A 230,686-nucleotide genomic window follows, 5' to 3' on the forward strand; every position below is an offset into this window, starting at 1 on the left:
TGCACGCCATCAAGGAGCGTCCGGTCGCTGAGAACGGCCAGGTCGTTATCCGCCCGATGATGAACCTCGCGCTGAGCTACGACCACCGCGTCGTGGATGGCAAGGAAGCCGTGACCTTCCTCATCCGCGTGAAGGATTGCATCGAGAAGCCGGCGAGGTTGCTGGTGGGGGTGTAAGCCTGATGGCGGGCAATGCCCGTTTTACAATGCCGGATCCAGTGTGATGAATGGGCGAAGCAAATTGCGCATGAATCTCCTTCGCCTGGCGGTGGGATTGGGGTGTGCGTTCTCGTTCAGCTCGTGTGTGATTTACGGTCACCGCGAGCGTGTGGTGCGGATAACAAATCGTGACACAGGCAAGCCAGTGGGCGAGGTCAGGTTCCGCTTCACGCACGCTGTCCCGGCCGTGCATCTTCCCAAAACGCCGGAGCCCATTGATGTGCTGCTCGGCCCGAACGGCGAGGCCAAGGTGCGCTTTCCTGTGGTGATGGGATGGGCTCGCGTGAATGGCGCTTCTGCACTATTGCATCCGGAAAACATTCGTGAAGGGGGATCGTTTGAACTCGAGAAGCAGCCAACCGTACGGTCTGAACGTTTCAAAACGACCATGGTGCTTGAAATTGAGAAACCGCACCATCCATAGCGTGCATTTCGGAATCTCGTACTGCTGGATGCACGCATGAAAGGTTGTCTCCCCAGTCTGGTAGCCCTGGTCGTGGTGGCTGCGATTCTTGCCACCGGCCTGGTGCCGGGATACATCGCGAGCAGCATCTTTGGAGTGGAAAACAAAGGGGTAATGGCCATCACCGCGGGTGGCATTGCACTTGCTCTTTATGGCATCTACCGATGGCTCATCTATCTTCAGGATAGAGAAAAACGAGTCCTGTCTGTTCTCACCGATCCTGTGTTCGGCGAAGTGAAGCAACTTCGTGACCACTGGGAGGCTGACCAACCCATCAGTGAAGGTGGAGAAGCCGTTGAAATCTGGGGTGACGCCTTGGCTCCGACATCCGCGCAGACCTCGACCTTCACGAACATACGAGAACGTTGGCCGGCGTTGCTGGCTCTTTGTGTGGAGGCGGCAAACAACCTGATCGCCTCGGTCTATCATAACGAAAAGGGGCCTGTGCCATCCGTCAAAGCGGAGCAACTCAACTTGAAAACCGTGGCTTTGGATGACGGAAACATCGGAGACTTCACGCTCATGTTTGAGCTGCCCTCAGCGGTGAAACTCCTGCCGTGGGGACTGGACGTGACGTTTGAGAATTTTGTCGTGGTTGAAGCTTCGGACAATCACTGATTCCACAATAGGCATCTGCGGAAACCCAGGGTGGGTGCCTGGGTGTCGTTGTTTTTCCTTGAGGTTTCAGTCCCGGTGTTGCTTCATTCAATTGCATGAGTGAACCCGAAGTCCTCCTTCACGACGTCTCTCCGCATGGAAATCTGGAAGCTGTAGTCGAACAGGACCATCGGGTGGCGCATCTCTACCTGCGGGCGACGGAGAATGAGGACTTTGGTCTCAAGTCCTGCTGGGTACGCAATATCGCACCTGCGCCCGATGAATTGGACGTGGCAGGAATGCAGGAGGGCATCGCTCCGATGCTGCCGAAAGAGCATTGCGCGTATCCCCAGGGGCAGCCGCCGTTGGATGCTGGCCGGCTTCGATTGCTCTGGCTTCCCGAAGGCGATGGTGTGGTGCTGCTGGAAGATGACGAGATGCTCGCGATCATTCCCGGATGGAGCGGGTACAAAGACTTTGAAGGTTATGCCCGCGACTGCGTAGGGGAGAGCAGACTCTGCTGGAAACTGGAGAGCAATGTGGAATGGGACCGACGCATCTCTGAGGCCGATGCCTACTGGAATGCTTGGGGGGAAGAGTCGTCACCGTGGCCGGAGTGCCAGGATGCGTTTCTCGCCGCCTATGAAAAGGTCTTGGGACCACATGCCAAGTACTATGGCATCGATGGTGACAACTGGCCCCCCAAGGCCATGATCCGCATCGACCACGCAGATGGGATCTATCTCCTGACGCTGGGAGTGTCCCTACGCCCCCAGCCCGAAGTGGAGATGTACTACGAAGACCCAACGGACTTTCGGAGATTCGAGCTGGCCGCCTGCCTGCCTTGTGATGTTTCGGAAGAGAGCGTCGGCCGTTTTGCCGACTACCTTTCCGGTCAAGCTTCATTGCCGTGGACGAACTTCACCTTTCTGGGTCATGGACACACCGTTCCATGCGATGCATTCGCCGGTGATGACAAGCTGGAGCAGTTCAAGTTTGTGCTGCTCGCGGAGAGCCCGGCAGGAGCGCCCGAATTGAACACACCCCGTATGAGCGGAGAAAAAGTCTCGCTCTTGTGGGCCATCCCCATCACCGGGGACGAGCAGGCTCTGGCTCAGCGTGAAGGCAGCGCGGCAGTGTTGGGACAACTGGAATCGCTGCTACGACTCGCCTCCGATTGAGGAATCGTCCCATTGGCAATATGTTCAAGAATACCGAACCCAAGTTCTACCCATGAAAAAGACAGCCCCTTGGATCTTGCTGGCATTGGTCATTGCATCGGTGGCCGTGTCGAAAGCGGTGGAGCCGGACGACTCCTGGCACGAGGTGAAGATCCGTCATCTGGATGCCACCGACGTTGCGCAGGCCCTGGTAAAGGAAAGCGAGGATCTGGCAGAGGCCCTGGTAAGGATTGATGTGCGTCGCAACAGCATCCTGTTGGATGCTGAGAGTCCGTCCTTCGGCGCTGCGGCCAAGAAGCTCGCGGACCTCGATCAACCTCCCAAGCTGGTGATCTACAAAATGGAGATCACAGAAATGGTGACACGAAACGACAAGACGAAGGAGCGTATCGTGTTCCGCCCGACGATCCACGCGATGGAAGGCAAGCCTGCCGAAGTCACCCATCAGATCGACAAGGAAAGGTTGCTGAAAATCTCCGTAGTCTCAACGATCACCTCAATCGCGAAAGGTCGCTAGGTTGACCACTCTCCAGTGCCTTCATATCCCGGCTTGAAGTGTCGGGCCCTTCCTCATAGCATCTTCAAGCATGAGACGTCGTCTGCTTGCCCGGGCCGCGCTGGCCATCATCATCTGGGTTTCCATGTGTCATGCGGCGTTCTTCCCGCTTTCGCTTGAGGAAAAGAGCATGAAGGCGGATCTCGTCGTGGTGGCTGAAGTGATCTCGGTCAATCGTCTTGCCTCGAGGGAGATGTTGGTCACCGAAAAAGAACGAGGTCTCTATCTGGGGCCAACATCCATTGCTGTTGTCAAAATCTCCGCGCTGTGGAAGGACTCGGGGCATCTGACCCGATTCATCACAGACGGTTCGGGCGACAAGCTGACGCAGGCGATTTTCGTTCCCTGCGACTACACTTTCGATGAAAGTCCCTCCGACCTGACGGTTGGCCGACGCTATGTCCTGTTCTTGGATGCGCTTGGTGCCAACATGTTTCATCCCATCGATCCCGCTTCCACGCATGTTCTCCACGAGGGAAGGGTCGCCACATTTGGGGTGAATCATTCTCCGGGTGAAGACTTCACGCAGCAGTCGCTCACCTTGGAGGAATTCAAAAAGCAGGTGATGAACGCGATCGGTGTGAAGAAATAGCGGGTTGCGGGTTGCTACTTCTCCATGGCCGCCCTTACCAGTGCTTTCACCGCCCAGCTCTTCACCTTGCGTGCGGTCTTCTCGTCCACACGCAGGACATCGCGAAATACAATCATCGACTCCGTGCCGAAGATGACGGAGAGCGCAGCGCACAGCTTCTTGTAGTCCGCATCGCGGAATCGATCGCGTGAGGTGGACAGCGCCGCCTCGATGAGCGGCAGTCGTCGGTTCTGCCGCACCGGTGCGGCTCCATCTTGAGTGCGACTGGCAATGCTGTGCGCCAGCATGACACGCAGTGAGGCTTCATTCTCATAGGTGACGCGGTGCATCGCGGCTTCGGCCTTGTCGATGCGTGCTTCGGCATCGGCGGAGGTGTCGCCATCGAAGAGCGTGTCCAGCACTCCCGTGGCAGCGTCCGCGGGCGCTTCGGCCAGCAACGCTTCCACATTGGCAAAGTAGCGGTAGGCGGTCGCTCGTGAGACGAGCGCCTCCTTGGCAATCTCATCCATGCTGGGCTTGTGCCCTTGCTTGATGAGTTGACTGGCCGCACGCAACAGGTCCTTGCGCGTGCGCAACTCCCGGTTGCTCGGGCTCGACGGGACGGGCTTGGCGGGGCTCTTCTTCATGCCGCGTTTGCAGGAGCGAGTTGTTGCAGAATGGAAGCGAGGTCCACCCACACCTGTTCCTTCTGAATCTGACCATCGTCGCGAAACTCCAGCACGTGCAGCAGACGGAAGGAGAGGGGACGATTGTTTCCTTCGATGCCGAAGGGACGCCCAGGAGCGCGGCCTTCCCAGAGGGACTCATCCACCATGAAGTTCTCGCCATACTTGCGATTCAATGAGGTGGCCTTGCCGTCAGCGAGATCGCTGAAGAGCGTTTCATAGAAGCCACGGACGCTGGCATGATCGCGGCTGGGTCCGGTGGGCCAGCCGACGATGTCATGGGTGACGTCCTCGGTGAGCGTGGCGAGCACGCCCTCCACGTTGTCGCTGGCTTCGTGGCCGAAGTGTTCATCCAGCTTTCGATCCATTTGGGCAGGGGTGAGCGGCATAGTGAGAAGTCGGTTGGTTTGTGCGGAATATTGCTATGAGACGATTGTCGCATTTCAAGAAAAAGTTCTAAATTGCACCTTTGTTGATGCGGAATTCCCTCGAAGCCAATGGAAGAGACATGATAACTTTCCTCAACGGGTGCATCTTCTTTACCCATGGCCGTTACCATCAGGCTTCTAGGAAGCGCTGACGCAGCTCTGATTGCGACGGCGGCGGATGTCTTTGATCACTGTCCACAGGCGCATCTCACCGCGGAGTTCCTACAGGATCCACGGCACCACTTGATTGCTGCCATCGACGATTCGCAGTTGGTGGGCTTCATTTCCGCCGTGCACTACGTGCATCCGGACAAGCCTGCGGAACTCTGGATCAACGAAGTGGGAGTTGCTCCTTCGCACCAAGGGCAGGGCATTGGGCGCCAGATGCTGCGTCTTGTGTTGGAACATGGGAAGAAGCTCGGATGCGTGAACGCCTGGGTACTCACGGATCGAAACAATCCTGCCGCCATGCGTCTTTATGCCGGTGCCGGCGGGGTGGAGGCGGAGAAGCCGGCAGTGATGTTCGAGTTCGGCCTTGAAGGAGGTGAGTCGATCACAGAATCGCAGCCATAGGATATCGTCGTGTGCTCCCTGAACCCTTGGTCGCATCGGGCTTGCCAATTCTTCGTGCAGAAAAAAATGCCGACATGACCCTGTTTCCCACAAAGTCACCTGCCCATTGAAATTTTGTCCTTCCGTATGGCGTGAACATTTCTAGAGTATTGAACCAGGGTGGCTGTAGGTCTGTCAGCCACAGAGAGCATGTCTGACCCCCATTTCTCAGCATCCCCCATCCGCCACCCCCTAGTGTGGGTTCGCAACAAGTTCCTTGCGGGCTTGGCGATCGTCATCCCGTTGGTGGTGACGTTCTGGATTCTGAGGCTGGTGTACGACTTCATTCGGGGTCTGAGTCAGCCGCTGCTGGAGTCCTTTGCCGGGCTGTACAACCAGACGATGCCCGACCCCAATCTTCATGTCGACATCGCCAGCCCGCACTTCTCCCAGTTTGTGAGCCTGGTGGGCTTCCTCATTCCCATGGGGCTGGTGGTGGCCCTGGGGGTCATGGCCACGAACGTCATCGGTGTCCGGGTGGTGTCCGCTATGGACAAGCTCCTGCTGAGCATCCCGGTCATCTCCTTCATTTACAAGTCGCTGAAGCAGGTGATCGAGGCCTTCCGCGGCTTCGGGGGCACCCGCAGCTTCAAGAGGGTCGTGTATGTGGACTACCCTTCGCCTGGTATGAAGCTCATTGGGTTCGTCACCGGTCAGTACGACGACCCGAAGACGAAGAAGAACATGAGCTGTGTCTTCCTGCCCGGCGCTCTCAGCCCCATGACCGGGTTGCTGATCGTCACTGAGACCTCCCGACTGGAGGACGCACCCTTGAGCATCGAGGACGCGATGAAGATGATCTTCTCCGGCGGACTTATCGGCCCCTCATCCGAGGAAGAACAGAAGGCCAAGGCTGCTCGCAAGCCGAAGTCTTCCAAGCATTCAGAGGCCAGACCCCAAGTCGCGCAGAATCCCGACTTCGCACACCTGCCTACCGCCGAAGATTCGCTGGATACGTTCGTTGACCCTCCCACGAGCGGTGCCGGAGGCAGTGCCGCGCCGGACAAGCCGGTGCTTGTAGGAGCAGGAAACCGGGAGCGCTAGGTCGGCCACGCCGATCTGCTGTTCCTGCGGTGGGGAGGGGAGAGGCTAGCTAGTTGCCCGCACCCTGACCGGCCTCTTCCATAAGACGCTTTGCGACGCGGGTTTGAGCCCGGCCTTCTGTAAGCATCTTGCCCGTCTTCGGGTAGAGGAGAACGCGGGTGCTCTGCTCAGCGGCAACGAGCTCCTGGCCCTGGCCCTGAATCTTGGGCCAACCGGTCATCACGAGGGTGCCTTTGCCAGGGTCGTAGACCGCGTTCTGCGACTGGCCGCGATACCGCTTTTCCGGGGGGACGCCGGTAAGTTGCACGTTCACTGCACCTTTAGCCTCCATCATTTTAAAGGACGTCCGGTCCTTACCCAGGTGTACCACCAGTTCTTCCCCAGTGAGATGGAACTGAGGAGAGCTGAGCGAGACGCGCCCACGAAACACCACTTTGAGGTTGCCCATGTCGACCCGGGTTGCTTCGTCTGCAGTGATGTGAAATCCAGAACCGGATTGCACGGCTTCGAATGCCAGGTCTTCAGGGGCAGGTTGTTCCCTAAAGTCCCCAATTTCAGGCAATTTCGAAGATTTGGCGCGCGGAGCGGCATTTCCAGAGTCAATCCAATGTGCCCGGGGGAGGGCGCGTGCTCCAAGGGGGCGTTGGCCGACGTCTTCGCCGAGCGGACCGGGGGCGGAACCGTCGTCCTTGGCCCACGCAAACCTTGAGTGCTCAAAGGTCAGTTCCCCAGATACCGGGGGCTGCACACCAACGGCAGTCCTTCCGCCGGCATAGTTTGGAACCTGCTGAATTTGAGAGGTTCGCGTGCCTTTAGTAAAGCTGTCATTCTCCACCTTCACGAGCCAGCCCGAGATGGCTATCAGACTCAACGGCACAGCGATGAGGTAAGTGGACGGCGTCACGACGTGGGGAATTAATAATTAACCGCAAAAGGTAAGCTTTTCTTAAGTTTTTGTCAATACAAAGCCATCCGAAGGGGTGTCTACAGGCCTGCTGCATGCTGGAGTGCGGGATGCACGGGGGCCCAAACATGGAAAAATGTTCAATTAAGTGCAGGAAATAACTTGTCCTATTCGTTGGGTTTCGGTTTAAAATCGTCCACAAAATTTGCACATTTTGGGATACTAGAACAGTACAGCGTCATAACTTGGTAATCACAGATGCATCAACCGGTCTTGGACTTCGTTGCCCGAGGGAATTTCCCGTCGGGTCTTTCTGCTGTGGTTCCCTGTGCAAACGCCTCGGCCGCTGAGGTTTCGAGCGACAATTTTTTCACCAACAACCCCCTTCAATCCTGAACCTATGAGAACACTTCGACGCTATCGCGCTCCTATCGGAGGTCTCTTGATCCTTGTGATGGCCGTATGGCAGATCGCATCGCCATTGAACGCTGCAACGCTGGTCTGGGATGTCACCTCAGCAAACGGTCAGGTGGACAATGGCGGCGGAACGTGGTCTGCGGGTGGGGCCGGATGGACGGCAACCGGGGGGGCTTCCAACACTACGTTCACGAATGGTGATCATGTCATCTTTGGTGGAGTGGGAACACTGGGCACGGCCGGTTCCATTTTGCTAGGTACAGACGTCACAGCGGCGAGCCTCACCTTCGGAACGGTTCCCAATCCTGCCCATCCTTTCCAGTATTACACCATTGCGGGCGGCGGGAATGATCTCACCATCAGCGGTTCTGGGTACAGTGCCACTTCGGCCGCTCCTGTGGGCTTTCTGGCGAATGAGTCGGCTGCCGTCACGTCAGATGTGGTGCTGGGTTCCTCGCAGAACTGGCTTGCAGCTCTGTTTGAGTCATTGAGCGTGGATGGCGTCATCAGTGATGGCGGCAATGTCTTTGGTATCGCCAAGGACGGCAAGGGACTGGTTTCACTGGGGAATGCGGCAAACACCTATACGGGCCAGACTTCGGTGTTGAATGGAACGCTGGTGCTGACGGGGGCAAATTCGGCCGGCGCCGCGACCTCCACGGTGCAGGTCTTTGGCAATCGTACCACGGGGGGCGGCACCTTGATGCTGGCCACTGGAAATCTCCAAGGCTATACCTTCACTCGCAACATTGTGGCCAGTGGACCTGGTGTTGCCACGGCAAACTCCATCACCACGGCGTTGAATGCGCTCGGTCTCGGTTCAGTCACCAGTGTGGGGAACAACACCCTCACAGGTTCCCTCACGCTCACTGGCGCGTTTGAACAGCGGGTGTCATCCGGAGCAGGTATGTTCACCATCGCCGGCCCGGTGACCCTGCAGGCTGGTCAGGAGAATATTTTTTACGGTGCGGGCAATTTCAACGTTACTGGCCAGATCCAGAACACTTCGGCCGGTATCATCAAGACCGGTGGCAGTGCCATTGCCAGTACGCTGATCCTTTCCAACAATACCAATGCCTACTCCGGTCGTCTGCGTATTGATAGTGGCACGGTGCGAGTGTCAGATGGTGGCGCCTTGGGGACGAGCACGGCTGCAAACGCCATCGAGTTCAACGGCGGCGGCACTTTGGAGGTCCGTGCGGACGCCGGCACCATCGGCACCTTTGCAAACAAGAACCTCAGTACGGCGAGCAACAACGGCACCGTATTCGTGGACCGTGCCATCGGCGGCACCGGATTGAACCAGGTTGTCGACTTTGGAGCTTTCACTTTCGGCGCCGTCGCCCCCCGGACACTTACGCTCAACGGCCGCAATGGCTATGGCTTCTCCATCGGCACGGCAGGAGTCAACATGGCAGGGAACGGCGGAGGGAACGCCACCTTCACCTCGAGTTCGATCAACGGTAAGGTCACGATTGATGGTGACATCACCGTAGGTGACGGCACTGCGGGAAAATTCGCTGTATTCAGCACCGCAGGTGACATGACGTTCAACGGCTCCGTCTTGTCTACTGGAGCTGGTGGCTCAAACAATTTTGCCAAGCAGAATACCGGCACCCTGTTTTGGAACAGCACGGTGGCTTCCACGATTACCGGAACGATCCGCATCGATCAGGGCACGTTGTCGGTGAGCAATCTTGCCAACTCGTTTGGGTCGACGGTTCAGCTCCAGTTTGGCTCATCCGCCACTTCCACCACGGTGGGCACTCTCACCTACACCGGAGCGGGTGAGACTCTCTCCAAGAACATCAATGTCAGTGGCACCACTGGAAGCGCCGTTCTTAACGCCAGCGGTACCGGAGCCCTTATTGTCATCGGAACAGTTACAGCGGGAGCGGCCGGAACCAAGTCCTTCTTCCTTGGCGGCACCAGCACTGCGAACAACGAGTTCCGTGGCGCGTTGCCTGCGGCCAACCTTGCCAACCTGACGAAGCTGGATGGAGGTTCCTGGACGCTGTCCACCGGGGCTCATCTGAATACGGGGCCGACCACGATTGCCGGTGGCACGTTGCGGGTCCTGGCTAATAGTGCCTCCGGGAATTCCACGAACCTTGCGGACACCTCGAATCTTGTGTTCGGACAGGATCAGATTGGCTCTGTCCTGCTCAAGGGCAACGGATGGGCTGGCGGTACCTTTGTGTATGAGTCAGGCGCGAGCGGAACCTCGGAAACTCTCGGGTCGCTGGTGCCATCAGCGGGTGCAGGCACCATTCGCATTGTGAACAACTCTGCGGGGACGGCAAAACTCCTTTTCAGCGGCTTGGGCACAGTGGCAGGCGGTTCCAGTCTGAACTTCGAAGCGGCTGGTACTGGGGTGAACGGGGTCAATACCTATCTGAACGTAACTGGATTGGCAGCGGGCTTCATCAATTCCCACATCTATTATCAAGGGACCCATTTTGCCTTCAATGATACCACGCAGGGAGCCACGAATTTCTTCTGGCGCGCTCCTGTCTACGGTGCTGACGCGGGTTTCACCACCAGTGCAGCGGCCCTCACTGCGGGTTCGCACAATGAAATCACTGGCAATGTCTCGAGCGGAGCTCTCTCCATCAATTCGCTCCGTATCAATGGGGCGCAGACCTTGGATCTCACCGGTTCTCTGACCATCACAAACGGTGGTATCATCCAGACCGGCGGTGCTGGTGTCATTGCCCAAAGCGGGGGCGGTTCCTTGACCACGGGCGGAACGGGAGATTTGGTGGTACGGGTCGCTGGCGTATCGGACACGCTGAATCTGGCGGTGCCGATTTTGGCGACCACTACGGGCGGTCTCACCAAGAATGGTTTGGGTGTGTTGGTGCTGGAAGGAACTAATTTGCAGACTGGGGCGACCACCATCAATGAAGGAACCATCCGCCTCTCTGGCACAGGCACGCTGAGCGGGGCGAATCAGGCTCTCGTGATCCGGCAGGACGGTGTTCTGCATCTGAATGGTGTCAGCTCTGGCACTTCGGTTGGCAGTTTCAATGGAGCGGGCCGCGTGACCAACACGTCGGCGAGCAACGCGATTCTCACCATTGGCAACGGCGTGACCACCAATGGCTCTGGAGGCACATTCTCGGGCATCATTGAAGACGGGGCGGGCGGCGGTCGATTGGGACTCACCGTGACCACGGCGTTGAATACCGCTGGCCAGACGACGACCTTCTCGCTCTCAGGCGTCAATACCTATACCGGGCCCACCACCATCGCGAAAACGACGGCAGGCAACTTGGTGCTGGCCGTCAACAGCCTGGCTAATATTGGTCAAAACAGCGCCATCGGTCGTGGTGACAATACCAGTGCTGCGACGAATGCCGCGAGCCTGGTCTTCAACAACGGCATCCTGCAATACACCGGGTCCAGTGCGAACATCTTCCAGGAGACGCAGACGCCCTCCATTTCGATTGATCGCCTCTTCACGCTCGCTGGCAACGGCACGATCCAGTCCTCCGGCACGTTTGGAAACAACATCCTGGGGGCGGGCGGCAACAACCACGCCACGCTGATTTTCAACAATAGCGCCAACGCTGTGGCCTTCGCCGGAGCTGCGGGCGCGAGGCTTCTCACCCTTGGAGGCACCTCCATCGGTGACAATGAGATGGGCATCCAGTTGCTGGACCAGCCCGGACCGACGGCGTACACCTTGGGGATCACGAAGGCTGATGCCGGTCTGTGGATTCTGAGCAACACGGCCAACAACTACTCTGGCGCCACCACCATTTCTGGAGGCCAGCTGCGGGTGACTCTCGGAGCAGCCGGGGTTGCCACCTTGTCCGCGAACAGCAACCTGGTGTTCAGCGGTGGTGTTCTCGAAACCTTCGGGACGTTCGCCCAGTCCATTGGGACAGGCGCGGGAACGTTCCAGTGGGGTACGAATGGGAGCGGCGGTTTCGCAGCCAGCTACTCCAAGCTCACCGTCAATATCGGCGGAGCAGGAGCTCCTGTGACATGGGGAACGGGTGGCATCGGCAACGGTACCGGCAACCTCATCCTGAATTCCACCACTGCCCTCGCGGAAGTCGAATTTACGAACGCCATCAATTTGGGTACGGCAGGATTCAACACCCGCCTGATCACGGTGAATGACAACAGTTCGACGAATACGGACTACGCGATCATTTCCGGGGACATCAGCAACAGTGTGGCTGCCAACGCAAACCAGACTGCCCTGGCCAAAGACGGTACCGGCATCCTGATTCTCACCGGCAACAACACCTTCCAGGGAACGGGCACGGGCGGCGCTTTTAATCTGCGCAACGGCACCTTGATGTTCAGTTCGTTTGCGAACAATCTGGGCAGCATGGCCGACCCCACGGGCACCGGCAGAATGCAGATCGGCTCCGGCGGCAACAGCGCCGGTCTCCTCTACATCGGTGCTGGTGAAACGGTGACGCGCCGTATCGAGCTGATCGGCACAGGCGGCACCGCCCGCATCGAAAATGGCGGCAGTGGTGCCATCGTCATCACCGACGTGATCAACAGCTCGACCGGTACCAAGACTCTCAATATTCGCGGCCTGAATCCTGAGGCCAATGAGATTTCAGCCAATCTCGCCAATGGAGCCGGGACCCTTGCCGTCACCAAGGATGATGGTGGCTTCTGGGTGCTCTCAGGCAACAACACCTACACGGGAGGCACTTTGGTAAACGGTGGGGTGCTGGGCCTGGGCTCGAACACGGCCATCGGCACCGGCAATCTGGACGTTCGCAATGCCGTGGTTCAGGCAATTGGAGGTGACCGTGTCTTCAACAACAATTTCGTGACAAACAACGCCACGCCAATCTTCACCGGGTTGCACTCCATGCAGTTCGTGAATGGTTCCAATGTGGGTGGCAACAGCAATTTCGACAACTACCTTGCCAAGGGCGAGACATTGACCTTCACGGGGACATTCACGCTGGCAGAAGCGGATCAGGCCCGCACCGTGAATTTCCGCGGTACTGGTACGACCATCTTGAATGGCTCCATCCTCGCGGGTTCAGGTACTGGAGTAGATGGCTTCACGGTGGCGATGGGCGCATCAACCCATGAAGGGCCAGGCATGCTGCAGATCAATGGGTCCGCTGCGAACACGGCCACTGGTACAGTCACCTTGAGCAGTGGTATCCTACAGATTGGCAAGTCGGGAACGCTCACCCCATTGGGCACAGGAAATTTCACGATGGGAAATGGATTCCTCCAGGCGATCACCGATTTGTCCGGCGCGAATGCCCTGACGAATACATTCACCATCAGCAACTCCACTGGCATTTTCCAGGGGAACCAGAGCATCACCTTCACCGGTGTCGCCAACAACACAGGTGGCAACAGCGTCATCCGCAATAACATCGCCTCCGGTGCGACGCTCACCTTCGCGGGCGCCACTTTCACCCTGGCGGAAGCCGACCAGACGCGCACCCTTAACTTCGAAGGCAGCGGCGATACGGTCATCACCGGCAATATTGTATCCGGTACTGGTACTGGGGTGGACGGTCTGACCAAGGCTGGCTCCGGAAGCCTCACGACAAACGGCGTGAACACCATCACCGGTAACGTTGCCGTCAACAATGGCACTTGGAATGCCCTCTTCAACACGGCAACCACCAACCAACTCGGCGCTGGCACGCTCACCCTTGGCGGTGGTCGTCTCCTTGCCACCAAGTCGGATGCTATTGCTTCAAGTCAGACTTGGACCTCGGCTACTCTTACAGGAAACACTGCCTCGACCCTTTCCTTCGTCACTTCCGGAGGTGCGGCTTTGAATGTGACGACCGGGACCATCACTCGCGGCGCCCAGTCCACGCTGGCCTTTGTGCTTCCCTCGCTGGGATCCATCAATGTGGGCGCTTCCCCGCTGGCGATCGGCGGAGGGGCCACCTCTTGGGCGACGGTTGGAACGGGCAGTTCCAAGACTTTTGCCATCAAGGACGGCGCAAATTTGGTGGCGGCGGCTACCACGGTGACAAAGACCAATGTCGGCACCTGGCTTCTGTCGGACAATGCGTCGGATGATGCTGCTGGTCCTACGGGCTTCACCGGAACCTTCACCGCGGGCGGCGTGAACACCATCCGTTTCAATGCTCCGACGACTTCCACGGTGACCATCGCACAGAATGCGACCCTGAACCTCAGTGGAGGAGGCATTCTCGTGACCACCAATGTGGGGGCGAATGCAGCATCCATCACGGGCGGCATCATCACGGTGGCTCCGCATCAACTGAGTGGCAACACGACGAATACGAGCACCACCGTGCGTGTGGGGAATACGGACGGACTCTTTGTAGGTCAGGTGGTGTCTGGTGCCGGAATTGCGGCAGGCACGACCATTGCGAACATTTTGGATGATACCACAATCGTGCTCTCGGCAGCGGCGACCAGTACTAATACGGCTACGTCGCTCTCCTTCGGCAGCACGACCAGCGAACTGGTGATCCACCAGGATAATACGGCGGCTGACTTCACCATCGCTTCCGCAATCAGGAATCCAAACCGTTCGGTATCTGCTGGCATTGGCACGGCTGTTACCAAGTCCGGCTTGGGAACGGTGGTGCTTTCTGGTAACAATGATTTCTTCGGTAACCTGGTCATCACCGAGGGTATGGTGAAGCTTGGCAGCAGCACTGCTCTCAAGGGGTATAATTCCGGGAGCGGCTTCAGCGTGCCTGCGGTGGTCCTTGCGAACCGGGCGAATGCAATGCTGGATCTCAACGGCTTCGACGCCAGCATCGGAAACCTGAGTGGCGGTGGTCTGTTGGGGGATCTGACCCAGATCGGGGGTACTGTGAATGTCGGAACAGGGACGCTGAAGATTAACCAGACAGGGAACACCACTTACAGTGGCGCTTTGACGGGTACTGGTAGCATCATCCTCTACGGAACTGGCAGTGGCGCGAACACCTTGACGCTCAATACCTCCGCCAACAGCTACAGCGGTACACTCACGATCAGCAATGGCCAGATGGTCCTGGCAAATGGTACCGTGCCCAACGGCGGCACCGTGGCCAACCTGGCCAATGTGCCAACCATCACCATCATGAATGGTGGTGGATTGCATCTCAACAACAACGCCTCACTTCCAGTGAGCCGCTTGAGTGACACCGTGGCCATCCTGCTGAAGAACACCGCACCAAACGCGGCTGTCGCCACTGTTGGTCTGTCTACGGAAACGGATCAAGTCTTTACCACCAATCCTCGCATCGAGTCGGTGGGGGCCGTGACCTTGGGAGCCGGTGTGAACACGCTCCGGGCTGCCACGGGCACTGCAGGCGCGAATCCCATCCTGTCGATGGCATCATTGACCCGCAACAACGCGTCCACCCTCGTGGTGCTGGCCAATAACATGGACAATCCGATTGCCACCCAGCGTGGTGATGTGGTGGTGCGCGACGCCTCCAATATCGTTGCCAATCTCGTGGGCGGCGGCAGCACCGTCAACGGTACGAGCAACATCAGCATCCTTCCATGGGCCATCGGCCAGGCAATCACAGGTACTGGGGCAGGACCTCAGGGCAACACGTTTGTCACCTACAGCACCTTCGGTGGATTCGGTTACGGGTTCCGTGCCCTCACCACGAATGAATATGAGCAGCTTGGTGCAGCGGGTGGCGTGACGTTGACCAACAACGCCCGCTACAGTGCGAGCGGAGTGAATCTTGCCTTCACCGGCACGGGTCACCAGGTCAACTCACTGCTGGTCGAGAATACCTCCACCACGACAGCGATGACTATCTCCGGTTCTGGTGCTGGAGACAGCTTGAACGTCAACAGCGGCGCCTTCCTCTTCCTCGGTGCTGCGACTGCGCCACATCAGGCGGTGACGATCAATGGATTCAACAATGGCATCTCAATTGGAACCAATGAATACGTGTTCCACCAGCTGAACATGTCGGGAGCCGGGGTGACCATCGCCAACAACCTGACCAAGGCGGGCGCGGGCGTCACCAAGTCGGGTAATGGTTTGCTTGTCCTGAGTGGTAACAATACAGCAGTTACAGGAGCCATTGTGTTGAACAAGGGGCTGCTGAAAATCAACGACTTGGACAACATTGGTGGAAACACTGGAACTATTCTTTTCCAAGGCGGCGGTCTGCGTCTCGCTCCTGGATTCTCCGATGACCTTTCGGGCAGGACGATCATCCTGGGTGATGGCGGCGTGGCGGCGGTAGCAAATGGCACGGGCATGCTCCCGGAAACCTACTTGTCCGGGAATGTCATTGATACCTTCGGCACCAGCGTGGTCATCAACCTGACCAACGGTACGGCCACCTATACGCTGCCGAGCGTGGCTGGCCTGGCCATCGGCCAGGTCGTCAGCGGGCCTGGCATTGCGGGCACGGTCACCATTTCCAACATTGTCGGCAACGATGTGACTTTCTCAGCCGCGCCTTCCGCCACAACTGCGAACGCCACTGTGAACTTTGGCGCGCCGGTCAATGTGACCATCAACAGCGCGCTCACCGGCCCCGGAGGCCTGACCAAGGTGGGACCAGGAAACCTCGTGCTCGGTGGGACCACGGCCAACACCAATGGCGGCGCCATTGCCGTCACCGGCGGCGAGTTGCACCTCAACAAGACCGTAGGAGTCGATGCGATTGGAGCGGGTGGCCTCATCATCCAAGCCTCCTCCACAGCCTCGGTGGCGAGGCTTTTGGCGAGCCATCAGATCAACGATGCTGCTGTAGTGATGGTCATGGGGAACAACGGTGCGAATTCGCGGTTCGACCTCAATAACTTCAGTGAAACCATCGGCGGCCTGGTGATGACCACCAATACCGCGAGCGGTGCCGTGGTGGCTACGGGCGCGAACGGCATCCTCACTGTAAATGGAGACATCCTTCTCAATAACAACCGTGATGCAGGTGGGGACGAAGCCCAGCATATTGTCATTACAGGTTCCGGAAACACCGGAACCCGCACGCTTGATGGCACGCTCGATCTCGGTGGAGTGGTGCGCAATATCTACGTCACCAGCCAGGCATCGACAGCCAATCAGGGTGCGATCAACAGTGCAGGATTTGGCGGTAACAAGCCGGATGCCATTATCGAAACGGTGATTCAGAACGGTGGCATCAACAAGCTTGGCTCCCGCGTGCTCTTCCTGCGCAATGCGAACACTTATGATGGCCTGACCATCATCTCTGAAGGGGCGATCCGCGCGACGCACAGCCAGGCGCTGGGTTCCACCGTGGGAGGCACTGAAATCAAGAGCGGTGCCAGCCTCCAGCTGGAAGGCAGCATCGCGATTTCTGAGAACATCACTGTTCAAGGGCAGGGAGCAGGCGGCTATGGCGCCATTGACAGCATTGCTGGCTATAACTCGCTGAATGGCACCCTGAACATGCTCGGTGACACCGCCTTCGGTGCCGAGGGTGCCGCAGTGCTGGTGATTAACAGCTTGGTCACCGGTACCGCCCAGATCAACAAGGTGGGCACGGGTACCGTATTCCTCAACAACGCGGCGAATAACTGGACCGGCGGCTTCACCGTGACGTCCGGCAGCCTTGGCGTGGGGAACAATACGGCGCCACTCAATGGCAATGCCATCACCATCCTCAACGGCGGCGGCTTTGCCGTGGGCTGGGATGGAACGAGCATGCTGAGCGGAGGGACGCAGGAATCGCTGCTGTTCGACTTCAGCGCCAACCCCATCAGCTTCGTCGGCGCCACTGGCAGCCTGACGGTGGACCGTCTCGGTACGACATTTGCTCCCTACAACCTGCTTCCCACGAACAAGACGCTGCAGATCAATGCCATCTCGTTCACCAATCCGGCATTTGCGCTCACGGTGAATAACAATGGGGGATATGGCCTGGAGTTGACCCAGAATTTCGCGCTCGTGACTTCGGGTGGCTCGCCCACCTTCGGCGTGACCAACGCGACCGCATCGAATGTGGTCCAGGGCCTCACTATGTCCGGTGTGATCAGTGGCGGGCAGACGGGAGCGGGAACGACTGTCTTCACGAAAGTGGGCAATGGCACCCTCGTCCTGAGCAACAATGGAAACACCTTTGGTGGAGGCTCCAGCGTGATTGCCATCAATCAGGGTGTGCTCGCGGTCGCCACGAATGAGGCTCTCGGGAACATCAGCAATATCATCCGCCTCGCGCCGGCAACGGGCACGGCGACTTTCCGTGCTACGAGCACCTTCTCCACGGCCCGCACCATCCAGTTCGGCAATACGGCGAATACGCGTGCGATCGAAGTGACCAAGGACAACGTCCTCACCCTGACGAGCGCCTTTGATGTGACGACCTTCTCAGCGCAAGCTGCGGCACTTGTGAAGAACGACCTCGGCACACTCGTGATCAATGCGGACAATGCTGCCTGGACAGGTGCGCTGACCGTCAACCAGGGCGCGGTTCGCGCAGAACACTCCAATGCGTTCGGTACCTCAGCAGGGGGCGTCTCGATCGGTACGATTGTTGGCCAAGTTCAATTGACGGGTGGCGTGACCATTGCCGACGCCCTCAACATAGCTGGCGCCAACAATCAGACCTGGAGCGGCATCAACTCCACGGGTGCTCTGCGCAGCATGGCGGGAACGAATACATGGTCAGGGCTGATCAACCTCACTGCCGCAACCAGTGCGGACAATCAGATGCGCGCGGCCATGATCAGCGTCGACGCGGGTTCCATCCTGAATATTACGGGTGGGCTTCGGGCGGATTTGGCGACCTCAGGTACCGGACGTGATTCATGGTTCGTGCTGGCCGGCGCGGGGACGGGCAATATCACCGGTACCATTACACATACCAACGGCGCGGCGAACAATGCGTTCCAACTCGCCAAGATTGGCACTGGCACCTGGAACCTCCAGGCGGCGAATAGTTTTTCGGGTCATCAGCTCTTTGTCCTTCAGGGCACATTGGCTCTGAATGGTGCAGCTACTTTGGGAACTCCGGGGATCGGCAACACTGCTACCTCAAACAATACCATCTTCATGCTGCCCAAGGGCACCCTTCTGCTGGATAGTACAGGGACCAATACCAACAACCGGTTGAGCAACCGCAACCTTGATTTCCGCGGCGGCGAACTGACAATTCTCGGCAACAGCGCGGCGACCACGACGGAAACGACCACGGGCACCGTGACCCTGAACCCTGGCGCCACCATCCTTACCGTCACGGCCGGAGCGGGCCAGCAGGCGAATTTCACCACCGGTGCCGTCACGCGCAATGCGGGCAGCACGGTCCTCTTCCGCGGTACCAATTTGGGGAATGCACCGGGTGCAGATGTGGCCACGATTCAAGCCACGGGGGCGGGGTATACCTTCGTTGGTCAGGCTGGTGCGGCTGGCTCCACCAGCAAGGCGATTCTGCCTTGGGGTATTGTTGATACCTCAAGCGGCGGTTCAGGCATTTCCTTTGCCACTGCTGATACGGCGACCGGACGTATCCGTGCCCTCGCGGCCTCGGAGTATGTCAGCACCTTGACTGGCGCCACGGCGAACTTTGAGAACGTTCGCCTCACCACCTTGTTGAACGCCACCAATACGGCCGTCACTCAATTGCACTCGACCATCAATTCCCTCCAACTGAACTCGGGTGGGGGTCTGGCCCTTGGCGATATGCGGCAACTGACCTTGGACAGCGGTGGCATCCTTGCTCTTGCAGGCAACACCGGGATCAGCGGCGGGCTTCTCAGCACGACCTCGAACCGTGAAATGATCGTGTATACCGTAGGAGATCTGAATATCGCCAGCGCCATTACGCTCACCTCCGGCGGTCTGACCAAGTCTGGAGAAGGCATGCTGACCCTCTCATCCACAGGAAACTCTTTCACCGGCAACATCAACATGCTCCAAGGTACCTTGAAGCTGAGCGGCGGTGATAACACCATCTTCTTCAATAACACCCTGCAATTGCAGAATGGTACGGTTGACCTCAATGGCACGTTGCAGCACTTCGCCTCGCTGGTGCAGAGCACCACGGCCCCGCGCAATGGGAACCTCCTCCCCAACTCGGGTGGTATCGTCACCAACAGTCAGGTCGCGACCCAGGCCACCCTCGCCATCAGGACGGGCGGCAGCTTTGCTGGTTCGATTCAGGGGAACATCGCGGTGATGCGCTCCACGGACAACGCAGCATTCGCGGACTGGAACCTCTATACGGCGAACACTTTCACCGGGCCTCTCCTTCTCAACGGCGGCCGCACCCAGTTGCTGGGTGAAGCCACGTTCAGCAATGTCTCCGCCATTGAACTCAGCCAGTCGACGCTGCTGCTCTCCAACAACAATGGAACCAGCATCGCGGACGTGAACATCAACGACCGCATCAACGATGCCGCGGCCATCTACATGCGTGGCGCCATGTTCCAGTATCGCGCGAGATTCGGTGAGGTTGGATTTGAGAAAATTGGGGACGTAACCCTGGGAGTAGGCGCCAGCGCCATCGATGTGGCCGAGCCCGGTACTGCCCTCAATGAATCTACTTTGACCATCAACAGCCTTACCCGGGAAGCGGGTTCGCGTGCCACATTGCGCTTCTTCGGAGTGGACGGTCAGATTGGCAGTCTTGCACAGATTTTCATCACCAATGCGCCGGTGCTGGACAACCACATCATTGGTGGCTGGGCGGTGGTGGAGCGCGAATTCGCGACCTACAGCTCTGCTACTGGGATCGCCGCTCTGAATGCCACGGGGGCCATTGGCTATGCGCAGAATACCCTCAATACCGGCCTGACGACCGACAACATCAGAATCACCGCCGTAGGCGCCTCAACACTGACGGCCAATCGCGACATCAACAGTTTGGCCATTGTGGTGTCGGGTGCGACGAACCTCAATCTGGGTGGATTCACCCTGACTCTGGGTAGCGGTGGCTTGATCGCCTCCAACGCGACGGATAACTCTGCCATCACCATCAGCAATGGTGACCTGACGAGCGGTGACTTGAATGTCGCGAGCGACCTTTACTTGCATTCTCTGGGTTACAACAACACCGCAGACGTCACCAATCGAGATGTCCTCGTCAGTGCGCGCATTGTCAACAATGGTACCGGTGCGGTTACCTTGGTGCTGAATGCTGATTCTGGACGCGGTACTGGCAACAATACCAACGAGACGGTGCTTTCCGGAGCCAATACCTACACGGGCGGTACCTTTGTGAACGGCGGCAGGGTGCAGTTGAACACAGCGGGAGCGAACGGTAGCACCATCACCGCAACCGGCACGGGTAACCTGACGATTACGGGCGGCACCAGCACAAACGGCTCCACGTTCGATGAGCGTAGCGCCACAGTGATGTTGATGTCTTCGAATCAGATCCACAATTCTGCCATCGTCACCATCAACGGTGGTGCGACTTTGAATCTCAATGGATTCAACCAGACTCTTGGAGGCTTGGTGTTCAACAATACCGGGGGCAACACTCCCACCGTTTCTACGGGGACGAATGGCATCTTGACCTTGAATGGCAATGTCACCGCGACCTCTCAGAATATTGGGAACGCCGCTGTTTCCGCCATGACGACCGCAGGTACCGGGTTTATCAGCCTTGGCGGTGCAACACGCACTTTTGATGTGTCGGCCGTCAAATTCAACGGCAAGAACATCTCGCCATTGATTGCGACCCTCAATATCTCGGGTGTCATGCGTGGCACGGGCAATGAAGGCATCATCAAGACGGGCGATGGCCTGCTTCAGCTTGGTGGAGCAAGCACCTTCACCGGCGGTGTGGATCTGCAGCAGGGTGGCATTGCCATTGCCACCAGCAGTACACCCAGCACCTTGGGTGCGCTGGTGACCTCGGGACCGCTGGGAACCGGTACATTCAAGATCGGAGCCAATACCTACCTCACCTCCACCGGTGGGCATACTCTGGCGAACAATCTGAACTTGAACAATAACCTTACCTTCCGCGGGGCGAACAGCCTGACGTTCAATGGGAACGCCACACTGACGACCGGCGGCACGTTTACGGTCAATGTGGAAGAGGCGAACTTCACCGCCATCTTCAACGGACTCATCAACGCCAATTCAGACTTTACGCTGGTAAAAGACGGCCTCGGCACCCTGCGCCTGGGCAACAACTACAATCAGGTCAGCGCGGTCACTCTGAATCAAGGCACTCTGGAACTGTTCGGCACCACCTTTGGCGTGACGAGTCCAGTGGGAACTGCCGCCATCACCATGAACGGTGGCTTGCTCAGCCTGCGTAACAACGGCGGCGGCGGTACTCCGTCCGGCGCGGTCATCTCCTACAACAATGATCTCATTTTGGGTGCCGGTCTCACGGACGCCCAGCTCAACGTCAACAACGTCTCGGCTGGTACGAACAATATCATCCAGATGGGCAAGCTGACCACGACGACGAATAATCAGCAGATTTCCCTCTCGTCTGCCAACGGCTACAATCTCCGATTTGTTGGCGCTGACATCAATACCCAGGCCAGGTTCGCCATCCAGTCCGGCACGACGCTGACTGTCCTGTTGTCGAATGTGGGTGCTTCTCAAACGGTGACTGGCTCGGGCACGATTGTGGCGGGCGGTGACAACTATGTGAATACGGGCGCAGGCACGCTGGTCGTGGGCGTAGGTGTCAAAACCAATACCACCACTGACATGCCCGGTGGGCCGATCAATTTCGCTGCCGGCAACAACACATTCATTCCGCTCGCGGGAACCTTCTCCAATGCAGGATATACCAAGGGTGGGCTCATGGTGCGTCAGACTAGCTTTGCTGCTGCGCAGAACGCCAATTCTGTCGCGAACTCCGGGGTGGGTCCGTCGGCGGCCTTTGTGGGTATCACGCCTCCTGCAGACACAGGGTACAACAATCGGCCACCTGTGGGCGTTGCCAGCACACTCACCAACTCCTCTATCACGTACAGTGGTTTGGTGGAAATCACATCGGGCGGCACTTATGCATTCCGAATTGCTGACGATGACCAGGCAGCGCTCTTCATTGACGGGGTGATGGTCCTTGCGGATAACATCAACGGAGGTGGACAGGGGCTCACGGAACGCAATACCGCGTATATCGAACTGAGTGCCGGCTACCACCAGATTGTGTTTGTGGGGGTAAATGCTGGCGGCGGTGGTGGCTTCAACCTGCTCTACAGCGGACCGGACACTGCGAGCAATGGCTCTCCCAACGGCTTCCAGGCAATCGATCCCAACAAGCTCTACTACGCCTCGAACTTGGGTAATGCTGGAAACGGATTCCTCAATGCGGCCCGCATCTCGGACACCTACAACCTGGCTGCGAGTCAAGCATCAACGCTGGATGGCCAGGGCACGCATTTCAACCTGACGTTCGGCGCTCTCACCATGGGTGCCAGTTCCTCGCTGACCGTGCAGAACCAGTTCGGTACTGGTTACTACGGTGTGGAAGGCGTTACGACCATCGGCGGTTCGGGCGTCACCGTAAATCCCACCACCGGCACCCTGTATCTCGCGGGTGGTGTGAATGACGGCGCGGCCTTGGGACTGACCAAGACTGGAGCTGGCAGCTTGTATCTTGGCACGAGCACCAATTTCACCGGCGCGTTTAACATGAATGCCGGGTTTACGCTTCTTGCCGCAACGAATGCTCTCTCCAGCGGCAGCAACGTTGTTGCCTCCGGCGCTCAGTTGGACCTCTATGGGAACTCCAGCCACGGCAATGTAACCCTCAACGGCTCCGGCGTAACCTTGCTCGCCAGCGGAACCACGGCAGCCCTGTGGAACAGCCTGGCAAACAGCACCGGCACCTTGACCGGAAATGTTACCATCGGAGCCGGCAGCACTCGCATTGGCGGCATTGGTGATATCGTTTTGTCAGGCGCCCTGAGCGATGGGGCGGCCTTGGGCTTCACCAAGATTGGCGGCAATACTTTGACGCTGTCCGGCAACAACGTGGGCTTCACGGGTGTGGCTTCCATCTCCAATGGCATCCTGAAGTTGGGCTCGAATACGGCTCTGGGCACGGGAGGCAGTTCTGCCAGCAATACCGTGATTTCGAGTGCCAGCGCCGGAAACGGAGCTGTCCTTGACCTCAACGGAATGAACATCGCCAACGAATTCCTGAGCGTGGCTGGGATCGGTTTCAACAACCGTGGCACTTCGCCCAACACCCTGGCTGCCATCATCAACTCTTCAAACACGATGGCGACCTGGGGTGGAAACATCACCATGACGGCCGCAACGAGCATCGGTTCGAATCGCTTGAATGCGAACAGCGGTGTGGCCACCGCGGGTGATATCACCCTTACTGGGGCGGTGACAGGTGCCTTTGCTCTCACGAAGGTCGGGAACAACACGCTGTTCATCACCGGTAGCGGCAATACCTACAACGGCATGGCGATCAATGGTGGCAAAGTGGTGGTCAGTGGTGCTGGCCAGCTCGGTACCGGCGGCAACCACAGCATTGCGGGCTATGGTCAGCCCACGGGACTTCTTCCTGCCACGACCCTGCAACTCGACAACACCGGCACAGCCTCAAACTCTCGCTTGGGTGGTCGTGCCTTGAGCATCCGCAATGGTCACTTGATCATCGATGGCCACGCCTCCACTGCAGTGAATGAAAACCTGGGTGCAAACAACCTGACGATCAGTCTCGGGCACAACGTCATCACCCTCAACAACAACGGAGGAAGTCTGACGTTGAGTGTCAACCAATTGATTCGTGATGGCAGCGCGACACTGGTCATTCGTGGCAGCGAAAATGACATCGGGTCGAGCGACACGCGCCTCTTGGTCACGTCCGGTACTGCCAACGCCATCATTCCCGTGGGCACGGAAAACACGACTCTCCAGTTCACCGATACGGATACGAGTGGGATCTTGCCGTGGATCCTCATCGACAATAGTATCCTGAACCCCGGCTTTGGGGCGTATTCCATGTCATTTGCACGGTATGACTCGTCCCTTGGTCTTACCAACCTCGCAGTTTATGCCCTTGAACTGCCTACTACTGGTACGGTCAATGGAACTGGTGACGTCAATCTGGCAGTGGTCACTGATTTGACGTTGCAAAACACTCTGAGTGTCAATGACATCAATCTTCAAACCACTGGGGTAAATTCCATTACCTTCAACGATGATCCTGTGGGAGCCACCATCACTCTTGAGGACCTCCAGATTCTTACGTTGGACAGCGGCGGTATCCTGGCGCTCTCGTCGGGCAATTTTGCCGGGAACGGTTCGCTGAACGTGGCGGGCAACCGTCAATTCGTCATTCACACCATTGGTGCCTCCACGGTGCTCAATGCTGATGTGGAAATGGGGGGACGCCTTGCGCCCACCCAAGGTGGCTTGGCCAAGACTGGCGAAGGTACTTTGATTCTCGGTGAGAGGAACAACTACACTGGCAGCACGGTCATCAATCTGGGCACCCTCAAGCTGGATGGTGGGGACAACACTCTCTACTACCAGTTCACCGTGGCTCCGGTGTCGAGCACACCGAACAGCACGCCCCAAGGCCAGGTCCTCGCGGTCGCGCCCGGAGGTATTCTCGACTTGAATGGCACCAACCAGAGCATCAACCTGCTCCAGGGCAACGGTGGTCAAAACGTGGCTGGCGCGGGTGGCATCATTACCAATACCAGTGCCACTGCCTCAACCCTGAGACTTGTGGTGAATGGCAATGTCAATTGGCAGGGCTCCATCAATGGCAACACGAACGTCATCAAGAGCGGTGGCAGCACGACCATTTTCTATGACAACAATGCCTTTACCGGCAACTTGCTCGTACAGGGCGGCGTGTTCTCGCTCCAGGATCAAGGTCGTGTTTCCGGGGCCAGCAGCATTACGGTAAGTCGCGGTATCCTCCGCTGGGATGACACCGGGATGCAGCAGACGGCCAACCGCTTCGGGACGGCTGCCATCACCCTCAATGGTGGTACGCTGGATTTCCGTGGTCGTGGCGGTACGAATACGGTGATGGATGTGGGCAGCATCCACCTTGCTGGTGGAGCCAGCTACATTAGCGCCACTCCAAACACGGGCACGGTCACCGTGCGTATGGATGGGCTCACCCGCACGAACAACTCCACGCTCACCTTTGCCGCAAGCAGTGGCACTCCAGGAGCGAATCCGTTCTTCTACTTTGACTCAGCGCCGACCCTTACCAATGGCATCATTGGTGGCTGGGCCTACGCTTTGGGTACCGATGGTCTCACGGCGGGGACCAACATAGAGTTCGCTACGTACGATACTGCGAGCGGAGTGCGTCAGTTGTCTGGCGCCCAGATGGTGAACCACTTCAATGATCCCCTCGCCAATGTGCGCTTTAACGGCAATACCACCGTGAAGGCGGGTGGAGCGGTCATCAACTCACTGACCCTCAATGGTGGTGCTGTCACCCTGAGTTTCAGTGCGGCAAATGATGTGCTCAACATTACTTCCGGTGGTCTTCTGGGAGGTCTTGACAGCAACGTGCGGACCATTGGCAGCGTTGCCACCCCGGGCATCTTGACGGCGGGAGGGGTCAATCCTACCTCCGATGTCTATCTGTACGTGACGAATCCGTCCAACAACATGGTGATCAACTCCATCATCGCGGACAATCCCACGAACGGAAGGAAGTTGCATCTGGTGCTTGGTTCGGCTGGTCGTGTGGACAACAGTGCGCGCATCACGCTGGGCAACGCCAACACCTACACAGGCCTGACCTACGTCCAGGGAGCGCGTGTTGACCTTGCCAACCTGACTGGCAGTGGCAATGCCATTACAGGGGACCTCATCATCGCCGGGGGCGTGCAGGATCTTTCTGACACCGCCAATCCGGATACGCAACGCGTCTACAATCGCGGCAACGAACAGATTGCGGATACCGCCAACGTGACCCTTCTGGGGAATGGCGCATGGGATGTCGGTGGATATACGGAAACCATCAACAACCTCATCTTCCAAAGCGAAGGCGGTTCCCGCAATAATGCTGGTCCGCGTGTGCTTACCGGACCAGGCACCTTGGTGGTCAACGGCAGCGTCACCGCCACCAATTTGATCAATGCCTCGGCAGTCCCACTGATTGCGGGCCACATCAACTTCGGATCTGACAATGCTCTCACCGTGACGGTGGACAAGGTGGCTGGTGCTTCCAATGGCATCCATAATCAGATTGGTCTTGCGATGAATGTCAATGTCATCGGGGGAGGTACACTCACCAAGCAGGGTGATGGCATGCTGTCCTTGGGTGGTCACAGCGACACCGCATTCCAGGTGAACGTGGCTACAGGTGACCTGACCCTGAACTCCACTGCCTCCTATCGGAACGCTACGATCAACCTGGCCAGCGGCACCAAGCTGGACATGCGTGGCCTGACCAACGTGGTCGTGGGCAACGTGACTGGAACGGGAACCATCTTCAACTTCCACGTGGGTACCGCCGGCAACTTGGTAACTGGTGGAGCGAACACCGATGCCACCTTCGACGGGTTGTTTAGCAGCGAGTTCACCAGTGGCATGATCAACGTGACCAAGGTCGGCACGGGAACCTGGACCCTGACAGCGGATAACACCCAGCACCTTTCAGGCACACTATCCCTGCTGGATGGCCGCATCTTGCTCAACGGGACGACGGCAAGGCTTGGATTTGCCCAGCAGAACATCGCCACAGGCGGCGTGCTGACTTTGGACAACAGCACCAATGTCCTGAATTTCCGCCTGGGTGGACCCATCGCGGAAAGCAGCACGGGCATCCGCACGGCAGCTTTGCAGATTGGCACCACCAATATCAACTACACGATTCCGAACGGGGATCCCAATCCCAACCGCAACATGGAGTTCCGCGGCGGTACGGTGAATCTCATTGGGGGCAGCACCAATGTGATGGAAGTGCTCAACCAGGTCGCGATGACCAGCGGAGCGGGCGTTCTAAACATGACCGCGAGCAGCGCGGAGACGGTCTTCATCACCCACAATCTCGCTGGCGTGAACAACGGCATCCTGTATCTCAATGCTGTGGGTAGCGGTGCAATCTTGGGGGGCACGAAGGGCGCGGGACACGTGAACTTCGCGGCCACCACGCCGAACCTCCTGGGCGGTGGCGGTTTGGCCGGCACCAAGAACATGAGCATCCGTCCGGATATCATCGGCACGGACAGTACGGGGACAGGCTTTGTGACCCACGATTTGGATGGCCTTCGACTGCTGACCGCAGCTGAATACAAAACGCCAGATACCAGGTATCTGGGCAACGCCAATCCTTTGCGAGTGTCAACTGTGCCTGGGGCAGCGCCTGGTGACAACGTCGGCACTGCCGACAACGTCCGGACCAACCTGACCCACTCCATGGACAACAGCACCTCGGTGAACAGCCTCACCCTGCAGTCAGGCGGTGGCGTGGACTCCACTGGCGGTGGTATGCTCCTTGGCACTGCACAGGGGCAGTCCGCGGCGGGCAGAATGTTCAATGGCAGTGGAACTCTCAATACACTCACCATCTCCAGCGGCGGTCTCCTGGCTTTTGCCGGAAACACCGGCATTCAAGGCGGGGTCATCACTTCAGCTTCCGACAGAAGGTTGTACATCACGACACTCGGTGACCTGACCATCGATTCCTACATCATTGGTGTCGGTGGAACCGCGGCGAACCAAGGCATCGTGAAGAGCGGCGCTGGAACGCTGACTCTTGGGAAGAAGACCCTTGGTATCGGGGTCCTGTCCCTGCAAGAAGGCACGCTGGTCCTGAACGCTGGAGATAACACCATCATGGTGGCTCCTACCGGCGGCACTGCCACGCAGCTCGACTTCAATCTCAACGGCGGCACCCTTGACCTCAATGGCAATGACCAGGCCTTTGGTAGAATCACCACCACCAGTGGGGACACGGCGCCGAATGGTGCGGGAGATATTACCAATACCGGTGCCCTCGCATCGTTGTACACGAACACCCAGGCGGGAAATGTTACCTACTCGGGTAATATCTCCGGAGCTACCAATGTCGTGAAGACTGGTGCCAACACTTGGACACTGACGGGGACGCACAGCTATACCGGAGCGACCATCGTCCGCGGTGGCACGCTGCAATTGCGTGATGACGGTGTCCTGGCAAACACCTCAAACATTGAGCTTAACTACGGCACCTTGTTGGTGGACAACACCGGATGGTATGGACAGAACCGGCTTCGGTCCGGTGTCAATATGACCCTTCGTGGAGGCACCTTCCAGTTCACGCCGCGGCAAACTCAAGTGACGTCCACGAACATGGAAAACGTGGGCACCATCGATTTCGCCGACGGCATGTCCCGCTTCCTCTTCAATGTTACTCAGGGCTCATCGGTCACGCTCAACGCGACCTCGCTCGCTCGCAGCAATGGTGATGCCACTTGGTTTGTGAATCCGGGGATCGGCGTGTTGGGTCGTGGAAGCAGTGACAACAATGATCAGAGCCCCCAGCTGATCCTTCAAAACGCTCCGACCCTGACCAACGGTCTTATTGGCGGCTGGGCCATCCACAACGGAGATAACTGGCTGGTCTACCAAGCCGGAGTGCACTCCAGCGGTGGCACCGGTGTGGGTGCCATGTCAGACACAGGGGCCGGGTTTATCACCTATGACGAAGACACGGGGACGGTGGCGAATTTCAGCGCGGCTGACTCCATTGCGACTCGTAACATGCGTCTCCAGAACAACACCTACCAGGTGGCTGACATCGGAGGCACGGGCACGGCGGGGAATTTCCTGTTGAACTCCCTTAACTTCCTCACGAATACCAATGGTCAGACCTTGGAGTTCGTGGACAGTCTGGACACCCTGTACCTGACTGCGGGCGCATTCCTCCGGTCAGGCAACGTCACCGCCAATATTGGTAACGCTGTCAACAACGGACGGATCTCCGCGGGCGTGGTGGGTGCCACCGGCGTGCAGCACCTGTACATGTACAACAACCAGAACGTCCTCACCATCAACTCGCGAATCGTAGACAACAGCGCGAGCGCTCCGGTGCGACTGGTTCTGTGGAGTGCCAACAGCGGCCGAATTGACCTCGCCAGTGTGAACCTTCACACCGGGGGTACCGTGGTGAACGGCCTTACCAACACGACCACGGTCCAGTTGAACATTGCCAATGCAGTTCCCGCAGGTGGACTCACGATCAATGACACGAACGTGATCACCAATACCTCTGCGAATGTGGTCAATGGGGTGAACGCCAGCAACGTCGTCACCATCAATGGGGGTGGTATCTTGAACCTGACTACCAATGCAGTGGCAACCAACACTCTTGCTGGATTGGTGTTCAACAACTCGGGTGGCACAACCACACCCCAGGTAATCATCGGCTTGAACACTAGCACGCTCATCCTGTCTGGAACGAACGCGATCACGGCTACCAACGAGAACTACCAGACACTGCCGACCATCGCGGTGACCACCGCCGGCAACTTGCAGTTCAGCGCAGCTGCACCGGTGATCACGGTGAACAATCCCTCGGGGATTGCCACCCATGGCCTGCAGATCAACGCCGTCATCCAGACCAACGCCGGCTGGACGCAAGCGCTCACCAAGGATGGCAACGGCATGCTGTCCCTGACGGTGGCCAATACCTTCGCCCAAGGCATTGTGCTGAAGGATGGCGGCATTGTCCTCGGCAATGCTGGCTCTCTCGGCACCGGCAAGCTCACGATTGGCGACGGCGCGGCGGGTGGTACCCACACCTTGATGACCAACGGTGTGGCCGCTCTGACCATCACCAACCAGATCGACATCAACGAAGACCTGATTATTGGCGGTACCAACGCGAATTCGGGAACGAATCATAACCTCACCGCGTCCGGCGCTGTGGCGCTTGGCGGCGGAGATCGCGTCATTACGGTGGAGAGCCCCACGGTCACCTTCACCATCGGTGGTGTGGTGAGCAGCACGGGTGGCGGCTTGATCAAGGACGGCGATGGCATCCTCCAACTCAACGGGGCCAATACCTACACCGGAAACACCCGTGTGAAGCGTGGTCTGCTCAAGCAGGGCTCGGGCACCGCACTGGCGGGTTCCCATCTGATCGTGGAGTCTGCCGGTACCGTTGACATGAATGGCAACGCAATGACGGTCAAATCCTTGAGTGGGGAGGATTCCCTGCACGGCGGCGTGATCACCAACAGTGCGAATAACACCCAAACGCTGACGGTAGGGGACGTCCTTGCCTCCGTGGACACGACGTTTGCTGGTATCATCACCGATGCCCGCGCGATTACGGCCACGACAAACAGCCGTCTCAACCTGGTCAAGAACGGGAATTCCCGTCAGAAGCTGACCGGCCTGAATACCTACGGTGGCACCACCACGGTGAACTCTTCGACCACTACACTCGGAGGCGGTGGTCATCTGCAGGTGGGTGAGAACGGCATTGGTCAAACTGGCACGGGTGTTACGAGGGTGACGGCTGGTGCCACGCTGTCCGGTTCTGGTCTCATCAATGGAACTCCGAACTCGACCGCGCATGTGGTTGAGAGCGGTGGCAGAATCAGCCCTGGGGACAACTACGGCGCGTCCAACGGGATACTGACCTTCAATGGCAACCTGACCCTCAACGCAGGTTCTCAGTCCGTGTTCCAGCTCACCTCCAGGACGACTTCAACCACCATTGGCGGGGGCTTTGTGAATGTAGCTACCTCTATGAGCGGTGAGCTGGCTACCTGGAACAGCGCTGCGGTGCCGGCAGGTGCGCATGACGCCCTCCAGATCAACGGGTCCCTGACCGTGACTGGCGGAAATCCGACCCCCTTGTTCCTGGTGGAGGACAACGGCTACCTGCTGAATGCCAGCATGGGTGACGTGTTTGACCTGCTGGATTGGACGGGTGCGGCTTTGGCTTCCTTTAACGCGGGAACCAATTTCCGTAGCGGTGGCAGTGGAGGCGGCGACCTTTTCCTTCCCACTCTTGTCTCTTCGAACCAAGTCTGGGACGTCAGCGCCTTCGCCAGCCATGGCTTCTTGGTGGTCGTGCCAGAACCGAGCAGGGCCATCCTGCTATTGGGCGGGTTGCTCCTGCTGCTCTCCGTTCGTCGTCGCCGCAACTGGTAGGTTGAACGTTCAAGTCCACCCCCAACAACTGAGTTGGGGTTCGGTCTCAAAGAGTTAGGATCATTCTTATCTCTACCTAAGCGATTTCGCCGAATCTGAATTCGACATTGGGCGCGCTGTGACCCATCATGCTCGCCCCCAAGCTGAAGGACAGCTTTATGAATTGGTAATTGACATGATGAAGTAATTACTTTGTAATTTAATTACTCTCGAAAATCCCATTTCGGCATCCCTAATTAATTCATTCCGCTATGAACACATCGCAACCTCAACTGAAGTCGCGGAACAGCAAAGGGCTGGCGTTGGTCATCGTCGTCTCGATGCTCGCCCTGCTCACGGTACTGACCATCGCGATTTTTTCGCTCGCCGAGAATGAGCGGGCCGCATCTGACCAGCACGGTCAGCAGGAGATGGCCAGGGGAATTGCAGACACAGGCATCAATCTGGTGATGTCCCAAATCTGGCAGGCAACCAAACAAGATGCGACCACTCCTGGTCGTGAAATTTGGGCTTCCCAACCCGGTGCCATCCGCAAGTATCGCGCAGATGGTGCCTTTCACTCTGGTTTCAAGCTCTATTCCAGTTCATCAATGGTGGTCGCTGGCAATGAAGAGCAGATGATCAACGACGTTGCTCCCGGGGACTGGAATTTGATGCCTGCTCGCTATGTGGATCTCAACGACCCAGTGGTTCGTCCCCCCGTTGCCGGCACTTCTGAGCCAATGGTGTACTTCCCCATCATCGACCCGAGGGCGTATGTACGCGATCGCGATCTTCCCTCCACTGCTCCCGACAATCCCGAAAACCCCAATGTGGAAGGGTTTTGGTACACATCCACCTCGAGGACGAATTCGGAAATTTTCGGCGTGAAGATGGCTCAGACGCCGGATGATATCAGCGCCCGGTTGGCCATGCCTGTGGAGTGGGTCTATTTGCTCAAGGATGGCACTGTGGGGGCGTTGGATCAAACGAACGCGTTTGTGAAGCCTGATGGCAGTCTCCTGACGGCAGGTGAGGCCGCCACGAACCCCATCGTCGGTCGAATCGCGTTTTGGGCAGACGATGAGAGCACCAAGCTGAACGTCAACGTGGCCAGCGAACCATCCTACTGGACCACTCCTTCATTCTACCATGACCGTGATATGTGGTGGGCACATTATCAGCCGACCACCTATGAGTATCAAAGATACCCGGGACATCCGGCCACGATTGCATTGAGCACCGTGTTCTTCCCCAATCGGGAGATGGATCTTTACGGCAAGGACGTCGGCAGTCAGTCCTATCAGGAGATCCTCGAGCGGAAAGAATCCATCTACCTGATGGCTCCGAAGGTAAACACCGGTGGTTCCAAAGCCGGAACGATTCCCTACTGGAAATTCGTCGATAACTACGCTGGTTATCAGGACGCCATGTACAAGAAGTGGGTGGACCTGACGGACTCCATCAAGGAGCGCCTCTATGCTTCTGTTGATGAATTGTACTTCGCGCAGAAGATGGGCACGGGGAATCTCCGCGACGTCAACAGCTTCGTGGACAGTTCGGGCAAGCCGACGAAGAACTGGATGTTCACCAAGCCGACGGAAAAGTACAGCGCTGACAAGATCAACCTCGAGAGAGCGAGGTTCTTCCTGACTGCGCAAAGCCGGATGCCTGAAGTGAACATCTTCGGCACGCCGCGTGTTGCCATCTGGCCCATCGCGGATGAGGGCGGCATTGAATATGAACCTGGCAAGAAGACCGGTGGGGCCAAGGGCTCTGACTACAGGACCGGTTATGACCAATTGATCGCTTTCTGCGCGTCCATGGGCAAGCCGACAACCAGCGGTCAAGGCGAAAAGAGCTACTTCTTCCGCCGCAAATGTGCGTACAGCCCAACCGTTGATGTGAATCTGTATCGCAACCAGCGACTGATGGCCTATCTGCGCAATCTCCTGCAGCAGCAGCTGCCAGGCGGGCTCTCATTTGCCCAGAAGTATCCCAACGACTATGAACAGATCCTCGTTGAGATCTTTGACTACATTCGGATGACGAATCTTTACGATGGATTCCTCGCCCCAACCAAGGAAGAGCTTCAGAAGGCCAATACCGTTTACGACTTTAACAACGGCAACAGGTATCCAACTGGGACCAACGAAATCGACAACCACGGCAGCCTCTATCGCAACCGGCCGACAACTTTCAAGACTTACACGTATGATAGAGGAAGCTCCAGCCAGAGCCGTGGGGGCTCCCTCGATCCCAAGACTGAACGCATGGTGGAAAACACCTTCCCTGGCCACGGGATGGTCGTGCCTTCAGAATACAACGGGAAAAAGGGATTCGGCCGCTTTGTGACCCTTACCGAGGTAGGCTTCCAGTTCATCTGCACCGCCGATGGGCAAACGGACAAGGGTAGCTGGACCAACCTTGAACCTGTGCCAGGCGAAACGCTTCCCAACGGCGAGCAGAAATACAGGAAAGGCACCGTCAATATTGTCCGCAGTGGTGGACGCACGGCGTTGTGGACGAAGCGTGATACCCAAGACCGAATTGGCCCTGGTGATCAGCTGCCCAACGATGATCAGGACAAGCTCCTGTTCCCGTTTACCGGAGAGACGGGGCAAAGGCAGTTCTGGTACTCGAACTATCCTCCGGTGCCCATTCCTGCGGTCATGCAGGCCTACTACAAAGTGGATTCTACGAAAGGCACCAAGGATCCCAACAGTCCCTACAATCATCCCGGGTGCAAACCGGAGTACTGGAATGCTACGTTGGACCGTGGACTTCCGCCCCTGACAGCGACTGAGAGAAGGGTGCAGGGGATCTTTTTGATGGAGTTCGCTATGATCGCGGCTGGCTACGCGGAGCTGAACCCCGAATTTACTGTGGTCATCGAAGGTTTGAAGAACACGAAGCTCAACGGCAAGGACCTGTACGACACTTCATCCGTATTTCCCATTACCTGGAAGTCCGACAACGATGTCTACCATCGGACTGACTGCCGCCCTGTGGGCGGATGCATCAGCGCCGCTGCGATGTCAGTGGGCCGTAGAGCGGCGGTCCACGGGGAAGCGCTCATCCCTGCGGACCCGGGGTATGACATCAACGCTTCTAGTAGCGGTGATCCCCATCGCGGAACCAAAAACATGGACCTCGTCACCAAATATGTGACGATCAATATTGGTGCTGGTGAGACGATGCGCTTTACCGGGGCACCCCTTACGATCAAGCTCTACAGCAGCCACAAGACGACGCAGGACAATCTGGTGCAGACCTATAACATCAATCTGCCCAGCCAGGACCTTCCGGCGCCGCAGATTGTGACGATGTCCGCAGACCGTTCCTGGCAACAGAGTGGCAATACGGTCACCATCAACGATGCTGTGGATGCTCCCCACTGGTGGGCATTCAACTACGCTGGCGCCATCAACCGGTATGTTGGTGGCTGGACTCCTCGCGGATACAATGTCGCGCCGGGTTCCAATGGCTTTGTTGTGTCCACCAGAGGGCGCTTTTTCAATCAGGGCGGCAACGATCGTTCCTCGGCGCATGGTATTCCGCGTGGCGCTTCTCTGATGTGGGCCTTCGAGCCTGTCAGTGGCGGTGCCTTCACGCAGAACCTTCTGAATCCGTCTGATCCCGCGGACGACGTGACTACCGACAACTTCAGTGACACAAAATGGTCCGATACGGAGCCCTTGACTTCCAAGCGTGGTTCTCGCGGTCAGGATACGGTTTTCACCATGGTGCCCAAGCATGGGGACACGAGACTTCTTGCCGCCATGCCGGTGGTCCCCGCCACCGAGTGGATGGACCATCCGCGTATCGGTGACTTGGGCAAGGTGGTGAAGGCATCCGGTCATACCGTGGCGTTCAAGCAATATGTGGCGCACAGCATGAGCCGTTACTATTCAAGCTCTGACGCAGGGTTTGATCGCGGTTCTGCCTCCTTGCGTCTGGTGCCGAACGCAAACTACAACGCTCGTGCCTACCCTGAGATTGCGGCTCACAAAACTGCGGTGGAGGCGGCTGGCAAGTATGGGGACTTTGACACTGGTGGCTTTGCCTCGGGATGTCGTGACGGAGCTCTCATCAATAAGCCTGATGAAGGGGACACCAGCATCACCTTCCGCCGGTATGGCCCCAACGATACCCAGACCATTCGTATGGTGAATGCCTACCTGGCCACCATTGACTACAGCTGGTTGTACACCAATGCGGGTGAGTCGTTCATGACGCCCAATCGCATCATGCCCTCTCCGGGCATGTTTGGTTCGCTTTCCACTGGCGTCTATGACGGGGTACCGTGGAAGACCTTGCTCTTCAGGCCGCAAACCCGTGGTTCATTGGCGACTCAATACCTCAATGATCACCCGGGTGCCGCCAAGTGGCAGGGTGGAAAGGATCCGGCGGACCATTACATCATGGATCTTTTCTGGATGCCGATCGTGGAGCCCTACGCTGTGAGCGAGCCCTTCTCCACAGCTGGCAAGGTCAACATCAACTACCAGATTGTGCCGTTCAGCCACATCCGCCGTGCGACTGGCATTCACGCTGTGCTGAAAGGGGAAATGCTGAAGGCCGTCCCGGTTGCGGATGCGGGAAGTTATAATGTGATGCCGGGCAGCCCGCCTGATCGCAAGCGAGATGAATACACCTACCGGCAGCCTTGGACGGATCTCACCAAGAACCAGGCATCCAACACGACCATCAAGCGGTGGCACCGGCAGATTGATGTGGAAACGCGTCAAACCTCCACCAATCCTGTGGTGCTGGGTACGATATCTCAATTCGAGAGCCGCTTTAACTTCAGCCCGCGTTCGGGCGACAAGGATGACGCGACTCCGCCGCCGGCTCTCTGTGGTCTTTTCAGGTCTGCCAGCCAGATTTGCGAAATACATCTGCTGCCCAAAGTGATTACGGGGGGGGATGGCGCCGACTCCATCGGTAGTGACAAGTCGTACACTGTGGCAAAAATGAGCAGTGTCTTCTGGGCTACTCGCCGACTCACGGGTGACAACATCCGCGAACGTCCCTATGCGAATATCTACGGAAAGATCACCACACAGAGCAATACCTACCGTGTGCACTTCAGAGCCCAAGCCTTGAAGAAGGCTCGTTCGACGAAGCAGAACGTTTTCGAGCCGGCTCAAGACGCCGTGCTGACAGACTACCGTGGCTCGGCGCTCGTTGAGCGGCGCATTGACCCGTCGGACACCCGGATTCCTGACTACGGAGCCGCTGCGAACCCGATCAACCTGCCCCCCCTGGATGACTTCTACCGGTTCCGTGTGCTTGAGATGAAGCGCTTCATGCCGTGATGCGACGCCTTCCCGGTACTGCACCCGTCTTTGCACTCAAACCCATGAAAAACTTCCCTTCGATCCGGCGTCCCCAAGGATTCTCACTGCCTGAAGTGGCCATCGCCACGGCGATTGCCGCTTTGGGTATCATCACCCTGCTCGGCTTGTTGCCGACAGGGCTTGAAAACGTTCGCCAGGCTGGCAACACCGTGGCGATTGCCAGGATTTATCAGCAGATGGTGAATGAAATCCAATCCGCCGACTGGGGTGAACAGTCGGGTGGCATATGGCAGAACCTGAGGAAGTATGAGAATGCCAGGCGCTACTTTGATTCGGAGGGCACAACCCTGAATCGTTCTGGGAACCATACGCTGGGCGATGAAGAGTATCTGGCTCTTTCCTACGTAGCCAAATATGAATTTGTGCCGCTCAACACGGCCCTTGTTCCGGGGGCGGGCATCGTGCCGGGGGGGATGAATGAACGGGCGGACGCCCGGAGGATCATCATTCACGTCGCGGTCACTCCCACACCGGGTTACGACTTTGATGACGTACGGTCCAAGCACGAAAAACGCGCGTTCACCATTACGCGCCAATATTGAACCAGCTTTTCAAAGGACGACAATGCATATATCACTTGCTTGTAGGGGAAGGGATGGCGGTTCGAAGCCGAGTCGCCATGGTGGGGCTGCATTTACCCTGGTGGAGCTTCTCGTGTCGATGACGGTTCTTACCGTGCTCCTTTTGCTGGTAACCAGCGTAGTGGGCAGTGTGCAGGGCGCATGGCATCAGGCGCACTCCAAAGTCTCGGAGTTCCGCGAAGCGAGACGCGCTTTTGATCGGATGGTCAATGCCATCAGTCAGGCAAGTCTCAATAATTATCTGGTCTACCGATACCCGAACAATGATGACCCATTGACTCCTCCCTCCAAGACTCAAACTGCGCAACCATCGGGCTATGCACGTTATTCGGAGTTGCAGTTCATTTGTGGCCGTTCTTCTTCCGCAACGGACCCGCCGATGACGGGCCTCCCCCCGGACATCTCGCCGGGGCATGCGATCTTCTTTCAGGCGCCGATGGGTACTACTTCGGAGTACCGGCTGCCAACCTCGCTGAACGGCTGCGGATTCTTCGTGCAGTTTGGGTCTGACAGGGACTATCGGCCTGACTTCCTGAACAACATCGGCCAGGCAGAAGTGTACCGCTACAGGCTGTACGAATACCGAGCCCCTACGGAGAACAATCGGGCTTATGATCCCGACAGCAATGCCAGCGGAAGGCGTTGGTATGAAGACTTTGCCCAGTGGAGCAAACCTATCGCCAACAATGTGGTTCTGCTGGTGCTGTCTCCCCGGCGCTCTCAAGCGGACAAGGATGGTCTCTCCCCGGTAACTGACATCGCGCCTTTCTATACCTACAACACGAGGCCGAAAGACCCCATGTCCACCACTGTGCAGGACCCCAGTGAATATCAGTTGCCTCCCATGGTAGCGGTTACCTTTGTGGTTGTAGACGAGGCATCAGCCACGAACATGTCCATCGACAACGGGACCTCACCACCTTTGAGGGATGTTCTTAACACAGGCCTGTTCCAGCGGGCGGAAACCTACCACACCGATTTGGATCTCGTGGTGAAGGGGCTGGTGGACAAGAAAATCAACTTCCGGGTCTTCACCGCTACCGTTCCCATTCGCGCATCGAAATGGGGGCAAGGTACCTAGCCACCTTCAAATCCACCATGAAAGCAGCTTCGTCTCAGAACGCCCCGAGCTCCGGCAGTCGCGCCGGGGCTTTCACGCTTATCGAGCTTTTGATCGTCATTACGGTCATTGCAATCCTCATTGCGGTGGCGGCACCCACCATTTTGGGCAGTGTTGGCGCCAGCCGGCTCACCTCCGGCGGTGAGACCTTGGTTGGCCTTTTTTCCGAGGCCCAAAGTCGGGCAAACAGCAACAATCGACCAGTGGAGGTGCGTCTCTATCGGGTGCCCAGCGAAGAAGATGCCCTCAACGGAGCCTCCGCGGAAGGATTTTACCGTGGGGTAGTTTTCACGGAATACTATCAGACTGGAGAGTTGGACCCCCGTGCGGCTACTCAAAAGGCCTATACGCAGCTCATGAGGCCTCTTGCCGTTGTCCGCAAGGCCATGCACCTTCTGCCTGGCGGAACAGCCATCTCCGAAGATGTGCAAATGTCGACACTGATCGGGAATCGTCCTGATTCCTTGGATGGAGACGGGCAGACTGTGGATGCGGTGCTACGTGTGGGTGATAAGTACATTCCCTTCACTCCGCCTGCCTCGAAATACAGGTCGTTTGTGTTTTATCCTGAAGGGACAGACCTCGATGAGGCCGCAAAATGGTATCTGACAGTCACCTCGACAGAGAATGCCGAGAAAGCCCCGACGGAGGTTAGAAACTTCTATACTATCCAGGTGGATGCGCTGACCGGCCGATTGAGCAGCTATCGGCCCTCTATTCAGTGATAAAGGGTTGATTCGATCGTTGGAACACGATTGAATTATCTAGAACTAAGATTGTCGAAATTCGCCGTAAGACCAGGTCCCCCCATGCACGCAAGATCCAACACCTGCTCCCCCACAGGATTGTTGAACGGACGTCGCCATGCGTTTTCCGCTTCAATTCCTCTCCTCCTAAAGATTGCTTCATTGGCTGGAGTTCTGTTCGCTGCGGGAACGGCAGGTCATGCGCAGTCCTTCACCACCTCGTGGACCCCGACCACTTCCGGACTCTGGAGCACGGGCACCAACTGGAACAACGGGGTGCCGAATTCCCCGAATGCGCAGGTCACGATCCTGTCCAACATCACAGCGACGACCAACATCACGCTGGACATTGCGGCCACTCTCGACCGGTTGACGATTGGGGATTCGAGCAACTCGTTTGTGATCTTGCCGAGCGCGCCCGGATCGACCCTTACATTTGCGAACAACGAGGCGCCCGGCGATGGCGTTGATACCAGAATCAACAAGACCGTTGGTGGGACTGACATCATTGCGGCAGGCATCTTGAACACCGAGCGGCTGGTGCTGAATGTCACCACTGGAACCCTGGCGCTCTCTGGACCAGTCACCATCTCCACGGAAGTCCTGGAAAAGATTGGTGGGGGCACCGTGGACATTCGCGGCCAGCTCAACCTGCATAACCACAATGTTATCACTGCGACGGGGAACAAAGGCCTGCTCGTCACGGCAGGAACCCTGAATCTCTCGTCCCCGTCGAACGCCATTGCCAATACCGTCAAGGTCACCGGTGGCACGCTGAACTTCAGCGGCCGCGCTGCTTCTCAAGTGGTTTCCGCCACGGTTTCTTCCGGTAACAGCCTTACCTTGACGAACGTTGCCGGGTTGAGCACGGGGATGGCCATTTCAGGAGCGAACATCCCGGTGGGCACGTATATCACCGGGATCAGCGGGACCACCATCACGCTCAGCAATCCCGTCTCCGGGAATGTCACTGCAAATGATCGCCTGGTGTTTGGCGGTCCCTCGGTGGGTGCCGCCCTCGCCACGGGCTCCGGTAATTCGATCACCTTGAATTCGACAGCCGGTATCTCGATCGGCATGAACGTCCATGGTGCCAACATTCCCGCCGGCACGACCGTGATAGGAGTTTCCGGTAATACGGTGACTTTGAGCAATCCGGTATCGGGTGGGGGAGTGGGTGCAAACCAGGTGCTGAACTTTGGTGCTCGCCTCGGGGATCCTGTGGCAAACGCCACCGCTCACGCCACGGTGGCGACAGCTGCTGGGGGGAACACAGTGACTCTTAGTGACGTTTCCCAACTGACTGTCGATATGCTGGTTACTGGCCCCGGAATTCCGGCCAACACGACCATCACCGCCATTAACACGCTGACGAAGACTATTACCCTTAGCGCGCCCCTTCCTGCAGGAACGTCACTTGCCGAGCTTTCTCAACTCTACTTCGGCACAGGCCAGACCACATTCGCTTCGGGTCTTGGCGAATTGGTTGTCACCGGTGGCGCAGTCAACATCGGCACCGCAGGGAATGCGGTGAACTTCATGATCGACGCAGATCAGATTGAGATCACCGGTGGTACCTTGACCCTCCAGGCGGGCAACGGTGGGGGTGTCACCACGGTGCTAGGGGGAGCCACCAATCTTCTTACCCTGAATGGCGGTACGCTGAATGTCCTCTCCAGCGGCACTGCTTCGGGCACGGTGAACTTTGCCAGTGCTATCGATTTGGTGCTGAACAACAACGCGATATTCAACTTCTCTGACAACGTGGGGACCATTCAGACTTTCGCGTTCGGGTCAGTGAACTCCACCAGCAACAACACCTCCCTTGTCAGCAGCGTGGGGAATGCGGTTTTGCAGATCGGAGGCGACGGCGTTAATGATGTCTTCAACGGAACGGTCAACATGGGCGGCTCCGGAGGTAATTCACGGATTGTCAAAGTTGGCACCGAGACCCTGACCTTGGGGGGGACGCTGGATAACAGCACTGCGCGAGTGGAAGTGCGGGAAGGAACCTTGATCCTGGCCAAAGCCAGTTCACCTACCGTGCATGCGATTGGCAGTGGCGGCACACTCATCGTCGGCGTCGCCGGTGGAGGTGTGGAAACTGCGCAGATTGGGGATCTCAGCAGCTATGTGGGCTTGGGGAATACCCACATGACGAACTATACAAATCAGATCCATCGTGGAGCCACCTTGACTGTGAATTCCACGGGGGTTTTTGATTTGAATGGTTTTAGTGAGGCCCTCAACGTCATCGCGGGAGCCGGGGTCATCACCAATAACAAGTTGGGGACGACTTCGACCATCCTGATTGGACAGAATAACACGGAATTCACCTGGTCGGGTATTATCCAGGATGGTAACGGGCAGATGGCGGTGTGGAAAGCCAGTTCCACCAACACGTATTTCGAAAACAATCAGACTTACACCGGGGAAACCTTGGTGGGGCGCTCGAGCTTGGTGCTTCGAGGAGCGAATGGCAGGGTCAGTGGCACCAGCACCATTCGCGTGTCCACCAACGGGCAACTTGCTCTCTTGAACAACACGGCCACGGATGGTTCTGGGAACAACAACGATCGTGTCAATGACTCCGCGAGGATCTACTTGGACAAGGGAGGATTGCTGTTGATTCGTCGTGCAGCCAATAACGGCACGACCGTGCATACCATCGAAAAGATGGGGGTGTTGCAAATCGGCGCAGGATTCAGCCAGGTGCGGACGGACCACACCGATGGCACAGGTGGCAATAACAACGTGAACCTGTCGAGCGCCATTGAGTATGTGTTCGCTGACTATGAACGCGACCAGGGTGGGATCGTCGGATTTACAGAAATCGCAAGTGATGGCACGAATGGCCCCGCCGTTGGCTTCAGCCTGACCAACGGAGCTACGGCGCTTTCAAGGGTGAAGTTTGAGAGCGGAGTTTCCCCCGGTTCGATGGCTCTACTGGCAGGCAACTCCAACACGGCGGATGCTGGAGATGCTGACTTTAAAGTTCTCATCGGCGCTTACGGTGGCACGCACAACCAAGCTTATGATCGCTTGGTGACGGTGGGCGCAGATGGCTACATTCGCCTACTCAATGCATCATTGGCTGCTGATTTCCGGACCCAGATCACCAGCGCGACCACGACCACGTCTTCCAATCTTGCTGCGTCTGCTACAGCGCTCGTGGCTGCTACGCGCGATAACAATGCACGCGGCGCTGCCGATTTCAGCCTGCTGATTGGTCCCTCAAGCAATGTCTTGCTTGGCGAGCATTCCTTCAACGCATGGGTGCAAACCGCGGCTGCGGTGACAACGATCTCGGAACAGAATACGCTTCATCTGGGCACTCGTGCAGCAGACGCCAATTATGCCGGTGTGGATGGCTCCGGCATGTTCCTGGTATCCCTGCCATCAGGTAGCTTTACCATGAATGGCGGTACGTTGAGCTTTGGCACGAGAGAAGCCATCATCCGTACCAACAATACCTCAATTTTCCGTTCCGAAATCACTGGTAGCGCCGGCCTTACCAAGAGTGGTGGCGCGCTGATGGAACTGCAGGGATTCAACAAATACACGGGGGTGACGACTGTCACCCAAGGTGAATTGCGGATCTACACCAGTGGAGCCCTTGGCGCCAGCGGCTCCGGAAATGGCACCAAAGCCGTGAACGGCAATCTTGGGATGAACAGTGGTGTAGTCACCGCCAACGATGAAACACTGGAGTTGCTCATCGGCGGAAACCTGCTGGTCATCGACCAGAACAACACCTGGAACGGCGACGTCTTCATCAACAACAACTTTGAGACAGGTCAGAACAACAACGGGACCATCCAGGTCAATGACAATGGCTCGCTCATCATCAATGGACGTGTGACCGGCATGAGCGCTGCCTTGGGCGGCATCAACGGAGACCCGGCCTACACCGGGAACGGGGAGAGCCGCGGGCTGATTTTCACCAATGGCGGTGCGAACCTCAGCTCGGTGCGTAACGGCATCATCAAAATCAATGGCACGATTACGGACGAAGATTTCGCCGGTGGTGCCGCAGCCCATCAGCGCCTGAATCTCTTTGTGCGCGGTTACACCGGGCAAGGGTCCCTTACCAACAGCCGCTTCAATGTGTTCTTGAAGGATGCGAGCCAGACCAATGGCCAGCTGGACCTCCGTTCCGGCTACCTCCACCTGGATAAGGGTTATGCCTCGGCCGGGGGACCTGGTGGTGCCGGCGTCACGGTGACTGTGGTGCAGGACGCCTTCACCGGCGGTACCACGCTGGTGGTCGATACGACCGCTGGCTTGACGGTGGGAACCGTCATCACGGGACCAGGCATCGAGCCCGGGACCACAGTCGCTGCTATTGATGGCGCCACCAACACCATCACCCTGAGTGATCCCCTGACCGCGGATGTGACGGCCAATACGTCGATCTCTTCTGGAGCGGGTGGTACCTTCACCATTCTTCGTCAGCACGATGGCGGGAACGTGGATCGCGCAGGGACCATCAGCGCTCTGTTGCTGTCGGAGGCTGGCGCCATCTTCCGCTCCCCCACGATTCAGATTGGTGAAAACACCGGTGCTTATTCTTCGAACAACATCGCTCTTTTGGGCGGTGAGAACACGAGTGGCACTGTCACGTTCGGCGCCGGTACAAACACGGTGGACATGAACCCCATCACAGGGACGTCGGGTGGTTCCCTGACCATTCCGGGCGCGACTGGGAGCGGTGCCACCTCACTGACCCTTTCATCGGCAGCGAACTTGAGGGTTGGCGATGGCGTCTCTGGTACTGGCATCGCCCCTGGTACGACCATCACCGGGATCAACGGAAACGTCATTACCTTGAGCACGCCGACGAGTGGGAACATCGCCGCGAATGGGACCATTTCCTACGGCTATCTCAGCACCACGAACAACGCGGCTGGGTCTCCAGGCACGACCAAGGTGCTTTCACTGAGCAGCACAGGCGGCGGAGCGGCAGGCTCACAGGTGATTCAACTTTCCAATGCCAACTGGCTTGAAGCGGGGATGCAAGTCACCGGCCACCCAAATATCCCCAATGGTGCCACCATTCTCAGTGTCAATCCTGCAACGGATGAAATTACCATCAGCGTTGACATCACCGGGAGCGGGGTGCCGTCCGGCACCACACTGAGTATTGCCACGGCCAGTGGCAACAGAATTGTCTTCCTGAATAGCGTGGCAGGCTTGGAACCGGGCATGGGAATCTCTGGTACAGGGATTCCGACAGATACCAAAATTGTGTCCGTGAATGCTGCCACGGGAGCGGTGCTGTTGAGCAAAGCTACGACTGCGGCGCCACCCGCCGTCGGCAGCAATTACAGCGTCTACGCACTGAGCAACACCATCACATTGTCCACGGTGCAAGGACTTCAGATCGGCATGGGCATCTCAGGAAATGGCATCCGGATAGGTACTGTCATCACTGCCATTGATCCTGTGACCAAGACGGTGGTTCTGAGTGCGGCTACCAACGGGCCCATCAACGAAACAACGATCCAGACGGTGCCCATCCCGGCGGTGGCTTACAATGTGTCTGCGACTGCTGCGTCCGGCTCCAACACACTCGTACTTTCCTCGGTGGCTGGCTTGTCCATTGGTGCCACGGTGAGCGGTACGGGCGTCCCGAACGGCACGGTCATCACCGCCATCAATCCCGCGACCAACACCGTCACTCTCAGCCAGCCGATCAGTGCGCAAATTGCCGCTGCGGCGTCTGTGAACATCCGCAAGGTTTCCAACTTCTCCGAAACCCGTCTCTATCAGGCTGCGGGAGGTAAGTCAGACTTCCAGATGCGCTTCACGGACGATGGCGGATTTAGCCTGCAAAATGAAGTTGGAGCGTTGACCAAAGTAGGGCGCGGTGTCGTAACACTGAGCGGCAGCACCGCTGGAGCGAGCGATCTGGATGGCGGGATCAACGTTCACGGAGGAACGCTGGAACTTCTGTACGGCCAGGCAAACACGAACAACTCCCGTGTGAACGGTGGAACTGCGGCCAACCCCTACCAGTTGACCCTGGCAGGTGGGGAACTCAAGATGTCGGCGCTAGGCAACTCTTCCGTCGCACAAACGGTGAATGAGTCTTTCCGCGGTGTGTTCACACTTCGAGCGGGCAACTCCTCCATCAAGGCTGGGGCTAACAGTGAGTTTGCCACCATCGTTCTGAACTTGGGCCTGGACAATCCGTTCTCTGTCTTCATCTCGGAGCCTACGTCTGCTTCCTCAGCCATCCAGAATCCTGATTGGTACTGGAGGGCTCCTGATCGTTTTGCAGGCGCTACGATTGCCTTCGATGGAACGCCTCTCACGTCCACGACCATCCGTTATTTGTATTCTCAGAATGCGCTCAATGGCAACGGCTTCGCTGACAATGGGCTTCTGGGCTATTTCACCTCCATCCCGTATGCGACTTTCAAGGCTGGTTCTATTGGAAACCCCTCCTATGTGGATTTCGCATCCTTCATTCCCGAATCCACCAGCAATCCAAATCTCAACAATACCGTCATCGGTGATTCCAGCGGTCTACTCGGGAACGTGCTCTTCAAGGACTACGGTGGAGGCGGCACCTTTGCGTCGCAACTCGGAAGCTGGAGTTCGTATGTAAGTGCTGCGGGTGGCACTGAATACATGACCGATGCCCTTTTTGCGGGCTCGACCGGATTCACAGGAACGCTCAATGCCAACAGTGGGGGCAACTTCTATGGGGCGAAACTCATTCGATTTGCCGCCGCCGCTTCGAGTACCATCAACATTGCTGCGGGCACCCGACTCGTCCTTGGCACCACCGCTCCCGGGGAAGGTGTTTTTGGTACGGCAGGCCTTTCCGTGCAGGACGGCGGAGCCATCCTGATCTCCAATTCAGTTGGCGCTAATAACCAGGGGATTGAGGGTGGCGAGCTCACTTCCGCATTGCTGAGCACGTACTATACTCAGCCTCTCACAACCACGACCGCTTCGGCGGCTGGTGGTACTGTCGGAGGGAATACCTTGGGCGTGGCTTCCGTAAGTGCGCTGAAAGTAGGCATGACTGTATCCGGCGCTGGCATTGTGCCTGGCAGCTATATCACAGACATCAATCGGGTGACGAATACCGTGACGCTCAATACGGGCCTGAGCGCGGCCGTGAGCAACGGAGCGGTTCTTGAGTTCCGCGACCTCCCACAATACCACGTGGCAAACTATTTCAGCAACACCAATGGTAACGCAACCGCCGGAACCACGACGCTCACGCTCCAATCCGTGGCTGACCTGGTGGTGGGAATGAGGATCTCCACAGATGCTGGTAACCTCTTTGCTCCAGGAACCACCATCATAGCGATCAATAAAGCAACAAATCAGATCACGTTGAGTTCCGGCACCCTTGCGGATGTCAACGACTTCACAGGCCTGCAGTTCGATCTGTTCGCGGCCCAGGCCCCCTCCATCCGCCCTGCGAATACCACGATATCACTCAGCTATCCCGCACACGCTTCTACCTTCGATGCGCGGGACCTCATCATTCACAACTACAATGAGCAGGGTGTCTTCACGATCGGTTCACGTATCGTAGACTTCACAGGAGCCCTTGATGGAGGGCCCTCCCGTCTCAACCTCGTCATTGGTGGTCCCGGGGTTACGCATCTGACGAATGCCACCAACAACTACACGGGCTCGACCTTTGTCAGCGGTGGAGGAACAGATGCCGCTGGTAACCTTCTGGTGGGTACGCTGTGGATTGCGAACGAAAACCGTCTGGGAGCCACGCCAGGCTCGGTCAATCCGGCATCGATCTTCCTGAACGGTGGGCGTCTGCGTTTTGACTCCGATGTCAGTGGTTCGTCCCTCGGGTCTGCACTCACTCTGCATCAGAACCGGGGCATCACCTTGGGTGGCAACGGCGGCTACATTGACGTGTTCCATGCCGGCACGACCCTGACCTATGGTGGTGTCATTCGTTCAGAAGACAACATCCAGATGGGCAATCTGGGTTCCAACCAGTACTATGGCAACATTGGTTCGGGCGACCTGATCAAGGAAGGAAATGGCCGGCTGATCCTGACCAATGACAACAGTGTCGCGAATCTGATTGCTCCGATTTCCTCGGTTCCTTTCACTACCTGGAATGCGTACTTCGGCATCACGGATGTGAAGGCGGGTACGCTGCAGTTGAACATTGGCAAAGCCAACTCCGGTATCTTGGGCAGCAATGATTCTACCATCGACGGCACGATTGTGAGAGCAGGCGCTCGCCTTGATCTCCAAATCACGGGTGGCTCGGCTCACGGCACGAAGGAATGGATCACCCTGGCTGGAGGCGTGCTGGGTACCACGGCGCTCCATACGGACGGTGCACTGGATGGCGTGATCAGCGTGACCGCGAACAGTGAGATCAATGTGGCCGCAGGCAACCTGCGCCTCAATGGCAGCTCCGGATTCCTGCAGGGCACGGGAACGATCACGAAGACCGGTACTGGTTCACTGATGCTGTTTGAGAACAATTCTGACTTCAGCGGTGGGTGGGTCATCCAGGAGGGTTCCATCATAACCCGCAGCCAGGGACGTGTGACCGGCCAGGGTGGTTCCATTCTGATTGGCACCAGCGGAGCGGCAGCGGGCTTGGGTACCGCCGGTCTCTATCAACGCTCCCGCACCTCGGGAGGTGTGTTCACCACGGAGTATAAGATCACGCAAAACATCGTGGTTAGGGCGGAATCCAGTGGCTCGCAGGTCAAGGAAATCGGGGTGCGCAATGATTTGAACGAATTTTCAAATGTCACCGTCAACACCGTCTCCGGCAGCCCGGTCGTGACGGTATCAAGTGTGGCGAATCTGTTCACGGGGATGGTCACCCAGTCGGCCATCGCCGGCATGCCCGCTGGCGCCATTATTCTGGCCATTGATCCGGCGACCAACAGGGTGACCTTCAACACCAATGCCACCAGCACCGCGTCAGCAGCCGGCAACATCGGCTACAACAACAGTGGCATGAACAATGACCGGTACAGCTTCGCAGGAACGCTGACCCTCAATGACGATCTGCAGGTGGCCTACCGCGACAATGGCACCAATCCGGCACTCACTCCGACTGGTACCAATCCGGATGGGTCACAACGGACGGGCATCACCCGCATCATTGGGCTGGATGGAAATATCAGCGGCACCGGGAACCTCACCACGGTGGTGGATCTGGTCGGCGGCACGGCTACCGTGAACAGCATCTTTGAACTCAACGGCGAGAACTCCTCGTGGGTGGGTGATTTGACCATGGGTAACGCTGCAAGCCAGACCCGCATGCTGCACACCGTGCGTTTGGGAAGCAATACCGCCCTGAATGCTGCGAATGCGGTGACGCTGAGGAACAACAGCACCCTGCAGGTGGCTGGTCACACCGTTGAAATCGGCGACCTCTCCGTCAGTGTGACCGACGGCGGTGGAACTGTGGCGGTGGACAATGGTGCTGCGACCCGGGGTATCTTTATCGAGAATGCGTCCAACGACATCGCGACCCTCATCATCAATCAACTGGGTACCACCAATTGGGATGTCCATTTCCGTGATGGCACTACGCCCTCTATCTACAGTGCCTCCACTGCATTGGTGCACAGCAACAAACTGAACATCGTGAAGAGGGGTACTGGCGTGGGCATCATGACCCAAACCAACACCTATACCGGTACCACCACCATTGAGAATGGCACGCTGCGTTCCGGTTCGAGCAATGTGCTTCCCGATGCGAGCCCCATCATCATCAATGCGACGGGAGCAGGAGTTACTGCCACGCTCGATCTGAACAACAACAATGATTCGATTGCCTCGCTGACGATGGGCGGGACCACGACCACCAGCACGCCGACTGTGCAAACGGGTACCGGCACTCTGACCCTGCTGGGCAATGTCACCTATGACGCTGCCAACAATCCGCAAGGTGGTACCATCAGCGGCAACCTTGCGCTGGGTGGAGCTTCACGCACCTTCACGGTGGGTGACAGCACCACGGCCACGAACGATCTGACCGTGTCTGCCGTAGTGTCATCGGCTGGTACCGGTAGCATCGTCAAGACAGGTCTCGGTACGATGGTGCTCTCCGGCAACAATACCTACACGGGTACGACCACAGTCTCTCAAGGCCGGTTGCATGTGGGCGTTGGCGGTGGCGTTGGTTCTCGTGCCGCTGGTGATACCGGTGCGGCGGGAGCGAGTGCTACCACGGTCAGCGCGGGCGCTTTCTTGAGCGGTACCGGCACAGTCCAAGGTACAGCTTCCAGCACCGCTCATTCGATACAGGGCACTATTCAGCCTGGTAGCTGGAACGGTACGACCAGCGGCATTGGCAAACTCGACATCGTTGGCAATCTCAACGCCACGGGTGGTACGTTCGCACTCCAGCTCAGCGGCAATTCCATGAATGATGCCACCTTGGCGGGCTTCGTGGCCGGTTCCGCGGGCTACGACTCCCATGTCACCGCCCAGCTTGGCACTTACGAAGGTTCGGTCACCGGTATTGCGGGTGGCGCCAATCATGACTTCCTGAACATCTCGGGCAGTGTCACCTTGGACGGCAACACACGGATTCAGGTGCAGACCGAGGGCAGCTACACCTATGCCGCAGGCGATATCTTTGACATCCTTGACTGGACGGGGCTGACGGCAGGTCTCTTTGATGTGGGCTCCATCACTGCCACCGGCAATGCACGCCTTCGCAGTGGGGGACTGAGTGGGGATCTGGAGTTGCCTACTCTTACCGGCAACCTTGTTTGGGACGTGCAAAAGCTCCTCTCGGACGGTATCCTGATTGTAGCCAACAACGTTCCAGAGCCCAGCAGGGCGATGCTTTTCGTGATCGGCTTCGCGGGAATGCTTCTGCGCCGTCGCAGGCCGACGAGGAAATAATTCGTGTGTGGGAGCCAAAAGCGCTTGCATCCGCCAACGGATGCGTATGTTCAGCGCTCCCAAAACGGAATTCCTGAGTAGCTCAGCGGTAGAGCGGGTGGCTGTTAACCACCATGTCGTAGGTTCGATCCCTACCTCAGGAGCCAAATTTAAGAAGGCCTTCGCGTTGAAGAGCCTTTCGTGCTGAAAAGGGGCAACCACAAGCTCCAGTGGATACTGGATTGCGAACAGGAAATTCGCACCGGTCGTGTTGCAAAAGGCAATTTACGACTACCCGGTGAGTGCGGCTCGACGAGTCCAAGGGGACTATCAGACCTAGGTCCTATCTACCTAGGTGCACGACTTTTGGTATGACGATGTCAACCGATGAGGAGCCGATGATGCGGGCGCCGGATATCGGTTCCTCATGACCGAGAAGAAGACATCCCTCAGAACTCAAGTGTTTCGCAGGCTGTTGCATGTGACGGCGATGTTTTTCAGATCGCCGGTCGGCGGACGCGCCTGGTTGCTGGCCGCGGCTCTGCTGGTGCTGATGCTGTGTATCAACGGCATGAATGTGCTGAACAGCTTTGTGGGCCGGGACTTCATGTCGTCCATAGAAGCCAAGGACCGGTCGGGGTTTGTTCGTTACGCCTGGATGTATGCGGGCGTTTTTGCCACTACAACGATTGTCGCGGTCTTCTTCCGCTTTGTGGAGGAGCGTCTGGGCTTGCTCTGGCGTGACTGGCTCACCCATCGGGTCGTCCGCACCTACATGGACGAGCGCATCTATCTGCATCTCGATGCAGAAGGGATCACCAATCCCGACCAGCGCATGACAGAGGACATCAGGCAACTGACCACGACCACGCTGTCCTTCCTCTTGATGATTCTGAACGGAACGATGACCGCGATCTCGTTCTCCGGGGTCCTGTGGACCATCAGCCCGACGTTGTTTATGGTCGCGGTCCTGTATGCCATTGCGGGATCGACGCTGACCATTCTCCTTGGGCGTCCGCTCATCCGGCTGAACTACCAGCAAGCGGACTACGAGGCGAACTTCCGCTCTGAGTTGATCCATGTCCGCGAGAACGCTGACGGAATCGCACTCACCGCCAACCAGAACACCATCCGGGAGCGGCTGATGGGTCGCATCGATCAATTGGTCACAAATTTCCGCCGCATCACAGCGGTGAACAGGAATCTTGGTTTCTTTACCACGGGGTACAATTACATGATCCAGTTGATTCCCACACTTCTGGTGGCTCCGCTCTTCATGAATGAGGGGGTCGACTTCGGTGTGATTGGGCAGTCCGCCATGGCCTTTGCCACGCTGGTGGCGGCCTTCTCACTCGTGGTCACCCAGTTCCAGGCCATCTCCGCCTATGCTTCTGTTGTTACCCGACTTGGTGAATTTGTGGACGCTTCCGAAAGGGCGGCCATGCAATCCGATACTCCCGCCATCGAGTGCCTGGAGGGTGTGGAAGGGATCAAATATTCGAGCCTCGACCTGCAGTCGGCAGACAAATCGGGGAATGTCATTCTCGGAGACTTGAACGCGCTCATCGTTCCGGGCAGGAGCCTGCTGGTGCATGGTGCGAATCAGGCGGCCAGGGTCGCCTTCTTCCGGGCGTCTGCGGGCATCCACAGTACAGGCTCTGGCACCATTGCGCGGCCGCCGGAGGAGATGCTGGCCTTTCTCCCAGAGCAACCGTACTTACCTGCTGGCACTGCACGGGAAGTCCTTGTCCCATCAGGCAAGGAGCAGGAAATCACGAACCGGGAGCTACAACAGCTCTTTGCAGAGATCGGGCTGGCGTCTTCCAAGTTCAGGACGCCTGAGGATTTTGAAATCCCCCGTGACTGGCACGACGCGCTGTCACTTTCCAAACAGCAGTTGATGTCTGTGGCTCGTGTCCTTTTGGCCAGACCCAAGTTTGTGTTTCTGGATAATCTTGGATCCGTACTGAGCACGCACGCGCAAAACAATGTCCTCGCGGTTCTGGCGAAGCGGGGCATTACCAGCATCTCCATTGGAGAAGAGGATCCGGATCCCACCCTCTATGACACGAGCCTGGAGCTGAGGGAGGACGGCTCGTGGAAATGGACGGACCTGAAGCAGGGCGCCGCGCCGACGGGCATACCAGGACAAAGCAATCTCGCATCATGACACCAACGCCATCATCCGTGACTTTTCCCTTCCGTGCCGCGAGTCCCTCCGGGCTGAGTGTCGAGCTGAATGCGAATGGCTCCATCCGGCGAATCGATCACGGAGACATCATGATCAATCTGTTTCTCGGGAACGAAGCTGAGGGCGGTCCCGCAAACATCTTCTTGAGGTTGCATGGCGAGAGCACCACAGTGATTCCGCTGATTGGTCCGTGCAGCTCTGCCTCCTACCGGTTTGAAGAGCGGGGCATGACTGCAAGTGGCAGATGGGGAGATCTGACTTTTCGGCTGCGTCTCGTGCTGGCGGAGTCGTCACCAGCCTGGTTCTGGCACGTGGAAGTGGAGAATCACGGGATGAAGGAGGTGGCCTGCGACCTGGTGTACGTGCAGGACATTGCCCTCGCTCACTATGGCGCCATCCGTCTCAATGAATATTATGTGAGCCAGTATCTGGACCACACGGCGTTGGATCACGCATCAAAGGGCGTGGCGGTGGCTTCGCGGCAGAACCAGTCCATGGGGGGACGCTGCCCGTGGACTGTCATTGGGTCACTGGGATGGGGCGTGTCCTACGCCACCGATGCATTGCAGTCCTACGGATTCAGCAGGCGCACGGGGGCTGAACTTGCGGGACTGGCTGCCGATCTTCCTGGCAAGCGTTTGCAACATGAGCACTCCATGGTGGGCATCCAGGACGAGCGCTTTGTACTTCAGCCTGGAGCGAATGCCAGACGGGGATTCTTTTCCTGGTTTGAATCAAACAAGTCCGAGGCTACATCACCCAAAGACCGCCGGTTCATCGAGTCGGCATTGACATTGCCGGAATCAGCTTGCCCGCCTTGGCCCGCAGATGCGACAGACTCGATGCCTGCGTGCGGACTCTTCGCTTCGGCTCCATTCTTGGAAGCGGTTGAACTCGCCGAGGATGACATCAATGCGTTCGTCGGCCCGGAACGTCGTGATGCAGAATATGACCGTGGACACCTGCTCTCCTTCTTCACCGGGAAGCACAGCCATGTGGTGCTCAAGCGCAAAGAACTCCAGGTGCTTCGCCCGCATGGACATTTGCTGCGAACCGGCGGCGTATTGACTCCTGATGAGTCTGCCCTGGCCTCGACTGCATGGATGGGAGGCGTGTTTCACTCGATGGTCACGCAGGGCCACGTGAGCATCAATCGCTTCCTCTCCACCTGCCACACCTACCTGGGACTCTTCCGCAGCCATGGACAGCGCATCTTCATCGAATTGGAAGGGGAATGGGTTTTGCTGGGAGTGCCTTCCGCCTTTGAGATGAGACCTGGCTTCTGCCGCTGGTGGTACAAGCATCGCGCAGGAGTGGTTGAAGTGACGTCCGTTGCGCCAGATGATCGGCATGAACTCCTCCTTTCAGTGACCGTCCTCGCAGGGGCCCCCGCGAGGTTGCTGATTTCACACCACATCGCCATGAATGGCGATGACGGAAGCTCTTCGGTATCGGCTCAATACAAGGTGAAAGACCGTGCTGCATTCGTGCGCGCGATTCCGGAGAGTGATGTGGGGCGCCGTTTCCCCGAAGGTGAGTTTGTCATCAAGCCCTCGCAGGGCACGCAGGTGGAAGGCATCGGAGGTGATGAGATGCTCTTTGCAGATGGCGTGTCGCGTAAACAGCCGTTCCTGTGTTTCGCAACCGCTCCTGCACTCTCCGTGGCGTTCAGCATCGAGGGCCGTCTGGTGCCGGAGTCTCATGAACATGGTGGAGGCTTCTGGGACTCTATTGGAGCCGGCCTGAAGATTGAGGCCCCTTCTGCAGGGGAGCATGCTGCACGAGCGAGCCAGCTGGCGGAGATCTTTCCCTGGTTCATTCACAATGCGCTGGTGCACTACCTTTCACCGCGTGGATTGGAACAGTATTCCGGAGGAGGGTGGGGGACGCGGGACGTTTGCCAGGGACCGGTGGAACTGCTTCTGGCACTCGGACGATTCGAGCCGGTGAGAGATCTGCTCTGCCGTGTGTTCCGTCAGCAGAACGCAGATGGTGACTGGCCACAGTGGTTCATGTTTTTTGACCGTGAGCGCGGTATTCGTCCGGGAGATTCACACGGTGATATCGTGTACTGGCCGTTGGTGGCTCTCGCGCAGTACCTGTCTGCCACCGGTGATGCTGATCTGTTGGAGGAGCGCCTTCCATTTTTCCATCCTGAAGGCGATGTTGCGGCGGAGACCTGCACCGTGGCTGGTCATGTGGAACGCGCATTGGATTTGATCCAACGCAGAGTCATTCCCGGCACGAGGCTTGCGGCCTATGGACACGGTGACTGGAACGACTCCCTCCAGCCTGCCAAGCCTGATATGCGCGAACGCCTCTGCAGTGCGTGGACTGTGACTTTGAATTATCAAACGCTCGTCGCCCTTGCCAATGCCTTCAGGACGCTCGGAGACACAGTACGGGCGAAGGAGTTTGAAGCGATGGCCTCCGCGGTGCTCGATGAATTCCAGCACACGCTCATCGTGGACGATGTCGTGGCCGGCCTGGCGTATTTCCATGAGGGCGGCAGGACAGACTATCTGCTTCACCCTGGTGACGAGGCGACGGGCTTGTCGTACAGCCTCCTGCCGATGATCCACGCGATTATCAATGACATGTTTGCGCCACAGCAGGCGGCGGCTCATCTTGAGCTGATTCGCAGGCATCTCCTGGGCCCTGATGGTGCGCATCTATTTGATCGCCCGCTGGCTTACCGTGGTGGTATCCAGACGTATTTCCAGCGTGCTGAAAGCGCCAGCTACTTCGGCCGTGAAATCGGCATCATGTACACGCATGCCCACCTGCGCTATTGCGAAGCGCTCGCCCGGTATGGTGATGCAGAGGCGTTCTTCCATGCCCTGTGCCAGGCCAATCCCATTGCCATCCGGCAGATTGTTCCCTCCGCCGGGTTGCGACAGGCGAACTGCTACTACTCCAGCTCGGATCCTGCCTTCGCGGATCGCTATGAGGCGTTTGAGCATTACGAGAAGGTGAATCTCGGCGAGGTAGCACTGGAGGGCGGCTGGAGGGTTTATTCCAGTGGGGCTGGTATTGCCACGCGCTTGATCATGCAGTGCTTCCTCGGCATTCGCGTGGAGAAGAATTCGATGGTAGTGGATGCTGTGATGCCCGCTTCTTTGGACGGGCTGCAGGCAAGACTGCAATTGTATGGTCGCTCCTTGGTGGTGCTCTATCGCGTGGGGAGTAAGGGCTGCGGGGTGATGTCCGTGGAGGTGAATGGAACCGTGTTGGACTTCACTCGTGAGCCAAATCCCTACCGTCCGGGAGCTGTCCGCATTCCGCTTGGTTCGTTCACCAGTCAACTGACGGGAGATGGTGACAGGCTGGCCATCGTGCTAGGCTAGCACCGTGCTGGAACCAAGTTGCAGCTCTGCCACGAAGGGCAGAGCCGTGACGCGGACAATTGTCGCGCCGCTCTCGTATGGCTGCTTTGCGCCATCGGCTGTCACTGAGGCGATGATCTGTTTCCCGATGGGCAACGGTGGTGCGATGAACAACCCACCCGGCGGCATCGTGAGTGAGCCACGAATCTCCACATAGATGGCATCATCGTTTCGAGTCGCGATGCAGAATGCCAGGTCACCAAATCGCGTGGGGAGACCTTGCACAGCGAATCCATCCTCCTGTGAAATCCACGCCCAGGGCATGCCGGCGGCGAGCACCAGAGAGGCAGTGGCTTCACGCTCGGAGGCTACCATGGATGCTACTGCCAGCAGATATTCCGCAGCAATCCAAGTGTGAGGCACATCGCCAAGGTGGCCGGGTGAACGCGGATCACGCCACGTGATTTCCGGCCATTGATTCCACTCCAGCGGACGGCGATCCGACAGGAAGAAGGTCAGCAGTTCGTTTGCCTCATCGCGCCGGCCCAACCGCACGAATGCGCCGATGATGCGGATCTCGTAGGCGGTGTAGTTGTTCCACGGCATTTCACCGCGATGCTTGCGGTGGAATCCGTCGATGTAGGTGTCCAGCATCGCGTGAAGGGGCTCACGAGGCAAGGCATCCGCAAAGTCCAGCATGGCAATCGCATTGGACGTCGCGGTGGGGTCGAAGTCCGCCCACTCCACCGAACCGGGGATGTACGCGAGACTCTTTTCTGCAATGACCTTCTGAAGCGAGTGTGCGATGTCTTCCTGGAATGCTGCCGCCTCATGCCGCCACCGTGTGGCGTCTGCAGGTTGTCCCGCTTGTTCTGCTAGATCTGCCGCTGCCTCAAGTCCACGCACTCCCCAGAAGTCATCCCAGTAGGAGTGCACGGGGTGGGCGAGGTAGCCTTCATGGCTTGCGGACTCCGGCAGCAGGCCATAGCAGGCGGCGAGATCTCCGGACTTGTATTGCGTCGTCTGCCGTTCAGACCGAATCGTGATGAGATAGTCTGCGGCCTTGCGGATGTGAGGCAGCATACGTTGCAGGAAGCCGGGATCAGCGGCGTTGCGGAAGTCTTCCCGCAAACCCCACAGGAATTGTCCGTGGCTGTCGTGCTCCACCAACCAGTCGACACCGTCGCGGTCCACCACACAGGGCACAAAGCCGTCTTCGCGCTGGAAGGGAGCATACCATTCCAGAAACACGCGAAGGGCTTGTGGAAGCCCGGCCTTGGCCAGGGCCGCACCCATGATCACACAATCACGGACCCATGAGCGGGTATAGCGTCGCGGACCTGGCTGGATGGCAGGACCATCGCGATTGATCAAGATGTGTCCCGCGGCTGTGCGGAAACAATCAAAGACCATGCGCGTGTTCTCCGGCGCCTGCCAGGTCACTTTCCCCAATGTCTGACGCCAGTCCTCCACTGCGCGTGCGTAGGCATCCGTGCCGGCTGGGTTGGCCTTGTCGAAATAAGGGAAGGACACCGTGGCTTCGAGCACGGTCCCGCCGGTGGGGAAGTCCCATACCATCGCTCCACCGATGTGCCCGCCTTCATCGCAGGCCAGCCGCCTTGGTGGCACTACACCTGCCTGGAGAAAGGAAGTCACGCCTCCTTCTTCGAAGCTGGCGGCTCCCATTTCAGTGGGATGGGGAGTGCAGTTGAGAGGCCGGCCATCCACTCGCATGTCACCGCCGGTGCAGTCGATCTCATAGATCGGGCTCATGCCACCCAAATTGCGGAATGCCTGCCACGGGGGATTCACCTGAAAGGGACGCACGGCGACGACCAGGCGGGTGCCTGGCTCCGCAGCGGGGCACTGCAGACGGTAGGTGACGTGGAGAGTCAGAGTCTCTCTGTGGCCATCCACCCATGGCTGGATTTCGAGGCGCATTTCCCGGGCAGACCACGCTACGGCTGGCACGGGCACGCCGTCGGCGGCCATGGACAGTGAGGTATCGGCGTCAGCCCAGGAGAGCATGCCGTCCTGGGTGAGGATGAAGGGCTCCAGGGAAAAGCCCGCTTCATCCGTCTCCACCATGCCCTCTTCATTGACCAAGGCACGGCGTCTTCCTTCGGGACTGCCAATGGGGGTCCAGTAGGATTGCTCCCGGTACCAGTAGCGTGGGAACATGCCGCGCGGGCATTCTGCGGCGACGTGATGGACAAACTCATTCGGTGTGCGTGAGAATGCGTCCGGCCTGAGCGAGACAGATTGGAGCGCCGCACAGGCGGAGTCCTTGAAGATGAGCCGCAGTTGGCTCGCCTCACTTCCGGGCATGGAGATGAAACTCCTGGCCCCCAGACCTGAGGTGGCCCGGTAGATGGAAGTCCAGCTTTCTCCATCGGTAGAGACTTCAACCCGATACGCCCTCGGTGGAAGTGAGTCTGGCCATGAGAGGACCAGCCCGCCGAAGCGTACTGGCTTGCCAAAGTCGATCCTGCACCACGGTTCTTTGTCTTCCGTACCCGCGCGCCAGATGGCCTGGGCATCTGCGTCCCAGATGTTGTCCGGAGCGTGCCCGGGCAGATGACTGGAGGCGCGGATCGACTTCGGTGCCAGGAGCGTCTGATCCGTCATGGAAGGACAAGAGAGCTCCAGTGTGCCCTTTCCTCCCGGTCCGGCGGCGATGGCAATCTCGATCGCCTCGACATTGGATGGAGCGCCGCCTCCCGCAGGTCCCCAAGCGAAGGGGAACTCGCGTTCATTGAAACGGTAGTCCGTCCACTGCGATGGCAGTGCGAAATCCTGCCGCAGATGCCGCCACACATTGGCTCCTCCATCAGCAGCCACCTTGAATTCAAAATGGTTGGGCGGGCCGCTTCCGCGCAAACGGAAGCCGATGTCAAAGGTAGTGGGGAGGCTGAAAGAAAACGTGCGTCTTAGCACGACGAAGCCGCCGCCGCCGTGAAAGTCATAGTCCAGACGCAGGACGGTGGCGCCCTGCTCTGTACGAGGGGTGGAGAGTTCTCCTCTCGCCTGTCCAGAGGCAACGACTTGCCAGGAGCCAGCATCATCAAACAGGGAAAAGAACGGATGTTCAGGCATAGGAGGAAGCTACGCGGGACGTTGGTGAACAAGCGGAATACCGCCTCTCCGGTGCAGGCGTGCGCACCGGTTGGCACAGCCGTGTGTGTGACTCCTGCCTAGCGATAGTAGCGGAGGGTGCCGTAGCGAGGCCCGTGGATGTAGGGTCCGTACGCCCCATACCATCCCATAGCCATGGGGGTTGGCATCAGCACGGCCTCCTCTTCGGCAGCGCTCTGTTGCATGAGCAGCCGCTGGTATTGCCGGAACTTCAATGTGTCTCCAACGAACGCTGTGCCGCGTTTCTCGTCCTTGTACATGTAGAAGGTCTTACCTTCCGCGGTGATTTGGTGCATCTTGTAGGCAGGCGCCGACGCGTACAGCTCCTCCTGTTTGGCACCTTTGGGAGTCACTTCAAAGAAACCGGCTGAGGAAAGCAGGTCTCGCGTACCCGATAATTCCGAACTGGCACAACCGATGAGGGTGATGGCCGCCAGCGTGGTTGCGGCGAGGGAGAAGAGTCGGGAGATCATGATTCCTGGTGTTGAGTGCGGCCTGGCGCCACGCAAGTCTGGTGAAGCTGCGCCATCAGTCACCCGGGGGTTGGCCTCACGGGCCATATTGTTGCTTGGCCCTCAGAGGGTCACCAGTAGGACCTAGGGCCTATTGCTTGAAGCGCATCGAACAAAAGACCCGCCCCACGGGCGGGTCTTTGTTGCCTTCTCGACCTGGAATGGTGACGTCGGAAGACGAGGAGCGCAGGCTTCCTCAAGTGCGCTTCCTCACTGTTTCATCCGCCGGCCGTAGCCAACAAACTGAAAGCCGCCCGTGTCCTGTTTTTTGCGCTCGAAGCGCAGCGCCTCACGCACGCTGGCATTCTCGTATTCTGCATCAGCCTCAATGACAAAAATCATCACATCATCCTCAATGGTGAAGGAAGTGCCACTCTTGTCCGCCTTGAAGGACTTGATGGGCCCAAAAGCCTCGTTCGACTCGGTGATCTTGCGGATGAAGTCCTGGCGGCTGGTGGTGGTAAAGGCAGCATCACTCATGAGTGCCGCGGCCTTGTCTATCTGCTGGGTCTGGACAAAGTGGATGAACTGCTTGGCTGTTTCAGCGCATTTGTCCAGATCCCCCTTCATCGTGGCAGACACGACGCCTTCATCGGTGGCATTGTCTTTCTCTTCCACCACGGCCATCCCGCCACTGTCTTCAAGCAGGGCATTGGCGTTCTTCGCCAGGTTCTTCAAGTCTTCCAGCCACTTGTTGAGATTCTGGTCCTGCTCTGCGGTGAAGGCTTGGTGATCGGCGAACGGGGGCTTGTTCCGCAGGACGAATTGCACGCTGGCGATGCCATTGGGAAAGTCCTTGTAACGCCACAGATTGAACTCCACCTGATCTCCCTCGCTAAGCACGAATGCGATGGTGGTGCCTTCGGGGCCGGATTCGATTTCCTTGGAGAAGGCATCGGGAAAGTCTTTCTTCACGTCTTCCAGAACGGCTCTGGCAACCTTTTCGGCATTGCCATCCACGTGCTGCAGACGCAGGGCGACCAGCTTGCTGTAGCCCTTCCAGCTATCTCCTTCTCGCAGGTACTCGCGCAGCTGGCTCGTGCCTTTTCCAGGAGCACTCTGATTGCTCCTCAGGAGGTACTGCTCATCGCCAAACACGATGTCTTTTCCCAGAAGGGGACGGGCATGAGTCCAGGTTTCCGTACCCGCATTGTTGGAACGGCTGGTGGCCCAGACACCTTCAAACTTCTCGTCTTTGGGTACGAGAGCTGCCACTCCAATGCCTGCAACAGTGTCGCCGCTGGCAGCCACGAGGACTTTGCCATTACGCACTCCCACGCCCTCGTGACGACCGTCTTCGAGTTCCCAGACCACCTTGTAGATAGAAGGCCGCTCCTCCGTGAAAGTGACGGTGCCCTTCGCGCCTCCAGAGAGGGTTGCCTTTCCGGTAAAGTCGGAACCGCTCAATCTGAAGGTCGTTGATTCCGAGAGTTTGGCGGGCTTCATCCAGCGCCCGTGGATTCCGTCACCTTTGATTTCAAGGATGGAAACCAGAGCAAGGGGTTTGCCGCTATAGGCTGCCCCGACAGCCGAGTCCGTCTTGATGGCAACCCCGTCGGTGATTTCCTTGGCCTTTCCGAGGGTCCATTGCACCGTGGCTGTGTTGTTGGATACCTCCTTGATCACGACATGGCCGGAGTACTTGCCTTCGCCTTGGGGATTTTCCCCTTCAATATTGAATCTGACCTGCTCCAGCCCCTGAATAGACGGACAAACGCCAGCGAGGGAGAGGGCCAGCAAAAGGATGCTTCTTGTGCGCATGAAAGGAAAAAGGTGATCGTGCGTCTACTTGGACCTGCCGTCAATACTCTCGTGAGCAGAATGGGAGGCGAAGAGGCTGAGGAGGCGGGAATGATGTGATGTGGTATGCGAGTGGCATTGCCTCACTGCAGCCTGAAATGCAATGGCGAGCTAAATTGCTCATTTTGAGCGTTGTTGACGCAATTTTGGGCAAGGCGTGCACCAAATTTGAACGGTTGTTCACGCCCCTCAGCTTGCGAGAAAAGCCATCGTTTTGTAATTTCTGTAACAATCATCACCTCTATGAGAACAATCGTTAGTGTCGTAATTGCTGTTGTGATGCTGGGCTTTCACCCTGTGAAAGCAGATTGCACGTTCGCCGGACCCGGGATTACGCCTGGATCCAAGAAGTGCACCTCCTTCCCTGCCGTGGTGGAAGTGGAAACTGAAGGCTGCTACAAGTTCATCTACCAGGGCTGTGAGGCCAAGGGGAACGTGGGCTCTGGTGGCGGCAGCGGCGGAAACGACAACGACGACAATCATCGCTGGGATGATGACGACGACGACGATGACGACAATGGTGGCGGCAGCGGCACCGGCCCTATTGAACTGGAAGCTTCCTGCAAGGACGACAAGCCTGCTCCGAAGTCCTGCAGCAGCAAGGTGTCCTACCCCAAGGTGGATGAGTTCAACAAGTCCCCGATCAAGAAGTGCGGATCGCAGCCGACCGAATTCAAGTGCAAGCCCACCGACACCAAGCCCATGAAGTGCAAGCTGAAGTTTGACTGCAAGGGAAATGCACCCAAGCCCAATGGCTGCTTCAACGTTTGTGGCTCCATCCAGAAGGATCCGACCCCTCCGATTGGCAGCCTCGCCTTCGCGGTAGGTGACTACTCCCTCGGAGTTGGCACCAAGCCTCCCGGTACTGCGACCATCACTCGCGACTGAGATTTTTGAACTGACTCGAAACAGGCGACGGAGCGATCCGCCGCCTGTTTTTTTGTGGCCGGCTTCGCAGCCCCGCAGACGGATGTGGCTTGAGTGGAGCAACTGATGCATCCATATTTTCACGCGAAGCAGTGCGTCCGCGCGCGATCTGTGGTGGAAGCAATGATACCCACCCGCCAGTAAAGGGCAGCTGCTCCATCACTTTCCCATGGAATCATCCCAACCTCGCAGCTTGCGCGAGCGCCTTTTCGCGCCGGTGGACATTGCGTTTCTGGTGTTTTTCCGGCTGGGGTTTGCGGGCATCATGCTGTGGGAGGTGTACCGCTATTTCAGCCTGGGTCGCATCAAGCCGTACTACGTCGATCCCGGTTTTCACTTCAAATACTATGGCTTCGAATGGATCGAGCCGTGGCCGGGAGAGGGGATGTACTGGCATTTCACAGCCATGGCTGTGTTCGCCACGTGTATGCTGGTTGGCTTCTGCTACCGGTTGGCGGCGTTTCTTTTTGCCTGTGCGTTTACCTTCGTCTTCTTGCAGGACCAGGCGCACTACCTGAACCACTTTTATCTGGTCTGCCTCATCTCCTTCCTCATGGTGCTGCTGCCGGCCAACTGTGCGTGGTCGATTGATGCATGGATGCGCCCACGCCTGCGCTCACAAGTCGTACCGGCATGGACGCTGTGGCTGCTGCGGGTGCAGATTGGCATTGTGTATTTCTACGGAGGGCTGGCCAAGCTGGGGCCGGACTGGTTGCAAGGCGAGCCCATGCGCATGTGGCTGGCGGATCGAGCCAGCAAGTTTCCGCGGATTGAGCACTATTTTTCCGAGGAGTGGTTCGTCTACGGCTTTGCGTACGGTGGCCTGCTCTTCGATTTGCTGGTGGTGCCGCTGCTCCTGTGGAGGCCCACACGTTGGATTGGCTATCTGTGGGCGCTTTCATTCCACCTCATCAACAACCAGCTTTTCAACATTGGCATCTTCCCGTGGTTCATGCTGTGCGCCACACTCATCTACCTGCCGCCGGACTTTCCGAAACGCATCTGGGGTTTCCTGAGGGGAAAAAAATGGCAACCGCAGGCAGAGGCCTTGTCTCCGGTGGGGGCAGCGGCCACGGCAGGTTCATGGTCTTTTGGGCAGCGGGTGCTGGTGTCGTTTCTCGGGCTGTATCTGGTAGCCCAGTGTCTCATACCATTCCGCCATCTGCTGTATCCCGGTGATGTGAACTGGACGGAAGAAGGGCACCGTTTTTCCTGGCGCATGAAGCTCCGTGGCAAGGATGGAGAGGTTGTTTTCAAGGTGGTGCAGAAAGGTACTGGCAGATTCTGGGAGTTTGACCCCGAGGGCAATCTCACAAAGAAGCAGGTGGACGAGATGGCCGGGCGTCCGGACATGATCCTGCAGTTTGCCCATCACCTGGCGTGGGCCATGAGTGAGCGCGGATATGGCGATGTGGCCGTGTATGCCAAAGCCATGGTCTCGCTAAACGGACGTGAGCCGGAACTGCTCGTCGATCCGATGGTGGATCTGGCACAGGTGAGGCGAAGCCTGGCGCACTCCACCTGGATCCTTCCGCTACAGGGGAAGTTGCGCAAACCGCAGATCCATCATGAGGAAGATGATTCACATCATCATCATGTGACTGCGGAGTAGTGTGTCCGTTTCAGGAAGGCATGACATCGCAGGGATGGTGGAGCGCGGTGTGGTTTCGACTACGGCTTCACCTGAACGGGCACTGAGATCACTGCAGGAACTTTGCGTGGAGCGGGGCCTTGAAGATTCACCTCGAAGGGGCGTGCCAGTGAGTTGCCGGCGAGATCTTCGAGGAATGAGTCTGCTTGCAGCGAAAGGACGCTGACTGTCCATGGGTTTTCCGGAGTGAACGTCCACACCTGTTCGCCGGCGCTGGTGGCGCAGGTGCCGTTGAAGAGAGTGCCGCTGCCGTTGGAAACACGTAGGCAGCGCTGGAGCAGCGCATAGTCGAGCGGCGCGGGGAACTTCACCAGCAACGGGTCGCGGGTACCTGCGGCTGGCGATGTGATTTTCCAATTGGAAATGTCCAGCTGCGCGCTGGCGCGTTCGGTGACGAAGAATGCCTTCTCCACATCCTTGCCAAGAGGGATGCCGCGTTCGGACTTCCACCTGCCGCTGATGATGAGTTTGCAACGCTTGCCCGGGACAAGCACGGGGCCGATCTCGACATTGAGATTCACCCCGGTCTTCTGACGTCCGGGGTGAAACCACAGGGTGAGGCGCAGGCCGTCTTCGGACCAGAGTTCTGTTTCGCGGAACGGCTCAGGCACGATCTTGCCGTCGGCATCCATCACGCTGCAGTGCTGCAGGAACACACCCTGCTGCATGGGCTCGCTGAAGTGCAGGTAGAACTTCAGATGATTTGCCGGCAACACGGACCCGCTGGGATGGATGCTGCTCAACTGGGGTGGCGTCGGCGTAAGGGGGGGAGACGGCTCGCCCGCGAAGGCGGACCAAGACCACCCCAGTGCCACGGCACAGGAGAGCAGCGCGCGTTTCATCAGATGGTCCTCAGGGCAGCGCCGCCACTTCGAGCTTCAGCTTGTCGCCTTCTTCGCGGAGCACGACCATGCGGGCGTCATCGAGACGATCAATCTGCACAGCTCCGGAGAGGGTGTCGAGGATTTCGATGCCGGGTGTTTGGGTGGGCTCCTTGATGTTGCGGCGCAGGGCTTTCTCGTTCACTTGATCCGGCGCATTGCGGTTGATGAGGTCCATGCTGATGCGCACGCCCCAGTACTTGGAGGGGCCGAAGTAGGGCTCGCGGAAACGCTGGGTGTTCGTCACCACCCAGGAGCCCTTGGCATTGGTGTAGGCGAAGACATCGAGCGGCCGGTTGCCGCTGCCGAGTTCCACCACGCTGGTACCCCGCACGTTCGCTCCGGAGGAGAGGTCCTTCAGCGGGAACTTCGCGAGTGGTGTGCAGGCGAAGGCGCCGAGCACACAGGGCGTGCCATTGTCATTGTGCGGGATGAAGCTCTGGATGGGGGCCTTGGTCTCCCACTTGCCGTGCGCTACATGATAAGTTTCTGCGCTGTAGATGCTGCCTGAAGCCGAAGCATCAAGCGGAAGTGGAATGGAGAAAATCTTGCTGCTGAATTCCTCATTGCTCTGTCCGGTGACCAGCACGCGGTCATGAGTCATGGCCACATCGGAGAGATTGCGCACGGCGGAAGTTTCGCTCTTGGGAAGGGCCACGCGCACATGCTCCAGCTTGGCGAGATCCAGCTTTGAGGCCTTTCCATCTGGGGAGATGACCACGATGGCCACGCTCTTCGCGGCGTTGTCACGCACGGAGAAGTAGATGTTGCCGCTGGCATTGGCGGCCATATCCACAATCTGGATCTTGTCAGCGGTGGTGCCGAGTGCACCAGCTATGGCACCTGCGGTGTCTGCAAGGGGTTGAGCAAGGGCTTTCGTCGCACCCGTGTCTCCCGTGCTCACGGCCACGATGGCGGGCACACCGGGCTCAGCGATCAGCAGCACGCCATCCGCACCGAAGGAAATCGGGCCGATGGATTTCAAGGCAGGGTCACCCTTGGTGGGGTTCTTCAGGTTCTGCGCGGCATGCAGCGGTGCTGCTTGCAGGGAGAGCGCTGCCACGGCGGACAGCGCGAGGAGTCGGGCGTTTGGCATGAGTGCGGAAGGTTCGGGTTTGGAACTCTGACACTGACACTTTTTGAGGGCCGGGAGACAGGAAACGCAGCGGGCGTGGCGGGCCTATCGGCTGGCCGAGGCCTTTGATTTCACATTCCACCCCACGGGTTGGGTCCAGGCCATTTGGGTCTGGTTTTCATAGGTGGGATTCACATGCGGCTTCGTGGAGGTGATGACAGCGCGCACATAGAGTTCGTCACCGGTGAGCTTGTACTCGACCGTCTCACCGGGGAGCGTGGCGAAGGTTTTGCCGATGTCTGCAGAGTACACTTTGCGCACGGGCTGGGGATCCTTCTCCGCGTTCGTGGGCCGTTCGCTCACGGTGGCGTCGTATTTCTTCGGGGTGCCGACAATCTTCGTGGTGTAGGACACCCCGGGTTCGCCCTGGATGCGGACCTTCAGCACACCATCCTGGAACTGCACATCTGCCAGCGTCACGCCCGTGGAGGCATAGAAATCGCCGGCGCGCATGGCGGAGATGAGGGCATCTGGCTTGAGGGACTTCGAGCGCACCATGACCCAGCCGCGGCCGGGGGCGCTGTCTTCACCATGGTAGTGGTGGGAGTCGTCCGTGCCCACGCCATAGAGCGGTGGCGCATCGAGCTTGCTGATGCGGATCGTGTTGGCGATGTCCCAGAGCATCTCATGGCCGTAGCGGGTGGCGTCGCCGAGGTAGTTGATGCTGGGGTGGCCGTTGAAGATTTCGAAGAAGTTTTCCTCCAGCACCTCGGCCATATCCTCGGCAGTGAGAGCCCAGCGGAAGTTGGGGTGATTGATATGTGTGAGCATGGGCTGCCCCGTACGCTTCTCCTGCTCGCGAATGGCCTGCAGATTCTTGCGCATCACATCCTTGAAGCTGGTGCCTTCGATGGGCTTGACCTCCTCCTTCAGGTTGAAGGCCACCATGTGAATGGGCGCCTTCAGTTCCGGTGTCACTGCGAAGTTCGCGCTCAGTTCCTCTGCAGGGACAAGAAGGAACTCGCCCTCCTTTTCAAACTTGGGGCGGTACTCCTCCAGCATCTTGAGGCGCACTTCCTTCACGCCATCCTTCTCGCGCCGTTCCACCCAGGTGTCGCCGAAGCGCTCGAGGTACTTGGCCATGGCTGTTTTCCCAACGGACTTCTGCCGCTTCAGGATGGTGGGTTCGGCCATCCAGACTTCCTTCGCGTGGAGCACGTTGTGGTCGGACAGCGCGAGGAAGTTGTACCCGCGCTGCTGGTACCAATCCACGATCATCTCCGGAAAGTCATTGCCATCACTCCAGAGGCTGTGGGTGTGGGTGTTGCCCTTGTACCAGCGCGGCGTGGCACTGTCCGCAGTGCCGGCGGTTTCTTTGGCCTGGGCGGGCTTGGTCTGGATGACAAGACCGACTGCGGCGGCACCGGCGGCGGCGAGCAGGAAGGAGGGGAGGGCGAAGCGTGGCATCCCGACCAAACGACTCTGAAAGGGCGGGTCCTTTCAGCAGGATCTCATGGATTGTCTTTGGCCGGATTCAGTGCTTCAGAAGCCCATGACTTGGAGACGACTCCTGCGCCGCACCGTGATTCTGTGGAATGTGGCTGCTCCGTTCGCGGCCATTGCCCTGGTGATGTCAGGGCTCCTGTGGTGGGCGCTGGGGCTCCTGATGACGGGTCATGCCCTGTGGCTGATCTCCACCTTGATCCCGGCGTGCCAGTGGTGCGGCGAAGTGGTGACAACCTTGTCACAAGCAAGGGGTGAAAAGGAACCGGTGGGTGCAGAGAGCAAGGAGGTGTGGCTGACCATTGATGACGGGCCCCATCCGGAGGATACGCCGCGGTTGCTGGATCTGCTGGATGCGCACCAGGCCAGGGCGACCTTCTTCTTCATCGGAGCGAATGCGAAGAAGCATCGCAAGCTGGTGCGGCAGGTCATCAAGCGCGGCCATGAGGTGGCGAACCACACCATGAATCATCCTCAGTACTGGTACTGGGCCTACGGCCCCGGATCTGCGGAGCGTGAAATCGACGAGTGCCAGAAGGTGCTGAGCGACGTCGCCGATGTCACACCAAGATGGTTCCGCGCGCCCGCAGGCTTCAAGAATCCCATCGTGCAGCAGCATGTGGAGAAGACCGGCTTGCGTGTCGCAGCTTGGTCAGCGCGTGGACACGACGGCGTGGTGACGGACAAGGAGCGTGTGCTGCAGCGATTGTACTCCGAAATTCAGCCCGGAGGAATCATCCTCATGCACGAGGGACGTGTGGCAGATGGTGGCGGTCGGTTGGCACCGCAAGTGCTGGATGAACTGCTAAAGTGGCTGGGTGAAAAGGGGTATCGATGTGTGGTGCCGTGACGGTCCATCTGAAATGCCCTAGCTCCGTTTCCTCCTGCACACCATCAGGTGGTTGTTGAACCAGGAGCCCTTTTCCGGCTTCTGCATCTCCGCGATTTCCAATCCGGCTTTCTCAAAGACACCTCCCAGTTCTTCCAGCGTGGGATAACTCACTGGGGGCGACTTCATCAGACCGAATGCGGCCATGATCTTGTCTGTGCCTGCGGTGAAGCGGTAGCGCCAGCTCGTGTCACGAATGCCACTGCGAATGATGAGGTCGCCCTCCGGGGACAAGTGGGACGCGCATTGCCTGAGAAGCTGTGCTTGCTCGGCTGCGGGCAGGTAGTGCAGCACATCCAGCAGGCACACGTGACCCTTTGTGTCCGGCCAGGGCTGGCGTGCGTCCAGCAGATGATACTGCGGGGGGGGTGTGTATTGGGTGGCTACGGATTGGGCCGCTTGGATCTTGGCGGCATCAAAATCAATGCCTGTGTACGCAGCGGAGTGGCCGCACTCACGAAGGAAAAAGCCGAGCAAACCACGGCCGCATCCCACATCGAGCACCGGCAGATTGGCCGCACGCAGCCGCGGGAGCAGGGATGCAAAGAGTGGGTCAGCAGTGAGTTTCCACTTCACCCACTCCTGGTCGAACTTCGTGGCGAAGCGGACCGAGATGGCTTTTGCGATGGTCTTGCGCTCTGCTGCAATCTCCACGCGGCCTTGGTTTTTGGGGCTCAGAGAATGTCCGGTCCGTACGGAGGCGTGGGGCTCAGACGGGCGCGCAGGGCGGAATCGTCCAGCGCGCGATCCACCACATCCTGCAGGGCGCGGGAGACCAGCTCACGCAGCATGGGCACGGGCGAGCCACTGCCGGGAAGGTAGGCGCTGTTCTCACGTTCACCGCTGTAGATGCGGCTGAAGACCACCTGGCCACTGCTCACGCGGACCACATTCACACGGATCTTCGCATAGGCAGCAGGACGGATGACTTGGTCGGTGTGGAGCGTGAGGATCTCACCGGTCAGCACGTAGGGGGCGCCACGGCCGGCGAGCATGCCACGGGAGCTCATGCCGTGGGCAAAGGCATTGCGCACCACCTGTTCCACCGGGATCTTGGTGTTCACGCGTTCGAGCGGTGTGCCGATGGGCGTGCGCACGGTGCCGATATAGTAGCTGCCCTCACGACGCATGTCCGCAAAGCGTCCGGCGGACATCTTGCGGGGGCCGGGTGCTCCTTGGGAAAGGCCAGGCTGGTAATCGAGGCTCACCTCTGTCGACGAGCAGTTTGCCAGCAGCAGGCCGCCAGCCAGCGCCATAAGGCATCGCAGGAATGAAGCGCGGGAATTCATGTGGTCGATGTACCATGAAGCCGGAGGCGAATCAACACGCGATGTCCCGCGTGACTGGAGCCGCACTCCGGTTGGGAGAGAGGTTTGAGAAAAGTGGCTTCCTGCCTGTTCCTCACGGAACGCGGAAGACCTTGCCCGTGGTGGGATCCATGGCCAGTGAGCCAGTGGGCAGACCGGTCACATCAAGCTCGTTGTACGGAGGGTAGGGGCTCTTCACGAGTCCTGCCTTCGTGGTCTTGGTGCCGGTGAGGGTGGCTCCACCGCTCGTGGGAGGCGTGGAGGTGGAATTGCTGGTGCTGCTGCCACTGCCGGTGCCCTTTTCCTTGGCGGTGTTGGACGCCACAACCGTCTCCTTCTGCTTTTCCGCTGGAGGATCCTGCTTGGGTGTCGTCGGAGCGGTCTTGGTCGTCGTCTTCGACTGAGGTTCTGTCCTGGTTTCAGGAAGTGATTCTTCGACTTCCTTCTTGGGTTCGGACTTTTTGGAAAAGAGACCGCCTTTGGACTGGGTGTGGGGAGGGGTTTCCTCCACTTTCTTCTGCTCTTCCACGCGCGGCTTCTGCTTCACGGGTGCTGGGGGCTGCTCCTGCACAGGTGCCTCATCACGACGCATGCGCTCAGGCTCCTGCGCCCTCTGCTGGCGTGGGCTGCTGTAGGGCATGTCGCGGTGATCTTCCTGCGGTTGGGTCAGGTGGTTCTGTGAAGGAGGCGGGGGCACCGGGCGTTGCTGATACTCCGGAGGAGCATCGTACGCGGCGGCGGGAGGAGGGGAGTCCAGATTGTAGCGATGACCACTCTGAGGACGGGAGTTCGCGGGCGGAGCGTATCCGCGGTAGCGGGTGTCAGGCTGTTCACCCCAGACAAGGTCCTTCACGAAATTCAGAAAACGGGTGCCGACGCGGGGCTTCTGCCCGGACGGGGGATACTGTTCCTGGGCGAAGCTGCTGGTGGCGAAAGAGCAGGCACCCAGAACACACACTGCCATGACCGCTTTGGGCATGACGCGGCCAGGTTGGAAGGAGGTCTTCATGGCAACTACAAAGTGAGGCTGATTATCAAGAAATGCAAGCCATTTGGCCTGCAACCGGGGGCGTTTTCAGATTATGGTTTTTTGGCACACGCGATGGACGAATCGCGCGCGGTATTATTCACCTCCCGTCTTTCAAACGGTGCGCAGGAGTCCTTTTGCCGTATAGGCACCTAGAATCGCGATCTTGCGCAGCTTGCTCAGTCCGATGCGAGGACCGAAGACCTGGAAGCGGCGCTGACGAATTTTCTCCAGGATTTCCCCGTACATCTGCCCCATCATCTCGGCGGCAAGCATGTGACGCCGATCCTCCTTCGGAAGGAGGCTGGCAGCTTGGGAGAAAAATCCGCGTGCCCGATCGTGTTCGCACTGCATGAGCGCCTCGAACTCAGGCGTGTGGCGACCTTCCAGAAGATCCGCCTCCGTCACGCCAAAACGCTGAAGGTCTTCCTGCGGAAGGTAGATGCGGCCATTGCGCGCGTCCTCCGCCACATCGCGGATGATGTTCGTGAGTTGCAACGCGTAGCCCAGCGCTACGGCGTACTCCTTGCAGACCGGGTTCTTGTACCCAAAGATTTCGATGCTCACCAGGCCGACCACGCAGGCGACCTTGTAGCAGTAGGCGAGGAGGTCCTCGTAGGTGCGGTAGCGCGTGGTGACGAGGTCTGAGGCCACTCCATTCACGATTTCCGCAAGCAGAGCGGGATCGATGGGGTAGCGCCCGGGCAGTTCAGCGACCTCCGCCTGCAGTTCATCCGGGGCATCAAAACCGTGCAGGATCCCGTGCTTCCATTCATCCAGTGCCAGCTGCCGCTCCTCCACGGTATCCACAGGTTCGTCTGCGATGTCGTCAATGACGCGGCAGAAGGCGTAGAAGGTCATCATATCCTCCTTGCGCTGGCGCGGCAGGGTGGAGAGCGCAAAGGCAAGGTTCGACTTGCTGCGGCGCGCGATCTCGCGGCCCACCGGGGCGGCTCGGCTTGGCGTTTTCTCAGACATGGGAGGGTTCCTTGTCAAGATACCCACCCCGAAGCAGAAGCAAGGCAGCGCTGACGAAAAGCCAGGAATGAAGGGAGGCCTCCAGAATGCTGGCGACGAGGAGCCGGGTCACCATGCGGGCTGGGGGAAGGACAGAGGGCAGCACGTGCAGGGCGAACTCCAGCAGTACCAGAAGTGGCACTGCCGTAAGGGCGAACATCAGCATGGGCAGCCAGGCGCGCCCCCACCATCGGGTGGCCACGGCTCCCGCCTTCAGGAAATCCACCCGGGCTGCGGCCGCCGCCAGAGGCAGGGGGGCGAGGAAGACGAGGAACTGCGGCATGAGCCATTCACGCACGGTGCGGGTGGTGGCGTCGGTGCGCTCCGCCATCCACCACCACGCTGCGTGAATCACCGCGAGCACGAGAATGGTTCTCCACCGGGCCAAGGCGGGGCGTAGGGCAGCATCTGAAAGGAGGGACTCCCGCGAGGCGATGAAGTAGCAGCAGAGCCACATCTGGCCGGCGGCGCTGAAAAGGCCCATGAGGATGGCCCCTGGTACCGTCCCCGCGAGAAACGGAGGTGGATAGATGGCCTGATGAAAGAGCATGGCGAAGCGTTGCCAGCCGCGCGCCGCCAGGTCGAAGAAGACATCCGGCCAGGGGGAGAGCGCATGCGCCATCACCGGCGGCGGGGGATCCCCGGTGCGCAGGCTCCATGCTTCATGCACCATGAGGGAGGCCATGAGCCACAGGAAGGGGGCCGGATGCCGACCCAGCCAGGCCAGCGCATCGCGGAAGAGTCGCGCCTGGGGGTGGACCACGAGGTGCAGTGCCACGCACAGGGCAAACGCCCCCAGCCAGAGAAATGGCTCCATTTCACCGGGAGGCGGCGTGCTGGCAACAATGAGGGGGGCACCGACCAAACGTACGCCATGTTGGCGCGGGGACCGGAGGGTGTGCAAGTGTGAAGGTGCAAAGCATTGCCTAAGAACGCGGCGACTGCCGGCGACCGATTGCGGATGGTGGGAGCTTCCAGTAGAGAGGCGCATGCAGCCCACGCATCGCGGTCTCCTGCACCATCTCGTCATCACCGTTTCGAGCGTCTCCCGGTCAGCGCCCTTTTATGGAACGATGTTCCGTCATCTTGGGTATGAATTGGGAGGCAGCAGTTACGGTGGGAGCTATGAGTATGAGGACTGGCGGAGGATGGACCAGGATACGCCGCATGAAATCAGCATCGTGACGGCGGACCCCAAGCTCGCGGAGGTGCCGCATCGTCGCGGCGCCGTGGGACATCACCATCATCTGGCCTTTTGTGCGCTGGACCGTGCGGACGTGGATCGCTTCCATGCGGACGTGCTGGTGCCGTTGGAGGAGAAAGGGCTTTGCACCATCGAGGATGCCCCGTGCGATTGCCCGGAGTACGGGCAAGGATACTACGCGACGTTCTTTGCGGATCCAGACGGGCTCAAGTATGAGTTCGTGAGCAATCCGAATCACCGAAGAAGGCATGAGTAAGCTGCAGGCAGATCAAGCGTATGCGAATCAACAAATCGTGCACTACGTGTGGGCAGGCTTTCACTCGTCCGAAGACATCGAGCGAACTCTACTGGAGGACGTTTTTCAACCAGGCGATCTCGATGCTGATTGGGTGAGGGCGGGTATCGATCGGGAGTTTGCGAAAAAGCTCGAACAGCAGATCGACTGGCCGGAAAAGACGGATTGTGATCGTCTTGATGAGGTTTTCGCTGAGTTGGAAGGACAACAACTCATTGCTCTTCAGAATGCCGGATACACACAGTCCGACGGCATGGAAGACATGAGCGAAATCTGGCACGAGCGAGGTGCTGAAAAATCCGGAGTGGTGGGCTACTGCTTCTACCACGGGCAGGATCTCGAGCGGGTCGTGAAAGGCGAGCCGCTGTATCTCACCTATGGTGACATTGCCGGAGATGATGCCAGGGGGGTGGTGATTGGGGAACTGATTTGCCGTGTCCTTGAGAGGCATGGATTCACCACGAACTGGGACCGGAACATCAAGACCCGCATGCACATTGCAGGCATCGATTGGAAGCGCAGGACTCCTGACTACTGATGCAGGGGGGCGCACTCGATTTTTCGCAAACGAGAGCAACTGTCCTTAGGGGTGAGTAAAGTATTTTCCGAGGTGAAAGCCGTATCACGTTTCCGGTTTTTCGTCCGGATATCCGGTGATACAATCATGGCTGCATGTGCGCTGTGGCAGCGCGCCGCAGAAACCATCTGCGTCCATGAACACGCCCCAGGAGCACCTGATTTCCGATGCCTCGGGCGCGTACTCAAGGAAGGTGTGGCTTATGGCAGCGCCGGAGAAGCTTCCTGCCACACGCCTGGGAGTCTTTCTCGATGGGGAGTACTATGTGAATCACATGAACGCGCCCGGCATGATCGGGTCCCTGCAACAGGGGGAAATGATCCTGCCGATGGCATGTGTGTTTGTGTCGCACGTGGATGGTGCGGCGAGGCATCGGGATCTGACCTGCAATCCCGAGTATGCAGCATTCATTGCGCGTGATGTGGTGGGGTGGGCGCGAAGAAGACTCCCTGAACTGGCGAAGGGCGGCCACCTCATCGCCGGGCCAAGTCTCGGTGGACTCGCATCGGCGTTTACGGCGGTGCAGTATCCACAGGTGTTTGCCCGGTGCTTGAGTCAATCAGGTTCCTTCTGGTGGAAAGAAGAGTGGCTTGCGAAACACCTGCATCAAATGCCACATGCGCAGTCCAAGTTCTGGCTGAGTGTGGGCGACCGGGAAACCGCATTTGGTGTCTCGCATCCGCCGACAGGTCTGCGCCAGGAAGTGACGCAGATCGCAGCCTGCGAACGTTTCGCAAAGGCGCTGGCGACACAGAACCATCGCGTGCTCTACCGGGTTTTTGAAGGCGGCCATGAGCTCAGTCCATGGAAGGACGAACTGCCCAACGCGCTACAGTGGCTGCTTTCGTGAGGCGCGATGCCTAGCGAATTGGTCCCCAGTGCTTCGTCAGCGGCCAGTAGCAGAACCAACCTGGGCCCACCACGTTCTGTCGTGGCACTGCACCCCAGAACCGGCTGTCACTGCTGCTGTAGCTGTTGTCCCCGAGGGCCATGTACTCATCCTTCGGGTAAGTCAGGAGCTCCATCGGCAGGGGCACGAAGCCGTTGCGTGAGTAGCCGCGGTAACCGGGTTCCTTCTGGTCAATGACTCTGCGGATACCAGGCTCGGTCGCAGGCTGGCCATTGATGAGCACCTCCGGCGGGCGGACATCAATGGTGTCTCCCGGCACGCCGGCGAGGCGCTTGATGTAGTGCTGGGAGCCCCAGTTGCTGTTGAAACGGGATTCCTGCTCGATGCCGCGGATGTTTTTCGTGGTGAACACGAATACTTCACCGCGTTCTGGGCGGCGGAAGTGGTATGCGAATTTGTTTACGATGACGTGGTCGCCGTTGCGCACGATGCCACGGGCAAGCAGCTGGCCCTTTTGCACGCGGGTGCCAGGAGCTACGCGCAGGATGTATTCCTGCGTCCGGTCTGGATTGTCACTGCCCACGCTGTCCATGGAGGCACCGATGTGGCTTGCCAGGCGCAGCTCACCCACGAGCTGGCTCATGGGGCAGTTGATCTTGATAGAGTGCCCGTCAGCGAAGTGCAGCTTGCAGTAGCGGCGGAAGATGAAGAAGGATTCCTCAGTGACGGTGACGTTGTGATCCAGCTCGCCATCATGGTCAGATACCACGTTGAGATAGGTGGTGCCAGAGAACCAACCGGCGGCCTTGCCGAGGAATCCGGGGTTGGGGTCCTCTTCCTTGTATTCGGCGATGATCCCGTTCAGCGTGGGCTGCATCGACCCGGTGGGAATCTGGAAGGGCTGCGCAATGTACGTGCGGATGCCCAAGGCAATGACGATGGAGACGAAGAAGACCTCGATATTCTCCGCCAGCTCGGAGTTGCGCATCTCCGGGAGCGCCTTTTCACAGGTCTTGTTGATGTCCTTGGTGAGGATATCGATTTTCTTTGAATCCCTCTCCTTGATTGCCTCCTTCAACTGAGCCCTCTGGGTCTCGATCTCGTCCAGCTTCGCCTGCGGGAGCAGGTCCCGCTTGTAGTCGAGGAAACGGGTGACTCCCTTGTATAGGAGCTTGGCCTGCTTGAGGTAGCGGGGCTGAAACATGAGGAAGACGCGGAGGTGGGGAGACGCGGAGGTCAGAGGAAAGGAAGAGAGGTCAACGGATGGCCCACTTTTCCGGCTGGTCAATCATGGTCACCAGCATGGCGAGGATTTCTTCGTAGAGGGAATCGAGCCGTGCCCGGTCGGTTTCCGTGATGTAAGTGCAGCGACGGGCGATTTCCAGATGGGTTTGGGTTTCCGCGGACTCACCTTCGGCATCGTTGAGTTTGCTTACCCAAGCTGCTGGGTAGCGACGCTTGCGCCAGGCTTCCGAAATGTTCGCCGGTACAGACCGTGACGAGCGTCGTATCTGGTCGGTCAGGGAAAACCTCTCCTCTGGAGGCCATTTCTTGGAAAGTTCGAATACCTCCATGGTAGCATCCATGGATTTCTGCCAAACAATCAAATCCCGGAACGAACGAATGTTTGCCATGCGCTTTTGAGGTTCGACTTCAGCTTTGCGGACTCATCTCCGTGTCTCCACCTCTCCCTTTCTCCCCATCTTCCCCCGCTAGCCTCCTGTCTTCAGCACCTCAATGAACGCCTCCTGCGGGATGTTCACACGTCCCACGGCCTTCATGCGCTTCTTGCCTTCCTTCTGCTTTTCAAGCAGCTTGCGCTTACGGGTGATGTCACCGCCGTAGCACTTGGCGGTCACGTCCTTGCGCAGGGCGCTGATGCTTTCACGCGCGATGACCTTGCCACCAATCGCAGCCTGGATGGCGACGACGAAGAGCTGCTGGGGAATTACTTCCTTCAACTTGCCCGCAAGGGCGCGGCCACGGGACTCGGCCTTGCTGCGGTGCACGATGCACGCGAAGGCGTCCACGGGCTCGCCGGCGATGAGCATGTCCATCTTCACGAGGTCGCTGGCCTGGTAGCCAGCGTGCTCGTAGTCCATGCTGCCATAGCCGCGGGTGATGCTCTTGAGCTTGTCGTTGAAGTCCACGAGGATTTCATTCAGCGGAAGCACGCAGTGCAGCATCACGCGATTGTCATCCAGGGTCTCGGTGTGATCCACGCTGCCGCGCTTGTCCATGACGAGCTGCATCATGTCGCCGATGTATTCATTCGGCACCATGAGGAAGATTTTCACCATGGGCTCGCGGATTTCCGCAATCATCTGCGTGGGCGGGAGGAAGCAGGGATTGTCCACCAGCATCTCTTCACCGTCCGTCTTCGTGACTTCGTAAATAACGCTCGGGTACGTCGAGATGACGTCCATGTTGAACTCGCGGCGCAGGCGCTCCTGCACGATTTCCATGTGCAGCAGGCCGAGGAAGCCGCAGCGGAAGCCAAAGCCCAGCGCGGCGCTGCTCTCCGCCATGAAGGTGAAGGCGGCATCATTGATCTGCAGCTTACCCACGGCCATCTTCAGGGCCTCGAAGTCCTCCGAGCTCACGGGGTAGATGCCGCTGAACACAAGCGGGTGAATCTCCTTGAAGCCGGGCAGCGGCGTCGGCGCGGGATGGCGCATCTCAGTGACGGTGTCACCAATCTTCACGTCCGCAGTGGACTTCACGTTGGCGATCAGGTAGCCCACATCGCCGGGGTGGAGCTTTTCCGTGGCGACCATCTTCGGCTTGAAGACGCCGACTTCCTTCACTTCGTAATCCAGGCCGGTGGACATCATGCGGATCTTCAATCCGCGGGCGATGGTGCCGCCCATGACGCGCACGTAGGAAACCACGCCGCGATAGGGGTCGAAAACGGAGTCGAACACCGACGCACGCAGGTAGCCGTCATGCGGATCCTTCGGCGGGGGAACGAGGCGGATGATGGCCTCCAGAATATCGGTGATGCCGATGCCCATCTTCGCGCTGGCAGGCACGGCTTCGTCCGCAGGGAGCTGGAGGATGTCCTCAAGCTGGCGCTTGCACTTGTCGAGGTCCGCGCTGGGCAGGTCGATCTTGTTGATGACCGGGATGACGTGCAGGTTCTGCTGCATCGCCAGGTTCAGGTTCGCCACGGTCTGGGCTTCCACGCCCTGGGATGCGTCCACAAGGAGCAGCGCGCCTTCACACGCGGCGAGGGAGCGGCTCACTTCATAGCTGAAGTCCACGTGGCCGGGAGTGTCCAGCAGGTTGAGCTTGTAGGTCTTCCCGTCCTTCGCCTTGTAGTTCATCGTGACCGGGTGGGCCTTGATGGTGATGCCACGCTCACGCTCCAGATCCATCGCGTCCAGGAGCTGGTCCTGCTTCTCGCGGTCGGAGATGGTCTTGGTGGATTCCAGCAGCCGGTCGGAGAGCGTGGTCTTCCCGTGGTCGATGTGGGCGATGATGGAGAAATTACGAGTGAGGGAAATGGGCATCGGCGCGGAGCGGGAAAAGGGGGTAAGGGAGGTACACCTGTTTGCCGCCATGCGCAAGCAGTGTGGCGGAGCCCATTTCCCGCCGCGAAGTGTCTCAGCGTGTGGAAATCCACCCCGCAGGACCTGTTCATGCGTATACCTAGGTGAAACACGTTGCGCTTTACATGGGGGGCATTCTCCACCATGTCTGCTGCCCCCGAATTCTGACTCATGAGCCGCCAAGAAAATCTCGATACCTTCTTCCGCGACGGCAAGACCGTCATCCTTCCCATTGACCATGGCGTGGCCATTCCAGTGCCAGAGCTGAGCAACCCTTTCCAGCTCATCGAGGATGTGAACCCCTATGTGGACGGCTATGTGCTGAATCTGGGCCTGGCTTTGCGTACCGGCGACCTGCTCACGGGCAAGGGTATCTGCCTCCGCACGGACGTGTACAATACCCGCATCACCGGTCGCGGCGCAGGCAGCATCAATGTGTACGGCCTCGGCGAGGCGGAAATGGTGGGCGCCACGGCGGTGATGAACATGCTCTACCCCGGAGCGGAAAACGAAGAGACCGTGACCCAGAATTGTGCGGACCTCATCAGTGAGAGCCTCGACGTGGATCTGCCCGTGATTCTTGAGACGCTCCCGGTCGGTCTCGGCCAGCGCGAGCACTACACGGTGGAGAAGATTGGCTTTGCCGTGCGCCTCGCGGCGGAACTCGGCGCGGACGTCATCAAGACGGCCTACCCGGTGAATGGTACCTCGGACGACTTCAAGCGCATCGTGGAGAACGCTTTTGGTGTGCCAGTGATTGTGCTCGGCGGCGCAGCGATGAACAGCGACCTCGACCTGCTCTCCATGGTGCATGACGCCATGAAGGCCGGCGCGGTGGGCATCGCCATCGGTCGCAATGTGTGGCAGCACAAGTCCCCGGTCGCCATTGCACGCAGCCTTTCGGCCATTGTGCATGAAGGCGCGAAGGTGGAAGAGGCGCTCACCCTGCTGAAGGAGCCGATCTAAGGAGAACGGCTGGGCCGAGCCCGGTCTGCCGGATCTGGATTTTCTGTCCAAAACCGGCCGCGAACGGACGTATAGCACGGGGCAGAAATTGTATATGCCCTTGAGGGCATATTATCATTTTCCATCATTCATGAAAGCACGTTTCCTTCCACTCCTGTTGTCCGCACTCGCCATCACAGCCACGGCTTCCGCCGAGCCCAAGAAGTATGTCTTTGACTGCGAGTCATGGAAGGAGGGTGAGCCGCCGAAGGATGTCTTCGTGGTGGAGGGCAAGTTTAACGTGGTGGCCAACAAGGACGGCGGCAAAGCCCTGCAGGTGGAAGTGGGCGAGCTCACGGACTCCAATGCCCTGCTCGGCGACTCCGCCGCCGGGAGTGCCAGCATTGAGGCGAAAGTCTTCGGCACCAAGCAGGGCCGCAGCGTGCCGAAGTTCGCTGTGGGCGTGCATGGCCAGAGCGGCTACCGCCTTGTCGCCTTTGCTGCTCGCAAGGAACTGCAGCTCACCAAGGGTGACGAAGTGATCAAGGTCGTGCCGCTGACCTGGAAGAGTGATGAATGGTTCAAGCTCAAGCTGGAGGTGAAGAAGGTGGAAGAGAAGAAGTGGACCATCTCCGCCAAAGCCTGGCCCGCCTCAGGTGAAGAGCCAAAGGAAGCGCTTATCACGCATGAAGACACCACGCTGAAAGGCCAGGGCAAGTGCTCCATCTGGGGAACGACCTTCTCAAATACGCCAATTCTGTTTGATGACGTGAAGGTCGAGATCGACGCGGCTCCGGCGAAGTGAGGTGCCAACGTAGAAGGCTTCTCCAGAAGCCTTGGATCGTGGTGCGTTGAAAGTGTTGAAGGCTCCGAAAGGGGCCTTTTATTTTTTGGGCGTAGATGGGCCAGATAGTCCAGCGATACTGCTCCGTGTCGCACGGGGTGCGTGGGTTGCGTGCATGGTGTTCAACGCAGAGACGCAGAGGGAACTTCGGAGACTGACAATGAGCTTCGACTCATGAGGCAACTTCGAAGTCATTTCTGCTGCGTCGCTTTGTAGACTGCATTCCCAACTTGAGAGCCTCAGTCTCAGAAGTTCCTCTGTGTCTCTGTGTTGAGTCCAATGCAGCCTGCCACACCCAGCTCCTCAGACTGCAACTCCTGAGACAACAGCACTTCCCCACGCGCCTCCACCCGGTGTCTCAATGCGGACACGCTCTCCGGGCTTCACGTCGCGCGTTACGCTCGAAGGCAGTACCTCTTCGCTGCCATTTGCGTGCAGCAGTGTCTGCTTGCCACGCATGCCGGTGCCGCCGCCTTCCACACCATAAGGCTCTACTTTCCGATGCTGGGTGAGTAGCGAAATCGTGAGCGGCTCCAGGAACTCCACTTCACGCAGAATGCCATTCCCTCCATGCCACACCCCACTGCCCCCGGAGTAACGGCGGATGGCGAACTGCCGCAGGCGCACGGGATACCTCCGCTCGATGATCTCCGGATCCGTGATGGCCGTGTTCGTCATGTGCGAATGCACGGCATCACTGCCGTGGAATCCCGGGCCTGCTCCCGTGCCGCCACAGAGCGTCTCGTAGTAGCCGAAACGGGCGTTGCCGAAGAGGAAGTTGTTCATCGTGCCCTGGCTGCAGGCCTGGAGCTTCAGTGCCTTGAGCAGGGTGTCGACAACGCGCTGGCTCACTTCGGTATTGCCGCCCACTACCGCGGGGCAGTGTGACGGATCATCTGAGAAGACGGGGCTCAGAAAGGAGCCTTCGGGGAGGATGACATCCACATCCTCCAGCAGGCCTTCATTAAGCGGCAGGTCTTCCTGCAATGCGAGTCGCAGGACGTAGAGCACCGCGCTGCGCAGGATGGCGGGTGTGGCGTTCAGATTCGCGGGATGCTGGGCGGAGGTGCCGGTGAAGTCGAGTTGCAAGCGTTCGCCTTCCTTCCGCAAGGCGACACGGATGAGGTGGCCGTCATCGAGAGATTCCTCCGCGTTTCCTTCGGGAATGGAATCGAGGAAGCGCCGCATGAGCTGTCGGGATTCGCGGAGCAGCCACTGCATGGATTCTGTTGTATCTGCTGCTTGCGCGAGTTCACGCAGACGATCTGCGCCGAGCAGGTTGGCAGCGAGTTGTGCCTGAAGATCCGCAAGATTATCTTCCACGCCACGTGTGGGATACGGCGCTTGAGTGAGGAGTGCCCGCATCTCATCCAGATGCACCACGCCATTGCGTCGCAGAATCATCGGAGGAATGACCACGCCTTCCTCCACGAGTGAGGTGGCATTGGCAGGCATGGAGCCGGGAGATTTGCCTCCGATTTCTGCGTGGTGGGCGCGGTTTGCCACAAAGCCCAACAGGCGGTGCGTGTCATCATGCACCGGCGTGATGAGGGTGACATCAGGAAGGTGCGAGCCGCCGAAGGCAGGATGATTTGTAATGATGGTATCTCCCTCGCGAAGCTCGCAGCCTTTCAGCACCTCACGCACGCACACGCCGAGCGCACCGAGATGCACGGGAATGTGCGGAGCACTTACGACGAGACGGCCATCGGCATCCAGCAACGCGCAGGAGAAGTCGAGGCGCTCACGGATGTTTGTGGAGAGTGCGGTACGTCGCAGCAGGGCACCCATGTCTTCCACGATGCTCGTGAAACGGTGGCGCATGAGATCCGGCGGAATGCTTTTCTCGTCAGTGCTGGGTGAGGCAGTTGCCTTGCGGAGAATCCAACCCGTGCCAGGATGGTCTGTGCCGCGCCAGCCGCTGCTGATCACCAGCGTGCTGAAGGCATCTTGCACAAGCTGCGGCCCGTCGATTTCAGGGGGCGTCTTTTGCTCGAGTTTGGTCCATTCATCTGCGCAGGCACTTCGTGCAATGACACGGAGACTGACCAACTCCACGGGTTTCCCTGCAGGCGGTGTGTAGCCGAAGAGATGGGTATAACGCTGTGCAAATGCGCTGTGCAGTGTGCCGGGATCTTCAAACTCGATCTGCAGTGGTGTTTCCTGACCTTTCACGCGCAGTTCCGCGAGCTGCCGAAAAATGGCAGGGTGCGGGAACGATGGTTCCTGTTGCGAGTGCGCCTGTGCGGTGACGGAGGCGAGCTGAGTTGCGGCGCTCGTCTTCAATTCGTGGAGGAGAGCGGGCACATTGGCAGCAGTGTCATCGAGCAGACGCAGCACCTGCTTTTCCGCGAATCTTTCCGGCAGCGCTTCCTGAAGGCCAACAGCACTGAGGATGCCTGCATGATGCGGTGCGAGGATGGTGGTGATGCCAAGATTCTCGGCGACGTCGCACGCGTGTTGCGGTCCTGCTCCGCCGAAGGCGAGGAGTGCGTAGTCGGACGGACGGTATCCTTCCAGCACGGAGATTTTCCGGATGGCATCCGCCATGCGTTCGGTAGCGAGGGCGAGGAGTTGCTTCAGCAGTTCCTCGCGGGAGAGGCCGCGATGGGCCTCGTCATTTACCGTTTGCAACAGTTCGGTGAGGCGTGATTCGGCAGCTTCGCGACTCAGGGGAATGGGCGCCCGCGCAGGATCAAAGCGTCCCAGCAGCAGGTTCACGTCGGTGACCGTGAGAGGCCCACCCTTTCCACAGCAGGCAGGACCTGGGTCGGAGCCCGCGCTTTTGGGACCCACAGCGAGGCCTTGCGGAGTCCATGCGCAAATGGAGCCGCCTCCGGCGGCCACCGTTTCGATTGCCACACTGGGGCTTAGCAACGTGATGCCACCCACGGCTTGCGTGAAGCGATAGCCCACCGCCCCATCGAGCCGTGCGACATCTGTGCTGGTGCCACCCATGTCGAATGTGATGATGCGCTGGTAGCCGAGACGTTGCGCCGCATGCAGGGCACCGAGCACGCCAGCGGCAGGTCCGCTCAAGAGCAGGTCCTTCGGCTTGATGCTGGAGGCGGGCTCCAGTCCCGCGGCACTCGTCATCATGAGCAGCGTGCTCGATCCGCCTTGTGGCAGGGGAGATCTGACATCGGTGATGAATTGCGAGACGGGTCCCGTGAGGTAGGCATTCGCCACGGCGCTTTGGGCCCGCGGCAGGATGCGGATGAAAGGTGCGAGCTCGCTGCTGAGTGAGACGTGAGTGAAGCCTGACTCAAGAAGAATGTCCCGCACCTGTTGCTCGTGCGTGGGATTCACGTCACTGTGCAACAGACTCACGGCTGCGGTGGTGATGCCTGATTGCACGCATTGCCTGGCGGCAGCGCGCAGGGCTTCAGCATCTAAGGTGGTGATGGCCCTTCCCGTGGCATCCAGGCGTTCTGATACCTCGTGCAAGGTGTCATAGTGGACCTCACGCGGCTCGTGCTTCAGTGCGAAAAGATGACGGCGGCGCTGGTCGCCAATCAAAAGCAGATCGCCAAATCCCTCGGTGATGAAGAAGGCCACGCGGGAACCCTTGCGTTCCAGCAGGGCATTGGTGGCACGCGTGGTGGCGAGGCGAAAGTGTACCAGAGGGAAGACGGCACCGGGTGCGGTGCGGGTGAGGAGCCTTGCGCCAAGCACGGGAGCGGCTTCACCCGTGGTCAGTTCCACCGCGGCTTCTGTAGTGAAGAGGCTGGGGGTGGAGACGTCAGTCGTGTCGAGTTGCAGCAGCGTGTCACTCCCACGCTCGTGTGAGCCTCGGACTCGCGCGTCTGCATCGGCGCGCGAAACAGGACGCACCGCGAATCCGCGGAAGAAGTCCGCCGGCACGTCCCACTTTCCCTGCAGCACCAGAGTGCCGGGCGCGATGACCTCGCGAATCGTGGCGCGCAAGCATCCGGTGGAAAGCACCTTCACGCGATGCTCTTGGCCATCTGGCGCGATACCGTGGCAATCGGTAAATGTGCCGCCGGTGTCCGCTGCTATCCGCCACATAGACTTTGGTCTCCTTCTGCTTTTGCGGCAACCGCCTTACCCACCAACGACAGAAAGCGATGCCAAGACAGCAACCTGCCTCTCCACAAGGCCGTGAGAACACTCCAGCGGAATCATCTTGCAGGGTATCCACCGGCGGTGATGGTGTCAACCGCAGCACTGGGCCGCAGTCCAGTTTCACTGAGCGTGCGATGACCAAAGGTGGAGTCCGTTTCTATGAAAGGTGAATCGCCAGATATGAATCACATCGAGGAGCGATCGGACGCAGGTCATCGGGGCGGCGTGTGGGAGCGCCCTGTGCCACGATACTTTATTGGTTTTCTCGTAACGTTTGTAACGTGGTTTCTCGGCGCGCTTCTCTGGGGCATGGCATTTGATGGTTCTGGAGGCGAGCCTTTCTCCCGCACGTTTTTTGGCAGCATGCCCATCTTACCAGGTCATCTGCTTTTCATCTTTATGGGAACCCTGTATTGGGCTGCGCAACGCGGCTGGAAAAAGATTCTATTGGGAACTGGACTCATGCTGCTGTTGAGTGCTGGCCTGTGGGGGCTTGGGTGGTTTGTCTTTGGTTGAGACAGGTGATGCGACAAAAATGCCTATTGTTTGTCCGCATCAGTGAAAGTCGGTGCCGTGCCCATCGTTCTCCACCCACCCGGACGACCGGGCTTCGCGCATGAACCTTCTGCATCGCATCCTTCTCCTCACTGTTTCATTGGCTGTTCTTGGTGTCGGTCGTGTGAACGCCGTTGATTTTGTTCTGGCATCCAAGGGGGTGACGCCTGCTCCCATTCTGGTGCCAAAGGATGCGCCACCGCGAACGAAGGAGGCAGCGGAGGAACTGGCTCGGTGCATCGAGAAGATGACCGGTGCGAGGCCTCAAGTGGTAGAAGGAGCTCCAGCAGAGATGCCAGCGCGCGCCATCTGGGTGGGATACCAACCCGCGGTGAAGTCTGCGTTCCCCAAGGTGGATTTCGAATTCAAGCACCCGGAGGAAATCCTGATTGTTGCGAATGACAGGCATGTGGTCATCGCAGGGCGCGATCGCTGGATTCCTGGAGGAAAGGTCGTGAAGAATCGCGAGCGCAAGACCATTGTTGTGCAGCAGGAGTCCGGCACGGCGAATGCGGTGTACACCTTTCTGCAAGACAAGCTGGGCGTGCGCTGGTTCTGGCCGGGTGAATTGGGTGAGGATGTGGTGAAGAGCGAGGAAATCAAAATCGCTCCGATGGAGTACCGCTATCATCCCACCATCGTGGGGCGCTCCGGCGTGTTTCATTACTCGAATCAGACGGACGTGGGCTATGGCCGTTCGCAGGACTGGACGCTGCATCAGCGGCTCATGCTCGATTCCTTTCCCATGGAAGGTGGGCATGGGTTCGGCGACTGGTGGGATCGCTATCACAAAACGCATCCGGAAATTTTCGCGCTACAGCCGGATGGCACGCGAAGCGGCTTCCCGAATCCGCGCACGGTGAAGCTGTGTGCATCCAATCCGAAAGTGTGGGAGCTGTGGTTGAAGCAAGTGGAGGAGGAACTCGCGAAAGACCCGGGCCAGACTCTGTTCAATGCCTCGCCGAACGACGGCTGGTCCAGCGGTCACTGTGTGTGCAAGGACTGCTCGGCGTGGGATCATCCCGATGGCGAGCCGCGGGTTTTCAACTGGTACAAGCAGAATGCTCAGCGCCCGGCGTTGTCGGATCGCGATGTGACCTTTGCGAACAAACTCGCAGGGCTGCTGGAGCAGAAGTATCCTGGCAAGGGCTATCAGGTGATGATGCTGAGCTATGGACACTCACGGCCTGCACCCATGGCGGCGCGACCGGCGAAAAACGTAGTCATCGCCAGTGTGGCGAATTTCCTGGGCAGGACTGGTCTGGTGGATCGCGGCTCGACACGGGGCGACACCTATCGTCAGCAGTGGGATGCCTGGACGAAGGTCACCTCCGAGCTCCTGTGGCGGCCCAACACCGGGAGCCCTGCCGGTTGGCAGCAGGGACTGCCGGACCTTTCGCTGCAACAGACTGTGAGCGATCTCAAGTCCGTGGCAGCGGCAGGCTGCAAAGGCATCTTCATCGATGGCGTGTGGGAGCACTGGGCCACCATGGGACCGCAGTACTATGTGATGGGGCAGTTGGTGTGGAATCCATCCCTGGATGCCGAGATTCTCTGGCAGGACTATTATAGTCGCGCATTCGGTCCTGCGGCGTCGCAGGTGCGAGCTTACTACGAAGGAATCGAGAAGGCACGCATGGTTTTTACAGCGGAGAATCTGGAGGCGGATGTGTTTGAGTTTCCGAAGCTGTACACGCCGGAGCTGCTGCATGCGTCACAGACCAAGCTTGATGCGGCGAAGGCAGCTGCCAGCTCTGGCGATGAGGTATATCAGAAGCGGGTGGCGTTTGTGCAGGCGGGACTCACGTACACAACGCTCACCATGGAGAACATCCGCCTCATGGAAGGCTATTGGAAGAAGAAAGACCCAGCCGTGGCCGCGAAGGTGTTGGAGAACTGGAAGGAAGTGGAGCGGGTGATTGCGGCACATCCTCATGCCATCAATGGCGGTCCAGTGCGGGCGCAGACGCCCCGCATGGCGGGGTTGCATCCTGAGTTCCCCATCACCAAGAAAAAGAAAACTGTGAAGAAAGTGGTGGATGATCTGGATGCGAACTAGGCGAGACTTGGGAAGTCATTTGCTTCAGGTGCAGTAGTTGAATGGTATTGGTATTGAACACCTGAGGCCGACCATTCACAGGTGATGGATGCATTCTTGTTGTCTCCTGCTGAACTGCGCCCGTGGCATACGGCCGGTGGTGGCGATTGCCGCTGCCCTGCTTCTCTCATCCTGTACACATGTCGTGAAGTTCGACTTCAAGGTGGAGGCAGAGTCTGGAGCGCCCAAGGAGAGTGACGTGAGAGTGTCGTGGAATCGTGTGACCGCTTTCCGCAGTGCCGAAGCACGGTTGCTGTCGAGGGAGGAGCACCCCAAAATGGCCCGGCTCGACAACGGACAGAACTCGCTGCTGATCGTGTCCGACGGCAGTGTGGAGTCACGTACTGCCAATCTCCTTCAATATCGCACGGCGATCGTTTGCCTTCCCTCCGAGCTGCCCACGGGAACGGAGATGAAATTGAAATGGGCTGATTACGATAGCAGCGAGCCGCTGCAACCGGGCGAGGCTGCGGTGCGTGTGAAGCAGTTCTTCTCGGGGCAGGTCCAGCCAAAGCCCGGTCAGGCGGCAGGTAATCTGAAGATCCTGTCCGTCACTGGCGAGAAAATCCGACTGCAGTTCGATTTGGTCATCGAGCTTCCGAAAGACAGTCTGAACAATCGGAAGGAGATCGGGCGACTGGGCCGCGAACTGGAAGTCGAGCGACAGCAACTCAAGTCGCCCCTGGTGGTGCGCAAATACCCTGACCGAGCCAACCAAGAGGTTGGCCCACTGCCTCGTCTCGGACGAATGTGGTGAGTGTAGAGGCGGAAGTGTAACTTAATACACGTCGCGACGGTAGCGCTTGGAGGCCTTCAGGTTTTCCATATACGCATTCACTTCATCAGGGGACTTGCCGCCTTCCTTGGCCACGATCTGGCGGAGCGCATTGTCCACATCCACGGCCATGCGCGACGCATCACCGCACACGTAGAAGATGGCGCCCTGCTCGAGCCAGTCATAGAGATCCTTGCCGTGGTCCAGCATGCGATGCTGCACATACAGCTTCTTCTCCTGGTCGCGGGAGAAGGCGGTGTCGAGCTTGCTCAGGGTGCCATCGGCGAGGTAGTTGTCCCACTCGTCCTTGTAGAAGAAGCAGGAACTGCAGTTGATTTCACCGAAGAAGAGCCAGGACTTGCCCTTCGCGCCGGTGGCCTTGCGCTCCTGCACGAAGGAACGGAAGGGAGCGATGCCGGTGCCAGGTCCCACCATGATGATGGGGGTCTCGTCCGTGGGCTCGGGCAGGCGGAAGCCAGCGCCGGACTTGATGAAAGTCGGAAGAGGAGTGGTCTCATCCACGCGATCCGCGAGGAAGGTGGAGCACACGCCACCACGCTGGCGGCCGTGGCTCTCGTAGCGCACGGTGGCCACGGTCAGGTGCACTTGTTCCGGGCACGCACGGAGGCTGGAAGAGATGGAGTAGAGGCGCACCACCAGCTTGCGCAAAAGGCCAGCGATTTCAGCCGCATCGAAGCTTGCGCCGGGGTTCTCGGCGACAACATCCAGCACGTCCTTGCCCCACAGGTAATTTTTGAGGTCTTCCTTTTTCTCGGGGGTGGCGAGGGCGGCGAGGTCGCTGTTACCAGCTTTCTCGGCGACGGAGCGGATGAGCTTGCCGTCCACTTCGGTGATGGAGTACACCTCGGTCAGCGCCTGGCGCAGGCTCATGGTGCCACCCTTGGGATTGATCACTTCTTCGGAGCCGGAGAGCTTGAGCTGGTTGAGCAGCGCATCCACGAGCTTCGGGTCATTCGTCGGCATCACCGCGAGGGAGTCGCCGGGCAGGTATTCCATGCCGCTGCCGGAGAGATCGATCTCGTAGTGCCGGGTGTTCTTGGCCGCGCCAGCGCCGGTCAGGTCGTACGCGCGCTTGAGATGCGCGATGAAGGGGTTCTTGACGTTGTAGGGCGACTTAGGGGCGACGGTGCTCATGGACGGGTTTCAGGAAAAGGGGCGGGCAAATTAGGGAATTGAGAGTCAGTGTCAAGAAGGGGTGCAAGCCGGGGCGGGCTCCGCAAAGGGGAGTCATTGGCGCTGATGAAGAAGAGCAGCTTCGAGGCCAGAATCGCATCGGGCAGAACGCTTGATTTTATGTTCGAAAGAACACTTGTGCTCCACGGGAATGGCCTCACCTTTTCCGCCTGATGGATCCGACTGCCCAGCCTCCCACTCGCCCGCGTGGTCGCGGGGCAGGGGAGAATCCGGACCAGCGCTTTTCCCAGCTGCACGTGACGTATGAGGAGGGCGAGGCACCGGCGAAGGTGAAGACGAAGTTCTTCATCGATCATTCCCAGTCGGTCATTTCCAAGAACGACAGTCCAGACATTGGATTTTCCATCAGCCTCAATCCGTATCGAGGCTGCGAACATGGATGTGCTTATTGCTATGCGAGACCTACTCACGAGTACTTGGGCTTCAGCGCGGGATTGGACTTCGAGTCGCGCATCATGGTGAAGCAGGATGCGCCGGAGCTCCTGCGTGCCGCGTTGGCCAAGCCTTCCTACAAGCCGTCCACCATGGCATTGAGTGGAGTGACGGATTGCTACCAGCCGGTCGAAAAGAAACTGCGCATCACCCGGCGATGTCTGGAGGTGCTGGCGGAGTGCCGGCATCCAGTGTCCATCATCACGAAGAACCATCTTGTGGTCCGTGACCTCGATCTGCTGAAGGAACTCGCCAAGTACCAGGCGGTGGTGGTGTTCTTCTCCATCACTTCGCTCGACCCGAAGCTGGCTCATATACTCGAGCCGCGGGCCTCTGCACCACAGCAGCGATTGGAGGCGATGCGCACGCTGCATGAGGCGGGCATCCCGGTGGGAGTGTCATCCGCGCCGATGATTCCGGCGATCAATGATCACGAGATGCCGGCCATCCTGGAGGCAGCGGCGAAGTGTGGCGCGGCGGGTGCGGCGTACACGGTGGTGCGCCTGCCCTTTTCGGTGAAGGAGGTCTTTGCCTCGTGGCTGGATGAGTATTTCCCGGACCGAAAGGAGAAGGTGCTGGGCCGCATCCGTGAGTGCCAGGGAGAGACCTTGGCGCATCGCGACTTTGGGACGCGCATGCATGGCGAAGGTGTGTGGGCGGAGCAGATCGAGCAGGTGTTTCGTGTGAGCAAGATTCGCAGCGGCATTGCAGCGCGGAAGATTCCGAAGATGAGCAGCGCTTCGTTTCGGAGGCCTGCGATGGGTGGGCAGATGGAGTTGGGGATCTAGTGTGTCCCTGAGCTTGCCAAGTACTTCGTCGATCAGAGTTCATCGCGGGGACTTCACTTCGTGTTCATGCTGTCGCGCAGACCGATCAATATTTCTTCGGAGTTCTTCACCTGAATCATTCCCAAATGGGGATACTCCAGGTCAATGATCACATACACAGTCACTGAGAGTACGAGGGCGAACGCAATGGGATGAAGCGAAAGCCATGGGCGCCGGTTTGCCATGTCGTAGCCGGCGAACAACGAACTGGCGAGAGCGAGTACCGCGAGCATTGCGGTGATGACAATGGGCGGATGCATTTTTGAGGCCTCGGTCCGCAGGGTCGCGGTATCAAACATCGAGTTCAGCGCGGGAAGGAGCAGCATGGGTGGGTGGCTGGTACCCGTGCCTTGCGTAGACGAGACAGCCAGGGTCCAGATTTTCGATTGCAGTTCGGCTGACCTCTGGAGTTCCACCTTGGCGGCATCAAGGTCAGGTAGCTTTCGATAAGTCTCTATTCTGGAGTCGAGGTAGCGTCTGAAAAGGTCGCGCATGGCTGGCTGCGTATCCACCGGCAGGAGATCCACTCGGAGCCATGCGGTGCCGATGTCATTGCATTCTTGAGTGATGATCTTGCGGCGTTCGTCAAATCGCGACAACGCTCCTGAGAAGAGAAAGGCCAGCGTCAGTCCGAGCAAGCCGAAGACGGCGCCTTCAATGGCGCTGATCCCCGTAGTAGCAGACTCGCCCTCCTTGGAGAACCTGGCCTTCCCAAGCCGCTTGCCCAATTCAATGCATAGGAGGATTCCCGCGAACAGAAAGCACACAAAGAGGATTCCCGTTGCGATGATGCTCATACTAGGAATGGGCGCGATGGCGAGTGATCTGCGCGTACCCCATTCTTCAATAGAGAAGGGGTGAGGAGCCATCGGACCTAGGTCTTACGCTGCGTGCGCGTCGGCATCAGCGTTCCGAGCAAGTTCCAGTCTGGTGGGACTACTTCTCCTCGCGCACGATGGTCGCTGTCTTCGTTGCGGGATCCAGCTTGATGCTCGCTTTCAGTGGCGTGATCTTGCGGAACTTCTCGGTCGACTCCAGGGCCCAGAATTCAAGAGGCGCATCGGGTGAGGCGAGTTTCACGCGGACCTGCCACGGGTACATCTCCTTCACGGGCACGTCCTGATAGTTGCCGAATTCATAGTCGAGACCGTAGATGCGCAGCAAGTGCTTGGGCGCATACTGACCAAGGCTGATGACGCGACCTTGCTGGACGATGAGCACGGCATCCACCGGCTGGCCGACGTTAAAACGGGCAATCCCTTTGAGCTCCAAGGTGCCGTCGTCCAGCAAGCGGGCTTCGGTCACGTCTGCCTTCTCAAGCGGGAGCGGTTTCTTCTCCCTGGCGAAGTGGCTCAGCTCTGGTGTGCTCAGCGGCTTCGTGCGCAGGAGATTCAGGCTTTGCAGCGTGTTGATGGCATCCAGCACGTTCCAGTTTTTCTTCACCATGTCGAGAGTCTCGATGCTGATGAGCCCGCGCTGGTCATTGAGATGGGGCATGAAGAGTTGCAGAACCTGCGCCTGCCGTCGTGCAAGGTGCCACTGATGGGTGAGATGCAGGCCATACTGCCACACGGGAATCTGCGCGGTGCAGAAAGCGGTGAGGGCTATCACGCCCGCCGTGCCCACAAAGCTCTGTCCTCCAGTCTTGAGTTCCGGCAGATCATCGGGATGCTTCTCGCGCCAGCGTTCACCCGCGCGACGGAAGACGGTGCCGAGCGTCGCGGTGATGGCCAGACCTGCGACGAGCAAGTACTGGCTGGCAGCGAGATAACGTGGTGTGACGGCGCGGTGCTCACCGATGTCCGATGCACGCTTGCTCACCAGCAGACCGATGACGACCACGTACAAGGCCAGCGCCATCCAGGGCAGCACCGCCTTCAGGAGGCGCATGCGTAGGGTGAAGGCGACCAGCAGTGCAATCCACGCGCAGGTCCACTTGCCGAGCGTCACGGCGGTATCGAGCGGATGATCCACAAAGGGCGTGCGCGCGAACCACGTGCCGAGGAAGGCGAAGAAGAAGTTCAACGCGGCCTTGAGGCGCCCCCCTTCCAACAGACTGCCGCCCGTTTCGAAGGCATTGTCCCCCGGCTTCAGGTTGTAGGCGTGGTAGGCCACATTGATGAAGTTCGTGAAGTAGCAACCGATGGTGACGCCGGCGATCACGAGCCACACCGCGGAGAGGATGAGTCGCTGCTTCATGCTGCCGAGCGCGGGCTGGAAGAGGAACACTCCCAGCATCACCGGCCACACGCCGATGCCGTGCGCGAAGCTGTGCGTGGCCATTTCTGCCAGTACCACGGCACCGGTGAAGCGCAGCCACACGCCTGTGGTACTGGGTTGCTCTCGAGGCGTCAGCAGCAGCAGGCAGCCCAGCAAGCCTGCCATGGGAATCGCGGCCCACATGGCAGAACCCCAGAGCAGAATCTGGAAGTGCATGGGGCAGAAGAGCAGCAGATTGAACGCAAACATCAGCGGCCAGCGCCATAGGGAGCCCCCCATGGTGCGCCCCAGCAGGAACCAGAGCATGACCGCATTTGCTGCGAAGATGAGAAGAGCTGCGTAGTTTTCCCAGCGAAAGTCCCCGCCGCTCAGGTGGGACATGGCAATGATCATGAGTCGCGGCACCACGATGCGGTGCTGGATCTGCGGTGCATAGAGGTCGTGCCATGTGAGCGTGCCGTCGTGCCATTTTTGCAGCAGGGGCGCATTCTCCCACATGTCCCAGCAGCCTACGTCCACGGCCGTGTTTTTCATCAGGACCGCCGCGTACAGAGCGGGGGAGAAGACCAGAAGAAGGAGCAGCCAGCGGAGAAAGGGGCTGCGGGGCGTGTGGTCAGTGGCCTGGTTCATGGAAGGGTGCCGGGACCGAGTATTAGCATCAGGTGGGGCACTGGCACGAATCTTTTGCCATGTCTTGGTCAGCTTGACGGGCGGGCATTGTCCCGTAGAATCCCGGACCCTGCTCCAATTTTTATGGTGAAAAATTTCTTCCCGTTCCGGCCATGGGTTGCTGCTGGATGGAAGTTAGGATGCAGAGAGGGGATGCGAAAGGTCACACGCCTCAGTGGAGACCCGAGAGCGGATGCGACTGCCGGTGATGGGTTCCTCCTTCTCCCGAGCGAGCGCCACTTGCATCCCTCGCACCTTGCCTGACTTTGCCCCAGCTCATGAGCGTCGCTTCCAGCCTTCCCAAACTCTGCGTCGTCATTCCCTGCTACAATGAGGAGGAGTCCATCCCTGTGCTTGTGGAGAAACTCACGCCGGTGCTGGAGAGGGAAACAGGCGGTTCCTGGCAGATTCTCTTTGTGGATGATGGCAGCCGCGACACCACGGCACAGCTCATTTGGGACCTGCATGCAAAAGATCCTCGCTATCAGGGCGTGCGCCTGAGCCGGAACTTTGGCCACCAGCCCGCGGTGTGGACCGGCATCCAGCATGCGCTCGGCGAGTGCATTGGTGTCATTGACTGTGACCTGCAGGATCCTCCGGAAGTGCTGATGGAGCTCTACCGCAAGGTGGCCAACGAAGGCTTTGATGTGGTCTCCGGCGTGCGCGGCAAGCGTGAAGAGTGCCCGTGGTGGCTACAGCTTGCCTACCGCACGTTTTACCGGGTGATGAACTGGCTCGCCGAACATGACTACACCCTGGACAGCGGTGACTTCTGCGTGGTGAACCGCCGTGCACACGAGGCCCTCAAGCGGTTGGGTGAATCGGCCCCGGTGCATCGCGGCCTGCGCTCATGGGTCGGCTTCAAGCAGACCACCGTGAGTTACCAGCGACCGCCGCGCCTGCACGGCCAGAGCAAGTACAACCTGCGCCGGCTCACCGTGCTGGCCATGAACAATCTGGTGAACTTCAGCACGGCGCCGCTGCGGCTCGCGACCTTTGTGGGGCTGTTCATGGGAGTGCTCACGCTTCTCGCTGCGGGGCTCTTCCTGCTGAACCGCCTTGTGCCCTCCTTCTCCATTTTCGGGTATTACGTCGGTCAGAATGCAGGTACGGCGACTCTCGTGCTGTACCTGTCCTTCATCGCGAGTGCCCTGTTCTTCTGCATCGGCATCCTTGGGGAATACCTCGCGGTGGTGGTCAAGGAGGTGAAAAAGCGACCGGTGACGGTGGTGGCAGAGGTGACGGAACAGGAGCGAGGGTAGGGGTGCATCACATGTGACTGCCGTGAACCACGAAGAACGCCTTCAAACTGGTTGGATCACATGGACTCTTGGCCTGCTGGCCGTCCCGCTGCTGTACCTATTGAGTGTTCCTCCCGTGACGCTGATGACAGCTGTGAGGTTTAGTGGTGTCCTCGTCCCTTCGGGCATGGGGATGATGTATCGGATGCCGGATCAGTGGCTTCGAGAGAACACACCTCTGCGGGGCCTGTTATTGAGGCTTGCTCAATAGACTGACGTTGGGTGGAATGTTCTGCCTTCCTGAAGACCGAAGGTCTGCGATATGCCAGCCCAGGGCAACGCCCTGGGATAAGTGGCAAATGAACAGAGCCCTGAAAGGGCGAAATATGGGCGCACCTCAGGCGGGCGCTCTGTCACGCCCTTTCAGGGCTTGGATGTCTGGGCCGTTTTCCCAGGGCGTTGCCCTGGGCTGGCAAATCTCAGACCTTCGGCCTGGAACTGCCTCGCGGATGTGCATTCAAAGTCAGTCTATTGCACAAGGCTCAATAGAAAGGTACTTCGACCTCTGGTGGGACTTGGCTGACTAGGCATTTTTTCCAGAAAGGGTCTTCCGTGCGGCAATCCAGATTCCCTTGCTCCACGCCTCCCCACGTGCTTAGTGCGCCGTCCTGCCCCCCGCTGCTGCTGAGGGCTGTGGCCTTTGCGTTATGCTGATTACTTCCCGATGAACAACCTCAAGGACTCCTTCCCCCGGGTCTGGCCGGTGCTTCGTCTTGTCCTCCAGTGGTCGCTGGTGCTGCTTCCTGCGGTCGGGCTGTTTCTGCTCATTCGTGAGTTCGGGGTGAACATTCCTTTCCTTGATGACTGGATGTACATCTCCATGTTTGAGAAGGAACGCGCAGGAACGCTGACCCTGCACGACTTCTTCATGGTGCAGATGGAGCATCGCATGGCCTTTGTGCGGGCGATGATGCTCGTATTTTACAAGGTCTTCCCGGGGAACTGGACGATTCACATGTTCTTTTCCTGGCTCCTGCTGGCACTCACCTATGTGAATGTGGGGCTGCTGCTGAAGAAGACGACCGGTCAGTCCTTCCGCGTCTGGTGGCCGCTGCTGGTGCTGGCGGGACTCACCATCTTTTGTCCGGTACAGTACCGCGTGGTGCTGTGGAGCATGATGTTTCAAGTTGCAGCGTTGGGCTTCTTCCTGAGTGGAGCGTTGCTGGCAATCATGAGCGGACTGCCGCTGTGGCTGCGGTGGATCATCGGCATTGTGTGCGCGAGCCTGGCCACGCAGTGTTTTGCCTCAGGCATTCTGGTCTGGCTGCTGCCGCTGCCACTTGTGTGGTTCACCCCGGCGGTGAGAGGACTGCAGGCGCGCATCATTTTCACCACGCTCTGGCTGGCTGTCTTCGCGGTGACCATGCAGCTCTACTTCACCAACCTGGTGAATGAAGTGGAACCCATGTTCGCCTACAAGCAGGGCGAAGAGGAGACGATGCGCAAAGATGTGGGAGGTATGATCAAGGATCCCGGCCGTACGGGCTCCTATGTCTTCCGTTTCCTGGGAAATCACCTCAGTCGTGGCTCCAGTTTCTCCATGATGGATGTCAGCCTCGTCATCGGGGGCGTGTCCTTTGCGCTGTATGTGGTGGCTTTTGGTTACCTGCTGGGGCATTGGCGGCGTGAGGAATTGCGGGCGCAGCTTGGTCCCTGGCTGGTGTTTGGCGCGTACTCGATTGGCACGGGTGTGCTGGTGGCCATGGGACGCAGTTGGGCTTCCAGCACGGGGGACAACGCCATTGCGCCCCGCTATGTGATTCATGCGGTGCCATTGACGGTGGCCCTGATCGCGCTGGTGTGGATCATCGCGCAGGACGTCATCGCCCGCAGGCCGGAGATGAAAGTTGGCGCGAGGCGCTTCATCCTCCAGAGCGGGATGGCCCTGCTGGCGGTACTGATTCTCTCTTGGGCTCAGGGCTGGAGGTTGATGGACATGTGGCACTCGTCACGACTGCGCGGCGCGGTGAACACGCGCTTCTACAACGTGCTCTACCAGGTGGAGGACATGGTGCCGGCAAATCGTGATCATGCCCGCCGCGCGGAAAAAATGGGCCTGCTGAATCCTCCAATGCTGAAGGATCGCATGCTCTCCAACTTCCGCCTGCAGCCTTCACTGCTCAGCTCGAATACCGCGAATTTCCGCTCCATGAAGCTCAGTCTGGAGGAAGTGAAGAAGGGTCGGGAAAAGGATGATGCGGAATCACCCGATACAGGAGCCACGATCGAGGCGAACGCTGAGGCGCAGCAGCAGTGGGTGGCTCAGGTAGAGGGCTTCGCTTGCTTGCGGGGGCGCAATCGTGTCGCGGATGGTGTTTTCTTCACCCGGCGTGTCCCAGAGACAGGCGCCTGGGAGATCTTCCACGTCGTGCAGGTGAGCGGCATGCCGCTGTACCTTTTTGACATGCTGAACAAGGACACCCAGTTCGTCCATGTCCCGAGCGGGCACATTGCGCAGGATGGCCTCGCGGGGTTCACCGGCACGTTTGTCATGACCCAGCTCCCTCCCGGCGTGCATGACATCATGGCGTGGGCCTACGACGCCCATGAGGACAGCGTGTATCCCATGGCCCCGTTCTACCAACTCGACAACCGGGGCCCGACTCCACGGGTGAAACGCCTCGGTGTGGACCCGGCCTCAGTGCACATCAGCAAGTTTCTCAAAAAGAAGCAACCTGCGGAAAAAGGGGACACGAAAGCGGCCGCAGAGTAGGGCACGGCCCAAAGGTAGGACCTCAAGGAGGGATGCGTACACTTGCCCAGAGGTTAGCGAGGCCAGCCGATTTTTCCTCCCCAAAGCATGAAGCTTTCTTTACAAATCCAGGGGCTGGACGATGTGGCTCGGTAAAAGCATCAGGGTGAGCCAATGAATTGGGTTGAGTTTTTCGCGAGTAAGGGTATTGCCTAGGCCGCCTTTCCCCACCTTTCTGCTGGCATGCGTATTCTGCTCGCCCTCGACAAATTCAAAGGCTCACTCACAGCCAAGCAGGCAGCCGAAGCGGTGACGCGCGGTCTGAAGCGTGGTGGCGTGCAGGCAGACATTGAAGTTTGCCCGATTGCCGACGGCGGTGAGGGCTTCACGGAATCTGTGCTCACGGCGCTGGGTGGGCAGTGGCAGGAGGCTCCGGCGCATGATGCCCAAGGGCGTCCCGTGATGGCGCGGTACGGGCTTATCCATCACGACGACCATCTTGAGGCCATCATGGAGATGAGCGCCGCTTCTGGTCTGGCGCTGGTGAGCGACCTTTCTCTGGATCCTGCTACCGCGAGCACGGCTGGCACGGGTGAAATGATGCTCCACGCCATGCAGCAGGGGGCTCAGCGAATTCTGATTGGGATCGGCGGCAGCGCTACCAATGACGGGGGCACGGGCATGGCATCAGTGCTGGGCTGTCAGTTTCTGGGTGACAATGAGCAGCCAGTGGGTCGGCTCCCGGCGGATCTGGACAAAGTCCGCCGCATTGCCAAGGAGCGCATGCTGAACTGCGAGGTCGTGGTGGCTTGCGATGTGTGTAATCCGCTGCTGGGGGAACATGGCTGTACCCGCGTGTACGGGCCCCAGAAGGGCGTGAAGGACGTGGCCTTCTTCGAGGGGCGCATGCAGCGCCTGGCGGACATGGTCACACGTGACTTGGGCTGCGACCATCGGAACAATCCGGGTGCTGGCGCCGCCGGTGGGCTGGGCTTCGGCCTCATGAGCTTCTGCGGTGCGCAGCTGAAGTGCGGATTCGACCTCGTGGCGGATGTCACCGGCCTGCTCGAGCGCGTCAAGCGGGCGGATCTGGTGATCACCGGCGAGGGCAAGCTGGATGCCCAGACCCTGCATGGCAAGGGACCCATGGGGGTGGCCGAGATGGCTCGTGACGCCGGAAAGCCGGTCATCGGCATCGGCGGCATCATTGACGCGAGCGATGAGCTACGCAGCCGCTTCCAGGCGCTCTGGCAGGTGAAGCCGGAGGCCATGGGCATCCCCGAGGCGGTGTCCCGGGCTGCGGAACTGTTGGAGGAAACCGTGGTGCAGCACAGTGGCGAGATTCTCCATCTCGCAGGCAAGGCGTAACGCTGGATGCGGAATCCACTTTTATTTGCACCCGGCCCGGCAAGAGGCTAGAGCCAGCGGTCTATGAGCAAGAAAGTCGTGTTGTTGTTTGCCGGCCAGGGCGCGCAGAAGGTGGGCATGGGCCAGGATCTCGCCGGCGCCTATCCGAAGGTGAAGGCGATGTTTGACCGCGCCAATGAAGTGCTCGGCTTCAACCTCACGGACACGATGTTCAACGGACCGATTGAGGAGCTCACGCGCACCTCGCGCTGCCAGCCTGCCCTGTATGTTCATGGTCTTGCTGTTTTGGAAGCGCTGAAGGAGCGTGTGCCCTCCCTGGAGATCGCCGCATGCGCCGGCCTTTCGCTCGGTGAGTTCACCGCGCATGCTGCGGGCGGCACGTTTGATTTTGAAACCGGTCTCAATCTGGTGTTCCAGCGAGGCAGCTTCATGGAGGAAGCCTGCGAAGAGACCAAGGGCAGCATGGCTGCTCTCATCGGTGGGGAAGAGTCCGCTGTGCGTGAACTCGCCGCCGAATGCAATGTGGATGTGGCCAATCTCAACGCGCCCGGGCAGATCGTTTTGAGCGGCAGCATTGAAGGCATCAAGCAAGCGGTGGCGAAGGCGAAAGAAAAGGGCATCCGCAAGGCGGTGGAGCTCACCGTGGCCGGCGCCTATCACAGCCGCCTCATGAAGTCCGCGCAGGACAAGCTGGCCGCTGTACTGCAGACGACGCCGGTGCAGATGCCGAAGGTGCCGGTCATCAGCAACTACGAAGCAGATGCGGTGACGAGCGAGATGGTGATCAAGAATACGCTGGAGCGTCAGGTCACCGGATCCGTGCGCTGGTCCGAGTCCATGCAGCTTCTCCTGAAGGATGGGAATGATTTGTTCCTGGAACTCGGACCCGGGGGCGTGCTCGCGGGCTTGATGGGACGCATTCAAAAGGGCACGAAGGTGCTGACGATTGAAGACACCGCGAGCCTGGATGCGGCGGTGGCGGAGTTGGGGGCGTAATACGTACACCTGAGGCCAGGACGCGCTGGCGGCTTCAATGGCATGCTGGATTGGGATTGCCGTGCATGACGCAATCCCGTAGATTTTTGTCCATGCAGGCGGCTCACAGCGTGGCTCCAGTATCAGGCTCACATCCCATGGGCGTTCTGTGGGTGCTGCTCTGGGTGTTGTACAACGTGGTGATTTGCTGCATCGGATGGTCCTGCTGGGAGGGGGCTTCGTTCATCAAGCCTGCCAGCATGATGATCAAATTGGAGCCGTGGGAGTGGTGGATGAAGGTGATTGAAGTCTGGGGGCTGGCAAATGCAGGCTTCGCGCTAGGACCGCTGTTGGAGTCGATTCGGCCCCGCCAACATGTCATCGTGCAGTGGATTCTGGGACTCTTTTTCTTCCTGGTACTTTACGTGTCTCTACCCCTGCTTGCCACTTGGGCCATGAAGCTCAAGACATGTTACTACACAGCTGGGCAATCCGTCCCCTCATGGGGAAACTTTCATTGACCAAACAAACATTGTGATTGTCGTGCATGACGCAATCCCATAGGTTTTGTGCATGCAAGCGGCGCTCAGCGTATCACCTGTGGCCGCCCCACGGCGCGTGGTCGTCCCTTGGGCCCTGCTTTGGGCGCTGTACAATGTGGTGATTTGTGGCGTGGGATGGGTCTTCTGGGAGATGGAGTCTTACAACAAAGATCCCAGCCACATGACCAGGGTGGAGCCGTGGGAATGGTGGATGCTGGTGATTGAGGCGTGGGGACTGGCGAATGCCTGTTTCGCAGTCGGACCCTTGCTGGAGCTGATTCAGCTTCGATGGTACCGGCGTACTGCGGCGACGAAGGCGCTCTTTTTCTTCCTGACACTGTTCGTGTCCGTCGTCGTCGTTGGCGATTGGGCCATTCGCTTCAAAAACGACTATCTCATCAATGGGGAACCCAACGCATGGGAGGAATTTTGGCGCTCTCGGGGGGATAACTCCCGCGATACGCCTGGCCATGACAAGCGGCCGCAATATTGATTCAATGACACTGGGGCATCATGCACCCGCCGCCGGCCTGCCCCGCCGCACTTTCCCCTTTCCAGAGGCACGCATCTGGCTACGGTGAGGTTGCATGCTTCAGGTTGTCTTCAACGAAATCTCCGCCGCCGAGCTCTCCAATCTCCCCACGCAAGTCCAGTTCACCATCATCGAAGCGATGAATGTGCAGCCTGAGGACGTGGAGGAGAACCGCCTCGGCAAGCGCTTCGGTCTCCTGGAGCGCGGTGGCCAGAAGCTCTACCGCTGCCGCGCGGGTGAATGGCGCGTGTACTTCGCCGTCGAAGGCGCGCACGTGAAGGTGCATCGCGTCCTGCACGCGAACACGCTCAAGGATTTCCTTTTTCGCAGCAACCTCGGAGGCGCTGGCACTGCTCCTGCCCCTGCCGGTGAAGACGAGACCCTCGGCCAGTCGAAGAGCTTCTGGAAGCTCATTGATGAAGGCGAGAAGACACTGAAGGTGGTGTAGCCGGTGCGACGGTGAGCGGTACGACGGTGGATGAGCCGTCTTGGTAATCTTTCGCGTCAAGACGATGTGCGCCAGAGGGCGGATGAGCGTCGTAAGTGCGTGAACGTGCGACAGTAGTTGCAGCTACTACCGTCCTACTGTCGCACCGCTCGCCGTCGCACTGGAAGCGTCTCTCAGGACGCCTTCGCCTGCCACGCCTCGAACTGCTCTTTCGCCGCACGATATCTCGCGCCGCAGCGGGGGCACTGCACGGTCATGACTTCATCATCGCCGAAGGCCTCCTTCAAAGCTTCGGGACTGAGCTTGGCGAGGATGGGATAGAGTCGGTCCACAGTGCAGCCGCACTTCCAGATGTAGCGCCGCGTCTCCAGGAGACTGAGCGTTTCCTTCTGGTCGAGCACGCGCACATCATCCTCGGTGAGGGCGGCGAGCCAGGCTTCATCGCAATCAGGCTGGGAGGAAATCATGGCGATGTCCTCCTCGCTGTGACGGAAGAAACGGGCGATGCGCTGCTCACTCTGCTGGTAGTACTGCTCCACGCAGGAGAGGACTTGATTGCCCTCCACCTGCACAAGGCTCTGCTGCGCGGCATGACCGATACGGGTGGTCTGCGCGCTGAAGATGTTTGCGCCCATGTCGCGCACGTCATCAGTGAAGACGCGGCCGGCGATGTTTCCGGGGCGGGTGTTGCCCGTGACGAAGAGATTAATGGCAGGTTTTTGGAAGTTCATGGTCCACCCGCAGTTCTCGTCCTGGGGACGGGAGGCGAGGTGCAGCGTGAGCCCCGCCAGTGCGTCTTTCAGCATGGCGTCCTGCTCATTGGTGTACTGCAGACCGTGATCCGCGCGGTGCAGGTAGTAGTCGATGTACAGCGGCTCGAAATCCGCCCGCGCCACGAGCGCATTGCGCCCGCGCACGAAATAGGTGCGGACTTCGAGGACAGAGGCGTTGGAGTCTTCGGACATGGTCAGGTCCCTGGGAAAAGGGGGCTGGTCATTTAGCATAAGGTGTTCCTTTGTGAAAGAAGGGATACGCGGGAAATGCGGGTTGGGATGGTTGTGGGGGAGTGGCTGGGGAGTGCCAGGGGAACGGTTTGCAGGGAGGAGGCTTCCCCACTCTCTGTGAGGTTGCGGCGTGCAAAGTAGCTTCGACTTCAGTCGAATCAGTCGCGCTGCAGGTCGTACGGCTGAAGCCGTAGCTACTTTGCGCTGCGCACTTCCTGTGGTGCTTTTCATTTCGTCCTCAGATACGCCATCAAGTCCGCGAGCTGTTCCACCGTGAGTACCGACTCCAGTCCCTCCGGCATCAGGGACAGGCCGGTGCTCTTGAGGGATTTGATTTGGGACCGGATGACGGATTGCTCCACGGACATGGGGTCTTTGAGCATGATGCTGGCTTCCGACTCTCCGGTGAGCATACCCACGAGGAAGCGGCCATCCTGCAACTCCACGAGGTACTGGGCAAAATTCGGGGAGACCTCGCGATTGGGATCGAGGATGTTGGTGAGCATCTGCTCCGGGGTCCATGCCAGCGTGGTGGCGAGGTTGGGACCGACGTCGCGGCCTTCTTCCTTGAAGCGATGACAGGCGGCGCACACCGTGGTGAAGACAACTTTGCCGCGTTTGGCATCGCCGGGGATGGTGAGAGCCGGCTGGTACTTCGCGAGGACTTCGCCGCGACTGCTGGTGGAGAAGAGCTTCTCCACTCGTGCTTTCAGCACGGTGTCTGGCGTGCGCAGCATGAGGGTCCGGGCGGTGGCGGAGATTTCACCGGGCTTCACCCGCCCGTTTTCCACGGCGGAGATGAGTGCACGAATCCACTCCGCGCGTGAGGCGAGGGCCTGCAGGGCTGCTTCACGCGGGGCTGGCGTGAGGGTGGACCATGCCTCCAGCAGGAGCTGCGGCATGGCGATCGCACGCGTGCGCTGCAGGAGGCTGATGACGGCAAGCCGGACGGCATCCGGCTCGGCGGGCAGCAGGAGTTTTTGCAAGGCGGGCTGAATCTTGGTGATGTCAGGTTCGACGGCCATCAGTCCGATCTTGGTCACGCGCTCATCCGTACCAAGGGAGTCGTCACCTGCCTGGCACTGCGCCTCCTGCGATACGGAGCGGAGCCATGCTGCAGTTTCTTTCCTGGTGACCTGGAGGTGCTCCAACAGATCCGAAGGTGAACGTCCATGCCTCGCGAGGCCCTCGCACAGGCCGAGCAGGCCTTGCTCTGCGGAATGGGGATTCGTGCTGGCGTTGCGAGCCAGTGCAGCGAGGAAATACTCAGCGCTGGTTTTCTTCAGGTCGGGTTCGGAGCCAAGCATCACGCCACATTCGCGAATGAAGGTTACCAGTCCCGGGCTGTCTGGATTCCCACGGCGCAAGGTTGTTTCCACTCCAACAGCAAGGTCGGACTGTCTGAAGGCCTGCGTGGCGAGGCGCATCCATGGGTCATCCTTGTTCCGCAGGATCACCTGATCGAACAAAGCGGTCATGCTTGTGGATTTGCTGTTTGCCAGAACCAGGGTGGCCAGAAATCGGATGCGTGGAGATTCATCCTTGAGCCGGTTGTCAAAGCTGCTCGGAGGATAGGCGGAAGTGAGAAAGGGTGCGTACAGGATCGTCGCACTCTCGCGAATCTCCGGCTCCCTGTCTTCCAAGGCGAAGTGGGAGAGGTCCTCTTCATCGAGCGCCCCGAGGGAGTTCAGCGTCCACATCGAGTGCACCTCTACGTAAGGGCCTGAGTCATCCCATTTGAGCAGTTGTTTCAGTTCCGGCACCACGCTCTTGTCCTGCCTCTCAAAGAGAAGACGATGTGCCGTGTCGCGATGCCATGCGTTGGGATGCGAGAAGAGCTTCACCAACTCTGAGCTGCTCTTGTCCGCGAGCGATTCAGTTTTGCGTGTCTTGTATCCCTTTGGCGTGAGGCGCCAGATGCGTCCCTTGTCGATGCCCTTGATGAGATCGATGGCGGCGTGGATGTCATCCGGAAGGCTCCAGGGATGCTCGATGGCTTCACGGTACATGTCGCACACGTGCAGGCAGCCGTCGGGTGCGTTGGCGAAGTTCACGGGGCGGAACCAGATGTCGCGGCTCGCGCAGAATTCCTTGTCGCCATCCACGCGGGTGGCCTTGAAGGTGACGCTGTCTGGAGTGAGCTTGAGCCGGTAGAAGAGATTGCCGGCCACATCAGCCACGAACGCCATGCCGCGGTAATCTTGGGGATACGCGTCACCGCGGTAGATGGTGATGCCTGCGGACGAAGTGACGACACCAGTTCCGACCAGTTCACTGCGCGGCATGCGGTTGGTGGGATCGGTGCTCCAGCGGTCGGCACGCAGCACGCGCCAGGCTTCGGGAGGACTGATGCGATGAACGGGAAGCTGGTCGCCGGCCTCTGCGGCGTCATGCAGGGGATTGATGGCGGATACGTAGGGGTTGAGTGAAAGGTATTTGGTATTGTAAACGATGTGCTGGCACGGATTGCGGATGTTGCAGAGGAAGCGGTTGCCCCAGTCATCGCGGGTGTTGCCGAAGCGGGCGCCACCGTCCGTGGCCTCAATCTTCATGGTCACGGGATCCAGCTTGAGGTCGGCACGCCGGATGGTGACGGGCTTTTCATCAGGGTGTATCAGGTTCTGAACTGTGCCGCCGTTGGTCCCGCCGGCGATGTAAATTTTGTTGTCGAGACCCCAGATGGGGTTGTTCGCCACAGCCTGGATGTTGAGCTTTTTCAGCCCGGTGAAGAGCTTCTGCCGAACATCGGCCACCCCGTCGTTGTCCGTGTCCTTGAGGTACCAGATGTCCGGTGTGGCCACGACGATGATGCCGCCCTTCCAGCAGGCGGCACCGGTGGGCCAGGAGAGGTCGGTGGCGAAAATGGTGCTGCGGTCATAGACGCCATCACCATCCGTATCCGTGAGCAGGCGCACTTTGCCGATGGCGAGGTCCGTGGGATTCTCCTGGCTGACCTTGTGCTTCGCCTTGTCCGTGTACGGATAGTCGTTCATCTCGCACACGAAGGCGCGGCCGTACTCATCATACGTGATGGCGACGGGATCCGTCACGAGCGGCTCAGCGGCGACGAGATCCATGGTGAAACCGTCGAGTACCTCGAAGGTGGATGCTGCCTTCTCAGGCGGCGTCGCGGGTACGGAGGGGAAGTCGAGGGGCTTGGGTGGCGCGGGGGTCTGCGCGAAAGAAAAGGGGGACACGCAAAGCAGCGAAGCAGCAAAGGAAAGGAGGAGGGAGTGCGGCTTCATCTAACTTGAGTGGGAGAAGGGTGGGAGTCAGCCTTGCAGGCAGCGGGTGGCGTTGTCGTGAGTGATGGCGGCGAGTTGTCCCGGACTGAGGTTGGATTCCTGAAGCTTCAGCTTCGCGGACTCCCAGTAGAAGAGCGGCGCATGCGAGCCGAAGACGAGTCTGTTCAGGGGCCAGTCTTGGAGGAGATTCTCTATGCCGCCCACACCTTCCAGCATGGCAAAGTCGAGGGTGACGGGGCAGCCTTGCAGCGCAGTCATGGACATGGCACGGTTCGCGTTGAGCACCATGACCTGTGCTTCCGGAACTTTCTTCAGTGCTGCGGACAGGGGCTTCAGGTTCACCGGCTTTGCCTGCACGAGCGGATGCTGGGTGCGTTCATCCTCCAGTTGTGCGGTGATCTGCAGGACCATTTTGCGTGCGGTCACGAGCCCCAGAAGCTCAAGGAACCTCGCATCATCCAGCGCATAACCATGGTAGTTTGGGTAAAGGCGGAGCACCCTCATGCCGTGAATTTCCGCACAGCGTCCCAGGTCGTCCTTCCAGCCGGGCAGCGAGGGATTGAGGGTCCCAGCAGGGAGCAGCAGGCCTCCCTCAATCTTGGCACACGCGGCATGCAGGTTGCGGTTCGCAGCTGCGATGTCCCGGTGCAAGATGCCCTCGAAGCTACCCGCCCAGGCCTGCGTCACACCGCGTTTCTTCAGGTGGGCTGCGAGGGAGGCAGCATCGTCGCCGGGAACATGGCGGAAGGGCCACGGTCCCACACTCACGTTGCAGTCGATGATCTCCAGCTTCGGCTCGAAGCCGTTTACCTGGGCGACCGCTGCGCTCGCCGCCAAGGCTGCCGAGCGTTGCAGGAAGGTTCTCCGGTTCAGTGTGCTCATGCCTTGATTCCTTTCTCGGTGAGGATGGGCAGCATCATCTTGCGGAGGTTGTCGCAGAAGATCTTCTGCTTGTCCGCGTCGCTGATGTCAGCGCCGTGGACCTTGGCGAGCTGGCTGGCGAAGCTGCGTCCGCCGCTGTCGCTTCCGTAAATGACCCGGTCTGCGCCAAGCTCGCGTACGGCCATTTCGGTGATGCCTGCGGTAGGGTCGCTGCCCGCGAGATCCACGGACACATTCGGACAGTCGCGGATGGTGGGAATGCCCACCTCCCAGGTGCCTCCGGTGTGGCCACAGATGAGCGGTGCCTTGGGGAAACGCTTTGCCAGTTCCGCAAACTCTGCGGGGGTGGATTCGCCTGCATAGTTGCCCATCGTCTTGTACCACGTGTGCTGGAAGATCACGGCCTTCAGTTCAGCGGCGCGCTGGATGATGGGGTCGATTTCAGGGACGTTGCAACGTTCCGCCACCCAGAGCTTCACGCCGACCATGGGGCCCCTGGCCACGCAGCGCTCCAGCTCGGCGAGGCTGGTAGCGACGTGCTTGGGACTGACATAGACGAAGCCGAAGGTGCGGTCGGGGTACTTGGTAATGGCGCGCAGGACTTCGTCATTCTGCTTCATCAGGTCATCGGCAGCAGGGTCCTGGCTCCACTTCATGCCCATGTACACGCAGAGGCGCTCAATGCCCATGCGGTCGGCATAACGCAGGAGCTGGCCCATGCGTTCTTCCGGTGTGAGGCCGGGGACGCCGGAGAGGTGACAGTGGAGATCCCAGATGCGCATGATGTCGGGAGAGGGATGAGCGGTGGCGTGGATACGCGAGACGACACGTCTTGTTACCGCGCATCTGTCCATCTGACACAGAAGGTCTACAAGCGGGCATATTCAGCGCAGTGGACCGGGGGTGTATCCGCGTCCCGGTGGCGTTGCAGGCATCCATTTCGTCAACCTCAGGTTGTTTCGCTTGTTTTATGGAGTAAATTTTCTAGGGTTAGGTGGCAGACAACGTCTACCTGTAGAAAACATATGGAGCAGCGAGATTTTATTCTGGAGGACTTTCGGCATATCGCGGAGTCCTATTCAAGAAATGAAACGGCCGGCGAGACACGAGTCAATTGGTTGCTTGGGCTGACCACGGCGATATTGACAGCGACGATTGCGCTCCTGAGCGCCGAGAAGCGCCCTCCCTTTGATGTCCTTCGTTGGACGGTCTTCCTGCCGACGCTTGTTGCAAACCTGACGTTCGGCATTGTAACGCTCCTCCGGATGTTGAAGAGGGACAAGGTTACTGACTCTTATATTGCGGGACTTAACAAATACCGTGACGCCTTTGCGAACGAGCAAAATAGCCCGCCGCAGATCCGGCAAGTTATGGACCTGCTACGCGACAAGGCAACAAGGTCCTTTGGCGGCGGGCTGACCAACATGGTGATGGTGATCAATAGTTTGATTTTTGCGGCCATTTGGTTTGTTGCAGTGACTGATGCTCCCCGGAGTGCACTGCTGTGCGAACGAATCTGCTCTTACGCTGCTGCGGCTTTGGGTTTTGGGTTTGCTTTTGGACTTCAACACCTGTGTGTTTCATGCTGCGGGAAACCTGATCAAGAGTCGCGAGAGCAACCTTAGTCCGTACCCACGCAAAGTTCAGTCCAATGCGACCTTCAAAAAAGAGGGCAGGCCGTGTGGCCTGCCCTTGTGTGATTCGAGAGCTGCGCTCTCAAATTTCAAATCTGAAATCCCTTAGGGAAGCGCCTTGATGAAGAGGTCCTTGTAGAAGACTCGGCTGATGGGGTCGTGGCCCTGGATGGCGATGGTGCCTTCGCTGAGCTTGCGGCCGTCCATGTTCTTGAGGGTCTTGCTTGGATCCCAGTCTTCAGGCTCGGTCCACTCGGTGGTCACCTTGCCATTGATGGTGATGGTGATCTTCTTGCCTTCCACCTTGATACCGTAGTCGAACCATTCGTCGTCCTTGTTGGGCGCGTTGTTAAGCACGTCCTTCACGGCGTAGAGGCCGCCGGTTTTCTTCACGTCCTTGTGGGTCGCGTTCACCTGGCACTCATAGCCCTTGCTGGGCCAGCCCTTTTCTTCGAAGCCGGTATGGATGTAGATGCCGCTGTTGGAGCCGGCAGTGGTCTTCACCTTGGCCTTGAACTCGAAGTTCTTGAACTTGGCGTTGCCGTCCGGTCCGACGTAGAACATGTGGGCGCGACCGCCCTGGACTTTGATTTCGCCATTCTCGACGACGAAGGACTGGGCCTTTTCCTCAGGCTTTTCTTCGGTGGAGACATTCGACTTCCAACCGGAGAGGTCCTTGCCGTTGAACATGGAGATCCAGCCATCTTCAGCGGAGGCAAAGCCGCTGAGGGCCAGAACGGTGAATAGTGAGAGGAGCTTGGATTTCATGGAGCGCGGAGTTTGCACGAGGGGGGAACGTTGTCGAGTTGGTTGTTTTGGACGGAAAATATAGGAGGGGAGAGCTGATTTTATCTCATGGCACAGGAAACCACCACGCTTGTCTGCAAGGTCACCCCCAACGCCCGGAAGTCCGAGTGCATGGGCTGGGGTGCCGATGAGCGTGGGCGGAAGCTGCTACTGGTAAAGCTGGCCGCGCCAGCCCAAGAGGGAAAGGCGAACAAGGAACTGGTGCGATTCCTCGCGGAGCTGTTGGGGTGTGCGAAAAGTGATGTGATCCTTTTGCGTGGTGACACCAGTCGGACGAAATCGCTGCAGGTGCCGGCGAAAGCGCTCGACCGCCTGCCGTGATGTCGTCCGGAGATGGATTTGCAACCTCCCCGGATATTTCTCTTCAGCATGAATCCCACTGGTGAATCCAGCGAATCGCGGCTCGACAAATGACTGATCCACGAATTGCAGTAAATCGGCCGGGCGTGTCCACACGGACAGCTGGGGGGGATTAGCTTGGATGCCTGCTGAATCTCTCGCCCTTTGGGTTGGTTTCACCTTGTTTGTGTTCGCCATGCTGGCGCTCGATCTGGGCGTCTTTCAGCGCAAGGCCCATGTCATCTCCATGCGCGAAGCCCTGGGCTGGTTTGGGGTGTGGACCGGGTTGGCTTTGATATTCAACATCGGTGTCATCCTGTTCCACGACCGCGGCAGTGAGGCGGGCCTGGAGTTCTTCACGGGCTTCATCGTGGAGAAAGCGTTGAGCGTGGATAACATCTTCGTGTTCATCCTCATCTTCGGCTACTTCAAGGTGCCGCAGGTGTTCCAGCACAAGGTGCTGTTCTGGGGCATTGTGGGCGCCATTGCATTGCGAATCTGCTTCATCCTGGGTGGGCTGGCCCTTCTGGAGCGCTTCCACTGGATGGTCTATGTCTTTGGTAGCTTCCTGTTAATCACGGGCATCAGCATGATGCGGAGAAAGGAATCTCACACCGACCCGGGGAAGAGCTGGGGGGTGCGGCTCTTCCGGAAATTCCTTCCCGTGTCCGATCAGTACGATGGCAACCGCTTCTTCACCCGGGTGAATGGCAAGCTCATGGCAACGCCGCTTTTCCTGGTGCTCATCGCGGTGGAGTCCTCGGACATCATCTTCGCGGTGGACTCCATCCCGGCGATCTTCGCGATCACGGAAGATCCCTTCATCGTCTATACCTCGAACATCTTCGCCATGCTGGGGTTGCGTGCCCTGTACTTTGCGGTGGCGGGGTTTATGAAGATGTTCCACTTCCTGCACTACGGGTTTGCCAGCATCATCCTGATCCTCGGCACGAAGATGCTGCTCAGCGATGTGTACAAGGTGCCGGTGGCGCTCTCCCTGGTGCTCATCATGGTGATCCTGCTCGTCTGCGTCATCGTCTCGCTGATGCGGCCGAGGCAGGGGGACCTGAAGATGATGTTCGAAAGGCCGGAACGGTTGGGCCTGCTGCCCTTCCGCAGGCTCCTGCTGATCGAGAACATCGTCGACATGGGTGAGGTGACGGTGCGGGATGCCATGCGCTTCCGCAGCAGTGTGCGCAGCCTGTGCCTGGAGCACACGTGGGAGGAGAACCTGAAACTCATCCGCGAGTCCAGATACTCCCGCTATCCCGTGGCTCAGGCTGTGGGAGACAGGCCCTTTGGTGTGCTTCATGTGAAGGACTTCATCATGGTCGCGCCCGGTGAGTCCATGGGGCCAGAGGTGATGAAGGAGCGCGCGAGGCCCTATGTGGAGCTGAAGGAGTCGATGCCTTTGGAGGATGCTCTGGCGAGGTTCCAGCGGGGAAACGCGCATCTGGGGGTGGTGATGGATGACAAGAACTCGTGGACGGGCATCATCACCCTGGAGGACGTGCTGGAGGAACTGGTGGGCAAAATTGGCGACGAGTTCGACTCGGAGCGCACCGGCAGGAGTGTCTCCCTGGCGGAAGGCTTCGTGCCGGAGCGAGTCGTGCTGGGAGTGGAAGGTCTGAACCTCACGGATGCCATCCAACACATCATGCACCATCTCCCTGCGGAGGCTCTGCCGGCGGATCGGGATGCCATCCTGGAGGCGCTGATGAAGCGTGAGGAGGTGATGTCCACCTATCTGGGCAGGGGACTGGCCATCCCGCACGCTCGCATGAAGGGGCTGGAGGCTCCGGTCCTGTTCTTCGGCAGATCGAGTGAGGGGGTGCCCGTGGAGGGCTCGATGGAGCGTGTGGAGATCCTCTTCATCCTTCTCACACCCGATAACCTGGCGCGTCATCAACCCAGATTACTCGCGGATATCGTCGGTGTGATTGATAGCGACTATGTGGTGGAGCGTTTCAAAACGGCCGAGAAGCCAGAGGAAATCGTAGAGGCCTTCCTTGCGGGGCAGCAGGTGGTGCTGGATTAACTCGGAGTCTGGAATGCCCCATGACGAGCTGCTTCCCTGAAAATAAGATGGGCTGCCGGGCGGGTGTACCGCGGGCAGCCCATCAATGGCGATGACTTAGATTCCTGGTATTGCAGTTACATCACGGCATTAGCCGCGGATCTTGGAGACCGCCTTATCGCGCGCCTCGATTGCCAGCTTCCAGGCCTGGTCGAGGCCAAGCTTGGCGACGGAGAAGGACTTCTTCACCACTTTGCCGGGCTCGGGGCTCCAGGAAGCTTCCACGTGCTCGTAGACGTACTTCTTGTCGTCCTTGGTCACGATGGTCTTGCGCAGGCGCACTCCGCGGTATCCGGAGGTGTTGCGAGCGGTCAGCTTCTCAGCGAGCTCACGGCGGGTATAGGGCTTGAGCTTCTTCTCCATCTTGTCACGCACGGTGCGGGCTTCTTCCAGAGCAGCCTTCTTGCCGCCATGAGCGGAATCGGAGAAGAACTGGTTGAAACGCTCGCCACGGCGATAGATCCGCACTTCCCAGCCTTTGACGGGGCGCTTGCCCTCGCCGCCGCTGTTATCGATGCGGGTGATGTTCCTGTTGTTTGGATCTTTTCTGGCCATGGTATTGGTGGTTGGTGTTACTTGGTTTTTTTGTTGGTGGTTTCTTGTTTTCTTGGGGTTCGCAGCACCGGATACCGGGCTGATCCACTGCTTCACCGTCAGGTGGGTCCCGGTCAGGGGTCCGCATGACTGGCGACGAAGTCGCGGAACAGTCCGGCCACCCGCCTGGTGAGCGGGCCGACAGACTGCGAAAGGGGTTTTCCATCCACGGAGGCGATGGCCTGCACTTCGCGCATGGAAGAGGTGAGAAAAGCTTCGTCCGCGCCGACGAGCGCCGAGGCGGGCAGAGGCTCATCTGAAACTGAAATGCCGTGGGTACGGCAGACCTCGAGGGTGAGCTCGCGGGTTACTCCGGCCAGGCAACCGGAGGAAAGTGGGGGAGTGTGGAGCTGGCCGCCACGCACGAGGAAGACATTGCTGGCCGCGCCTTCGCAAAGTTCGTTCCGGGTATTGGCGAAGATGGCCTCCCCAGCGCCATTGCAACGTGCATGATGGAGAGCCACCATGTTTTCCGCATAGGATACTGTCTTGGCTCCAGTCAGGGCGCCGCGTTCGTTGCGAGGCCAAGGTGCCATCACCACGGCGTCAGCTTCCCTGGTGGGTGCTGCGGGGATGGCGGTGCAAACAAAAATTTCGTCACCGGGACTCGACGCAGGGCCGCCCAGCATCTCGCCACCACTCACCGTGAAGCGCACGCGCGCTTCCTGCAACTTGTTGGCGTTCAAGGTGTCACTCATCGCGCTCGCAAACTGTTCCAAGGTTGGGGGGCGGAGACCGAGGATGCCGCAAGAGCGTTCCAAGCGGTGCCAGTGACGGGTAATGGCGAAAGGTTTTCCTCCATAGGCTCGCAGCGTTTCAAACGCTCCACAGCCGACCAGGAATGCAGCATCCCATGGCGAAATCCGCGTTTGGGCAGATGGCTCCAGACGGCCATTAAGCCAGACACAAGATTCGTGCGATGCCATGTTTGAATCATTTCGGGTATCAATCGTTACGCGAAGACTAGTTTAGCGGATGCATAGTCAAAATGAAAAGCATGAGTGTGCCTTAACTTTTCGTGGGGCGTTAGCTTAATGGAACGCAAAAAATTCCCAGCGAAGTAAGGTCTGCCCCTACAGGCGTTTTTTATGTGATGTTTTGGCTAATTGAAAGGCCCACGGGAGGAGGATTTTTGTGGGATACTACCAATATGGTGCTGGTATGTCAGCATCATATTGTGATCGTTTCGCAGTGCCTTGCAAACCGCCGAGCCCACTGGCACGGTTCATATTCGATGCTCGCCTCCATTTTGACTGCATTTTTCTACGCCGCCTCGGGAATTTGTGGTCGTCGTTCTGCAGTTGCCTTTGGTTCCCTGAGGGGAAATTCACTCCGATTGGGTCTGGCGATTCTCATCCTTGCTGTTGTTACACGAGGGGCCGCGGGTCTTGAATGGTCCTCTGAATCAACTCGTCGCCTGTTGTGGAGTGGCGCGGTGGGGTTTGGTCTTGGAGATGTTGCGCTTTTTCTGGCGTACACACGCCTGGGCGCACGGCTGACTTTGCTGCTCAATCTCTGTAGCGCACCCGTGTTTGGTGCGTTGGGGGACTGGCTGCTGTTGGGGGTGGGCGTTTCCGGCCCACAGGTTCTGTCCACCGCGATGATTCTCGCCGGCGTTTCCTTCGCCGTGGGATCACACGGTGGGGCAGGCGGTATTTTTCTGCCGAAGCCAAAGTTATTCACGGGGGTGATTTTTGCCCTCCTCGCGGGCTTGGGGCAGGGTGGGGGAGCTTCGCTCAGCCGGTTTGCGCATGCGGCGATGAGGGTAGAGGAACACATGGTTCCCCCTGTGCAGCAGGCCCTGGTGCGTATGCTTCCGGGGCTGCTGTTCACGCTGGTGCTGTGGGGTGCAGCCGTGTCCTACCGCAGCATTCGGCGTGTCTCTGTAGAGACTCCTATGGGGAGTTATCCGCGCCGCTGGTGGTGGCTGCTGGGAGCGGCCATGTTCGGTCCTGTGCTGGGGGTGAGTTGTTTCCAATGGGCCCTCATTCAGGCTCCGGCCCTCGTGGTGCTGAGCATCACTGCCACCACTCCCATCCTCATCATGCCGCTCTCGGCCATCATCGACCACGATCGCGCGGGAAAGCTGGCGATTCTCGGCTCCTTCGTGGGGGTGGCCGGTGTTATTCTCATGGTGTGGGTCACGGGGCGGTGACCGGGAAGCAGGCGGGAAATTCGCGGGGAAGGTTCCCAAAGCATCAATCTCCGTCCTTGCGCCGTGAGGGTGCCGTCGCTTCAGTCATGCTCCACTCTCAGCTCAGCACGCTCCTATTGCCATGCGCCTTCCCACTGATATCCGGGTCCAGTCCGCCACTGTGTATTTCCTTCCCATCGATTTTCGGGTGCCGCTCAAGTTCGGGCCGGAGATTACCACGCATGTGCAGTGCCTGCGCACGTGCGTGACGGTGGTGGATCGTGAGGGCCGTACTGCCCAAGGTTGGGGGGAGACGCCTGTCGCTGTCTCCTGGACATGGCCTACGCCGCACGTCACCGTGGCAGATCGCACGAAGCGGATGCAGGACTTCTGCCTGCGCCTCGCCCAGCGGCTGGTAACTTTTGACTCGTGGGGGCATCCCATGGAGTTCGGATATGATTTCCAAAAGCAGGCCTTGATGTCGGAAGTTGCCGCAGCCAATCAGGGCGCGGGTGGCCATGACATGCCCTATCTGGCGGCGCTGGTGTGCTTGAGTGCGTTCGATATCGCCATCCACGATGCCTATGGCAATCTACTGGGTAAGGATATCTATGATTGTTATGGTTCGCAGTATATGAGCCGTGATCTGTCGGGCTTTATTGAGCCAGTAGAAGGCAGTGAGGTGAATTTCCGCGGGAAGTTTGTAGAGGACTTCCTCGTGCGTCCTGCCCCATCGCGACTGCCCGTATGGCATCTCGTTGGAGGGGTGGATCCGCTGGAGGAAGCAGACCTGACTGGAAGCGAGCCCAAGGACGGGCACCCCGTGCTGTTGGCGGACTGGATCAAGCAGGATGGACTCACCTGCCTGAAGGTGAAGCTGCGCGGCACGGATGAGCAATGGGACTATGAACGCATGGTGCGAATTGCACGATTGGCATTCCCGCTCGGGGTGAAGTGGCTGAGTGCGGACTTCAACTGCACGGTGCGAGACCCCATTTATGTGAACGACATTCTGGACCGTCTCCTGCGTGAAGAGCCGGAGATCTACGCCCGCACGCTCTACGTTGAGCAGCCCTTCGCCTACGAGCTGGAGCATGACATGCTGGATGTGCGCAGTGTTTCCGCCCGCAAGCCGCTCTTCCTCGATGAGAGCGCGCATGATTGGGAATTTGTGAAACTGGGCCGCAGCCTGGGCTGGAGCGGTGTGGCACTGAAGACCTGCAAAACCCAGACCGGAGCGCTGCTGAGCCTGTGCTGGGCCAAGGCCCATGGCATGCCCCTCATGGTGCAGGACCTGACCAACCCCATGCTGGCGATGATTCCCCACGTACGGCTGGCCGCTCATGCAGGCACCATCCAGGGGGTGGAGTGCAATGGCATGCAGTTCTATCCGGACGCCTCCCTGCCGGAAATGGCCGTGCACCCCGGTCTGTACCAGCGCCGCCAGGGACAGCTCGTGCTGGATACCCTGAAGGGTACAGGCTTTGGATATCGGCTGGAGGAAATGCACAGAGAACTGCCCGCACCGGCCGGCGTCTACGGCGAGGCCTGACGTTCGTATCCTTTAGAAGGAAAATTTTGCGGAAAAATTGAAAGACCCTAAGAAGGCGGCGGCTCAACCGTTTGCACCTCAAGAGGGTCAAACCTCACCCCGACTCACCGTACCGAGACACCAAATGAATACAAAACCGCTGCTTCTTGGCTTGGGTATCGTCACCCTCGCAGTGATGCCGGCTTCTGCCGCCACCACGCGCACCTGGACAGACTCCCAAGGCCGCAAACTAGAGGCCACCTTCATCAAGCTTGAAGGTGAGACCATCCACATCCAGGCCGCCAATGGCGTCGTCTATGCTCTTCCCCTCAGCAAGTTCTCCGCGGAGGACCAGGCTGCGGCCAAGTCCCTCCAGCCGCATGAGAACGCCAATGCGCTGACCTCCGTGGCGACCAATGCCACCGCCGCTGCCGCTGCCGCCAAGATTGACGCGCTGGTCGCTCAGGGCATTGCTGCCGGAAATGTGAAGCTCGCCGAGGCCGCCAAGAAGCAGGCCATCGAAGACCAGAAGGCTGGCAAGCAGCCCAAGCCGTTTGTGCCCGTCAAGGAGAACCCCTTGATGAACGACGAGCAGTTTGTGCGCCGTGTGTATCTCGACATCGCTGGCCGCATCCCGAGCTATACCGAGACCACGGACTTCCTGAAGGACGGTGCCGCGGACAAGCGCGCCAAGCTCATCGATACCCTCCTAGCCTCCGATGGCTACTCCAGCCACATGTACAACTACATGGCGGAAATGCTGCGTGTCGTGGATCGCTTTGAAGGCGCCAACGTTCGTGGTCTTCCCTACATCCAGTGGGTGAAGGATGAGATCAAAAAGAACACCCCGTGGAACGAAATGGCTGCCGCCATGGTCACAGCGGACGGCAAGGTGTGGGAAAACGGTGCTGCCGGCTACCTGCTCCGTGACTCCGGCATGCCCCTGGACAACCTGGCCAACACGCTGACCATCTTCCTCGGTACGGATGTCGCGTGCGCCCAGTGCCACGACCACCCCTTCTCCGACTGGACGCAGCGCCAGTTCTACGAAATGGCCGCCTTCTTCGGCGCCACCTCGACCCGCTACAACGGTCGCGGCAATGGAATGATGATGGAGAGCGGTTCCCGCAACCTCCTGGAAGAAGCAGTGCAGATGGCTGAGAGCGGTGGTGCGGATCCCCGCCGTATCCGCAACACCATCAGCAACGTGATTGGCGCCAACCGCTATGTGGTGAGCGACATCGACGTCAACAAGACCAAGCTGCCCCACGACTACAAGTACAAGGATGGCAACCCTGGTGACGCCGTCGCGCCCAAGCTGATCATGTGGTCCGAAGAGGACAAGCGCAACCCCGCCTATGCCGAGCTGAACAAGACGGTGAAGAAGAGCCGCAAGACGGTGGAAGGTGGCGTGAAGGACGCGGAAGACCTTCGCCAGAAGTTCTCCAACTGGATGACGCACCCCAGCAACCCGCGTTTCGCGATGACCATCGCCAACCGCATGTGGGAGCGCGCCTTCGGCCTGGCCCTCACCCCCACGGTGAAGAACATCGACAATGTGGATGAATCCTACAATCCGGCTCTCCTGCGCCACCTGGCCAGCGAAATGGTTCGTGTGAAGTTCAACCTCAAGGAATTCATGCGCATCGTGTACAACACGAAGGCCTATCAGCGCGAAGCCACCACCGAGGAATTGGCCATGGGCATGCCCTACTACTTCCAAGGCCCGGTGCTGCGCCGCATGTCGGCTGAGCAGGCTTGGGATTCCTTCATGACCCTGGTGCTCGGCGGCAGCGGTGTGGATGGCCCCAAGAACACGGAATCCGACCTGTATGGCCGTGCCGTGAACATGGACCTCAGCAACCCGAAGCTCGACGCCAAGACCGTGCTTCTGAAGGTGAGCGCCGTCCAGAACATGGGCAATGTGCAGCGCGGCAAGGTGAAAGGCAGCCTCGCGGATGCCGGTTCCGAAATGATGTCCGACGGAGAGGGGATGATGGCTGGTGGTGCCATCCTCCAGTATGGTGGCATGAACCTCATGCGCGCTGCGGAGCTGCCCCAGCCCGCTCCTGGCGGCCACTTCCTGCGTGACTTCGGCCAGTCCGAGCGTCTGCTCATCGATGGCGGCTCCAAGGAAGGCTCCGTGCCCCAGGTGCTGATGATGATGAACGGCAAGGCGCAGGAGATGCTCACCAACCCGCAGTCCCTCATCTTCCGCGACATGGAGAAGGTGAAGAGCCCGGCGGACAAGGCTGAGACCATCTTCCTGAGCATCCTGAACCGCAAGCCCACGCTGCGTGAGAAGGACATTGCCAAGCGCGTCACCGCGGAAGGTGAAAATGGGTACGCCGATATGATCTGGGCGCTCATCAACTCCCGCGAATTCTGCTTCATCCAATAAGTAGCTCCCGCTCCGGAGTGCGTGTTTGGCGCACTCCGGCAGCCGGACGAACTCAACACCATTTCAAAGGAATCAAAGCTCATGAATCCCTACCTCAAACTCGACCAGGCGTCCCGCCGCGAATTCATGCTCCGCACCGCCAAGGCGGCCCTCGGGGTGAGTGTCCTCTCCGGACTCAACAATGAAGCCTTTGGCGCCTCCGCCGCAGCCCCTGCGGGCAAGGGTGGCAAGGCCAAGGCCGTCATCTACCTGTACATGGCGGGTGGTATGAGCCACATTGACACCTTCGACCCGAAGACGGGTGAAACGAAGGGCTTCAAGGATCCCATCAAGACGAACGTCTCCGGCATCCAGCTTGGCGGTTACATGACCAAGATGGCCGAGCAGATGGACAAGATCACCATCGTGCGCTCCATGACCTCCAAGACGGGCGTTCATGAAGACGGCACCTACATCATGCACACGGGTTATGAGCCCCGCGGCACGATTGTGCACCCCACGCTGGGTTCCTGGGCGCAGCACTTCAAGGGCCGCTCCCACAAGACTCTTCCCTCCAGCGTCGTCGTCGGCGCCGGTACGGCCAATGCAGGCTTCTTCCCGCCCGCACTTGCCCCGCTGCCCATCAGCAGCCCGGAAGCCGGTCTGCAGAACTCCAAGTCTGCCGTGGGTGATTCCATGTTCAAGAAGCGCGTGGGTCTGCTCAATGAGTTCGACTCCGCTTTCCGTGACAAATACCGCTCCGCTGAAGTGAAGGCCTATACCGAGTTCTACGATGAGACGATGAATCTCCTCACGAGCTCCGACCTTGAGGCTTTCGACCTTACGAAGGAAGACCAGTCCACCCGCACGATGTACGGCAACGGCTTCGGCCAGGGCTGCCTCCTTGCCCGCCGCCTTGTCCAGAATGGCGTGCGCTTCGTGGAAGTCCGCACCGGTGGTTGGGACATGCACAACACCATTGACGACGCCATGGGTCGCACCGGCGCCGGCATGGACAATGCCTTCGCTGCACTGCTTGCCGACCTCAAGCGCACTGGCCTGCTCGACTCCACCCTCGTGGTGCTGGGTTCCGAGTTCGGTCGTACGCCGAACATCAACGAAAACGACGGTCGCGACCACTACCCGAAGGTGTACTCCACCGTCTTCGCGGGCGGCGGCGTGAAGGGTGGCTATGTGTATGGCTCCTCCGACCCTGCTGGTAAGGAAGTGGCCGACAAGCCTGTCACCGTGCAGGACTTCATCGCCACTATCGGTGCTGCGATGGGTCTCCCGGTCGACGAAACGGTGATGTCACCCTCGGGGCGTCCGTTCCGCGTGGGCGACATGAAGAGCACCGTCGTTGCCGACATTTTCGCCTAGTTGTTTCTGCCAAAGGACAGCTTGGTTCTTGGGGAACACCCGGCAGCAATGCCGGGTGTTTTTATGTCTGCGAGTGGCGGGCTGCATTCGGTGAAACGCAAAGCAGCAGAGCAGCAAAGGAAGGAGGAAAGGCAGATCTCTTTAGCCGTAAAAAGACGCAAAAAGCCCAGAAGGATTCAGGCTGGGCGATGTCCCCCAAAGCCCTCACTCTTGTTCCTTTTGCGTTTTTTTGCGGCTAATGGAATTGGCGTGAGCTTCGCTGTCCTCAGTGCTCGCGTATAAGCCGGCCAGAGGCCAGTGCTTCCAAGGCTCGTATGCCACTTACGCCCTGGCCCGACGCACATCCCTCAGGGAGTCGGCGAAGTCGGGGACTTTTTCGATGAGAGCTTCCCACGCCGGAAGGTTGGCGACGGTGGGAGGGGTCTTCAGGCACTCGTTGGCCACCTGTTTGATGAGGCGGGCGAAGACACTCACAGCTTGGTGCTCTTCCGCGGAGGTTTGCTCAAGGCCGTTGAAAGTGGCCTCGTGGGCATAGCGGGTGAGCAGCACCTTGGCGGTGGCGGTGTAGGTGTCTGAGAGGCGTTCCAGCTTGCGCTGTTCCGCGGAGAAGCCGAGGTCGCTCCAGAGGTGACCCATGAGGGCGCGGATGACTTCTCGGCCCATCTTCATGAGACCGGAGGCGGCATCGGTTTGCCCGGTCTCGGGGTCGTAGCCCAGGTGCTGGTGCTTGTGCTCGAAGTTCCCTCCGAGGTCCACCTGGCAGAAGCGCTGCGAGGGAGCTTGGCGGAAGACATCACAGAGCATGCCGATTTCCAAGCCCCAGTCGGCGGCGATGCCCAGCTTGCTGAGGAACTCGGTATCCGCTGCGAACTCGCCGGAGAGCGGGTAGCGCGTCATGGCCAGGAAACGCAGCAGCGGCGTGGAGCCGAAGACCTCGCGCAGGGCCTGGATGAGCGGGAAAACCAGCAGGCGGGTCACCCGTCCGTACATGCGCTCACGCACGCGTCCGTAGTAGCTCTTCGCAAACACATAACCCATGCCGGGGTGGGCCACCGGCAGGCAGAGGCGCCAGAGCATGGACCGGTCATAGTTCAGGATGTCGCTGTCGTGGCAGACGATGACGCCGTTGTGTCCCTCCGCCAGCAGGCTCGCGATGCCCATCCAGACATTGCTGCCCTTGCCATGGCCATGTTTCAGGCCGGCGAAGCGTGCCACGGTGCGGTGCAGTGCATCCAGCTCGGGGCCGTCATTCCACAGTATCTCGTGGGCGGTGCCGGAGAGGTGCTTGTCGAAGTACTTGCGCGCCTTCGCATAGCCCTTCGCATCCATGTCATTCATGCTGAAGATGACCTTGGATAGGTAGGGCACGCTGGACAGCTCCTTGAGCATGCGCGGCAGGGCCTTGCGTTCGATCTCGGCGTACAACGCGGGGATGACGAGGGCGATGGGCTTGGTGTCAGCGAGTTCTCTGACCAAGCCTTCACGTTCCTCCAAGTCCGTGTCTGCGAGATGGTGCAGGGTGGGGAGGAGAACTGGCTGGTGAAAGTCTGGCATCCGTGGGGGGCGGGTAGCAAACGACTATGATGACAGGGATTGCCTGGTTTTGAAAGGCTGGAATGTCACTAGATCAAGCTCGCGGGGTCGGTCTTGGCGCTTCCGTTGCTCCGGCGTTCTTCCTCGATCACCTCTGGGGACACCCCACTTTCATCCAGTGCCGGATCGTTGCCTTCCTCAATTTCACGCCGCCATTTGCGGGAGACCCACGGGCGCACCAGTCCGTAGCCGAGATAGCTCACGAAGAGGACGGAGGGCATCCACTGCCAGTACGCCACGGTGAGGGCCAGCACGATGATGCTGATAAGCACCCAGTGGAACGAGCGTCGGGCGCGGAGATTCAGTGACTTGAAGCTGGGGTACTCGATCTTGCTCACCATGAGGTAGGAGAGCAGGACCATGAGGAAGGGCAGGGCATACTTCCAGCGACCGATTTCGCGGTTGTTTCCGTCCAGCCACAGCAGCATGAGGGTGAGGGAGACAATCACGCCGGCCGCCGCCGGGATGGGACAGCCGCGGAAGGAGGTGGAGGCCTTCTTGTCCTTCTGCGGCATGGCCGCAAGGCAATTAAAACGTGCGAGGCGCATGGCGCCGCAGACGAGGTAGATGCAGGCAATGAGCCAGCCGAGGCCCCGGGTGGCCTCCATCTCTTCAAACTCCTTGAGCACAATGTCATGCACCAGCAGGGCAGGGGCGATGCCGAAGCTCACGATGTCCGCCAGCGAGTCGAACTCACGCCCAAAGTCTGAGCTCTGGCCGCTGAGACGGGCCAGGCGGCCATCCAGCAGGTCAAACACACAAGCCGCCAAGATGAAACCGATGGCCCAGAGGTAACGTGAGTGATCATCCTCATTCTGAAAGCGTCCCACAATGTGCAAAATAGCCATGAACCCGCTCAGCAGGTTGCCTGCGGTCATCAGATTTGGCAGCACATAAATGCGCGGTTCGCGATCACTCTCGGACATCCCAAGAGTGTAATCGCATTCCGCATGGATGCGCATCTTTTTTACGGCAGGCGAGGCGTTGACCCCACCCCCGGAGAGCGTACTCTGGATATCGACCGATTCACATGACTGACACTGCCACAGCCGAAACCCTCCCGCCGCTCTCGGGGGATACGACCATGGGGGAGCTGCTCCGGCTCTATCCCGGCGCCCAGCGCGCGCTCTTTGCGAAGTATCATATCGGTGGGTGCCGCAGTTGCGGATTCCAGCCCACGGAGACCCTGGCACAGGTGTGTGAACGGAATGAGAACATCCCCGTGGCTGAGGCCGTGGAGCACATTCAGGAGAGTCACCAGGCGGATACGAGCATCCAGATTTCTCCGGCGGACTTCGCGAAGCTGCGGAGTGAACGGAGTGATGTGAAGGTGCTCGACGTGCGCACGCGTGAGGAGCATGAGGCGGTGGCCATTCCAGGGGCGGAGCTCGTGACGCAGGAGCTGGTGCAGGAGGTCTTCACCTCGTGGGACAAGAATGCACCGCTGATCATCTACGATCACACCGGTGATCGGGCGTTGGATGCCACGGCATACTTCCTGGGGCACGGATTTGCCGAGGCGAAGTGCCTCACAGGCGGTATCGATGCGTATTCCGTAGAGGTGGATCCCTCGCTGCCGCGCTACCGCGTGGAGATTGAGTAGTGTGCCGCCATTCCTATATTCCGTTTCCCCCCTTTTCATGAACGAAGACGCACTCCAGCAGGCCATCGCCAATCCGCAGAATCTCGGTGAGATGAAGGACGCCGATGCCGTGGGCACCGTGGGCAGCCCTGATTGTGGCGACATGGTGCGCATGTGGATCAAGTACAAGGAGAAGGACGGCAAGAAGGTCATCGACAAAGCGAGCTTCCAGAGCTTCGGCTGCCAGACGGCGATTGCCGTGGCGAGCATGGCCACGCAGCTCATCAAGGGGAAGACCCGTGAAGAGGCACTGGACATGAGCGCTTCCGAATTGTCTGCGCCGCTCGGACCACTGCCACCCATGAAGATTCACTGCGGCCAGATGGTGGAAGGCGCCTTGAAAGCCGCGCTGGACGCGGAAAATGCCGAACGCTCAGGCGTGACTGCTCCGGTAAAGCCGGAGGTCGACGCGACGCCCACCCCACCTCAAGCGGCCACACTGCATGATGCCCTGGCGAACGCAGGCAAGCAGGTGGGCAAGATCAAGATTGTCATGCAACCTCCTGCGCCGGCACCCGCGAGCCCCCAGCCTTGAGCCGCGCGTATCTCACTCTATACAGGCAGTCATTTCTCTCCTAGTTCTCTTTCCCAACACGACAGACATGCATTCCGACACCACCCTTACCCGCGAAGTAGAAGCCATCCAGATTCCCAGCGGTGACACCGTCACGTTGCCAGCGGGCACGCGCGTGATCATCACGCAGGCACTGGGCGGTACGTACACGGTGGCCACGGACCACGGCCTGGCACGCATCCAGTCGAAGGACGTGGATGCTCTGGGCATCGACCCCGAAGAGGAGAAAAAGGCGGAAGCGCAGTCTTCCTCGAACATTCCCGACGATGCCAGTGACTTGGAGGTGCAGGTGTGGCACCAGCTTCGCAATGTGTATGACCCTGAGATTCCGGTGAACATCGTGGACCTCGGCCTCGTGTATGGCTGCGAAGTGCAGCAGGACGAAGAGGGCAAGAACAAGGCGATTGTGAAGATGACCCTCACTGCACCCGGTTGCGGCATGGGCCCCACGATTGCCGCGGATGCCCAGTCGCGCATCATGACCATTGAAGAGATGGATGACGCCGCTGTGGAGCTGGTCTGGGAACCCGCGTGGAATCAGAGCATGATCAGCGACGAGGGGAAGATGAAGCTGGGGATGATGTGAGCCCGCACAGCGGGAGTCACCTGAATTCACTAGCCGCAAAAAAACGCAAAAGGCGCAAAAAAGGAAGGGCGCTTGGGATGTGAAGACCTCGTTTGAGGCGGCATGACTCAGCAGCAGACCCTTTTGAGTTTTTTGCGTCTTTTTGCGGCTAAATCAGAGTGATTTGCTCTCACCTCCCATCTCCAGTCTGGTCTGGAGCGTGCCACCTTGCGCGAAGCGCTTTGGAGTGCGTGTGCGTAGCACCGCTTTGACGCGTCTCCTGATTCACCAAAGCCGCCCTCATACGATGTGCGGAAGGAATTTGCAGAATCTTTTTGCCATCGTATATCCGGCTCAATTCCCCCTTCCGTGACCGATTCCAACCAGCCACCCGTCCATTGGCTCCATGCTCCGCCGCATCGCCTGGAGCCGAAGGGTACTTACATGATCACGTCAGGCACGTACCTGAAAGAGCATCTTTTCCGAGGTAAACAGCGCCTGGACTTCCTCCACGACACTCTGCTGAAGACCGCCATCGAGCAAGGTTGGCAGCTCGAAGCATGGGCGGTATTTCCCAATCACTATCACTTTATCGCGAGGCGTCTGCCATCTCACTTTGATTCTACCACTACCCTGAAAGAGATGGTTTCTCAGGTGCATCAGGAAACGTCGAATTGGGTGAATCAGCAGGATGAATCACAGGGACGCAAGGTCTGGCACAATTTTTGGGACTCGACCCTTACTTACGAGAAGTCATGGATTGCCCGCCTCAATTATGTGCACGGTAATCCGGTGAAGCATGGGCTTGTGAAATTGGCGCGGGACTACCCGTGGTGCTCAGCAGCATGGTTTGAACGGGTGGCTGCGGCGTCGTGGCTCAAGACCGTGTATGCTTTCAAAACGGACCGGTTAAAAATCGAGGACGATTTTTGAGTGGTGGTGGTAGCGCAAACGGTGGAGCGGAGCGCTTGGGGGAAGTGTGTCAGGGGTAGCGCAAAAGCGGTGCTTCGCACACGCACTCCAAAGCGCTTCGCGCAAGGTGGTGGGCTATTGCGTTTGTTTGGAGCGCTTGGTGCTTTAGTTACGCCTTGGAATGGGCTCTATCCTTTACCTGTTCCCACGTGCGACCGGATGCAGGGTGGGTGGCAAATCGCTCTTTGCGCCGACGCAGTTCATCAAGCTTCCAATCTGGGACGGAGGCTGTGACTCCGCTCTCCTCATCCACGATGCTGTCCCAGAGGTCTTCCACAAGCTGGAGGCGCTCAGCCCGGTCCAGCTTTAAAAGAGCTGCGAATTCGGAGTTCATGAGTCCCAGCATACTGTTTTCTTCTACTGTTTCAAGACAGACTGGGGCGGCCGTTTAGCTAGCTCGTGCGCCGCGAGAATCACGGTAGTTCATTAGCCGCAAAAAGACGCAAAAGGCACAAGAGGGGAGGCTCTTGTGGCTGGGCTGGGTGCATTGAGGTGGCGGTACCCAGCACCAGACCCGTTTGAGTTTTTTGCGTCTTTTTGCGGCTGATGAATTCTGGGTTGGATGGGAGTTATGGTGCGTGGCCATGCTCCTGACCGCACAGCGGAGTGGGCGGACCACTTGGAGTGCGGACCATCCCTTGCACACGGCTCGCGGCCCGCTAAAGGACAAGCATGTCCCAGTCTCAGTCTTCTGCTTCCATCGGCACGCCGTTTACCTCTTCGGCCAAGAAAATCCTGTTCCTTGGTTCGGGGGAGTTGGGCAAGGAAGTGGTGATGGAACTGCAGCGGTTCGGCTGCGAAGTGATTGCGGTGGACTCGTATGCGAATGCACCGGCCATGCAGGTGGCACATCGCTCGCATGTCATTTCCATGCTGGATGGCGATGCCCTGCGCCGGGTGATTCTGGAGGAGAAGCCGGACCTCGTGGTGCCGGAGGTGGAGGCGATTGCCACGGATGTGCTGGTGGAACTGGAAGCCCAGGGGCAGCGCGTGATTCCCACGGCGCTGGCCGCGAAGCTCACCATGAACCGCGAGGGCATTCGTACGCTGGCGGCGGAGACACTGGGGCTGCGCTGCTCCAGCTACAAGTTTGCGGCCACGGAAGAGGAGTTCAACGAAGCGGTGAAGGCCATCGGCATTCCCTGCGTGGTGAAGCCCATCATGAGCAGCTCCGGCAAGGGCCAAAGTGTGGTGCGCAGTGAGGCAGACATTTCCAAAGCGTGGAAGTATGCCCAGGAAGGTGGACGCGCTGGCAAGGGGAAGGTGATTGTGGAGGGCATGGTGGACTTCGACTACGAGATCACCATGCTCACCGTGCGCCATGCCAATGGCACCTCCTTCTGCGCGCCCATCGGGCACCTGCAGATTGATGGCGACTATCGCGAAAGCTGGCAGCCGCAGCCCATGACCAAGGCGGCGCTGGAAGAGAGCGAGCGCATCGCTGGCGCCATCACGAATGCCCTCGGTGGCTGGGGTATCTTTGGCGTGGAGCTCTTTGTGAAGGGGGACACGGTGTGGTTCAGCGAGGTGTCGCCGCGCCCGCATGACACCGGTCTGGTCACGCTGATTTCGCAGGACCTGAGCGAGTTCGCCCTGCACGCGCGTGCCATCCTTGGGCTGCCCATCCCGAACATCCGTCAGCACGGTCCGAGCGCCTCGGCGGTTATTTTGCCCGAGGGTCATTCCAAGAACGTGAGTTTCAGCAATCTGGAGGCTGCGCTCGCTGAGCCGGACACGCTCCTGCGCCTCTTTGGCAAGCCCGAGGTGAAGGGGAAGCGCCGCATGGGCGTGGCAGCAGCCCGTGGTGCTACCATTGAGGAAGCTCGCGAAAAGGCCCGTAACGCGGCCGGCGCGGTGAAGGTGACGATGGGCTGAGATCGACCCTGAAGTCACAAGGTTTGCTGGGAGGGGGCCGGCTGAACCTTGCGGGAAAAAATCGAACAGGAGGCGCTCAGGTCACGAAATCCGGGGTGCCGTCCTGATGGGGACGATGTCTGCAGCAGGCGAAGAGCGATAAGCGCGCCCGCGGGAGGCCCATAGCACCAAGGTCTAATTGCGGCCTGGCTGCGACTCTGCTGAGTTCGGCGGAGGGAACCGGAGCCCTTGAAAAGAAACTGTGGATGTTCCAATGTCCAAGATCATGTCCGACCAGGAGGTTATCGCTGGCGCTCGCACTGGAGTGGATGAGCCAGGAACGGTAGCTCTGACGCCTTTGACGGGCCGGGATACGGAAGTGAGCTTGCTCAAGGATCGCTGGGAGCAGGCCCAGGAAGGGATGGGTCAGGTGGTCTTGCTAGTAGGTGAGCCGGGCCTTGGCAAATCCCGCCTCGTGCACACCATCAAGCAAATCGTTGTCGAGGAGATGAGGGAAGAAGTGCCTGCGGCAGGCGCTGATTTCACACTGGAAGCGCGGACGCCGTGCATCGTCGAGTGGCGCTGTGCGCAACATTTTCAGCACACCGAACTCTTTCCGGTCACCGAGCAATTTGGGCGGTTTCTCGATTTTGGCAGCGACGAATCCACGACGGCACGCTTCGACCGACTTGCGCGGCATCTCGACGACTACGGCCTTGGTCGTCCGGAGTTGGTCGCGCTTTTCGCCAGGCTGTTGTTGCTTCCGCCAGACGCGCGTTATCCGGCCGCCGGACTGACGCCGGTGCGGGAGCGCGAGGAGACCTTTCGAGCGTTGCGTCAGTGGCTCAAAGCCCGTTCAGACCGGCAGCCTCTGCTTTTTGTCATTGAGGACCTGCACTGGATCGATGCCTCGACGCTGGAATTTCTTGGCCAGTTTATTGGAGAGGGACTGCATGACCGCATTCTCACCGTGCTTACGTATCGTCCTGAATTCCAATCTCCCTGGCCAGCGTTCTCCCACCAGACCATCCTCGCGCTCAATCGCCTGACGCGACGTCAGGTCGCGGAATTGATGCGTAAGACCGCTGGGGGCGGTGTGCCGGATGCCTTGGTGGCGCAACTCTACGAGCGTACCGGGGGCGTGCCACTCCTCGTCGAAGAGTTTGCGCGAATCACCCGGGAAACGGTGGAGCCCGAAGCAGACGGCGATGCGCACCACAGAGGAGTGGCAGTGCAGTCCCGTCACATTCCCGCCACGCTGCAGGATTTGATTCTCGCGCGATTGGAGGGGATGTCTGGGAATCGCGAAGTCGCGCAACTGGCGGCGACGTTGGGCCGTGAATTTGATTACGATGTTCTGGCTGCGGTCGCGAGTGTGGACGAGTCGACCCTGCGCCCGGAATTGGAAAAGCTCGTCGGTGCGGGGATCCTCTGCGTGAAAGGCAAGCCTCCGCATTGCGCCTATGTCTTCAAGCATGCGCTGTTGGAAGAGGCGCTGCATGGAACACTCTCACCTTTGGATCGGCAGAGCTTTCATCGCCGGGTTGCCGAAGCCATGGAGGTGCGCTTCCCCGAGATGGCAGAACGGCAGCCCGAGTTGCTTGCACGGCATTTCACAACGGCAGGTCTCTTTGACAAGGGCGTGAGCTACTGGGTACGTGCAGGGCTGAGGTCGCGGGAGAGATTTGCAAATGTCGAGGCGATTGCGCATTTGACCAAGGGGCTGGCGTTGCTGGAGTCGCTGCCGCCATCGCCTGCGCGGGACGCACGTGAATTGGAATTGCTGGGGCCGTTGGGCACCACCTACATTGCATCTCGCGGTTATGCGGCACCGGAGGTGGGCCCCATCTTTGATCGCGCTCGCGCCTTGTGCGATTGCGTCGGACAGACGCCGCAGCTCTTTGCGATGATGTGGGGGAATTTCGCGTTCCATGTGGTGCGCGGCGACTTCCGCCTGTGCGCGGAACTGGCCGAGGAGGCGATGGAGTTTGGGGCGCGATTAAACGACCCGGGAATCCTGATGGAGGCCCTCTTCCTCCGAGGCATCACCATGCTCTATCGTGGGGACTTCGCTGGTGCACAGGAAGCGTGCTTCCGGGCGATTGCCGAGTACGATGATCGATCGCGTACCGCCTATTGGGCCACGCTTATTGGAGAAGATGGCGGCGTGACCACCCGTTGTTACCTCGCCCTCGCGCAGTGGCACCTAGGTCAGGCGGATCACGCGCTCGACCTCAGTCGCGAGACGGTCGCTTTGGCGCGGGAAATTCATCAACCATTCAGCCTAGTTTATGCTCTGCACCACACCGGATGGCTGTTTCAGCACTGCCGGGTTGGAGCCTCCACACGCGTGGCTGGTGAGGAGGCAATCGCGATTGCGACTGAGCAGGGCTATCCCTTCTGGCATGCCACGGGCACACTCTATCGCGGTGCGGGAATGCTGCTCCAAGGACGGCCCGAGGAGGCGCTGGTTCTGATCGAAAAAGGGCTCGAAGCCTATCGGGCAACGGGGGCCGGGATTGCGCTCACCTATTATCTCAGCGTGCTCGGCGATGCACTCATGCAGGTCGGCCGGTTTGATGATGCCCAGCGGGCGCTCGACGAGGCTTTCGCACTGGTGGAGAAAAATGATGAGAGGTTCCAGGAGGCCGAGTTGCTGCGCCTCCAGGGTGAACTGCTTCTGGCCGGATCGGGTAATGAGCGTGGCGCCGAGGAATCCTTTGAACGCGCCATCGAGATTGCCCGCCGACAGCAAAGTCGTGCATGGGAACTCCGGGCCACCACCAGCCTGGCGCGGGTTTGGCGCCAGCGAAATCGCATCGAGCATGCGTATGCCGCGTTGACGACGGCCTGCGACAGAATCTCCGAGGGCATGGCGCTGCCAGACCTCGCGGCGGCCACGGCATTGCTGAATGACTTGAGCAACGAGCGCATGCGCGGGGATTTCGCCGCCGGTGCTGAGTATGTGCGCCAGTGCATTCCGCCGCCGGTGAAGGGACCAGTGGCCATTGACTGGCGTTACATTCCGTCCTCGGCTCTCGGGGGCGATTCCATTGGGTACCACTGGATTGATGACGATCATCTCGCGCTCTATCTCATCGACGTGACCGGGCATGGGCTCGATTCGGCCCTCCTGTCCGTGACAGTTGGCAACGTGATCCGTGCTGGCTCGCTGCCCGGAGCGGACATGCTCAGACCCGATGAGGTGCTGGCGCGGCTGAATGAAAAATTCCAGGGGCAGCACCACGGTGGAAGGTTCTTCACGATTTGGTATGGCGTCTACCAGTTGTCGGCCCAAGTGCTGCAATGGTCCGGCGGAGGCCATCATCCGTCGCTTCTCTTCGCGCCGGGCTCGCCGGAGCCGGTACAGCTCCCCTCGACCGGCCCGATGATGGGTTTGATTCCAGATGTCACCTTTCCTGCCAAATCGTGCGGCGTTCCGCCTGGGTCACGACTGCTGATTTTCAGCGATGGCGTGTTCGAAATCATGCGAGAGCAGAGCATGGTGTGGGACCTGCCCGCCTGTATCAACTATTTGTCCTCCATCAGCGGGCGGGCCGACTTGCTCATGGATGAGCTCCTGGCGCAGGCCCGGACACTTCGTGGTTCCCTGCAACTTGAAGATGATTTCTCGATCATTGAGGCCCGCTTTGGACAGGCCCCGGTAAAAGCGAGGTGAGTGGCAAGAGGAGCATTGGGAGGCAGCGGCTTGGGGCGACCATCGAGGATGCCTGCGAAAAGGTCTGGAAGGTTTCCAGTGCTAGCAGTTGGCGGGTTTCCTTCTTCTCTTTGGGAGCCGTCAGCCACGTGAGGACTGTGCGTCGTCCCGACGCCACTCTACGGGGAACATGGCCAGACTTTCCTCGAGGCGGGCCAGTCTTCTGAGGCCTTCCGAGTGCTGTAGTTGCCAGCCTTTGGACCCTTGAACCGGGGAGCTGAGGTGGATCTCCAAGAGGCTGCGGAGGGCTTCCAGATCCTCGATGAGTTGTTGCTATTGGGCCAGTTTCCTATCGTGGGCAGATTCCATGAATGTTGGAACTGCTGTAAGACCCCGCCGTGAAGGTTGCGCAAGCTCGTTGCGAACCCTGATGCTGGAGCCAGTCGGTTCCCTGATGGGGCATCGTTGCCGGGCATCCACCAGGGGAAAACATGCAAAATGCCTCTCGAAAGGTTTCCGGAGGAGAAGTTGCTCGGGATGAAATTTGCTCATCTTCAGGCACTGATTCGGGCGTAAATTGACCGTTCTGGAAGGGGTTTGTTCTCGCTTGCAACAAATTTGCTCTAAATTTGCAATTAGGGCAAAGATTCAATTTGGCTATAATTCTCATAAATTGCAGGCTGAATTATAGTTTGGCTCTATGTTGCCCTTGTATGAAAAAGATTCTGTCACTCACACTGTGCCTATTCGCTCTCCCGGCATTGGCTGACATTACCCTTGGAGGTCCCGGCGTCCCGGTGGGGACGGTCAAGACTTCTGGGGCTCCCTTCAAGACAACCTACAATTTCCCTGGCGGTCTCTACAAGTTCGTCTTCCGCGGCATTGAGGCCAAGGGTGCGACGCTCGGAGCCCCTGGTTCCTCCGGCACGAATGGCAATGGTGGCCAGTTCCACCTGAGCGCCACGGTGCGCACGGATGTGGGCCATGAGAAGCTTGGCACAATCGAGTTCCGCGATGTGCAGGATTTCAATACCGCCCCTCTTAAGAACCTCTTTTTCGAGGACGGCGAAATTACCTTCAAGGCTCCTGGCGACAACCCCATTGCGGTGAGCATTGAGTGGGCTGGCCAGGGCAATGCCCACAAGCCGGATGGCTTCTTCAATGTGTTGGGTGAAGAGCAGAAGCATCCCCCGGTGCCCGTGGGCTGGCTGACCTTCGCGGTGGGTGACTACAACCTCGCCGCTGCCGGTGGCAGGCCTCCCGGTACTGCGACCATCATCCGCGACTAACTTTTAAGACAGAATCGATAGTAGTGATGAATGGAAACCGGGCGCTGGAGCGCCCGGTTTTTTTTTGCCCACGACTCTGGTGGTTCGGCCGATAGTCATACCGAGAAGAGCTGAACCTTCGTTACCAGCTGCTCAAAATTCCGAGCGGGAAAAAAATATTGCTTCGATTTGACTGATTGAATGCCCATTCATCGGGCGCAATGCGAATCGTTTGGGCTCTCCCACGCAACCATGGAACCCACTCCCGAGAATATCGCAGCATTCACACATGCCCGCTGGCGTGTTCGATTCACCTCCCATCTCATCGCCCTCCACGAAGGCATGAGCGAGAAGAACTCAAAGTACTGGCACGAGGAACATGATCAATACTTGACGCGTCACTTGTTGGCTAAAGAGCAGCTTGCCGCGTTTCCCACGGACTGGGATGCCTTGTACCCTAGCTGACATGGATCCTCAGCTCCATGCCCAGGACAACCTTGCTCACGCACAGTGGAAGGTGAATTTCATCCGGCATCTGATCCAGGCGCACCTACGTTCCTCCAAGAAAGAAACCACGGATTGGCAGGGGCGGCATGCGGCAATGTTGCACCGTCTTGCTTCAGCGGAGGATGAAGTGAATCTGAGTAAGCAAGCGCTGGAGGCCCTGAACGCTATCTCCGGCAGCGAGCGCATTCCACCGTGCGCCGACACAATCGAACCAAAAGCGAAACCGGAAGCGGCCCCAAGTGGAGAAACGGAAACGTGAGGCTTTTGGGCTCCGGCTCATGCCGCACGCCTATGCCATAGGGTTCCCCGTCGACCAGACTTGGAGAAGCCTGCAAACGCGGCGCAGGGGAACGGGAGTGTCGCGGCAGGAGGGGAGGACAGGGCTTCCGCAATCAGGGGACCGAGCAGGCGATCCTCGCTCATGAAGCAGAAAAAGTCGGGTTCGAGTTCGGCACAGCGGGCAGCGGCTCTCAGTGCGCTCTTGGGATTGCCCACGCCTGCCATGAGGCGCGCGATTCTCAGCCAGAGTTCGGCATTGTGGGCGTTGGATTCCACGAGGCCCATCCCCAACATCAGCCCTCGTTCCCAGAGCTCCTGGTCGATGAACAAATCGATGCGGACCAAGGCGACGTGCGGGAGGTTCAGCAAGTCCTCGGGGAGTGTGTCCAGAATGACGGTCGCCTCTTCCCACATCCCCAGCGCCATGTGGTCCTCCGCCTTCAGGAGCACATCTTCGATATCCTGAGCGGCGAAGAGAGATGAATCACAGGCTGGAGCTTCCTCAGAGGAGGCTGGAGCCAAGGCGGGAGTTGGTTGCAATTGCTGCATAATCCTGAATCGGTCATGAGCGGAGTTTGCGCTTTTGGCCGACCGGTAAACGAGTCCGGAATGCCTCTGTACAATGCATCGTGCCCGGCAAAGCGTTCATTATCAACCATCAGGCCGCGCCCTGACCGTGAGGTCAGGAAGCGGTTCTCGAGTTGCGTGGTCGCAATAGTGGGCAAAGTGAGAGGCATTAGCGTTCGCAATGAATTGCTAGGGCAACCAACCAACCCATCAAACGAAGACCAAGCATTATGAAGGCACTACCCATCCTCTTGCTCGCCCTGGGCCTCTCCCTCCCCGCTTTTGGCGGTGAGGTCTATACCTCCACCAAGAACACCGTCACTCCGCCACCACCTCCCGCAGGTTGTGATTGCTTCGCTCCCGGGCTCACCCTCGGTATCTTCGGCGCGGGCATCCTCCCGGACAGCGAGGAAGATGACGCTCTCGGCGGCGGCGCTCTCTTGGAGTACTTCTTCACGGAGAACATCGGCCTGCAGGGCAGCTACGGCATCTTTGCCACCGGCAGTGAGCATCACGAGTTTGACGCGGCACTCGTTGTGCGCTTCCCCATCACGGAAGTCTGCATCGCTCCCTATGTGATGGGTGGCGCGGGCTATGCGACCAATTCGGAAGAGAACTGGAACTGGTTCGCTGGTGCCGGCCTTGATGTGCGCCTTCCGGAAGCTGACTGCCTGGGCATCTTTGCCGATGGCGCCTATCACTGGGGTGAAGATGACTCCGGTGATTTCACGATTGTTCGCGTGGGTCTCAAGTTCAAGCTGTAGGCCGCCCTGTGCGTCTCTACAGCGCTCTTGAGCTTCACTCGAAGCGAGAAGCTAGTTGATAAGTAGTTGATGCGAAATGTGTGTGAGCCCCGTCTGTGTGTGTCGGCACGCAGGCGGGGTTTTTTGTGCATGAGGTGGGCGAGCTTGGCGTCATCCCCGATGCTGGCTTCAGGGCTTCGCACAGGGACGATTGGCAAATGCGGACAACCGCTCTAGCCCGGAATTGCGAAGCGCTGGATGTAGTACAAACCAGTTATGAAATCACTATTCCTCACCCTCACCGTCGTGCTCTTCGGAGCCGCCGCATCCCTGGCTGATGACAAGACTGTCACCACCACCACGTCCACCGTGGGCACTGGTACCATCACGGAATACAGCCCCGGCTCCACCTTCGTGGTGAAGGAGTCCAGTGGACCCGTGACCTACAAGTATGGTGAGAAGGTCACCTACGTCACCAAGGGCGGCAAGACGCTCACCGACGCCGATGTGAAGACCCGCATCAAAGTGGGCGCACCGGTGCGTGTGCACTACGCTGCTGATGGCGACGCCAAGGTCATCAGCAAGGTCGAAATTGACGATTGAGTAGTTCCTACCCTCGCAACAACATAAACCATCGGTCGCCGTCATCCTCTGGGTGGCGGCGATTTTTTTCTTTCATGAAAGGGTTCGAAGTCATTCTCAACCACGTAGGTGCAACGGGTACTGGTCTGCCGGCACCCACCTCCCGAATGGAAGAGCGATCCGCTCCCCGACGATGTTTCATGAGAAACTTGAAGTTCCGCTTATGACCGCTGCTGCGATTCCGTGGAACTTCCAAAACCTCCCATGGAACCCACCCCCGAAAACATCCAAGCCTTCCGGCAGGCCCGCTGGCGTGTCCGCTTTTCCGCCCACCTCATCGCTCTTCACGAGGGAATGAGTGATCGCGAGTCCATCTACTGGTGCGACGAACGCGAAGAGTATCTGACCCGACACGCGCATGCCAAGCAGTCCTTCGCAATCTTTCCCCGGGAGTGGAGCCGCCTCTACCCCTAGCGTGGTCTCAGGGACGGTCCATGCCCGGTGAGGCTGGCGAATGCTCATCCGGAAGATGGACCCACGCATCCATGCCTCTGACAATCTGTCTCATGCCCGGTGGAAGGTGAACTTCATCCGCCACCTGCTGCATGCGCATCTCGCCTCGCCGTGGAAACGCACGCCGCAGTGGCAGGAGCAGCATGCCGGGATACTGCATCGCCTCGCCTCGGCGGAGGATGAGTTGAAGCTCTGCGAGCAGCAAGCTTACTGATACCCGGCGCAGGAATCACGCTGACTTTTTAGCCGCAAAAAAAACGCAAAAGGCGCAAAAAAAGAAGGGCTCTTGGGATGTGAAGACCTCGCTTGAGGTGGCATCACCCAGCGTCAGACCTTTTTGAATTTTTTGCGTCTTTTTGCGGCTAATCTATCCGTGTCGCCACCTCCCATAACTGGAGATGACGACACGATTGAGGCAGTGATGCGACTCAGGGCTTTTCCACGAAGATCGAGGTCGCGTTCACGATGAGATTGTCCTTGGTGGAGGCGGTGTCGACGGTGCCAGAGATGACCACGACGCTGAGTTCCTTCAGGTCGCCGAGACCACGGAGGGGTGCCTTGACGACTTTGCCCTTTTCATCGCGCACCTGGATGGTGGCGGTGGAGGCGGCAATCTTCTCAGGGGTCTCGCAGCAGTAGTCCCAAGGGAAGGCGCAGGAGTCACCCGGCATGTCGTTGCAGGAGGTGATGGACTTTTCATCGGCCAGCACGGCGATGGCGGCCTTGGGCACGAGGGCGATCTTGCGGCCGCCTACCTTGCCGCGGAGGACGATGGCTTCACCGGGCTTGGCACTCTCGCGTGCTTTCTTCACGCTGACCGCCTCAGCGGGAGCTTTGTCTGCGAGCAGCGAGGAGGGGAGCGCGGTGTCGGCGGCGTGGGTGAGCGTGGCGGTGACAGTGAGAGCTGCAATGGTGAGGAGGGAGCGGAGGGTGGGTTTCATGGATATGAGCTAGGAGTTATGGGTTAGGGGCGGTGAATGGGATACTTCAACTGACAAATCTGTCGGGTTAAGAACTAGAGGCAGGGTGGCAGCGGGTGCCGAAGGCCTTGGACTGCGTGCAGCCTGCTGCCGCTTTCCAGAGTCCACAGCCTGCTGTGGCGATGGTGACACTCGCGCGTAGGGTGATATGTCCAGAAAGCTTGGCGACTTCGTCGCGGTGCAGCGTGCAGCAGGCTGCACTTGAGGAAAGCGGCAGCAGGCTGCGCGCAGTCCAAGGCCGCTTCGCGGCACAGCTTCCGAGCCCTTGCGCTGACGTTGATGCGAACAGCGGGAAGTTGGGATTGGTAGGATGGAATTGGATACTTCATGATGAAAAGTATCAGAACACATTCACGAGGCCCTTAGCGCCGCAGGCAGGAGCGGCTTGAGGCAGGTCCACGCGGGCGGAAGGGTGCCGATGAGGGCGAGAAGGACGCCGCCGATGACGCCGAGACCCAGAACCTGCGGCGAGATTTCCAAGGCGAAGGTGCCGATGGAAAAGGTGACGGCAAAGCCATCCGCCAGCCACAGGGCGAGAGAGGCGGCGACGAGGGCTCCCATGAGGGTGGCCATCATGCCCTCTTGCAGCAGGCTGAGCAGCAGGGCCCGCCGGCGGTAGCCCATGGCTTGCAGGGTGGCCATTTCGCGGACGCGCGAGGCGAAGGCGGCGTAGAGGGTATTGAGTCCGCCAAAGATGGCGCCTGCAGCGACGAGGCAGGTGGTGACCCAGGTCATGGCACGCAGCGGCCTGTAGAAAGTGGAGAGCTTCGCGTAGTACTCGCTCTCCAGCATGGCGGCGAGTTCGAGGTCGAGCCGCTGCAGGGTGAAGATTTCCACGTCTTCGAAGGTGGCATCATCGAGACGCACCACGGCGCAGGAAATGGTATCGCGCTGGCCGATGGCGAGCATGTCACTGAGGTCCGCCCACACTTCGGCTTCCATCACGGTGCCGGGAGCGTGGAAGATGCCCACGATACGCATGGGCGTGCCTGCGACGGTGACGGTCTTGCCGAGGGTGAGGTCGGCCTCTGGAATGCCGAGCTTGTGGGAGGCGAGCTTGCCAACCATCACCTCGCCTGAGCGGGGGAAGCGTCCGGAGAGGAGCTGCACTTCCGGATGCACGAGCAGCGCGGCAGGGGTGACGCCGCGGATGAGCGCCTGGCTCGAGGGATTCGTGCCCGCTTGCAGCGGGCCGTTGTAATGGATCTCGCCGGAGACGGCGGGCTTGCCCAGCACGGTTTTGATGCCGGGTACGGAGGCGGCTAGCAACGCGGGTACGGAGGCTTTGATCTCGCTGCGCTCCACGCTCTCCTCACTGCCGGTGCCGAGCACGATGACATTGCGCTCGGAGCCAGAGGAGCGCAGCACGCCATCCATTCCGTTGGAGAGGGCGGAGGCGAGCATGAGGAGGAAGATGACAAGTGCGGCCCCGAGCACGAGCTGGCAGAGCCTCGCGGGGACGCGGAAGAGATTTCTGACGGCGTAGGAGAGAGGGAGCATGAGGGGGGACGGTGAGTAGTAAGTAGTAAGTAGTAAGTGGTGGGGTTGGTTCGGGGGATGTGGGTGTGGCGGGCTGCATTGGATTCAACGCAGAGACACAGAGACGCAGAGGAACTTCGGAGACTGAGAACTGACTGCTGACTGCTGACTGCTGACTGCTGACTGCTGACTGCTGACTGCTGACTGCTGACTGCTGACTGCTGACTACTGACTACTGACTACTGACTACTGACTGCTGACTACTGACTACTGACTACTGACTACTGACTACTGACTACTGACTACTGACTACTCTGGTGGGATGGGGTGTAGGAGGTGTGGTGTGGCGGAATGCAACGTGAAAAGTGAGAAGTGAAAAATGCGAAATGGAGGGTGGGTTTATGCCGAGCGCAGCGAGGCGACGATGGGTTTGCGGGCGGCTTTGATGGCGGGGTAGAGGCTGGCGAGGAGGCCGAGGGTGAGGGCGGTGGCCATGCCGCGGATGATGATGGGCAGGTCCGGCATGATGGAGAGGGTGACGCCTTCATTTCCCACGGTGAAGCTCTGCCAGCGGAGCATGCCGTAGGCGGCGGCGACACCGAGAGCGCCGCCCATGAGGCCGAGCAGGATGCCTTCCACGGCCACGAGCACGCCGATGGCGCGCTGGGAGAAACCCAGGGTCTGCAGCACGGCATTCTCCTTCACGCGTGAGCGCACGACGAGCAGCACGGCGTTGGCCACGAGTCCGAGCACGGCGGCCACGGCTCCGAGTCCGAGCCAGCGGGTGAAGCCCACCAGCTCCACGAGTTCGGCGGCGGTGTCGGCGAAGAAGGCCTTCTCCGGTCGCGTGCGGGTGGGAGCCTGTTCGGCGTTGAAGCGTTCGTCGATGGACTTCGCGACGCGGTCGAGATCATTCGCCGAGTTCACGCGCACGTTGAACTGCGTGACAATGCCGAGGCCGGCACGTGAGGCCTGCTGGAGGAAGGGCAGATGCACATAGGCCACATTGCTGTCCTGCGGTTCATCACTCTCGATGATGCCTGCCACGGTCACCGTGACACCTGCGGCATCGAAGCGGTCGCCCACGTTCAGCTTGCGACGTGCGGCGAGGTGGCGGCCCAGCAGGGCGGCATCGGAGCGCTTCTTCCATTCTTCGATGGAGCCGTCGAGCACCTTCAAGTGGGCGGCATAGCGCAAGAGGTTGTCCGGAGGCACACCGCGAAAGGCGATGATGTCCAGACTGGCGCCGCAGTTGTTCACCACAATCTGGATGGGAATGACTTCCTTCACCCCCTCGAGTTTGCGGATGTTGGTTTCGTAGTGCTCGGGCAGGCGGCTGGTGGCGGGGCAGAAGCGGTTCTCGCGATAGACCACAAGAGTGGTGTCATCTGCGCCAGCTTGCGTGGCCACGCGCAGGCTGCGCTGCATGGTCTCCACCGTGGCAAAGAGGAACATGCCCATGGCCACGCCGAGGATGGTGAGCAGCGAGCGCACCTTGTGACGGCTGAGCTGCTTGAAGGCGAGGATGGCGAGGTTTGTGAGCTTCGAAATCATGGTATATCATCTTGCATTACATCCCATCAGGCGTGGGTCAGGCGATGGGATTGGGATTCGAGGAGGCGGCCTTTCTCCAGGTGCAGCACGCGGTCTGCGGCATCGGCGGCACGGGGGTCGTGGGTGACCATGACCACGGTCTTGCCATGCAGGGCGACGAGTTCGCGCAGCAGGCTAAGGATGGAATCGGCAGACTCGCGGTCGAGGTCGCCCGTGGGTTCGTCCGCGACGAGCAGGGCGGGATTTGCCACGATGGCGCGGGCGATGGCGACGCGCTGCTCCTGGCCACCGGAGAGCTCTGCGGGAATGTGGTGGGCACGGTCCGCGAGGCCCACGAGTTGCAGTGCGGTCTGCACCCGGGCGCGTCGCTCACTGCGTGAGAGGGAACTCAGCAGCAGGGGCAGCTCCACATTCTCAAACGCGCTCAGGATGGGAACAAGGTGGTAGAGCTGGAAGATGTAGCCCACATGGGTGGCACGCCATTTCGTGAGCTGACTGCGGGACATGCGCTCGAGCTGGGCTTCGCCGATACGCAAGGTGCCGGACGTGGGGCTGTCGATGCCGGCGATGAGATTGAGCAGGGTGGTCTTGCCACTGCCGGAGGGACCCATGAGCGCGAGGAAGGAGCCGCGTGGCACATCGAGGTCGAGGTCCTGCAAGGGCGTCACGGTGTTCGTGCCTTTCTTGTAGGACTTGGTCAGGCCGCGGCACTGGATGAAGGGAGGGGGCATGGGGAGGGGGAAGGGAGTGGTGGAGTGGTGGAGTGGTGGAGGGATGTGTCAGACTGCGGCGCGTCTCGTGAGTTTGCAGACGCGAGAGGCGGAGAAGTTTCGGTGTGGCGTGCTACGTGGCGCGAAGCGCTTTGGAGTGCGTGTGCGAAGCACCGCTTTGAGCGGAGGAGTGACGGTTCCGAACTGCGTGTGGGTTCTTGAGGCTCCTGACTTCTGCGCCACGGGATGTTGGTGAATGCCTGGCGTGTTTTGATACTGGCTCGCGCTGTTCAAAGCGGTGCTTCGCACACGCACTCCAAAGCGCTTCGCGCAAGGTGGTGCCTTGCTTGGTGATTCACCGTGAAGGGTGCTTTTCATGTCACGAGACGAATAGGTTCAGCGCGCTGCTTGAGTGGCTCGCACGCGGCGGCCTTCGGTGAGCTGGTCGTGCGGTGGAAGAATGACGAGTTCGCCGGGGAGGATGCCGGTGGTGATGGAGATGTAGCCTTCGCGCTCAAGGGGGCCGCGCTGCGCAGAGCGCCTGGTGGCGGTGACGCCGTCTGCGGCGATGACCCAGAGGGAGGTGGTTTTGTCTGCTGCTGTGAAAAGCGCAGCGGTGGGGACCATGATGGCGCGGGTGGGGTCTGCAGGGGCGAGGTCTGCCACGGTGTTCGAGGAGGAGGACGAAGGTGTGGAGGACGAGGAGGAGTGGGGGGCTCCGAGGAACTTCACACGGCAGAGCATCTCGGGGCGCAGGCGCGGGTCGGGGTTCTCGATGCGAACCTTGCCTTGCAGAGTGTTCCGCTGGAGGTCTGCCGAGCCCACGATGCGCGTGACCACACCGTGGATTTCCGTGTTCGGCAGGAAGTCGGAGGTGACGATGGCTGCCTGTCCTACGGTGAGGCCGCGCGCATCGGCGAGGGGTACATCCACGCGCGCCTGCAGTTTCCCTTTCTCGAAGAGCGTGGCGACGGTGGCGGAGAGGTGCTCATCCATGGCCAGCAGCTTTTTCTGGCCGGGAGCGGCGTGGAGCTGGAGGATGACGCCGTCCACTGGCGAGGTGATGCGGGTGCGGGCGAGGGCGAGTTCCTGCTTTTCCACGGCCACCTGGGCGGAGGCGACGGAGGCCTCCATGGCGGTGGTCTGGGCTTTGGCGGCCTCTACTTTGGCTTTGGCGGCAGTGAGCTGGGACTGGCGCGAGGCCACCTCGGCTGCCTGCCCCTGCACCACGAACTTCGCCCGCGAGCGCTCCTGGTCGGACACGGAGCCGGAGGGAATCTTTGCGATGCGCTGCTCGTTGTCCTTCTCCTCGGCGAGCTTGGCTTCGGCGGCGCGGACCTGGTCAGCCATCACGGCCACCTCGGTCTCAGCCACGGTGACCTGCACGGCTTGCAGTTTCAGTTCGGCACAGGCCTTGTCATGTGCGCGTTGGGCGGCATTGAGGGCGATGCGTGCGTCATCGGCGATGAGTTCCGCGAGGAGCTGGCCCTGCTTCACCTCCTGGCCTTCGAGCACGTGCACCTTGCTGATGACGCCGTCCGTCAGCGTGGTGGCATAGATGGGCAGAGGATCAGGCTCGAACCACCCGGCGGCCTGGAAGAGGAGCTGGGGTGGGGAAGCGGGAGCCGCGGGTGAAGGTGCAGGACTTTGAGAAGAAGGTGTCGGATGGTGTGATGCGGCGTCATGCTTCTCCTCACCTGCGGCGGCGGGGGCTTCGTCGATGTCCGTCAGGAGGATGGCCTGGGCGACTTTCACTTCCAGCGCGGGCAGGAGGCGGTCGCGAAAGACAAAGGCGAAGAGTCCGGCGAAGGCGAGGACGAGTGAGAAAGGCAGCAGCCACGCGGGCAGCAGGAGGATGCGCCTGCGCAGTGGGGTGGAGGTGCTGGGCGAGGGGGCTTGGGCAGCCGGTTTGGGATTCGCGGGCTGCGGGTGGGCAGGGGTATAGAGATCGGAAAGGGACATGACGACACGAGCTAGGGGTGGAGATTTCCACATCGACATGCGCCGCCTGTTGCATGGGCAACAAGGTCACGGCGCACCAGCCAGGGAGCGTGTCAGCTTCAAATCAGAAGCGAGCGATACAACACCACGCGGGACAGACCCGGGGGATCACTTTCATGAGTCAGGTGCCAGGACAGCAACCCCGTGGGGGCGTGCCGTGGCATGGGCGGGATGAGGAGAAGCGAGGCCAGCGGCTCTACCGCCGTGAGCATGGGGGAGGGCGCCTGTTCCTTGGCGTTGGTGGGCAGGTAGGTCTCCCAACCCTTGGAGACCACGACGAAGCAATTGTCCCGGCTCGTCATCACCAAGCAGCCGTGGACATGCGGAGTGGCGGCCTGGATGGCGTCGCGGTTTCCCGCTTCCTCCGGGCACTCGCCGCAGCAGGACTCCGGCGCGGCTCCTACAAAGACGTGCCCCGTGCAGCGGCACAGCGCCATGGAAAGACCCTGCGACGCACAAGTCGCCACTGCAATGAGCAGCAGGACAAGGGCCTTGGCGCGACGAGTCATACCAGAAGGATAATGGCGCGGCAATTCCAGCGCAAGCGAGTTTGTCGAGTGGATGGGCGGGGCCATGCAGGGAGGGGAGACCGAACGCCTTGTGTGCCCATCCTCTCCTTTTCACTCCCACTTTTCTCGTTTCCCGTCCCACTTCGCTATCTTTCCATGCCTCCATTCGACAAATCGGCATCGCCTGTGCTAGATTTCGCTGGCGTTGCAGGCGGAATTTGCTAACGGCCTGCGATTTTTCTTCAGGATGGCCAGCCGAGCTCCAAAGACAGGCGTGTCCGTAGAGACCCAGTTGCGCGAGCGCATCCGGGATCTGGAAGCGCAGGTCAAAATGGAACAGAGCGCGCGAAAGGCGTGGCTGGCCAGTGAGGAGCGCTTTGCCATGGCGGTGCGCGGCACCAATGATGGCATCTGGGACTGGACGGTGGGCACCACGGATGTGTACCTGTCCCCCCGCTTCAAGGAGCTGCTGGGCTATTCCAACAACGAACTCACCAACAGATTCGTGGAGTGGGAGACCCGCCTTCATCCGGAAGACAAGGCCTGCACCCTGGAGGCGCTGAACGCGCATCTGGACCGCGACCAGCCCTACGATGTGGAGTACCGTCTGCGCTGCAAGGATGGGAACTATCGCTGGTTCCGCGCGAGGGGGCGCTCCATCCGCAACCCGGACGGAACCCCGCTCCGCATGGCGGGGTCCATCACGGACATCACGGAGCGAAAGGAAGCCATGCGCGCCCTTGCGGAGAGTGAGGAGCGCTTCGCCCTCGCCGTGCGCGGGGCCAATGACGGCATCTGGGACTGGAACATCTTGACCGATGAAGTGTACTTCTCTCCCAGGTGGAAGGCCATGGTGGGCTACGAGGACCACGAGCTGGAGAATCTTTTTCCCACCTTCGAGTCGCTCCTCCATCCCGACGATCACGATCGCGTGATGCAAAGTGTGGTGGATTACCTGGAAGGACGGCTGGAAGGCTACGCCATCGAATTCCGCTTCCGACACAAGGACGGTTCCTACCGCTGGATGCTCGCGCGTGGCATTGCCCTGCGCGATGCCACGGGCAGGCCCTATCGCATGGCGGGCTCACACACGGATGTGACGGAGCAGAAGCAGTCGCTGTATGCGCTGGCGGAGGGTGAGGAGCAACTCCGCCTCGCCAAGCAGGCGGCCGAGATGGCGAACCGCGCCAAGAGTGAATTCCTGGCGAACATGAGCCACGAAATCCGCACGCCCATGAATGGCATTCTGGGGCTCACGGAACTGCTGCTGAACATGCACCTGAGTCCCGAGCAGCGCTCCTATGAGACGCTCGTGCGCCAGTCCGCGGAGTCGCTGCTCACCATTCTCAATGACATCCTCGACTTCTCGAAGATCGAGGCAGGCAAGCTGGAACTGGATGAGCAGGAGTTCCGACTCAGGGACGCCATCGGTGATACGCTGCAGAGCCTGGGCGTGCGTGCGGCGGAGAAGAATCTGGAGCTTGCCTGCCACATCGAGCCCGGTGTGCCGGAGACCCTGGTGGGAGACATTGCCCGGCTGCGGCAGGTGCTGGTGAACCTGGTGGGGAATGCGGTCAAGTTCACCCATGAGGGCGAGGTGTTGGTGGACGTGAAGATGGAGGCACTCTCCGAGGGACATGTGATGCTCCACTTCTCTGTGAAGGACACGGGCATCGGCATCGCGGAGGAGCAGCATCACAAGATTTTTGAAGCATTCACCCAGGCGGAAAGTTCCACCACGCGCCACTACGGTGGCACCGGTCTCGGCCTCACCATCTGCCGCCAGCTCGTGGAGATGATGCATGGCCGCATCTGGGTGGAGAGCACACCGGGTGCGGGCAGCATTTTCCACTTCACCGCGCGGATGGGGCTGATCACGGCACCGCTTCCGTGCAAGCGCCCGGAGCCGCAGGTGCTCCATGGATTGCACGTCCTCATTGTCGATGACAATGCGACGAACCGCCTCATCCTCGAGGAAATGCTGAAGGGCTGGCAGATGATTCCCACCAGCGTGCCCAGTGGCGTGCTGGCGTTGGAACTGCTCGGCGCTCCCCAAGGTCGGGTCTTCCGACTGGTGCTGATGGATCTCATGATGCCCGGCATGGACGGGATGGAAGTGAGCCGCCGCGCCCAGCTCCTGCTGGGAAGTGATGCGCCGAAGATTCTCATGCTCTCCTCCGCGGGACATATCATGGAGCTGGCGCATGCTTCGCACTCGCCTGTGGGACGTGTGCTGACGAAACCCGTAAAGCAGAGCGACCTCTTTGACGCCATTGTGGAGCTGCTCGGGCTGTGTGAGGAGTATGAGTTGGGAGACACCTGCCCCTTCCACCCATTGCCCTCGAAGCCGTTGCGTCCTCTCAGTGTGCTGCTGGTGGAAGATGGCCGCGTGAATCAGCTCGTGGCCACGCGCATGCTGGAGGATCGCGGGCATGCCGTCACGGTGGCTTCGAACGGCAGGGAAGCGCTGGACATGTTTGCCCAGGAGTCCTTCGACGCCGTGGTCATGGATGTTCACATGCCGGAGCTCAACGGATTCGAAACCACGTCGGCCATCCGTGAGATCGAGCGTGCGTCTGGTGGGCACATTCCCATCATTGCCATGACAGCCAATGCGATGATGGGGGACCGTGAACGCTGCCTCGCTGCTGGCATGGATGACTATGTGTCCAAGCCGGTGCGCTCCGGGGAGTTGTATCGTGCTGTGGAAAGTTTCACCACCATCCCACTTTCCGCCCGCGGGGGCACGCCTCCGTGCGACATGCCGGATCCGCTGGAGCCAGAGCCGGATTCCGTCTTCGATGCAGCGGCCTTCCGCGAGTCCATCAACGACGAGGATCTCATGCGCCAGCTTATTGAAATCTATCCAGAGGATTCCGAGGACATGCTTCTGGCGGCGGAGACGGCCTTGCGTGCGAATGACCGGGCCGAGTTGCATCAGGCGGCCCATTCACTGAAGGGCCTGCTGGGGAACTACAGTGCTCCCGTGGCCCTGGAGGCCGCTCGCACGCTCAGCCTCCTTGCCCGTGAGGACCGGTTGCAAGATGCGCCACCCGTGCTGGGCGATACCATTCGGGAGGTCAGGCGCCTTGGCGATGCGCTGAAGGCCTTCGCCAAGACGTTGCCGGAGCGGGATGCTCCTCCCACGGATCAATGATGATCGTGGTGGTCGTGGCCGTGGCCATGACCGCGATGGTGACGATGACCATCTCCATGGTGGTGGCCACCACCATGATGATGGTGATGGTAACAGCTCGAAAGGCCGAGTGCTGACACAGTCAGGGCGATGGCGGTCACGATTTTCGCGAGGCGAAGCTTCATGCGATTTTTTTGATGGGATGTTTTTAGCCGAATGCGGACGAGGTTGTTGAGTGAGATGTGATCAAGCGCCCGCAAAGGCGAGTCGTGCATCTCTCAATGAAACACTCGTCCGCATGTGCCCAGTTGGATGGGAATGGAGGTGATTCTATTCACCAATCATGCAGAATTCTTGAGGGGGAGTGATGGTGAGCGGCTTCACGTTCCAAGGTCATCCACCCGTTTCACCGTGTGGAGCATCCACCGGCTTGGACTCAGGAGAGCCTCGTTGCCGTAGAAAGATGCTGAGTACCACCATGCTCAGGATGGCCAGGAACTCGCTCTGCCAATTCTGAAACGACTCAAACCAGAAGCGGCTGCTCCCCATGTACTCCATGGTGGTGAGTGCCTGTAGGTGGTGCTGCAGGCGCTCTTCATTGCAGCTGCCTCGCCCCGCCAGCGCGTGACCGAGAAAACACAGAAGGAAGAGGAGAAGGAACGCCAGCGTGAGTGAGTGCTCGTAGACCTTCAGCGCCCAACCCCCATGACGCACCGGCCAGGGTGCGTCTTTGCGATGGCCGGACATCTGAGGGTCACGATCCACCTCCTCCGGCTCGTTCGGAGACTTCGATTCGGCGGAGCCCTTCTGAAACAGAAACGCGGTGAGGAATACATAAACACCCATCTGCAGAAACTCGGATTCCCAATTCTCAAACGTAGCCTCCATGAAGTGCGCGCTCATGACATACTTGCCCAGCGGCTCCTCCGGCTTCCCGTGCATCACGTTCTCCTCATTGGAGGTTCTGTAGCCGGTGAAAAGCTGCCCCAATACCAGGCAGAGGAGGAAGAGCGAGGCGAGCACGAGGGAAAGGCCGTTCTCGTGAAAAATGCGCTTCATGTCCGCGAATCGCAGACGCGCGGGCCGACGGATGGCGTGGCACATCCCCGCCATGATTGGGTCATCAGGCGGCTCCTTCACACGTCACCGGATGCGCCATGGCACGATACCCACACATGAAAGCCGTTGTATTTCATAAACCAGGAGACATGCGAGTGGATGATGTCGCCGCACCCAAGATTGAGCAGGAGGAGGACGTCATTCTGCGCGTCACGGCCACTGCCATCTGCGGTTCGGACCTGCACATCTACAATGGCTTCTTTCCGCAGCTGAAACCGCTGGTGATGGGACATGAGTTTATGGGCATCGTGGAGGAAGTCGGACGCGGCGTCACGAAGCTCGCGAAAGGTGACCGGGTCGTGGTCCCTTTCCCCATCGCATGCGGATCCTGCTTCTTTTGCCAGCATGATCTGCCGGGTCATTGCGAGCATTCCAATCCGGAAAAGTATGGACCGGAAGGCGGCCTCATGAAGGACAAGGGCGGCGGGCTTTTCGGCTACACGGATCTCTACGGCGGCTACTCCGGTGGACAAGCCCAGTATGTGCGAGTGCCGTATGCGAACTTTGGACCAAGGAAAATCTCATCAGAGCTGGCTGACGATCAGGTGCTTTTCCTCACTGACATTTTTCCCACGGGATACAGCGCCGTGGACTGGGCTGGGATCAAAGGAGGCGAAACGGTGGCTGTCTTCGGCTGTGGTCCGGTGGGACTGATGGCCATGAAGTCTGCGTGGTTGCGTGGAGCCGCACGCGTGATCGGCGTGGACCTGCAGAATTATCGACTTGAGATGGCGCGCAGATCCGCCAGAGCGGAGACCTTCAATCTCGCTGAGGAAGACGCCGTGGAAGCCATTCGCGAGCTCACCGATGGTCGCGGTGCGGATGTATGCATTGATGCCGTCGGCATGGAGGCAGACCGGACCCTGCTGGACCGCGTGAGCAATGTGATTCACGCGCAGATGGGCAGCATCAAGGCGTTGGAGCTCAGCATCAGTGCCGTGCGCCGTGGCGGGGTCGTGTCCGTGGTGGGTGTCTATGGCCTGCCGTATGACAACTTCCCGCTTGGGCAGATCTTCGACAAGGGCATCGCGCTCTTCTTCGGTCAGGCGCCGGTGCAGAAGCATATCGACGCCCTTATCAAGCACGTGGAGCAGGGCGACATCCAGCTCGACGACATCATTACGCATCGCCTGCCTCTGGCGGAGGCTCCGCATGGCTATGCCATCTTCAACAAGAAGGAGGACAACTGCGTGAAGGTGGTGCTGCAACCGTGACTGCCCACCTCAGAACAGGACTTCCAATTTTTCCATTCTCATTTCCCGCTTATCATGAAATCGCAAACTGCTCTCATCACCGGCGCCTCCAGCGGCATCGGGCTTCACCTCGCCCACGAGTTCGCCGGGCATGGTCACCCTCTCATCCTGGTGGCCCCCAGCTCTGCGGAACTGGAAGGCTTGAAAATGGAAATCAAGACAAATCACGGAGTAAAGGTGGAAGTCATCCCCAAGGACCTTGAGCGGCCCGAAGCCGCGCGCGAAGTGTATGTAGCGGTCGAGCAGCTTGGGGAGTCCGTGGAAATCCTGGTGAACAATGCCGGCCACGGCATGCGAGGAAAGGCGTGGGAGATTCCCATCGAGGAGGACATCTCCATGGTACGGCTGAACATTGAGGCGGTATTGCGCCTGACAAAGCTCTTCATCCAGCCGATGATCGAGCGCGGCAGTGGCAAGATATTGAATACTGCCTCCATCGCCGGTTTCGAGCCAGGTCCCATGCTTGCGGTGTATCATGCCACGAAGGCCTTCGTGTTGTCCTGGAGTGAAGCGCTCACCATCGAGCTTGAGGACAGCGGTGTCGGTGTCACTGCCCTGTGTCCCGGTGCGACGGATACCGACTTCTTCCCCAAGGCAGACATGGTGGCCGTGAAGGCCTTCCAAGGTTCCAACGTCATGGCTCCGCAAGAGGTGGCGAAGGCAGGCTATGACGGCCTGATGAAGGGAGAACTCTTCGTGGTGCCTGGTGGCATGAACAAGATGCTCGTGGCTGCGCGCCGCATCCTCCCTGAATCCACTCAGGCGAAGCTGAACCAGAGGTTCTACGAGTATGTGCCCGAAGAGAAGGTGAAGCGCCAGCGGGGTGACGTGGAACTGGCCGCTGAGAAAGAGGCGGTGGAGAAGAAGTAGGATTTCTTCTTATATAAGAAAGTCATCTTGGCCGATTCGCTTCTCCTTCGGCGGCGGTAGTGGGACGAGAGCACGACAGAGCCGTCCTGAAAATCCCACAAAGTGCCGTGCTTCTGCCCTCGCAATTTCAGGCAAATGCGATGCATCTTCATGATGCATACCCAAACAGCTGTGGAAGTCACCTGCTTGAGCTTCAATGGCAAGCCCTTCTCCATGGAGGAGGCGGCGCGTCGGATGATGGACCTGTATCCGGACCGGTGCCTGAGCAGCGAGGAGGCGTGGCAAGAACTGGAGGCATCAGGACTGCTCGTGCCCTCCGAGCATGATCCCACAGCCATCAGCTTCGCCGCTCACAAGCTCAAGGTCGTGCAGAACCCGGAAGGTAATTCCTAGGCGGGCGGCGCGGGATTCTGCCCGGCCCAGATGAGGGCGCCAAAGACCAGCCACATGCCTGCGAGCGCCAGGCACACCTGCTCCAGAAGCTCGTCCCACTCATCCGACACGAAAATTGCCCCCAACGCTGCGGCAATAAACAACCAGCCACACAATCGCCAGGCGGGCCGGAGTTTTTGGGTCATTCAGGTCAAGGAGGGGAAAGCGTGCTTGCAACGTGGGATCGCTCCACAGGAAGAGAAGACCACATTTCCAAGCAATAAACTTAGCTTTGGCTAAAGGACAAGTGAACATTTGCCCGATTTTGCATCACGCTGCCGTGGAGCGTTTTTGTGATTCGGAGAGGGTGCTCGGAGCTTCAGCGGGTTTATTGAAACGCTGAAGATGCCCCCTGGGACCACCAGATGTAAGCATTTGTATTACACCATGCTACGCCATCACTGTGGATGATCCGGCGTTGCAACTTTCTGCGTGGTTGGACGGGCATTCTCACTCCGACTCCGAATAAGCGGAGCGGTGCTTCCATCAAATGGGGGGTCCGTTGCAGAACGGACACAAAAAACACCCAGGAGAAAAACCAAACCCAAAACCCCCAGATGAAACTTTCCACTTCACGCCTCTTCCGCGCGCCCATCGTGCTCGCCGCCGTGCTGGTCTCCGCATTCGCCTTCGCGTTGCCGGTAGAAGCACGCGACAGGCACGACCATGATCACCACCACCATGGCAAGAAGGCCAAGAAGCACCGCCACCATGGTCACCACCATCATCATCATACACCCGTGCGCTTCTGCGGCAGCCACAGGCACCACCACACGCACTACTGGCATGGATGGGACCACCGCAACTACAAGTGCTATGGGCACAGGTAAGTCCAGATGATGCAGGACCTCGGGAAGGGGGGGACCCTTCCGAGAATCAGGGACGGGAGCGGGTTGCGCTCCCGTCCTTTTTGTTTTCCGTGCGTCCTGCTGCTCCCGTCCGTCTTGTGCTTCCAGACTTTTTGTGCTGGGAGGTGAAAAATTCTGAAGCGGAGGAGCCTCCAGAAGCGATTGAAATGGGATCTAAAGACAGGACGAATTGAGCGTTGCAGACAGATTCGACGGAATTGACCCTGCAACACTGCAATTTCCAGCAAGACAATGGCCAGTCAGACCACTCCCTCTCCCAGCCCCAAAGCCCTGCGTAATCAAGGATTCCCAGTCACATTAGGCCTCTTCGCCGGGCTGCTCTTCTTTCTGGCTGCTGGATTCGTTTCTTATCGCAATTCCACCTTCCTGCGCGACGACGCGAAGATGGTGGCTCACACCCACGAGGTGATTGTCTCGCTTCACACCATCCTCACACTCATGAAGGATGCCGAGACGGGGCAGCGGGGATTCATCATCACTGGCACGGACAGGTACCTCGACCCCTACAATGTGGCGCGCTCGGAGATTGAGGGGGCGAAGGCACGGACTCGCGAACTCACCCGGGACAACCCGAGGCAACAGGCCCTGCTGGATCAACTGGTCACGCATCTGGATGCGAAGTTCGCGGAGCTTGCGGAAACCATTGCGCTGCGCCGCTCCCAAGGTCTCGAGGCCGCGCAGGCCGTGGTGCTGACGGACCAGGGCAAGACGGAAATGCAGGCCATCCGCAACAACATCGCCAGCATGATTGAGGAGGAGGGACGGTTGCGCCAGGAGCGCGTCACCTCGATGGATGGCGCCTACCGGGTCGCGATTGTGAGTGGCATCCTTACCACCATGCTGGGCGTGGTACTCTCCAGCGCGGTGGCTTACCTCATCAGTCGTGCTGGAAGGAACCTGCGGAAACAGGAGTGGCTGCAGAACGGAAAGCTCGGTCTGTCGACGGCGATGTTTGGCGAGCAGAACCTGTCTGAGCTCGGTCGCAGCATTCTCGGGTTTCTCACGAAGTATGTGGATGCCCACGCGGGCGCGATCTTCATCAAGAAGCAGCCGCATTTCGAGCGTGTCGCTACGAGCGGCGTGCCAGATGGCTGTCCGGTGCCGGAGAAGTTTCAAGTGGGAGATGGTCTGCTTGGGAAGGCTGCAGGGGAGAAGACATCGATTCGCATGGACAATGTGCCCGAGGGTTACCTCACCGTGGGCTCCGGATTGGGCAGGGGACTGCCACGCCAGCTCATCATCCTGCCTGCGGCCGCTGAGGACCACGTGAACACCGTGCTGGAGCTCGGCTTCATCCACTCGCTCGATGATCTTGCCCAGCAATTCCTGGAGCAGAGTGCGGAACAAATTGGCGTAGCCGTGAAGTCCGCACTGTACCGGGAGAATCTCCAGACACTGTTGGAAGAAACCCAGCGGCAGGCGGAGGAGCTGCAGGCGCAGGGCGAGGAACTGCGAGTCTCCAATGAAGAGCTGGAGGAACAGGGGCGCGCCCTGCAGGAGTCGCAGTCGCGCATGGAACTGCAGCAAATCGAGATGGAGCAGACGAATGCCCAGCTCGAAGAGCAGACCCAAATCCTGGAGCACCAGAAGGACGAATTGGTGCAGGCCAAGCAACTGCTGGAGAATCAAGCCCGCGCGGTGGAGCTGGCCAGCCGCTACAAGTCGGACTTCCTGGCAAACATGTCCCATGAGCTGCGCACGCCGCTGAACTCCTCCCTCATCCTGGCGAAGCTGCTGGCCGAGAATCGCGGTGGCAATCTGAATGAAGAGCAGGTGAAGTACGCGCTCACCATTGAGTCTGCCGGCAACGACCTGCTGGCCCTCATCAATGACGTGCTGGACCTTTCCAAGATTGAAGCCGGGCACATGGAGATCAAGGCATCGCCTGTGCGCGTGGAGGACATCCTCGCTGACCTGCATCGCATGTTTGAACCGGTGGCGGGCCAGAAGAAGGTCACGCTGAAGATGCACATTTCCCCGGATGCTCCCGAGGTGATGGAGACGGATGCGCAGCGACTGGTGCAGATTTTGAAGAACCTGCTCTCCAACGCACTGAAGTTTACGGAGAAAGGCACGGTGTCGCTTGATGTGAGCCGTGCCACAGGAGGGAGGCTGGCTTTCGCTGTGCAGGACACCGGCATCGGCATCGCGGCGGAGCATCAGCGCATCATCTTTGAGCCGTTCCACCAGGCGGATGGCACCACGAGTCGCAAGTATGGCGGCACGGGACTGGGACTTTCCATTTCACGTGAGCTCACGCGCCTGCTCGGTGGCGAGATGCAGCTTGCGAGCACACCGGGGCAGGGTAGCACCTTTACGGTGTTCGTGCCTTGTGTGCACACGGGTGCGGTCATTACCCAGCCTCGCACCCCGGCACTGGCAGAGAATGAAGATACGCCCTTGTTCGCCTCAGGCCCGTCATTGGCTGCGAAGCCCAGGGCCATTTCCTCTCCCTTGGCGGTGCGTGATGCGTTTCCACGAGTGCCTGATGATCGCGAAAGGCTCGATGGCAGTGGGCGCGTGATTCTCACCGTGGAGGATGACGTTCATTTTGCCCGTATCATCTCCGACCTCGCGCATGAGATGCATTTCCAGTGTCTCATCTGTACCACTGCGGAGGAGGCGCTCAATCTCGCCCGTCAATACCTGCCAAGCGCCGTGGTGCTGGACATCGGCCTGCCGGACAACTCGGGTCTCTTCGTGTTGGAACGCATGAAGGGCGACGCGCGCACCCGCCATATCCCTGTGCACGTGGTCTCCGGCACGGACTACGCGCAGACGGCCCTCGCTCTCGGAGCCGTCGGTTATATGCTGAAGCCGGTGAAGCGTGAGCAACTGGTTGAAGCCTTCCAGAAGCTCGAAACCCGGCTCACACAAAAGCTGCGGCGCGTGCTCGTGGTGGAAGATGATGCCGTGCAGGCAGATGCGCTGCAGAAGCTGCTGGGCTCGCGCGAGGTGGAGACGGTCTGTGCCTCCACGGCAGCGAAGTGCCTGGAGTTGCTCAAGTCCACCACCTTCGACTGCATGGTGCTGGACCTCAGTCTCCCTGATGCGTCCGGATTCTCCCTGCTGGAGACGCTCAGCTCGGAAGAGGCCTATGCCTTCCCGCCAGTCATTGTCTACACCGGCCGCGAGCTTAATGCGGATGAAGAGCAGCAACTGCGGCGCTACTCGAAATCCATCATCATCAAAGGCGCGAAATCACCCGAGCGCCTGCTGGATGAAGTCACGCTCTTCCTGCACCAGGTGGTGGCGAATCTGCCACCGGAACAGCAGCGCGTGCTGGAGAAGTCCCCCAACCGCGATGCTGCCCTGGAAGGCCGCCGTATTCTTATCGCCGAGGATGATGTGAGAAACGTCTTTGCTCTCACCAGTCTTCTGGAGGGCCGCGGAGTGAAGTTGCAAATCACGCGCAACGGGCGCGAGGCCATCGCCGCGCTGGAGAAGGGGGACCCACCGGTGGACCTTGTGCTCATGGACATCATGATGCCCGAGATGGATGGTCTCACTGCCATGCGAGAAATCCGCAAGCGCCCTGAGTGGAAGAAGCTGCCCATCATCGCCCTCACTGCGAAAGCCATGAAGGACGACCAGGAGCGCTGCATCGCCGCCGGCGCGAATGACTACCTCGCCAAGCCGCTCGACGTAGAAAAACTCCTTTCCCTCATCCGCGTCTGGATGCCCCGATGAAAAGTGCCGGTGCTGAGATCGAAGCTCTCGAGCTGCGCCTTCTGCTGGAGGCGATTCATGAAAAGTCGCGGTATGATTTCCGCGGCTACTCGTTCGCATCCCTCAAGCGGAGGCTGGGGCAGGCGCGTGATCGTTTCAGTTGCGCCAGCTTCTCCGAGTTGCAGCACCGTGTGCTGCATGACCCCAAGTTCGTGCCCCTGCTGCTGCCCTATCTCACGGTGCAGGTGAGCGAGCTCTTCCGCGACCCCTCGTACTTCCTCGCGCTACGGACGCAGGTGCTGCCGCATCTGCGCACCTATCCCTCGCTGAAAGTGTGGGTGGCGGGATGCAGCGCAGGTGAGGAACTCTATTCCCTCGCGATTCTCTTCCGTGAAGAGGGGCTGGAGAGTCGCACCATCTTCTATGCCACGGATATCAACACCGAGGCGCTGAAGCGTGCCGAGGCTGGCATCTACGAGATTGAGCGCATCGCGCTCTTCAGCGAGAACTACCGGAAGGCAGGCGGCAGGACCTCGCTCTCGGATTACTACACTGCCGCGTACGGCAGCGCGAAGTTTGACCAGACACTGCGGCACCGCACGGTCTTTTCCGACCACAGCCTGGTATCCGACTCCGTTTTTGCGGAGATGCATCTCGTGTCCTGCCGGAATGTGCTCATCTACTTCAACCGTGAGTTGCAGGACCGGGCCGTGGGTCTGTTCAAGGATTCCCTCGTGCGCCGTGGATTCCTGGGCATCGGGGCGAAGGAGAGCCTTCGTTTCAACAAGGAGGCGGAAGCATTCTCCGAATACTGCCGCCCGGAGCGAATCTACCAGAGGACATGAACGCCGAACCTCCACCCGCTGCCGTCGTGATTGGCGCTTCCGTGGGCGCTATTGAGGCGCTTTCGTTGCTGCTGCCGACATTGCCTGCAGCATATCCGCTGCCGGTGCTGGTGGTCGTGCACGTGCCGCCAGACAGGAAGAGTTCCCTTGCGGAGCTCTTTGCCACACGCTGCCAGATTGGAGTGAAGGAAGCGGAGGACAAGGAGGCGATTGGCGCGGGCATGGTGTACTTCGCGCCTGCGGACTACCATCTGCTCGTGGAGCCGGATTTTACGATTTCGCTCTCCAGCGATGAGCCCGTGCTCTTCTCGCGCCCTGCCATCGATGTGCTCTTCCAATCCGCGGCCGATGCCTATGGTGACAACCTCACTGGCGTGGTCCTTACGGGTGCGAGTACTGATGGCGCACTGGGCTTGCAGGCCATTGGCGCCGCAGGCGGGATGACGCTGGTGCAGACGCCGGACACTGCCGAGGGAGAAACCATGCCGCGTGCCGCGCTCGCTGCCTGCCCCACGGCACGTGCGCTTTCGTTGGAAGAGATTGCCACGGTTCTCAATACGGAAACCCTGTCGATGCCGAGATGACTTCTCCTGAGCCCATCAAGTTCCTGCTCGTGGATGACCTGGAGGCTAATCTCCAGGCGCTCACTGCATTGCTGAGACGTGATGGCCTCGCGCTCCTTACCGCGCGCTCCGGCCCGGAGGCGTTGGAACTGCTGCTCGTCCATGACATCGCGCTCGCCATTCTGGATGTGCAGATGCCGGGCATGGGCGGTTTCGAACTCGCAGAGGTCATGCGCAGTACGGATCGCACACGACAGATTCCCATCATTTTCCTCACCGCGGGCATCGTGGATTCGCAGCGGCGTATCCGTGGCTACGAGACGGGTGCTGTGGATTTCCTTGCCAAGCCCATCGAAGCACACAGCCTCATCAACAAGGCAAACACCTTCTATGATCTCGCACGCCAGAGGCAGGAACTCGCGCTGACGAATGCGAAGCTCGCACAGGCGGACCGTCTCAAGGATGAATTCCTCGCCATGCTCGCGCATGAGTTGCGCAATCCCCTGGCCCCGCTGCGCAATGCGGCAGAGATTCTGCAGACGGATGCCATCGCTGCGGAGGAGCGCGAGCACGCCCTGCACATTCTCTCCCGGCAGATTGAGAACATGACGCGCATGATTGATGACCTGCTGGATGTCTCACGCATCACGGAGGGAAAAATCGAACTGCGCAAGCAGCCGGTGAGTCTTGCTGCCGTGGTGCATGCCGCCACGAGCCTGATGCGTTCCGAATGTGCTGCGCGAAATCAGGAGCTCACAGTCACTCTCATGGACGAACCTGTGTTCCTGCTGGCGGACGCCACGCGGCTGGAACAGGTCTTCGGCAATCTGCTCACCAACGCCTGTAAATATGGCGGCGACGGCTGCCGCATCTCAGTGAGTGCGGAGCGTGCCGGGAGTGATGTCATCGTGCGCGTGGCGGACAATGGCACCGGTATTGAACCGGAACTGCTGCCCCGCATCTTTGACCTTTTCGTGCAGGCGAGCCGCACATTGGACCGAAGGCACGGTGGCCTGGGCATTGGCCTTACCTTGGTGCAGCGCATCTTGAAGCTGCACAGTGGCACCATTGAAGCCCAAAGTGAAGGCCTGGGGCATGGCGCGCAATTCATCGTGCGTCTGCCAGTGCTCACCACGCCTCCCGTGCCACGGACGAATTCCGTGAAACCTGCACCAGTCACGCTGGAGCCACCGAAGCGCATCCTCATCGTGGATGACAACACGGACTCCGCTCGCAGCCTTGCTATCTTGCAGAGCCGCCAGGGTCACGAGACGCGCACAGCCTTCTCCGGCACGGAGGCACTGGAAGTCGCCGCTGAGTTCAAACCCGAAATCGTGGTGCTTGACATCGGATTACCCGGCATGGATGGCTTCGAAGTGGCGAGGCAGATTCGCGCCTTGCCAGAGTTGTCCGATATCTTCCTCATCGCGATGACTGGCTATGGCAGTGCAGACAGCCGCGCCGAAGGGCGCAAGGCGGGCTTCGACGCGTTTTTGGTGAAGCCGATTGACCTGCAGGAATTGCGTTCGCTGATGCGAACGGGGAGGCGGGAGTGAAAAAGGAATATCAAACCCTGCCTGACAGCGTGCGTGGGTGAGCAAACGTCTCTCACTCATGTTGCGTGATGCTCGTGGAGGGCGTTACTCCTCTATCTCGCTTAGATCCTTCTCCGCGGGTCCCGACATCACCTTGCCATCGCCGCTGAAGCGGGAACCGTGGCAGGGGCAGTCCCAGGTTTGCTCGGCATCATTCCAGTGCACGATGCAGCCGAGATGCGGGCACACGGGGGAGAGCAGGGTCACTTCTCCATCTTCGTTGCGGTAGGCGGCCACACGCTTTCCATGATGACGGATGATCTTCCCTGCGTGGCATGGCAATGCGTTCACATCACCGGCTTCTGTTCCCTTGGCCCAGTCCCTGGCCATGTAGTAGGGATAGGAGGCATTCTCCTTCGCGTAGTCCCAGGCGCTGGTGAGCGCCTTTCGATGCGGGTCGAAAAGTTCTGTCCACGGGTTCTTCTTTCCTGAGGCGTAGTCGGACGCCATCATGGCTGCGAGCGTGCCAAACGTGAGCCCATTGCCGGAGAACCCCGTGGCGAGGAACTGGCCATCGCCCGCTTCACCGATGAAGGGCAGGCCATCCAGTGTTTCGATCACCTGGCCGGACCAGCGATGGTTGACCTTCGCGTCTGGCACCAGAGCCATGAGATCGCGCGTGAGTTCGTTGTAGCACTTCTCCGTATCAGGCTCCTGGCCTGTCTTGTGGTCCTTGCCTCCGTACACAATCACGTCTCCTTCAGCATTCCGGTCCACGCGCAAGTAGTTGAACGGCTCTGCCGTGTCTGACCAGATAATCTCCGGCAGGCTGCCAAAGGGTGCCGTGGCCTCAAGGGCATACGTGGAGTACGCGTAGAGCTTTGTCTGCAGAAGCAGCGCACTCAGGGTGCCCACGTTTCCCTGCAATGGCATGTGTGTGGCAATGATCACATGGTCATAAGTGATGGAGTAGTCTCCGATCACGGCTCGCGCGGGTTCTTCTTCAAAGGAGTCCACGCTTGAGTTCTCAAAGATTTGCACGCCTGTGTTTGCAGCCTGCACAGCGAGTGCGCGCAGGTATTTGATGGGATGAAACTTGGCTTGGTTCGCAAAGCGGATGCCGGCCCTTCCCAATGGTGGTATGGAGTCCAGATAGGCCACATCGAAGCCATGCCGCGCGGCGAGTTCGGCCTCCTGGCGGAGTTTGTCCTGCTCCTCCTCGCGGTCTTTGGTGTTGGCCGCTTCCGCGAGATAGCCGGGCACCAGCTTGAATTCACAATCGATCTGATGCCTCTCCACCAGCTTGCGAATCTGGTCGATGGCATGAGCGCCCGCATCCCACGACGCAAGGGCATGCTCTTCATCAAAGTCGGATGCGAGGTCAGAAAGCCGCGTGTCTGTCATGTATGTGAGATGTGCCGTGGTGTGGCCCGTCTCGGCTCCGCCGATGGAATACTTCTCCACCAGCGCCACGGTCTTTCCGGTATCACGAATCAAAAGCGCAGCTGTCACTCCCGTGATGCCGCCACCGACCACGAGCACATCCACCTTCAGATCGCTGGTGAGTTTTGGGTAGGAGGTCTTTCCCGGAAGCGCGAGCCAGTAGGATTCAGATTTCATGGCGAGAAATGGGTTCATGGTTGCATCGCGCATGTGAATGCGCCCGGATGCGGGTGGCAGGCATCGCGCGAGGTGTTGCGACGGTGCCTTTCTCACGCAGATGCCCTGCGCAGGCGGAGGCGCGAAGAATGCCGGATGTCTGCATGCAGGTGATGCTTCATCTGTTGGAGAGCCACACGGCTGGCGTCACGCGTTTCAGAGGCCACGCAGTCGTGCGGTACGATGAGACTGTAGTCCCGCATATAGGCATCATTGGCGGTGTAGAGCACACAGATGTCCGCGGCGAATCCGGTGAGCACCAGAGTTTTCACGCCGAGGTGCTTGAGCAGGATCTCAAGACTCGTGGAGAAGAAGCCGGAGTGCTTCGGTTTCAGGACAAAGTAGTCCTCCGGCTCGGGAAGGAGCAGCCGCACCATGGCGGCGCCCGGAGCGCCGTCCTGCAGGCAGTGCCGCACCTGTCCACGGAAGTCGGACTGCCAGCGTCCGAAGTTGTCATTCACATAGATGACAGGAACGCCGGACTTCCGGATGCGTTTCTTCAGCGCAGCGATGCGACGTGCCGCGGGTAATGCGTGATGCAGGAGCTTCGGGCCATTCGGGAAGTCGAGGTCATTGATTACGTCAATGAGCAGAAGCGCTACCGAAGCCTTCTCCGGCGAGCCGCCCTGGAGCGATCCGGCAGCCTTCTTCGTGGCCATGATGGAAGGGCTTTACTTGGAGATCTGCTCCGTGCGTGGAGCGCCCAGACTATCTAGCAAGCTGCCGGGATCAGCGCCGCCGTCGCATACATGACCGTCGGCAATGCATCGGGTGAGGGCAGCGCTGAATCCGTGGAGATGCCGCACCTTGATGGGGCACAGAAGCCTGCGAGCCCAAAAGCCCAGTAGTTTGTTCTTATCCCGCTCCAGCTCAGAGGCCAGCTTATCCACATCATAGGATTCGTTGTACACGGGCAGGCCTCCCACCTCCACTGAGTAGCGGATGATGACAGGAGTGTCCGAGGGCACCGGTTCCGTGGCTGTGAACAAGCTGACGTCTGGCATGGTGCGGGATGTTGGAAGTTTCTTTCCTGCTTGCTCAGCTCTCGTCCGAAGCGGCTGCCGTGCTGTTGGCCTCGACATTGATGGAGCTCTCGGCGAGTTCGGTGAGCTTCTTGTCCGTGACCTCTTCTTCCGCGAGCGTCTGCTTCAGCACTTCAGAAATGCCGTCCAAGCCAAGCTGCTCTGCGAAAGCGATGGCGGTGCCGTAGGCGGCGATTTCATAGTGCTCCACGCGCTGAGCGGCGGAGACGAGGAGAGCATCAATCACCGCGGGCTCGCCATCCTCCTCCAGAAGTTTGCTGCCTTCCTCAATGAGGCCCTCCATGCCCTTGCACTTTTCGCCGCGGCTGGAGGCTTCCAGTTCCTTGAAGATGCCTTCCAGCCGATTCACGTGTTCCTCGGTTTCCTCGAGGTGTTGTTCGAAGCCTGCTGACAGGTCGGGATTGGATGCTGCTTTTGCCATCTTGGGCAGGGCTTTGGTGAGCTGTTTTTCGGCGCTGTAAATATCCTTCAGCTCATGCAGGAGAGCGTCGTGTAAAGATTGAAGTTTCATACAGTAAAGCATCGGTGCGGGGCAGGGCGAAAGAGGCGTATTTCTGACGCCTGAGGAAGATGTCATCCCGCCACCCGATGATTATTTGTTGGAGGGGGCTGGAATGCCTGCTGGAGCAGCGCTGCGCCTAGCGTTGCGCTCAGGCTTTGAGCCTTTCGGCGTCCCCACAATTTAATACACTTCGGAGGGGGATTCGGGAGGTGCAGATGGCCGCGAGCGAGAACGTGATGCAGTCCAGCTGCTCAGGTCGGTGCGCGTCACTGCCCAGGGAGATGAGGGTGCCTTCCTGTTTGGCGATTTTCAGGAGATTTGGCAGCAGGTCCTGACGCTCTGCATCACCATCCAGCTCCACCGCCTTCCCCAGTTTGCCGCTTCCGCAAAGACGCGATGTCAGTCTGCCTTGAATACCGGAGCCGCGCCCGGGCGTCAGGCTGCCACCTTGGTGCTTTCGGCAGATGGCACGGCATCGGGAAGTTGAGGTGTGTCCGTCACAGATTCCGGCTGGCGTGTGCTCACGCCAAGCCTCTCATACACGTGGCAGTGGCCGGTCACTCCACGATAGACCAACGCTCCTGCAGCAGCCATCATGAGCAGACGGCCCAGTCCGTGGCCAAATAAAGAACCGACGAGGATTCCGGCGCCGGCGGCGATAGAGCCATAGCGTTCCTTATCATTGACGTTGTGCTTCAGTTCTTCTCCGAGAGCGGAAACTTCGGGGACGGCGGCGAATGGTTGGTAGGTCAGGGACATGACAACGGTTCGCTGGTGTTTCGATGTTTGGTTGTCCCCTTGCAAATCAAGGTGGCCAGACTGGATGACGTATGGGCTGCAGGGCTCGCATGAAAGTCCCCAAGTCGCTCTTCTCTTCAGCAGTTAGCTCGAGTTGAAGCACCAGATTGAAGAACTCCACGGTGTCTTGAAGCGTGAGGCGCTGTCCATCGATGACGTCTTTGTCGATGGCCGTGGTTGTGCTCCGCGAAGCAGGCGCCCGAGTCCCATGTCATCCGCGCCCTGATAGCGGGACGGCATCCGGCAGGTGCATGGCTTCTGGTTCTCTTCGCTCTTAAGAAGAAACGAAAAAACGGCGGCCGCACACCTGCGGTCGCCGCTCTCGCTGAGTAAATGGTGGAAGCGTCAGCTTCTTGGGAGCCAGCTCACTTCGCTGCTGCCGGCTGGTGCGCCGTCTTCAGGTGCTCACCCAGCAGGTCACGGCCAAAGTCGCCGTCGAAGTCGCGCCAGACCACGTGGATGTGATTGGCGTTGTTCTGGGTGTTGTCATACTCCAACAGGAAGGTCTTGCCTTGCACGCGGTAATAGTGGGGCTCGCCCTTTTCCTTGCCACCCGCCCAGGCGAAGAAGACCGGGCCGCTGGCTTTGATTTCCTTCCAGGTCTCCTCGGCCACATCCGGGCGGGTGCGGAAGAGGTGGGCCTTGATGAGCTTTTCCAGCAGGGCCTTCTGGTTGTCCTTCAGTTCGGTCTCGCTCAGGCCATCCGGGGTGAGGGGCTTTACCTCGCGCTGCGCTTCGGTGAGGATGTCCTTGTAGGCCTCCTGGCTCACGAGGGATTTCTTGAACTGGGCTTCGTCGAGGGACTTCACCATTTCGCGGCCAAGGTCTTCCTCGGCACCGAGGACGCGCAGACCGGCGCGCGGGCCCTCACGGACCTCGCCGGGGTTCGAGCCATAGAAAGCCGGGGTCACACGCAGCAGTTCACCATCCTTCACGGTGAAGTTCAGGGAGAGGTGGTGCCCTTCGAAGCGCCAGCCCCACGTGCCCTTCAGCGAGGGTTCGCCAAAGATGCTCACGAAGTAGCGCTCCGGATCACGGCGCACACGCACGGCGTCACGCTTGGCGGGGTCCGCACCTTCGATGGTGTAGAGTACCTCTTCCAGGGACATGATGGTGGTGGCCCTCAGGTAGCCGGCACTGCTCAGACCGGTATTCAACAGAGCATGGGCGAGGAGGCGCTGCTCCTGGGTCATTTCCTTGAGGGGGAGGCCGAGGCGTTCCTTCGGAATGAAGTGCCAGTTCAGCCTCTCATCGTTGTCAAAAGTGAAGACGGCCTTGGCCTTCGCTTCGGCGGGCAGGGCGCTCAGGAGCGCGTTGGCAGTGTCCACCATCTGCTGGGCTCCATCGTGGGCTTGGAGGCGGAGCGGTTGGAGAGTGACCGCGGCGGCGCAGAGGGCGGCAGCAAGGATAGGCAAATGGCGTAGTCGTGAATACATGGTAGACGTATCTGATATGAATAGGGAGTGAGAGCGAACGCGTTCAGCCCCTGCGGTATCTCAAGAATTCGTAAAAAAGGCGGGCAGTATTGACACTGAATTGCCGCTCAGGGTAATCTCGCCTTCCTGACGGGTATTTGCCCCGAAAAATCCACGCACAGCCACGGTTTTACATGTATTCCAACGAAGACTTTTTGCTCGAACTGCTCCGCGAGGCGGGAATGGTCACCGAGCAGGACCTAGAACACGTCCACAAGACCAAAAAGCCCCAGGAAACGCTGATTGAGGGCCTCATTAAATCCGGGGTGGTGAGCGAGGAAGACGTGGCAAGGACCATGGCCGTGAATTCCGGCATGGAATTTGTGGATCTTACTGGCTACGTGCCGCCCGCCGACCTCAAGATGGTGGTGCCGGAGGAAACAGCCCGCCGCTACCGTGTGGTGCCGCTCGGTTTTGAGCATGGCCGCATGCAGGTGGCCATCAGCGACCCGAACAATTTTGAGACTCTGGATGCCCTGCCGCACGTGCTGAAAGCGGAGATTGACTTCGTCTGCGCGACGCCGGAGAACATCCGCACCCTTCTTTCCGCCATCTACGGGAATGAAGGGGACATGGCGTCGACCATTGTGAAGGGGGTGGAGGGCGGTGGCACGGATGCCGAGGCCCCCATCATCCGCCTGGTGACGAACACGCTGATGGAGGCCTTCAAGGCGCGGTCCTCGGATATTCACATCGAGCCGATGGAGAAGGATCTCCGCATCCGCTATCGCATTGACGGTGTGCTGCATGACGTGGAGCACCATCCCAAGAAGCTGCACAGCTCCATCATTGCCCGTCTCAAGATCATGACGGGTACGATGAGCATCGACGAGAAGCGCATCCCGCAGGACGGCCGTATCCAGATGAAGTTCCAGGACAAGGAACTGGACCTGCGCGTGAGCATCGTGCCGACCAGCAATGGTGAGAGCGTGGTCATGCGTATTCTGGACAAGAGCTCGCTGCGCCTCGGCCTGAGCGACCTGGGCTTCCTGTCCGATGACCAGGAAACCTTTGAGAAGCTCATTACCCTTCCAGACGGCATCATCCTGGTGACCGGTCCCACCGGCTCAGGCAAGACGACGACGCTCTACGCGTGCCTGAACTACATCAACCGTCCTGACCGCAAGATCATCACCGTGGAAGACCCGGTGGAATATGAGCTTCCGGGCATCAACCAGGTGATGGTGAAGGAGGACATTGGCATGACCTTCGCCGCCGCCCTGCGAGCCATGCTGCGCCAGGCGCCGAACATCATCATGATTGGTGAGATTCGAGACATGGAGACGGCGAGCATCGCCATCAACGCTTCGCTCACGGGTCACCTTGTGTTCAGCACGCTGCACACGAATGACGCGCCCAGCGCCGTTTCGCGTCTCACGGACATCGGCATCAAGCCCTTCCTCATCGCTTCCGCCGTACGAGCGATCGAGGCCCAGCGTCTCGTGCGCAAACTGTGCCCCGACTGCAAGAAGGAAGGTGCGCTTTCTGAATCGGAGTTGCGCAAGCTGGGGCTGGATGCCACCCAGGTTTATGGCGCCACCATCATGGTGCCGGAGGGCTGCCCGAAATGTCGCGGCAATGGTTATCGCGGACGACTCTCCATCATCGAGATTTTCAAGATGGACGATGAAGTGCGCGGCATGATCAACCAATCCCTGTCCTCCCCGCAGCTGCGCAAACGCGCGAGAGAGCTCGGCATGCGCACCCTGCGTGAGGACGGCGTGCGCAAGGTGCTGGCTGGCATGACCACGGCGGAAGAGGTCATCGAAGAGACCATGTCCGATGCCAGCTAGTCAGGCCCTGCATTCACCAAACGAAATCATTCAGCACTTAATCTTTCCAATATCATGACAGCAGACAGCGTGGTGGACATGCTCTTGCAGCGTGGCCTGCTCGACGAAGGCCAGGCCAGTGATCTGGTTCACGATGCGAAACACACCGGCAAGGACATCGTGGAATTGCTGGTGGAGTACGGCATTTTCAACCATGTCGATGAATTCTGGGCCACCGTGGCCGAGGAAATCGGCGCGGAGCACTATGATCTGGACACCTTCGAGCCGACTCCGGATGTGCTGCAGACCATTCCTGCAGGCATGGCGCGCCTTTGTGGCGCCTTCCCCATCCAGCTCGCGCCGGATGGCCTGCACGTGGCTCTCACGGACCCCCTGAATCCTCAGTTGCTGGAAGACCTTCGCTTCGGTCTGGGGAAGAACATTGTGCCTGTGGTGGCGCGTCGTGAACAGGTGCAGAAGCTCATCGACAAGAACTACGGCAGCGGCACCGACAGCATCCAGGACATTTTCAACCAGCTCGGCGTCACCTCCAAGCCTGGAGAAAAAACGAACCTGGAACAGGAGGCAAACAGCGCTCCCATCGTGCGCTTCGTGGACCTGGTGCTGGAGCAGGCCATCAAGGAGAAGGCCTCGGACATTCACTTCGAGCCGTTCGAGCACGAGTTCAAGATTCGCTACCGTGTGGACGGTGCGCTGTATGAAATGGCCCCGCCGCCGGTGCACCTTTCCGCCTCCGTCATTTCCCGCGTGAAGGTCATGTCCAACATGAATATCGCGGAACGCCGTGTGCCCCAGGACGGTCGTATCATGACCGTGGTGGATGGCAGGCCGGTGGACATGCGTGTCTCCACCCTTCCTACGCAGTATGGGGAAAGCGTGGTGCTCCGCGTGCTGGACCGTTCTTCGGTGAACCTGTCTCTGGAAAATCTGGGCATGCCGGATTTCCTGTTCAACTACATCCACGACACCATCCACAAGCCCAACGGCATCTTCATTGTCACCGGTCCCACGGGCGCGGGCAAGACGACCACGCTGTACGCCGCGCTGAAGGAGATCAATACCATCGATGCGAAGCTGCTTACGGCGGAAGATCCGGTGGAATACGACATCGAAGGCATCATGCAGGTGCCCATCAATGAAGCGGTGGGGCTCACCTTCGGTCGTGCGCTGCGCGCCTTCCTTCGTCAGGACCCGGACCGCATCATGGTGGGAGAGATGCGTGACGTGGAAACGGCCCAGATCGCCATCCAGGCCTCGCTCACGGGTCACTTGGTGCTGAGCACGCTCCACACGAACGATGCCGCCGGCGCGGTGACGCGTCTTATTGACATGGGCGTGGAGCCTTTCCTGGTGGCGGCGACGCTGGAGGGGGTGCTGGCCCAGCGCCTCCTGCGTACCATCTGCAAGAGCTGCAAAATTCCCTACCAGCCGAATGCCATTGTGCTGAACCAACTCGGCCTTTCACAGAGCGACATCGGCAACAAGCATTTCTACACCGGTTCGGGCTGCCAGACCTGTGGCAACTCTGGGTACAAGGGCCGTAAAGGCATCTACGAACTCCTCGACATCAATGACCCGCTGCGGGAGCTCATTACCCAGAAGGCGCCGACCCTCGTGCTGCGGCAGAAGGCCATCGAGCTGGGCATGCAAACGCTCAGAGAGGACGGCCTCCGCAACATTTACGACGGCGAAACGTCCATCGAAGAAGTGCTCAAGTACACCTGATGCGGAGTCCATCTGCCGGGGCTTGCACCGCTGGAAAATGCCATTTTTTCCCTGTGGACAAGCTCCGCCGAAACCCGGTAATCTTTAAGCTAAGCAAAAACCAGCTGACCCACTGACGACCCCACGCCATGCCGAAATTTCATTATATCGCCCTTGATTCGAACGGGCAGGAAAATGCCGGAGTGATTGATGCGCCGAACGAGGCTGACGCCATCGGGCAGCTCCGTCGTGGCCAGCTCTATCCGACGCAGGTCGTCGAAGAGGGCAAGGGGGATACGGCTGCCATCAAGAAGCGCGTGCGCTCCTCCGCAGGGAAGGGCAAGACCAAGACGGGCGGCAAGGCCTCTGGCTCCGCCAAGGTGGCCGGCAAGACGCTGATGATTTTCACCCGCCAGCTCGCAACGCTGATCGACTCCGGTCTGCCGCTGCTGCGCGGTCTCACCGTGCTTGGTCGTCAGGAGCCCAATCCGGTGATGAAGCGCACCATCAATACGCTGGCGGACTCCGTGCAGACTGGCAGCACCTTCTCCGAAAGCCTCCAGCAGTTTCCGCGCATCTTCAACAAGCTGTACGTGAACATGGTGAAGGCTGGCGAACTCGGCGGTGTGCTGGAACTGGTGCTCAACCGTCTGGCAGAGTACCAGGAAAAGGCCCAGAAGCTGAAGAACAAGATCGTGGCTGCGATGGTGTATCCCATCATCGTGATGGTCATCGCCGTCGGCATCATGATCTTCCTCATGACGGTCATCGTGCCGAAGTTCGAGAAGATCTTCGAAGAAATGCTCGGCGACCGCAACAAGCTGCCTGAACTGACGAAGGCGGTCATTGGCTTCAGCCGGTGGATTCAGGGGAATATTCTTTTCTTGGTCATCGGTACCGCAGGCGCCATCGCCCTCTGGCAGGTGCTCAAGTCCACCAAGAGCGGCCGTGCGATGATCGATGCGTGGAAGCTCAAGCTGCCCCTCTTTGGTGACGTGCAGAGGAAGAGTGCCATCTCCCGCTTCACCCGTACCCTCGGTACGCTGGTCACCTCGGGCGTGCCCATCCTTCAGGCTCTCAATATCACCCGTGAAACCGCGGGCAACGTGGTCGTGTCGGATGCCATCGACAAGGTCCACAACGCGGTGAAGGAAGGTGAGAGCATGGTGGCTCCGCTGGAAGCCAGCAAGGTCTTCCCTCCGATGGTGATTTCCATGGTGGACGTGGGTGAAGAAACTGGTCAGCTCCCCGAAATGCTTCTGAAGGTGGCGGACGTGTATGAAGATGAAGTGGACAACTCTGTGTCCGCACTCACCTCCATGCTGGAGCCGCTGATGATCGTGATTCTGGCCGTGGTCGTCGGTATCATCGTGCTGGCGCTGTTCATGCCGCTCATCCAGATCATCCAGGGCATCAACGAAAAGAGCTGACGTGGTGGCCACGTTTTGTGGCCGACTCTCGATTTCCCCCAAACCCCCAATCGTTACGACGCTCATGAAACTCAATCGTCCGCAGTCCTCGCGTGAGAATGGCTTCACCCTGCTGGAGCTTCTGGTGGTGATTGCCATCATCGCCATCCTCGCGGCGCTGACCCTCGGTGGCTTCAAGTACGCCCAGGAGGCTTCCGCCAAGAACCGCACCATGACATCCCTCGCGGTGATCAAGGCCGGCCTCGAACAGTACAAGGAAAAGCATGGCGAGTACCCGCTCCCTGCTGATGCTGATTCCACTGCTGAGGTGGGAAACATGAAGATTCGTGCTGGAGGCGCTCGCATGCTCTACCAGGCACTGACTGGCGATGGTGATAATGCAATCCAACTTTCGGCGCCGCAAAACACCATCTCGGATGGCAAGCTCACGGATGAGGAAACTGCGAACACCATCAACTCTGAGCTGATCAGCATGAAGAATCTTGTGGTGAGAAGTTCAGACGGATACTACTTCGCAGATGGATGGATGCGCCCCTTTCAGTATGAGAGGTCAGCTCCGGCAACACCCGGCGAAGATCCTAAAGAAACAGTCAATCCCACCTACGATCTGTGGTCCTTCGGTACTGCGGGTTCGACCCAAGGCGGGGTTGAGGATTACGACATCGCAACTCGCCGGGATCCTCAGAGGACCGCGCGCTGGATCAAGAACTGGTAATCCCGCCAAGCATATCGAGGCAGGCACTGCATGATGTTCCGTCGTCCGCAGTGCTTGCGTGAGCAGGGCTTCACTTGGGTGGAGTTCCTGGTGGTGGTTGCTGCAATTGCGATCTTGGCAGCCCTCACTCTTGGTGGCTTCAGAGGTTACCCGGATCCATCGGAGAGGAATCGCACCGTCACTGTCCATGCAGTGATCAAGGCAGGCCTCGAACAGTACCATGAGAGGCATGGCGACTATCCGGAACCAAGGACTCCAGAGGCAACGATCCGGCTGGCCAGCCAGGACATTCGCGTGGGAGGCGCCCGTACGCTCTATCAGGCGCTGACCGGTGATGGTGACAGCGAAATCAAACTCACCTCTTCCCGGGGCAATGTGTCCGATGGCAAGATTTCGGACGGGGAGATGCAAAGGGTCATCAATGGTGAATTGATGGTTATGAAAAACTGCGTGGTGACGGGTCCGGATGGATGCTACCTCGCGGATGGATGGAAACGTCCCATGCAGTACGTCAAGGGTGGCGCGAGTGATTCGATTAACTCCACGTATGACCTCTGGTCCTTTGGACCGAAGGGCACGTCCAATGGAGGAGGTCTGCATGACGTGGAGAGCCGACGGAGCGTTGAGACCACCGCCAGGTGGATCAAAAACTGGTAGCGGCGATAGTCGCATCCATGTGCATGATAAGGATGAAGTCCGGTCTCTTCCGTGTGGATGAAATCGGTCACTGCATGCAGCCTGCACTTGTCATTCCGGAGCCCTGTGCTCATGATGCAGCCTGATGGTTTCCTCCACCCAGAGACATAGAGTTGGGCGACGTGTTGTCTGCCTTGCTCTTGTGGGTCTGGGACTACACGGCTTGATACCTGCCGTCGCTGCCGAACCGAAGCTGGAGATGGTGTATCAGCTTCCATTGGCGCCGGCCGGTCTTACCATCACGGCGGACAATCATTTTTTGATGAGCGTCAGTCGCGAGGAGCGACCGCAGAATCGCATCATCGAGGTGGGCAAGGGGGGCACCTCGCGTCCCTTTCCCACCACCGACATCAGCCAGGCCAGCTCCGGCCAGCCGCTGCTGCTTGATGCGGTGGAAGGCATGCAGATCGACAAGGCCGGCATCGTGTGGATGCTGGACAACGGCAGGCGTAGCGAGTACCCGCCCAAGGTCGTGGCTTGGGATACGGCCAAGCACAAGCTCCATCGTGTGTACCACATGGCGTTCCCGGCGGTGTTGCCCGGCTCGTTGTTGGATGACCTCGCCGTCGATCCGGAGGCGCCGTTTGTCTACATCAGTGATCCTGCCGCGGGAGCAGATGCCGCCCTTGTGGTGCTGGATCTTACCACCGGACTGGCGCATCGGGTCTTGCAAGGACACCCCTCCGTAGTCCCCGTGGCTGGACTGGAACTGACCATCGACGGTCACAAAGTGGAGACCCGGAGGCTGGATGGCACCGTGGCGGACCCACAGGGGGGCGTGAGCGCACTGACTCTCGACAAGAAGGGGGAGTGGCTCTACTTCGCCCCGGTGCGCTCCTTGAAGCTCTACAGGGTGCGTACGGAACATTTGCGTGATGTGAACATGCTTCCTGAAAAGCTCGCCGGTCTGGTTGAGGAGTATTCCGCGAAACCCGTGAGTGATGGCATGTCCATGGACAGCAAGGGGAACATCTATGTTTCCGATCTGGCCTCGAAAGGCATCGGGGTGATCGCGGCTGGGAAGAAGGACTACCGCATCCTGGCAGCGGAGCCGCGGCTCCTTTGGCCCGCAGGCCTCTGCTTTGGAGCGGATGGGTGGTTGTACTTCTACACCAATACCGCCCGCACCCGGCCAATGCCCAGGCCCCCATTGACAGCCGGGACACCTCTGGATGCGTCCGGGATCAACATGAACTACCTCTTTCGTCTGGAAACGCCAGTTTCTGGCAGGGTGGGGGATTGAGTTCTTCCATGGAGCCGTCAGGCTGGACCGAGCATGTTTGCCACGAGGATAACCTTCGCACCGAGGTGGAAAGAGGAGCTCGTCTGCACCATGGACGGCAGGCGCTTTGTCATCGAGCTGACCATGGGCGAGTTGCATGCCTACCTTCCGAGCAAAGAGGCTTGGGAGCGCGAGGCTCCCGAATGGGCCAGGGACCATTGGGACCGCGTTCATGAGGACCTGGCCACGTGGTGTCGAGGCCAGAGCATGCCCTTGTCAGTGGAAGACCGGGCCTGGGTGTCCTTCGAATGAAGGCGTGAAGTGCCCGTAGATAGGCTGATTCACCCGATTCTCGCCGGAAAGAGGGCGATATCTTGATAATTTCAGTTGAGAAAACCCAGCTTCGGCTAAACTGACCCTCCTGCCGCAGACAAAATGCTCACGTGGCGGAATTGGTAGACGCGCAAGATTCAGGATCTTGTGGGGAGACCCGTGGAGGTTCGAGTCCTCTCGTGAGCACCATTTCTACTGCTTGGCACCCCAAGGAAAATGGAGCAGCAAGCAGCGAAGGAACCGGCAGCAGGCCCCATGGGTCAGGATGCCACCTTTGTGCGCCGGGCCTTTGCCGCCATCGCTGGCCGTTATGTGCTCACGAATCACGTGCTGAGCCTGGGCATTGATGTCCTGTGGCGGAAGACTACCGCACGCTCCGTGGCGGCCCTGCAGCCGAAGGTGGTGCTGGATGTGGCTACGGGCAGCGGTGACCTCGCAGAAGCCATCCAGAACGCCTGCCCGGAGGCTACCGTGGTCGGCCTCGACTTCTCTGCACCCATGCTTCAGGAGGCCCAGAAACGCGGCCTGCAGCACCTGATGGTGGCGGATGCCATGAACATGCCCATCGTGGATGGCGCGGCCGACGTGCTCACCGTGGCCTTTGGCCTGCGGAACATGGCCTCATGGCCGGATGCTTTGCGTGAGATGTCCCGCGTGCTGCGCCCCGGTGGCAGTCTTTTCGTGCTGGACTTCTCCCTGCCCACCCAGCCGCTCATGCGGAAGGCACACCTCTTCTACCTGAGAACCGTCATGCCCAGGGTGGCAGGTGTGCTCACCGGCGAGCGCGGGGCCTTTGAGTATCTTTGCAATACCATCGAGCAATTCCCCAGCGGGGAAAACATGTGCCGGATGATTCGCGAGAATGGTTTCCGTGAAGCGAAGGCTAGGGCGCTATCCTTCGGCATCGCGAGTTTGTATCAGGCGGTGAAGTAGGGATGGGAATCTCCCGTGAGACGGCCCACGCTGGAAAGCATGATGCGTCCTCATGGCAAACCACCTTGCCCAAGGCGCTTCGGTGTCCACGGCGGTAGCCAAGTCACGAGGGGCTCGTGTCGCCAATTCACCCCTCTCGTCACCGTGGCTGATGATAGTTCATATCACACCATCTGTAGCGTCGCTTGCATCGCCCTCTCCAGGTTGCGCATCTTGCCATCGAGCGTCGCGATGCCCATCTGTCCGAAGTGGGCGGCATAACTCTCCGCCTGTACGGGTGTCATCAGTTCGATGAGGAAGGTTCCTTCCACCCATACCTTGGTGAATTGGAAGAATCCTGCGTTGCCAGGGAAACAGTCCCAACCCTCTTCCTTCGCAATCTCTTCAATGCGTGAGGTCGAGAGCGGTGTTTGAATCAGGAAGTGCGTGCTGCTGTGCTCACGCATGTCTTCATCGAAACTCTTCCCAGCGCTGCCTTTGTCCGTGGCATGATTCCACAGGATGTGACCCCAAGGGAGGATTTCCAAGATGGTGCCGGAAGCATCACCCAGGCAGACAAACCACGAGCCTTGGGGGAAGGGCGGCGCGGGGGCCTTGATGGCCTCGCAGGCGAAAAGCCTGGCGAGTCCACGGGCGGCGGTTTCGGGATTGCGGGCGCTGAAGGAAGCGTGATGGATCATGGTAGTCTCCTGGATAGGGGTCTACCGGATGCAGGTCAGTTCGCTCCTCAGCGTGACGGAGAATTTACAGACGGCTCCGCAGCACTGGGCGGAGGAGTCGGGCTGGGAGCCGGAGCTCGCTCAGACTCAGGCGCTGGTGCGGTCCGTGGCTTGAGCTCGTCCAGAGGATCGTGGGCAGCGTCTATCCGCTTCTGCAATTCCTCCACCAGGGGATCTTTCTGTTCTTTCCCGGCGTCCAAGCTCCGCTGCACCTCTTCGCGCAGCTTCTCGTCCTCATGCATCTGCTTCAGTTTCTCGGTGGCCGCATTCCCGGCACGCGTGATCATCATGCGGAAAAGGATGAGCACCACGATCAAGAGGATCATGACGAACAACTGCATCTGCGATCGTCTGTGGCGCATGGCGTGTCCTCGCGAAAGTTCCGGTCACCTCATTTCACCAACGTGCGGGAAAGCTGCTGGTAGAGATCGCGGCTGATGAGGAAAGTGTCGGGCTCCTCATTCAGTCTGCCGTGGTACACGGCTGTGCTCATGCCAGGAGTGCTGGGGGCGAAGATGAGGGTTTTCACCTCGGGTTTCGCGTCTGGCTGGCCTGGAGGAGCGATGAGGACTTGCACCGTGAGCGTTGGACCTTTCAGGGCTTCGAAGGCAGCAGAGCGGTCAGCGCTCCAGTCAGACGCATCGAAGCTGGCAAGCTGCTTGAGCAGGGTGTTTGCACCTGCCTTGTCGAGTTTCTCAGTCACATCCGCGCCGGCGAGTTCCGCCTTCCAGGTGGAGTCATCCGGATTGTAGTGGAGGGTGAGAGCGGGCTTGTCTCCTTCCGCCACAATGATGCGGCGCACCGCGAAGATGCTCGCATTGATCACGCGCGTGCCCTTCCACTTCACCAAGTCCGGAGGCATGATGGCGGACGGCATGAGGGGATTCACCTTGAAGACGGAAGTCTCGTCCGCGTACTTCGCACACACTTGATCGTTGGCCTGGCCAAACAGGAGAGAGGTGGTCTTTCCATCCACAGTCCACTCGAGAGTGAGGAAGGGTTGGTTCAGACCATAGAGATCGAGGTTCGTGGCAGCGTCCGTCACGAAGTCGACCACATTGGCGGTATTGATTCCCTCCAGCAGGCGTTGGATGCGGGCCTGATTGGCGGGTTCCTCCTTGCCGAAGCGCTGGAGCATCCAGAGCTCGCCTGCTCGGGTGAGCTTCACCTCGGGGAAGCCAGGTCCGTGCAGGCGGATGGCACTCACACGATCTTCGGGAATCTGGCCGAGGCGCTGGTCACGCAGGTGATTCGGCTGGAGCTTCCAGAAGTCGGCGAGTTTCGCGGGCGCCAGGTAGGTGCCGCTGCGGTCACCGACTTCCGCCACAATCTCGGCTCCTGCCGCAGATGGCGGCTGGAAGGTGACGTCGACGGGCTGCTGGCCTTTCACCCCGGTGCCAAAGGAGACCTTCATCATCGGCAGGGCTTGTCCGGGATCTGCCGGAGGTGTGGGAACTTTGCCCCGCACTGGCTTCACCTGCATCTTCAGGAGGGCCTGGAGGACACTGCTCACGCGCTCATCACTCGCGCGTGCTTGAATGGGCTTTGTGAGGCGCCAGGGCTGGTTGGGCTCGCGCGTGAACTCCATGGAACCCGTGCCCGCGGAAAGGGTAAAGCGGCCGATGTGCTCCAGCTTCAGGCGTACCAGTTTGTTGTCGCGCCAGTCGTCGGAGGGCTTGTCCAGCAGAGGCTGCACACCAGATTTTGCCAGGAAGAAGTCCTCTGCATCTTCACCGAGGCTGGCGTAGGAGGTGCCCTCCACGGGCGAGGTTGCGCCAAAGAAACATTGCAGGAGTTTTTCGCTGCCTTGCCGCACGGTCACGCGAGTTGAGGGTTCGCCGAGCCCGGTTCGTTTGAAGTCATCCTTGCGCATGTCTGACTTCTTGAGCTTTTCCACCCACGTCAGCGCGGTCATGCTCTCCAGGAACTGCTTCACCAGCTCCTGATTGGCCCGGTCTTCCACAGGCTTGTTGAGGAACCAGAGACCACCGGGCTCGCGAGTGAGGCGCAGGGACAGGTCCGCGCCGACAATTTCGATGGAATCCGCATGCTGGACATCCACGGCGAAGGGACGCTTCTCCCTCGCCAGACGCTCCTGAGTGGCGGGCTGCTTTTGCTCCCAGAGGACGATGAAGGCGGCCAATCCCGCCGTCAGCACGAAAAGAAGGATGGTGGTGCGGAGCTTCATGCGCGGCGATGGCTCCAGATCAGCAGTCCCAGACCGAGCACGGCGCCGGGCATCATGATCGCGGTGACCCAGAAAATCTGCTTCCGCTGCTCCTCTGTAAGCTGGATGCGGAAGATCTGCTTCCGCTTCATGGTGATGCCGATGAGACGTTCGCGATTCATCATCCAGTTCAGACTGGCGGCGATGAAGTCCTGATGCACTCCGAGGCGGGTCATGGGATCCAGCATGGACGCGTTCCCCACCACCACCATGCGTGAGCTGTCCACACGGAGGCGTTCATCACTCACCGCTCCGCGCTCCACGCTTGCCGCCACGTATACCGGAGGCTGGGTATCGCCTTCCCCAGCCACGGGAAGGGTTTCTGTGTAGAACATTTCGCCCCAGTATTTGTCCGTCGCCTGCATGAGTGCCTTCACCTCGATGTGCTGCGCACGCAAATCCGCAGAGTCCAGCTTCAGCGCGAGGGATTGGGTCTGCCCGCTCAGGGTGGACGCGACCTCTGTGAAAGGCTGTGAGATGGGCGAGTCGGGCAGGAAGAGCGTCTGCACGGAGAATTGTTTCTTGGGTCCCGCGGGGGTGCTTTCGGCATAGAGCACACGGTCATTGCGGGGGGCCACGCCATTGTCTGCAAGGAACTTGGTCAGGTTTGGCGTGGTGCCGCTGGGCTCCAGCAGTACCAGCAATGCTGCCCGCTTCTCCTGCCAGTAGGCCTGCAGAATCTGCATCTCCTGGGCGCTGATGTCGTAACGCGCGCCGATGAGCACGACTCCCGTGGCATCCTGCGGAATCTCCTCCACCTCGGCGAGGTTCAGGGGCACCAGTTCAAAATTTTGCTGCCTGCCGAGATCTTCAAGACTCAGCCAGGCGAGTTCATTGCCACCCTCTTTCGCCGCGCCCTTGCCGGCGATGAAGTAGAACTTGCGCGTCTTTCCTTCAATGAGGCTGATGATGGCGGACGTGATGGCGTCCTCACCGCGGAAGTCCGTGCTGGGATTTTCTCTGCTGCGGTTCAGGCCGCGGATGACAATCTCCTCCTCCGTGATGAAGCGGGTGCGGTTGTTCGCCCGGACCAGAACGCCATTTCCCTTCAGTGGAAGGCCGTGCTTCAGCTTGAGTTCCTCTGCCCGTTCGACATCACGGGCGGGATCGACCACGTCCACCTTGACGCGGACCTTCTTGGCGCGGCGGTATTCCTCCACCAAGGTGTGCACGTCGGTCATGATGGGCGAGTCCCGGGTGAAGACCACGGTGAGCTCCACGTCCTTTTTCAGTTCCTTGATGTAGCCCGTGGTGGCCTCGCTCAGGGTGTAGTCCTTGCTTGGGGTGAGGTCGAACCTCCAATAATGGCGATAGCTGAGGTAGTTCACCAGGCCAAAGAGCACCAGACAGATGGCGAGCTGCACCAGCACATTCACCCCGATGCTGAGCCGGCGCAGTGGCTTGGGCTTGCTCGTGGAGGGCGCAGACTCGGTGGTGGGCGCGGGAGATGCCATGAAGTGGTGACGGATGCGTGGTGACGAAAATGAAGGAGAAGAAGAGCGGCGGAAAATTCAGCAGGGCCGGTTCACACACGCCAGCGGCGGAACTCAAGTACCTGATGCGTGATGATCAGGAAAAGCAGAGACAGGCTCGAGTAATACACCAGCGGTCGGGTATCCAGCAGGCCATTGGTAAAGGTGTCAATGTGCTGCACGGAGGCGATGTAGTAGACGAAGTCCACGAACGCCTTCGTTTCCGCGCGCTGGAAGTAGATGATGAACAATCCGATGAGGAAATGCATCAGGCTTGCGGTAAAGGACACCACGGCTGCGACGATCTGGTTCGCCGTTAGCGCGGAGGCGAGGCATCCCATGGACAGATTGAACAGGCCCATGGCGAAGAGGAGAATGTAGGTCCCCAGCAGGGCTCCGTGGGGGATTTCCGCCGCGCCATTGGTCATGGTCTGGAAGATGGCAAAGTTCGCCAGACTGGGAACCCAGAGCAGGCAGTAGAAGACCACGCTCGCGAGGTACTTGGCGAAGACGATCTGCCACGTACGCACAGGCGCGGTGCAGAGTGTCTCCCAGGTGCCGAGCTTCCGCTCCTCTGCAAAGAGGCGCATGGTGAGCAGGGGGAACACGAAGAAATAACTGAGCCAGAACCACTGCGAGGAGAAGGTCCAGGTCACGATGCTGGTCGTTTGAGGCTTGGCCTCCAGCACGGTGATGGCGGCACGGAACGAGAGGCCATTGATGATCATCACCAGCGCCAGCACCACATAGGCGATGGGGGAGAAGAAGAAGCTCCGAAGTTCCTTGGTGAACAGGGTGAGTAGCAGACGCACGGGAGAGGAGGCGGGAAAGGGTGGGGTGAAAAAGGAAAACAGGAATGACTGGCGCCTCAATCGCCGCTGGTCATCTCCACGAAGACGTCCTCCAGGCGGGGCTGCTCCAGATGCAGCTCGCGGATGGGCCACTGTTTCTTCAGCGCGAGATCAGAAAGCGCCTCGCGGATGTCCCCCCGGGCTTCCACTCGCAGGGTGAAGCGTCGCCAGGAGCCATCGACGCGCTCCTCGGTGATTTTGCGGATGCCGGTGACCGAGGCAAAGGTTTCCTCGGGCGTGCCCTCCGCCTGAATCTCCACCTGTACATCTCGCGCCACGCGCAGGCGGCGCACGAGGTTCTTCGGTGTATCGTCCGCGCGCAGCTTCCCCTTGTGCAGGAGGAGTACGCGGTCACAGGTGAGCTCCACCTCACTGAGGATATGGGTGGAGAGAAGGATGGTCTGCTGGGCGCGGTACGCGTGCAAAAGATCGCGAATGTGGCGGATCTGATTTGGGTCCAGGCCGTTCGTCGGTTCGTCGAGAATCAGCACAGGCGGACGGGAGATGATGGCGTCCGCGAGAGCCACGCGCTGGCGGAAACCTTTGCTCAGCGTGCCAATGATCTTGCGCCGTACCTCAGTGAGCACGCAGGCCTCCATGACCTCGCCCATGCGCTTGCGCAGATCCTTGCCATGCAGGCCTTTCAGCTGGCCGCGGAATTGCAGGTACTCCTTCACCCTCATGTCCAGATAGAGGGGGGCGTTCTCCGGCATGTAGCCCAGACTCTGGCGGGCTTTTACAGACTGGTGGAAGACGTCGAAGCCGTTCACCTTGGCCGTGCCCGAGGTCGCCGGAAGGAAACCTGCCAGGATGCGCATGGTCGTGCTCTTGCCCGCGCCATTTGGCCCCAGGAAACCGACCACTTCACCAGGCTTCACGGAAAAGGTAAGCCCGTCCACCGCGGTGCGGCCGACATAGGTTTTGGTCAGGTTTTCGACTTCGATCATGTGGGGAAGTGAATCAAAGCGCAGCCAGCGGGGGATGACAAGGCTGGATGCGATCCGCGCGGAAAGGGGGCTTTCCAGTTGACGGGCCGGACTTTACCCGCATGTGGAACTTTTTCGCCGTATGACCGACCTGCCAGTCACTTACGCTGACGTGCTTGATGCCCTGCCTCGTGTGCACGGGGTGCTGGGCCCCACGCTGCTGAGGAACTGGCCGGGACTCTCCGCGCTGCTGGGCTGCGAGTTTCATCTGAAGCACGAAAATCATCAGCCGGTTGGGGCTTTCAAGGTGCGGGGAGGCATCAACCTGGTGGGTACGCTCAGCGCGGAAGAGCGGGCTGCGGGCATCTTGGGCGTGTCCACGGGAAATCATGGCCAGTCCCTCGCCTTTGCGGCGCAGCACTTTGGCGTGAAATGCACCATCGTGGTGCCTCGGGGGAACAATCCGGACAAGAACCGGGCCATCCAGCAGCTCGGCGCGGAGATGATCGAGCACGGCAAGGATTTCGATGAGGCTCGGGAATTTGCCGCGACACTGCAAAAGGAACGGGGCTTCCGCTATGTGCACTCGGCGAATGAGCCGAAGTTGATTGCGGGCGTGGGCACCATCGCCTGGGAGATTTTTGAGAAGCTGCCGGATCCGGATGTGCTGCTCGTGCCGATCGGACTTGGGAGCGGCGTATGTGGTGCCTGTCTTGTGGCGAAGCACCGGAATCCTCGCACGAAGGTCATTGGCGTGCAGGCTGTGAACGCCTCTGCCGTCGCTGAGTCCTGGCGCACTGGCACGCTGAAGACGAACGATTCTGTCAACACCTGGGCCGAAGGTCTCGCCACCCGCGTGCCGGCGGAAATGACACTGCAGATCATGCGCGAGCTCATGGATGACGTGATCCTCGTGAGCGAGGAGGAACTCCGCATCGCCGCGGCACGCATCCTGGAGCACACGCACAACCTTGCAGAGGGTGCTGGCGCCGCGACCGTGGCTGCAGCGATGCAGCAACGGGAAAGATTCGCCGATCAGCGTGTGGTGGCGGTGCTTTCAGGCGGGAACCTCGATCTAGTGAGGCTGCCGGAGATTTTGCAGTACGTGGGGAAGTGAAGAGATGCACTCCTCAGTGTCGCATCTGGAGCCGAAGGCCTTGGACTGCGCGCAGCCTGCTGCCGCTTTCCCTCAGTGCAGCCTGCTGCACGTAGCATCGCGACGAAGTCGCCAAATCCTCAGGACGCGCCACCTTACGAGTGAATGTTACCATCGCCGCAGCGGGCTGCGGACTCTTCAAAGCGGCAGCAGGCTGCACGCAGTCCAAGGCCTTCGACTCAACTTCGCCAGGCTACACACTCACTCATCCGCCGCCGTCTCCACCGCCTTCTTCAGCCGCTGCAGCATGTCCAGCGGAGTCGGGGTGGGATCCTTGAGCTCAGATGCCAGTGATGTGATCTCTGCGTTCTGCCATGCCGCAGGGGTCGCTTTCAAAGCAGGGTGGAAGAGAATCACCTTCTTCACCGGCACTTCCAACTCCGCTATCTTCTTTGCGAGGACCTCAATGCCGTTTGCCTTCGTGTCTGCAGCATCTGAGTGGGTCACTGCGGCAAAGCGGATGGTGCGGCTGTGAGTCGTACCGGTCATCGCATGGGCTACGCACATCAGGGCAGAGATGCCGCTGGCGTCTGGGGTGTCGTAGCCAGCTATCACCAGCACCGTTTCCCTGGTGTCTTTCTTGCCAGGGAGTTCGACGACAAGATTGGAGGCCTTTTTGCCATCCACATCAAACGATTGTTGTTCGATGTTGTAGCCCATATTGGCGAAACCCATCTTGGATTCGACGAATTTCGCGACAACCTCAGTCTTGCTTGTTGAAGCATCGCCTGCTGCGCTGTCGATTGTATTTATGTTGTTGACGTAGTCGACAGAGTTCAACTCACGCTGCAACATTGATGCGAGGTGCGAAGTGGCTGCTTCTTCCTTCGCATACTTCTTCTGATAATAGATCCAGAGGGAGAGTGGTATCATGAAGGCCAGCCCCAAGGGCAGGGCGATGATGAACGCCCGCACCACGCAACCTGCCTTGGCCGGAGCTTCACCAGATTCAAGAGGAGGGGTGTCACTCATAGGGCCTTCTGTTCCGCCTCCTCCATGCGCAGTTGATTCATCACAGCCTCAGCAGCGCGGCGATAGGCTCCGCCTTCACCCAGGGTGGCCACGACTTGTGCGAGACGGGTGGTGAGCGCAGTGCGTGCGGCTTCATCCTTGAGTAGTGTGATGAGTGCTTGCGTCACGCTTCCCGCAGTGAATTCATGCTGCACGAGTTCCTGCACCACCGTCTCGCCGGCGAGAACATTCACAATGCCGAGGTGCTTGATCTTCACCACCGACTTGCCGACCACGTACGTGAGGGCATTCACCTTGTACACCAGCACGTAGGGCAGGCCAAAGCACGCCGCCTCCAGGGTGGCGGTACCGCTTGCCACTGCGCCCACTTGCACGCGCTGCATGAGATCACTGGCGGTGCCCACTTCTATCCAGCGCATGGCTTCCGGCAGCCCTGCGGACTCCGCCATGGCGCGCATCATGTTCGCGAGGTTCTGGTTCGCGGCGCTGACGGCGAACTTTGCCTCGGGAACGGCTTCGCGGATGAGCTTCACTGCCTGCAGCATCACGGGGAAGTGGCGCTTCACCTCATTCACACGGCTGCCGGGAAAGAAGCCCACGAGATTCGCTTCACGATCCCAGCCGCGATGCAGTGCCTTGGTGCGATCCACCATCGGATGGCCGGAGAAGACGGTGCGCAGGCCGCTCTTTTCGTAGAGGTCCTTCTCAAAGGGGAAGATGCAGATCATCAGATCCAGCAGCTTCGCCATGGTCTTCACACGACCCTTCTTCCAGGCCCACACCTGTGGGCTGATGTAATAGATGATGGGACGGTCAAAGCCTGCTTCACGCAAGGCCTTGGCGAAGCGCAGATTGAAGCCGGGATAGTCGATGAGGATCACCGCGTCCGGTTTTTCAACAGCCACGAGAGCCAGGGCCTCGCTCATCTTCTGCTTGAACCAGCCGTACATCTTCAACACTTCCCACAAGCCCAGCACACCGGCCTGCTCCACCCAGTCGAGCATCTTTGCGCCACCGGTCTTCTTCATCTGCGGACCGCAGAAGCCGGAGAACTCAAGTTCCCCATGGAGATCCTGAAGGGCGCGCATGAGACCTGCTCCGTGCGTGTCACCGCTGACTTCACCGGCGAGGATGAAAATCTTCTTCATGGGCGGAGCGCTGCCGTGGCCTTGGCAATGTCCTCCGTGATGCGAATCGCAAGATGCAGCGCGTCCGTCCCTTGCTGGCCGGTCACTTTCGGCTGGGAGCCTTCGCGCACGGCTTGGAGGAAGGCGGCGAGCTCCAGCTTCAGCGGCTCCTCCTTTTCCACCAGCACCTCTTCACGCGCGATGCTCATGCCATCGCGGCGGTAGATGTGTCCCGTCTGCTCCTGATAGTCGAGGGAGATGTAGCCCTCCAGGTGGAAGACCTGGATCTTGCGCATCTTCTTGTCACTCACCCGGCTGGCGGTCACGTTCGCCACGCAGCCATTCTCAAAACGAATGCGCGCATTGGCGATGTCCTCGCGCCTTGTCAGCACGGGCATGCCGACCGTGTCCACACTCACCACGGGAGAACGCACAAGGTGCAGGATGATCTCCAGGTCGTGGATCATAATGTCCAGCACCACGCCCACATCCATGCTGCGATTGGGGAAGGGAGAGAGCCGTGTGGCCTCGATAAAGCGTGGAAGCTTGATGCGCTCCTCGAGCTGGCGCATCACGGGGTTGAAGCGCTCGATGTGGCCCACCTGCAGCACGAGCTTCTTGGCATCGGCCAGCGCTACGAGTTCCTGCGCTTCTTTGAGGCTGTCGCTCAGCGGCTTTTCCACCAGCACATGGCGGCCGTGTTCCAGGAGATGACCAGCCACGGAGCGATGCGCGACGGTGGGTACGGCCACGGCCACGGCATCGGTCAGGGAAGTGAGCTCCTCCAAGGTGGAGACTGCCTTGGCATGGTATTGGGAGGCCAGTTCCTGAGCCCGTGCCTGGTCCAGGTCATAGATGGCAGTGAGTTCTGCTCCTTCCAAGGATGCCAGCACCCGGGCATGATTTTTTCCCATCGCGCCGACACCGGCAACACCGACCTTAATCCGTTCACTCATGGAGCGCGCACCTTGCCAACAGGGGAGGGGGAGGCAAGTGCAAAATATTCCGATGGAAAGCCTCAACCAAAAGAATCTATGACCTGCTCAACTCCAGCGTGTACCATCGCGCTTTGCGTCTTGGAGTGCGGTGGCAAGCGCTAAGGCGCGACACCGCTTTGACCGAAGCCCATGATGGAAGGCCTTTGAATAGGATCAACGGAATCCCTGAATGCTGTCACCACTCCATGGACGGTTCAAAGTCATCCACCACTTGCACCCAACTTGTTTGGAACCGGTAAATGGCCTTCACCTGCGAGGGCGGCGCGGTGCGCTCAAACCATGCGGCTGAGCACCATGGATACTCTGCTGCCACCTTTACCAAGCCGTGTTTGACCGGATTTTGGTGAACATAGTTGAGACGTGCAAAGTAGGACCTCTCATGGCTCAAGAACGTGTCCCAGTAGTTGTGCCAGACCTTGCGCCCAACGGTGTTGTCCTCACGATTGACGTATTTGGTAGTTTGCTCGTGCAAGAGGCCAACGAGACCAGACAACCGAGCTGCAAAATCTGAGTCCGCGCACTGCGCCACAAGGTGGTAGTGATTGGAAAACACAGCCCAAGCTTGAAGCCGCCAACCATGGTCGTGGCAGTGCCGTAGCAGGCTGTCATGTAAGGTAGCGAGACGATGCTTGCCCTGGAAATGATGTTGCTTGTTGTAGGTGGACGCAGTGACGAATTAGGTCCCGCCTTCAAGCAGACGGTGCGGGGGAGCATGAGGCCATGGCGTGGGTTTTTTGCCATCCATGAGGCGAATCTAGTGATTTCCTATGCCATAGCAAGGCCACGCCTGCTCCATCCCTCCGCTCAAAGCGGTGTCGCGCTTTAGCGCTTGCCACACGCACTCCAAGACGCAAGGCGAGCCATGACAGGCATTGGGGTGGTATGCTCCCGAGGATGCGTACGTTTTGCGTGAGAGGAATGTACTCCTACTCCCCCTTCTTCTCCCCCATGCCCAGCAGGCTCACCTTGAGCTCGGCGCAGCGGCGGAAGACTTCCGACTGGTCCAGGATCAAGGTCATCCCGGCCTCCACGGCAATGACGTCCACCCCGGCGGCGGCGGCGTTGCTGATGGTGTCCGGCCCGATTACAGGCACATCGAATCGCATGTCCTGATTGGGCTTGCTCACCTTCACCATGGTCGCGCTGCCCTTGCCGAGAGTGCCGCCGCGCTTGATGCATTCATTCGTCCCTTCGAACGCCTCCACCGCGAGCACCGTGCCTTTCTTCACCACGACGGTCTGACCAATGTCCAGCTTGCTGGAGGCCTTGGCGATTTCGAAACCGTACTCAGCTTCCTCCCAGCGGCGATCCTTGGGATTGGGACCCGCGACATGGCCGACTCCGGGCATGTAGTCTTCCAGGAAGGTGGTGGCGGGAAGCAGCTCAATTTCGTCCTTCTTCAGCTCGTCTCCAATCGCGCCGAAGAGGGATTCGGCATTCCGCTTCTTCAGCTTGGCCAGCATCATGAGCGTGCGCAGATCGGGACGCAGGTCGAAGAGGTTCTTTGGCGCAATCTGACCCACCATCACCGCGTGCTTGACGCCTTCCTTCCGGAAGAACTTGATCATCTTGCTGAGCTGGCCCACACGGAACCACGCCATGGCATCCACCTGCCGCTCGAGATCGGGCCGGGTCTCATCGATGAATCCCGCCGCCACGAGCCTCTTCACGCCGGCCTTGCGGGCGGCGCTGACGAAGGTTTCAGGATACACGCCGCTTCCGGCAATGAGGGCAATGGATGGCAGGGACACAAGTCATTGGTCCATGGTCATGGGTCACTCGTCAACCATGTCTAGTGGCGGTCGATTGCGACGTCCGAAGGCAGTCCGAACCGCGCCAGTGCTTCCTTATCCGTCATTTCCGCAACGCCTTCATCGCTTCGTGCACGCTCTTTTCCAACGTGTCGTTCAGATTCCCAGAGTTCATAGGAAGGGTGATGCTAAGGCCCAGGCGGAGCGTCCCAATCCTCCACAATTCACCTCCTTCGATTTGGCCCACGGGCTTGCCACCTGCTACGATGAAGTAGTTCGCCTTTTCGTACCTTTTGGTCGCTATTTCCAAGGCGCGATTTCCCGGATTGGTAAATCTTACGCCCAAGCCCGGACAGGGGCGTGCGCCATACTCGACCGCGACGGCATTGAATTGGTAGACGTCCTTGAGCGTCACCAGGGGAGGTTCGACGAACCACCCGGTGATGTCCTTGGTCCCATCGGCGCTCCTGAAGGAAAACTCCTTCGCATTCGGTGCTGCCACCTCCACGGTCCGGTAAATGGCAAAGGCCGGGAGAGGCGCCTTTTCTTCCGCCGGCATTGCAGCGGCGATGCTCCAAAATAGAGCAGTGAAGAAAAGGTGGCGCATGGTGGTCCGGTCTACAGCTTGAACTTCTCGGTCTGGCTCATGAAGGCCACGGGATTGTCAAAGGCCACTTTCTGGATCATGGCCTCGTTCCAGCCACGCTTGCGCATCTCCAGCATGGTCTTCGGCGCCGCTAGCGGATCGCTCACGCCCCAGTCGCAGGCGGAGTTCATCCAGATCTGTTCACCTCTGCGAGCTTCCAGCATGTCGATTGCGCGATGCGGGGTGCACTTGCTCTCCGGGTAGAGCGTGATGCCCGCCCAGAATCCAGCATCCAGCACGAGGTCGATGGTGTGCTCCTCGACGTGATCGATGATCACGCGTTCGGGCTTGATTTTGGAGTGATTCTTCAGCGCATCCAGAATGAGGCGCGTGCCCTTCAGTTTGTCCTCCAGGTGCGGCGTGTGCACCAGGATGAGCTGGTCATGGTCCGCGGCGATCTGGATGTGCTTTTCGAGCACGATGAGTTCGTTCCGCGAGTTCTTGTTCAGCCCGATTTCGCCGATGCCCAGTACGGTAGGTTTGTTGATGAACTGCGGAATGAGCGCCATGACTTCATCTGCGAGCACCGTGTCCTCCGCTTCCTTGGGATTGATACACAGCCAGGTGAAGTGCTTCAGGCCAAACTTTGCCGCGCGCTTCGGTTCATACTCGGTGATCTGGCGGAAGTAGTCATAAAAACCCTGCGGTCCGGAGCGGTCAAAGCCAGCCCAGAAGGCAGGTTCACAAATGGCCACACAGCCTGCGAGTGCGAGCTTTTCGTAGTCATCCGTGGTGCGGCTGACCATGTGGCCGTGGGGTTCGATGTAGGGCATGAAATTAAGGGATAAGGGACAAGGGAATGGGGACAAGGGGAAGCATCCCTGAGACTGGGGGCGAGAGGGTGTGGACCGGCTTTTTCACGACTGATTCCTGATTCAAAAGGTTCATGGTCGGAAGTTCCCTTATCCCTTGTCCCTTGTATCTTGTCCCTTATACGCTCCTATCGCCCCCTGAACCGTCGCCTTCGCAATGGGCTCCTCGCTGGGATCGCTGAAGCTCAGCAGCACCTCCCTGGCACGCTGGGGCTCGTTCTTCTGCAGCAGTGTGATGGCTCGTTTCAGGGCCTGCACGCGGAAGTCTCCGTCCTGTCCGGAGCGCTGTACGCGATCAAGGAAGGCGGCAAGGTCGATGAGCTTGCTGCGCGAGTCCATGAAGCCCAGGTCCACGAGGTTCGTGGCTTGGGGAGGTGTCCAATTTGTCATAAAAGCGATGGTCAAGGGTACTGGGGCAGGAGTCAAGAGGGAGGCTCAATCCCCGGTCTTGCGAATCTCCTGCCCACGACATACGTATCTCGTCCGTGTCCCATCGTCCTGCCGTGCCCGCTGACCCACATCTCACCCCCGCCGAACTGCGCCGCTATGCGCGTCATCTCTCCATGCCGGAGTTTGGCGTGGAGGCGCAGGAAAAGCTGAAGTCGGCGCGGGTACTGTGCATTGGAGCGGGAGGGCTGGGTTCTCCGGTGACGATGTATCTCGCCGCTGCGGGCGTAGGCGCCATCGGCATCATTGACGCGGATGTGGTGGAGGAATCGAATCTCCAGCGCCAGCTCCTGCACGGCACGTCTGATGTGGGCCGTACCAAGTTGGAGTCCGCTCAGAAGCGTCTGCATGACATCAATCCCCATGTGCAGGTGGAACTGCACTCTCTCCGCTTCACGAGTGAGAATGCCATGGACCTCGTGGCGAAGTATGATGTGGTGATCGATGGCACGGACAACTTCCCCACACGCTACCTGAGCAATGATGTGTGCGTGTTTCTGAAGAAGCCGAACATCTACGGCAGCATCCTCCGCTTTGAGGGACAGTGCTCTGTCTTCGCGCCGCACCTCGGTGGACCGTGCTACCGCTGCATGGCGCCGCAACCGCCACCACCCGGGCTCGTACCCTCCTGCGCGGAGGGTGGCGTGCTCGGCGTGCTGCCCGGACTCATCGGCACCATGCAGGCGACGGAAGCCATCAAGCTCATCACCGGCATTGGCCAGCCACTGGTGGGCCGCCTGCTGCACGTGGACACGCTGAGCATGAAGTTCCGCACCTTCAACCTCCGCCGCGACCCCGAGTGCCCCGTGTGCGGTGATAAACCCTCCATCACCGCGCCCATCGACTATGAGGGCTTCTGCGGCCTGCCTTCCTCTAAGAATCCCCACATGAGCACTGAAACGAAAGACGCCATCCCCGCCATGACCGTGCAGGAACTTCAGGAACTTCGCACAAGCGGCGCACCCTTCACCCTGCTGGATGTGCGTGAGCCGTTTGAGCGCGACATCGCCATCATCGACGGCGCAGCGCACATCCCGCTCGGTCAGCTGGGTGAACGCATGGATGAACTCTCCCGTAACAAGAAGCTCGTGGTGCACTGCAAGTCCGGTGGCCGCAGTGCGAAGGCCGTGGGGCTGCTGCGTGATGCCGGCTTTGAAGATGTGTGGAATGTGACCGGCGGGATCAACGCATGGTCGAAGGAGATCGATTCGAGCGTGGCGCTGTACTGAGCCTCAGCTCTGGCCAGCGCCACCATTCACCTCACGGAGCTTGGGAGGTTATTGCTTGACGTGCGGTCCCTGCGACTGGCTTTGGGAGTGGTCGCGGGACTGGCTGAGGTGCTTCGCAAACTCAGGATGGTCCTCCCGGAGTGAGTGGTGACCGCTGCTGTCATTGAGCTTGGGTGACTTCTCTCCAGTCTTCAACCCCTGCGACTCGCCCTGATGGGTGCCATGCGAGTGGTCCAGTTCGGGATGCAGATCGCGCAGGGAACGGTGTCCACCCACACCGATGTCGGATCTGGGTGGAGGGACGCCTTGTTGCTGGCCACTGTTGCCAAGTCCGACGTTGGTGGAATCGGTAAGAGTGGTTGTCGTCGTGTTGACGTTTGTATTCCCTGGGATGCCTGGCAGAGGAGGCGGGGGAAGTTGGGGGATGGGCGGGATCTTTGCCTGAAGCTGCATTTGATCCTGATAGTCCAGCTTGCTCTGCGCCATCCCTTTCACGTCCGCGATGAGGGCCAGTTCCTCTTTGATCTTCTGCTTTTCGTTCTCCAGCTTTTGCATTGGAGAATGTTCCTTGGAACTGAAGAGCGTCTTGAGGCGATCTCCCGCTGAGGGGTGCTCCTTCAGACTATCGATTTTTGCCTGCACCGCGCTGAGCCTGTTGTTTGCATCGACCGTCTTCTTGTCCAGGTCCGCAATGTAGGTAACAAGGTCGTTCCTTTGCGCGAGATTTCGTGCGTCGATGCACTGTCCGATATTCGTCTTCAGCGTGGGAGCATCCACCTTGGTCAGCTCCTGCTTCAGGGCATCCATCTGCTCCCCGTTGTAGAAGTGCTCCACCTTCTGGCCGTTCTCATCCACTTCGTGGGTCTGGTTCACGGCATTCTCCAGCGCCTGCTGGTTTTTCTGCATGTATTCCAGCCCATCGATGGCTCCGACGAGAAGGTTGGCCGCAAATTGTTTCCTTTCTTCCTGGGAGAAATCTCTGAGCGCCTGGCCCTCAGGCGTGAGTGGCCTTTCCTCCTTTTTTGGAGGCGCCTGCCCCTCAGGCGTGGGTTCCTTCTTGCCCTGTTTCTTTGGAGCCGGGACGCGCTCATGCAGGCCGAACATGCCGTCAAAGCTGTGCTCGGTGAATGCCTTCATCATCGAGGTGAACGGCGTCTGCTTTTCTGAACTCACCATGTCATCGAGAGCCTTCTCGAAGGCTTCCGGACTCTGGGTCGCCTTTTCCAAAAAGGTCCGCATGTCCCCCACGTTGCTGGCGACGTTGGAGTTCCCAATGCGGATCTTGTTCGGATCGTTGGCGTCCAATCGGGTAAGGGTGCTGTCGTAGTCGATGACGGAGAGCGTGCCCGTCTTCGGCGAGTACATGAAATTGGAGATGTTTGCCTTGAGGCCCTGATTCTCATTCGCGCCTGCGTGGTCGGTGAGTCCGAGAGCCATTGTGGGAGCCATGGCCCTGCCGAGATTCTGCGCGAAAGCCTCACTACGCACCAGTGCCGCTCTTTCCTCGATCGGGAGCTTGTTGACCTGCACCCCGTCGGCGAACTCCATCATCAACACGGCCGTGTTGCCACTTGTGACTTTTTCGACTCCTTCCCGGGCGCGCTCAAATCCCCAGCGCTTTTGTGTATTGGCATCATTCTTGAGCTCGTCCATGGTGTTCCCGAGCTTCTCCTGCAGATTCGGGTCCTGATTGAAATCGTCTGCCCGATACACGGTGATGCGAGGTGCAACAAAGGGGGCGGGCCCGGTGGCGTTCTGGAAAAAGTTCTCCATCACATTGGAGCACTTTTCCGCCACCTTCACCGAGGCGGAGGATTCGATCTTGATGGCGGCACCCACGGCGAGATCCTGCCCCGGCATCACCAGAATGGCTCCACCAGCCCCGGAGTCGGAGTACTTCACCGTAGTGTTAGCCGAGAGCACCGTATCCAGCGAATCCTGTGGGGTGGTACGATTGGTGAGCGCTGGTGAGGTCCGGCTGTTCTGATTGAATTCCAACGCCTTTTGACGCAGGGCGATTTCTTCTGGAGTGTCAGGCATAGGGGTGATTTTGGGGGATTGAAAAGCAGCGAGTACCTTGAAGGAGGAGATCGGGGTTTCGGAGGCAGGGTTACGCTGCGCCGCCAGAATGGCGGCAATTGAGACGCGCGCGAATTGAATTCGTCCAAGCGCCTCACCGAATGAGCCGCGGACACTGATCCACCATAAAAATGAGGAGCGATGGGTGCCGATTTCTAGAGTCAGCGTTGCTTTCTCTACTCCTTCGCTGGCGAAGGGGACTTCTCCATGAGCTCCTTCTTGATGCCATCCACACCCTTCTTCCCCGCTTGTACGATCTCACTCCAGGCCTTTGCAGCCTCGTCCTGGTTGGAGCCCAGGGAGCGCAGGATGGCATCGGAGATTTCGACGCCTTCCTTGGTGTGCAGGTCATAGGCATGGAATCCACGGGGAATGGCGCTTGCCGCCAGCGTGGCTGCGGCGTCTTTCAGGTGCGGATCGTCGATCGGAATCTGAGAGCGTACCACGTAAAAGGTCGCCAGGAACAGCACGCCTTCTGCATCATCTCGATTCACATTCACCGATTGAAAGTAGCCCAGCATCTTTTCACCGAACTGTTTGCTGCCTTCCGTCAGGCCCGGGGTGTCGATGTAGTCCTTCACGGCCTTGATGGCGGCGTCGGTTCCGTTCTGGGACTCCACCTTCAGGAACTCGATGGACTTGCTCACCATGTCGGACGCGAGCAGGTCATCCAGCTTCTTCGCGTAGAACTCTGCTTGCACGTAGTCCTTCTTTTCCAAGGCGGTGGAGAGTTCATCGTAGCGAGCCTTGGCCGCTGCGAGGTCGACTCCGTTCAACGCCTTTTTCGCGCTGGAGAGATCCACCGCGGTGAGCTTGGTCTTGAAGCCATCCCAGTCCTTTTGCACACTGGAGAGTGCGTCGCGAGTCAGTGTCTTGGCCTTGGCTACAAGCGATGTGTCGCCAGGGGAATCAGTCGCATTGCCTGAGGCTGGAGGCGAGGTGCTTTCACCGCAGGAAGAGAGGGCAAGGATGCCAAGGAGTGACAGTGAGCGAAACGTGCTTCTCATGAGGCTGGAGGGAACGAAACGGAGGGGCCGTGCGTTCGGACACTCTAGCTGGAAAGTCTGTTCAACGCCACGATGAAGGATGCCATCGCCCCCAGCGAGGCCACCGTGCGCACGTGGTTCCAGAAGGTCCAGGTGACGAGGTAGTCTGCCCAAAGCTTCGCGCCTTCCGCGCTGGAGGGATCCACAGCATCCAGCGCGTTGTTGCGCGGGACGTTGAACATCATCGTGAAGACGAAGCTGCCGGCGAAATACAGCACGCTGCCGATGAGCAGCCATGTCATGGCCGAAGGAGGTCTTTGCACGAAGGTGAGCACCGTGATGAGCACACAGAGCAGCGCCGTGCCGATGAAGAGCGGGATGAACCACGGATTGATGATCACCACATTGATGGACTGCATGGCCGCGATGCCCTTCTCCGGAGGCAGCTTGCCAAGTGCCTTCATGATGAACGTGGAGAAGGCAAAAAAGATGCCAGCGACAAGCCCACTGCCCAGTGTGGCGATGAAGGTGGTGGTGTAGAGGAGGGACGACATATCACCGGCTCATGCGTGGTCAGGAATGTGATCCCGATTCCAATCTTGTCCATGAATTCAAACTGCACGCATACGGCTGCGCAGTAGCCCGGAGACTGTGCAAATTCATCGGAGGAAATTTGATTGCGTCGGGGTGGGAGTGTGGGCTAAATCCACTGCGAACATGAGGACTTCATGCCAGACTGGACAAATCTTCCCTGCGTCTCAGTGGAGCGTGCTTCGCCGTGCTGAAAGCGGAAATGGGTTTCCTTATGAATTGCCCCGGCAAGGATAGCTGCTTTTCACTTCTCCCTCCCGCGAAATGGATTTCAGTGAAGACGTATCTCCCCCGCCCGTGACGGCATCTCGCGGACAGGATTCCGATACGGTGCGCGCACTTGATAGCGCCGAGGGCAACGTGGTACAGGCCGTGGGAAGCACCGTGCGAGCCAATTCCCAGCTTTCCGATTGGGAGCCCCCAGACCTCAATGATGTGGCTGGCATGCTCCCACAGTTCAGCTTCGAGAAGTTCCTGGGGCGTGGCGGCATGGGAGCTGTATATCTCGCGCATCAACTGGGCCTTGAGCGGAAGGTGGCCATCAAATTGCTGCCGGCCATCCTGGCGGAGGACCAGCAGTTTGTGGAGTGGTTCCGTAGGGAGGCACGCGTGCTTGCCCAGTTGAGCCATCCTGGAATCGTTACCATTCACGATTTCGGGCAGACGCAGGAGGGGAACTACTATGTCGTGATGGAGTATGTGGAAGGGGCCAACCTGCACCAGATCATTCGTGGTGATGGCCTCGAACCGCGACAAGCACTCGACCTTGTCGTGCAGATCTGCGAGGCCCTGGAGTATGCTCACAGCCAGGGCGTGATACATCGGGACATCAAACCTGCCAACGTGCTGGTGTCCCGTTCAGGGCAGGCAAAGCTCGCTGACTTCGGTCTCGCCAAGTTCATCCAGAAGCAGGAGGGCGCCGAGCCCGCACTCACGCGCACAAATCAGGTGATGGGCACACCGGATTACATGGCTCCCGAGCAGCGCGAGGGACGGGCTGCCGATGAACGTGCAGACATCTACTCTCTGGGAGTGCTCTTCTATGAAATGCTGACCGGCGAGCGTCCTCAAGTGATTCTGGACAAGCTGAGCAGCCGGGTCAATCTCGACAGCCGCCTTGATAAAGTGGTGGCAAAGGCCCTTCAGCAGCAGCCTGAGCGCCGCTACCAACAGGTAAGCACCATGAAGGGGGATCTGAACAGGATCCGAAAGACGGCGGTCAGCCGGCATCGGACCTTACTCTGGGTTGTGGCGTTTTCGTTGCCGTTGCTCTTGCTCGCCACTGCCGGAATCATGTTCTGGTACAGCCCTGTTCCAGTTCCCTCGTCTTCCGAAACGCAGCCCCCTCCACCCGCGCCAGGGCCTGAGAGACAAGCAGAACCAATGCCCGAAGACAGGCCGACTACCTTGGCGTATGCCCCGGAAGAAGCGGGAAGTGGATGGACGGTGGTGCCACCCATCACCGATACCGACTTGCACTGCGTTTGGGGGTGGGATCCACGCAACGTGTGGGCCGTGGGCCAGAAGGGCACGATTCTGCACTTTGATGGATCCTCCTGGAAAAAGATGGACTCAGGCACTTTGGAGGACCTGTTTGCCGTCGTGGGCACACAAGATGGAACGTGCGTGTGGGCCGCTGGCGACCACGGAACCATCCTGCGCTTCCGCGCAGGACAGTGGGAGACCATGGCGTCTGGCACTACGGAGAGGCTGCTTGCCATTGTTTGTTGTTGTCCAAATCACGCCTGGGCCGCGGGAGAGAACGGCTCTCTCTGTCGATGGGAGAATATGAAATGGTCGACGCGGTCCAGCGGCACGACCCGGACCCTGCGTTCCCTTTTCGGAGTCAAAGTGAACAATATCTGGGCGGCCGGGGACCATGGCTTTGTCATGCACTGGGACGGTCGTCGCTGGCAGGCCGAGGATTCGGGAACGCAGATGGACATTCACCATGTTTGCGAGATGGATCCCACGGGAGTCGTTGCCTCGGGCAGGGAGGGTACCATGATGTTCCGCGAGGCGCCCAATCGATGGAAGCCCTATCGAAACAGTCCTTACTTCGGTCCCGACGGCGCGCGTTTCACCTTTCTGGGATTCAGCGGCTCCGATAGCCTGGCGTGGTCCATCACGGACCGCAGCTGGATGTTGAAGGGCGATGAGTTCGATTGGCTTGCGGTGCGCCTTCCTGTCCAGTCCAGGCTCAACTCTCTCTGGGGTCACCGGGATCTGTTCCAGTGCGCCGTGGGACAAAAAGGGGCGATCATTGTTCGTGGCAAGTCTGACTTGGATGTCCCTGAACGCAGCCTCGGCATGTCCGGCGATCCTTCGCCACGCAGTGCCACCGACCCCAGTTGGAAGGACTTGCTGAAGAATGTAGATCCTGCGAACCATTCGCTGACCGGCGCATGGAGGCTGGGGCCTGAAGGGCTTTTCATTGTGCAGCCCACATTCCTCGGCACATGCGAGCTTCCCTTTGAAGGGGCATTGCCCGCCGAGTATGACTTGCGCGTGTGTGTGACCCGCCACACCCGGGAGGAGAGCATCCAGATCGCCTTTCGAAAGGGTGATCGGGGCGCAGCCTTTGTACTGGATGCCCCCCTACCGTCGCAAAGCTTGATGCTCGCGGGGTTGGAGCATGTCCAAGGCCTGGGCTTGTTTGAAAAGAATCCCACAAGGCTCACCCGTCCCCGCTGGCTTCTTTCAGGCGTGCCTCATGAAATCATCCTTCGTGTGAGGAATTCCGGCCTCTCGGTCGATGTGGATGGGTCTCAAATTTTCCAATGGAGAGGGGACTGGAACACTTGTTCCCAGACGGGCGGCTGGTTCCCTTCGAAAGTAGGTATCCGGCCCATCTTCGCCGTTGGCAGCAGTCGCAGCGAGGCGGTTTTCCACGTCGTTGAGATGAAAGCGCTCCCGTAGGTGGGAGGTGCCGCAACCGGGGCTTCCCGGGCAGAGACAATTGCCCCGCACCTGCTACACCCGGGCGGTGGGCTTCGGCATGTGCCGGTGAATCCACACTATTTACCGCACCAACTGTCAGACTGCGCATTTCATCCGCAGTGTCCCACTACCATGAAGGTCATTCTCTCCCGCCTTGCTGTCGCTTTCAGCTCACTTGGTGTCATCGGCTGCGCCGCCTCCGATGGCGGCTACCCTGCCTCCATGGCCCACGGTCAATCGTCCGGTGGTCGCACCTACGAGCAAGCAAGGGAGTACTCCTATCGGGTGGATGCCAGTGATAGTTACCCGTGGACCGTCAACACCCGTCCTCAAGAAAATTGGAATCGCAATAGAAACATCAACGACGCCGCTCGCTAGTCGTGTGGAGATTCCGCAATCAACTGCACCCCCCTGAACTCATGGCCCAGCCTCCTTCTCTTCCTGCCGGTACACCTTCACCCCAGATTGTCTACGTCCAGGCGCCCGCCAAAAAAGGATGTGGCTGCGGTACCTTTGGTTGTGTGTTCCTCGTTCTCTTGGCGGTAGCGGGCGTGGTAGCCTTCTGCGTGTTCTTGGGGGTGGGACTGAATGCGTTCGGTAAGGATTTGGAGCGTAAAATTCACCGAAGTGGTCCCGATATCATGGCCATAGCCCATCCAACCGCCACCTATCAAACCTGCCAATTTGTTGGCGGTGACGAGGCTGGAGATTACCTGCGGCTCGACTATGACTTGGGCTATAAGGACAACGTTTTTACAGGGCAGACCTACTACCTTCGCCTTCAGGTTTTTCTCGATCAAGGCTACTTCTATAATCAGCAGTTCCACCATTGGAGTTGGGGACGCGATACCGGCCCCGTCCCACCGGGCGCTGCACTGGAGGCCATTCAGAAGCTGCTCACGGAATAGTGTGCTGCACCCACCGTTGCGTCCTGCTACTTGTCCGAGAACACCTTCAGAGGAGGCGTCCGAACTCGAATCGCCTGAATACGAGACTCCGTTCCCCCGGTGAGCTCCAGCGTATGTTTCTCATTCGCCAATCCTTGCAATAGAATCACCGGCGTTTCCACAGTCGGCTCCACCACCATCGGTGCCTGGAAGGTATCCATGAACCACGGGACGATGCTCCACTTCACGGTGAACTTCTCCGGCACCGGCTTGAGCCCGGACATGCCCATGGGGAAGGCAACACCCCAATCCTCCGGCTCGATGACGATGCGTCCTGACTTCGAAACAAACTTCTGGTCGCTGCGCCCCTCACCATCCGCCCCCGTCTTGGAACCGGAAAGCGTGAAGGAGAAGAGCTTGTCATCAGAGCCTTCCTTTTTCACCTCCATGGTCCAGTCTTCCACGAGGGGCATCTTCACTGAGTGCAGCGGCATGATGACCGGCCAGTGACCACCGGGCTTTGCGACCGCGCGCGTGAAGCCATAGAGCTCTTTCAATTCAGAGGGTCTCTTGCCATCGATGCTCACCTGTACCGGCTTCGCATTCGTGCCGGGTGCCACGACGAGTTCCACCGCACTGCCTTCGAAGTCGAGCGTCAGCTTGCCATTCTCCCACTTCACATCCTTGCCTACCACATAGTCCTTCGTCCATGCCTCCGCGGGTGAAGGCCCAAGCTTGGGGTCATAGCGTAGATAGGAAATCACAGCAGCGGCCATCACCGCTTCGCCTTTTTCGTTCAAATGCACCGCATCCGTGAGCAGCGCCTGCGGCTCCAGCTTCTGCTGTGTGAGGTAGTTCTTCCAGATGGTGCGCTGGTCGCAGAATTCCGTTTGATACACGCGCGAGATCTTCGGCAGCCACGTGAAGTTCATGAAGCCATTCCAGTTGCCGCTGTTGATGGCATTCTTCGCGGGGTCGGTATCCTCCACGATCTTGTCCTTCGCGCCGAGATGATCATTCTGCTGCAAGACCTCCGCCCCGGTGCGCTCGCGAAGACGCTTGAAGATGTCCTCATATTTGTCGTGCGCTCCATACACATGGAAGATCACCAGGTCCGGCTGGAAGGGATACAGGTCCGTCTCCGCCGTCTTCACCAGCAGGTGCGAGCTGTAACCACTGAGCGCCCGGTTCTCTGAGACGATGTTCGCATTCGGAAAGCGCTTCTTCAGATCCTTGATGACGAGCTTCGTCCACTTCTGCGCCGTGATGCTCTGCCCATAGAAGAGGATGCGCACCGTGTTCTTCTTCTGCGGTGTGCTTTCCGCCAACAGACGCATGGTGCGCTGGATGTTCTTGCCGCGCTGGGAGGCATCGCCGGTATCGATGGAGTCCGCCGCATTCGCGTGTTGCATCAGCAGTGTCTGTGAGCAGGCAAATGCCAGAAAGGCAGCGGAGAGAGTGCGTCGAAAAAACATTGACCCGTTCTACCAGAGCCCCGCACAAACGGCGAAATGAAATCATGCAACGATGTGCACGAATCCTCCCTCCGCCGGCATGACCTGGCACGGTGGGTGGCATCCCGACTGCTGAATGCTCAGGCGTGCGCCGCACTGCGACCATCAACCCGCGGGGCGGCATTTCTGGAAACTCCAATACCCACCGAACATGCCCGAAGTAAAACTGGAAGCTCACAAGGACGGCGACGTGCTCGTCGATTACGAACAGAAGGTCTTTGAGGACGTGAAGGCCAATCCCGGCGAGAAGGCACTCGTGACCTTCCACGGCGTGGCGTTTGAAGGCTCCATCGGCCTGGTGAATACGCTCAATGCCACCCGCCTCCTGCGGAAGGGCTACGAGACCTCCATCCTGCTGTATGGACCCGGCGTCACCCTCGGATTCCAGCGCGGCTTTCCCACGCTGGGAGATGAGGCATTCCCCGGCCACCTGCTGGTGAACAAGCGCCTCGCCACCTTCATGGCCGAGGGCGGCAAGATCTATGCCTGCCGCTTCTCCACCCAGGCCCTCTACGGCCAGACGGAGAAGGCCTTCATCCCCGGCATCATCCCCATCAACCCGCTGGATGTGCTGGACTGCATCCTCCTGCATCAGCGCGCGAATGCGGTGATGATCCACTCCTGGAATCTCTAACACGTCCAAGCCATGTCAATCATCCGAGCCGCCGCGGTGCAAATCGCCCCGGATCTGACAAGCTGCGAAGGCACGGTGGACCGCGTCTGCCGTGCCATCGCGGAGGCCGCCGGGAAGAAGGTCGCGCTGGCGGTCTTCCCGGAGACGTTCATCCCGTACTACCCGTACTTCTCCTTCGTGGAGCCGGCGGTGAGCATGGGGAAGGAGCACATGCGGCTCTATGAGAATGCCGTGGAAATCCCCGGCTGGGTGCCGGAAATCCTCTCCCAGCAGGCGGCGAAGTACGGCATGGTGCTGGTGGTGGGGGTGAATGAGCGCGAACACGGTTCGCTCTACAACACCCAGCTCATCTTCGATGCGGACGGCAGCCTGCTGCTGAAGCGTCGCAAGATCACGCCCACCTACCACGAGCGCATGGTCTGGGGGCAGGGCGATGGCTCCGGGCTGAAGGTGGTGCAGAGCGAGGTGGGCCGCATCGGCGCGCTTGCCTGCTGGGAGCACTACAATCCGCTCGCCCGCTTCTCCCTCATGGCGCAGCACGAGCAAATCCACTGCGCGCAGTTCCCCGGCTCCATGGTGGGGCCCATCTTCCGCGACCAGATCGAGGTGACCATCCGGCATCATGCGCTGGAGAGCGGCTGCTTCGTGGTGAATGCCACCGGCTGGCTCACGGACGAGCAGGTGAACTCCATTTCACCCGACCCGAAGATGCGCAAAGCCCTGCGCGGCGGCTGCTACACGGCCATCATCTCGCCCGAGGGGGTGCCCATAACTGAACCAATTACCGAAGGAGAAGGCATGGCGATTGCTGACCTCGACTTCGATCTCATCACCAAGCGCAAGCGGATGATGGATTCCGTGGGCCACTACTCCAGGCCCGACCTGCTTTCCCTTCGCGTTCATCGCGAGCCCTACACGCAGACCATTCCTCCTTTTCAGAGCCAACTCCAATCCCGTTCCGAAGATGTCACAACGTCTCAGCCTCAACTCACCGCAGGACGTGAGCTCCTTCCAGACCTCGGTGCAGACGCACAAGCAACTGCTGGCGTCTGAGCTGCAGTCGCAAGGCATCCGCATGGTGGATGAGGCTGCGTCCTCAGCCAGCCGCCGTGGAGGCGCCGGTCCCAGTGACCACAAGGCCATCACCCTGCTGGGCACCACCATCATGGTGCCCATCCACACCCGCCCGGCACATGCGTCCATCTTCACCGCAGACCCGCCGGATGCCTCGGGCAAGTCCATGCTCTATCGCAATGGCGTCGCAGAGGCTCCACTGCAGTTCCCGCCGCAGCCGAAGTTCTACGGACTGAGCACGGCAGATGGCATCCCTTACTGGAAGATTGGCCAGCTCCACTCACACAACGTTTTGGCAACGACGGTCCTGCAGACCTGCATCCGCTATGGGAACAGCGACACCAAGTGCCAGTTCTGCGCCATCGGTGAATCCCTGCGTGCAGGTCGCACGATTTCGAAGAAGTCCCCCGCACAGCTCGCGGAAGTCGCAGAGGCAGCCATGCGTTTGGATGGCGTGGAGCAGGTGGTGCTCACCACGGGCACTCCTCCCACGGAAGATCGCGGTGCAGCCGTGTTGGTGGAGGTAGCACAGGCCATCAAGGAACGCACCGGTCTGGCCATCCAGGCACAATGCGAGCCGCCGGCGGATTTCGTGTGGTTTGATCGCTTGAAGGCTGTCGGCGTCGATTCGCTCGGCATGCATCTGGAAGCGTGGAGCGAGCATGTGCGGGCGCGCATCATGCCGGGGAAGGCACAGGTGTCAGTGTCCTTTTACCTGAAGGCCTTCGAGGCTGCCGTCTCCGTCTTTGGCCGTGGCCAGGTCAGCACCTATCTGCTGGCAGGCTTGGGAGATGCCGTGGAGGAACTTTTGGAGGGCTCCTGGCAGCTCATCGCGCGTGGCGTGTATCCCTTCGTCGTCCCCTTCGTGCCCATCAGCGGCACGCCGCTGGCAAATCAAACACCACCCACCGCCGAGTTCATGCGCGCCGTGCTGGAGCCCTTGGGGAACATGCTGCGCACTGCAGGCATGACCTCAGACACCGTGAAGGCCGGCTGCGCCAAGTGCGGCGCCTGCTCCTCCCTCTCCACTTTTGAGAAGGGAAATGGCGATGCCCTCGCCACCGCTTCTCCCTGCGCCGTGGGTTAGCGGCCTTGTCCCCTGTTCCTTGTCCCTTATCCCTCTCCTCCTTCCATGCCCGAAGTCATATTCACCGTTGAACTGCCCGATGGCTCGAAGCGCGAGTGCTACTCGCCCTCCACCGTCGTCTGTAACTATTTTCACAAGGGCGATGAGATGCCGCTCACCGAGTTCGTGAGCCGCAGCCGCCGCGCCCTCACGGAGGCATCGGAGCGTGTGCGGGCCAGGTATGGCTTCGCCTGCTCTTCCGCGGCCGATCAGCTGGAGCAAATCGAGCGCTTCACCCGTACCCAGCCCGAGGAGGGCACCGTGCGCATCCTGAGTATTTAAAGAAAAAATGCAAACACCCCTTGGTCACTTGTCATGAGCCAGCCTCCTACTGAATCCGTCACCGGCATTGTGCCGCCCCCTGCGTTGCCCACGCATTATCCCGTCATCATCATCGGCGGAGGGCAGGCCGGTCTCTCCATGAGTTACTGCCTCAAGGAGCGCGGCATCCAGCACCTTGTCTTCGAGCGGGATCGCATCGGCGAATCCTGGCGTACGAAGCGGTGGGATTCCTTCTGCCTCGTCACGCCGAACTGGCAATGCAAGCTCCCGGGCTTCAATTACTCCGGCTCCGATCCGCATGGCTTCATGAAGAAAGATGAGATTGTGACCTACATTGAAGAGTACGCGAAGTCCTTCCAGCCCCCGGTGCATGAAGGCGTGTCGGTCCATCGTCTCAAGAAGAATGAAGCCGGGACTTATGAACTCAGCACCACCATCGGTGAGTACACCGCTGACCAGGTGGTGATTGCCACCGGTGGCTATCAAGATGGCAAGACGCCGCGTATCGCGGAGCGTTTCCCGGAGAACATCTTTCAGGTGCACTCCAGTGACTACAAGAACGGCAGCATGCTCCCTCCGGGCGAAGTGCTGGTAGTAGGCTCGGGTCAGTCCGGCTGTCAGATTGCCGAGGACCTGCATCTCGAGGGAAGAAAGGTCCACCTCTGCGTCGGTGGCGCACCACGCACCGCTCGCCGCTATCGCGGACGCGATGTCGTCGATTGGCTCCACGATATGGGCTACTACAACAAGCCCGTGCACGAGCATCCGCAGAAGGAACGTGTGCGCGCCAAGGCGAATCACTACGTCACCGGTCGTGATGGCGGCAGAGACATCGACCTGCGCCGCTTCGCCACGGAAGGCATGCAGCTCTACGGCCGCCTTCTGGACCTGAAGCAGGGCAAGCTCAGTTTTGGAGATGACTTGAAGCACAATCTGGACCGCGCGGACGAAGTGGCGAACAGCATCAAAGCCACCATCGACAAGTACATCAACTCCATGCACATCACCGCCCCCACGGAAGCGCCTTACAAGCCGCTGTGGGAGCCGGCACAGCCGGTGAAGGACTTGGAGATCGCGAACTCGGGCATCACTTCCATCGTATGGTGCGTGGGCTTCTCTGCGGATTACAGTTGGATTGAGGTGCCCATCTTCGATGGCAAGGGCTATCCCAGTCACCAGCGAGGCGTGTCCACCGTGCCGGGCATTTACTTCCTCGGTCTGCCCTGGCAGTACACCTGGGGATCGGGCCGATTCTCCGGCGTGGCTCAAGATGCGCGCTATCTCGCGGGATACATCGAGCAGCGACACATCGCACCCCAGCCTGGCACCACGCGCGGCTTGAATGAACTCGCGCTGGGTTCCTGAAGCGCCTTTGGCACGCACTCTGCATTCACTTCTGCGAATCCATCAGTCACCCCTCCCATGCTGTTTGATCCTTATCCTGAATACCGCCCGCGCGATTTCATCTTCAAGATTGCCGAGACCCCGGTAGAGCTGGATGGCTACTGGCGCTTGAGACGGCAGGTCTTCTGCGAGGAGCAGCATGTGTTTCATGATGGTAATGATCGCGATGCCATCGATGACCACGCCATCCCCATCATTTGTGCCACCCTCGTGGCAGGTATGGTGGATGAGGTGGTGGGTGTCGTGCGCATCGATGAGCGGCAGCCGCGTCTCTGGTATGGCAGCCGCCTGTGTGTGGATGCGGCCTTCCGTCGCCTCACCCAGCTCAGCCCCGGTGTGAGCGTGCGGAATCATCAGCCCGTGTACAAGGGCTTTGGCGCTCTCGGTGCCGGGCTCATCTACAAGGCGGTCTCGACTGCAAATGCCATCGGCTGTGAGACGTTCCTCGCAGATGTGCAGGAGCAGAATGAAAAATTCTTCCAGCGCCTGCACTGGCGGAAGCTGGGGGAGCGCACATTGCATGGCTTGCGCCACATCCACATGACCGCGGAGCTCAGCCACTACCCGCCCGCGGAGATGGTGGCATAATACTTGGTGTGCTGAGCGCAAGTTTGACAGAGCCTCCATCTCTCCACTTGAACCATGCCGCCGAGCCAATTTGCACATGGGACGAAACGTGCGCTTTGCGTCTTGGAGTGCGGTGGCAAGCTTCAGGCGCGACACCGCTTTGACCGAAGCGAATGCGTGCGACGTGGTCACCTGGTCATCCAAGACCCAAGCGCATCTCCTGGCGGATGGGACTTGCTTGCGGTACTGCACGGCAGATGCACGCCAGACTCCTCCGCTCAAAGCGGTGTCGCGCTTACGCTTGCCACCGTACTCCACGACGCAAAGCGTTCCGATATGGTGCTGGGTTCTCTTGGGAGAGAGTGTAGCCGCATTGCAGTGGAGCAGGAGATGGTGGGTAACCTTCCATGACCGTCCACCGCATGGAGCCCCTGTCAGCCCTCATCGCTTCCCTCCGCGCCCATCCCAATGTCGCGGAGAAGCTGAACATCCTTCAGGCCTACGCCCCGAGTCTTCCCGTATCCGGAGGAATTGAAGTCGGAGATGACGCCGCCGCCATCCCCGACGGAAACGGCTATCTCCTCTTCGCTGCCGAGGGCATGATGGAGGCCTTCATCGAAAAGGATCCCTGGTTCGCCGGCTACAGTGCCGTGATGGTGAATCTCAGCGACGTCGCCGCCATGGGTGGCATCCCCACCGCCGTGGTGGATGTGATGTGGACCCACACCGCCTCACCCATCGCTGCGCAGATCTGGGAAGGCATGCGTGCTGCATCCATGGCCTATGGCGTGCCCATTGTCGGCGGACACACCACCCGCTTCCCCATCGAGCGCACCCCACTCCTTGCCGCCGCTGTCGTAGGTCGCGCTCAGAGCCTCATCTCCAGCTTCGATGCCCGGCCCGGTGATGCTTTGATGATGGCCGTAGACCTGCGCGGCGCCTATCGCTGGGAAGGCTCCCTCTGCTGGAATGCGAGCGTGAATTCCCCTCCACAGCGCCTCCAGACCGATCTGCGTCTTCTCTCCGAACTTGCCAATGAAGGCCTCGTCACTGCCGGCAAGGACATCAGCAACGGAGGCGTCCCCGGCACCCTGGCCATGCTGCTCGCGACATCCCAGTGCGGTGCCACGCTGAACCTCGACACCATCCCCATGTCTCCCGGCGTCGACATGCTGCACTGGCTGGTCTCTTTCCCGAGCTATGGTTATCTCCTCAGCGTGCGCCCAGAAAAAGCCGCCGAAGTACGCGCCAAATTTCAGTCCCGGGACATCGCCTGCGAAGTCATCGGCGAAATCACCCCCTCCGAAGCGGACGCTTCATCACACCCCATCACCATGCAGTGGCACGGCTCAACAGCCCTCTTCACCCACATCACCCCGGCGCCCCACCCAATGTAGAAGGCTTCTCCAGAAGCCTTTCACGCCCGCACGTCCGAGCGCCAACCATTCTCACACCCGCTCATCCCACCCCACCACCAAACCCTCTTTGCGTTTTTTGCGTTCTTTTGCGGCCAATAAAAAAACGTAAACCCCACCCCTGATCCTCCTCCACACCCCACTACCCCCTCCTCCTAATCGTCGGCCCATCCTTCCACGTCCCTTGTACCATGACATCCCGCGGGTGCTCCGGGATGCCCCGTTCATTCGTGTGTAGTTTCTGCACCAGCAGATCCACCGCGGCCGCTCCCACCTGAGCTAGATTGCCATCAATGCCAGCCATGTTCTTGCGTTCCTGCTCGGTGCCAAAGAGATGGGCCACGCCCACGTCCTCCGGCACCCGCACGCGCAGGCGGTCCAGCAGTTCCACGACTCGCTCCTTGTAGGCAATGATGGCATCGGGTCGATGCTTCTCAAACCAGTCACGGAATTTGCTCATGTTCACCATCGAGCCCTCGACCATGAAGGGCGGGCATTGCTCTTCCGCAGGACGTTGCCATTGCTCATCAAGCGCTGCGGCAGACCATTGTCCTCCAACGACTCGGTTGTTGCGCACAGGAATCACGAGCGCAGGCCTTTGATATCCGGCGGCGCGTAGCTCCCGGAACGCGAGTTTCACATTGTAGAAACCATTCAGGTGCACCCGGTCAACGGGCAGTGCATCGAAGTACGTGCTCAAACCCACGACGGAGAAGTGTGAAATATCCTGCCGCGTGAACTGGCCCTCGTCCTGGGAGAAGCCAAGGATCATGCCGGAGATGCCCTGTGCCTGTAGCACCTTGCAGAGGCGTGCCGGATTCTGCCGCACCGACTCCAGTGAGGCCACCTCAACACGGTAGCCAAGTTGCTCCGCCCGATCGCGGATACCGCGGAAGTACCAGCGGCACACGTCCTTTCCCTTCCAGTCCGCTTCGGACAGGTGCGTCACCAGGGCCAGCGTCTCCGCATGTGGTTGTACCCGCCGGCGCCGCTGCGACATCAGCGCCTGCACCAGCGGATTCGGCACGTAGCCGAGGCGCACCGCGTGCCCCTTCACCCGCTGCTTCACATCCGACGTGATGCGCGGGTCATCCCGCAAGGCACGCGAAACCGTCGCCGGGGAAACCCCCGACGCGCGTGCGACATCGAGCATGCAAACCCTGGTTTCCGGCATGTGGTGGTCCGCACACTCCGTGTGCGGTCAGGATTCACCTCGCAGACTTCGTGCCAGAGACCCGGGAGTTGCGAACACACCGGCAGGGAGTAGCATGTGAGAAGTGTGAGTGCGACCGTCGACAGCGTCCTTCAGGAGGCCCTGCAGCTCCCCGAGGAGTCCAGATTGGAGCTTGTAGAGCAGCTTATCATTTGCTCAAGCTCCTACGCTGCAATCGAGCGGGAACAGGTCACAGTGGCGGAAGCGCGATTGGAAGAAATGCAATCGGGCAAAGTAAAGGGTATTCCTCTTGAACAGGCTCTCCGGGAAGTGCGCGAGAAGACAATACGCCGAAGGCGTTAGACACTGTCCAGCCCAAGGTAAGCCTGCGAAGCAGGCGCCACCTTGGGTGTTGGGTGTAGTTTCCTTGAACCCTGAAGGGGTTCCACAAGGAAGCTGCTGCAATGGTTAAAGGCCGCGATAGAGTCAGCAGGCCGGCGTTTGTTGAACGCTTTCAGCGTACTGATAAGTTCTGCTCACCTGGGGTGGCGCCCGCTACGCGAGCTTACCCCAGGCTATGCGTGTTCAACGCCTTCGGCGTAAGCTGCGAAGTTCAATATCAGCATTCCATCCTGGGCCGTGTTGTCGTGGTGTTGTCACACCAGCAGCGCCAGCGACACGATCTGCCACAGCAGCACAATCACCCAGTACACCACCTGAAACCAACGCTTCGCTGTCTTGTGCCTCAGATGCTGTTGCGCGATGTAAGCGCCCGGCCAGCCGCCGAGCAACGAAAAGGCGTGCAGGGTGGTCTCCGGGAGACGCCAGCCATTGGCCTGGGCGCGTCGCTTGTCATGCCAGTAGAGGCCATAGGCGGCCATGCTGAAGAGCATCATGAAGACCATCAAGCCCAGCCACACATCGGACCCGCGGCGCCAGGCGGCGAGGGAAGGCAGCACAAGCAGAAATACCATCAGTGCCGTCCGGGTGCGAACGAGTTGAAGGAGGGATGAGGTGAGTCTTCCTGACTTGCTGCCAGTCATGTGCGCCACAAGGTACGGTGTGCCTGGCGCATCCAGTGCCATGTTTTCAGGTTCCGTGCAATGATTGTAGATGGTGGACGGGCGGGCATGATCTGCTCTATAAGCACCCATGCTCTCTTGCTTCTTCCGCTCATCATTCCAAGTGCCGCTCCAAGCCGCCACGGCGTCCCTCTTGCTTGCTGGGTATGGTTGGACAGCGGAGCCCCGGGATGGCGTGAAGCTGTACCAGCAGTTCTGCTCCATCTGTCACGGGTTGGAAGGGCAGGGGATCCCGAACGTTTTTCCGCCTCTGGCCAAGGCTGACTTTTTGGTGAAGCAGCGCGAGAAGGCGTTGCGTGCGCCGCTGGAGGGACTCGCTGGGAAAATCGAGGTCAATGGTCATGCGTTTGAAGGCGCCATGCCGCCGGTGATGCTCGAGGATGCTGACCTCGCCGCCATCTTTTCACATGTGTACTCCTCATGGGGCAACTCTGGAAATGCTCCCACGGCCGAGGAGATCGCCAGCGTGCGCAAGAAGACCAAGTTCCCCACACTGGCCGCGTTGAAGGCCGCGATGGGCGGAGGAGTGCTGCCTGCAGCGCCAGAAGGTTGGGAATTGAAGGTGGGCGTGGAGCTGAGTTTTTCTCCCGTGCGTCTCGCCATGCACGCAGATGGCGAAACCGTGCTGGCACTTTCCCAGCAGGGGGACATCTGGCAGTGGAAGCCCGGAGACAGCGTGGCCACGAAACTCTTCGATGGCGCGGACTACATCGACCGCAATCTGGGCTCCGAAGCCACCCTGGGCATGACCGTGGACCGCGAAGGCCGTCTGTATGTGACCAGCAACCAGTGCAACAAAAAGACCACTCCCGTGGCCAATGAGGTCACCATCTTCCGCTCGGAACCCTGGGCGAAGGAACGCCCATGGGCAGCACCCAAGCCCTGGTTCCGCACGACCTATCCCTTTGGCGTGGGGCCATACAATCATGGTGTATCACACATCGCCCAGGGACCTGATGGCCTGATGTATGTGAACAGCGGCTCACGCACGGACGGCGGAGAAGCTGGCAAGCAACCGAACTACTCCACCGAAGGCGAAACATCACTCACCGCCTGCCTGTGGCGACTGGATCCGCGTGAGGCGAATCCGAAGCTGGAGGTCTTCGCCAACGGACTGCGCAATACCTACGGATTCTGCTGGGATGACGAGGGACGACTCATCGGCACGGAGAACGGGCCCGACGCCCACGCACCTGAAGAGCTGAATGTCATCCAGAAGGGCGAGCATCATGGCTTTCCCTTTCAGTTCTCCGATTGGGAAAACAAAGCGTACGCCCATACCCCGGATGCGCCGAAGGGACTCAAGTTCGTCCATCCCCTGCGCAATACTGGTCCGGATGGTGGAGCAGCGAAAGAGAACATCTCCACCTTTGATGCACACTCCTGCCCCTCGGGCATTGTATGGCTGGGCGCGGACTGGCCCGCACCGCTCGGTGGCAGTTTCCTCACCGTGCGCTTCGGCAACCTGCTCAAGCTGGAAACAGGCGATGCCGGATTCGATTTGCTTCAGATGAAACCTGACTTTCAGAAAGGCACGGTCACGGTGAAGCAGGTGCTGGCGCCATGGAGCCGACCGATCGACCTACTGGCGATGGCTGGTCACCGTGTGGTGATTGCCGAATATTGCCGTGGCGCGAATCTCGCGGCGGGACTGGGTACTCCGGGGCGATTGCTGGTGCTGCAACCGAAGGCGGCAACGCCGTAACAACGTAGCTCGCGAGTCCCTTCGCGAGTCATTTCAGGGATCACCACTCGCGAAGGGACTCGCGAGCTACGTTGGGCTACCAGCTCACTTCCCCTCCTTAGCCCACTGCTTCATGAGGGCGATGTTCTTCTCCACTTCCGGGTTGCCCTTGCCAAGGTACTCCTGCATGTCGCTGTCGTACATGGCATCGCTCTCCGGACCCTTGTCGCCACTATCCGCAATCCACTTATCGAGGTCCGCACGCAGCTTCTCAAGTGTGGCTTTGTGCGCAGGATCCTCAGCAAGGTTCTTCACCTGCCAGGGATCAGCCTTCCAATCATAAAGCTCCTCAGCAGGACGCTCAGGGCTGAAGAGCAGCTTCTCACTCAGCGGTTCCAGCTTGCCGTCCGTGTGCAGTTCCCGCAGGCGCTGCACAATCGTCTTGCCATCCTTGTAGGCATTGGGCTGGAGGTGCGGGCGCTTGGGATAAAAGTTGCGAATGTACAGATGCTGCCCCGTGCGCACGCTGCGGATGCGCTCCACCGTTTCATCACAGCGATCACGCGCGGCGAAGACTTCCTCGCGAGGCTTGTAATCCTTCGCCAGGATATCGCGCCCCTGCATCGCAGACGGAATGGGAATGCCTGCCGCAGCCAAGGAAAGTGGAGCGAGGTCGATCTGCATTACCAAGTCATCGCGCACCACGCCCTTCGCGATGCCGGGACCGCGAACCACCAGAGGTACGTGCGTGCCCTCGTTGTAGAGGAACTGCTTCCCGCGCGCGTGGCTGATGCCGTGGTCTGTCATGAAGATGACGAGCGTGTTTTCCAGCAGGCCCTCCTTCTCCAAACGCGCGAGCACCTTGCCCACGTGTTGATCTGTAAAGCGCACCGCATCCAGATACGCCGCCCAGTCTTCCAGCAACACCGGATCCCGTGGGTAGTAGGGCGGCAGAGTTACATCCTCCTCCTTCGTAGCTCCGCCAAGCTCCGTCTCCGCACGCTTTGACAAGGCCGCGGCCTGCGCTGATTTCCCACCACGCAGTTTCCCACCGCCAAGTTGCACCTGCATAAAGAAGGGCTGGTCATCCTTCCGTGCGGCCCAGTCAGGACCGTCATAGATCTTCGGATCGTATTCGAAGTTGTAGTCCGTCTTGCCGAGACCACCGCCGCCTTTCCCCTTGGCCTTTTTTCCCTTTGCCTGAGTGTCGTTGAGCAAGCCATTGCCGATGCACGTGTAGTATCCCGCCTTCTGGAAAAGCGCCGGCACGGGAGCCACCCCCTCCGGCAATTCAATCTTCACCGGCCCTCGTCCACTGCGATGATGATGCGCACCGATGGTTGTCTGGTACATGCCCGTGATCAATGCCGAGCGGCAGGGCGAGCAAACCGGCGCCGTCACAAACGCATGAGAGAACATCGTGCCCTCCCTCGCGAGTCGATCCACATTTGGCGTCTGGATGGTCTTCTCGCCATAACACGAGAAATTCGCAGACATATCATCCACCACGAACCACAAAATGTTCGGACGCTCCGCGGCAAACGTGAACGTGCTGCCGGCGAAGATGCTGAAAAGCAGAAGGGAAAGGAGGTGCTTCATGGATGCGGTGTGATGGGAAATTGTTTCAGGAGCGAAGCAGCAGCAGACTCGCGTTCTTTGACCAGAGCAGGGTCATCAACGGCATTGCGCAATTCCTGCGGATCCTTCGTGTGATCATACAGCTCATGGGTAATCACCGATCCGGTCTTCCAGTCGCGCCATTCCGTGTAGCGTACGGATGCCGTGCGCACGCTCACGCCCATGGATTTGGGCTGCTTGTTGGGTTCACGGTCGTAGTACGCAGGACGGGGATGCTGTGTGAAGGCAAAGATATTTGAAGAAGGCGCGTCAAGATATCCTTTCAGGGCAGGCACCAGACTCTTACCCTCCAATCCTGCCGGTTTCGGAAGTTCACAGAGATCCACCAGAGTGGGGAAGAGGTCCAACAACTCCACGGGCAGGGCATACCGTTTCCCCGTGAGTTCCAGCTTCGGTCCGCTGATCATGAGAGGCACATGCGCGTCATATTCGAAGTTGGACGTCTTCCCCCATAGTCCGTGCTCCCCAATGTGGTAGCCATGGTCACCTGCGAAGGTGATGATCGTATTCTTCTCCAGTCCCTGCGCCTTCAGCGCATCCAGCACCTTGCCGAGTTGCGCGTCCATGTAGCTGATGTTCGCAAAGTAGCCGTGCCGCATCTCCAGAACCTGTTCCGGCGTGAGTGGCTGTTGCTCCTTGGGCGGACCAAGGATTTCCCGACTGTCATGAAACGCCACCTCCGGTGCACCTTCCGGCCTGTTCGGATTCAGCGCAGGCAGTTTACTCTTGTCATACAGGTCCCAGTACTTCTTCGGCGCATTGAAAGGCGCGTGAGGCTTCCAAAAACCCACCGCCAGGAAGAAGGGTTTGTTGTCCTTCTTCAACTCGGCAAGCACCCGCACCGCTTCCGACGCCACACGTCCATCGTAGTAGGCCTCATCAGGCACATCACGCTTCTCGCAGACATTCACCTTGCCATAGTTGCGCGGCCCCGGCACGGCCGTGTTGGGCGGCATCTCACCGGTGATCTGGGGTGTATCATCACCATGATTCGCATAGTGCAGGAACTCCGGCGCACTCCAGGACGTGGGATCCCCGTGCATCTTGGTGTGCCAGTTGTGGAAAATCTTTCCGACACAGAGCGAGGTATAGCCGTGATCCATGAACCATTTCGGGATCGTGGTGACCTCCGGATTCAGCTCCCGGAAATGCGTGCCATTGTTCCAGATGCGCAGCGTGTCTGGACGCAGCCCCGTCAGCATGGAAGAGCGCGAAGGATTGCACACCGCCTGCTGGCAGTAGGCGCGTTCAAACTGTACCGAACGCGCCGCCAGCTTGTCGAGGTTTGGCGTGATGGCCGGCGAGCCATACGTGGCCAGCTCTGGACGGAAGTCATCCGCCATGATGAAGAGGATGTTCTTCTTCGTGGCAGACTGCGCATGCGCACCACCGCCAACCAGGGCCAGCAGGCAGAATAGCAGCAGAACTGGCGAGGTGTGAGGATGCTTCCGATACGAGTGCATGGCTGTGAAGAAGCCGCCGATGCGGTGTGCCGTTTCAACCTCACCCAGACCGGGGATCTTTCTGCGAAAGTGGCCGCTCCTCTGTCAGGCCACTTTGTAGCCTTGCATTGGTTCCGTCAGCTACCGCCCCTTCCGGTACTCCTCCAGCACCTTGGTCAGCCATGGTCCCACCTCGGTGGTGGTGCCGTCCTTGTTCTTCATCAGGTACGGCTTGCCGCTCAGATAGCTCTTGGTGCAGACGCCTTGGATGAAATCCTCCGCCGTCTTCACGCGGCTGCCCGCCTGGCCGAGTTTGTTTTTCAGGTGTTCAGCGCCTTCCGCGCTGCTGTATTCCTTTCCATTGCGGATGAAGCGGGCTTCGCTTTTGGAAACCGCTTCCAGCAGATGATCCACCTCTTCCTTGGCGGGCGAGTCCAGTGCCTGCAGGCTTCCGACCATGGTGCAGCACAGGAGTAGCAGGAGAAATGGGCGAATGCAGGACATCGAAGATGGGTTCGTCCAGAACTGGGACGGCGGATGCTTGCTGCTGTGGCTTCCTCTCCTCATGAGGGGAAGCCGGATCGTGCCTTCGCCTTGAGCGACTACATCGCCGTCCTGTCCACCGTGCGCAGGCGTCGGCTCAGGCCCTTCATCACATGCAGCGCAAAGAGGGGCACCTCGTGCACCATGAATTCAAAACGCTTTTCGTTGATGGGGATCAGCACGGTATCCGTCTTGGCCACGGCCGTCGCGGTACGCGGGCCTTCCTCAATGAGGGCCATCTCGCCGAAGAAGCCATCCGCCTCCACGACCTCCACCGTGCGGCCACCCACTCGGAGTTCCACCGCGCCTTCCTTCACCACGTACATGGCATCGCCCTCGTCTCCGGAGGAGAAAATGATGTCGCCCGCGGCATATTTGAGGGGCTCCGTCTGGGATTCGAAGATGTTCGGCAGTTTCATGGCGGAAGGATGGAAAGCGGAATTGGTAACAATTTTGCCACCTCGCAAGGGGGGATTTGTGAAGTTTAGGGGGAGTGCGGGATGGGCACATGCCGCGGATCACCCAGCAGCTTGCCCAGCACGAATTCGATGTGCTTTTCCACGAGGTCGCCCATGCTGCGGCATTCCTCGAAGACGAGCGTGTTGTGATGCTCACCCAGTTCATGCTTGAGCTGGGCCACCTTGTCCGCGGGTTCCGCCGGGTGGTGTTTCATGGCGCGGAAGATGGCGCGCAGGCGGGACTTCTCAGAGAGGAAGCGGCGCGCGATGAGACTGCGCTCCTCCTGCTGGTATTGCTGGGCGGTGGCCAGGTTCAGGTACCGCGTGCAGAGGTTCACCACCGGAAGGTTCTCCTTGTAAAACTGCGGCAGGTACACGCGGCAGCGTCCCTCGTAGCTCTGCTGGTCAAAGTCGATGGCACGCACCCGGTATTGCACCTCTTCGAAGTCGGGCGTCATGTCCACCACGTAGTTGTAGCTGCGCATGTCTCCCAGCAGGCGGATGAAGCAGCGCTCGCTGAACTTCACAAACTCCTTCGCGATACGCACCGGATTCACATCGGCACGGTCAAAGTATTCGCCGATGAAGACATCCCCCGGCACACCGGCGATGTGCTCCTCGATGAGTGTGTCCTCGTGGACCAGGTAGTTGATGCGGTTGGGGGAGAGCACATGCTCCAGCTCCAGCCCGTAGATGCGAGAGGCGTCCGCCACCTTCAGGTAGAAGTGGTCGTAGTTGTCATTGTACTGGTTCACCACCCGGATGCGGAAGGGCTTGCTGTTGCCGAAGCTGCAGTAGTCCACCCGCTCCACGTACAGGTGCGGCACCGCCTGGAGGTCTCCGGTTTTCAGCAGCGAGTAGATGCTGGTGAGCTTCGGCCACAGATCCTTCATGTAGGTCCGCTCGTACACCACCGTGTCCCAGAGGGTGGATTTTCCGGACCGATCCATGAGGGGGTAGCTGTTGCTGAAGCTCTCCAGGTCCTTGTACAGGGCGGGCAGCCCGGAGAGGCGGCCGTAGTGCCGCAGGTACGTGCGCAGCTCTTCACTGATGCTGATGAAGGCCTTGCGGCGGGAAATGGTGGTGAGTTCGTCCGGCATGGAGCGGGATGGGTTGCCCCGGGATCGGGGCTTCGGCCCTTTACGGGTGGTTCCGGCCTCGCCATCAGGCACGAACCGTGCAGATTGTCGCAAAAATCCTTGTTCGCGCCGCCGGAATTTGTCAAGATTTCGCGCCTGTGACGATTCGGACCCTCATTTTCAGCACCTTTCTGGCCTTAAATTCCGTTTACGCGGAGGATTTACCCCTGCCTTTACCGCTTCCGCAGTCAGGTCCCCTTCCAGTGGTGCCAAGCGCTCCGACCAGTCTCGAAAAACCCAATCTCGTGATCAAGGTCCCGACCCCGGGGGTGATTGTGGTGCCGATGGTCACGGAAAAGGAAAAGCAGGACAAGCTCATCGCGGAAAAGGAACGCCAGTTCATTGATGAAATGCTGCGCCGTCAGATTGCCCTCGCCCATGCCACGGGCAAGGCCGCTGAAATCAAGCGCGTGATTCTCGTGAGCGGAGCCGGTGATGCAGTCATCAGCCAGGCAACCGCGGCTCCTGCCACGGCGGGCCGCCTTGAGCTCATCGGCATCGAGCCGAATGCGGGCGTGGCAAAGCAACTTGATTCCTTCTTTGGTTCCCCGCTGACTCCTGAGAGCGAGCAGCGACTCCTCCAGACGGTGAAGACCCAGCTCACCGCCGAGAAGGGAAAGGACAACCTGAATGTGCGCCTCGCCGGTTGGTGGCCGGAGGAGGGCGTCGTGGCGGTGAGTGTGGTGCCAGAGTCGGCTCCCGGTAAGCAGTAGTTGATCGCGGGAGCGAAGTGTGAAATCTGGGGCTGTTTAATCGGCAACCCACTTTCCACATCCTGTTCTCATGACTCGCCCCAGCAACATCTCCGCAATCGGAAACGAAATCGCGATTGCCTGGGAGGATGGCACGGAGAGCTACATTCTCATGGAGCGGCTGCGTGCTGCTTCACCCAGCGCGGAGAATACGGGAGAGCATGACCTGTTGGGCAAACGCTACGGCGGCACGGACCAGACCGAGTTCCCCGGGGTCACCGTCACCGGCTGGCGCATGGTCGGCGGTTATGCCGTGCAGTTTGATTTCAGCGATGGCCACGCCACAGGCATCTATCCGTACGACTTCCTGCGGAAGCTCGGTGGAGCAGGAACTGTCTGAAGCGCATGCAGTCATGAAGCCGCTGCCATGAGCGTCCCAGCCTCCCACGTACCCCAGGTGTTGAAGCTTCGGCTCACGCGTGAGACTCCCTTCGCTTCGCAGTTGGGCTGCACGTTTCTCATCGCCCTCATCTTGGGTGCCGTCGCGGCACTCGGCATTGCGGCAGGGATCACCAGTGAAGATGACAAGGGCAAGAATACCTGGGTGCCCTATGTCGTGGGCGGGGCTTTTGGGTTCTTTGGCCTGCTCGTGCTGTGGTCGGGCATCCGCCAGCTCGCCACACGAGGCATCAAGGAAACCATCGTGGAGATTTCCGGGAATGCCTTGCACTTGGGCCAGTCTGCCACCGTAGCGTTTCTGCAGCAGGGACCGGCCACCATCAGTTCCCTCCGGGCAAACATCCTTTGTGTTGAGACCACCTCGCGCATGGTCTCGGTGCCGGGAAGCAAGACAGGACCGCGCCGGGAGCAAAGGGAGCGCTACCTCGTGCAGGAGAATATCTTTGAGGCCTCCTATTTGCGCGTGGCCCATGGCGACGTGTGGCAGGAAACACGTGAATTCACTGTGCCCTCCGAGGGCAAGCCGACTCAGGGTGAGGACACGGATGACTACTATGTGCGCTGGCGCATTGAGGTCTGGGGCAGAGCCGGACTCATCGGCAGCTTCATGCATCCCTTTCCGGTGAAGGTGGTCGTGTGAAGCCGAAAACTGAGGATTTGCTCAGGACGCGTGATAATTCTTTGAATCTCGCCAGCGGGCAACTTTTCACACGCGTTGCAAGAGACCTGTGCTAGTGGGTACGGGGTCCTGACAAGTCTCTTGTGTGATGCCAAGGAAGCCTTCAGCCCCCGCACTTGAGCGTGTTCGTCCCACTGACAACGAGGAACTCGCCGGAAGACCCACGGCTGAAGAGACCTTGGAGCGCGTCGAGCGACTGGCTCGCATTGGGAGCTGGTCCTGGGACATCGCGACGGATCACACGCTGTGGTCTGCCATGATGTACGAGATGTTCCTGTGGGACCCTGCCAGGCCCGCGCCTCGCTATGAGGAAATGAAATCCATCATCGCCCCGGCGGGTCTGGAGGCCCTCTGCGGGGCCATTGAGCGCTGCACGCAACAAGGGGAGCCATACAGTCTCGATGTTGAAGCGATGCGCACGGATGGCGTGCACTTCTTCGTCCAGTTGAAGGGGCAGCCCCTGCCGGGGGCAGATGGCCGCATCGTCGGAGTGTTCGGCACCGCGCAGGACATCACCGAGCAGAAGCGCGCAGAGCAGTCGCTCAGAGACAGCGAGGCTCGCTGGCAGTTCGCGCTGGATGGGGCCGGTGATGGTGTGTGGGACTGGAATGTTCCCGCCCGCCAGGTGTACTTTTCCCACCACTGGAAGGCCATGCTGGGCTACGCTGACGATGAGGTGGGCAGCTCCTTGGAAGACTGGTCGGACAAGGTGCACCCGGAGGATCTCGGGCGTTGCTGGCTGGAGATTCAGCGGCATTTCAGCGGCGAAGCTCCCATGTACCTGTGCGAGCATCGTCTCCGGGCCAAGGACGGCTCCTGGAGGTGGATTCTTGATCGCGGCAAGATTGTGTCTCGGAATGAGGATGGCAGTCCGCTCGCGGTGATCGGTACGCACACCGACATCACCCGGTTGAAGGAGACGGAGCAGGCCCTTCGTGAAAGCGAGGAGAAAATTCGCGTGCTCCATGAGCGTCTGCAGCTGGCCATCAAGGCGGGCCAAGTGGGCATCTGGGAGGCGGATCTGGTCACAGGCCAGTTCCTCTTCAACGAGCAGATGCACGAGATCTACGGCGTGGGGGAGGGGAGTTTCCGGGATGGCATTCCGGCCAATACTTTCGGAGGTCAGGAATCTGACTGGTACAAGGCGGTGCATCCCGATGATCGCGCTCACGCGGCCAATTCGTTGAAGCTCGCCATCCAGACAGATGAGGTCATGGAGTTTGAGTACCGCATCCTTCGCCCCTCAGGCGAGGTCCGGCACGTGAAGTCCTCTGCGCTGGTGCTCCGTGATGCGCATGGCGTGCCGGTGCGTGGCATCGGCACCACGCTGGATGTCACCGAGCAACGGCTGCTGACCGAGTCCATCGCCAGGGAACGCGAGCGCATGCTTCTGGCCACGCAGGCGAGCAGCATCGGCGTGTGGGAGTTTGATTTCCAATCCCGCACGCTGATCTGGGATGAAAAGATGCATGCGCTCTACGATCCCGAGCCGGGCATTTTTGATTACACCATTGATGGATGGATTAAAATGATCCACCTGGAGGATGCGGAGCGTGTGCTCCAAGAATGGCAGGCCTGCGCCCAGCATGGTGCTCAACTGGAGTCGGACTTCCGCATTGAGCTCCGTTCTGGGGAGATTCGCTGGATTCGTGCTCTGGCCCAGACATTTTTTGGACAGGATGGTGTAGCGATGCGAGCCGTCGGGACGAACTGGGATGTTACGGCGGAAAAAGCACCGTCACCTCCCGCGAGAAAAACCGCGCTCTCTGTCTCGTCCTCGTCACAGCCCGTGCCCGTCGGGAGTCTCACTGCGCGCAAGCTGGCTCTCGTGCTCGCTTACATCGACCAGAACATCAGTGATCCCCTGACGCTGGAAATGATCGCTCAGGTGGCGAGCATCAGTTCATCGCACTTTTCGGATTTGTTCCGTCAGTGCATGGGACAGTCGCCGCATCAGTACCTCATGGCGCGCCGTGTGGAGAAGGCGAAGGATCTGCTCGCCAGTACAGACCTTACCATTGCAGAAGTGGCGGCGAATCTCGGCTTTGCGGATCAGAGCCATCTCACCCGTCTCATGCGCCGCTTCACCGGACTTACTCCCCGCATGTTACGCGGCGCCGAACTCCAGTCGCAATAAGAACGGGATCAGGCTTTTATTCTAAAAGTCCGTAAGTCCGTTCAAGAAATCAGCAGGGGGGCAAGCTAAGGTCCGGCTTAGCACGCCCTCGAAAGCGTGCGAAAAACCCCCACCCCCCCCAAAAAAAACCTTCTTCATGGTGGCTCCCCCACACCAAGGAAGAACCGTGCCTGTGTCCATAGATGACACAGTAGCACGGAAGGGGATGGAGTCCCTCTCCGCTTCCCCACCGCCACTATGGATGCTGCCGTTCCGGGGTGTGCCGTCTTCATGCTGGCCATCTCTCGCGTCACATCATGAGCTTGAAGCTTACTCCCGGCTGTCAGCGTCATCTTCAGTTGCCTCACGATTCCAGCCAGGGCGCGGGCTCAGGCAGAGGCTCTGCTCCGGAGAATCGACTGCAGGGATACATTGAACCCTGCCGCACATTCATCCCCTTGCTGGCACTCACTCCGTTTTTCATGCGGCTGGAGAGCGAGCAATTGATGTGGGTCATGGACAATTCCCAGGAATGGATGGCCGGGAGCGAAACTCCCATCGTGTCCAACCACGACGCCGGACGCAGCATCTGGATCCTGGTGGATGGGAGCTGGAGGGTCGAGTATGAGCGCCAGCACTTCACCGCGACTCGTTCGGATGCCGGATGCTGGTTTGGCAGCGAGGAAATGCCGGCATTCAAGGGGAGGGTGCGCCTCGTGACCACGTCCCCGAGCTACATCCTGAACATGACCAACGAGAGCCTGCGTGAAATGCTGGAACTCGGATTTGATATTCGGAAGAACCTGGACCGGGGAATCCAGTACTACCACCGTCTCATGCTCGTGGCGGAAGGCGAGGCGGGTGATGAGCCGGAGTGAAGCGGGCACGGGCACGGGGTTCCGCCAATTATTCCCTTTTCACCCGCCCATTCCCCCCTAAGTTGGGTCGCTCGCCATCGAATCCGAAATCAACTGAATGAGCATCCAACGAGCGCTTCTCTCCGTGTCCGACAAGTCGGGTCTTGAGGAATTTGCCAAGGGCCTGGCCAGCATGGGGGTGGAAATCCTCTCCAGCGGCGGCACCCACAAATTCCTTTCCTCCAAGGGAATTCCTGTGAAGGAGGTGTCTGAGCACACCGGCTTCCCTGAGCTTTTCGACGGCCGGGTGAAGACCCTGCACCCCAAGATCCACGGCGGCCTCCTGCAGCGCCGCGATCTGGAGGAGCACCAGCAGCAGGCCAAGAAGCACTCCATCCCGCCCATCGACCTCGTGGTGGTGAACCTTTACCCCTTCGAGGAAACGGTCGCCAAGGAAGGCGTCACGCTTGAGGATGCGATTGAAAACATCGACATCGGCGGCCCCTCGATGCTGCGCTCGGCGGCGAAGAACTACCAGGCGGTCACCGTCGTCACCGACCCCGCGGACTATCCCACCGTGCTGGCGGAAATGAAGGAGCGCAATGGCGATACCACTCTCTCCACGCGTGAACGTCTTGCACTTAAGGTGTTCCAGCGCACGGCTGCGTATGACTCCGCCATCGCCCGTTTCCTGAACAAGGAACAGGAAACCGCGAAGTCCTTCAGCGTTTCCCTGCCACTGTACAGTGAACTGCGCAACGGTGACAACCCGCATCAGGGCGCCTCGCTCTACGGAAACTTCGGTGACTACTTCGTGAAGCTGCACGGCAAGGAGCTGAGCTACACGAACGTGCTCGATATCGAGAGCGCCGCCGCGATTGCGCTCGAGTTCCGCCGCCCCACCGTGGCCATCCTCAAGCACACCAACCCCTGTGGCGTGGGCTGTGCGGATGAGGATCTGCGCGAAGCGTGGGAGAAGGCTTTCGAAACGGACAAGCAGGCTCCCTTCGGTGGTGTGATTGTCATCAATCGCCCCATGAACATGGCGCTGGCCAAGGTCATCGGCGAAATCCACACGGACGTGATCATCGCTCCGGACTATGAGTCCGACGCGCGTGCACACCTGCAGAAGAAGAAGAACCTGCGCCTGATGCAGATGCTCCCTGGCGTGGAAGACGCGCTGAGGCAGCCGGTGATCAAGTCCGCCCCTGGCGGTCTCATGGTGATGGACAGTGACTCGAAGGCGCTGGGACTCGACGCGATCGAGAGCAAGGTGAAGACCGAGCGTCCGCCCACGAAGGAAGAAATCGAAGCCATGCGCTTTGCGTGGCGCGTGGTGAAGCATGTGAAGTCGAATGCCATCGTGTTCGCGTCGCATGACCGTACGCTGGGCATCGGTGCCGGTCAGATGAGCCGCGTGGATTCCTGCCGCATCGCCATCTGGAAAGCCAAGGAAGCGGGCCTCTCTCTCGAAGGCAGCGCCGTGGGCAGTGATGCCTTCTTCCCATTCCCGGATGGTCTTATCTCCTGCGCGGAAGCCGGTGCCACCTGCGCCATCCAGCCGGGAGGTTCCGTGAAGGATCCGGAAGTCATCGCCGCGGCAAACGCACACAAGATGGCCATGGTCTTCACCGGATATCGTCACTTCAAGCACTAGTGCTTCGCATTCACCCGCAGGGTCATGCTACATCTCGGAGTTAATATCGATCACGTGGCCACGCTGCGTCAGGCGCGGTATGCCACCATGCTGGATTCACCGAACGCGGAACCCGTGCTGCTTGATGCAGCGCGGGAGTCCGAGGCGGCTGGTGCGCACAGCATCACCGTGCATCTTCGCGCCGACCGCAGGCACATCCAGGATGCGGATGTGTACCTGCTGAAGCGCGAGCTGAAGGTGAAGCTCAATCTGGAAATGGGCAACACACCCGAGATTCTGGAAATCGCCCTGAAGGTGAAGCCAGACTTCGTGTGCCTCGTGCCGGAGAACCGGAAGGAGATCACCACGGAAGGGGGCCTTGATGTGCCCTCCCACGCCGCGGCGCTGAAGGAAACCACCACCCGTCTCAAGGATGCCGGCATCCGCGTGAGCTTCTTCGTCGATCCTGTGCGTGACCACATGTATGCCTCGGCAGATTGCGGCGCGGACATGGTGGAGCTGCACACCGGCACGTTTGCCAACGCCGTAGGCGCGGAGCGCCAGGCAGAGGTGGTGCGGTTGGTGGAGGCTGCCGCACAAGCACATGATCTGGGCCTGCAGGTGAATGCCGGCCACGGACTCACCACGCGGAATGTACGGGATCTCTTTGCCGTGCCCCATCTGGCCGAGCTCAATATCGGACACTCTCTTGTATCACGGGCCATCACCGTGGGCCTGCGTACGTCCATCGGCGAGATGCTCGCGGTGATGGGAGAGTATCCGGGTTGAGCCCGCTCCATTGTCGGAGTCTTTGGAAAATGGAATCTGAAATCTCCCCTGATCTGGTCTCCAGCAATGTGCGCCGTCCTGCGCTGGCCGTGGGGGTGGGCATCGATCTGGTGGAGGTGGATCGTATCCACTCCCTGCTGGAGAAGAACGGCGAGCGTTTCAAACATCGCGTCTTCACCGCAGGTGAAATCGAGTACTGCGATAGCTGTGCAGAGTCGGCCATGCACTACGCAGCGCGGTTCGCAGCGAAGGAAGCTGTGGCAAAAGCCCTGGGAACCGGCTTCGCGGAAGGTGTCGGCTGGGCTGACATTGAGGTGATGCGTGGCGGCAGTGGAGCGCCCACGGTGGTGCTTCACGGCGGCGCCGCAAGAGTCGCCGCACAGGCAGGTGTGACTCGCGTGCTGCTCAGTCTTACGCACACACGCACCACGGCAGGCGCCAGTGCGCTCTTGTTGAGCGACATCTAGGTGACAGTGGTGTTTCACCGGGTCGTATTTGCTCGACCCGTTGCGGCATTCCGCTAGGCTGGGCAGGAATTTTTCTCCATCAAATTCTGCCCATGAGTGAGTATCCCTCGCCTTCTTTCCAGCCACCGAGTCTCGATGAATTGGCGGCACTGCTGCCGGCTTACGAGATGATGGATTTCCTGGCGCAGGGCGGCATGGGAGCGGTGTATCTTGCGAGGCAGATCTCGCTCGATCGCCTGGTGGCCATCAAGGTGCTGCCACCCTCATGGGGGGCGGAGAAGGGCTACGCCCAACGCTTCCAGACCGAGGCGCGCGCGATGGCAAAGCTGCGGCACAACCACATCGTGGGAGTGTATGACTTCGGCATCACCAGCGACGGTCATCTCTACCTGGTGATGGAGTACGTGGAAGGCCAGACGATGCATGACATGATTCGTCTGCGCCGGCTTCCTGTGGTGAAGGTGCAGGGCATCGCCCTCCAGTTGTGCGATGCCATCCAGTACGCTCATGAGCACGGCATTCTCCATCGCGACCTGAAGCCGGGGAATGTGATGGTGGACAAGAATGGCCAGGTGAAGGTGATGGACTTCGGCCTGGCCCGTCGTGCGGAGGCCGCGGTGGAAGAGGAATCACTGGGCACGCCGGAGTACACCGCACCTGAGATTCTGGTCCAGGGTGCGCTCATCGACCATCGTGCGGATATCTATGCATTGGGCATCGTGTTTCAGCAGATGCTCACGGGCAAGGTGCCGCGCCAGCCCCGTGAGTCGCTCTCAGAGCACGGCCACTTTGATCCCGGCTGGGAGCCCCTCATTGCGAAGGCTGCCGCTACGAACGCCGGAGCTCGCTACCAGAGCATGCGTGAACTGAAGGATGCCGTCGCGCATGTGAACAGGCCCGGCCCTCGTGGACCCGCCCCAGGTCGGCCCATGCCCCAGGGGGCTCACCCCGCAGCCTCCGCGCATCGCCCTTCCAGTCCTCCTCCCAAGTCAGGGATGCCCGTGCTCCCCATCGTGATCAGCATGGTGGTGATCGGCATTGGCATCTTCTGGTGGCTGCAGAATAAGAACGATCTGGTTCCTTCGGCGGACTCTCAATCGGGTGGTTCCTCCGCGTCGTCTTCGGCGCAAGGAGGCGCTTCAGGCGGGGACCATGGCACGCCTGTACCTGCCCCTGCCCCTGCGCCTTCTCCCGCTCCAGTCGCTCCTGTTGACGGAGCCTATCAAGTGCCGGAGGGCACTCCGGGACATGTCCTGAAATTTGAGGAAGGCCACAAGGACAAAGTGCACTCCGTGCTGCTGCTGCCCGATCAGTTTCAGGTGGCCACGGCGAGCGCAGACGGCACCATTGGCTTGTGGAATCTCAAAACGGGCCGCCGGATTCGAAGCCTGGGCCCAGTGCCGGGAATGTTGACGAAGGTCGCCGTAAGCGCCGATGGCAAGTACCTCGCAGCCTCCGGTGATAACTACAAAGCCTACATGTGGAAGCTCGACGATCTCCTGAGTGAACCCACGAAGTCCCTCGATCTCAAAGCGCGCACGGCGAACTGCATCGAGTTCTCGGCAGATGGTGACACCCTGCTCATTGGTACACAGGATCCCGCCCAGACACTGGTGGCCTGGAACTGGCCGAATGATCGGGATGAGATCATCCCCGGTTTCCGTTCCCCGGTGGTTGGATTGCAGATCCGCCCGGGCGATGCGGACGGCTTCTTGGCCAGTGGCACGCGCCGTGATGGTGAAAAGTGGGCGCTGGAACTGTGGTACGGCCACGTATCGCGCAAGTCGCTGGTGAAGCAGTGGCCGGACCCTCCGGCTCCCTATCGCATCCGTTTTGCGCCCGATGGAAAAACTTTGATGGGCATGGCGGGAGGCCGGTTCTACGTGTGGGATGCAGAAAGTGGAACTTCCATTTCCCGCCAGCAGGGGCCGCAGAACTTTGTCTACGATGCTGATTTCAGCGACAGCGGCCGCCTGGTTGTCGCAGGTGGGCAGGACAAGACACTGAACATCTTTGAAGCGGTCACCGGTGCGCTTCTATGGAAGAGCGAACCTCAGGCGACCCGATGTGTGAACTCCGTCAGCGTGAGCAAGGACGGCACCTTTGCTGTCACCGTTGGGGGTTATGCCCCCAATAGTCCCGAGAAGGATGGTGACTATTCAGTGCATGTGTGGCGCCTGCCACCTGCGGCGGGGATGAAATCGGACGGCGCCAGTGGTGCTGTGGCAAAGCGTGAAGTGATGAATCTGGAGTCCTCGGACCCTGAGCTCTGGGCCATGCTGGGGGCGTTCCATCAGGAATGGCAGGAGGCTGCGGCCACGAGCACCGAGACTGGTCGCAAGGATTTGGATGAAAAGTACCTGGGCGCACTGCGCCGTGAAGTGACCTCCGCGTCACCATCCGAGAAGGAGTATTTTCTCAGCGAAATCTCGCGAATCGCCAACCAGGGGCCGACGCCCCAGCAGCGTCCTGCGTCATGGCCGACAGCACTGGGACGCCTGTTTGATATCTATGTCCAGCAGCTCGAGTTGCTGCCGCAGCAGGCCCAGGCGGTCACGGCCGCGCTTGCTCCTGCCCAGAAATCAAAGCTCGCGGCTCTTGAGCAGCAGCGCATCGAGCAGAAGAACGAAGCTGGAGCGGAGCGTGTGCGCCTGGTCATGCAGACATTGGAGAAGCTGGGAGGAGAGCCGGATCGCGAGAAGATCCTGAATGCCATGAAGGGCAGTGGTCAACCCAAGGACAACACTGGAAATGCGTCAGGCCCGGGAACAGCCCAGATCAACACGGGGAACCCGCCCACCACCGGGATGAGCGCGTCCGCGATGACGGGGGCACCCGTATTGCGTCGCCCCACACGCGTGGGTCGTGTGAACGTATGGAAGAGATCCAACCGGACGGATGACAATGCCAATGCGCAATGGGCGGACACGGCGCCGCAGATTGCTGATGCTGTCAGTCTCTCGGCCGCCGTCTATCATGTCCTGGTATTGCGTGCGGATGGCACGGTCGCCGCGCTTGGGAAAAAAGGCCCGTCCGTGGAGGCGAAGGTGCCCACGGGACTCGACCGCGTGGTCGCCGTGGCAGCGGGCAATCGCTTTGACATCGCGCTGCGCGAAGATGGATCGACCGTGGTCTGGAGTGGTGCGGGAGTGCACCCCTCGGAAGGTGTGCGACCTGCCGTGGCCGTGTATGCAGGGCCGCTGTGGGCCGTGGCCCGTCATGCAGACGGTAGCCTCACGCGCCTGCCCACTTCAAACATTGGAAACGCAAATGGCTTTGGTGATACCCCTCCGGGGTTGGGTGCTGTTTCAGACGTCGCCATTGCCCTGGAGGCTACGGTGGCCCTGCTGCCAGACGGTGCCCTGAGTGGCTGGGGAGGTGGTGGTCGCGGGGGGAATCTGGCGACCATACCCTCAGGCAAAGGCGCCGGAGTCGTCTCTGTCGCCGCGAACAACGTGGAAGCGGCCGCCTTGCAGCGGGATGGTGAACTCGTGGTGTGGGGAGTGGATCCTGCCTCGCCGACGACTTTCAACCCCACGCGTTTCCCGGGCGCGGACCGTGTGGTTCGGGCAAATCCGTCGGGCGCATTTGCAGTGCACTTCCCAGGCGATCGCTGGTTGTTCAGCAACGCCTCAACCGGTCTGCCGGTGGACGCGGGTACCCTGGAGCCTCAGGTCAATGGATGCTTCGATCTGGCGATCACGATGGGCTATTGCGTGGGTATCAAGCCCTGACGTGAATTCCCAGAAACGAGGCCGCGCAGAGTTGGGAAAAGGTTTAAATTCGCCGTTGCCCCGCGCCTTGTGCGCGTCAAGATGCGGCCATGACTCCCCAGGAACTTGATGCTCTGGCCTCGGACGTGGTGCAGCGTGCGCCGTACGAAGCAGCTGAACTGCTTGAGGCGCAGAAGGATGAGGATGCCATTGCGATCCTGGAGATCATCAATCCGCTCGTCGGTCAGCAAATCCTGAGGGAACTGGATGACCGTCGCCGCAGCGAGCTCATCGCTGCCGCGCCCGTGGATAAGGCACGGCAGTGGATGAAGAACCAGGAGTATCCCGAGGACAGCGTGGGCTGGCTCATGGAGCCTCCGGTGGCCGTCTTCCGACCACACATGACGGTGCGTGAGACCATTGAGGCCATGCGCAAGCTCACGAAGAAGGCCTTCATCACCTACGGGTATGTCGCGGACGAATCCAACAAGCTCGTGGGTGTGCTCGTGTTTCGTGACCTCATGCTCGCGTCTCCCGACAAGAAGCTGAGCGAGGTGATGTATCCGAACATCTTCTGGCTCAATCCGGAGATGGCGCTCACGGATGCGATGAAGAGCACGCTCAATCGTCACTTCCCTGTGTATCCTGTGTGCGATGAAGAAGGCCACCTGCTGGGCCTTGTGCGAGGGCAGTCGCTCTTTGAAGCGCGCGCCATCGAACTCTCCGCACAGCCCGGTACCATGGTGGGTGTGCATGAAGAAGAACGCCTCGCCACTCCGGTGAAGCGCAGCTTCTGGATGCGGCACCCGTGGTTGCAGTTCAACTTGCTCACCGCCTTCATTGCCGGCGCTGTCGTTGGCTTGTTTGAGCACACCTTGGACCGCGTGGTGATTCTCGCGGCATTTCTTCCTATCCTCGCAGGACAGAGTGGCAATACGGGGTGTCAGGCGCTCGCGGTCACTCTGCGCGGTCTGACGCTCGGAGATCTGAAGACCGGCGAGGAGCGAAAGCTCTTCTTCAAGGAAGCGATGCTGGGCATTGCGAATGGAGCCATCGTAGGACTCGTCGCAGCCATTGGGATGTTCGTCTACGCGAAGACCCAGAGTAATCCCGCTGCCCTGATGCTCGGTGTGGTGGTCTGGTTCTCCATGGTGGCAAGTTGTGTGGTCAGCGGCCTTGCGGGCGCGACCATCCCGCTGGTTCTTCGCAAATTCGGCTTCGACCCCGCCACCGCTTCCAGCATCTTCCTCACCACCGCCACGGACGTGGTAAGCATGGGTACGTTCCTGGGGCTGGCGACGATCCTCATCTAACGTAGCTCGCGAGTCCCTTCGCGAGTGTATTTCATACGGCATAAACTTCGCGAAGGGACTCGCGAGCTACGTTGTCAGCCTCCAGAAAGTAGTCCGCCGAGCCTCGGCGGTCAGATGGTGAGACGTTCCAGCGAGAACCATCGCTCTTGAGATGGAGACGTCATGTGGTTGAAAACTTTCGGGTACGGGGCAGAGGGAATTGTCAGGGGACACGCCGACCCTGCCGCCGAAGCTCGGCGGACTACTTTCTCAACTCCCGCACCACCTTCAGCACATCCGCCGCCTGCTCGGACGTGGACGCCTTCGCATCGTGCCAGATCACCTTGCCGTCCTTGATCAAAAACGCCTGACGTGACGCCAGCCCAATCAGCGGAATCTTCTTCACCTTAAACGCTTCGAGCACCTTGCCATCCGGGTCCGCGAGAATGGTGAACGGCAGCTTCTTGTTCTCCACAAACTTCTTCTGTGCCTCCACATCATCCGTGCTCACACCGAAGACCTTGATGCCCTCCTTCGTGAGGTCCTCATAGGCATCCCTCAGACTGCACGCCTGCGCCGTGCAACCCGGTGTGCCGGACTTCGGGTAGAAATACACCAGCGTCAGCCCCTTGGCATACTCCTCCTCCAGTTTCACCGTCTTTCCATTCTGATCCTGCGCTTCCACCTTCGGAGCCTCATAGGGCTCCACCAGTTTTCCTTCCGAAGCAGAGGCGAAGAACGAACCAAACAAGCTCATGGCGGCGATCAGGATGAAGAGTTTCACGATGGGTTGAAACGGATACGAACGCCGTTCTCGATTGGATTTGGTGCCAGGTTCCATGGAAAAAGACACTTCTTCCTCCGAACATAGGCTGGCACCTTTTTCAACACGCGACGGCCCTGGGAGCGCTGGCCTCTGGCCGGCGTATTTGCGTTGCAACGTCCCTCAGCGTGCAAGCTTCGAACACGCCGGCCGGAGGCCAGCGCTCCCAGGGCCGCGTCCGACACTCTTCCCACTCACGCCAGAATCCCCTTCACCACATGCGCTTCCTCCACACCGGTGAGGCGCTGATCCAGCCCCTGGAATTTGTAGGTGAAGCGTGAGTGCTCAATCCCCATCAGGTGCAGGATGGTGGCATTCAAATCATTGATGTGCACCGGGTCCTTCACGATGTTGTAGCTGAAATCATCCGTCTCGCCGTACACGGTGCCGCCCTTCACACCGGCGCCGGCCATCCACATGCAGAAGTTGCGAGGATGGTGATCGCGTCCGTAGTTGTCCTTGGTAAGTGTGCCCTGTGAGTACACGGTACGGCCGAATTCACCACCCCACACCACCAGGGTGTCATCCAGCAGGCCACGCTGCTTGAGATCCTTCACCAACGCCGCGCAGGCCTGCTCCGTATCCATGCACTGCGCCTTGATATTCTTCGGCAGGCCGCTGTGCTGGTCCCAGCCGCGGTGCAGAATCTGCACCACACGCGTGCCGCGCTCCACGAGTCGGCGGGCAAGCAGTGCACTGGAGGCGAATGAACCCATGCGCTTCACATCCGGGCCGTACATGTTGAGCGTCGCTTCGCTCTCGTCGCTCAAGTCCGTGAGCCCCGGCACGCTGGTCTGCATGCGGAAGGCCATTTCGTACTGCGCGATGCGCGTCTGGATTTCCGGATCGCCGAAGCGCTCGAAGTTGCGCTGGTTCAGCTTGTTCAGTGCATCCAGCATGGTGCGGCGGTCGCTGCCATCCACGCCCGGAGGATTCTTGATGAAGAGCACCGGGTCACCCTGCCCACGTAGCGCGACGCCATTGAAGCTGGTCGGCAGGAAGCCGCTGCTCCACATGCGGGTGAAGAGCGCCTGCGCATTTCCCGTGGCGGGGAACGTGGGCGTGAAGACCACGAACGATGGCAGGTCATTGCTCACGCTGCCCAGGCCATAGCTGATCCACGAGCCAATGCTCGGCTTCCCGGGCACTTCACTCCCGGTCATTACAAACGTGCAGGCCGGGTCATGGTTGATGGCACTGGTGTGCACTGAGCGCACCATGGCGATGTCATCCGCGATGTGCTGGATGTTCGGCACCAACTCGCTCATCCACATGCCGCTCTTCCCGCATTGGGAGAAATTGAACATGCTAGGCGCTACCGGCAGCCTCGACTGGCCGCTCGTCATCGTCGTGATACGCTGTCCGTTGCGCACGCTCTCCGGCAGATCCTTGTCAAAGTACTGCTGCAACTGCGGCTTGTAGTCGAACAGATCCAGTTGCGACGGCGCGCCGTTCATGTGCAGGTAGATGAGCCGCTTCGCCTTCGGCGCAAAATGCGGGAAGCCCGGCAGCGGCTGATGCACTTGGGCGGATGCAGGCTCTGCAGCACCCAGCATGCGCTCACCCATGAGCGTGCTCAGCGCGAGCCCACCCAGACGCAATCCGGCACCTTGGAAAAACTGGCGGCGGGTCTGGGAAATGTGGAAATCGAGGGCGGTATTCATGAATGAAGTTTCCAGTGAACAGTGTTCGGTCTTCAGGCGTTGGCTTTGTTCATCCGAGTTTGTTGCCGAGCGGCGTGCAGAGCATCAGGAAGAGAAAGATCGCCGCGAGGATCATCACGACGAGTTCAACAATCCTGAGTGTAAGTTTGAGTGTCTTCATTGTCTCTTCTCAAAGGCTCGCGAGTAGCCGCTCATCTCGTGTTCCTCATTCAGTTCTTCGTCACCGTCTCATCCAGATTCAGCAACAGATTCGCGATCATCGTGTAAGCCGCGAGATCACCCACATTCAGCTTCTCATCACTCTTGCTCTCACCATAGGTGACCACCTGCTTCGCAGCTTCGGCATTCGCCTGATACCTGGCGAGGTGCTGTTTCAGCGCCTCTTCCACGAGCGCCAGTTCCTCAGGCAGCGGCCTGCGTGAAGTCGTCACACGCCACGCCCACGTGATGCGCTCCTGCGCGGTCGCTCCACCCTCCTTCAGCATGCGTTGCGCGAGCTGCCGCGCCGCTTCGAAGTGCTGCACGTCATTCATGAGCTGCAGCGCCTGCAGCGGTGTATTGCTGCGCTCGCGGCGTGTGCAGGACTGCTCACGGTTCGGCGCATCGAAGGTGGTCATGAAGGGTGGGGGAGCGGTGCGCTTCAGGAAGGTGTAGAGGCTGCGGCGATAGAGCGCGTTGCCGGAGTCCTGCTTGTACTCGCGCGTGTTGCTGCCGCCAAAGCCGACGGGCTCCCAGATGTTCGGTGGCTGGTAGGGCTTCACACCCTTGCCGCCCATGGTGGGATCCATGAGGCCGCTGACGAAGAGGGCGTTGTCGCGCAGCACTTCCGCATCCAGACGGAAGCGAGGTCCACGCGCATACAGACGGTTTTCGGGATCCTTCGCCAGCAGGGCAGGCGTCACCTTCGTGCTCTGTTTGTAGGTCTCGCTGCAGACGAGAGTCTTCACCAGCGCCTTCACATCCCAGCCGCTCTCCATGAAGGTCACGGACAACCAATCGAGCAGTTCCGGATGACTCGGCGGTTCGCCCTGGGAGCCGAAGTCCGCGCTGGTCTTCACCAGACCCGTGCCAAAGAACTGCTGCCAGAAACGATTCACCGACACGCGTGAGGTAAGTGGGTGCTCGCGGCTCACCAGCCAGTTCGCGAAGTCGAGGCGGTTGTAATTGCCCGCATCTTTCTTCGGCAGCGGCGGTAGCGCGGCAGGCACACCACGGGTCACTTTTTCACCGGGTTTGTCATACTGGCCGCGTTCCATCACGAAGGTCTCACGCGGCGTTTCCATGTCGCGCATCACAAAGGTGATGGGCACCGTGGCCTCCACCTTCTTCTTCTCCTCTTCGATGGGAGCCCTCTCCGCCAGCATGGGTGCCATGATCTCCTGAGCTCCCACGTAGAGATTGCCCAGCCAGAACTCCTTGATGCGCTTCAGTTCCGCTTCGTTCCATTCCGCGCGCTTTTTGCCACGCACAATGTTGCGCAGATCCTCCGGCAGCGCTTCCACACGACGTCCTTGGTTCTGATTTGCCCATACATCGAATGACCATGCAGGGTCCTTCGCAGGATCCACGCGGGACTTCACGCCCAGCTTGTCCCAGTACACCGTGCCGTCGAACTGCGTGAAGGCGTATCCATTTACCTTGGTGCCGGCTTTCAGGCCCATGCGGTCTGCCACGATCTCCAGTTTCACCCATTTCCCGGCGGCAGGCAGGGCTCCCATGGAGACCTTTTCCGTAGACTTCGGTTTGCCGAACGGAATCAGATCCTCCGCACCCCACACGGCGCGATGCAGCCAGTTCGTGGTGTGGAACTGCACCATGATGGTCTTCGGCGGATTCTGCGGATCGAGGTAGCAGTGCACAAAGATGCGGCCGTTCTGCGGCACCACGTACTCCACACCACCGTTGAAGAAGTCCTGCTCCAGTCCCTTCGCGGCACGCTTCAAGGCCGCGCCCCCGCTGAAGACCTGGCCACCTTCATTGGTGCTCACGATGCAGAGCGGCGCGCCACTGGCCTGTGGCTTGGCCGCGGGCGGGAAACCATCTTCAAACCACACCACCTCGGATTCCTGCACAGACGGCGGAGGCTGCACGCTTGAGGGATCCTTGTAGTCCATCTTCGCGATGGTCTCCTTGATGCGGTTCTGCACGCCAGCGATCTTCTGCTCCAGTTCCTTGAGCTTCGTCTCCTGCTCCGCATTGGTGAGCTTCATGATCGGGGGGGTATCGATCTTGTTGCCGTCCATGGGAGGATCCGCTGCCGAGTTGAAGAAGGCGTACATCGAGTAGAACTCCTTCTGCGAAAGCGGGTCGAACTTGTGATCATGGCACACCGCGCAGCCAGCCGTGAGCCCCATCCACACCTCCACCGCCGTGGAAGTGCGATCCACCGCATAGCGGAAGACGAACTCTTCATTGATGCTGCCGCCTTCGCTCGTGGTCACATTGCAGCGATTGAAGCCTGACGCGATGTCCTGCTCGCGGGTCGGATTCGGCAGCAGGTCGCCCGCAAGCTGCCAGCGAGTGAAGTCATCGAAGTGCAGATTGTCATTGAAGGCCTTCACCACCCAGTCGCGGTAGGGCCACATGGAGCGTTCATTGTCCAGGTGCAGGCCGTGGGTGTCGGCATAGCGGGCGAGGTCCAGCCAGTGCCGGCCCATGTGCTCGCCATAGCGTGACGACTTGAGGAGGCGATCCACCACGCGTTCGTAGGCTTGGGGTGAGTTGTCGGCGAGGAAGGCATCTACCTCCTCCGGCGTAGGCGACAGTCCCGTGAGATCCAGAGTCACGCGCCGGATGAGCGTCTCTTTGTCCGCCTCGGGATTCTGCTTCAGGCCTTCTTCCGCGAGCCGTGCGTTGATGAAGGCATCGATGGGATTGGCTGCCGATTTGAGATCTGAAATCTGAGATTTCAAATTGGGTACCGGAGGCAGCGAGGGAGTGATGAAACTCCAGTGCTGCTGGTATTCTGCGCCTTCTTCAATCCAGCGTTTCAGGATCTCGCGTTGCTGGGGAGTGAGCTTCTTGTGCGAATCCGCCGGCGGCATCAGGTCATCTGGATCCGTGGTGATGATGCGCTGCCACACGCTGCTCGCGTCCGGACTGCCGGGCTTGATGGGCTGCGCTCCATCCTTGTCGGCCTTGTAGGCGCCTTCGGGAACATCGAGCCGCAGGTCTGCCTTTCGCTTCTTGGCATCGAAGCCATGGCACGCAAAGCAGTTGTCAGACAGGATGGGCCGCACATCCCGATTGAAGTTAATCTTCCCGGCAGCCTGCGCATGATGAGCTGGTACAAGGAGGGCGGTCAGCGCAAGGCATGACGCGAGCGGTGGGAAGAAGGTCTTCATGCGGTCGGCGTAGAAGGCAGATCGGAGCACCAGCGTTTACGAGGGAGCCAACCCCTCTCTTACCTCGGGGTCATGGGTGCAGGCTCATCGACAAGGATAGCACACCAAGCGCAGCAGCATTTTCCATGGAGGGGTCTCTCCTGTGCGGCCATGCCTTTTGCATCTGGGCACGAAAAAAGCGAACCCGCTGGGTTGACTCTAGGAAAAAAACCCCCAAAACCTAGAGGACAATGATCAGCGGGTTCGCTTTGTGGGAAATTATGCCCAGCCAATTCCTTCTGCAAAGAAAAATCGGATGTACCCCCCAGTTATTTTCAAACATTTGCCCCGAATTGACTGTGCATGGTGATTACAAAGTAAAATTTCGGCCGATCTTGCTCAGCGTCTGTCTGGCAATTTTGGGTTTCACAGAGGCCTCCGCTCAGGTTCCGAGTCAGGCTCGGCAGCTCATCGTGGCCGTAGCGCCAGAGTGGAATTCCATGAGGGCGACTCTCCAGTGTTGGGAGCGTGAGTCTGCCGGTGCGGCGTGGAAGCCCGCGTTCAAATCGCCCTGGCCCGTGCTCTTGGGAAAGAAGGGAATGGCTTGGGGACGAGGCGTTTCCACACCATCTGACTCGTCTATTCCCTGGAAGGTCGAGAAGGATGGCAAGGCTCCGGCAGGCCTTTTCGAGTTGGGTCGATTGCATGGTTATGCTGCGCGTCCCCCTCAGGGCGCGGTATGGCCCTACCTTCAGGTGGGCCCTTATGATGCCTGGGTGGATGATCCACGCCTCCCTCATTACAACCAGCATGTCCGGGTCGATCCTCAGAATATCCCCCCGTGGTTCGAGAGCCAGCGCATGAGACTAGGTGATGCCGCTTACAAGTGGCTGCTGGAAATCCGACACAATACCAATCCTCCACAGGCTGGTTACGGCAGCGCCATCTTCTTCCATGTGCGCCGCGGCCCCGATCGTCCCAGCGCCGGGTGCACCACGATGGCGGTGGAGAATTTGGAAGCCATGATCAAATGGATCCGGGAGGAGAAGCGACCATACTACGTACTGCTTCCCAAAGCAGAATATGACAAGCTGAGAAAGTCGTGGGGACTGCCGTGATGCGCAGACTTCTCTCCCTCCCATCATCGAAAGTGACCCAATGCATCGGAGAGAATTGATGCAGTGATCCCGAATTTGCGCTGCGGACTGATGCTTCTCGCAGTCGAAAAAAAACGCCATCAGGACATCGCGGGTTGCCATGGGAGATCATGTCTGTATGGGTTTGGATGCCACACAATCTTGACCTCATCTTCACCCTGACGGGAGGCCTGACTGCCGCACTGGCGCTGGGATTCATCACCCACAAACTTAAACTGTCTCCTATCGTCGGCTATCTGCTGGCGGGCATCTTGGTGGGACCGTTCACGCCGGGGTTTGTTGCGGACTCACACATCGCCACGCAGTTCGCGGAGCTCGGAGTGATCCTGCTGATGTTCGGCGTGGGACTTCACTTTCATCTCAAGGACCTGCTTGCCGTCAGAAAAGTGGCCGTGCCGGGTGCCATCGCCCAGATTGCCGCGGCCACAGTGCTGGGGGCTGTGGTGACAAAGCTGTTCGATTGGTCGTGGGAGGCGGGCATTGTCTTTGGCATGGCCATTTCCGTTGCCAGTACTGTGGTGCTCACGCGCGTGCTGGCGGACAATCGGGACCTCCATACGCCCAGCGGCCACATCGCCATCGGCTGGCTCATTGTGGAGGATCTTTTCACCATCCTCGTGCTCGTGCTGCTGCCTGCGGTCTTTGACAAGCGTGAAGTCGCAGCCGGCGAAACGCCACCCAGCTTGTGGGTCACCATCGTAATCTCCGTGCTGAAGCTGGGCGCACTCGTGTTGTTCACGCTGGTGGTTGGCCAGAAGGTCATTCCGAAAGTCCTGGGCTATATCGCCAAGACAGGTTCGCGTGAGCTGTTTACCCTCAGCGTTCTTGTGCTGGCCCTGGGCATCGCCGTCGGCTCTGCGAAGTTCTTCGGTGCTTCCATGGCCCTGGGCGCTTTCCTTGCGGGCATGGTGGTGGGGCAGTCGGACTTCAGTGCGCGCGCCGCCTCGGATGCCTTGCCGATGCGCGATGCGTTTGCCGTACTTTTCTTTGTCTCCGTGGGCATGTTGTTTGATCCCGGCGCGGTAAGGGAAGGGTGGCCCCTGATGCTGGCGACGCTTGGCATCGTGATCATCGGGAAGCCTCTCGCCGCACTCATCGTGGTCCTGGTCTTCAAGCGGCCGTTCGCCTCTGCCTTGTCCATTGCGGTGGTGCTCGCCCAGATCGGCGAGTTCTCATTCATCCTCGCGGCCCTCGCCATCAGCTTGAAGATCATGCCTGCCGAGGCGACCAATGCGCTGGTGGTTACCTCGGTAATTTCCATCACGCTCAATCCTCTCCTCTACAAGGGGGTGAAACCTTTCACGCGCTGGCTGGAGCGCAAAGGGTGGGTCAAGCCGCCCCGTCCTGCCGTTGTGCAGGACAAAATC

General features: G+C 59.4%; 171 protein-coding genes and 2 tRNA genes (2 of these 173 only partly in view). 99 read left to right on the forward strand and 74 right to left on the reverse strand.

What is annotated here, in order from left to right:
* From odhB to DES53_RS02360, 6 genes are all read left to right on the forward strand, one after another.
* Positions 1-176 carry the 3' end of a 2-oxoglutarate dehydrogenase complex dihydrolipoyllysine-residue succinyltransferase gene (gene odhB, locus DES53_RS02335; RefSeq protein ID WP_113956590.1) on the forward strand. It extends 979 nt beyond the left edge of the window, so the window shows 176 of its 1,155 coding nt (coding positions 980-1,155); the start codon falls outside the window, past its left edge; its stop codon occupies positions 174-176.
* 70 nt (positions 177-246) lie between these two features.
* On the forward strand, positions 247-642 hold the full coding sequence (locus DES53_RS02340) for a hypothetical protein (RefSeq protein WP_147263165.1): 396 nt from the start codon (positions 247-249) through the stop codon (positions 640-642).
* A gap of 36 nt (positions 643-678) precedes the next feature.
* On the forward strand, positions 679-1,299 hold the full coding sequence (locus DES53_RS02345; protein WP_113956592.1) for a hypothetical protein: 621 nt from the start codon (positions 679-681) through the stop codon (positions 1,297-1,299).
* A 95-nt stretch (positions 1,300-1,394) separates the two neighbouring features.
* Positions 1,395-2,459 (forward strand): suppressor of fused domain protein, encoded by a 1,065-nt coding sequence (locus tag DES53_RS02350; RefSeq protein ID WP_113956593.1) that lies wholly within the window; start codon positions 1,395-1,397, stop codon positions 2,457-2,459.
* Positions 2,460-2,511: 52 nt separating this feature from the next.
* Positions 2,512-2,976 carry a hypothetical protein gene (locus DES53_RS02355; protein ID WP_113956594.1) on the forward strand — a complete coding sequence of 155 codons (465 nt, stop codon included), beginning with the start codon at positions 2,512-2,514 and terminating at the stop codon, positions 2,974-2,976.
* A 169-nt stretch (positions 2,977-3,145) separates the two neighbouring features.
* On the forward strand, positions 3,146-3,607 hold the full coding sequence (locus DES53_RS02360) for a hypothetical protein (RefSeq protein ID WP_170156791.1): 462 nt from the start codon (positions 3,146-3,148) through the stop codon (positions 3,605-3,607).
* Between the two features lie 14 nt (positions 3,608-3,621).
* On the opposite strand, the gene DES53_RS02365 is transcribed toward DES53_RS02360, so the two are convergent.
* Both DES53_RS02365 and DES53_RS02370 read right to left on the reverse strand, forming a co-directional pair.
* A complete protein-coding gene (locus DES53_RS02365; RefSeq protein ID WP_113956596.1) occupies positions 3,622-4,233 on the reverse strand; it encodes a TetR/AcrR family transcriptional regulator in 612 nt (203 codons plus the stop codon).
* Positions 4,230-4,661, reverse strand: a complete 432-nt coding sequence (locus DES53_RS02370) for an ester cyclase (protein WP_113956597.1) — start codon at positions 4,659-4,661, stop codon at positions 4,230-4,232. Before DES53_RS02370 ends, DES53_RS02365 begins: the two co-directional genes overlap by 4 nt.
* A gap of 156 nt (positions 4,662-4,817) precedes the next feature.
* Between DES53_RS02370 and DES53_RS02375 the strand changes: the two genes are divergently transcribed.
* Both DES53_RS02375 and DES53_RS02380 read left to right on the forward strand, forming a co-directional pair.
* Positions 4,818-5,273, forward strand: a complete 456-nt coding sequence (locus DES53_RS02375) for a GNAT family N-acetyltransferase (protein ID WP_113956598.1) — start codon at positions 4,818-4,820, stop codon at positions 5,271-5,273.
* A gap of 189 nt (positions 5,274-5,462) precedes the next feature.
* Positions 5,463-6,356 (forward strand): DUF502 domain-containing protein, encoded by an 894-nt coding sequence (locus DES53_RS02380; protein WP_113956599.1) that lies wholly within the window; start codon positions 5,463-5,465, stop codon positions 6,354-6,356.
* Between the two features lie 49 nt (positions 6,357-6,405).
* On the opposite strand, the gene DES53_RS02385 is transcribed toward DES53_RS02380, so the two are convergent.
* Entirely contained in the window at positions 6,406-7,260 is an 855-nt protein-coding gene (locus DES53_RS02385; protein ID WP_113956600.1) for an LptA/OstA family protein, read from the reverse strand.
* Positions 7,261-7,660: 400 nt separating this feature from the next.
* Here DES53_RS02385 and DES53_RS02390 point away from each other — a divergent pair, with 400 nt between their 5' ends.
* The 9 genes from DES53_RS02390 to DES53_RS02430 all read left to right on the forward strand — a co-directional run bounded on the left by DES53_RS02390 (position 7,661) and on the right by DES53_RS02430 (position 55,826).
* On the forward strand, positions 7,661-31,642 hold the full coding sequence (locus tag DES53_RS02390) for a beta strand repeat-containing protein (protein ID WP_113956601.1): 23,982 nt from the start codon (positions 7,661-7,663) through the stop codon (positions 31,640-31,642).
* A 251-nt stretch (positions 31,643-31,893) separates the two neighbouring features.
* Positions 31,894-36,942: a Verru_Chthon cassette protein A gene (gene vccA / locus DES53_RS02395; RefSeq protein WP_113956602.1), complete on the forward strand. Its 5,049-nt coding sequence runs from the start codon at positions 31,894-31,896 to the stop codon at positions 36,940-36,942.
* A gap of 44 nt (positions 36,943-36,986) precedes the next feature.
* Positions 36,987-37,526, forward strand: coding sequence for a Verru_Chthon cassette protein B (gene vccB, locus DES53_RS02400; protein ID WP_170156792.1), 540 nt, complete (start codon positions 36,987-36,989; stop codon positions 37,524-37,526).
* 22 nt (positions 37,527-37,548) lie between these two features.
* The gene (vccC, locus tag DES53_RS02405) at positions 37,549-38,646 is read left to right on the forward strand and encodes a Verru_Chthon cassette protein C (RefSeq protein WP_245958068.1); all 1,098 of its coding nucleotides are present in this window, start codon (positions 37,549-37,551) and stop codon (positions 38,644-38,646) included.
* Positions 38,647-38,663: 17 nt separating this feature from the next.
* Entirely contained in the window at positions 38,664-39,410 is a 747-nt protein-coding gene (gene vccD, locus DES53_RS02410; RefSeq protein WP_170156794.1) for a Verru_Chthon cassette protein D, read from the forward strand.
* Between the two features lie 183 nt (positions 39,411-39,593).
* Complete coding sequence (locus DES53_RS02415; RefSeq protein ID WP_113956606.1) at positions 39,594-50,309, forward strand: beta strand repeat-containing protein; 10,716 nt, start codon at positions 39,594-39,596, stop codon at positions 50,307-50,309.
* A gap of 71 nt (positions 50,310-50,380) precedes the next feature.
* Positions 50,381-50,455, forward strand: a tRNA-Asn gene (locus DES53_RS02420).
* Positions 50,456-50,715: 260 nt separating this feature from the next.
* Positions 50,716-52,458 (forward strand): ABC transporter ATP-binding protein/permease, encoded by a 1,743-nt coding sequence (locus DES53_RS02425; RefSeq protein ID WP_113956607.1) that lies wholly within the window; start codon positions 50,716-50,718, stop codon positions 52,456-52,458.
* Positions 52,455-55,826, forward strand: a complete 3,372-nt coding sequence (locus tag DES53_RS02430; protein WP_113956608.1) for a GH36-type glycosyl hydrolase domain-containing protein — start codon at positions 52,455-52,457, stop codon at positions 55,824-55,826. Before DES53_RS02425 ends, DES53_RS02430 begins: the two co-directional genes overlap by 4 nt.
* On the opposite strand, the gene DES53_RS02435 is transcribed toward DES53_RS02430, so the two are convergent.
* The 3 genes from DES53_RS02435 to DES53_RS02445 all read right to left on the reverse strand — a co-directional run bounded on the left by DES53_RS02435 (position 55,818) and on the right by DES53_RS02445 (position 61,213).
* Positions 55,818-58,901, reverse strand: coding sequence for a discoidin domain-containing protein (locus DES53_RS02435; RefSeq protein WP_113956609.1), 3,084 nt, complete (start codon positions 58,899-58,901; stop codon positions 55,818-55,820). The genes DES53_RS02430 and DES53_RS02435 overlap by 9 nt on opposite strands.
* Before the next feature lie 98 nt (positions 58,902-58,999).
* Complete coding sequence (locus tag DES53_RS02440; RefSeq protein ID WP_113956610.1) at positions 59,000-59,413, reverse strand: hypothetical protein; 414 nt, start codon at positions 59,411-59,413, stop codon at positions 59,000-59,002.
* A gap of 249 nt (positions 59,414-59,662) precedes the next feature.
* Positions 59,663-61,213, reverse strand: a complete 1,551-nt coding sequence (locus tag DES53_RS02445) for a hypothetical protein (protein WP_113956611.1) — start codon at positions 61,211-61,213, stop codon at positions 59,663-59,665.
* Positions 61,214-61,495: 282 nt separating this feature from the next.
* On the opposite strand from DES53_RS02445, the gene DES53_RS02450 reads away from it, so the two are divergent.
* Together DES53_RS02450 and DES53_RS02455 are read left to right on the forward strand one after the other, a co-directional pair.
* Positions 61,496-62,140, forward strand: a complete 645-nt coding sequence (locus DES53_RS02450; protein WP_147263168.1) for a hypothetical protein — start codon at positions 61,496-61,498, stop codon at positions 62,138-62,140.
* Between the two features lie 208 nt (positions 62,141-62,348).
* Positions 62,349-63,791 (forward strand): HTTM domain-containing protein, encoded by a 1,443-nt coding sequence (locus DES53_RS02455; RefSeq protein WP_113956613.1) that lies wholly within the window; start codon positions 62,349-62,351, stop codon positions 63,789-63,791.
* Between the two features lie 59 nt (positions 63,792-63,850).
* Here DES53_RS02455 and DES53_RS02460 read toward each other — a convergent pair whose 3' ends face one another.
* The 3 genes from DES53_RS02460 to DES53_RS02470 form a co-directional block, all read right to left on the reverse strand.
* A complete protein-coding gene (locus DES53_RS02460) occupies positions 63,851-64,672 on the reverse strand; it encodes a hypothetical protein (protein WP_113956614.1) in 822 nt (273 codons plus the stop codon).
* Between the two features lie 10 nt (positions 64,673-64,682).
* Entirely contained in the window at positions 64,683-65,807 is a 1,125-nt protein-coding gene (locus tag DES53_RS02465) for a hypothetical protein (protein WP_113956615.1), read from the reverse strand.
* A gap of 84 nt (positions 65,808-65,891) precedes the next feature.
* Positions 65,892-67,253: a CehA/McbA family metallohydrolase domain-containing protein gene (locus tag DES53_RS02470; RefSeq protein ID WP_113956616.1), complete on the reverse strand. Its 1,362-nt coding sequence runs from the start codon at positions 67,251-67,253 to the stop codon at positions 65,892-65,894.
* A gap of 85 nt (positions 67,254-67,338) precedes the next feature.
* Here DES53_RS02470 and DES53_RS02475 point away from each other — a divergent pair, with 85 nt between their 5' ends.
* The gene (locus DES53_RS02475; protein WP_170156795.1) at positions 67,339-68,139 is read left to right on the forward strand and encodes a polysaccharide deacetylase family protein; all 801 of its coding nucleotides are present in this window, start codon (positions 67,339-67,341) and stop codon (positions 68,137-68,139) included.
* 18 nt (positions 68,140-68,157) lie between these two features.
* Here DES53_RS02475 and DES53_RS02480 read toward each other — a convergent pair whose 3' ends face one another.
* The 5 genes from DES53_RS02480 to DES53_RS02500 form a co-directional block, all read right to left on the reverse strand.
* Entirely contained in the window at positions 68,158-68,832 is a 675-nt protein-coding gene (locus DES53_RS02480) for a class I SAM-dependent methyltransferase (protein ID WP_170156796.1), read from the reverse strand.
* Between the two features lie 20 nt (positions 68,833-68,852).
* Positions 68,853-69,467 carry a YajG family lipoprotein gene (locus DES53_RS02485; protein ID WP_147263170.1) on the reverse strand — a complete coding sequence of 205 codons (615 nt, stop codon included), beginning with the start codon at positions 69,465-69,467 and terminating at the stop codon, positions 68,853-68,855.
* Positions 69,468-69,579: 112 nt separating this feature from the next.
* Positions 69,580-70,494 (reverse strand): hypothetical protein, encoded by a 915-nt coding sequence (locus DES53_RS02490; protein ID WP_113956620.1) that lies wholly within the window; start codon positions 70,492-70,494, stop codon positions 69,580-69,582.
* A gap of 132 nt (positions 70,495-70,626) precedes the next feature.
* Positions 70,627-71,490 (reverse strand): phytoene/squalene synthase family protein, encoded by an 864-nt coding sequence (locus DES53_RS02495; RefSeq protein WP_113956621.1) that lies wholly within the window; start codon positions 71,488-71,490, stop codon positions 70,627-70,629.
* Positions 71,483-72,346 (reverse strand): hypothetical protein, encoded by an 864-nt coding sequence (locus DES53_RS02500; protein WP_170156797.1) that lies wholly within the window; start codon positions 72,344-72,346, stop codon positions 71,483-71,485. Before DES53_RS02500 ends, DES53_RS02495 begins: the two co-directional genes overlap by 8 nt.
* Positions 72,347-72,518: 172 nt before the next feature.
* Between DES53_RS02500 and DES53_RS32730 the strand changes: the two genes are divergently transcribed.
* The 3 genes from DES53_RS32730 to DES53_RS02515 all read left to right on the forward strand — a co-directional run bounded on the left by DES53_RS32730 (position 72,519) and on the right by DES53_RS02515 (position 74,455).
* Positions 72,519-72,989 carry a VOC family protein gene (locus tag DES53_RS32730; protein ID WP_170156798.1) on the forward strand — a complete coding sequence of 157 codons (471 nt, stop codon included), beginning with the start codon at positions 72,519-72,521 and terminating at the stop codon, positions 72,987-72,989.
* On the forward strand, positions 72,982-73,566 hold the full coding sequence (locus DES53_RS02510; protein ID WP_113956624.1) for a DUF6891 domain-containing protein: 585 nt from the start codon (positions 72,982-72,984) through the stop codon (positions 73,564-73,566). Before DES53_RS32730 ends, DES53_RS02510 begins: the two co-directional genes overlap by 8 nt.
* Before the next feature lie 175 nt (positions 73,567-73,741).
* Positions 73,742-74,455 (forward strand): alpha/beta hydrolase, encoded by a 714-nt coding sequence (locus DES53_RS02515; protein WP_113956625.1) that lies wholly within the window; start codon positions 73,742-73,744, stop codon positions 74,453-74,455.
* A gap of 10 nt (positions 74,456-74,465) precedes the next feature.
* Here DES53_RS02515 and lepB read toward each other — a convergent pair whose 3' ends face one another.
* From lepB to lepA, 3 genes are all read right to left on the reverse strand, one after another.
* On the reverse strand, positions 74,466-75,659 hold the full coding sequence (gene lepB / locus DES53_RS02520; protein ID WP_113956626.1) for a signal peptidase I: 1,194 nt from the start codon (positions 75,657-75,659) through the stop codon (positions 74,466-74,468).
* A 52-nt stretch (positions 75,660-75,711) separates the two neighbouring features.
* The gene (locus DES53_RS02525) at positions 75,712-76,089 is read right to left on the reverse strand and encodes a four helix bundle protein (protein WP_113956627.1); all 378 of its coding nucleotides are present in this window, start codon (positions 76,087-76,089) and stop codon (positions 75,712-75,714) included.
* A 78-nt stretch (positions 76,090-76,167) separates the two neighbouring features.
* Positions 76,168-77,967, reverse strand: coding sequence for a translation elongation factor 4 (gene lepA, locus DES53_RS02530; RefSeq protein ID WP_113956628.1), 1,800 nt, complete (start codon positions 77,965-77,967; stop codon positions 76,168-76,170).
* 210 nt (positions 77,968-78,177) lie between these two features.
* On the opposite strand from lepA, the gene DES53_RS02535 reads away from it, so the two are divergent.
* Together DES53_RS02535 and DES53_RS02540 are read left to right on the forward strand one after the other, a co-directional pair.
* Positions 78,178-78,972, forward strand: coding sequence for a class I fructose-bisphosphate aldolase (locus DES53_RS02535; RefSeq protein ID WP_113956629.1), 795 nt, complete (start codon positions 78,178-78,180; stop codon positions 78,970-78,972).
* Between the two features lie 130 nt (positions 78,973-79,102).
* Entirely contained in the window at positions 79,103-79,756 is a 654-nt protein-coding gene (locus tag DES53_RS02540; protein ID WP_113956630.1) for a hypothetical protein, read from the forward strand.
* Between the two features lie 342 nt (positions 79,757-80,098).
* On the opposite strand, the gene DES53_RS02545 is transcribed toward DES53_RS02540, so the two are convergent.
* A complete protein-coding gene (locus DES53_RS02545) occupies positions 80,099-83,824 on the reverse strand; it encodes a hydantoinase B/oxoprolinase family protein (RefSeq protein ID WP_113956631.1) in 3,726 nt (1,241 codons plus the stop codon).
* A gap of 237 nt (positions 83,825-84,061) precedes the next feature.
* On the opposite strand from DES53_RS02545, the gene DES53_RS02550 reads away from it, so the two are divergent.
* The 3 genes from DES53_RS02550 (at position 84,062) to DES53_RS02560 (ending at position 87,291) form a co-directional block, all read left to right on the forward strand.
* The gene (locus DES53_RS02550) at positions 84,062-84,397 is read left to right on the forward strand and encodes a hypothetical protein (RefSeq protein ID WP_113956632.1); all 336 of its coding nucleotides are present in this window, start codon (positions 84,062-84,064) and stop codon (positions 84,395-84,397) included.
* A 100-nt stretch (positions 84,398-84,497) separates the two neighbouring features.
* Entirely contained in the window at positions 84,498-86,495 is a 1,998-nt protein-coding gene (locus DES53_RS02555; protein WP_113956633.1) for a DUF4838 domain-containing protein, read from the forward strand.
* Positions 86,496-86,811: 316 nt separating this feature from the next.
* Positions 86,812-87,291: a hypothetical protein gene (locus tag DES53_RS02560; RefSeq protein ID WP_147263171.1), complete on the forward strand. Its 480-nt coding sequence runs from the start codon at positions 86,812-86,814 to the stop codon at positions 87,289-87,291.
* Between the two features lie 21 nt (positions 87,292-87,312).
* Here the strand turns inward: DES53_RS02560 and DES53_RS02565 are convergent, their stop codons facing one another.
* Positions 87,313-88,464, reverse strand: a complete 1,152-nt coding sequence (locus DES53_RS02565) for a diflavin oxidoreductase (RefSeq protein ID WP_113956635.1) — start codon at positions 88,462-88,464, stop codon at positions 87,313-87,315.
* 212 nt (positions 88,465-88,676) lie between these two features.
* Between DES53_RS02565 and DES53_RS02570 the strand changes: the two genes are divergently transcribed.
* Positions 88,677-89,744, forward strand: a complete 1,068-nt coding sequence (locus DES53_RS02570) for a PA0069 family radical SAM protein (protein WP_113956636.1) — start codon at positions 88,677-88,679, stop codon at positions 89,742-89,744.
* 53 nt (positions 89,745-89,797) lie between these two features.
* On the opposite strand, the gene DES53_RS02575 is transcribed toward DES53_RS02570, so the two are convergent.
* Both DES53_RS02575 and DES53_RS02580 read right to left on the reverse strand, forming a co-directional pair.
* Complete coding sequence (locus tag DES53_RS02575; RefSeq protein ID WP_113956637.1) at positions 89,798-90,580, reverse strand: bestrophin-like domain; 783 nt, start codon at positions 90,578-90,580, stop codon at positions 89,798-89,800.
* A 139-nt stretch (positions 90,581-90,719) separates the two neighbouring features.
* The gene (locus DES53_RS02580) at positions 90,720-92,633 is read right to left on the reverse strand and encodes a hypothetical protein (protein ID WP_113956638.1); all 1,914 of its coding nucleotides are present in this window, start codon (positions 92,631-92,633) and stop codon (positions 90,720-90,722) included.
* A 317-nt stretch (positions 92,634-92,950) separates the two neighbouring features.
* Between DES53_RS02580 and DES53_RS02585 the strand changes: the two genes are divergently transcribed.
* The 7 genes from DES53_RS02585 to DES53_RS02615 all read left to right on the forward strand — a co-directional run bounded on the left by DES53_RS02585 (position 92,951) and on the right by DES53_RS02615 (position 100,530).
* Positions 92,951-93,934 (forward strand): glycosyltransferase family 2 protein, encoded by a 984-nt coding sequence (locus DES53_RS02585; RefSeq protein WP_113956639.1) that lies wholly within the window; start codon positions 92,951-92,953, stop codon positions 93,932-93,934.
* Positions 93,935-94,637: 703 nt separating this feature from the next.
* Positions 94,638-96,686, forward strand: a complete 2,049-nt coding sequence (locus DES53_RS02590) for a hypothetical protein (protein WP_113956640.1) — start codon at positions 94,638-94,640, stop codon at positions 96,684-96,686.
* A 222-nt stretch (positions 96,687-96,908) separates the two neighbouring features.
* Positions 96,909-98,033 carry a glycerate kinase gene (locus tag DES53_RS02595; RefSeq protein WP_113956641.1) on the forward strand — a complete coding sequence of 375 codons (1,125 nt, stop codon included), beginning with the start codon at positions 96,909-96,911 and terminating at the stop codon, positions 98,031-98,033.
* 63 nt (positions 98,034-98,096) lie between these two features.
* Complete coding sequence (gene fabD / locus DES53_RS02600; protein WP_113956642.1) at positions 98,097-99,029, forward strand: ACP S-malonyltransferase; 933 nt, start codon at positions 98,097-98,099, stop codon at positions 99,027-99,029.
* Positions 99,030-99,166: 137 nt separating this feature from the next.
* Positions 99,167-99,529, forward strand: a complete 363-nt coding sequence (locus DES53_RS02605) for a hypothetical protein (RefSeq protein WP_147263173.1) — start codon at positions 99,167-99,169, stop codon at positions 99,527-99,529.
* Positions 99,530-99,581: 52 nt separating this feature from the next.
* Complete coding sequence (locus DES53_RS02610; RefSeq protein ID WP_113956644.1) at positions 99,582-100,043, forward strand: hypothetical protein; 462 nt, start codon at positions 99,582-99,584, stop codon at positions 100,041-100,043.
* Between the two features lie 94 nt (positions 100,044-100,137).
* Positions 100,138-100,530: a type II toxin-antitoxin system RelE family toxin gene (locus DES53_RS02615; protein WP_113956645.1), complete on the forward strand. Its 393-nt coding sequence runs from the start codon at positions 100,138-100,140 to the stop codon at positions 100,528-100,530.
* A 173-nt stretch (positions 100,531-100,703) separates the two neighbouring features.
* Here DES53_RS02615 and DES53_RS02620 read toward each other — a convergent pair whose 3' ends face one another.
* The 4 genes from DES53_RS02620 to DES53_RS02635 all read right to left on the reverse strand — a co-directional run bounded on the left by DES53_RS02620 (position 100,704) and on the right by DES53_RS02635 (position 106,443).
* Positions 100,704-101,495: an Hsp33 family molecular chaperone HslO gene (locus DES53_RS02620; protein ID WP_113956646.1), complete on the reverse strand. Its 792-nt coding sequence runs from the start codon at positions 101,493-101,495 to the stop codon at positions 100,704-100,706.
* 266 nt (positions 101,496-101,761) lie between these two features.
* On the reverse strand, positions 101,762-104,779 hold the full coding sequence (locus DES53_RS02625) for a PVC-type heme-binding CxxCH protein (RefSeq protein WP_113956647.1): 3,018 nt from the start codon (positions 104,777-104,779) through the stop codon (positions 101,762-101,764).
* A 27-nt stretch (positions 104,780-104,806) separates the two neighbouring features.
* Positions 104,807-105,661: an amidohydrolase family protein gene (locus DES53_RS02630; RefSeq protein ID WP_113956648.1), complete on the reverse strand. Its 855-nt coding sequence runs from the start codon at positions 105,659-105,661 to the stop codon at positions 104,807-104,809.
* Complete coding sequence (locus tag DES53_RS02635) at positions 105,658-106,443, reverse strand: amidohydrolase family protein (protein ID WP_113956649.1); 786 nt, start codon at positions 106,441-106,443, stop codon at positions 105,658-105,660. Before DES53_RS02635 ends, DES53_RS02630 begins: the two co-directional genes overlap by 4 nt.
* Positions 106,444-106,686: 243 nt before the next feature.
* On the opposite strand from DES53_RS02635, the gene DES53_RS02640 reads away from it, so the two are divergent.
* A complete protein-coding gene (locus tag DES53_RS02640; RefSeq protein ID WP_113956650.1) occupies positions 106,687-107,286 on the forward strand; it encodes a hypothetical protein in 600 nt (199 codons plus the stop codon).
* 114 nt (positions 107,287-107,400) lie between these two features.
* On the opposite strand, the gene DES53_RS02645 is transcribed toward DES53_RS02640, so the two are convergent.
* A complete protein-coding gene (locus DES53_RS02645) occupies positions 107,401-108,063 on the reverse strand; it encodes a 3-keto-disaccharide hydrolase (RefSeq protein ID WP_113956651.1) in 663 nt (220 codons plus the stop codon).
* An 87-nt stretch (positions 108,064-108,150) separates the two neighbouring features.
* Here DES53_RS02645 and DES53_RS02650 point away from each other — a divergent pair, with 87 nt between their 5' ends.
* Positions 108,151-108,423, forward strand: coding sequence for a DUF167 domain-containing protein (locus DES53_RS02650; protein WP_113956652.1), 273 nt, complete (start codon positions 108,151-108,153; stop codon positions 108,421-108,423).
* Positions 108,424-108,583: 160 nt separating this feature from the next.
* Complete coding sequence (locus tag DES53_RS02655; protein ID WP_113956653.1) at positions 108,584-110,479, forward strand: TerC/Alx family metal homeostasis membrane protein; 1,896 nt, start codon at positions 108,584-108,586, stop codon at positions 110,477-110,479.
* A 129-nt stretch (positions 110,480-110,608) separates the two neighbouring features.
* Here DES53_RS02655 and DES53_RS02660 read toward each other — a convergent pair whose 3' ends face one another.
* Entirely contained in the window at positions 110,609-111,073 is a 465-nt protein-coding gene (locus DES53_RS02660) for an AP2 domain-containing protein (protein WP_147263175.1), read from the reverse strand.
* 113 nt (positions 111,074-111,186) lie between these two features.
* A complete protein-coding gene (locus tag DES53_RS02665) occupies positions 111,187-112,038 on the reverse strand; it encodes an aminotransferase class IV (protein WP_113956655.1) in 852 nt (283 codons plus the stop codon).
* A 308-nt stretch (positions 112,039-112,346) separates the two neighbouring features.
* On the opposite strand from DES53_RS02665, the gene DES53_RS33995 reads away from it, so the two are divergent.
* From DES53_RS33995 to DES53_RS02685, 4 genes are all read left to right on the forward strand, one after another.
* Positions 112,347-113,267, forward strand: a complete 921-nt coding sequence (locus DES53_RS33995; RefSeq protein WP_170156799.1) for a DMT family transporter — start codon at positions 112,347-112,349, stop codon at positions 113,265-113,267.
* 121 nt (positions 113,268-113,388) lie between these two features.
* Complete coding sequence (locus tag DES53_RS02675; protein WP_113956657.1) at positions 113,389-114,798, forward strand: enolase C-terminal domain-like protein; 1,410 nt, start codon at positions 113,389-113,391, stop codon at positions 114,796-114,798.
* Positions 114,799-114,922: 124 nt separating this feature from the next.
* Positions 114,923-117,178 (forward strand): DUF1549 domain-containing protein, encoded by a 2,256-nt coding sequence (locus DES53_RS02680; protein WP_113956658.1) that lies wholly within the window; start codon positions 114,923-114,925, stop codon positions 117,176-117,178.
* A gap of 81 nt (positions 117,179-117,259) precedes the next feature.
* Complete coding sequence (locus tag DES53_RS02685) at positions 117,260-118,537, forward strand: DUF1501 domain-containing protein (RefSeq protein ID WP_113957166.1); 1,278 nt, start codon at positions 117,260-117,262, stop codon at positions 118,535-118,537.
* 321 nt (positions 118,538-118,858) lie between these two features.
* Here DES53_RS02685 and DES53_RS02690 read toward each other — a convergent pair whose 3' ends face one another.
* A complete protein-coding gene (locus tag DES53_RS02690; protein ID WP_113956659.1) occupies positions 118,859-120,091 on the reverse strand; it encodes a glycosyltransferase family protein in 1,233 nt (410 codons plus the stop codon).
* A gap of 68 nt (positions 120,092-120,159) precedes the next feature.
* Positions 120,160-121,092: a CDP-diacylglycerol--serine O-phosphatidyltransferase gene (gene pssA, locus DES53_RS02695; protein WP_245958069.1), complete on the reverse strand. Its 933-nt coding sequence runs from the start codon at positions 121,090-121,092 to the stop codon at positions 120,160-120,162.
* Between the two features lie 68 nt (positions 121,093-121,160).
* Here pssA and DES53_RS02700 point away from each other — a divergent pair, with 68 nt between their 5' ends.
* From DES53_RS02700 to DES53_RS02715, 4 genes are all read left to right on the forward strand, one after another.
* Positions 121,161-121,733: a rhodanese-like domain-containing protein gene (locus DES53_RS02700; protein WP_245958070.1), complete on the forward strand. Its 573-nt coding sequence runs from the start codon at positions 121,161-121,163 to the stop codon at positions 121,731-121,733.
* Positions 121,734-121,770: 37 nt separating this feature from the next.
* Entirely contained in the window at positions 121,771-122,307 is a 537-nt protein-coding gene (locus DES53_RS02705) for an iron-sulfur cluster assembly scaffold protein (protein WP_113956660.1), read from the forward strand.
* A 67-nt stretch (positions 122,308-122,374) separates the two neighbouring features.
* Positions 122,375-122,932, forward strand: a complete 558-nt coding sequence (sufT, locus tag DES53_RS02710) for a putative Fe-S cluster assembly protein SufT (RefSeq protein WP_113956661.1) — start codon at positions 122,375-122,377, stop codon at positions 122,930-122,932.
* A 348-nt stretch (positions 122,933-123,280) separates the two neighbouring features.
* The gene (locus DES53_RS02715) at positions 123,281-123,844 is read left to right on the forward strand and encodes an REP-associated tyrosine transposase (protein WP_245958071.1); all 564 of its coding nucleotides are present in this window, start codon (positions 123,281-123,283) and stop codon (positions 123,842-123,844) included.
* Between the two features lie 148 nt (positions 123,845-123,992).
* On the opposite strand, the gene DES53_RS02720 is transcribed toward DES53_RS02715, so the two are convergent.
* The gene (locus DES53_RS02720) at positions 123,993-124,217 is read right to left on the reverse strand and encodes an addiction module protein (RefSeq protein WP_113957170.1); all 225 of its coding nucleotides are present in this window, start codon (positions 124,215-124,217) and stop codon (positions 123,993-123,995) included.
* Between the two features lie 338 nt (positions 124,218-124,555).
* On the opposite strand from DES53_RS02720, the gene purT reads away from it, so the two are divergent.
* The 5 genes from purT to DES53_RS02745 all read left to right on the forward strand — a co-directional run bounded on the left by purT (position 124,556) and on the right by DES53_RS02745 (position 131,429).
* A complete protein-coding gene (purT, locus tag DES53_RS02725; RefSeq protein ID WP_113956662.1) occupies positions 124,556-125,758 on the forward strand; it encodes a formate-dependent phosphoribosylglycinamide formyltransferase in 1,203 nt (400 codons plus the stop codon).
* A gap of 265 nt (positions 125,759-126,023) precedes the next feature.
* Complete coding sequence (locus DES53_RS02730) at positions 126,024-129,416, forward strand: SpoIIE family protein phosphatase (protein WP_211325418.1); 3,393 nt, start codon at positions 126,024-126,026, stop codon at positions 129,414-129,416.
* A gap of 692 nt (positions 129,417-130,108) precedes the next feature.
* Complete coding sequence (locus DES53_RS02735; RefSeq protein WP_113956664.1) at positions 130,109-130,684, forward strand: hypothetical protein; 576 nt, start codon at positions 130,109-130,111, stop codon at positions 130,682-130,684.
* Between the two features lie 231 nt (positions 130,685-130,915).
* Complete coding sequence (locus tag DES53_RS32735) at positions 130,916-131,128, forward strand: hypothetical protein (protein WP_170156801.1); 213 nt, start codon at positions 130,916-130,918, stop codon at positions 131,126-131,128.
* Between the two features lies 1 nt (position 131,129).
* Entirely contained in the window at positions 131,130-131,429 is a 300-nt protein-coding gene (locus DES53_RS02745; protein WP_113956666.1) for a hypothetical protein, read from the forward strand.
* Positions 131,430-131,446: 17 nt separating this feature from the next.
* On the opposite strand, the gene DES53_RS02750 is transcribed toward DES53_RS02745, so the two are convergent.
* Positions 131,447-131,971, reverse strand: coding sequence for a hypothetical protein (locus DES53_RS02750; RefSeq protein ID WP_113956667.1), 525 nt, complete (start codon positions 131,969-131,971; stop codon positions 131,447-131,449).
* Positions 131,972-132,246: 275 nt separating this feature from the next.
* On the opposite strand from DES53_RS02750, the gene DES53_RS02755 reads away from it, so the two are divergent.
* The 4 genes from DES53_RS02755 (at position 132,247) to DES53_RS02770 (ending at position 134,068) form a co-directional block, all read left to right on the forward strand.
* Positions 132,247-132,780, forward strand: coding sequence for an outer membrane beta-barrel protein (locus DES53_RS02755; RefSeq protein WP_113956668.1), 534 nt, complete (start codon positions 132,247-132,249; stop codon positions 132,778-132,780).
* Between the two features lie 255 nt (positions 132,781-133,035).
* Entirely contained in the window at positions 133,036-133,362 is a 327-nt protein-coding gene (locus DES53_RS02760) for a hypothetical protein (RefSeq protein WP_113956669.1), read from the forward strand.
* Positions 133,363-133,605: 243 nt separating this feature from the next.
* Positions 133,606-133,815: a hypothetical protein gene (locus DES53_RS02765; RefSeq protein ID WP_113956670.1), complete on the forward strand. Its 210-nt coding sequence runs from the start codon at positions 133,606-133,608 to the stop codon at positions 133,813-133,815.
* 40 nt (positions 133,816-133,855) lie between these two features.
* A complete protein-coding gene (locus tag DES53_RS02770; RefSeq protein WP_113956671.1) occupies positions 133,856-134,068 on the forward strand; it encodes a hypothetical protein in 213 nt (70 codons plus the stop codon).
* Positions 134,069-134,282: 214 nt separating this feature from the next.
* Here the strand turns inward: DES53_RS02770 and DES53_RS02775 are convergent, their stop codons facing one another.
* From DES53_RS02775 to DES53_RS02800, 6 genes are all read right to left on the reverse strand, one after another.
* Positions 134,283-134,795 (reverse strand): hypothetical protein, encoded by a 513-nt coding sequence (locus DES53_RS02775; RefSeq protein WP_113956672.1) that lies wholly within the window; start codon positions 134,793-134,795, stop codon positions 134,283-134,285.
* A gap of 390 nt (positions 134,796-135,185) precedes the next feature.
* Positions 135,186-136,334 (reverse strand): ABC transporter permease, encoded by a 1,149-nt coding sequence (locus tag DES53_RS02780; RefSeq protein ID WP_113956673.1) that lies wholly within the window; start codon positions 136,332-136,334, stop codon positions 135,186-135,188.
* 378 nt (positions 136,335-136,712) lie between these two features.
* On the reverse strand, positions 136,713-137,867 hold the full coding sequence (locus DES53_RS02785; RefSeq protein WP_113956674.1) for an ABC transporter permease: 1,155 nt from the start codon (positions 137,865-137,867) through the stop codon (positions 136,713-136,715).
* A gap of 26 nt (positions 137,868-137,893) precedes the next feature.
* A complete protein-coding gene (locus DES53_RS02790) occupies positions 137,894-138,598 on the reverse strand; it encodes an ABC transporter ATP-binding protein (RefSeq protein WP_113956675.1) in 705 nt (234 codons plus the stop codon).
* Between the two features lie 375 nt (positions 138,599-138,973).
* The gene (locus tag DES53_RS02795; protein WP_170156802.1) at positions 138,974-140,539 is read right to left on the reverse strand and encodes an efflux RND transporter periplasmic adaptor subunit; all 1,566 of its coding nucleotides are present in this window, start codon (positions 140,537-140,539) and stop codon (positions 138,974-138,976) included.
* A gap of 98 nt (positions 140,540-140,637) precedes the next feature.
* Positions 140,638-141,153: a hypothetical protein gene (locus DES53_RS02800; protein WP_211325419.1), complete on the reverse strand. Its 516-nt coding sequence runs from the start codon at positions 141,151-141,153 to the stop codon at positions 140,638-140,640.
* Between the two features lie 208 nt (positions 141,154-141,361).
* On the opposite strand from DES53_RS02800, the gene DES53_RS02805 reads away from it, so the two are divergent.
* Positions 141,362-144,244 (forward strand): hybrid sensor histidine kinase/response regulator, encoded by a 2,883-nt coding sequence (locus DES53_RS02805; RefSeq protein ID WP_170156803.1) that lies wholly within the window; start codon positions 141,362-141,364, stop codon positions 144,242-144,244.
* Positions 144,245-144,616: 372 nt separating this feature from the next.
* On the opposite strand, the gene DES53_RS02815 is transcribed toward DES53_RS02805, so the two are convergent.
* On the reverse strand, positions 144,617-145,282 hold the full coding sequence (locus tag DES53_RS02815) for a DUF6766 family protein (RefSeq protein WP_113957171.1): 666 nt from the start codon (positions 145,280-145,282) through the stop codon (positions 144,617-144,619).
* Between the two features lie 116 nt (positions 145,283-145,398).
* Between DES53_RS02815 and DES53_RS02820 the strand changes: the two genes are divergently transcribed.
* From DES53_RS02820 to DES53_RS02830, 3 genes are all read left to right on the forward strand, one after another.
* Complete coding sequence (locus DES53_RS02820; RefSeq protein WP_113957172.1) at positions 145,399-146,556, forward strand: zinc-dependent alcohol dehydrogenase; 1,158 nt, start codon at positions 145,399-145,401, stop codon at positions 146,554-146,556.
* A 54-nt stretch (positions 146,557-146,610) separates the two neighbouring features.
* Entirely contained in the window at positions 146,611-147,465 is an 855-nt protein-coding gene (locus DES53_RS02825) for an SDR family NAD(P)-dependent oxidoreductase (RefSeq protein ID WP_113956680.1), read from the forward strand.
* Positions 147,466-147,615: 150 nt separating this feature from the next.
* Positions 147,616-147,858, forward strand: coding sequence for a hypothetical protein (locus DES53_RS02830; protein WP_147263179.1), 243 nt, complete (start codon positions 147,616-147,618; stop codon positions 147,856-147,858).
* Here the strand turns inward: DES53_RS02830 and DES53_RS02835 are convergent.
* Positions 147,855-148,043 carry a hypothetical protein gene (locus DES53_RS02835; protein WP_113956682.1) on the reverse strand — a complete coding sequence of 63 codons (189 nt, stop codon included), beginning with the start codon at positions 148,041-148,043 and terminating at the stop codon, positions 147,855-147,857. The genes DES53_RS02830 and DES53_RS02835 overlap by 4 nt on opposite strands.
* Positions 148,044-148,469: 426 nt before the next feature.
* The gene (locus tag DES53_RS32740; protein ID WP_170156804.1) at positions 148,470-148,685 is read right to left on the reverse strand and encodes a hypothetical protein; all 216 of its coding nucleotides are present in this window, start codon (positions 148,683-148,685) and stop codon (positions 148,470-148,472) included.
* A gap of 312 nt (positions 148,686-148,997) precedes the next feature.
* Between DES53_RS32740 and DES53_RS02845 the strand changes: the two genes are divergently transcribed.
* From DES53_RS02845 to DES53_RS02860, 4 genes are read left to right on the forward strand one after another with little or no spacing between them, the layout of a single operon-like run.
* Positions 148,998-152,456, forward strand: coding sequence for a response regulator (locus DES53_RS02845; RefSeq protein WP_113956684.1), 3,459 nt, complete (start codon positions 148,998-149,000; stop codon positions 152,454-152,456).
* A complete protein-coding gene (locus DES53_RS02850) occupies positions 152,453-153,280 on the forward strand; it encodes a CheR family methyltransferase (RefSeq protein ID WP_113956685.1) in 828 nt (275 codons plus the stop codon). Before DES53_RS02845 ends, DES53_RS02850 begins: the two co-directional genes overlap by 4 nt.
* Positions 153,277-153,864: a chemotaxis protein CheB gene (locus DES53_RS02855; RefSeq protein WP_113956686.1), complete on the forward strand. Its 588-nt coding sequence runs from the start codon at positions 153,277-153,279 to the stop codon at positions 153,862-153,864. Before DES53_RS02850 ends, DES53_RS02855 begins: the two co-directional genes overlap by 4 nt.
* Complete coding sequence (locus tag DES53_RS02860; RefSeq protein WP_113956687.1) at positions 153,861-155,399, forward strand: response regulator; 1,539 nt, start codon at positions 153,861-153,863, stop codon at positions 155,397-155,399. Before DES53_RS02855 ends, DES53_RS02860 begins: the two co-directional genes overlap by 4 nt.
* 84 nt (positions 155,400-155,483) lie before the next feature.
* On the opposite strand, the gene DES53_RS02865 is transcribed toward DES53_RS02860, so the two are convergent.
* From DES53_RS02865 to DES53_RS02895, 6 genes are all read right to left on the reverse strand, one after another.
* Positions 155,484-156,998 carry an FAD-dependent oxidoreductase gene (locus DES53_RS02865; RefSeq protein WP_170156805.1) on the reverse strand — a complete coding sequence of 505 codons (1,515 nt, stop codon included), beginning with the start codon at positions 156,996-156,998 and terminating at the stop codon, positions 155,484-155,486.
* Positions 156,999-157,090: 92 nt separating this feature from the next.
* Complete coding sequence (locus DES53_RS02870) at positions 157,091-157,696, reverse strand: cysteine hydrolase family protein (RefSeq protein ID WP_113956689.1); 606 nt, start codon at positions 157,694-157,696, stop codon at positions 157,091-157,093.
* 12 nt (positions 157,697-157,708) lie between these two features.
* Positions 157,709-158,041 (reverse strand): hypothetical protein, encoded by a 333-nt coding sequence (locus tag DES53_RS02875; protein ID WP_113956690.1) that lies wholly within the window; start codon positions 158,039-158,041, stop codon positions 157,709-157,711.
* A 34-nt stretch (positions 158,042-158,075) separates the two neighbouring features.
* The gene (locus DES53_RS02880; RefSeq protein ID WP_113956691.1) at positions 158,076-158,591 is read right to left on the reverse strand and encodes a YciE/YciF ferroxidase family protein; all 516 of its coding nucleotides are present in this window, start codon (positions 158,589-158,591) and stop codon (positions 158,076-158,078) included.
* Positions 158,592-159,017: 426 nt separating this feature from the next.
* On the reverse strand, positions 159,018-159,341 hold the full coding sequence (locus DES53_RS02890) for a YgaP family membrane protein (RefSeq protein ID WP_113956693.1): 324 nt from the start codon (positions 159,339-159,341) through the stop codon (positions 159,018-159,020).
* A gap of 404 nt (positions 159,342-159,745) precedes the next feature.
* On the reverse strand, positions 159,746-160,816 hold the full coding sequence (locus DES53_RS02895) for a DUF3500 domain-containing protein (RefSeq protein ID WP_113956694.1): 1,071 nt from the start codon (positions 160,814-160,816) through the stop codon (positions 159,746-159,748).
* Between the two features lie 173 nt (positions 160,817-160,989).
* Here DES53_RS02895 and DES53_RS02900 point away from each other — a divergent pair, with 173 nt between their 5' ends.
* The 9 genes from DES53_RS02900 (at position 160,990) to DES53_RS02940 (ending at position 169,681) form a co-directional block, all read left to right on the forward strand.
* Complete coding sequence (locus tag DES53_RS02900) at positions 160,990-162,648, forward strand: GspE/PulE family protein (protein WP_113956695.1); 1,659 nt, start codon at positions 160,990-160,992, stop codon at positions 162,646-162,648.
* Positions 162,649-162,702: 54 nt separating this feature from the next.
* The gene (locus tag DES53_RS02905; protein ID WP_113956696.1) at positions 162,703-164,373 is read left to right on the forward strand and encodes a GspE/PulE family protein; all 1,671 of its coding nucleotides are present in this window, start codon (positions 162,703-162,705) and stop codon (positions 164,371-164,373) included.
* A 128-nt stretch (positions 164,374-164,501) separates the two neighbouring features.
* Positions 164,502-165,782 (forward strand): type II secretion system F family protein, encoded by a 1,281-nt coding sequence (locus DES53_RS02910; RefSeq protein ID WP_113956697.1) that lies wholly within the window; start codon positions 164,502-164,504, stop codon positions 165,780-165,782.
* A 64-nt stretch (positions 165,783-165,846) separates the two neighbouring features.
* Positions 165,847-166,497 (forward strand): prepilin-type N-terminal cleavage/methylation domain-containing protein, encoded by a 651-nt coding sequence (locus tag DES53_RS33675; RefSeq protein WP_113956698.1) that lies wholly within the window; start codon positions 165,847-165,849, stop codon positions 166,495-166,497.
* 30 nt (positions 166,498-166,527) lie between these two features.
* On the forward strand, positions 166,528-167,154 hold the full coding sequence (locus DES53_RS02920) for a prepilin-type N-terminal cleavage/methylation domain-containing protein (RefSeq protein WP_113956699.1): 627 nt from the start codon (positions 166,528-166,530) through the stop codon (positions 167,152-167,154).
* Between the two features lie 202 nt (positions 167,155-167,356).
* A complete protein-coding gene (locus tag DES53_RS02925; RefSeq protein ID WP_170156806.1) occupies positions 167,357-168,436 on the forward strand; it encodes an L-dopachrome tautomerase-related protein in 1,080 nt (359 codons plus the stop codon).
* Positions 168,437-168,526: 90 nt separating this feature from the next.
* The gene (locus DES53_RS02930) at positions 168,527-168,727 is read left to right on the forward strand and encodes a hypothetical protein (protein ID WP_170156807.1); all 201 of its coding nucleotides are present in this window, start codon (positions 168,527-168,529) and stop codon (positions 168,725-168,727) included.
* Between the two features lie 125 nt (positions 168,728-168,852).
* Positions 168,853-168,937: transfer RNA gene (locus DES53_RS02935), tRNA-Leu, on the forward strand.
* A 27-nt stretch (positions 168,938-168,964) separates the two neighbouring features.
* On the forward strand, positions 168,965-169,681 hold the full coding sequence (locus DES53_RS02940; RefSeq protein WP_245958072.1) for a ubiquinone/menaquinone biosynthesis methyltransferase: 717 nt from the start codon (positions 168,965-168,967) through the stop codon (positions 169,679-169,681).
* Positions 169,682-169,845: 164 nt separating this feature from the next.
* On the opposite strand, the gene DES53_RS02945 is transcribed toward DES53_RS02940, so the two are convergent.
* The 6 genes from DES53_RS02945 to DES53_RS02970 form a co-directional block, all read right to left on the reverse strand.
* The gene (locus DES53_RS02945; protein ID WP_113956702.1) at positions 169,846-170,361 is read right to left on the reverse strand and encodes a hypothetical protein; all 516 of its coding nucleotides are present in this window, start codon (positions 170,359-170,361) and stop codon (positions 169,846-169,848) included.
* A 47-nt stretch (positions 170,362-170,408) separates the two neighbouring features.
* Positions 170,409-170,726 (reverse strand): hypothetical protein, encoded by a 318-nt coding sequence (locus tag DES53_RS02950; protein WP_211325420.1) that lies wholly within the window; start codon positions 170,724-170,726, stop codon positions 170,409-170,411.
* A 65-nt stretch (positions 170,727-170,791) separates the two neighbouring features.
* Complete coding sequence (locus tag DES53_RS02955) at positions 170,792-172,588, reverse strand: DUF4340 domain-containing protein (RefSeq protein ID WP_113956704.1); 1,797 nt, start codon at positions 172,586-172,588, stop codon at positions 170,792-170,794.
* Complete coding sequence (locus DES53_RS02960; RefSeq protein WP_113956705.1) at positions 172,585-174,081, reverse strand: DUF7088 domain-containing protein; 1,497 nt, start codon at positions 174,079-174,081, stop codon at positions 172,585-172,587. The genes DES53_RS02955 and DES53_RS02960 overlap by 4 nt, the downstream gene beginning before the upstream one ends.
* A 71-nt stretch (positions 174,082-174,152) precedes the next feature.
* On the reverse strand, positions 174,153-174,911 hold the full coding sequence (locus DES53_RS02965) for an ABC transporter permease (RefSeq protein ID WP_113956706.1): 759 nt from the start codon (positions 174,909-174,911) through the stop codon (positions 174,153-174,155).
* A gap of 56 nt (positions 174,912-174,967) precedes the next feature.
* Complete coding sequence (locus DES53_RS02970; RefSeq protein ID WP_113956707.1) at positions 174,968-175,897, reverse strand: ABC transporter ATP-binding protein; 930 nt, start codon at positions 175,895-175,897, stop codon at positions 174,968-174,970.
* Positions 175,898-176,018: 121 nt separating this feature from the next.
* On the opposite strand from DES53_RS02970, the gene DES53_RS02975 reads away from it, so the two are divergent.
* Entirely contained in the window at positions 176,019-176,993 is a 975-nt protein-coding gene (locus DES53_RS02975; protein ID WP_113956708.1) for a threonine dehydratase, read from the forward strand.
* 240 nt (positions 176,994-177,233) lie between these two features.
* Here DES53_RS02975 and DES53_RS02980 read toward each other — a convergent pair whose 3' ends face one another.
* The 7 genes from DES53_RS02980 to DES53_RS03015 form a co-directional block, all read right to left on the reverse strand.
* The gene (locus DES53_RS02980) at positions 177,234-178,004 is read right to left on the reverse strand and encodes a zinc-binding metallopeptidase family protein (RefSeq protein WP_113956709.1); all 771 of its coding nucleotides are present in this window, start codon (positions 178,002-178,004) and stop codon (positions 177,234-177,236) included.
* Positions 178,001-179,152, reverse strand: coding sequence for a lipid-A-disaccharide synthase (lpxB, locus tag DES53_RS02985; RefSeq protein WP_113956710.1), 1,152 nt, complete (start codon positions 179,150-179,152; stop codon positions 178,001-178,003). The genes DES53_RS02980 and lpxB overlap by 4 nt, the downstream gene beginning before the upstream one ends.
* The gene (locus DES53_RS02990) at positions 179,149-180,087 is read right to left on the reverse strand and encodes a Gfo/Idh/MocA family protein (protein WP_113956711.1); all 939 of its coding nucleotides are present in this window, start codon (positions 180,085-180,087) and stop codon (positions 179,149-179,151) included. Before DES53_RS02990 ends, lpxB begins: the two co-directional genes overlap by 4 nt.
* Positions 180,088-181,055: 968 nt before the next feature.
* On the reverse strand, positions 181,056-181,880 hold the full coding sequence (locus tag DES53_RS03000; RefSeq protein ID WP_113956712.1) for an LpxI family protein: 825 nt from the start codon (positions 181,878-181,880) through the stop codon (positions 181,056-181,058).
* A gap of 103 nt (positions 181,881-181,983) precedes the next feature.
* A complete protein-coding gene (locus DES53_RS03005) occupies positions 181,984-182,487 on the reverse strand; it encodes a hypothetical protein (RefSeq protein ID WP_147263185.1) in 504 nt (167 codons plus the stop codon).
* A gap of 11 nt (positions 182,488-182,498) precedes the next feature.
* Entirely contained in the window at positions 182,499-183,299 is an 801-nt protein-coding gene (locus DES53_RS03010; protein ID WP_113956714.1) for a TatD family hydrolase, read from the reverse strand.
* Between the two features lie 129 nt (positions 183,300-183,428).
* Positions 183,429-183,743 carry a hypothetical protein gene (locus tag DES53_RS03015; protein WP_245958073.1) on the reverse strand — a complete coding sequence of 105 codons (315 nt, stop codon included), beginning with the start codon at positions 183,741-183,743 and terminating at the stop codon, positions 183,429-183,431.
* Between the two features lie 80 nt (positions 183,744-183,823).
* Here DES53_RS03015 and moeB point away from each other — a divergent pair, with 80 nt between their 5' ends.
* Positions 183,824-185,014 carry a molybdopterin-synthase adenylyltransferase MoeB gene (gene moeB / locus DES53_RS03020; RefSeq protein WP_245958074.1) on the forward strand — a complete coding sequence of 397 codons (1,191 nt, stop codon included), beginning with the start codon at positions 183,824-183,826 and terminating at the stop codon, positions 185,012-185,014.
* A gap of 48 nt (positions 185,015-185,062) precedes the next feature.
* Here moeB and DES53_RS03025 read toward each other — a convergent pair whose 3' ends face one another.
* From DES53_RS03025 to DES53_RS03035, 3 genes are all read right to left on the reverse strand, one after another.
* The gene (locus DES53_RS03025) at positions 185,063-187,054 is read right to left on the reverse strand and encodes a hypothetical protein (protein ID WP_113956716.1); all 1,992 of its coding nucleotides are present in this window, start codon (positions 187,052-187,054) and stop codon (positions 185,063-185,065) included.
* A gap of 215 nt (positions 187,055-187,269) precedes the next feature.
* On the reverse strand, positions 187,270-188,100 hold the full coding sequence (locus DES53_RS03030; protein WP_113956717.1) for a hypothetical protein: 831 nt from the start codon (positions 188,098-188,100) through the stop codon (positions 187,270-187,272).
* A gap of 44 nt (positions 188,101-188,144) precedes the next feature.
* Positions 188,145-188,633: an anthrone oxygenase family protein gene (locus DES53_RS03035; RefSeq protein WP_113956718.1), complete on the reverse strand. Its 489-nt coding sequence runs from the start codon at positions 188,631-188,633 to the stop codon at positions 188,145-188,147.
* A gap of 334 nt (positions 188,634-188,967) precedes the next feature.
* On the opposite strand from DES53_RS03035, the gene DES53_RS03040 reads away from it, so the two are divergent.
* The 3 genes from DES53_RS03040 (at position 188,968) to DES53_RS32385 (ending at position 192,518) form a co-directional block, all read left to right on the forward strand.
* Positions 188,968-191,589 (forward strand): serine/threonine-protein kinase, encoded by a 2,622-nt coding sequence (locus tag DES53_RS03040; protein ID WP_170156808.1) that lies wholly within the window; start codon positions 188,968-188,970, stop codon positions 191,587-191,589.
* A 153-nt stretch (positions 191,590-191,742) separates the two neighbouring features.
* The gene (locus tag DES53_RS03045; protein ID WP_113956720.1) at positions 191,743-191,988 is read left to right on the forward strand and encodes a hypothetical protein; all 246 of its coding nucleotides are present in this window, start codon (positions 191,743-191,745) and stop codon (positions 191,986-191,988) included.
* A gap of 41 nt (positions 191,989-192,029) precedes the next feature.
* A complete protein-coding gene (locus tag DES53_RS32385; protein ID WP_147263187.1) occupies positions 192,030-192,518 on the forward strand; it encodes a hypothetical protein in 489 nt (162 codons plus the stop codon).
* Between the two features lie 26 nt (positions 192,519-192,544).
* On the opposite strand, the gene DES53_RS03055 is transcribed toward DES53_RS32385, so the two are convergent.
* A complete protein-coding gene (locus DES53_RS03055; protein WP_113956722.1) occupies positions 192,545-193,972 on the reverse strand; it encodes an SGNH/GDSL hydrolase family protein in 1,428 nt (475 codons plus the stop codon).
* A gap of 190 nt (positions 193,973-194,162) precedes the next feature.
* Between DES53_RS03055 and DES53_RS03060 the strand changes: the two genes are divergently transcribed.
* From DES53_RS03060 to DES53_RS03090, 7 genes are all read left to right on the forward strand, one after another.
* Entirely contained in the window at positions 194,163-194,645 is a 483-nt protein-coding gene (locus DES53_RS03060; protein ID WP_113956723.1) for an MSMEG_0572/Sll0783 family nitrogen starvation response protein, read from the forward strand.
* A 12-nt stretch (positions 194,646-194,657) separates the two neighbouring features.
* Entirely contained in the window at positions 194,658-195,698 is a 1,041-nt protein-coding gene (locus DES53_RS03065; protein ID WP_113956724.1) for a Nit6803 family nitrilase, read from the forward strand.
* A complete protein-coding gene (locus DES53_RS03070) occupies positions 195,610-196,806 on the forward strand; it encodes an MSMEG_0568 family radical SAM protein (RefSeq protein WP_113956725.1) in 1,197 nt (398 codons plus the stop codon). The genes DES53_RS03065 and DES53_RS03070 overlap by 89 nt, the downstream gene beginning before the upstream one ends.
* 45 nt (positions 196,807-196,851) lie before the next feature.
* A complete protein-coding gene (locus DES53_RS03075; RefSeq protein ID WP_113956726.1) occupies positions 196,852-197,127 on the forward strand; it encodes an MSMEG_0570 family nitrogen starvation response protein in 276 nt (91 codons plus the stop codon).
* 33 nt (positions 197,128-197,160) lie between these two features.
* Positions 197,161-198,492 (forward strand): MSMEG_0569 family flavin-dependent oxidoreductase, encoded by a 1,332-nt coding sequence (locus DES53_RS03080; protein ID WP_211325421.1) that lies wholly within the window; start codon positions 197,161-197,163, stop codon positions 198,490-198,492.
* A gap of 57 nt (positions 198,493-198,549) precedes the next feature.
* Entirely contained in the window at positions 198,550-199,119 is a 570-nt protein-coding gene (locus DES53_RS03085; protein WP_113956727.1) for an MSMEG_0567/Sll0786 family nitrogen starvation N-acetyltransferase, read from the forward strand.
* A 401-nt stretch (positions 199,120-199,520) separates the two neighbouring features.
* Positions 199,521-200,495 (forward strand): sll0787 family AIR synthase-like protein, encoded by a 975-nt coding sequence (locus DES53_RS03090; RefSeq protein WP_113957176.1) that lies wholly within the window; start codon positions 199,521-199,523, stop codon positions 200,493-200,495.
* A gap of 160 nt (positions 200,496-200,655) precedes the next feature.
* Here the strand turns inward: DES53_RS03090 and DES53_RS03095 are convergent, their stop codons facing one another.
* Positions 200,656-201,666 (reverse strand): LacI family DNA-binding transcriptional regulator, encoded by a 1,011-nt coding sequence (locus DES53_RS03095; RefSeq protein WP_170156809.1) that lies wholly within the window; start codon positions 201,664-201,666, stop codon positions 200,656-200,658.
* Between the two features lie 126 nt (positions 201,667-201,792).
* Between DES53_RS03095 and DES53_RS34000 the strand changes: the two genes are divergently transcribed.
* On the forward strand, positions 201,793-202,029 hold the full coding sequence (locus tag DES53_RS34000; protein ID WP_170156810.1) for an addiction module protein: 237 nt from the start codon (positions 201,793-201,795) through the stop codon (positions 202,027-202,029).
* Positions 202,030-202,322: 293 nt separating this feature from the next.
* Here the strand turns inward: DES53_RS34000 and DES53_RS03105 are convergent, their stop codons facing one another.
* Entirely contained in the window at positions 202,323-202,820 is a 498-nt protein-coding gene (locus DES53_RS03105; protein ID WP_170156811.1) for a DUF1294 domain-containing protein, read from the reverse strand.
* Here DES53_RS03105 and DES53_RS03110 point away from each other — a divergent pair.
* Entirely contained in the window at positions 202,819-204,453 is a 1,635-nt protein-coding gene (locus DES53_RS03110; protein WP_113956730.1) for a PQQ-dependent sugar dehydrogenase, read from the forward strand. The genes DES53_RS03105 and DES53_RS03110 overlap by 2 nt on opposite strands.
* 84 nt (positions 204,454-204,537) lie before the next feature.
* Here DES53_RS03110 and DES53_RS03115 read toward each other — a convergent pair whose 3' ends face one another.
* The 5 genes from DES53_RS03115 to DES53_RS03135 all read right to left on the reverse strand — a co-directional run bounded on the left by DES53_RS03115 (position 204,538) and on the right by DES53_RS03135 (position 209,613).
* On the reverse strand, positions 204,538-206,031 hold the full coding sequence (locus DES53_RS03115; RefSeq protein ID WP_113956731.1) for a sulfatase family protein: 1,494 nt from the start codon (positions 206,029-206,031) through the stop codon (positions 204,538-204,540).
* Complete coding sequence (locus DES53_RS03120) at positions 206,028-207,533, reverse strand: sulfatase (RefSeq protein ID WP_113956732.1); 1,506 nt, start codon at positions 207,531-207,533, stop codon at positions 206,028-206,030. Before DES53_RS03120 ends, DES53_RS03115 begins: the two co-directional genes overlap by 4 nt.
* Before the next feature lie 120 nt (positions 207,534-207,653).
* Positions 207,654-207,971 carry a DUF5329 family protein gene (locus DES53_RS03125; protein WP_113956733.1) on the reverse strand — a complete coding sequence of 106 codons (318 nt, stop codon included), beginning with the start codon at positions 207,969-207,971 and terminating at the stop codon, positions 207,654-207,656.
* A gap of 143 nt (positions 207,972-208,114) precedes the next feature.
* The gene (locus DES53_RS03130) at positions 208,115-208,474 is read right to left on the reverse strand and encodes a Crp/Fnr family transcriptional regulator (protein WP_113956734.1); all 360 of its coding nucleotides are present in this window, start codon (positions 208,472-208,474) and stop codon (positions 208,115-208,117) included.
* A gap of 65 nt (positions 208,475-208,539) precedes the next feature.
* On the reverse strand, positions 208,540-209,613 hold the full coding sequence (locus DES53_RS03135; RefSeq protein WP_113956735.1) for a hypothetical protein: 1,074 nt from the start codon (positions 209,611-209,613) through the stop codon (positions 208,540-208,542).
* A gap of 284 nt (positions 209,614-209,897) precedes the next feature.
* Between DES53_RS03135 and DES53_RS03140 the strand changes: the two genes are divergently transcribed.
* From DES53_RS03140 to DES53_RS03185, 10 genes are all read left to right on the forward strand, one after another.
* Positions 209,898-210,365: a hypothetical protein gene (locus tag DES53_RS03140; protein ID WP_147263190.1), complete on the forward strand. Its 468-nt coding sequence runs from the start codon at positions 209,898-209,900 to the stop codon at positions 210,363-210,365.
* A gap of 70 nt (positions 210,366-210,435) precedes the next feature.
* On the forward strand, positions 210,436-210,744 hold the full coding sequence (locus tag DES53_RS03145) for a gamma-butyrobetaine hydroxylase-like domain-containing protein (protein WP_113956737.1): 309 nt from the start codon (positions 210,436-210,438) through the stop codon (positions 210,742-210,744).
* 27 nt (positions 210,745-210,771) lie between these two features.
* Positions 210,772-211,443 (forward strand): hypothetical protein, encoded by a 672-nt coding sequence (locus DES53_RS03150; protein WP_113956738.1) that lies wholly within the window; start codon positions 210,772-210,774, stop codon positions 211,441-211,443.
* A gap of 127 nt (positions 211,444-211,570) precedes the next feature.
* On the forward strand, positions 211,571-213,619 hold the full coding sequence (locus tag DES53_RS03155; protein WP_113956739.1) for a helix-turn-helix domain-containing protein: 2,049 nt from the start codon (positions 211,571-211,573) through the stop codon (positions 213,617-213,619).
* 296 nt (positions 213,620-213,915) lie between these two features.
* Positions 213,916-214,476: a cyclic nucleotide-binding domain-containing protein gene (locus DES53_RS03160; RefSeq protein ID WP_113956740.1), complete on the forward strand. Its 561-nt coding sequence runs from the start codon at positions 213,916-213,918 to the stop codon at positions 214,474-214,476.
* A gap of 97 nt (positions 214,477-214,573) precedes the next feature.
* On the forward strand, positions 214,574-216,112 hold the full coding sequence (gene purH, locus DES53_RS03165) for a bifunctional phosphoribosylaminoimidazolecarboxamide formyltransferase/IMP cyclohydrolase (RefSeq protein WP_211325422.1): 1,539 nt from the start codon (positions 214,574-214,576) through the stop codon (positions 216,110-216,112).
* A gap of 24 nt (positions 216,113-216,136) precedes the next feature.
* The gene (locus DES53_RS03170; RefSeq protein WP_113956741.1) at positions 216,137-216,880 is read left to right on the forward strand and encodes a pyridoxine 5'-phosphate synthase; all 744 of its coding nucleotides are present in this window, start codon (positions 216,137-216,139) and stop codon (positions 216,878-216,880) included.
* 29 nt (positions 216,881-216,909) lie between these two features.
* The gene (gene acpS, locus DES53_RS03175; RefSeq protein ID WP_211325423.1) at positions 216,910-217,347 is read left to right on the forward strand and encodes a holo-ACP synthase; all 438 of its coding nucleotides are present in this window, start codon (positions 216,910-216,912) and stop codon (positions 217,345-217,347) included.
* 92 nt (positions 217,348-217,439) lie between these two features.
* Positions 217,440-221,081: a serine/threonine-protein kinase gene (locus tag DES53_RS03180; protein ID WP_113956742.1), complete on the forward strand. Its 3,642-nt coding sequence runs from the start codon at positions 217,440-217,442 to the stop codon at positions 221,079-221,081.
* An 89-nt stretch (positions 221,082-221,170) separates the two neighbouring features.
* Positions 221,171-222,373 (forward strand): magnesium transporter, encoded by a 1,203-nt coding sequence (locus DES53_RS03185; protein WP_113956743.1) that lies wholly within the window; start codon positions 221,171-221,173, stop codon positions 222,371-222,373.
* 241 nt (positions 222,374-222,614) lie between these two features.
* Here DES53_RS03185 and DES53_RS03190 read toward each other — a convergent pair whose 3' ends face one another.
* From DES53_RS03190 to DES53_RS03200, 3 genes are all read right to left on the reverse strand, one after another.
* Positions 222,615-223,136 carry a peroxiredoxin gene (locus DES53_RS03190; protein ID WP_245958075.1) on the reverse strand — a complete coding sequence of 174 codons (522 nt, stop codon included), beginning with the start codon at positions 223,134-223,136 and terminating at the stop codon, positions 222,615-222,617.
* Between the two features lie 233 nt (positions 223,137-223,369).
* A complete protein-coding gene (locus DES53_RS03195; RefSeq protein WP_113956745.1) occupies positions 223,370-224,839 on the reverse strand; it encodes a DUF1501 domain-containing protein in 1,470 nt (489 codons plus the stop codon).
* Positions 224,840-225,048: 209 nt separating this feature from the next.
* Complete coding sequence (locus tag DES53_RS03200) at positions 225,049-228,183, reverse strand: PSD1 and planctomycete cytochrome C domain-containing protein (protein ID WP_113956746.1); 3,135 nt, start codon at positions 228,181-228,183, stop codon at positions 225,049-225,051.
* Positions 228,184-228,662: 479 nt separating this feature from the next.
* On the opposite strand from DES53_RS03200, the gene DES53_RS03205 reads away from it, so the two are divergent.
* A complete protein-coding gene (locus DES53_RS03205) occupies positions 228,663-229,280 on the forward strand; it encodes a L,D-transpeptidase family protein (RefSeq protein WP_147263192.1) in 618 nt (205 codons plus the stop codon).
* A 167-nt stretch (positions 229,281-229,447) separates the two neighbouring features.
* Positions 229,448-230,686 carry the 5' portion of a cation:proton antiporter gene (locus DES53_RS03210; RefSeq protein WP_113956748.1) on the forward strand. It continues 528 nt past the right edge of the window, so the window shows 1,239 of its 1,767 coding nt (coding positions 1-1,239); it begins with the start codon at positions 229,448-229,450; its stop codon lies off the right edge, out of view.

It is taken from the genome of Roseimicrobium gellanilyticum (assembly GCF_003315205.1).
Lineage (GTDB): Bacteria > Verrucomicrobiota > Verrucomicrobiia > Verrucomicrobiales > Verrucomicrobiaceae > Roseimicrobium > Roseimicrobium gellanilyticum.

Excerpts from the sequence above, each read along its gene's own strand:
- DES53_RS02340 (WP_147263165.1), top strand. The coding sequence starts at position 247 with ATGAATCTCCTTCGCCTGGCGGTGGGATTGGGGTGTGCGTTCTCGTTC.
- DES53_RS02345 (WP_113956592.1), top strand. The coding sequence starts at position 679 with ATGAAAGGTTGTCTCCCCAGTCTGGTAGCCCTGGTCGTGGTGGCTGCG.
- DES53_RS02350 (WP_113956593.1), top strand. The coding sequence starts at position 1,395 with ATGAGTGAACCCGAAGTCCTCCTTCACGACGTCTCTCCGCATGGAAAT.
- DES53_RS02355 (WP_113956594.1), top strand. The coding sequence starts at position 2,512 with ATGAAAAAGACAGCCCCTTGGATCTTGCTGGCATTGGTCATTGCATCG.
- DES53_RS02360 (WP_170156791.1), top strand. The coding sequence starts at position 3,146 with ATGAAGGCGGATCTCGTCGTGGTGGCTGAAGTGATCTCGGTCAATCGT.
- DES53_RS02365 (WP_113956596.1), bottom strand. The coding sequence starts at position 4,233 with ATGAAGAAGAGCCCCGCCAAGCCCGTCCCGTCGAGCCCGAGCAACCGG.
- DES53_RS02370 (WP_113956597.1), bottom strand. The coding sequence starts at position 4,661 with ATGCCGCTCACCCCTGCCCAAATGGATCGAAAGCTGGATGAACACTTC.
- DES53_RS02375 (WP_113956598.1), top strand. The coding sequence starts at position 4,818 with ATGGCCGTTACCATCAGGCTTCTAGGAAGCGCTGACGCAGCTCTGATT.
- DES53_RS02380 (WP_113956599.1), top strand. The coding sequence starts at position 5,463 with ATGTCTGACCCCCATTTCTCAGCATCCCCCATCCGCCACCCCCTAGTG.
- DES53_RS02390 (WP_113956601.1), top strand. The coding sequence starts at position 7,661 with ATGAGAACACTTCGACGCTATCGCGCTCCTATCGGAGGTCTCTTGATC.
- vccA (WP_113956602.1), top strand. The coding sequence starts at position 31,894 with ATGAACACATCGCAACCTCAACTGAAGTCGCGGAACAGCAAAGGGCTG.
- vccB (WP_170156792.1), top strand. The coding sequence starts at position 36,987 with ATGAAAAACTTCCCTTCGATCCGGCGTCCCCAAGGATTCTCACTGCCT.
- vccC (WP_245958068.1), top strand. The coding sequence starts at position 37,549 with ATGCATATATCACTTGCTTGTAGGGGAAGGGATGGCGGTTCGAAGCCG.
- vccD (WP_170156794.1), top strand. The coding sequence starts at position 38,664 with ATGAAAGCAGCTTCGTCTCAGAACGCCCCGAGCTCCGGCAGTCGCGCC.
- DES53_RS02425 (WP_113956607.1), top strand. The coding sequence starts at position 50,716 with ATGACCGAGAAGAAGACATCCCTCAGAACTCAAGTGTTTCGCAGGCTG.
- DES53_RS02430 (WP_113956608.1), top strand. The coding sequence starts at position 52,455 with ATGACACCAACGCCATCATCCGTGACTTTTCCCTTCCGTGCCGCGAGT.
- DES53_RS02435 (WP_113956609.1), bottom strand. The coding sequence starts at position 58,901 with ATGCCTGAACATCCGTTCTTTTCCCTGTTTGATGATGCTGGCTCCTGG.
- DES53_RS02440 (WP_113956610.1), bottom strand. The coding sequence starts at position 59,413 with ATGATCTCCCGACTCTTCTCCCTCGCCGCAACCACGCTGGCGGCCATC.
- DES53_RS02445 (WP_113956611.1), bottom strand. The coding sequence starts at position 61,213 with ATGCGCACAAGAAGCATCCTTTTGCTGGCCCTCTCCCTCGCTGGCGTT.
- DES53_RS02450 (WP_147263168.1), top strand. The coding sequence starts at position 61,496 with ATGAGAACAATCGTTAGTGTCGTAATTGCTGTTGTGATGCTGGGCTTT.
- DES53_RS02455 (WP_113956613.1), top strand. The coding sequence starts at position 62,349 with ATGGAATCATCCCAACCTCGCAGCTTGCGCGAGCGCCTTTTCGCGCCG.
- DES53_RS02460 (WP_113956614.1), bottom strand. The coding sequence starts at position 64,672 with ATGAAACGCGCGCTGCTCTCCTGTGCCGTGGCACTGGGGTGGTCTTGG.
- DES53_RS02465 (WP_113956615.1), bottom strand. The coding sequence starts at position 65,807 with ATGCCAAACGCCCGACTCCTCGCGCTGTCCGCCGTGGCAGCGCTCTCC.
- DES53_RS02470 (WP_113956616.1), bottom strand. The coding sequence starts at position 67,253 with ATGCCACGCTTCGCCCTCCCCTCCTTCCTGCTCGCCGCCGCCGGTGCC.
- DES53_RS02475 (WP_170156795.1), top strand. The coding sequence starts at position 67,339 with ATGACTTGGAGACGACTCCTGCGCCGCACCGTGATTCTGTGGAATGTG.
- DES53_RS02485 (WP_147263170.1), bottom strand. The coding sequence starts at position 69,467 with ATGAATTCCCGCGCTTCATTCCTGCGATGCCTTATGGCGCTGGCTGGC.
- DES53_RS02490 (WP_113956620.1), bottom strand. The coding sequence starts at position 70,494 with ATGAAGACCTCCTTCCAACCTGGCCGCGTCATGCCCAAAGCGGTCATG.
- DES53_RS02495 (WP_113956621.1), bottom strand. The coding sequence starts at position 71,490 with ATGTCTGAGAAAACGCCAAGCCGAGCCGCCCCGGTGGGCCGCGAGATC.
- DES53_RS02500 (WP_170156797.1), bottom strand. The coding sequence starts at position 72,346 with ATGGAGCCATTTCTCTGGCTGGGGGCGTTTGCCCTGTGCGTGGCACTG.
- DES53_RS32730 (WP_170156798.1), top strand. The coding sequence starts at position 72,519 with ATGCAGCCCACGCATCGCGGTCTCCTGCACCATCTCGTCATCACCGTT.
- DES53_RS02510 (WP_113956624.1), top strand. The coding sequence starts at position 72,982 with ATGAGTAAGCTGCAGGCAGATCAAGCGTATGCGAATCAACAAATCGTG.
- DES53_RS02515 (WP_113956625.1), top strand. The coding sequence starts at position 73,742 with ATGAACACGCCCCAGGAGCACCTGATTTCCGATGCCTCGGGCGCGTAC.
- lepB (WP_113956626.1), bottom strand. The coding sequence starts at position 75,659 with ATGTTTCAGCCCCGCTACCTCAAGCAGGCCAAGCTCCTATACAAGGGA.
- DES53_RS02525 (WP_113956627.1), bottom strand. The coding sequence starts at position 76,089 with ATGGCAAACATTCGTTCGTTCCGGGATTTGATTGTTTGGCAGAAATCC.
- lepA (WP_113956628.1), bottom strand. The coding sequence starts at position 77,967 with ATGCCCATTTCCCTCACTCGTAATTTCTCCATCATCGCCCACATCGAC.
- DES53_RS02535 (WP_113956629.1), top strand. The coding sequence starts at position 78,178 with ATGAGCCGCCAAGAAAATCTCGATACCTTCTTCCGCGACGGCAAGACC.
- DES53_RS02540 (WP_113956630.1), top strand. The coding sequence starts at position 79,103 with ATGAAAGCACGTTTCCTTCCACTCCTGTTGTCCGCACTCGCCATCACA.
- DES53_RS02545 (WP_113956631.1), bottom strand. The coding sequence starts at position 83,824 with ATGTGGCGGATAGCAGCGGACACCGGCGGCACATTTACCGATTGCCAC.
- DES53_RS02550 (WP_113956632.1), top strand. The coding sequence starts at position 84,062 with ATGAATCACATCGAGGAGCGATCGGACGCAGGTCATCGGGGCGGCGTG.
- DES53_RS02555 (WP_113956633.1), top strand. The coding sequence starts at position 84,498 with ATGAACCTTCTGCATCGCATCCTTCTCCTCACTGTTTCATTGGCTGTT.
- DES53_RS02560 (WP_147263171.1), top strand. The coding sequence starts at position 86,812 with ATGGCCCGGCTCGACAACGGACAGAACTCGCTGCTGATCGTGTCCGAC.
- DES53_RS02565 (WP_113956635.1), bottom strand. The coding sequence starts at position 88,464 with ATGAGCACCGTCGCCCCTAAGTCGCCCTACAACGTCAAGAACCCCTTC.
- DES53_RS02570 (WP_113956636.1), top strand. The coding sequence starts at position 88,677 with ATGGATCCGACTGCCCAGCCTCCCACTCGCCCGCGTGGTCGCGGGGCA.
- DES53_RS02575 (WP_113956637.1), bottom strand. The coding sequence starts at position 90,580 with ATGAGCATCATCGCAACGGGAATCCTCTTTGTGTGCTTTCTGTTCGCG.
- DES53_RS02580 (WP_113956638.1), bottom strand. The coding sequence starts at position 92,633 with ATGAACCAGGCCACTGACCACACGCCCCGCAGCCCCTTTCTCCGCTGG.
- DES53_RS02585 (WP_113956639.1), top strand. The coding sequence starts at position 92,951 with ATGAGCGTCGCTTCCAGCCTTCCCAAACTCTGCGTCGTCATTCCCTGC.
- DES53_RS02590 (WP_113956640.1), top strand. The coding sequence starts at position 94,638 with ATGAACAACCTCAAGGACTCCTTCCCCCGGGTCTGGCCGGTGCTTCGT.
- DES53_RS02595 (WP_113956641.1), top strand. The coding sequence starts at position 96,909 with ATGCGTATTCTGCTCGCCCTCGACAAATTCAAAGGCTCACTCACAGCC.
- fabD (WP_113956642.1), top strand. The coding sequence starts at position 98,097 with ATGAGCAAGAAAGTCGTGTTGTTGTTTGCCGGCCAGGGCGCGCAGAAG.
- DES53_RS02605 (WP_147263173.1), top strand. The coding sequence starts at position 99,167 with ATGGGCGTTCTGTGGGTGCTGCTCTGGGTGTTGTACAACGTGGTGATT.
- DES53_RS02610 (WP_113956644.1), top strand. The coding sequence starts at position 99,582 with ATGCAAGCGGCGCTCAGCGTATCACCTGTGGCCGCCCCACGGCGCGTG.
- DES53_RS02615 (WP_113956645.1), top strand. The coding sequence starts at position 100,138 with ATGCTTCAGGTTGTCTTCAACGAAATCTCCGCCGCCGAGCTCTCCAAT.
- DES53_RS02620 (WP_113956646.1), bottom strand. The coding sequence starts at position 101,495 with ATGTCCGAAGACTCCAACGCCTCTGTCCTCGAAGTCCGCACCTATTTC.
- DES53_RS02625 (WP_113956647.1), bottom strand. The coding sequence starts at position 104,779 with ATGAAGCCGCACTCCCTCCTCCTTTCCTTTGCTGCTTCGCTGCTTTGC.
- DES53_RS02630 (WP_113956648.1), bottom strand. The coding sequence starts at position 105,661 with ATGAGCACACTGAACCGGAGAACCTTCCTGCAACGCTCGGCAGCCTTG.
- DES53_RS02635 (WP_113956649.1), bottom strand. The coding sequence starts at position 106,443 with ATGCGCATCTGGGATCTCCACTGTCACCTCTCCGGCGTCCCCGGCCTC.
- DES53_RS02640 (WP_113956650.1), top strand. The coding sequence starts at position 106,687 with ATGGAGCAGCGAGATTTTATTCTGGAGGACTTTCGGCATATCGCGGAG.
- DES53_RS02645 (WP_113956651.1), bottom strand. The coding sequence starts at position 108,063 with ATGAAATCCAAGCTCCTCTCACTATTCACCGTTCTGGCCCTCAGCGGC.
- DES53_RS02650 (WP_113956652.1), top strand. The coding sequence starts at position 108,151 with ATGGCACAGGAAACCACCACGCTTGTCTGCAAGGTCACCCCCAACGCC.
- DES53_RS02655 (WP_113956653.1), top strand. The coding sequence starts at position 108,584 with ATGCCTGCTGAATCTCTCGCCCTTTGGGTTGGTTTCACCTTGTTTGTG.
- DES53_RS02660 (WP_147263175.1), bottom strand. The coding sequence starts at position 111,073 with ATGGCCAGAAAAGATCCAAACAACAGGAACATCACCCGCATCGATAAC.
- DES53_RS02665 (WP_113956655.1), bottom strand. The coding sequence starts at position 112,038 with ATGGCATCGCACGAATCTTGTGTCTGGCTTAATGGCCGTCTGGAGCCA.
- DES53_RS33995 (WP_170156799.1), top strand. The coding sequence starts at position 112,347 with ATGCTCGCCTCCATTTTGACTGCATTTTTCTACGCCGCCTCGGGAATT.
- DES53_RS02675 (WP_113956657.1), top strand. The coding sequence starts at position 113,389 with ATGCGCCTTCCCACTGATATCCGGGTCCAGTCCGCCACTGTGTATTTC.
- DES53_RS02680 (WP_113956658.1), top strand. The coding sequence starts at position 114,923 with ATGAATACAAAACCGCTGCTTCTTGGCTTGGGTATCGTCACCCTCGCA.
- DES53_RS02685 (WP_113957166.1), top strand. The coding sequence starts at position 117,260 with ATGAATCCCTACCTCAAACTCGACCAGGCGTCCCGCCGCGAATTCATG.
- DES53_RS02690 (WP_113956659.1), bottom strand. The coding sequence starts at position 120,091 with ATGCCAGACTTTCACCAGCCAGTTCTCCTCCCCACCCTGCACCATCTC.
- pssA (WP_245958069.1), bottom strand. The coding sequence starts at position 121,092 with ATGCGCATCCATGCGGAATGCGATTACACTCTTGGGATGTCCGAGAGT.
- DES53_RS02700 (WP_245958070.1), top strand. The coding sequence starts at position 121,161 with ATGACTGACACTGCCACAGCCGAAACCCTCCCGCCGCTCTCGGGGGAT.
- DES53_RS02705 (WP_113956660.1), top strand. The coding sequence starts at position 121,771 with ATGAACGAAGACGCACTCCAGCAGGCCATCGCCAATCCGCAGAATCTC.
- sufT (WP_113956661.1), top strand. The coding sequence starts at position 122,375 with ATGCATTCCGACACCACCCTTACCCGCGAAGTAGAAGCCATCCAGATT.
- DES53_RS02720 (WP_113957170.1), bottom strand. The coding sequence starts at position 124,217 with ATGAACTCCGAATTCGCAGCTCTTTTAAAGCTGGACCGGGCTGAGCGC.
- purT (WP_113956662.1), top strand. The coding sequence starts at position 124,556 with ATGTCCCAGTCTCAGTCTTCTGCTTCCATCGGCACGCCGTTTACCTCT.
- DES53_RS02730 (WP_211325418.1), top strand. The coding sequence starts at position 126,024 with ATGTCCGACCAGGAGGTTATCGCTGGCGCTCGCACTGGAGTGGATGAG.
- DES53_RS02735 (WP_113956664.1), top strand. The coding sequence starts at position 130,109 with ATGAAAAAGATTCTGTCACTCACACTGTGCCTATTCGCTCTCCCGGCA.
- DES53_RS32735 (WP_170156801.1), top strand. The coding sequence starts at position 130,916 with ATGGAACCCACTCCCGAGAATATCGCAGCATTCACACATGCCCGCTGG.
- DES53_RS02745 (WP_113956666.1), top strand. The coding sequence starts at position 131,130 with ATGGATCCTCAGCTCCATGCCCAGGACAACCTTGCTCACGCACAGTGG.
- DES53_RS02755 (WP_113956668.1), top strand. The coding sequence starts at position 132,247 with ATGAAGGCACTACCCATCCTCTTGCTCGCCCTGGGCCTCTCCCTCCCC.
- DES53_RS02760 (WP_113956669.1), top strand. The coding sequence starts at position 133,036 with ATGAAATCACTATTCCTCACCCTCACCGTCGTGCTCTTCGGAGCCGCC.
- DES53_RS02765 (WP_113956670.1), top strand. The coding sequence starts at position 133,606 with ATGGAACCCACCCCCGAAAACATCCAAGCCTTCCGGCAGGCCCGCTGG.
- DES53_RS02770 (WP_113956671.1), top strand. The coding sequence starts at position 133,856 with ATGCTCATCCGGAAGATGGACCCACGCATCCATGCCTCTGACAATCTG.
- DES53_RS02775 (WP_113956672.1), bottom strand. The coding sequence starts at position 134,795 with ATGAAACCCACCCTCCGCTCCCTCCTCACCATTGCAGCTCTCACTGTC.
- DES53_RS02780 (WP_113956673.1), bottom strand. The coding sequence starts at position 136,334 with ATGCTCCCTCTCTCCTACGCCGTCAGAAATCTCTTCCGCGTCCCCGCG.
- DES53_RS02785 (WP_113956674.1), bottom strand. The coding sequence starts at position 137,867 with ATGATTTCGAAGCTCACAAACCTCGCCATCCTCGCCTTCAAGCAGCTC.
- DES53_RS02790 (WP_113956675.1), bottom strand. The coding sequence starts at position 138,598 with ATGCCCCCTCCCTTCATCCAGTGCCGCGGCCTGACCAAGTCCTACAAG.
- DES53_RS02795 (WP_170156802.1), bottom strand. The coding sequence starts at position 140,539 with ATGTCCCTTTCCGATCTCTATACCCCTGCCCACCCGCAGCCCGCGAAT.
- DES53_RS02800 (WP_211325419.1), bottom strand. The coding sequence starts at position 141,153 with ATGGCCCCGCCCATCCACTCGACAAACTCGCTTGCGCTGGAATTGCCG.
- DES53_RS02815 (WP_113957171.1), bottom strand. The coding sequence starts at position 145,282 with ATGAAGCGCATTTTTCACGAGAACGGCCTTTCCCTCGTGCTCGCCTCG.
- DES53_RS02820 (WP_113957172.1), top strand. The coding sequence starts at position 145,399 with ATGAAAGCCGTTGTATTTCATAAACCAGGAGACATGCGAGTGGATGAT.
- DES53_RS02825 (WP_113956680.1), top strand. The coding sequence starts at position 146,611 with ATGAAATCGCAAACTGCTCTCATCACCGGCGCCTCCAGCGGCATCGGG.
- DES53_RS02830 (WP_147263179.1), top strand. The coding sequence starts at position 147,616 with ATGATGCATACCCAAACAGCTGTGGAAGTCACCTGCTTGAGCTTCAAT.
- DES53_RS02835 (WP_113956682.1), bottom strand. The coding sequence starts at position 148,043 with ATGACCCAAAAACTCCGGCCCGCCTGGCGATTGTGTGGCTGGTTGTTT.
- DES53_RS32740 (WP_170156804.1), bottom strand. The coding sequence starts at position 148,685 with ATGCCAGTAGTGCGTGTGGTGGTGCCTGTGGCTGCCGCAGAAGCGCAC.
- DES53_RS02845 (WP_113956684.1), top strand. The coding sequence starts at position 148,998 with ATGGCCAGTCAGACCACTCCCTCTCCCAGCCCCAAAGCCCTGCGTAAT.
- DES53_RS02850 (WP_113956685.1), top strand. The coding sequence starts at position 152,453 with ATGAAAAGTGCCGGTGCTGAGATCGAAGCTCTCGAGCTGCGCCTTCTG.
- DES53_RS02855 (WP_113956686.1), top strand. The coding sequence starts at position 153,277 with ATGAACGCCGAACCTCCACCCGCTGCCGTCGTGATTGGCGCTTCCGTG.
- DES53_RS02860 (WP_113956687.1), top strand. The coding sequence starts at position 153,861 with ATGACTTCTCCTGAGCCCATCAAGTTCCTGCTCGTGGATGACCTGGAG.
- DES53_RS02865 (WP_170156805.1), bottom strand. The coding sequence starts at position 156,998 with ATGAAATCTGAATCCTACTGGCTCGCGCTTCCGGGAAAGACCTCCTAC.
- DES53_RS02870 (WP_113956689.1), bottom strand. The coding sequence starts at position 157,696 with ATGGCCACGAAGAAGGCTGCCGGATCGCTCCAGGGCGGCTCGCCGGAG.
- DES53_RS02875 (WP_113956690.1), bottom strand. The coding sequence starts at position 158,041 with ATGCCAGACGTCAGCTTGTTCACAGCCACGGAACCGGTGCCCTCGGAC.
- DES53_RS02880 (WP_113956691.1), bottom strand. The coding sequence starts at position 158,591 with ATGAAACTTCAATCTTTACACGACGCTCTCCTGCATGAGCTGAAGGAT.
- DES53_RS02890 (WP_113956693.1), bottom strand. The coding sequence starts at position 159,341 with ATGTCCCTGACCTACCAACCATTCGCCGCCGTCCCCGAAGTTTCCGCT.
- DES53_RS02895 (WP_113956694.1), bottom strand. The coding sequence starts at position 160,816 with ATGTATTCACGACTACGCCATTTGCCTATCCTTGCTGCCGCCCTCTGC.
- DES53_RS02900 (WP_113956695.1), top strand. The coding sequence starts at position 160,990 with ATGTATTCCAACGAAGACTTTTTGCTCGAACTGCTCCGCGAGGCGGGA.
- DES53_RS02905 (WP_113956696.1), top strand. The coding sequence starts at position 162,703 with ATGACAGCAGACAGCGTGGTGGACATGCTCTTGCAGCGTGGCCTGCTC.
- DES53_RS02910 (WP_113956697.1), top strand. The coding sequence starts at position 164,502 with ATGCCGAAATTTCATTATATCGCCCTTGATTCGAACGGGCAGGAAAAT.
- DES53_RS33675 (WP_113956698.1), top strand. The coding sequence starts at position 165,847 with ATGAAACTCAATCGTCCGCAGTCCTCGCGTGAGAATGGCTTCACCCTG.
- DES53_RS02920 (WP_113956699.1), top strand. The coding sequence starts at position 166,528 with ATGATGTTCCGTCGTCCGCAGTGCTTGCGTGAGCAGGGCTTCACTTGG.
- DES53_RS02930 (WP_170156807.1), top strand. The coding sequence starts at position 168,527 with ATGGACGGCAGGCGCTTTGTCATCGAGCTGACCATGGGCGAGTTGCAT.
- DES53_RS02940 (WP_245958072.1), top strand. The coding sequence starts at position 168,965 with ATGGAGCAGCAAGCAGCGAAGGAACCGGCAGCAGGCCCCATGGGTCAG.
- DES53_RS02945 (WP_113956702.1), bottom strand. The coding sequence starts at position 170,361 with ATGATCCATCACGCTTCCTTCAGCGCCCGCAATCCCGAAACCGCCGCC.
- DES53_RS02950 (WP_211325420.1), bottom strand. The coding sequence starts at position 170,726 with ATGATCCTCTTGATCGTGGTGCTCATCCTTTTCCGCATGATGATCACG.
- DES53_RS02955 (WP_113956704.1), bottom strand. The coding sequence starts at position 172,588 with ATGAAGCTCCGCACCACCATCCTTCTTTTCGTGCTGACGGCGGGATTG.
- DES53_RS02960 (WP_113956705.1), bottom strand. The coding sequence starts at position 174,081 with ATGGCATCTCCCGCGCCCACCACCGAGTCTGCGCCCTCCACGAGCAAG.
- DES53_RS02970 (WP_113956707.1), bottom strand. The coding sequence starts at position 175,897 with ATGATCGAAGTCGAAAACCTGACCAAAACCTATGTCGGCCGCACCGCG.
- DES53_RS02975 (WP_113956708.1), top strand. The coding sequence starts at position 176,019 with ATGACCGACCTGCCAGTCACTTACGCTGACGTGCTTGATGCCCTGCCT.
- DES53_RS02980 (WP_113956709.1), bottom strand. The coding sequence starts at position 178,004 with ATGAGTGACACCCCTCCTCTTGAATCTGGTGAAGCTCCGGCCAAGGCA.
- lpxB (WP_113956710.1), bottom strand. The coding sequence starts at position 179,152 with ATGAAGAAGATTTTCATCCTCGCCGGTGAAGTCAGCGGTGACACGCAC.
- DES53_RS02990 (WP_113956711.1), bottom strand. The coding sequence starts at position 180,087 with ATGAGTGAACGGATTAAGGTCGGTGTTGCCGGTGTCGGCGCGATGGGA.
- DES53_RS03005 (WP_147263185.1), bottom strand. The coding sequence starts at position 182,487 with ATGCGCCACCTTTTCTTCACTGCTCTATTTTGGAGCATCGCCGCTGCA.
- DES53_RS03010 (WP_113956714.1), bottom strand. The coding sequence starts at position 183,299 with ATGCCCTACATCGAACCCCACGGCCACATGGTCAGCCGCACCACGGAT.
- DES53_RS03025 (WP_113956716.1), bottom strand. The coding sequence starts at position 187,054 with ATGCCTGACACTCCAGAAGAAATCGCCCTGCGTCAAAAGGCGTTGGAA.
- DES53_RS03030 (WP_113956717.1), bottom strand. The coding sequence starts at position 188,100 with ATGAGAAGCACGTTTCGCTCACTGTCACTCCTTGGCATCCTTGCCCTC.
- DES53_RS03035 (WP_113956718.1), bottom strand. The coding sequence starts at position 188,633 with ATGTCGTCCCTCCTCTACACCACCACCTTCATCGCCACACTGGGCAGT.
- DES53_RS03045 (WP_113956720.1), top strand. The coding sequence starts at position 191,743 with ATGAAGGTCATTCTCTCCCGCCTTGCTGTCGCTTTCAGCTCACTTGGT.
- DES53_RS32385 (WP_147263187.1), top strand. The coding sequence starts at position 192,030 with ATGGCCCAGCCTCCTTCTCTTCCTGCCGGTACACCTTCACCCCAGATT.
- DES53_RS03055 (WP_113956722.1), bottom strand. The coding sequence starts at position 193,972 with ATGTTTTTTCGACGCACTCTCTCCGCTGCCTTTCTGGCATTTGCCTGC.
- DES53_RS03060 (WP_113956723.1), top strand. The coding sequence starts at position 194,163 with ATGCCCGAAGTAAAACTGGAAGCTCACAAGGACGGCGACGTGCTCGTC.
- DES53_RS03065 (WP_113956724.1), top strand. The coding sequence starts at position 194,658 with ATGTCAATCATCCGAGCCGCCGCGGTGCAAATCGCCCCGGATCTGACA.
- DES53_RS03070 (WP_113956725.1), top strand. The coding sequence starts at position 195,610 with ATGTCACAACGTCTCAGCCTCAACTCACCGCAGGACGTGAGCTCCTTC.
- DES53_RS03075 (WP_113956726.1), top strand. The coding sequence starts at position 196,852 with ATGCCCGAAGTCATATTCACCGTTGAACTGCCCGATGGCTCGAAGCGC.
- DES53_RS03080 (WP_211325421.1), top strand. The coding sequence starts at position 197,161 with ATGAGCCAGCCTCCTACTGAATCCGTCACCGGCATTGTGCCGCCCCCT.
- DES53_RS03085 (WP_113956727.1), top strand. The coding sequence starts at position 198,550 with ATGCTGTTTGATCCTTATCCTGAATACCGCCCGCGCGATTTCATCTTC.
- DES53_RS03090 (WP_113957176.1), top strand. The coding sequence starts at position 199,521 with ATGGAGCCCCTGTCAGCCCTCATCGCTTCCCTCCGCGCCCATCCCAAT.
- DES53_RS03095 (WP_170156809.1), bottom strand. The coding sequence starts at position 201,666 with ATGCTCGATGTCGCACGCGCGTCGGGGGTTTCCCCGGCGACGGTTTCG.
- DES53_RS03110 (WP_113956730.1), top strand. The coding sequence starts at position 202,819 with ATGCTCTCTTGCTTCTTCCGCTCATCATTCCAAGTGCCGCTCCAAGCC.
- DES53_RS03105 (WP_170156811.1), bottom strand. The coding sequence starts at position 202,820 with ATGGGTGCTTATAGAGCAGATCATGCCCGCCCGTCCACCATCTACAAT.
- DES53_RS03115 (WP_113956731.1), bottom strand. The coding sequence starts at position 206,031 with ATGAAGCACCTCCTTTCCCTTCTGCTTTTCAGCATCTTCGCCGGCAGC.
- DES53_RS03120 (WP_113956732.1), bottom strand. The coding sequence starts at position 207,533 with ATGCACTCGTATCGGAAGCATCCTCACACCTCGCCAGTTCTGCTGCTA.
- DES53_RS03125 (WP_113956733.1), bottom strand. The coding sequence starts at position 207,971 with ATGGTCGGAAGCCTGCAGGCACTGGACTCGCCCGCCAAGGAAGAGGTG.
- DES53_RS03130 (WP_113956734.1), bottom strand. The coding sequence starts at position 208,474 with ATGAAACTGCCGAACATCTTCGAATCCCAGACGGAGCCCCTCAAATAT.
- DES53_RS03135 (WP_113956735.1), bottom strand. The coding sequence starts at position 209,613 with ATGCCGGACGAACTCACCACCATTTCCCGCCGCAAGGCCTTCATCAGC.
- DES53_RS03145 (WP_113956737.1), top strand. The coding sequence starts at position 210,436 with ATGACTCGCCCCAGCAACATCTCCGCAATCGGAAACGAAATCGCGATT.
- DES53_RS03150 (WP_113956738.1), top strand. The coding sequence starts at position 210,772 with ATGAGCGTCCCAGCCTCCCACGTACCCCAGGTGTTGAAGCTTCGGCTC.
- DES53_RS03155 (WP_113956739.1), top strand. The coding sequence starts at position 211,571 with ATGCCAAGGAAGCCTTCAGCCCCCGCACTTGAGCGTGTTCGTCCCACT.
- DES53_RS03160 (WP_113956740.1), top strand. The coding sequence starts at position 213,916 with ATGAGCTTGAAGCTTACTCCCGGCTGTCAGCGTCATCTTCAGTTGCCT.
- purH (WP_211325422.1), top strand. The coding sequence starts at position 214,574 with ATGAGCATCCAACGAGCGCTTCTCTCCGTGTCCGACAAGTCGGGTCTT.
- DES53_RS03170 (WP_113956741.1), top strand. The coding sequence starts at position 216,137 with ATGCTACATCTCGGAGTTAATATCGATCACGTGGCCACGCTGCGTCAG.
- acpS (WP_211325423.1), top strand. The coding sequence starts at position 216,910 with ATGGAATCTGAAATCTCCCCTGATCTGGTCTCCAGCAATGTGCGCCGT.
- DES53_RS03180 (WP_113956742.1), top strand. The coding sequence starts at position 217,440 with ATGAGTGAGTATCCCTCGCCTTCTTTCCAGCCACCGAGTCTCGATGAA.
- DES53_RS03185 (WP_113956743.1), top strand. The coding sequence starts at position 221,171 with ATGACTCCCCAGGAACTTGATGCTCTGGCCTCGGACGTGGTGCAGCGT.
- DES53_RS03195 (WP_113956745.1), bottom strand. The coding sequence starts at position 224,839 with ATGAATACCGCCCTCGATTTCCACATTTCCCAGACCCGCCGCCAGTTT.
- DES53_RS03200 (WP_113956746.1), bottom strand. The coding sequence starts at position 228,183 with ATGAAGACCTTCTTCCCACCGCTCGCGTCATGCCTTGCGCTGACCGCC.
- DES53_RS03205 (WP_147263192.1), top strand. The coding sequence starts at position 228,663 with ATGAGGGCGACTCTCCAGTGTTGGGAGCGTGAGTCTGCCGGTGCGGCG.